This is a genomic window from Microbacterium sorbitolivorans, assembly GCF_003327285.1.
GTDB lineage: Bacteria > Actinomycetota > Actinomycetes > Actinomycetales > Microbacteriaceae > Microbacterium > Microbacterium sorbitolivorans.
Genome location: NZ_KZ848474.1, coordinates 1 through 230686, shown reverse-complemented (window position 1 = coordinate 230686; position 230686 = coordinate 1). Strand labels below are relative to the sequence as shown.

At 68.2% G+C, this 230686-nt stretch carries 191 protein-coding genes and 1 pseudogene (1 of these 192 cut by a window edge); 113 read left to right on the top strand and 79 right to left on the bottom strand.

The window, feature by feature from the left end:
• The 4 genes from DTO57_RS06765 to DTO57_RS14360 form a co-directional block, all read left to right on the top strand.
• On the top strand, positions 1-128 hold the final stretch of the coding sequence (locus DTO57_RS06765) for a carbohydrate ABC transporter permease (RefSeq protein ID WP_114117470.1). It extends 748 nt beyond the left edge of the window; only the last 128 of its 876 coding nucleotides appear in the window; its start codon lies beyond the left edge, outside the window; it ends in the stop codon at positions 126-128.
• Between the two features lie 40 nt (positions 129-168).
• A complete protein-coding gene (locus DTO57_RS06760) occupies positions 169-2277 on the top strand; it encodes a beta-galactosidase (RefSeq protein ID WP_114117469.1) in 2109 nt (702 codons plus the stop codon).
• A 15-nt stretch (positions 2278-2292) separates the two neighbouring features.
• Positions 2293-2994: a gluconokinase gene (locus DTO57_RS06755; protein WP_114117468.1), complete on the top strand. Its 702-nt coding sequence runs from the start codon at positions 2293-2295 to the stop codon at positions 2992-2994.
• 177 nt (positions 2995-3171) lie between these two features.
• Complete coding sequence (locus DTO57_RS14360; RefSeq protein WP_162785691.1) at positions 3172-3321, top strand: hypothetical protein; 150 nt, start codon at positions 3172-3174, stop codon at positions 3319-3321.
• A gap of 119 nt (positions 3322-3440) precedes the next feature.
• Here the strand turns inward: DTO57_RS14360 and pnuC are convergent, their stop codons facing one another.
• Positions 3441-4148, bottom strand: a complete 708-nt coding sequence (pnuC, locus tag DTO57_RS06750) for a nicotinamide riboside transporter PnuC (protein ID WP_114117467.1) — start codon at positions 4146-4148, stop codon at positions 3441-3443.
• 303 nt (positions 4149-4451) lie between these two features.
• On the opposite strand from pnuC, the gene DTO57_RS06745 reads away from it, so the two are divergent.
• From DTO57_RS06745 to DTO57_RS06725, 5 genes are read left to right on the top strand one after another with little or no spacing between them, the layout of a single operon-like run.
• The gene (locus DTO57_RS06745) at positions 4452-4661 is read left to right on the top strand and encodes a heavy-metal-associated domain-containing protein (RefSeq protein ID WP_114117466.1); all 210 of its coding nucleotides are present in this window, start codon (positions 4452-4454) and stop codon (positions 4659-4661) included.
• Positions 4661-5161 carry a hypothetical protein gene (locus tag DTO57_RS06740; protein ID WP_114117465.1) on the top strand — a complete coding sequence of 167 codons (501 nt, stop codon included), beginning with the start codon at positions 4661-4663 and terminating at the stop codon, positions 5159-5161. Before DTO57_RS06745 ends, DTO57_RS06740 begins: the two co-directional genes overlap by 1 nt.
• Before the next feature lie 31 nt (positions 5162-5192).
• Positions 5193-7454 carry a heavy metal translocating P-type ATPase gene (locus DTO57_RS06735; RefSeq protein WP_114117464.1) on the top strand — a complete coding sequence of 754 codons (2262 nt, stop codon included), beginning with the start codon at positions 5193-5195 and terminating at the stop codon, positions 7452-7454.
• A 33-nt stretch (positions 7455-7487) separates the two neighbouring features.
• Positions 7488-9632: a heavy metal translocating P-type ATPase gene (locus tag DTO57_RS06730; protein ID WP_114117463.1), complete on the top strand. Its 2145-nt coding sequence runs from the start codon at positions 7488-7490 to the stop codon at positions 9630-9632.
• A 15-nt stretch (positions 9633-9647) separates the two neighbouring features.
• The gene (locus tag DTO57_RS06725) at positions 9648-9950 is read left to right on the top strand and encodes a metal-sensitive transcriptional regulator (RefSeq protein WP_114117462.1); all 303 of its coding nucleotides are present in this window, start codon (positions 9648-9650) and stop codon (positions 9948-9950) included.
• A gap of 32 nt (positions 9951-9982) precedes the next feature.
• On the opposite strand, the gene DTO57_RS06720 is transcribed toward DTO57_RS06725, so the two are convergent.
• The 3 genes from DTO57_RS06720 to DTO57_RS06710 all read right to left on the bottom strand — a co-directional run bounded on the left by DTO57_RS06720 (position 9983) and on the right by DTO57_RS06710 (position 12064).
• Complete coding sequence (locus DTO57_RS06720; protein WP_114117461.1) at positions 9983-10573, bottom strand: DUF305 domain-containing protein; 591 nt, start codon at positions 10571-10573, stop codon at positions 9983-9985.
• An 82-nt stretch (positions 10574-10655) separates the two neighbouring features.
• Positions 10656-11075, bottom strand: coding sequence for a DUF6153 family protein (locus DTO57_RS06715; RefSeq protein WP_162785690.1), 420 nt, complete (start codon positions 11073-11075; stop codon positions 10656-10658).
• Positions 11076-11122: 47 nt separating this feature from the next.
• Complete coding sequence (locus DTO57_RS06710; RefSeq protein WP_114117459.1) at positions 11123-12064, bottom strand: cation diffusion facilitator family transporter; 942 nt, start codon at positions 12062-12064, stop codon at positions 11123-11125.
• A 72-nt stretch (positions 12065-12136) separates the two neighbouring features.
• Here DTO57_RS06710 and DTO57_RS06705 point away from each other — a divergent pair, with 72 nt between their 5' ends.
• On the top strand, positions 12137-12745 hold the full coding sequence (locus tag DTO57_RS06705; RefSeq protein WP_162785689.1) for a TetR/AcrR family transcriptional regulator C-terminal domain-containing protein: 609 nt from the start codon (positions 12137-12139) through the stop codon (positions 12743-12745).
• A 61-nt stretch (positions 12746-12806) separates the two neighbouring features.
• Here the strand turns inward: DTO57_RS06705 and DTO57_RS06700 are convergent.
• Positions 12807-12950: pseudogene (locus DTO57_RS06700) on the bottom strand (Fe-Mn family superoxide dismutase); the annotation flags it as partial.
• Here DTO57_RS06700 and soxR point away from each other — a divergent pair.
• Positions 12949-13365 (top strand): redox-sensitive transcriptional activator SoxR, encoded by a 417-nt coding sequence (gene soxR / locus DTO57_RS06695; RefSeq protein ID WP_114117851.1) that lies wholly within the window; start codon positions 12949-12951, stop codon positions 13363-13365. The pseudogene DTO57_RS06700 and the gene soxR overlap by 2 nt on opposite strands.
• Before the next feature lie 5 nt (positions 13366-13370).
• Here the strand turns inward: soxR and DTO57_RS06690 are convergent, their stop codons facing one another.
• A complete protein-coding gene (locus DTO57_RS06690; RefSeq protein WP_114117457.1) occupies positions 13371-14135 on the bottom strand; it encodes a GntR family transcriptional regulator in 765 nt (254 codons plus the stop codon).
• A 96-nt stretch (positions 14136-14231) separates the two neighbouring features.
• Here DTO57_RS06690 and iolC point away from each other — a divergent pair, with 96 nt between their 5' ends.
• From iolC to iolG, 7 genes are read left to right on the top strand one after another with little or no spacing between them, the layout of a single operon-like run.
• Positions 14232-15185, top strand: a complete 954-nt coding sequence (iolC, locus tag DTO57_RS06685; protein ID WP_114117456.1) for a 5-dehydro-2-deoxygluconokinase — start codon at positions 14232-14234, stop codon at positions 15183-15185.
• Position 15186: 1 nt separating this feature from the next.
• Entirely contained in the window at positions 15187-16104 is a 918-nt protein-coding gene (locus DTO57_RS06680) for a Cgl0159 family (beta/alpha)8-fold protein (RefSeq protein ID WP_114117455.1), read from the top strand.
• Entirely contained in the window at positions 16091-17632 is a 1542-nt protein-coding gene (locus DTO57_RS06675; protein ID WP_114117454.1) for a CoA-acylating methylmalonate-semialdehyde dehydrogenase, read from the top strand. The genes DTO57_RS06680 and DTO57_RS06675 overlap by 14 nt, the downstream gene beginning before the upstream one ends.
• Positions 17632-18552 carry a 5-deoxy-glucuronate isomerase gene (gene iolB / locus DTO57_RS06670; RefSeq protein ID WP_114117453.1) on the top strand — a complete coding sequence of 307 codons (921 nt, stop codon included), beginning with the start codon at positions 17632-17634 and terminating at the stop codon, positions 18550-18552. The genes DTO57_RS06675 and iolB overlap by 1 nt, the downstream gene beginning before the upstream one ends.
• On the top strand, positions 18549-20477 hold the full coding sequence (iolD, locus tag DTO57_RS06665; protein ID WP_114117452.1) for a 3D-(3,5/4)-trihydroxycyclohexane-1,2-dione acylhydrolase (decyclizing): 1929 nt from the start codon (positions 18549-18551) through the stop codon (positions 20475-20477). The genes iolB and iolD overlap by 4 nt, the downstream gene beginning before the upstream one ends.
• A complete protein-coding gene (locus tag DTO57_RS06660; protein WP_114117451.1) occupies positions 20474-21391 on the top strand; it encodes a sugar phosphate isomerase/epimerase family protein in 918 nt (305 codons plus the stop codon). Before iolD ends, DTO57_RS06660 begins: the two co-directional genes overlap by 4 nt.
• Before the next feature lie 20 nt (positions 21392-21411).
• Positions 21412-22422 carry an inositol 2-dehydrogenase gene (iolG, locus tag DTO57_RS06655; RefSeq protein WP_114117450.1) on the top strand — a complete coding sequence of 337 codons (1011 nt, stop codon included), beginning with the start codon at positions 21412-21414 and terminating at the stop codon, positions 22420-22422.
• A 263-nt stretch (positions 22423-22685) separates the two neighbouring features.
• On the opposite strand, the gene DTO57_RS06650 is transcribed toward iolG, so the two are convergent.
• Genes DTO57_RS06650 through DTO57_RS06630 form a run of 5 tightly spaced genes read right to left on the bottom strand, consistent with a single transcriptional unit; the run spans position 22686 to position 27747 of the window.
• Complete coding sequence (locus tag DTO57_RS06650; protein ID WP_114117449.1) at positions 22686-23681, bottom strand: LacI family DNA-binding transcriptional regulator; 996 nt, start codon at positions 23679-23681, stop codon at positions 22686-22688.
• A gap of 27 nt (positions 23682-23708) precedes the next feature.
• Positions 23709-24458: a triose-phosphate isomerase family protein gene (locus DTO57_RS06645; protein ID WP_114117448.1), complete on the bottom strand. Its 750-nt coding sequence runs from the start codon at positions 24456-24458 to the stop codon at positions 23709-23711.
• Positions 24458-24928, bottom strand: coding sequence for a ribose-5-phosphate isomerase (locus tag DTO57_RS06640; RefSeq protein ID WP_114117447.1), 471 nt, complete (start codon positions 24926-24928; stop codon positions 24458-24460). Before DTO57_RS06640 ends, DTO57_RS06645 begins: the two co-directional genes overlap by 1 nt.
• 11 nt (positions 24929-24939) lie before the next feature.
• The gene (locus DTO57_RS06635; RefSeq protein ID WP_114117446.1) at positions 24940-26655 is read right to left on the bottom strand and encodes a dihydroxyacetone kinase family protein; all 1716 of its coding nucleotides are present in this window, start codon (positions 26653-26655) and stop codon (positions 24940-24942) included.
• Between the two features lie 27 nt (positions 26656-26682).
• Positions 26683-27747: an NAD(P)-dependent alcohol dehydrogenase gene (locus DTO57_RS06630; protein ID WP_114117445.1), complete on the bottom strand. Its 1065-nt coding sequence runs from the start codon at positions 27745-27747 to the stop codon at positions 26683-26685.
• A gap of 177 nt (positions 27748-27924) precedes the next feature.
• Here DTO57_RS06630 and DTO57_RS06625 point away from each other — a divergent pair, with 177 nt between their 5' ends.
• The 12 genes from DTO57_RS06625 (at position 27925) to DTO57_RS06570 (ending at position 42007) form a co-directional block, all read left to right on the top strand.
• Positions 27925-28959, top strand: a complete 1035-nt coding sequence (locus DTO57_RS06625) for a zinc-dependent alcohol dehydrogenase family protein (RefSeq protein ID WP_229730454.1) — start codon at positions 27925-27927, stop codon at positions 28957-28959.
• Entirely contained in the window at positions 28956-29612 is a 657-nt protein-coding gene (locus DTO57_RS06620) for a DUF2291 family protein (RefSeq protein WP_187346605.1), read from the top strand. Before DTO57_RS06625 ends, DTO57_RS06620 begins: the two co-directional genes overlap by 4 nt.
• Before the next feature lie 5 nt (positions 29613-29617).
• Complete coding sequence (locus tag DTO57_RS06615; RefSeq protein WP_114117444.1) at positions 29618-31132, top strand: sugar ABC transporter ATP-binding protein; 1515 nt, start codon at positions 29618-29620, stop codon at positions 31130-31132.
• Between the two features lie 20 nt (positions 31133-31152).
• Positions 31153-32301 (top strand): ABC transporter permease, encoded by a 1149-nt coding sequence (locus DTO57_RS06610; RefSeq protein WP_114117443.1) that lies wholly within the window; start codon positions 31153-31155, stop codon positions 32299-32301.
• Between the two features lie 54 nt (positions 32302-32355).
• Complete coding sequence (locus DTO57_RS06605; RefSeq protein ID WP_114117442.1) at positions 32356-33357, top strand: D-ribose ABC transporter substrate-binding protein; 1002 nt, start codon at positions 32356-32358, stop codon at positions 33355-33357.
• Between the two features lie 90 nt (positions 33358-33447).
• Positions 33448-34281 carry a DeoR/GlpR family DNA-binding transcription regulator gene (locus DTO57_RS06600; protein ID WP_114117441.1) on the top strand — a complete coding sequence of 278 codons (834 nt, stop codon included), beginning with the start codon at positions 33448-33450 and terminating at the stop codon, positions 34279-34281.
• 91 nt (positions 34282-34372) lie between these two features.
• The gene (locus tag DTO57_RS06595; protein ID WP_114117848.1) at positions 34373-34717 is read left to right on the top strand and encodes an L-rhamnose mutarotase; all 345 of its coding nucleotides are present in this window, start codon (positions 34373-34375) and stop codon (positions 34715-34717) included.
• 50 nt (positions 34718-34767) lie between these two features.
• On the top strand, positions 34768-35931 hold the full coding sequence (gene rhaI / locus DTO57_RS06590; RefSeq protein ID WP_114117440.1) for an L-rhamnose isomerase: 1164 nt from the start codon (positions 34768-34770) through the stop codon (positions 35929-35931).
• A gap of 159 nt (positions 35932-36090) precedes the next feature.
• Positions 36091-36852, top strand: coding sequence for a DeoR/GlpR family DNA-binding transcription regulator (locus DTO57_RS06585; RefSeq protein WP_114117439.1), 762 nt, complete (start codon positions 36091-36093; stop codon positions 36850-36852).
• A gap of 103 nt (positions 36853-36955) precedes the next feature.
• Positions 36956-38992 carry a bifunctional aldolase/short-chain dehydrogenase gene (locus DTO57_RS06580; RefSeq protein ID WP_114117438.1) on the top strand — a complete coding sequence of 679 codons (2037 nt, stop codon included), beginning with the start codon at positions 36956-36958 and terminating at the stop codon, positions 38990-38992.
• Between the two features lie 74 nt (positions 38993-39066).
• Entirely contained in the window at positions 39067-40482 is a 1416-nt protein-coding gene (locus DTO57_RS06575; protein ID WP_114117437.1) for a rhamnulokinase, read from the top strand.
• Positions 40483-40642: 160 nt separating this feature from the next.
• Positions 40643-42007, top strand: a complete 1365-nt coding sequence (locus DTO57_RS06570) for a multidrug effflux MFS transporter (protein WP_114117436.1) — start codon at positions 40643-40645, stop codon at positions 42005-42007.
• A gap of 98 nt (positions 42008-42105) precedes the next feature.
• Here the strand turns inward: DTO57_RS06570 and DTO57_RS06565 are convergent, their stop codons facing one another.
• Both DTO57_RS06565 and DTO57_RS06560 read right to left on the bottom strand, forming a co-directional pair.
• Positions 42106-43467, bottom strand: coding sequence for an MFS transporter (locus DTO57_RS06565; protein WP_425325784.1), 1362 nt, complete (start codon positions 43465-43467; stop codon positions 42106-42108).
• The gene (locus tag DTO57_RS06560; RefSeq protein ID WP_114117435.1) at positions 43467-43895 is read right to left on the bottom strand and encodes a MarR family winged helix-turn-helix transcriptional regulator; all 429 of its coding nucleotides are present in this window, start codon (positions 43893-43895) and stop codon (positions 43467-43469) included. The genes DTO57_RS06565 and DTO57_RS06560 overlap by 1 nt, the downstream gene beginning before the upstream one ends.
• 69 nt (positions 43896-43964) lie before the next feature.
• On the opposite strand from DTO57_RS06560, the gene DTO57_RS06555 reads away from it, so the two are divergent.
• The 3 genes from DTO57_RS06555 to DTO57_RS06545 all read left to right on the top strand — a co-directional run bounded on the left by DTO57_RS06555 (position 43965) and on the right by DTO57_RS06545 (position 46830).
• Positions 43965-44804, top strand: a complete 840-nt coding sequence (locus tag DTO57_RS06555; RefSeq protein ID WP_114117434.1) for an alpha/beta fold hydrolase — start codon at positions 43965-43967, stop codon at positions 44802-44804.
• A gap of 44 nt (positions 44805-44848) precedes the next feature.
• A complete protein-coding gene (lplAB, locus tag DTO57_RS06550; RefSeq protein ID WP_114117433.1) occupies positions 44849-45898 on the top strand; it encodes a lipoate-protein ligase LplAB in 1050 nt (349 codons plus the stop codon).
• Between the two features lie 77 nt (positions 45899-45975).
• On the top strand, positions 45976-46830 hold the full coding sequence (locus DTO57_RS06545) for a DNA-methyltransferase (RefSeq protein ID WP_114117846.1): 855 nt from the start codon (positions 45976-45978) through the stop codon (positions 46828-46830).
• Positions 46831-47676: 846 nt separating this feature from the next.
• Here DTO57_RS06545 and DTO57_RS06540 read toward each other — a convergent pair.
• Positions 47677-49173 (bottom strand): carboxylesterase/lipase family protein, encoded by a 1497-nt coding sequence (locus DTO57_RS06540; protein WP_114117432.1) that lies wholly within the window; start codon positions 49171-49173, stop codon positions 47677-47679.
• Positions 49174-49252: 79 nt separating this feature from the next.
• Here DTO57_RS06540 and DTO57_RS06535 point away from each other — a divergent pair, with 79 nt between their 5' ends.
• The 6 genes from DTO57_RS06535 to DTO57_RS06510 all read left to right on the top strand — a co-directional run bounded on the left by DTO57_RS06535 (position 49253) and on the right by DTO57_RS06510 (position 54246).
• A complete protein-coding gene (locus tag DTO57_RS06535; RefSeq protein ID WP_114117431.1) occupies positions 49253-50566 on the top strand; it encodes an MFS transporter in 1314 nt (437 codons plus the stop codon).
• Between the two features lie 45 nt (positions 50567-50611).
• On the top strand, positions 50612-51316 hold the full coding sequence (locus DTO57_RS06530) for a GTP pyrophosphokinase (RefSeq protein WP_114117430.1): 705 nt from the start codon (positions 50612-50614) through the stop codon (positions 51314-51316).
• Between the two features lie 132 nt (positions 51317-51448).
• Entirely contained in the window at positions 51449-52543 is a 1095-nt protein-coding gene (locus DTO57_RS06525) for an intradiol ring-cleavage dioxygenase (RefSeq protein ID WP_114117429.1), read from the top strand.
• Between the two features lie 18 nt (positions 52544-52561).
• Positions 52562-52756: a twin-arginine translocase TatA/TatE family subunit gene (gene tatA, locus DTO57_RS06520; RefSeq protein ID WP_114117428.1), complete on the top strand. Its 195-nt coding sequence runs from the start codon at positions 52562-52564 to the stop codon at positions 52754-52756.
• Positions 52757-52806: 50 nt separating this feature from the next.
• The gene (tatC, locus tag DTO57_RS06515) at positions 52807-53586 is read left to right on the top strand and encodes a twin-arginine translocase subunit TatC (RefSeq protein WP_229730453.1); all 780 of its coding nucleotides are present in this window, start codon (positions 52807-52809) and stop codon (positions 53584-53586) included.
• 9 nt (positions 53587-53595) lie between these two features.
• Positions 53596-54246, top strand: coding sequence for a twin-arginine translocase TatA/TatE family subunit (locus tag DTO57_RS06510; protein WP_114117426.1), 651 nt, complete (start codon positions 53596-53598; stop codon positions 54244-54246).
• A gap of 5 nt (positions 54247-54251) precedes the next feature.
• Here DTO57_RS06510 and DTO57_RS14355 read toward each other — a convergent pair whose 3' ends face one another.
• Positions 54252-54401, bottom strand: coding sequence for a hypothetical protein (locus DTO57_RS14355; RefSeq protein ID WP_162785688.1), 150 nt, complete (start codon positions 54399-54401; stop codon positions 54252-54254).
• 413 nt (positions 54402-54814) lie between these two features.
• Here DTO57_RS14355 and DTO57_RS06505 point away from each other — a divergent pair, with 413 nt between their 5' ends.
• The 6 genes from DTO57_RS06505 to DTO57_RS06480 all read left to right on the top strand — a co-directional run bounded on the left by DTO57_RS06505 (position 54815) and on the right by DTO57_RS06480 (position 65028).
• Entirely contained in the window at positions 54815-57049 is a 2235-nt protein-coding gene (locus tag DTO57_RS06505; protein ID WP_162785687.1) for a phosphatase PAP2 family protein, read from the top strand.
• Positions 57050-57297: 248 nt separating this feature from the next.
• On the top strand, positions 57298-58521 hold the full coding sequence (locus DTO57_RS06500) for an extracellular solute-binding protein (RefSeq protein WP_229730452.1): 1224 nt from the start codon (positions 57298-57300) through the stop codon (positions 58519-58521).
• A 15-nt stretch (positions 58522-58536) separates the two neighbouring features.
• Positions 58537-59481, top strand: a complete 945-nt coding sequence (locus DTO57_RS06495) for a carbohydrate ABC transporter permease (protein ID WP_229730450.1) — start codon at positions 58537-58539, stop codon at positions 59479-59481.
• Positions 59475-60371 carry a carbohydrate ABC transporter permease gene (locus tag DTO57_RS06490; RefSeq protein ID WP_114117422.1) on the top strand — a complete coding sequence of 299 codons (897 nt, stop codon included), beginning with the start codon at positions 59475-59477 and terminating at the stop codon, positions 60369-60371. Before DTO57_RS06495 ends, DTO57_RS06490 begins: the two co-directional genes overlap by 7 nt.
• Positions 60372-60373: 2 nt before the next feature.
• Entirely contained in the window at positions 60374-63379 is a 3006-nt protein-coding gene (locus tag DTO57_RS06485) for an alpha-mannosidase (protein ID WP_114117421.1), read from the top strand.
• Positions 63379-65028: a hypothetical protein gene (locus DTO57_RS06480; protein ID WP_114117420.1), complete on the top strand. Its 1650-nt coding sequence runs from the start codon at positions 63379-63381 to the stop codon at positions 65026-65028. The genes DTO57_RS06485 and DTO57_RS06480 overlap by 1 nt, the downstream gene beginning before the upstream one ends.
• Before the next feature lie 228 nt (positions 65029-65256).
• Here the strand turns inward: DTO57_RS06480 and DTO57_RS06475 are convergent, their stop codons facing one another.
• The 14 genes from DTO57_RS06475 to DTO57_RS14345 form a co-directional block, all read right to left on the bottom strand.
• A complete protein-coding gene (locus tag DTO57_RS06475; RefSeq protein WP_162785686.1) occupies positions 65257-66258 on the bottom strand; it encodes a DNA glycosylase AlkZ-like family protein in 1002 nt (333 codons plus the stop codon).
• Complete coding sequence (locus tag DTO57_RS06470; RefSeq protein ID WP_114117418.1) at positions 66255-66533, bottom strand: hypothetical protein; 279 nt, start codon at positions 66531-66533, stop codon at positions 66255-66257. Before DTO57_RS06470 ends, DTO57_RS06475 begins: the two co-directional genes overlap by 4 nt.
• Positions 66534-66707: 174 nt before the next feature.
• A complete protein-coding gene (locus DTO57_RS06465) occupies positions 66708-68600 on the bottom strand; it encodes a YhgE/Pip domain-containing protein (RefSeq protein WP_114117417.1) in 1893 nt (630 codons plus the stop codon).
• Positions 68601-68711: 111 nt separating this feature from the next.
• Positions 68712-69314, bottom strand: coding sequence for a hypothetical protein (locus DTO57_RS06460; protein ID WP_162785685.1), 603 nt, complete (start codon positions 69312-69314; stop codon positions 68712-68714).
• Entirely contained in the window at positions 69311-69952 is a 642-nt protein-coding gene (locus DTO57_RS06455) for a TetR/AcrR family transcriptional regulator (RefSeq protein ID WP_162785684.1), read from the bottom strand. The genes DTO57_RS06460 and DTO57_RS06455 overlap by 4 nt, the downstream gene beginning before the upstream one ends.
• Positions 69953-70163: 211 nt before the next feature.
• The gene (locus DTO57_RS14490) at positions 70164-71081 is read right to left on the bottom strand and encodes a hypothetical protein (protein ID WP_187346604.1); all 918 of its coding nucleotides are present in this window, start codon (positions 71079-71081) and stop codon (positions 70164-70166) included.
• A 5-nt stretch (positions 71082-71086) separates the two neighbouring features.
• Positions 71087-71779, bottom strand: coding sequence for a SipW-dependent-type signal peptide-containing protein (locus tag DTO57_RS06445; RefSeq protein WP_114117414.1), 693 nt, complete (start codon positions 71777-71779; stop codon positions 71087-71089).
• Positions 71776-72348, bottom strand: coding sequence for a hypothetical protein (locus tag DTO57_RS06440; RefSeq protein ID WP_114117413.1), 573 nt, complete (start codon positions 72346-72348; stop codon positions 71776-71778). The genes DTO57_RS06445 and DTO57_RS06440 overlap by 4 nt, the downstream gene beginning before the upstream one ends.
• A gap of 9 nt (positions 72349-72357) precedes the next feature.
• Complete coding sequence (locus tag DTO57_RS06435; protein WP_114117412.1) at positions 72358-72918, bottom strand: signal peptidase I; 561 nt, start codon at positions 72916-72918, stop codon at positions 72358-72360.
• A gap of 64 nt (positions 72919-72982) precedes the next feature.
• Complete coding sequence (locus tag DTO57_RS06430) at positions 72983-73612, bottom strand: alternate-type signal peptide domain-containing protein (protein ID WP_114117411.1); 630 nt, start codon at positions 73610-73612, stop codon at positions 72983-72985.
• A 43-nt stretch (positions 73613-73655) separates the two neighbouring features.
• Positions 73656-75758 (bottom strand): vWA domain-containing protein, encoded by a 2103-nt coding sequence (locus DTO57_RS06425; RefSeq protein ID WP_162785683.1) that lies wholly within the window; start codon positions 75756-75758, stop codon positions 73656-73658.
• A 260-nt stretch (positions 75759-76018) separates the two neighbouring features.
• Complete coding sequence (locus DTO57_RS14350; RefSeq protein ID WP_162785682.1) at positions 76019-78397, bottom strand: helix-turn-helix transcriptional regulator; 2379 nt, start codon at positions 78395-78397, stop codon at positions 76019-76021.
• Positions 78398-78490: 93 nt separating this feature from the next.
• Positions 78491-79069, bottom strand: coding sequence for a hypothetical protein (locus DTO57_RS06410; protein WP_114117407.1), 579 nt, complete (start codon positions 79067-79069; stop codon positions 78491-78493).
• On the bottom strand, positions 79066-79221 hold the full coding sequence (locus DTO57_RS14345; RefSeq protein ID WP_162785681.1) for a hypothetical protein: 156 nt from the start codon (positions 79219-79221) through the stop codon (positions 79066-79068). Before DTO57_RS14345 ends, DTO57_RS06410 begins: the two co-directional genes overlap by 4 nt.
• Before the next feature lie 55 nt (positions 79222-79276).
• Here DTO57_RS14345 and DTO57_RS06405 point away from each other — a divergent pair, with 55 nt between their 5' ends.
• Positions 79277-79795 carry an adenine phosphoribosyltransferase gene (locus tag DTO57_RS06405; RefSeq protein WP_114117406.1) on the top strand — a complete coding sequence of 173 codons (519 nt, stop codon included), beginning with the start codon at positions 79277-79279 and terminating at the stop codon, positions 79793-79795.
• 206 nt (positions 79796-80001) lie between these two features.
• Here DTO57_RS06405 and DTO57_RS06400 read toward each other — a convergent pair whose 3' ends face one another.
• Both DTO57_RS06400 and DTO57_RS06395 read right to left on the bottom strand, forming a co-directional pair.
• On the bottom strand, positions 80002-81219 hold the full coding sequence (locus tag DTO57_RS06400) for an ROK family protein (RefSeq protein WP_114117405.1): 1218 nt from the start codon (positions 81217-81219) through the stop codon (positions 80002-80004).
• 19 nt (positions 81220-81238) lie between these two features.
• Entirely contained in the window at positions 81239-82765 is a 1527-nt protein-coding gene (locus DTO57_RS06395) for a sugar ABC transporter ATP-binding protein (RefSeq protein ID WP_114117404.1), read from the bottom strand.
• A 167-nt stretch (positions 82766-82932) separates the two neighbouring features.
• Between DTO57_RS06395 and chvE the strand changes: the two genes are divergently transcribed.
• The 5 genes from chvE to DTO57_RS06370 all read left to right on the top strand — a co-directional run bounded on the left by chvE (position 82933) and on the right by DTO57_RS06370 (position 89196).
• Positions 82933-84087, top strand: a complete 1155-nt coding sequence (gene chvE, locus DTO57_RS06390; RefSeq protein WP_222843247.1) for a multiple monosaccharide ABC transporter substrate-binding protein — start codon at positions 82933-82935, stop codon at positions 84085-84087.
• A gap of 93 nt (positions 84088-84180) precedes the next feature.
• The gene (gene mmsA / locus DTO57_RS06385) at positions 84181-85734 is read left to right on the top strand and encodes a multiple monosaccharide ABC transporter ATP-binding protein (protein WP_114117402.1); all 1554 of its coding nucleotides are present in this window, start codon (positions 84181-84183) and stop codon (positions 85732-85734) included.
• Positions 85731-86957, top strand: coding sequence for a multiple monosaccharide ABC transporter permease (mmsB, locus tag DTO57_RS06380; RefSeq protein ID WP_114117401.1), 1227 nt, complete (start codon positions 85731-85733; stop codon positions 86955-86957). Before mmsA ends, mmsB begins: the two co-directional genes overlap by 4 nt.
• 59 nt (positions 86958-87016) lie before the next feature.
• Positions 87017-87469, top strand: a complete 453-nt coding sequence (locus DTO57_RS06375; RefSeq protein WP_222843235.1) for a YbhB/YbcL family Raf kinase inhibitor-like protein — start codon at positions 87017-87019, stop codon at positions 87467-87469.
• A gap of 272 nt (positions 87470-87741) precedes the next feature.
• Positions 87742-89196: an NCS2 family permease gene (locus tag DTO57_RS06370; protein ID WP_114117399.1), complete on the top strand. Its 1455-nt coding sequence runs from the start codon at positions 87742-87744 to the stop codon at positions 89194-89196.
• A gap of 283 nt (positions 89197-89479) precedes the next feature.
• Here the strand turns inward: DTO57_RS06370 and DTO57_RS06365 are convergent, their stop codons facing one another.
• Entirely contained in the window at positions 89480-90616 is a 1137-nt protein-coding gene (locus DTO57_RS06365; RefSeq protein ID WP_114117398.1) for an ROK family transcriptional regulator, read from the bottom strand.
• Between the two features lie 183 nt (positions 90617-90799).
• Between DTO57_RS06365 and DTO57_RS06360 the strand changes: the two genes are divergently transcribed.
• From DTO57_RS06360 to DTO57_RS06330, 7 genes are read left to right on the top strand one after another with little or no spacing between them, the layout of a single operon-like run.
• Positions 90800-92608 (top strand): peptide ABC transporter substrate-binding protein, encoded by a 1809-nt coding sequence (locus DTO57_RS06360; RefSeq protein ID WP_114117397.1) that lies wholly within the window; start codon positions 90800-90802, stop codon positions 92606-92608.
• A 9-nt stretch (positions 92609-92617) separates the two neighbouring features.
• The gene (locus DTO57_RS06355) at positions 92618-93652 is read left to right on the top strand and encodes an ABC transporter permease (RefSeq protein ID WP_229730444.1); all 1035 of its coding nucleotides are present in this window, start codon (positions 92618-92620) and stop codon (positions 93650-93652) included.
• Positions 93649-94485, top strand: a complete 837-nt coding sequence (locus DTO57_RS06350) for an ABC transporter permease (RefSeq protein WP_114117396.1) — start codon at positions 93649-93651, stop codon at positions 94483-94485. The genes DTO57_RS06355 and DTO57_RS06350 overlap by 4 nt, the downstream gene beginning before the upstream one ends.
• Positions 94482-96155, top strand: coding sequence for a dipeptide ABC transporter ATP-binding protein (locus DTO57_RS06345; protein ID WP_114117395.1), 1674 nt, complete (start codon positions 94482-94484; stop codon positions 96153-96155). Before DTO57_RS06350 ends, DTO57_RS06345 begins: the two co-directional genes overlap by 4 nt.
• 2 nt (positions 96156-96157) lie before the next feature.
• Positions 96158-97678, top strand: a complete 1521-nt coding sequence (locus DTO57_RS06340) for a M81 family metallopeptidase (RefSeq protein ID WP_114117844.1) — start codon at positions 96158-96160, stop codon at positions 97676-97678.
• Positions 97675-98397, top strand: coding sequence for a copper homeostasis protein CutC (locus DTO57_RS06335; protein ID WP_114117394.1), 723 nt, complete (start codon positions 97675-97677; stop codon positions 98395-98397). The genes DTO57_RS06340 and DTO57_RS06335 overlap by 4 nt, the downstream gene beginning before the upstream one ends.
• The gene (locus DTO57_RS06330) at positions 98394-99269 is read left to right on the top strand and encodes an ROK family protein (RefSeq protein ID WP_114117393.1); all 876 of its coding nucleotides are present in this window, start codon (positions 98394-98396) and stop codon (positions 99267-99269) included. Before DTO57_RS06335 ends, DTO57_RS06330 begins: the two co-directional genes overlap by 4 nt.
• 157 nt (positions 99270-99426) lie before the next feature.
• On the opposite strand, the gene DTO57_RS06325 is transcribed toward DTO57_RS06330, so the two are convergent.
• The 3 genes from DTO57_RS06325 to purS form a co-directional block, all read right to left on the bottom strand.
• Positions 99427-100347 (bottom strand): 2-hydroxyacid dehydrogenase, encoded by a 921-nt coding sequence (locus DTO57_RS06325; RefSeq protein ID WP_114117392.1) that lies wholly within the window; start codon positions 100345-100347, stop codon positions 99427-99429.
• Positions 100348-100646: 299 nt separating this feature from the next.
• Positions 100647-101348, bottom strand: a complete 702-nt coding sequence (gene purQ, locus DTO57_RS06320; protein ID WP_114117391.1) for a phosphoribosylformylglycinamidine synthase subunit PurQ — start codon at positions 101346-101348, stop codon at positions 100647-100649.
• Positions 101348-101593, bottom strand: a complete 246-nt coding sequence (purS, locus tag DTO57_RS06315) for a phosphoribosylformylglycinamidine synthase subunit PurS (protein ID WP_114117390.1) — start codon at positions 101591-101593, stop codon at positions 101348-101350. The genes purQ and purS overlap by 1 nt, the downstream gene beginning before the upstream one ends.
• A 79-nt stretch (positions 101594-101672) precedes the next feature.
• Here purS and DTO57_RS06310 point away from each other — a divergent pair, with 79 nt between their 5' ends.
• Positions 101673-102044 carry a PLD nuclease N-terminal domain-containing protein gene (locus DTO57_RS06310; protein ID WP_114117389.1) on the top strand — a complete coding sequence of 124 codons (372 nt, stop codon included), beginning with the start codon at positions 101673-101675 and terminating at the stop codon, positions 102042-102044.
• On the opposite strand, the gene zapE is transcribed toward DTO57_RS06310, so the two are convergent.
• The 3 genes from zapE to DTO57_RS06295 all read right to left on the bottom strand — a co-directional run bounded on the left by zapE (position 102041) and on the right by DTO57_RS06295 (position 105287).
• The gene (zapE, locus tag DTO57_RS06305) at positions 102041-103141 is read right to left on the bottom strand and encodes an AFG1/ZapE family ATPase (protein ID WP_114117388.1); all 1101 of its coding nucleotides are present in this window, start codon (positions 103139-103141) and stop codon (positions 102041-102043) included. The genes DTO57_RS06310 and zapE overlap by 4 nt on opposite strands.
• Before the next feature lie 57 nt (positions 103142-103198).
• A complete protein-coding gene (locus DTO57_RS06300) occupies positions 103199-104554 on the bottom strand; it encodes a uracil-xanthine permease family protein (protein WP_114117387.1) in 1356 nt (451 codons plus the stop codon).
• 133 nt (positions 104555-104687) lie between these two features.
• Positions 104688-105287, bottom strand: coding sequence for a TetR/AcrR family transcriptional regulator (locus DTO57_RS06295; protein WP_114117386.1), 600 nt, complete (start codon positions 105285-105287; stop codon positions 104688-104690).
• 113 nt (positions 105288-105400) lie between these two features.
• Here DTO57_RS06295 and DTO57_RS06290 point away from each other — a divergent pair, with 113 nt between their 5' ends.
• From DTO57_RS06290 to DTO57_RS06275, 4 genes are all read left to right on the top strand, one after another.
• Complete coding sequence (locus DTO57_RS06290; RefSeq protein WP_114117385.1) at positions 105401-106222, top strand: sugar phosphate isomerase/epimerase family protein; 822 nt, start codon at positions 105401-105403, stop codon at positions 106220-106222.
• Positions 106219-107352, top strand: a complete 1134-nt coding sequence (locus DTO57_RS06285; protein ID WP_114117384.1) for a Gfo/Idh/MocA family protein — start codon at positions 106219-106221, stop codon at positions 107350-107352. Before DTO57_RS06290 ends, DTO57_RS06285 begins: the two co-directional genes overlap by 4 nt.
• Positions 107353-107494: 142 nt before the next feature.
• Positions 107495-109504 (top strand): BCCT family transporter, encoded by a 2010-nt coding sequence (locus tag DTO57_RS06280; RefSeq protein WP_114117383.1) that lies wholly within the window; start codon positions 107495-107497, stop codon positions 109502-109504.
• Between the two features lie 180 nt (positions 109505-109684).
• Positions 109685-113746, top strand: coding sequence for a bifunctional nitrate reductase/sulfite reductase flavoprotein subunit alpha (locus DTO57_RS06275; RefSeq protein WP_114117382.1), 4062 nt, complete (start codon positions 109685-109687; stop codon positions 113744-113746).
• 118 nt (positions 113747-113864) lie between these two features.
• Here the strand turns inward: DTO57_RS06275 and DTO57_RS06270 are convergent, their stop codons facing one another.
• On the bottom strand, positions 113865-115259 hold the full coding sequence (locus DTO57_RS06270) for an MFS transporter (RefSeq protein ID WP_114117381.1): 1395 nt from the start codon (positions 115257-115259) through the stop codon (positions 113865-113867).
• 169 nt (positions 115260-115428) lie between these two features.
• On the opposite strand from DTO57_RS06270, the gene DTO57_RS06265 reads away from it, so the two are divergent.
• Both DTO57_RS06265 and DTO57_RS06260 read left to right on the top strand, forming a co-directional pair.
• Positions 115429-115917: a MogA/MoaB family molybdenum cofactor biosynthesis protein gene (locus DTO57_RS06265; RefSeq protein ID WP_114117380.1), complete on the top strand. Its 489-nt coding sequence runs from the start codon at positions 115429-115431 to the stop codon at positions 115915-115917.
• The gene (locus tag DTO57_RS06260) at positions 115910-116338 is read left to right on the top strand and encodes a molybdenum cofactor biosynthesis protein MoaE (protein WP_114117379.1); all 429 of its coding nucleotides are present in this window, start codon (positions 115910-115912) and stop codon (positions 116336-116338) included. The genes DTO57_RS06265 and DTO57_RS06260 overlap by 8 nt, the downstream gene beginning before the upstream one ends.
• A gap of 3 nt (positions 116339-116341) precedes the next feature.
• Here DTO57_RS06260 and DTO57_RS06255 read toward each other — a convergent pair whose 3' ends face one another.
• Genes DTO57_RS06255 through DTO57_RS14675 form a run of 5 tightly spaced genes read right to left on the bottom strand, consistent with a single transcriptional unit; the run spans position 116342 to position 120180 of the window.
• The gene (locus tag DTO57_RS06255; protein WP_114117378.1) at positions 116342-116575 is read right to left on the bottom strand and encodes a MoaD/ThiS family protein; all 234 of its coding nucleotides are present in this window, start codon (positions 116573-116575) and stop codon (positions 116342-116344) included.
• Complete coding sequence (locus DTO57_RS06250) at positions 116572-117390, bottom strand: NTP transferase domain-containing protein (RefSeq protein WP_114117377.1); 819 nt, start codon at positions 117388-117390, stop codon at positions 116572-116574. The genes DTO57_RS06255 and DTO57_RS06250 overlap by 4 nt, the downstream gene beginning before the upstream one ends.
• Complete coding sequence (gene moaC / locus DTO57_RS06245; protein WP_114117376.1) at positions 117387-117869, bottom strand: cyclic pyranopterin monophosphate synthase MoaC; 483 nt, start codon at positions 117867-117869, stop codon at positions 117387-117389. Before moaC ends, DTO57_RS06250 begins: the two co-directional genes overlap by 4 nt.
• Complete coding sequence (locus DTO57_RS14680; protein ID WP_268235365.1) at positions 117866-119086, bottom strand: molybdopterin molybdotransferase MoeA; 1221 nt, start codon at positions 119084-119086, stop codon at positions 117866-117868. The genes moaC and DTO57_RS14680 overlap by 4 nt, the downstream gene beginning before the upstream one ends.
• Positions 119083-120180 (bottom strand): ThiF family adenylyltransferase, encoded by a 1098-nt coding sequence (locus tag DTO57_RS14675; RefSeq protein ID WP_229730438.1) that lies wholly within the window; start codon positions 120178-120180, stop codon positions 119083-119085. The genes DTO57_RS14680 and DTO57_RS14675 overlap by 4 nt, the downstream gene beginning before the upstream one ends.
• 90 nt (positions 120181-120270) lie before the next feature.
• On the opposite strand from DTO57_RS14675, the gene modA reads away from it, so the two are divergent.
• Genes modA through moaA form a run of 4 tightly spaced genes read left to right on the top strand, consistent with a single transcriptional unit; the run spans position 120271 to position 124059 of the window.
• Complete coding sequence (modA, locus tag DTO57_RS06235; RefSeq protein WP_114117375.1) at positions 120271-121032, top strand: molybdate ABC transporter substrate-binding protein; 762 nt, start codon at positions 120271-120273, stop codon at positions 121030-121032.
• Complete coding sequence (locus DTO57_RS06230; protein ID WP_114117374.1) at positions 121011-121835, top strand: ABC transporter permease; 825 nt, start codon at positions 121011-121013, stop codon at positions 121833-121835. Before modA ends, DTO57_RS06230 begins: the two co-directional genes overlap by 22 nt.
• Positions 121836-121858: 23 nt before the next feature.
• Complete coding sequence (locus DTO57_RS06225) at positions 121859-123010, top strand: ABC transporter ATP-binding protein (protein WP_229730433.1); 1152 nt, start codon at positions 121859-121861, stop codon at positions 123008-123010.
• Positions 123007-124059, top strand: coding sequence for a GTP 3',8-cyclase MoaA (moaA, locus tag DTO57_RS06220; RefSeq protein WP_229730431.1), 1053 nt, complete (start codon positions 123007-123009; stop codon positions 124057-124059). The genes DTO57_RS06225 and moaA overlap by 4 nt, the downstream gene beginning before the upstream one ends.
• Before the next feature lie 69 nt (positions 124060-124128).
• Here the strand turns inward: moaA and DTO57_RS06215 are convergent, their stop codons facing one another.
• Both DTO57_RS06215 and DTO57_RS06210 read right to left on the bottom strand, forming a co-directional pair.
• Positions 124129-124989, bottom strand: a complete 861-nt coding sequence (locus DTO57_RS06215) for a phosphoribosylaminoimidazolesuccinocarboxamide synthase (RefSeq protein WP_114117372.1) — start codon at positions 124987-124989, stop codon at positions 124129-124131.
• 61 nt (positions 124990-125050) lie between these two features.
• Entirely contained in the window at positions 125051-125860 is an 810-nt protein-coding gene (locus DTO57_RS06210; RefSeq protein WP_114117371.1) for a DUF4352 domain-containing protein, read from the bottom strand.
• A gap of 158 nt (positions 125861-126018) precedes the next feature.
• Here DTO57_RS06210 and DTO57_RS06205 point away from each other — a divergent pair, with 158 nt between their 5' ends.
• Together DTO57_RS06205 and DTO57_RS06200 are read left to right on the top strand one after the other, a co-directional pair.
• A complete protein-coding gene (locus DTO57_RS06205) occupies positions 126019-127236 on the top strand; it encodes a sensor histidine kinase (RefSeq protein ID WP_162785680.1) in 1218 nt (405 codons plus the stop codon).
• A 34-nt stretch (positions 127237-127270) separates the two neighbouring features.
• Positions 127271-127948: a response regulator transcription factor gene (locus tag DTO57_RS06200; RefSeq protein WP_114117369.1), complete on the top strand. Its 678-nt coding sequence runs from the start codon at positions 127271-127273 to the stop codon at positions 127946-127948.
• A 47-nt stretch (positions 127949-127995) separates the two neighbouring features.
• Here DTO57_RS06200 and DTO57_RS06195 read toward each other — a convergent pair whose 3' ends face one another.
• Positions 127996-129150, bottom strand: a complete 1155-nt coding sequence (locus DTO57_RS06195; RefSeq protein ID WP_114117368.1) for an Ltp family lipoprotein — start codon at positions 129148-129150, stop codon at positions 127996-127998.
• A gap of 142 nt (positions 129151-129292) precedes the next feature.
• Positions 129293-131536 (bottom strand): catalase/peroxidase HPI, encoded by a 2244-nt coding sequence (gene katG / locus DTO57_RS06190; RefSeq protein ID WP_114117367.1) that lies wholly within the window; start codon positions 131534-131536, stop codon positions 129293-129295.
• Positions 131537-131618: 82 nt separating this feature from the next.
• Here katG and DTO57_RS06185 point away from each other — a divergent pair, with 82 nt between their 5' ends.
• Complete coding sequence (locus DTO57_RS06185; RefSeq protein ID WP_114117366.1) at positions 131619-132077, top strand: glutaminase; 459 nt, start codon at positions 131619-131621, stop codon at positions 132075-132077.
• Positions 132078-132085: 8 nt separating this feature from the next.
• Here the strand turns inward: DTO57_RS06185 and DTO57_RS06180 are convergent, their stop codons facing one another.
• The gene (locus tag DTO57_RS06180; RefSeq protein ID WP_114117365.1) at positions 132086-132784 is read right to left on the bottom strand and encodes a LysR family substrate-binding domain-containing protein; all 699 of its coding nucleotides are present in this window, start codon (positions 132782-132784) and stop codon (positions 132086-132088) included.
• Between the two features lie 61 nt (positions 132785-132845).
• Between DTO57_RS06180 and DTO57_RS06175 the strand changes: the two genes are divergently transcribed.
• Complete coding sequence (locus DTO57_RS06175; RefSeq protein WP_114117364.1) at positions 132846-133808, top strand: acetylxylan esterase; 963 nt, start codon at positions 132846-132848, stop codon at positions 133806-133808.
• A 289-nt stretch (positions 133809-134097) separates the two neighbouring features.
• Here DTO57_RS06175 and DTO57_RS06170 read toward each other — a convergent pair whose 3' ends face one another.
• Positions 134098-134505: a transferase gene (locus DTO57_RS06170; RefSeq protein ID WP_114117363.1), complete on the bottom strand. Its 408-nt coding sequence runs from the start codon at positions 134503-134505 to the stop codon at positions 134098-134100.
• Positions 134506-134669: 164 nt separating this feature from the next.
• Between DTO57_RS06170 and DTO57_RS06165 the strand changes: the two genes are divergently transcribed.
• From DTO57_RS06165 to DTO57_RS06155, 3 genes are all read left to right on the top strand, one after another.
• On the top strand, positions 134670-135887 hold the full coding sequence (locus DTO57_RS06165) for a winged helix-turn-helix domain-containing protein (RefSeq protein ID WP_114117362.1): 1218 nt from the start codon (positions 134670-134672) through the stop codon (positions 135885-135887).
• A 244-nt stretch (positions 135888-136131) separates the two neighbouring features.
• Positions 136132-136671, top strand: a complete 540-nt coding sequence (locus DTO57_RS06160; protein WP_162785679.1) for a GNAT family N-acetyltransferase — start codon at positions 136132-136134, stop codon at positions 136669-136671.
• Positions 136672-136844: 173 nt separating this feature from the next.
• Positions 136845-137582, top strand: a complete 738-nt coding sequence (locus DTO57_RS06155) for a phosphotransferase (protein ID WP_114117360.1) — start codon at positions 136845-136847, stop codon at positions 137580-137582.
• On the opposite strand, the gene DTO57_RS06150 is transcribed toward DTO57_RS06155, so the two are convergent.
• The 4 genes from DTO57_RS06150 to DTO57_RS06135 all read right to left on the bottom strand — a co-directional run bounded on the left by DTO57_RS06150 (position 137555) and on the right by DTO57_RS06135 (position 145800).
• Positions 137555-138340 carry a DNA-formamidopyrimidine glycosylase family protein gene (locus DTO57_RS06150; protein WP_114117841.1) on the bottom strand — a complete coding sequence of 262 codons (786 nt, stop codon included), beginning with the start codon at positions 138338-138340 and terminating at the stop codon, positions 137555-137557. The two genes, DTO57_RS06155 and DTO57_RS06150, sit on opposite strands and share 28 nt — an antisense overlap.
• Positions 138341-138364: 24 nt before the next feature.
• Positions 138365-143086, bottom strand: coding sequence for an ATP-dependent helicase (locus tag DTO57_RS06145; RefSeq protein ID WP_114117359.1), 4722 nt, complete (start codon positions 143084-143086; stop codon positions 138365-138367).
• Positions 143087-143188: 102 nt separating this feature from the next.
• Positions 143189-144817 (bottom strand): bifunctional 3'-5' exonuclease/DNA polymerase, encoded by a 1629-nt coding sequence (locus DTO57_RS06140; RefSeq protein WP_114117358.1) that lies wholly within the window; start codon positions 144815-144817, stop codon positions 143189-143191.
• Between the two features lie 119 nt (positions 144818-144936).
• On the bottom strand, positions 144937-145800 hold the full coding sequence (locus DTO57_RS06135) for a helix-turn-helix transcriptional regulator (RefSeq protein WP_114117357.1): 864 nt from the start codon (positions 145798-145800) through the stop codon (positions 144937-144939).
• A 100-nt stretch (positions 145801-145900) separates the two neighbouring features.
• On the opposite strand from DTO57_RS06135, the gene DTO57_RS06130 reads away from it, so the two are divergent.
• Positions 145901-147277 carry an MFS transporter gene (locus tag DTO57_RS06130; protein ID WP_114117356.1) on the top strand — a complete coding sequence of 459 codons (1377 nt, stop codon included), beginning with the start codon at positions 145901-145903 and terminating at the stop codon, positions 147275-147277.
• An 86-nt stretch (positions 147278-147363) separates the two neighbouring features.
• Here the strand turns inward: DTO57_RS06130 and DTO57_RS06125 are convergent, their stop codons facing one another.
• Positions 147364-148353, bottom strand: coding sequence for an LLM class F420-dependent oxidoreductase (locus DTO57_RS06125; protein WP_114117355.1), 990 nt, complete (start codon positions 148351-148353; stop codon positions 147364-147366).
• A 113-nt stretch (positions 148354-148466) separates the two neighbouring features.
• A complete protein-coding gene (locus DTO57_RS06120) occupies positions 148467-150260 on the bottom strand; it encodes an ATP-binding cassette domain-containing protein (protein WP_114117354.1) in 1794 nt (597 codons plus the stop codon).
• Positions 150261-150567: 307 nt separating this feature from the next.
• Here DTO57_RS06120 and DTO57_RS14760 point away from each other — a divergent pair, with 307 nt between their 5' ends.
• Together DTO57_RS14760 and DTO57_RS14485 are read left to right on the top strand one after the other, a co-directional pair.
• Positions 150568-150702, top strand: coding sequence for a hypothetical protein (locus tag DTO57_RS14760; RefSeq protein ID WP_268235364.1), 135 nt, complete (start codon positions 150568-150570; stop codon positions 150700-150702).
• A 2-nt stretch (positions 150703-150704) separates the two neighbouring features.
• Positions 150705-150872 carry a hypothetical protein gene (locus tag DTO57_RS14485; protein ID WP_187346602.1) on the top strand — a complete coding sequence of 56 codons (168 nt, stop codon included), beginning with the start codon at positions 150705-150707 and terminating at the stop codon, positions 150870-150872.
• Here the strand turns inward: DTO57_RS14485 and DTO57_RS14845 are convergent.
• The 3 genes from DTO57_RS14845 to DTO57_RS06110 are packed head-to-tail and all read right to left on the bottom strand — an operon-like array spanning position 150839 to position 151962.
• Positions 150839-151081 (bottom strand): GNAT family N-acetyltransferase, encoded by a 243-nt coding sequence (locus DTO57_RS14845; protein WP_373285646.1) that lies wholly within the window; start codon positions 151079-151081, stop codon positions 150839-150841. The two genes, DTO57_RS14485 and DTO57_RS14845, sit on opposite strands and share 34 nt — an antisense overlap.
• On the bottom strand, positions 150969-151340 hold the full coding sequence (locus DTO57_RS06115) for a GNAT family N-acetyltransferase (protein WP_222843253.1): 372 nt from the start codon (positions 151338-151340) through the stop codon (positions 150969-150971). Before DTO57_RS06115 ends, DTO57_RS14845 begins: the two co-directional genes overlap by 113 nt.
• 1 nt (position 151341) lies before the next feature.
• On the bottom strand, positions 151342-151962 hold the full coding sequence (locus tag DTO57_RS06110) for an alpha/beta hydrolase (protein ID WP_114117353.1): 621 nt from the start codon (positions 151960-151962) through the stop codon (positions 151342-151344).
• 83 nt (positions 151963-152045) lie between these two features.
• Between DTO57_RS06110 and DTO57_RS06105 the strand changes: the two genes are divergently transcribed.
• The 7 genes from DTO57_RS06105 to DTO57_RS14670 all read left to right on the top strand — a co-directional run bounded on the left by DTO57_RS06105 (position 152046) and on the right by DTO57_RS14670 (position 161783).
• Positions 152046-152279, top strand: a complete 234-nt coding sequence (locus DTO57_RS06105; protein ID WP_114117352.1) for a heavy-metal-associated domain-containing protein — start codon at positions 152046-152048, stop codon at positions 152277-152279.
• Positions 152280-152556: 277 nt separating this feature from the next.
• Complete coding sequence (locus DTO57_RS06100; RefSeq protein ID WP_114117351.1) at positions 152557-153168, top strand: DUF4916 domain-containing protein; 612 nt, start codon at positions 152557-152559, stop codon at positions 153166-153168.
• A 180-nt stretch (positions 153169-153348) separates the two neighbouring features.
• A complete protein-coding gene (locus tag DTO57_RS06095) occupies positions 153349-154476 on the top strand; it encodes a sensor histidine kinase (RefSeq protein ID WP_114117350.1) in 1128 nt (375 codons plus the stop codon).
• Positions 154473-155108: a response regulator gene (locus DTO57_RS06090; RefSeq protein WP_114117349.1), complete on the top strand. Its 636-nt coding sequence runs from the start codon at positions 154473-154475 to the stop codon at positions 155106-155108. The genes DTO57_RS06095 and DTO57_RS06090 overlap by 4 nt, the downstream gene beginning before the upstream one ends.
• 151 nt (positions 155109-155259) lie before the next feature.
• Positions 155260-156009: an ABC transporter ATP-binding protein gene (locus tag DTO57_RS06085; protein WP_114117348.1), complete on the top strand. Its 750-nt coding sequence runs from the start codon at positions 155260-155262 to the stop codon at positions 156007-156009.
• Entirely contained in the window at positions 156006-157400 is a 1395-nt protein-coding gene (locus DTO57_RS06080; RefSeq protein WP_229730429.1) for an ABC transporter permease, read from the top strand. The genes DTO57_RS06085 and DTO57_RS06080 overlap by 4 nt, the downstream gene beginning before the upstream one ends.
• 387 nt (positions 157401-157787) lie before the next feature.
• Positions 157788-161783, top strand: a complete 3996-nt coding sequence (locus tag DTO57_RS14670; RefSeq protein WP_425325783.1) for a proline dehydrogenase family protein — start codon at positions 157788-157790, stop codon at positions 161781-161783.
• A gap of 215 nt (positions 161784-161998) precedes the next feature.
• Here the strand turns inward: DTO57_RS14670 and DTO57_RS06065 are convergent, their stop codons facing one another.
• Positions 161999-163042, bottom strand: a complete 1044-nt coding sequence (locus tag DTO57_RS06065; RefSeq protein WP_114117347.1) for a threonine aldolase family protein — start codon at positions 163040-163042, stop codon at positions 161999-162001.
• A 598-nt stretch (positions 163043-163640) separates the two neighbouring features.
• Between DTO57_RS06065 and DTO57_RS06060 the strand changes: the two genes are divergently transcribed.
• Positions 163641-164177 (top strand): 2-phosphosulfolactate phosphatase, encoded by a 537-nt coding sequence (locus DTO57_RS06060; RefSeq protein ID WP_114117346.1) that lies wholly within the window; start codon positions 163641-163643, stop codon positions 164175-164177.
• A 585-nt stretch (positions 164178-164762) separates the two neighbouring features.
• On the opposite strand, the gene DTO57_RS06055 is transcribed toward DTO57_RS06060, so the two are convergent.
• The 4 genes from DTO57_RS06055 to DTO57_RS06040 all read right to left on the bottom strand — a co-directional run bounded on the left by DTO57_RS06055 (position 164763) and on the right by DTO57_RS06040 (position 167656).
• Positions 164763-165251 carry a SprT-like domain-containing protein gene (locus DTO57_RS06055; protein WP_114117345.1) on the bottom strand — a complete coding sequence of 163 codons (489 nt, stop codon included), beginning with the start codon at positions 165249-165251 and terminating at the stop codon, positions 164763-164765.
• A 34-nt stretch (positions 165252-165285) separates the two neighbouring features.
• The gene (locus tag DTO57_RS06050) at positions 165286-165819 is read right to left on the bottom strand and encodes a hypothetical protein (protein WP_114117344.1); all 534 of its coding nucleotides are present in this window, start codon (positions 165817-165819) and stop codon (positions 165286-165288) included.
• A gap of 74 nt (positions 165820-165893) precedes the next feature.
• The gene (locus DTO57_RS06045) at positions 165894-166754 is read right to left on the bottom strand and encodes a spermidine synthase (RefSeq protein ID WP_114117343.1); all 861 of its coding nucleotides are present in this window, start codon (positions 166752-166754) and stop codon (positions 165894-165896) included.
• The gene (locus DTO57_RS06040; RefSeq protein WP_114117342.1) at positions 166754-167656 is read right to left on the bottom strand and encodes a hypothetical protein; all 903 of its coding nucleotides are present in this window, start codon (positions 167654-167656) and stop codon (positions 166754-166756) included. Before DTO57_RS06040 ends, DTO57_RS06045 begins: the two co-directional genes overlap by 1 nt.
• A 240-nt stretch (positions 167657-167896) precedes the next feature.
• Here DTO57_RS06040 and rpoB point away from each other — a divergent pair, with 240 nt between their 5' ends.
• The 6 genes from rpoB to DTO57_RS06010 all read left to right on the top strand — a co-directional run bounded on the left by rpoB (position 167897) and on the right by DTO57_RS06010 (position 182426).
• The gene (rpoB, locus tag DTO57_RS06035) at positions 167897-171391 is read left to right on the top strand and encodes a DNA-directed RNA polymerase subunit beta (RefSeq protein ID WP_114117341.1); all 3495 of its coding nucleotides are present in this window, start codon (positions 167897-167899) and stop codon (positions 171389-171391) included.
• 42 nt (positions 171392-171433) lie between these two features.
• Positions 171434-175309, top strand: a complete 3876-nt coding sequence (gene rpoC / locus DTO57_RS06030; protein WP_114117340.1) for a DNA-directed RNA polymerase subunit beta' — start codon at positions 171434-171436, stop codon at positions 175307-175309.
• A 104-nt stretch (positions 175310-175413) separates the two neighbouring features.
• Positions 175414-177126 (top strand): hypothetical protein, encoded by a 1713-nt coding sequence (locus DTO57_RS14480; protein ID WP_187346601.1) that lies wholly within the window; start codon positions 175414-175416, stop codon positions 177124-177126.
• 96 nt (positions 177127-177222) lie between these two features.
• The gene (locus DTO57_RS06020) at positions 177223-178290 is read left to right on the top strand and encodes a hypothetical protein (protein WP_114117339.1); all 1068 of its coding nucleotides are present in this window, start codon (positions 177223-177225) and stop codon (positions 178288-178290) included.
• A gap of 130 nt (positions 178291-178420) precedes the next feature.
• Positions 178421-178888, top strand: coding sequence for a hypothetical protein (locus DTO57_RS06015; protein ID WP_114117338.1), 468 nt, complete (start codon positions 178421-178423; stop codon positions 178886-178888).
• 40 nt (positions 178889-178928) lie between these two features.
• Entirely contained in the window at positions 178929-182426 is a 3498-nt protein-coding gene (locus DTO57_RS06010) for an ATP-binding cassette domain-containing protein (protein WP_222843233.1), read from the top strand.
• Between the two features lie 6 nt (positions 182427-182432).
• On the opposite strand, the gene DTO57_RS06005 is transcribed toward DTO57_RS06010, so the two are convergent.
• A complete protein-coding gene (locus DTO57_RS06005; RefSeq protein WP_114117336.1) occupies positions 182433-183068 on the bottom strand; it encodes a spermidine/putrescine ABC transporter substrate-binding protein in 636 nt (211 codons plus the stop codon).
• A gap of 231 nt (positions 183069-183299) precedes the next feature.
• Between DTO57_RS06005 and rpsL the strand changes: the two genes are divergently transcribed.
• The 5 genes from rpsL (at position 183300) to DTO57_RS05980 (ending at position 188642) form a co-directional block, all read left to right on the top strand.
• Positions 183300-183668 carry a 30S ribosomal protein S12 gene (gene rpsL, locus DTO57_RS06000; RefSeq protein WP_114117335.1) on the top strand — a complete coding sequence of 123 codons (369 nt, stop codon included), beginning with the start codon at positions 183300-183302 and terminating at the stop codon, positions 183666-183668.
• Between the two features lie 5 nt (positions 183669-183673).
• A complete protein-coding gene (gene rpsG, locus DTO57_RS05995; protein ID WP_114117334.1) occupies positions 183674-184144 on the top strand; it encodes a 30S ribosomal protein S7 in 471 nt (156 codons plus the stop codon).
• Positions 184145-184240: 96 nt separating this feature from the next.
• A complete protein-coding gene (gene fusA, locus DTO57_RS05990; RefSeq protein WP_114117333.1) occupies positions 184241-186355 on the top strand; it encodes an elongation factor G in 2115 nt (704 codons plus the stop codon).
• A gap of 170 nt (positions 186356-186525) precedes the next feature.
• Positions 186526-187719 carry an elongation factor Tu gene (gene tuf / locus DTO57_RS05985; RefSeq protein WP_114117332.1) on the top strand — a complete coding sequence of 398 codons (1194 nt, stop codon included), beginning with the start codon at positions 186526-186528 and terminating at the stop codon, positions 187717-187719.
• 143 nt (positions 187720-187862) lie between these two features.
• A complete protein-coding gene (locus DTO57_RS05980) occupies positions 187863-188642 on the top strand; it encodes a VanZ family protein (RefSeq protein WP_114117331.1) in 780 nt (259 codons plus the stop codon).
• 228 nt (positions 188643-188870) lie between these two features.
• Here the strand turns inward: DTO57_RS05980 and DTO57_RS05975 are convergent, their stop codons facing one another.
• On the bottom strand, positions 188871-191318 hold the full coding sequence (locus tag DTO57_RS05975) for a DUF4012 domain-containing protein (protein WP_162785678.1): 2448 nt from the start codon (positions 191316-191318) through the stop codon (positions 188871-188873).
• A complete protein-coding gene (locus DTO57_RS05970) occupies positions 191318-193522 on the bottom strand; it encodes a carbohydrate binding domain-containing protein (protein WP_162785677.1) in 2205 nt (734 codons plus the stop codon). Before DTO57_RS05970 ends, DTO57_RS05975 begins: the two co-directional genes overlap by 1 nt.
• A 70-nt stretch (positions 193523-193592) precedes the next feature.
• Here DTO57_RS05970 and DTO57_RS05965 point away from each other — a divergent pair, with 70 nt between their 5' ends.
• From DTO57_RS05965 to DTO57_RS05955, 3 genes are all read left to right on the top strand, one after another.
• Positions 193593-194549: a glycosyltransferase family 2 protein gene (locus DTO57_RS05965; protein WP_114117328.1), complete on the top strand. Its 957-nt coding sequence runs from the start codon at positions 193593-193595 to the stop codon at positions 194547-194549.
• A 280-nt stretch (positions 194550-194829) separates the two neighbouring features.
• Positions 194830-196041 carry a lipopolysaccharide biosynthesis protein gene (locus tag DTO57_RS05960; RefSeq protein ID WP_114117327.1) on the top strand — a complete coding sequence of 404 codons (1212 nt, stop codon included), beginning with the start codon at positions 194830-194832 and terminating at the stop codon, positions 196039-196041.
• A gap of 328 nt (positions 196042-196369) precedes the next feature.
• Positions 196370-197440 carry a glycosyltransferase family 2 protein gene (locus DTO57_RS05955; protein ID WP_114117326.1) on the top strand — a complete coding sequence of 357 codons (1071 nt, stop codon included), beginning with the start codon at positions 196370-196372 and terminating at the stop codon, positions 197438-197440.
• A 679-nt stretch (positions 197441-198119) separates the two neighbouring features.
• On the opposite strand, the gene DTO57_RS05950 is transcribed toward DTO57_RS05955, so the two are convergent.
• Genes DTO57_RS05950 through DTO57_RS05920 form a run of 7 tightly spaced genes read right to left on the bottom strand, consistent with a single transcriptional unit; the run spans position 198120 to position 209797 of the window.
• A complete protein-coding gene (locus DTO57_RS05950) occupies positions 198120-199151 on the bottom strand; it encodes a hypothetical protein (RefSeq protein ID WP_114117325.1) in 1032 nt (343 codons plus the stop codon).
• Entirely contained in the window at positions 199148-200923 is a 1776-nt protein-coding gene (locus DTO57_RS05945) for an O-antigen ligase family protein (RefSeq protein ID WP_114117324.1), read from the bottom strand. Before DTO57_RS05945 ends, DTO57_RS05950 begins: the two co-directional genes overlap by 4 nt.
• A gap of 27 nt (positions 200924-200950) precedes the next feature.
• Positions 200951-202867 (bottom strand): glycogen debranching protein GlgX, encoded by a 1917-nt coding sequence (gene glgX / locus DTO57_RS05940; RefSeq protein WP_114117323.1) that lies wholly within the window; start codon positions 202865-202867, stop codon positions 200951-200953.
• The gene (glgA, locus tag DTO57_RS05935) at positions 202864-204255 is read right to left on the bottom strand and encodes a glycogen synthase GlgA (RefSeq protein WP_114117322.1); all 1392 of its coding nucleotides are present in this window, start codon (positions 204253-204255) and stop codon (positions 202864-202866) included. The genes glgX and glgA overlap by 4 nt, the downstream gene beginning before the upstream one ends.
• A complete protein-coding gene (gene glgC, locus DTO57_RS05930) occupies positions 204255-205538 on the bottom strand; it encodes a glucose-1-phosphate adenylyltransferase (protein ID WP_114117321.1) in 1284 nt (427 codons plus the stop codon). Before glgC ends, glgA begins: the two co-directional genes overlap by 1 nt.
• Complete coding sequence (gene glgB, locus DTO57_RS05925) at positions 205535-207421, bottom strand: 1,4-alpha-glucan branching protein GlgB (protein WP_114117320.1); 1887 nt, start codon at positions 207419-207421, stop codon at positions 205535-205537. The genes glgC and glgB overlap by 4 nt, the downstream gene beginning before the upstream one ends.
• Positions 207422-207430: 9 nt before the next feature.
• Positions 207431-209797 (bottom strand): glycogen/starch/alpha-glucan phosphorylase, encoded by a 2367-nt coding sequence (locus DTO57_RS05920; protein ID WP_114117319.1) that lies wholly within the window; start codon positions 209795-209797, stop codon positions 207431-207433.
• 354 nt (positions 209798-210151) lie between these two features.
• On the opposite strand from DTO57_RS05920, the gene DTO57_RS05915 reads away from it, so the two are divergent.
• Positions 210152-210577, top strand: a complete 426-nt coding sequence (locus DTO57_RS05915; RefSeq protein WP_373285662.1) for a Dps family protein — start codon at positions 210152-210154, stop codon at positions 210575-210577.
• Positions 210578-210584: 7 nt separating this feature from the next.
• Here the strand turns inward: DTO57_RS05915 and DTO57_RS05910 are convergent, their stop codons facing one another.
• The 5 genes from DTO57_RS05910 to DTO57_RS05895 form a co-directional block, all read right to left on the bottom strand.
• The gene (locus DTO57_RS05910; RefSeq protein WP_229730427.1) at positions 210585-212057 is read right to left on the bottom strand and encodes a glycosyltransferase family 2 protein; all 1473 of its coding nucleotides are present in this window, start codon (positions 212055-212057) and stop codon (positions 210585-210587) included.
• Positions 212054-213199 carry a hypothetical protein gene (locus DTO57_RS14665; protein ID WP_229730425.1) on the bottom strand — a complete coding sequence of 382 codons (1146 nt, stop codon included), beginning with the start codon at positions 213197-213199 and terminating at the stop codon, positions 212054-212056. Before DTO57_RS14665 ends, DTO57_RS05910 begins: the two co-directional genes overlap by 4 nt.
• A gap of 147 nt (positions 213200-213346) precedes the next feature.
• A complete protein-coding gene (locus DTO57_RS05905; protein ID WP_114117316.1) occupies positions 213347-215431 on the bottom strand; it encodes an acyltransferase family protein in 2085 nt (694 codons plus the stop codon).
• Positions 215432-215509: 78 nt separating this feature from the next.
• The gene (locus tag DTO57_RS05900) at positions 215510-215764 is read right to left on the bottom strand and encodes a hypothetical protein (protein ID WP_162785676.1); all 255 of its coding nucleotides are present in this window, start codon (positions 215762-215764) and stop codon (positions 215510-215512) included.
• 9 nt (positions 215765-215773) lie between these two features.
• Positions 215774-216724, bottom strand: a complete 951-nt coding sequence (locus DTO57_RS05895; RefSeq protein WP_114117314.1) for a glycosyltransferase — start codon at positions 216722-216724, stop codon at positions 215774-215776.
• A gap of 106 nt (positions 216725-216830) precedes the next feature.
• On the opposite strand from DTO57_RS05895, the gene DTO57_RS05890 reads away from it, so the two are divergent.
• The 11 genes from DTO57_RS05890 to DTO57_RS05840 all read left to right on the top strand — a co-directional run bounded on the left by DTO57_RS05890 (position 216831) and on the right by DTO57_RS05840 (position 230558).
• On the top strand, positions 216831-218915 hold the full coding sequence (locus tag DTO57_RS05890; protein WP_162785675.1) for an acyltransferase family protein: 2085 nt from the start codon (positions 216831-216833) through the stop codon (positions 218913-218915).
• Between the two features lie 147 nt (positions 218916-219062).
• Positions 219063-220112 carry a glycosyltransferase gene (locus DTO57_RS05885; RefSeq protein WP_114117312.1) on the top strand — a complete coding sequence of 350 codons (1050 nt, stop codon included), beginning with the start codon at positions 219063-219065 and terminating at the stop codon, positions 220110-220112.
• A 13-nt stretch (positions 220113-220125) separates the two neighbouring features.
• Positions 220126-221154, top strand: coding sequence for a glycosyltransferase family 4 protein (locus tag DTO57_RS05880; protein WP_114117311.1), 1029 nt, complete (start codon positions 220126-220128; stop codon positions 221152-221154).
• Positions 221151-222203, top strand: coding sequence for a polysaccharide pyruvyl transferase family protein (locus tag DTO57_RS05875; RefSeq protein WP_114117310.1), 1053 nt, complete (start codon positions 221151-221153; stop codon positions 222201-222203). The genes DTO57_RS05880 and DTO57_RS05875 overlap by 4 nt, the downstream gene beginning before the upstream one ends.
• A gap of 2 nt (positions 222204-222205) precedes the next feature.
• A complete protein-coding gene (locus tag DTO57_RS05870; protein WP_114117309.1) occupies positions 222206-223066 on the top strand; it encodes a glycosyltransferase family 2 protein in 861 nt (286 codons plus the stop codon).
• A gap of 110 nt (positions 223067-223176) precedes the next feature.
• On the top strand, positions 223177-224241 hold the full coding sequence (locus DTO57_RS05865; protein ID WP_162785674.1) for a glycosyltransferase family 4 protein: 1065 nt from the start codon (positions 223177-223179) through the stop codon (positions 224239-224241).
• Between the two features lie 74 nt (positions 224242-224315).
• Positions 224316-225572, top strand: a complete 1257-nt coding sequence (locus DTO57_RS05860) for a polysaccharide pyruvyl transferase family protein (RefSeq protein WP_114117307.1) — start codon at positions 224316-224318, stop codon at positions 225570-225572.
• Positions 225573-225696: 124 nt separating this feature from the next.
• Positions 225697-227142: a lipopolysaccharide biosynthesis protein gene (locus DTO57_RS05855; protein WP_114117306.1), complete on the top strand. Its 1446-nt coding sequence runs from the start codon at positions 225697-225699 to the stop codon at positions 227140-227142.
• Between the two features lie 530 nt (positions 227143-227672).
• Positions 227673-229055, top strand: a complete 1383-nt coding sequence (locus tag DTO57_RS05850) for an O-antigen ligase family protein (protein ID WP_162785673.1) — start codon at positions 227673-227675, stop codon at positions 229053-229055.
• A gap of 251 nt (positions 229056-229306) precedes the next feature.
• Complete coding sequence (locus tag DTO57_RS05845) at positions 229307-229798, top strand: VOC family protein (RefSeq protein WP_114117838.1); 492 nt, start codon at positions 229307-229309, stop codon at positions 229796-229798.
• Between the two features lie 10 nt (positions 229799-229808).
• Positions 229809-230558, top strand: coding sequence for a MerR family transcriptional regulator (locus DTO57_RS05840; protein WP_114117304.1), 750 nt, complete (start codon positions 229809-229811; stop codon positions 230556-230558).
• The last annotated feature ends 128 nt before the right edge of the window (positions 230559-230686 follow it).

The following is a 230686-nucleotide window of genomic DNA, read 5'->3' as shown; positions in this document are numbered from 1 at the left end:
CAGGGGAATCGTTGTTCTCGATCGTCATCACCGGTTCGATGCTGTCGGTCATGCCCCTCATCGCCATCTTCCTGTACCTCCAGCGCTTCTGGCAGTCAGGGCTGGGGGTGGGCGGTGTGAAGGGATGATCCCGACCTGCTCTCCGTCCTCGCTGAATGAAAGAAGTGTATGAACTCGTTCGTAAATCGTCAACAGACCGTTCATTTCGGGGCAGCTTACTACCCCGAATATCATCGGACGGATCGCCTCGACACCGACCTCGATCTGATGGTGGAGGCAGGATTCACGGTGATCCGTGTCGGAGAATCGGTCTGGTCGACCTGGGAGCCCGAGGAGGGCGTGTTCAACTTGGACTGGCTACGACCGGTTCTTGACGGTGCGCACGCGCGCGGAATCTCCGTCGTCGTTGGAACGCCGACCTACGCTGTGCCTATGTGGCTCGCACGCCGGTACCCGGAGATCGCGGGCGAGCGCCGTGACGGGCAGACCATCCCGTGGGGTGCTCGGCAGGAGGCCGATTACAGCCACGCGGCGTACCGCTTCTATGCGGACCGGATCGTGCAGAAAGTGGTGGCTGCCTACCGCGACCATCCTGCCGTGATTGGCTTCCAGCTTGATAACGAGCCGGGGCTGGAGTTCTTCCACGGGCACGCCGTGTTCGAATCGTTCAAAGACTGGCTAAGGCGCAAGTACGGCACCGTCGATCGCATCAACGACGAGTGGGGCCTCACCTACTGGTCGCACCGGCTTGCGACCTGGGACGACCTGTGGCATCCCCGAGGCAACGCCCAACCTCAGTACGCCCTCGACTGGCGCCGTTTTCAAGCCGAGATCGTCGACGACTTCATTCGCTCTCAGGTGGCCATAGCGCACCGCCTGAAGCGGGACGACCAGTTCGCCATGACCTGCGTGGCATTGGACAGGCCGGTATCCAATGAACGCAGTCTCGCCAGCGAGCTCGAGGTGATGACGGTCAACATCTACTACACGATGCAAGCCGGACTCGCCGTTCCACGCCTCGTCGGCGATGCCCCTGCCAGTTGGATCACCAACGGGGCCGGCGACCTCATCTTCACCGCCGACCGTGCATTCGCGGCCCGCGAAGAGCCGTTCTACATCACCGAGACGAATGCAGGAGCAGCCGGAAGATCCGCAATGAACTATCCGGCATTCGACGGGCAATGGCGTCAAGCAGCATGGGCGCTCATCGGACGCGGCGCGTCCATGATCGAATACTGGCACTGGCACTCCACCCAAGACGGAACCGAAACCTTCTGGCTGGGCGTTCTCCCACACGATCTCACCCCGGGTCGCGCCTACACCGAGATCGCGCAGATCGGCGCAGAGCTACGGCGTGCCGGCGACCGGGTCGTAGGCCTCGAACCCCTCTCCGACGTCGACTTCCTTTACTCGGTCCCCTCAAAATGGGGTATGGCCTCGGCCCCCCCTCACCTCGACAAGCCGGTGCTCGGAGAACTCCAACACGACGAGCACGCCTACCACCGCTTCTTCACCCCCTTCTACATTGGCGCCTTCCAGGCTGGCCTGCAGCCGCGCATTGTGCACGACACTGCGCTCGTTGGCTCGGACGGTTCATGGTTGAGGGAGCCCGCCGAGGAAGCCAAGAAGCGGCCCATCCTGGTCGTCCCAGCGCTCTACATCGCTGACGACAGCATGTTGGATTGGCTCGCCGCCTATGTCGAGGCTGGAGGCCACCTCGTGCTGGGGCCGAGAACTGGGTACGCAGACGCCACAGCTCGTGCCCGAACCGAGGTCAAGCCTGCACGCCTGGCGAAGGTCGCCGGCGTTTCATACCAAGAGTTCTCGAACCTGCCAACGGCCATGACGGTCATGGAGGATGGCAATGCCGTCGGTGCAGCGACGACCTGGACTGACCTTGTTGTGGCGAACGAGGCCCGCACAGTCCTTCGCTACAGCGACCCGATGTGGGCGCGGTGGAGTGTGCTCACCGAAGCCGACCACGGCAAGGGAAAAGTAACCGTGATGGCTGCGCTCCCTGACGACGAGTTGGCAAGAGCCCTATTCTCGCGGTTTACGAGAAGCGCCTGGGGAAATGCCGAGAGCGTCACGGCTACACGCGCGCTCAACCGCCACCAAGAAGAGATCGTCATCCTCCACAACTGGTCATCCAGCGTAGTTCGCACAACAGTTCCCGTTGACGTGGAAGACGTCCTTACCGGCGACACGCTCGCGGCAGGAGTGAGCCTAGAGATGACTGCCTGGGATGTTCGCGTGTTCGCAGTAGTTTCGCCCTAACGCGGTGCTACGACGATGAGGCTGCCAGAAGGAGACAAGCTGCGTGCTGATGTCCCATCAGCACGCAGCTCAATTCTGGTTGTGGTGATGGGGGTGTCTGCGGCAGGCAAGTCCAGTGTGGCGGCTGCGCTAGCTAAGATGCTCGCGATTCCGTGGGTTGACGCGGACGATCTCCATCCGATGGAGAACACAGCGAAAATGGCTGCCGGCCACCCCCTCACCGACGAAGACCGCGGGCCCTGGCTCGTGACGGTCGGAACCCGGCTTGCCGCCTCTCACGACGTCGGCGGTGTGGTTGTCGCATGCTCTGCCCTTCGTCGCGCCTACCGCGACTTGATCCGCGCACGTGCGCCGGAGACAGTTTTCATTCATCTCACAGGACCGCATCAGCTTCTCGCTGAACGCGCGCAGCGTCGCACGGGGCATTTCATGCCGCCAGCGCTACTGGAATCACAACTCGCGGCACTCGAGCCGCTCGACAGCGATGAAACGGGAACGGCCCGTGCAAGTGGAGGCTTCTGTGCCTCAACTTGCACGGGCCGCAGAAAGATGGGTCTCGGGGCAAATGACCGGGTTCTAGGATGTGAGAGATGCATCGTGGCCCCGCATGGCCCGCTGATGACGTCACATCGACGCCGCGCCGGCGGCAGCCACACGAGCGATCAGGAAAGTGTCACGGCAAGGGAGCGGTGGAGCGCGACGCACGGTCTCAATTGAGTGACATTCGATGTCATCTCGGCCCGTTTCCGACAGTGGTGCTACTGAGCAACAGCGACGGCATGTGGTCGCCGCCAGCCGGGAGGCCAAGGCCCTCGGCAAGCCCTGGTTCGAGCTGCGGCCGCACACCGCACGGCTCGGGCTGACGTCGCTATGCTCCAACTACGAGTTGTACGGATGAGCCAGCGCGCCATGGGCGTGCTGGCTCGAGATGGGCCTGCCGTCTGCGTCGGTGTCGCAGAAACCCGAGTGCTGGCCAAGCTCGCGAACAAGAGTGCCAAGCAGATCGACGCTTTCGGCTGCGTGCGAGGCGCGGACAAGCCATGAGTCTCATGAAGGAATCCGCCATTTCTCGTGGAACCCTGAAGCTGAAACCGCTGCCAACTACCGTAAACTCCCGGGACTCTTCGCCATCTCGAGCGGGAACCTACAGAGGAGTAGGGCGCTCAGCGCTCCGGCGGGTGCAGGGTCGGATCCGGCAGTGTCGTGTCCACGCGCGGTTTCGCGTGCGACTGGGCGCGGCACCAGACGACGAATCCGATCGCCGTGAACGCCCCGTAGAAGACGTACATCAGGCCCGTCGCGTAGTAGCCCGAGCTGAAGAGCAGGGGCACGCCGACGACGTCGACGGCGATCCAGATGAGCCAGAACTCCGTCCAGCCCTTCGCCATCCCGTAGGTGGCGAGCATGGATCCGACGAACGTCCACGCGTCCGCCCAGACCGGCTCCCAGGATCCGAGGGCCCGGAACGCCGGCGTGAGCGCGATCGTGCCGACGATGAGCACGGCGACGAGACCGATCCGGGTCGGGTTGGATGCCCAGCGCGGCGTTACCTGCCCTCCGGAGTCGGACGCGCGGCGCCAGCGCATCCAGCCGTACACGGCGACAGTGATGAACATGACCTGGCGCCCGGCCTGGCCGAGCAGCGCGGGGAGCGAGTGCGTCGGATCCAGGATCGACGCCAAGAACACCGTTAGCAGCAGGACGTTGCCGATGATGCCGACGGGCCACGCCCAGATGCGGCGGCGCATGCCGCCCAGCGCGCTCGCGAGACCGAAGGCGTTGCCGACGACCTCGCGCACGAGCAGCGTCTGCCCGGCGGGTAGCACCCAGTGCGCGTTGAAGGCTTCGGCGAGCCAGTTCAGAGCGTCCATTGGATCCAGTTTCGCAGTCGCGCGCCCGCCCGCGGAATTCGATGACGGATCCTTACCGCGGGGCGGCTTGCGCCGCCCGGCGCCCGCGAGATCTCACTCTTTTCGCGAGATCTCACTGAATTCGATGCGATCTCGCGAAAAGAGTGAGATCTCGTAGTGGTGGGCTCACCAAAGGGTGCGATCTCGCGGGGTGGAGTGGCCCCGCGAGATTAATGTCATCAGCTTGGAATACCCTAGGGGGGTAGGGGCGTTATCGTGAGTGATGTCCCGATCGGGAGCGTCACGAAGACGGAAGGAACCATCATGGCCACCAGCGAATACCAGGTCACCGGCATGACGTGCGGACACTGTGAGATGTCCATCCGTGAAGAGGTCTCCCAGATCCCCGGTGTCGACGAGATTCAGGTGAGCGCCCAGACCGGCAAGCTCGTCGTGTCGTCGGCGAACCCCCTCGATGACGCCGCCGTTCTGGCCGCAGTCGACGAGGCAGGCTACTCGGCGGTGCGGGCCTGATGAACGCCGCAGGACGACTCGGCCTCTATGGTGTCGGGGTCGTCGTCGCATTCGGCGCGGCCTTCGGCATCGGCGCGGCCGTCGTGCCCGAGAGCGCCGTCGCCGACTGGACCGAAGCGGCGGCCTCCGGCCACGAAGACATGGACATGGCTCCGGAGCTCGAGCTGGATCCGACGAGCACGAGCGAAGTCGACGGCTTCACAGTCGCCCTCGACGGCGAGCTGATCGCGGGGGAGAGCAGCGAGTTCGCCGCCTCCTTCGCCCGCGGCGGGGATCCGGTGACGGATCTTGAGTCGAACCTCGGCACCGCCGGACGGCTGGTTGCGCTGCGCGACGGCAACGTCGTCGACGTGCGCGCTGAAGGCGACACCGCCGGTCCCGACATCACGTTCGCGGCCGAGGCCCCCACGGCCGGCCGCTACCTGCTCTACCTCGACTTCCAGGTCGACGGGCAGGTTCACACCGCTTCGTTTGTCGTCGATGCCGGGTATGGTCACTGACCACCCATCGATCTGAGAGAAGAAGGAACACATGAGCACCACAGCTTCCGCGGATTCCGCGGTCGAGCTCGAGATCGGTGGCATGACCTGCGCGTCCTGCGCGATGCGCATCGAGAAGAAGCTCAACAAGCTTGACGGCGTCGAGGCCTCGGTCAACTACGCCACCGAAAAGGCGAAGGTCACCGTGCCTGCCGGCTATGATCCGGCGATGCTGATCGCGGAGGTCGAGAAGACCGGTTACACGGCCGCGCTCCCCGCCCCGAAGAAGACCGAAACCGGATCCGCTGAAGAAAGCGACGCGGATCCGGAACTCACCAGCCTGCGCAACCGCCTGATCGTCTCGATCGTGCTGAGCGTGCCGGTCATCGCCCTCGCGATGATCCCGGCGCTGCAGTTCACGTACTGGCAGTGGGCGTCGCTTGCGCTCGCCGCGCCCGTGATCGTGTGGGCGGCGTGGCCCTTCCACAAGGCCGCGTGGACGAACCTCAAGCACGGCGCGGCCACGATGGACACACTCATCTCGATGGGCACCACGGCCGCGTTCCTCTGGTCGCTGTACGCGCTGTTCTTTGGAACCGCGGGCACGCCGGGCATGACGCACGCGTTCGAGCTGACGCTCGCGCCGTCCGACGGCGCCGCGAACATCTACCTCGAGGTCGCGGCGGGCGTGACCATGTTCATCCTCGCCGGCCGCTACTTCGAGAAGCGATCCAAGCGCCAGGCGGGAGCGGCGCTGCGCGCGCTGCTCGAGCTCGGTGCGAAGGAGGTTGCGGTTCTGCGGAACGGCGTCGAGACCAAGATCTCGATTGACGAGCTGCAGGTCGGCGATGAGTTCGTCGTCCGCCCCGGCGAGAAGATCGCGACCGACGGCGTCGTGGTGTCGGGCACCTCCGCGGTCGACGCCTCGATGCTGACGGGCGAATCGGTGCCGGTCGAGGTGGCAGAGGGCGACGCCGTCACGGGCGCGACGGTCAACGCGGGCGGGCGACTCGTCGTCCGCGCAACCCGCGTCGGATCCGACACGCAACTCGCGCAGATGGCGAAGCTCGTCGAGGACGCCCAGACGGGCAAGGCCGAGGTTCAGCGCCTCGCCGACAAGATCTCCGGCGTCTTCGTGCCGATCGCGATCCTCATCGCCGTCATCGCGCTCGGCGCGTGGTGGGGCGCGGGCTTCCCGATCTCGGCCGCCTTCACGGCCGCCGTCGCGGTGCTCGTGATCGCCTGCCCCTGCGCCCTGGGTCTTGCGACCCCGACCGCGCTGCTGGTCGGCACGGGTCGCGGTGCCCAGATGGGCATCCTCATCAAGGGGCCCGAGGTGCTCGAGTCGACCCGCAAGGTCGACACCGTCGTGCTCGACAAGACCGGCACCGTCACGAGCGGCAAGATGGCGCTCGTCGACGTCGTGACCGAGCCCGGCGTCGACCGCGCCGAGCTGCTGCGCCTCGCGGGTGCGCTGGAGGACGCCTCCGAGCACCCCATCGCCCAGGCGATCGCCAAGGGCGCGACGCAGGAGGCCGGCGCGCTGCCGGCCGTCGAGGGCTTCACGAACCTCGAGGGTAAGGGCGTGCAGGGCGTCGTCGATGGGCGCGCGCTCATCGTCGGCCGCGAGTCGCTCCTCGCCGAGTGGTCGCAGCAGCTGAGCCCCGAGGTCGTGGCCGCGAAGGCGAAGGCCGAGGGCGAGGGTAAGACGGTCGTCGCGGTCGGCTGGGACGGATCCGCGCGCGGCATCCTCGTCGTCGCCGACACCGTGAAGCCGACGAGCAGGGAGGCCATCTCCCAGCTCAAGGCCCTCGGCCTGACGCCCGTGCTCCTCACGGGCGACAATGAGGCGGTCGCCCGCCAGATTGCCGCCGAGGTCGGCATCGATCAGGTGATCGCCGAGGTCATGCCGAAGGACAAGGTCGAGGTCGTCACCCGCCTCCAGAGCGAGGGCAAGGTCGTCGCGATGGTCGGCGACGGCGTCAACGACGCCCCCGCGCTCGCGCAGGCCGACCTGGGCCTCGCGATGGGCACCGGAACCGACGTCGCGATCGAGGCATCCGACATCACGCTGGTGCGCGGCGACCTCCGCAGCGCGGCCGACGCGATCCGGCTCTCGCGCAAGACCCTGGGCACGATCAAGACCAACCTGTTCTGGGCCTTCGCCTACAACACGGCCGCTATCCCGATCGCGGCCCTCGGCCTCCTTAACCCGATGCTCGCGGGCGCCGCCATGGCGTTCTCCAGCGTGTTCGTCGTGGGCAACAGCCTGCGCCTGCGCGGATTCAAGAGCATCGCGCGCACCACTCGCTAGTACGAACCGCACGATGTAGAGGGAAGTGAACCGATGTCCGACCCGCACGCAGGTCACGCATCGCACGATGCTCACGCCGGCCATGACATGCACGCAGGCCACGAGGGCCACGAGATGCACATGGCCCACGATGCGCACGACGCGCACGACATGCATTCCGGGCATGACATGCATGCGGGCCACGGTGGGCATGCCGGTCACGGCGATCACGTCGGCCAGTTCCGTCGCCTGTTCTGGATCAACCTGATCATTGCCCTGCCCGTCGTGGCGTTCTCGCCGATGTTCGCGATGATCCTTGGCTACGAGGTCCCGGGCTGGGGCACGTGGATCGCGGCGGCCCTCGGAACGGTCATGTACGTCTGGGGCGGGTGGCCATTCCTGACCGGGGCGGTCAGCGAGCTCCGCACCCGCAAGCCCGGCATGATGTTGCTCATCGGCCTCGCAATCACGGTGGCGTTCTTCGCCTCGTGGGGTGCGACGGTCGGTCTCTTGAGCCACGAGCTCGAGTTCTGGTGGGAGCTCGCGCTACTGATCGTGATCATGCTGCTCGGCCACTGGGTCGAGATGCGTTCGCTCGCGCAGACGAGTTCGGCGCTCGATACCCTCGCAGCGCTCCTGCCCGATGAGGCAGAGCGAGTCGACGGCGGCCAGATCGTCAAGGTCTCGCTCGCCGAGCTGCGGGTCGGCGACGTCGTCGTGGTTCGCCCCGGAGGAAGGGTTCCCGCCGACGGCCGGATCATCGATGGCACCGCAAACATGGACGAGTCGATGGTCACGGGCGAATCCCGCACCGTGGAGCGCGGGATCGACGACCACGTCACCGCCGGAACCGTCGCCACAGACTCGGGCCTGCGCGTCGAGGTTACCGCGACGGGCGACGAGACCACCCTCGCGGGGATCCAGCGGCTCGTCACCGAGGCGCAGAATTCGTCGTCGCGCGCGCAGCGGATCGCCGACCGTGCGGCAGCCCTCCTCTTCTGGTTCGCGATCGTCGCGGCCGCCATCACGGCGGTTGTCTGGACGATTGTGGGCAGCCCCGACGACGCCGTCATCCGCACGATCACGGTGTTTGTCATCGCCTGCCCCCATGCCCTCGGCCTGGCGATTCCGCTCGTCGTGTCGATCGCGACCGAGCGCGCGGCCCGCGGCGGCGTGCTCGTGAAGGATCGCCTCGCGCTCGAGAGCATGCGCACCGTCGACACCGTGCTGTTCGACAAGACCGGAACCCTCACGAAGGGCGAGCCCACCGTGACCTCGGTCGAGCCGGTCGGCGCCCTGGATGCGGACACCGTGCTCGCGCTCGCGGCGGCGGCCGAGGCCGACAGCGAGCACCCGCTCGCCAAGGCCATCGTGCGCGCCGCGCAGGATAAGGGGCTCTCGCTCCCGCGGGCCACCGGATTCACCTCGTCGCCCGCCGTGGGCGTGACCGGGACGGTCGACGGCGCGGAGATCCGCGTCGGTGGGCCCCGCCTGCTCGAGGAGGTCGGTGCCCGCGAGGTCGATCACGCCGACGCGTGGCGCGCCGAGGGAGCGATCATCCTCCACGTCGTGAAGGATGGCGCCGTTATCGGTGGCCTGAAGCTCGCCGACGAGGTCCGCCCCGAGTCGCGCGAGGCCATCGAGGCGCTCCACCGGCTCGGCGTGCAGGTGGTCATGATCACGGGTGACGCCGAGGCCGTCGCGCAGTCGGTCGGCGCCGAGCTGGGCGTCGACCGTATTTACGCCCAGGTTCGGCCGGAAGACAAGTCGAGCAAGGTCGCGGAGCTCCAGAAGGAGGGCCGCAAGGTGGCGATGGTCGGCGACGGCGTGAACGATGCGCCCGCGCTGGCGCAGGCCGACGTGGGCATCGCGATCGGCGCCGGAACCGACGTCGCGATCGCCTCCGCGGGCGTGATCCTGGCGAGCTCGGATCCGCGATCCGTGCTGTCGGTGATCCAGCTCTCACGAGCTGCTTACCGGAAGATGAAGCAGAATCTGTGGTGGGCCGCGGGATACAACCTGATCTCCGTGCCGCTCGCCGCCGGCGTGCTGGCGCCGATCGGCTTCGTCCTCCCCATGTCTGTCGGCGCGATCCTCATGTCGCTCTCGACCGTCGTGGTTGCCCTCAACGCGCAGCTGCTGCGCCGCATCGACCTCACGCCAGAAGCAAGCACCCGCGCTGCTCTGCAACAACGCTGAATAAAGGAACCGGACATGACTGACGCGACGCATGCCCACCATGGCTACATCACCGATAAAGACAAATACCTCAACCGCCTCAAGCGCATCGAGGGGCAGGCCCGTGGCATCTCGAAGATGGTCGACGACGAGAAGTACTGCATCGACATCCTCACCCAGATCAGCGCCCTGACGAGCGCGCTGCAGGCGGTCGCGCTCGGTCTGCTCGACGACCACCTCAAGCACTGCGTTCTCGACGCGGCGCGCATGGGCGGCGACGAGGCCGAGGTGAAGATTAAGGAAGCCAGCGACGCGATCGCCCGCCTCGTTCGTTCCTGACGAGGAGCGGGCGGGCGATCCGCCGCGGGCGGTTACAGCTGGCCCAGCAGGTCTTCCATGACGGTGATCTCCGCTGACTGCGTGTCGACGACCGCCTGAGCGAGCTCCTTCGCCTCGGCGTTCTGGCCGTCGGCCAGCTCGGTCTCGGCCATGTCGATCGCCCCGGTGTGGTGCTCGATCATCTGCGTGAGGAACATTCGGGAGGCCTCGGCCGCCGACGCATCCTCCAGCGCCGACATGTCGTCGTCCGACATCATGCCGCTGCCGTGATCCATGCCGGCCATTCCCGAGTCGTCGGAGGCGACGCCCCAGTCGTCGAGCCAGCCCTGCATCATGTCGATCTCCGGCTGCTGGGCATCCTTGATCTGCTGCGCGAGATCGAGCACGCGCTGGTCGACGCCCTCCTTCGTGATGACCATGTCGCTCATCTCGACGGCCTGGGCGTGGTGCGGGATCATCATCGTCGCGAACATCGAGTCGGCGGCGTTGAAGTCGGCCGCCGGCGCGCTGATGTTCTGGCTCGACTCAGGCGTCGATCCTTCGGCGTCGCTGCAGCCAGCGAGGAGCAGTGTGGCGGCCAGCGGGATCGCGACGAGCGCGGTTGCGCGGAACGAGTTCTTCATTGTGCATCAGTCTTTCTAGTGGTGTGAGTAGACGCCCCGTAGGGCATTGCCAATACCCCCGCGAGGAGCGGGGTCGGTGAGCTCACGTTCGACTGATGGAGAGTTCCTCGAGCGATGGGGGCCTGCGGGGCGCGGTGCGCACGGCGAACGGGGCGAGAAGCCACGCGCCGACGGTTGCTCGCGGCACCCGATAGGCGAAGCCCGGCGCCAAGAAGACGAGCGCGGTGAGGAGGAGTGCCAGCGCACACATCGTCATGATCGTGTGATGGTCGGCGCCCGGAGTACACGACGTGCACGAGTCGTCCGTCGCTTGCGCCGCCGGTGCCTGCTCACTGTGATGCCCCGCGATGGTGGCCGATGCCGCGGACTCGGGATGAACTGGAGGCGAAGCCAGCGTGTGCATTCCCATGAGGCCGACGATGAGTGCGGCGGCGAAAAACACCGCGAGCGGCCACCGCGCCATGCGCGGAAGCCGCTCTCGCAGTGTTGGTAGGCCCATCATCGTCCCCAGCCTACCCGCAAATACCTTACCCCTGCAGGGTATGCACGTTATTCGTGGCGCACGGCCGCGGGCTCATCCTCGGTGAGATGGGCCGTCTCGACCTGGAAGGTCGAGTGGTGGATTGACACGGGGAAGTGCTCGGCGACACACTCGCGCACCTCGTGTAGGACGTCGGCGGCGTGGCCATCGGTGAAGCACTCGTCCTTGACGACGATGTGCGCGGTAAGGGTGGGGAGCCCCGTCGCCACTGTTGACGCGTGCAGGTCGTGTACGTCGGTCACATGCTCGAGGTCGAGGATGTGCTGGCGCACGTCGTCGAGGTCGAGCCCCGCCGGGGTGAACTCCATGAGCACGCGCGTGGTGTCGCGCAGCAGGATGAACGCGCGCGGCACGATGAGGGCGGCGATGAGCAGGCCCGCGATGGCGTCGGCCTGCTGGAAGCCTGTCGTCGAGATGACGATCGCCGCCGCGATGACGCCGAGCGAACCGAGCGCGTCGTTGATGACCTCGAGGAAGGCGGCGCGCATATTGAAGTTCGCGCCGCGGCTCGACGAGAGGATGGCGATCGCGACGACGTTCGCGGCGAGGCCGATGATGCCGAAGACGAGCAACTCGCTCGCCGCGACCTCCGGCGGAGCGAAGAGGCGGCGCACGGCCTCGACCGCGGCGTAGGTTCCCACGCCCAGTAGGAGCGTCGCCTGGCCGAGCGCGGCGATGACCTCGATGCGGCGGAAGCCCCACGTGCGCTTCGGGTTCGCGGGCCGGAGCATGAGCGTCGCCGCGATGAGGGCGACGAGCAGCCCTGACGCGTCGGCAATCGCGTGGGCGGTGTCGGTCAGCAGCGCGAGGCTGCCCGTGATGACGGAGCCGATCGCCTGCGCCACGACGATCGTCGCGGTGAGGCCGAACGTGATCCACAGCCGCGCCCGGTGATCGCCGGGTGCCCCGGCCGCGGCCGCCGACGGCCCGTGGTTGTGTCCCACTCCCATGGATCCTCCTTGGTCAGTGACCAACCGTACTACACTCTTGGTCAGTGACCAATAGCGCGAGAGAAGAAGCCCGTGGCTGACAGAATTTCCCGCCGAGACGTCGTCCGCGAGGCGATGACGTTGCTCGATGGTGACGGTGTCGACGCTGTCACCCTGCGCGGCGTCGCGCGTCGCCTCGGCGTGCACCTCAATTCGGTGTCGCTGCAGGTGGGCAGCAAGGCTCGGCTGCTCGATCTGATGGCCGACGCGATCCTCGGCGAGCTCTCCTTCGACGACCTGCCGGCGGATCCGATCGAGCGGATCAAGGCGATCTTTCGCCGCTACCGCCGCGTGCTCCTCGACCACCGCGACGGTGCGCACCTCGTCTCGGGCACGCGGGTTTCCGAGACGAATACGCTGAGGCTCGGAAATGCGGTCATCGCGGCGCTCCTCGATGCAGGCGTCGACGCCGAGCTCGCGGTCACGACGTTCTGGGGCCTGAATTACTTCGTCGTGGGGCTCGTGCACGAAGAGCAGACGCTCCCCGATGACGGCGCCCAGCGCTTCGAGCAGGAGCTCGAGGCGCACTCGTTCCCCGCGCTGGAGACCGTGCGAGACCTCTTCCTCGGCGACGACGCCGAGGCCCGGCTCGAGTTTGGAATGGATGCGCTCCTCCACAGGGCGCGTCACCAGGGCGACTAGGCGGGCGCCGACGTCGTGGCGCCCGCCTAGTCGAGTCGCGGAGCTTACGGCTTAATCAGCCCCAGGCGAGCACGGCCCAGCCGGATCCCTGCACGCCGAGCGCCGTTGCGGTGAAGTGCGCCTTGAGCTTGTCGAACGAGCCGAACGCGTCATCGAGGGCCGCGGCCAGCTCGCCCTCGGGGGCGCCGCCGCCGGTCGGCGAGATGAGCCGCCGCACCGGCGTCGCGGCATCCGCCCTGCGGTTCTACGAGGAGATGGGGCTCATCGCCTCGGTGCGCACGAGCGGCAATCAGCGGCGCTATCCGCGCCACATGTTGCGCCGCGTCTCGCTCGTGATCGTCGCGAAGCGCGTGGGGATCCCGCTCGCCGACGTGCAGGAGGCGTTCGCGTCGGTGCCGCTCGACACGACGCCGACGCACGAGGATTGGCAGCGTGCGTCGCGGCAGTGGAAGAAAGAGCTCGAGGCGCGCCGTCAGGCGATCGAGCGGCTCGAGCACGAGCTCGTCGGCTGCATCGGGTGCGGCTGCCTGTCGATGAAGGCCTGCCGGCTGTTGAACCCCGACGACGCGCTCGGGCAGGAGGGCGCGGGGCCGCGCAGGCTCGGGCCGCTGGCCGACTGAGCGCCCTACTTCGCGACGAGCGTCGTCTCGAAGCTGTACATGTCGGGACGGTAGCAGTGCACGCCGAACTCGAACGCGCGGCCCGAGTCGTCGAACGCGGTGCGCTCGACCGTAAGCACGGGGCCGCCCTCGTCGATCTCGAGCAGGGTGCTCTCGTCGTTCTCGGCGCTGCGCGCGCCGATCTTCTGCTTGGCGACGCGGATCGTCACGCCTCGCGTGCGGAGCACCTGGTAGAGGCCCTGGGTCTCGAGCTGCTCGACGGTGATGTCGGCGAACTCGCCGGGGAGGAAGTTTTCGAGCACCGCCACGGGGGTGCCGTCGGTCGAGCGCTGGCGGCGCAGGTAGACGACGTCGGATCCGGCCGCGACGCCAAGGTGCGCGGCGACCTCGTCGCTCGCCGGCACGATCTCGTGGGTGAGCACGCGGGTGCTCGGCGTGTGGTGGGTGTTCGCGAGGTCGTCGTAGAGGCTCGTGAGCTCGACCTGGCGGGTCACGACCTGGCCCTGCACCACCTGGGTGCCGATGCCGCGGCGCCGCACAAGCAGGCCCTTGTCGACGAGCTCCTGGATCGCGCGCCGGATCGTCGGGCGCGAGAGGCCGAGCTTCTGGGCGATCGCGATCTCGTTCTCGAGGCGCGCACCGGCGGGGATCGTCCCGGCCTTGATCGCGCGCTCGAGCCTGGTCGATACCTGGTAGTACAGCGGGACGGGTCCGGTGCGCTCGAGGTCGGCGAAGAGCTCCGCCGGCCAGTAGGTCTCGTCTCCGGCCATGATCCCCCGATTCTTATACACAGTCTGTGTGGCGCCAATGTTACAGAGCCTTCTTGAAAACCAGAGCAAAACATCCGTATGTGTTATTGTTAGGACATGATGAAGAGCTCGACTCCTGAGGTGCTCGCCCTAGGTCGACTGGGCGTTGACCTCTATCCGCTCCAAGACGGTGTTGGGCTCGAAGACGTCTCGACGTTCGGCAAATACCTCGGCGGCAGCGCCGCCAACGTGACGGTCGCTGCGGCACGGCACGGTCACAGCGCGGGCCTCGTCTCGCGCGTAGGTAACGACCCGTTCGGCCGCTACCTGCTGCGCGAGCTCGAGCGCCTCGGCGTCTCGACCGGGGGAGTGGCGACCGACCCGACGCTCAAGACGCCCATCACGTTCTGCGAGATCTTCCCGCCCGACGACTTCCCGCTCTACTTCTACCGCGAGCCCAAGGCCCCCGACATGAACATCGATGCGGCGCAGCTCGACCTCGACGCGGTGCGCGGGGCCGACCTGCTCTGGCTCACCGTCACGGGCCTCAGCCAGGATCCGAGCCGCTCGGCGCACCACGTGGCCCTCGAGGCCCGCGCCCGCCGCGCGCACACGGTGCTCGACCTCGACTACCGCCCCATGTTCTGGGAGTCGGCGGAGGCCGCCTCTGCCCAGGTCGCGCCGATCCTCGAGCAGGTCACGGTCGTGGTCGGTAACCGCGAGGAGTGCGAGGTCGCGGTCGGCGAGACCGACCCGCACCGTGCCGCCGACGCCCTGCTCGAGCGCGGCGTCGAGCTCGCGATCGTGAAGCAGGGCCCGAAGGGCGTGCTCGCAAAGACCCGCGACGAGGAGATTGAGGTCGCGCCCATTGAAGTCGACGTCGTCAACGGCCTCGGCGCTGGCGACGCCTTTGGCGGCGCGCTGTGCCATGGGATCCTGTCGGGCTGGGGCATCGAACGCACCATCTCGTTCGCGAACGCCGCCGGCGCGATCGTCGCGTCGCGCCGCGAGTGCTCGACCGCGATGCCGACGAGCGTCGAGGTCGACCGAGCCCTCGGATTGGACGTGTGAGATGACGACGCTCGACTTCGACGAGCTTCGCCGGCTGCGCGCGGAGCGGCCGGAGGCCGTCCGCGAGGCGTACGAGAACCGGATCCGCCGGCCGCTCGTGCGCGACGACGGTCGCCTCTTCATCGTGGCCGCGGATCACCCCGCGCGCGGCGCCCTGGGCGTCGGCGACGAGGGTGACGCGATGGCCGACCGCTACCGCCTCCTCGAGCGCCTCGCGATCGCGCTCGAGAACCCCGGCGTCGACGGCGTTCTCGGAACGCCCGACATCCTCGACGACCTCGCCCTGCTGGGGCTACTCGACGACAAGGTGCTCGTCGGATCCATGAACCGCGGCGGCCTGCGCGGATCCACGTTCGAGATGGACGACCGCTTCACGGGCTTCGACGTGCCCGCGATGGCGGCGGCGGGCCTCGACTTCGCGAAGGTGCTGATCCGCCTCGACCTCGACGACCCGGCGACGGTTCGGACGATGGCCGAGGTCGCCCGCGCGGTCTCGGAGGCCGCGGCCGCCGAGCTGCCGATCATGCTCGAGCCCTTCATGAGTAGCCGCGTGAACGGCCGCGTCGTCAACGACCTCTCGACCGAGGCCGTCGTCACGTCCGTCGCGATCGCCTCGGGCCTCGGCGACAACAGCGCCTACTCGTGGATGAAGCTGCCCGTCGTGCCCGACATGGAGCGCGTGATGGCGGCGACCACGATGCCGACCCTGCTGCTGGGCGGCGACAATGGCGAAGACCAGGATGTGACGTTCGCGTCGTGGGAGGCCGCCCTCGCGCTGCCCGGCGTGCGCGGCCTCACGGTCGGCCGCACCCTGCTTTACCCCCGCGACGGCGACGTCGCATCGGCCGTCGACACGGCGGCCCGCCTCGTTCACACAGATATCCGCAACGAAGAGGGAGACCCCCATGAGCGCAGCTGATCAGACCACGCAGCCGGTGATCCCGCACTGGATCGACGGCGCCGAGCACGCGTCGACGAGCGGCCGCACGTCGCCCGTTTTCAACCCCGCGACCGGCGAGGTCACGGCCCAGGTCGCTCTCGCAGACGAGAACGAGATCGCCCTCGCGATCGCCTCGGCCGAGCGCGGCTTCCAGGTCTGGTCCGGCTACTCGGCCGCGAAGCGCCAGACGGTACTCTTCGCCTTCCGCGAGCTGCTGAACTCGCGCAAGCACGAGCTCGCCGAGATCATCACGGCCGAGCACGGCAAGGTCGTCTCCGACGCCCTCGGCGAGATCCTCCGCGGCCAGGAGGTCGTCGAGCTCGCGTGCGGCTTCCCGAGCCTCATCAAGGGCGCCTACTCCGAGTCGGTCTCGACGGGCGTCGACGTCTACTCGCTCAAGCAGCCCCTCGGCGTCGTGGGCATCATCAGCCCCTTCAACTTCCCGGCGATGGTGCCGATGTGGTTCTTCCCGATCGCGATCGCGGCCGGCAACGCCGTCGTGCTGAAGCCGAGCGAGAAGGATCCGTCGGCGGCCCTCTGGCTCGCCGCGCTCTGGAAGGAAGCCGGCCTGCCGGACGGCGCCTTCACGGTGTTGCAGGGCGACAAGGCCGCGGTCGACGGTCTGCTCGAGTCGCCCGTCGTCGAGTCGATCAGCTTCGTCGGATCGACGCCGATCGCCCAGTACATCTACGAGTCAGCCTCGCGCCACGGCAAGCGCGTTCAGGCGCTCGGCGGCGCGAAGAACCACATGCTCGTGCTTCCCGACGCCGACCTCGACGGCGTCGCCGACGCCGCCATCAACGCGGGCTTCGGCGCCGCGGGCGAGCGCTGCATGGCCGTCTCAGTCCTGCTCGCGGTCGAGCCCGTGGCCGACGAACTCATTGAGAAGATCCGCGAGCGCATCGGCCGTCTGCACGTCGGTAACGGCGCGGGCGTCGATGGCGTCGAGCCCGACATGGGCCCGCTGATCTCGGCGGCGCACCGCGACAAGGTGTCGCAGTACGTCGACATCGCCGAGGCCGACGGCGCCAACGTCGTCGTCGACGGCCGCGGCTTCTGCGTCGAGGGATCCGAGGACGGCTTCTTCTTCGGACCGACGCTGCTCGACCGCATCCCCACCGACAGCCGCGCCTACACCGAGGAGATCTTCGGCCCCGTGCTGTCGATCGTGCGCGTCGCGAGCTACGACGAGGGCCTGGCCCTCATCAACTCGGGCCAGTTCGGCAACGGCACCGCCATCTTCACGAACGACGGCGGAGCGGCCCGCCGCTTCCAGCACGAGGTGCAGGTCGGCATGGTCGGCATCAACGTGCCGATCCCCGTGCCCGTCGCCTACCACTCGTTCGGCGGCTGGAAGAAGTCGCTCTTCGGCGACGCCAAGGCCTACGGCGTGCACGGCTTCGACTTCTTCACCCGCGAGAAGGCGATCACGGCGCGCTGGCTCGACCCCGCGGCCCGCGGATCCGAGCAGGGCGGCATCAACCTCGGCTTCCCCCGGAACAACTAATGTCGGTCGGCGCGGATTCCACCTGGTTCCACCGTCGCGGCGCGCTCGCCGCGGACGGCTGGCAGAGCGTCGTCGACGACCGGACGCCGGGGTGGGAACACACCGGAATCCGCGTCGCCGAGATCGCGGACGGCGAGTCGCTCGAGCTGCCTGAGGGCGACGTCGAGCAGCTCATCGTCCCGCTCGCCGGATCCTTCACCGTCGCGCACGGCACGGTCGAGCAAGGCACAGGCGAGACCGCCCTCGCCGGGCGCGCCTCGGTCTTCTCCGGCCCGACCGACGTGCTGTACCTGCCGCCGCGCACCCGCGCGCGGATCCGGGGTGCGGGGCGCTTCGCGGTCGCGACGTCGCCGTCGACGGCCGACAAGCCCGTGCAGCACATCCCCGCATCGGCCGCGCCCGTCGAGCTGCGCGGCGGCGGTGCCTCGAGCCGCGAGGTGCACAACTTCGGCACCCCGGGAACGCTCGACGCCGACCGGCTGATCGTCTGCGAGGTCATCACACCCTCGTCGAACTGGTCGTCGTACCCGCCGCACAAGCACGACGAGCACGTGCCCGGATCCGAGACCCGGCTCGAAGAGATCTACTACTTCGAGTCGGCCCCGACCGCCGGTGCGGCGGCGGGGGAGGGCGCGAGCCCGTTCGGGCTCTTCAGCGCCTACTCCTCGCCCGCCGGCGAGATCGAGATCGACGCGATGGTGCGCACGGGCGACATCGCGCTGATCCCCTACGGTTATCACGGGCCCGCCGTCGCGGCGCCCGGATACGACCTCTACTACCTCAACGTGATGGCGGGTCCGGATCCGGAACGCGCCTGGCTGATCAGTGACGACCCCGCCCACGCGTGGGCGCGCGAATCGTGGCCGCGCGAGGGCATCGACCCGCGGCTGCCCCTGAACGACGAAGGACACAATCGATGACGATGACCAAGCGGATGACGGTGAGCCAGGCGCTCGTCGAATTCCTCGCCCGCCAGTGGACAGTCGACGGCGACGTGCGCGAGCGCACCATCCCCGGCGTGTTCGGCATCTTCGGCCACGGCAATGTCGCCGGCATCGGCCAGGCGCTGCGCCAGCTGAACGTGCACGAACCCGACCTCATGCCGTACCACCAGGCCCGCAACGAGCAGGCGATGGTACACCAGTCGGTCGGCTTCGCCCGGATCCACCGCCGCCGCGCGACCTTCGCATCGGCCGCGTCGGTCGGCCCCGGCGCGACCAACATGCTCACGGGCGCCGCGCTCGCGACGACCAACCGCCTGCCCGCCCTGCTCCTGCCGAGCGACACCTTCGCGACGCGGGTCGCGGATCCGGTGCTGCAGCAGCTCGAGCAGCCGTGGGACACGGGGCTGACGGTCAACGACGCGTTCCGCCCCGTCTCGCGGTTCTTCGACCGCGTGCAGCGGCCCGAGCAGCTGTTCTCGACGGCGCTCGCGGCGATGCGGGTGCTGACGGATCCGGTGGAGACCGGCGCCGTCACGATCGCCCTGCCGGAGGATGTGCAGGCCGAGACGCTCGACGTGCCGCTGTCGTTCCTTCAGGAGCGTGAGTGGCACGTGCGCCGCCCTGTTCCGGAGCGCCAGGCGCTCGAGCGCGCCCTCGCGGCGATCCGCTCGGCCGAGCGCCCCTTCATCGTCGCGGGCGGCGGCGTCATCTACTCCGGCGCGGAGGACGCGCTGCACGCGCTCGTCGAGGCCACCGGCATCCCGGTCGGCACGACGCAGGCCGGCGGCGGATCCCTGCCCTGGGACCACCCGCAGTACCTCGGCGCCGTCGGCGCGACCGGCACCGCGGCGGCGAACCGCCTGGCCTCCGAGGCCGACCTCGTCATCGGCATCGGCACCCGATACAGCGACTTCACGACCGCGTCGCGCACGGCATTCCAGAACCCCGGCGTGCGCTTCGTCAACATCAACGTCGCCTCGTTCGACGCCTACAAGCACGGCACGCAGGTGCCCGTCATCGCGGACGCGCGCGAGGCGATCGACGCGCTGATTGATGGGCTCTCGGGCGTGACCGTGCGTCCCGAGCTCGCCGAGCGCATCGCCCGCGAGAAGGCCGAGTGGGACGCGACGGTCGACGCCGCGTTCGCGCCCTCGGGCCTCGCCCGCCCGGGGCAGTCCGAGATCATCGGGGCCGTGCAGTCGGCGACGGATCCGAAGGACGTCATCGTGCAGGCCGCCGGATCCCTGCCGGGCGACCTCCACAAGCTGTGGCGCGTGCGGGATCCGCTGGGTTACCACGTCGAGTACGCGTTCTCGTGCATGGGCTACGAGATCGCGGGAGGCCTGGGCGTCAAGCGCGGCCTCGAGGCGCTGGGCGACGACCGCGACGTCGTCGTCATGGTGGGCGACGGCTCGTACCTGATGCTGAACTCGGAGCTGGTGACGGCGGTGGCCGAGGGGATTAAGATCATCGTGATCCTCATCCAGAACCACGGCTACGCCTCGATCGGGCACCTCTCCGAGACGGTCGGATCCGAGCGCTTCGGCACCGCATACCGCACGTACGACGCCGAGGCCCGCAACTTCCAGGGCGGCGACGTGCTGCCGATCGACCTCGCGATGAACGCGCGCAGCTACGGGCTCGACGTCATCGAGGTCGCCCCCGGATCCGACGCGATCGACCGCCTGAAGGAGGCCGTCGCGCAGGCGAAGGCGTCGGACAAGGCGACGTTCATCCACGTCGAGAGCGATCCGCTGCTGTACGCGCCCGACGGCGAGGGCTGGTGGGACGTTCCCGTGCCGGCGACGTCGACGCTCGAGTCGACGCAGCGCGCACGCGAGGCATACGAGCAGGAGCGCGCGGCGCAGCGGCCGCTCCTGGGTGATGAGGAGACCCGATGAAGGCAACCGTCGCGGGCGCGCCCGTGAGCTACGGCGTGTTCGAGATGACCCCGGAGGGCGCGACGACCGTCTCGGCCGACGACATGCTCGGATCCCTCGCCGACGCCGGCTACGGCGGCGTCGACCTCGGCCCCGTCGGCTTCCTCGGCCGCGGGCGCGAGCTGCGCGACCGCCTCGCCCACTTCGATCTCGAGCTCGCTGGCGGCTGGGTGCAGCTGCCGCTGTCGGAGGACGAGGCGTTCGAGGCGTCGCTGCCGTCGCTGTATGACGCGCTCCGCGTCTTCGCCGACGCGGCAGAGGCGGGCCCCGGCCGCCTGCCGCTCCCGACGCTCGCCGACGACGGATCCCTCGCTCGCCGCGCGAACCCCGGCCGCGGATCCGAGGTCGACTCCCTCGAACAGGGGGCGTGGGACCGGCTGATCGCCAACACCGAGCGGGCCGCCGAGATCGTGCGTTCCGCCGGATTTGAGCCGACGTTCCACCACCACGCCGGCACCTTCGTCGAGTCGCCCGACGAGATCGACCGCTTCCTCGCGGATGTCGGCGTCGACCTGACGCTCGACACGGGCCACCTGCTGATCGCGGGTGGGGATCCGGTCGACGCCGTTTCGCGCTGGGGGTCGCGGATCAATCACCTGCACCTCAAGGACGTCGACCGTGCCGAGCTCGCCCGCGTGCTCGCGACCGGCGGCGGCATGGCGGAGGTGTGGATGTCGGGCGCCTTCGTCGCGTTCGGCCAGGGCGACCTCGATCTCGAGAGCGTGATGACGACCGTGGAGGCGAACGGATTCGACGGCTGGGTCGTCGTCGAGCAGGACGTTCTGAACGCCCCCGACGTCGCGATCGACGCCTTCCGTGCGTCCCGCGGATCCGACCAGCAGACCAACCGCGCGGCGCTTCGCCGCTGGGCGTAACACTCAAGAAAAGGACAACTGTGACCTCGAACCCGCTGCGTATCGGCCTCATCGGAACCGGCCGAATCGGCCAGGTGCACGCCGCGAACATCGCCGCGAGCCCCGACGCCGAGCTCTCCTGGGTCGCCGACCCCTTCATCGACGGTGCCACTGGTGTCGCCGCGCGCTTCGGCGGGCGGGCGACGGCCGACGCCGAGGAGCTGTTCGCGGCGGACGACGTCGACGCCGTGCTCATCGCCTCCCCGACGCCCACGCACGTCGATCTCATCGAGAAGGCCATCGACCGCGGCCTGCCCGTGCTGTGCGAGAAGCCGATCGACCTCGACATCGCGCGCGTCGACGCGCTGCGGCCGAAGGTGGCGTCGCTCGGTGTTCCGGTCGCGCTCGGCTTCAACCGCCGCTTCGACCCCGCGTTCGCAGAGGTGCGCGCCCGCGTCGCCGCCGGCGAGATCGGCTCGCTCGAGCAGCTGACGATCATCAGTCGGGATCCGGCCGCGCCGCCCGCGGACTACGTCGCCGTGTCGGGAGGAATCTTCCGCGACATGACGATCCACGACTTCGACATGGCGCGGTTCTTCCTGCCCGACATCGTCTCGGTCTCGGCCACGGGCACCAACACCTTCGACCCCGGTGCGCGCGAGCACGGCGACTTCGACACCGCCGTCGTGACGCTGACGGCGTCGACCGGCGCGGTCGTGACGATCATCAACTCGCGCCACAGCGCCGTCGGCTACGACCAGCGGCTCGAGGCCTTCGGATCCGAGGGCAGCCTGCAGGTCGCCAACCGCTCGACGAGCCTCGTCAGCCACTCGTCGGCCGTGAGCGTGGAGTCGCGCGCGCCCTACGAGAACTTCTTCCTGCAGCGCTACGCCGAGGCATACGCCGATGAGCTGGCCAGCTTCATCGCGCTCGCCCGCGGCGGCGCCTCGGCGAGCTCGACGTTCGAAGACGGCCGCGCGGCCCTGATCCTCGCCGACGCCGCCCAGCGCTCGGCCACGGAGCGGGTGGCGGTCGAGGTCCCGCTCGGCTGACGGGGCCATGCCCGGGTGGCCCCGCCTCCGGGGTGATCCCACATCCCGCGAGGTCGCACTCTTTTCGTGAGGTCTCACTCTTTTCGTGAGGTCTCACTCTTTTCGCGAGATCTCACTGAATTCAGGGCGATCTCGGCGAAAGAGTGCGATCTCGCGGGGTGGGCTCAGAAAAGAGTGCGATCTCGCGGAGGTGCGCTCAGAAAAGAGTGCGATCTCGCGGGCGTGGGGCCCACACAAGCGTGGGGCCCACCCGGGGCGTGGGCTCAGCCGGCGGTGGAGGCGCGGACCACGAGCTCCGGCTCGAACTCGATTGTCTCGGGGGCGCGGGCCGGGTCGTCGATGAGGGCCTCGAGCACCTCGAGGGCGCGGGATCCGATGAGGCGCGCGGGCTGGCGGATCGAGCTCAGCGGCACCACCGTCGACGCCGCGAACGCGATGTCGTCGTAGCCGATGAGGGCGATGTCGTCGGGGATCTTGAGGTCGGCGATCATCACGAGCGCCTGCATCACGCCGACGGCGAGCAGGTCGTTCGCGGCGAAGATCGCGTCGGGCCGCTCGGCGCGCTCGACGAGCACGGATCCGGCCTCGCGCCCCGCGATCACGGTGAGCTGGTCGGTGGCGACGCGCTCGATCGTCGCGCCCGGCACTTCCGCGACGGCGCGCTGCGCGCCCGCGAAGCGGTCTTCGACCTGGCGGAGGGACCCGCCACCCACGAACGCGATGCGGCGTCGCCCCTGCCCGAGCAGGTGGGCGGCGGCGATGTACCCGCCGCGGACGTCGTCGACGGCGACGGACGAGAAATCGGATCCGGGTGCCGTGCGGTCGACCAGGACGACCGGGGTGCCGTGGTCGCGGAGGCGCTGCGCCGTCGCGAGCGCCTCGGAGACGGGGGAGAGGAGCACCCCGCGCACGCGCTGCTCCTCGAAGAGCGACAGGTATGCGTCTTCGCGGTCGGTGCGTTCGTCGCTATTGCCGAGCAGCACGGCGACGTCGCGATCGGCGGCGGCGTCTTCGGCGCCGCGGGCCACCTCGGTGAAGAACGGGTTGCCGGCGTCGAGCACGACGAGGCCCACGGTCGAGCTGCGGCCGGCGCGGAGCTGGCGTGCGGCGTCGTTGCGCACGTATCCGAGCTCATCGATCGCCGCGCGGACGCGCTCGACCGTCGCGTCGCTGACGGCGTCGGGCCTGTTGAGCACATTCGACACGGTGCCCACAGAGACACCCGCGCGCTGCGCGACTTCGCGGATACTGACCGACACGGAACCTCCTGAACGCCTGGAGTGATCCTACTGGTACGCCAGCTCCGCGGCCTCGTCGATCACCTCGATGAGGGCGTCGGGATCGTGCGCGAATCGCCCCAGGAAGACGCCGTCGACGGCGTCGCCGAGCCGCGTCAGCAACCCGGGCTTCGCGGCGCCCCCATAAATCACGGCGGATCCGGGGCGCCCGTCGAGCGCGGACCGGAGCGCCCCCGCGACGACGCGCACGTGGTCGTCGCCCGCGGGCTCCGGTGCCCCGATCGCCCACACGGGCTCGTAGGCGACGATGACGGATCCGTCGGGCGCGCCCGCGAGGGAGGCCTCGAGTTGCTCGACGGCAACCGAGGCGGCGTCGGCCGGTGAGTGCCGAGCGGTCTCGCCGATGCAGATCAGCGGCTCGATCCCGGCCTCGAGCGACCGCGCCACCTTCCGCGCCACGTCCGCGTCGGTCTCGCCGAAGAGGCGGCGCCGCTCGGCGTGCCCGATCTCGGCGAGACCCGCGCCGACCTCGGCCAGCTCGAGCGCGGATACCTCGCCCGTGAAGGCGCCCTCGGCCTCGGCCGCGACGTCCTGCCCGCCGACCCGCACGCGGGTTCCCGCGAAGGCCGATACCGCGGCCGGCACCTGAAGGAACGTGGGGGTGACGAACACCTCGACCGCGCCGCCGGCAACAGCCGCGTGCCCCGAGACGCGCGAGGCGACCTGGCCGAACCAGTCGGTCGCCCGCGCGTGCCCGAAGTACATTTTGAGGCTGATGCCGACGATGCGCCGAGACATTAGCAGCTGCCGGTGGTCTCGTATTCGGTCAGCACGGCGACCTTGCCCGCCGACGCCGAGCTCTCATCGAAGCGGTAGGTGAGCCACTCGCGCACGAGGCGACGCGCGAGCTCGATGCCGATCACGCGCTGCCCCATGCAGAGCACCTGCGCGTTGTTCGACAAGACGGCGCGCTCGACCGAGAAGCTGTCGTGCGCGGTCGCGGCGCGGATCCCGGCCACCTTGTTCGCGGAAATCGCGACTCCGAGCCCGGTGCCGCAGAAGAGGAGGGCGCGGTCGGCCTCGCCGCGCGCGACCCGCTCGGCGGCCTCGATCGCGACGGCGGGGTAGGGGGTGTGCCCGTCGGAGCCCACTCCCACATCCACGACGCTCGCGACGCCGTCGCTCGCCTCGAGGTCCTTCTTGAGGATCTCCTTGTAGTCGAATCCGGCGTCATCCGAGCCGATGACGATGCGAAGCTGGTCGGTCATTGTCGTGCCTTTCACTGAGCGGTGGAGAGGAGCGCCTGCGCGAGCAGGGCGAGGGAGTGGGCACCCGGATCCGGGATCCCGAGGGCCTTTTCGTGGTGCGCCCGCGCGCGCCCCATCTGCGGGAGCATGTCGGACGTCGCGGCGGCCGCGGCGGTCGCCGCATCTGCGGCGGCGCGCCAAGCGTCACCAACGGATCCGCCGGAGGCAACCCGCGCCGAGAAGGTCTCGACGAGCGGGTTCAGCGAGTCGACGAGCGTCTTGTCGCCCGGCACGGCGCCGAAGGCGGCAACGCGTTCCTTCGCGGCCTCGAGCCCCTGCGCGAGCGCCGAGGCCGAGGGGACCCCGGCATCGCCGAGATGTCCCGAGACGGCGGCGAGGATCGCGCCCCAGATCGCGCCGGACGTGCCTCCGGCCTTGTCCGACCACGCGTCGGCGGCGCGGGCGAGCGTCGTCGCCGCTCCCGCGCCCCGCGAGGCCGCGTCGCGCGCCGCGGCCTGCGCCGCGTGGATCCCCCGCTGCATGCCGATGCCGTGGTCGCCGTCTCCCGCGATCGCATCGAGGCGGCCGAGCTCGTCGACGTTCTCGTCGATCGTGGTGCGCCAGACGTCGAACGCGTCGGCGATCGTCTTGGCGATGGCTCGGGAGGCGTCGTCGGCGTCGCCGATCACGTCCTCGCCCGCGACCTCGTCTGCGGAGGCGAGCACGAGCTGCGAGGCGTCGACGGATCCGCGCCGATAGGCTGGCGTGTCGACGCCCGTGTCCCAGAGGTCTTCGAGCTCGTCGTCGAGCCAGAGCAAGGTGAGCGAGGTTCCCGCCATGTCGAAGGACGTGCAGTACTCGCCGACGTGCGGGTCGACCGCGGTGATGCCTTCTTCGGAGAGTAGCTGCGCGATGCGGCGATAGACGACGAACATCTCCTCGTACTTCAGCGATCCGAGGCCGTTGAGCACGGGCACGACGCGCGCGCCCCTCGCCGAAGTAACGTCGGCGGGGAGCTCGTCGAGCAGGCGCGCGACGAGCATCTCGGCGAGGCCATCGGCGGTCGGGATCGCGGCATCGCCGAGGCCCGGCTCGCCGTGGATCCCGAGCCCGATCGCCATGTGGCCTTCCTTGACCTCGAAGAGCGGCTCATCCGCGCCAGGAAGCGAGCAGCCCGAGAAGGCGACGCCGAAGGAGCGCGTGCGGTCGTTCGCGCGGCGCGCGAGGCGGGTGACCTCGTCGAGGTTCAGGCCCCGCTCGGCGGCGGCGCCCGCGATCCGGAAGACGGTGAGGTCGCCCGCGATGCCGCGGCGCTTGTGGATCTCGTCCTTCCCGGCCGACGAGACGTCGTCGGTGACGGCGACCGTCTGGCAGGGGATCCCCGCCGCGCGCAGCTGCTCCTGTGCGGCGTCAAAGTTGAGCACATCGCCGGCGTAGTTGCCGTAGCTGAGGAAGACCCCGCCACCGTTCTCGGCCGCGCGCGCAACCGAGAGCACCTGTTGCGTCGAGGGCGAGGCAAAGAGGTTGCCCATCGCTGCACCATGCGCGAGCCCCGGGCCGACGAGGCCGCCGAAGGCGGGGTAGTGGCCGGATCCGCCGCCGGTCACGAACGCGACCTGTCCCTCCGGCGTCTGCGTCGACCGGGCGACTCCGCCCGTCACGCGGCGCACGTATCGACCGTTGGCCGCGACGAAGCCGTCGATCATCTCGTCCGCGAAATCGGCGGGGTCATTCCACAAGCGGGTCATCGTTGAGTCCGTTCTGCGTTCAATGGGTCAGCTATTGGGCGTGACGATCGACTTGATGGTCGTCGGATCCGACGTCGACTCGAGCGCGTCGACGACGCGATCGAGCCCGAAGCGGCCCGTCACCATGCGGTCGAGGTCGACGCGGCCGGCCGCCACGAGGGCGATCGCGGCGGGCCACGTGTTGGCGTAGCGGAAGACGCCGGTGATCGTCAGCTCGAGGTTCTGGATGTAGGAGATCGGCAGCGCCAGCTCGTCGATGCCCATGCCGACGAGCACGACGCGCCCGCCGGGGCGCACGGAACGGATGCCGCCGAGCACCGCGGGCGCGGCGCCCGACGCGTCGATGAACGCGTCGACGGACCGGTCGAGATCCGCGGATCCGCCGGCCGCCGGATCCACGACGCGGGTCGCGCCGAAGCTCAGCGCCGTCTCGCGGCGCGCCTCGGCGAGGTCGGAGACGATGATGTCGGTCGCGCCGAACGCGCGGGCCACCTGGGCGGTGACGATGCCGATCGGGCCGGCGCCGGCGATGAGCACGCGCGACCCCGGCTGGATCCCCGCCTTGCGGCAGGTCGCGATGGCGACCGAGAGCGGCTCCATGAGGGCCGCGGCCTCGTCGCTGACGCTGTCGGGGATCGAGAACGCGAAGTGGCTCTGGATCGTGACGTACTGCTGGAACGCGCCGTCGGTGCCCGGCACCGCGTAGAACTGCATGTCGGGGTCGAGGTTGTACTCGCCGCGCAGCGTCTCGGCCGAGGCGTGCGAGGGATGCTGGGGCTCGATCGACACGCGCTCGCCGATGCGCGCCGGGTCGACGTCGGCGCCCACGGCGACGATCACGCCGCCCGACTCGTGGCCGAGCACGAGGGGCTCGTCGACGCTCCAGTCGCCGAGGTGGCCGTCGTGGAAGAAGTGCACGTCGCTTCCGCACACGCCGACCGACGTGACGCGGACGAGAACCTCGTCGGCCGCCGGATCCGGAACCGGCCGCTCCTGGATCCGCACGTCGCGCGCGGCGTGTAACACCGCCGCGCGCTGCGTGGTCGGGAGGGCGTCGGAAGCCGGAGGGCTCGCGGGCGCGCTGTTGCTCATGGGACGATCTCCTTCGATGTCACGAACATAACGTTGAATCTAACGTAATCTGTGTTCTAATGTAGATCAAGGTAACACCACGAATGATCGTCTCAGCGAGGCGAGTGGTGAGATCGGGCGAAGATCGCCCAGAGGCGCGGGCCAAGGATGGCCCGATGTCGGATGCGAACAGGAGCAATGATGCGCGCAGTCGCTTTTCAGCAGCAAGGGGTGCTGTCACTCGAGGAACGGGAGAAGCCCCGTCCCGGCTACAAGGAGATCCTGATCGAGACGGCCGCGGTCGGAATCTGCGGCACGGACACCCACGTCTTCGACGGCGAGTTCGAGGGCACGATCTTCCCGCTCGTGCCCGGCCACGAGGCCACGGGCACGATCGTCGAGCTCGGCGAGGGCGTCAACGACGGCGTCTTCGACTTCCACGTCGGCGACAAGGTCGCCGTCAACCCGAGCACCACCTGCGGTGAGTGCGAGCAGTGCCTGAACGGGCACCAGAACCTCTGCCCGAAGTGGAACGGGCTCGGCGTCGTCGCCTCCGATGGCGCGTCGCAGCAGTTCTTCACGGCGCCCTCGACGAACGTCTACAAGCTCAGGCCCGAGACCGACATCTACGAGGCCGCGCTCATCGAGCCGCTCGCCTGCGCGATCCGCGGGTGGGATGTGCTGCCCCGCCGCATGGGCGACCACGTGCTCGTCTACGGCGCCGGAACGATGGGCCTGTTGATGGCCCAGCTCGCCCACCGCGCGGGCGCCGCGAGCGTCACGATCGTCGACCTCAACGCCGAGCGATTGAAGACCGCGGAGGAGTGCGGCATCGAGCTGCGGTACACCTCGGCCGACGACGCCGACCGCGAGAAGTGGGACGTTGTGATCGACTGCACCGGCAACATCCGGGCGATCGAAGACGCGCTGACCCGCGTGAAGCCGGCCGGTTTCTTCCAGGACTTCGGCGTCGCGCCCGCAGACCGCACCGCGCAGTTCTCGCCTTTCCGCATCTACCGCGACGAGATCTCGATCGTCGGCACGATGGCGGTGCTCAACTCGTTCGGCCGCGCGGTCGAGATGTTCGAGGCCGGCGCCATCAACGCGCGGGCGATGATCAGCCACTCGTTCACGCTCGACGACTACGAGCAGGCGCTCGAGATGTTCCGCCGGGGCGACGGTCGCAAGCTGCAGATCCGCCCCAACGACACCGAATCGCGGGTCTTGCTGTGAGCGCAGTCGCAGAGGCGCGGCCGCGCCGTGGCCTGGGCACCGGAGCCAAGCGCGGGATCCTCATCGGCGTGATCGTCGTCGTCATCGCGTTCATCGCGCTGGGGACGCGCGTCGTCCCGTACGGATCCGAGGTCGCCGGCGCCGAGCAGGCATTCGACCCCGCCGTGTACGGCCCCGAGAAGTTCCCCGAGGTGCGCGACGCGGTCGTCGAGCGCGCCGTGGAGGCCGACGTGCTCGCGGCGGCGATCGCCGACGACAAGGACGCGGCGAGCGCCGAATACGGTGTGCCCAGCTCCGGCGGCACCGTCTTCAGCGTCACGATGACGGGCACCTTCGGCGAGGGCGCGTCGAGCATCTACGCGTTCGACGTCGACGGGCTCCCCGATGGCCTCAGCATCCGCGTGCAGACCGGCCCCGCGATCAACGGCACCGAGCTGCGCGACGCGACCGGCGACATCACGTTTGGCGAGTTCACGAACCAGATCGACTACCAAAACGCCGCGGCCTCGATCAACGACGCCATGAAGGCCGAGGTCCTCGAGGGGCTCGACACGAGCGCGCTCGAGGGCACGACCGCGACGATCACCGGCGCGTTCACGCTCATCAACCCCGAGGCCTGGCTCGTGACACCCGTCTCGGTCGAGGAGGGCTGAGCGACATGACCACCACGGACAACGTCGTCCTCGAGGCTCGCGACATCGTGAAGAACTACGGTGGCACGCGCGCGCTCAAGGGCGTCAATTTCGAGATTCGTGCCGGCACCGTCACGACGCTCTTCGGCGAGAACGGCGCGGGCAAGTCGACGCTCATGAAGATCCTCTCCGGCGTCGAGCAGCCCACCTCGGGTCAGATCCTGCTGGGTGGCGAGCCCGTCGCCTTCGGCTCGACGACCGACGCCGCCGACAACGGCATCTCGATCATTCACCAGGAGCTGAGCCTCGCGCCTAACCTCACGGTGCGCGACAACATCTTCATGGGCCGCGAGATCATGGGCCGCTTCGGCGGGGTCGACTACGCGGAGGAGACCCGGCAGACGCGGGCGCTCCTGAAGGAGATGAAGCTCCCCATCGAGCCCGACACCTTCGTGTCCGACCTCCGTGTGGGCCAGCAGCAGATCATCGAGATCGCGCGCGCCCTCTCGGTCAACTCGCGGATCCTGATCATGGACGAGCCGACGTCCGCGCTCGCCGCGGCCGAGGTCGAGACCCTCTTCGGCATCGTGCGCGACCTGCTCTCGCGCGGCGTCGCGATCGTCTATATCTCGCACCACCTCGAGGAGGCGCTCGAGATCACCGACCACGCGGTCGTGCTGCGAGACGGCAACATGACGGCCCGCGCCGAACGCGCCGACATCGACCTCGCCTGGATCGTGCGCAACATGGTCGGCGAGAACTTCGACCTCGGGTCTCCTCCCGAGGGCTACGAGTTCGGCGAGCCGGTGCTGAGCGTCGACGGCCTGATGGTTCTCGACCCCGAGAACCCCGAGCGCGCCGTGGTCAACGGCGTCAACCTCGACGTGCGCGCCGGCGAGATCGTCTGTATCTACGGCCTCATGGGGGCCGGTCGCACCGAGCTGCTCGAGGCCATCGCGGGGCGCGAGCGCGTCGAGAGCGGCGAGATCCTGCTCGAGGGCGAGTCGATCCTCGGCGACTCGATCGCGACGCGCATCGAGAAGGGCGTCGGCCTCGTTCCCGAGGACCGCCAGCGCGACGGCCTCGTGCAGACCTTCTCTGTGGGGCGCAACCTCACCCTGGCAAGCCTCGAACAGAGCATGTCGGGATGGGCGATCTCGGCCAAGAAGGAGAAGCAGCGGGCGCGCGAGCTCATCACCGCCGTCACGGTGAAGACGCCGGGACCGGAGCTCAACATCGGCGGCCTCTCCGGCGGAAACCAGCAGAAGGTCGTGATCGGCAAGATCGTCGCGACGGATCCGCGGTTGATCCTGCTCGACGAGCCGAGCCGCGGAATCGACGTCGGCGCCAAGGCCGAGGTGTTCCGGCTCCTCGCCGACCGCGCGCGCACCGGCGTCGGCGTCGTGTACACCACGAGCGAGGTCGGCGAGTGCCTCAGCATCGCCCATCGCATCATCGTGATGAGCCGCGGGCAGATCTCGGCCGAGTTTGGGCCGGACGCCACCAAGGACATGATCATGGCCGCCTCGGGCGAAGCCTGACCTCTGAGATCGGATCGACAATGACGACGACAACAACTACCGCGATCATCGAGAACCGGAAGCGGTTCTCCATCGCGAAGCTGCTCCTCGAGGGTCGCGCGTTCCTCGCGCTCGTGCTGATCATCGTGGTGTTCTCCCTGCTCTCGCCGAACTACCTCACGTGGAACAACGTGCTGATCATGGCCAGCCACGTCGCGATCTACGCGCTGCTCGGCATGGGCATGCTGCTCGTGATCCTCAACGGCGGCATCGACCTCTCGGTCGGATCCACCCTCGCGTTCTCGGCGGTGATCGCCGGCTTCCTGTTGCGGGGCGTGCCGATCGATATCTTCGGCGTGACGCTCTACCCGAGCGTGCCGGTCACGGTGCTGATCTCGTGCGGCGTCGGGGCCCTGGTGGGCCTCGTCAACGGCATACTCGTGGCGAAGTTCAAGATCGCGCCGTTCGTCGCGACGCTCGGCATGCTCTACGCCGTGCGCGGCTTCGCGCTGCTCATGACGGGCGGCCTGACGATCAACAAGATGTCGGGGAGCGAGGAGCTCGGCAACACCGGCTTCGACTGGCTGGGCTTCAACCGCATCCTGGGGATCCCGGTCGGCGTGCTCGTGATGATCGCGGTGGCACTCGTGCTCGGCGCGGTTCTCGGCCGCGCGAAGTTCGGCCGCTGGCTGTACGCGGCCGGTGGCAACGAGCGCGCCGCGGAGCTGAGCGGCGTGCCCACCTCGCGCGTGAAGATCTGGGTCTACGTGATCTCGGGCCTGACGGCCGCGATCGCCGGCCTCGTGCTGGCCTCGACCCTGACGAGCGCCGACCCCAACGCGGGCAGCACCTACGAGCTCACCGCGATCGCGGCCGTCGTGATCGGCGGCGCGGCCCTCACGGGTGGCCGAGGAAACGTCCGCGGCACGCTGCTGGGCGCCTTCGTCATCGGCTTCCTCTCCGACGGCCTCGTGATCATCGGCGTCTCGGCCTACTGGCAGATGGTGTTCATGGGCGCGGTGATCGTGGTCGCCGTGATGCTCAACACGCTGCAGTACGGCCGCCGCCGGCGCCCGGCCCCCGACAAGAAGTCCGACAAGACCCCCGACAAGACCCCTGACACGACACCCGGCGAGACGAGCAACAGCGCTCAGACCGCCACGACCGGCGCGGGCTCCTCGGAAGCCTAAGCGGGTCACCCGGCACCGATGACCGTTGCCGGGCCACTGAGAAAGGACAATCACATGTTTCGGAAGAAGACTCTTGGCGCGATGATCGCGGCGGGCGCGCTCGTGATCGGTCTCGCCGGCTGCTCCTCGGACAGCACGGGTACCGACGCGACGACGCCGAGCGATGGTGGCGGCAGCGGCGAGGCCGGCGGCCTGATCACGATCATCGTCAACGACCCCGCCAACCCGTACTGGAAGACCGAGGGCGACCTCGCGCAGGCAAAGGCCGAGGAGCTGGGCTACGAGGCGACCGTCGGCGCGCACCGCGGTGACACCAACACCGAGAACACGCTCATCGACACCGCGATCGCGAACGACTCGGTCGCGATCATCCTCGACCCCGCAAACGCCGACGGATCCATCGGCGCGGTGAAGAAGGCCGACGAGGCCGGCATCCCCGTGTTCCTCGTCAACGCCGAGATCAACGAGGCGGGCCTCGCGAAGGCGCAGCTCGTGTCGAACAACGCCCAGGGCGCGGCGCTCGGCGCGCAGGAATACGTCGCCCAGATGGGCGAGGAGGGCACCTACGTCGAGCTGTTCGGTGCGCCGAGCGACAACAACGCGCAGACGCGCTCGAACGGTTTCAGCACCGTGATCTCGCAGTACCCCGACCTCGTGAAGGTCGGCGAGGAGGTCGCGAACTGGGACCGCACCGAGGGCCACGACAAGGCGCAGGCGCTGATGCAGGCCAATCCCGACATCAAGGGCGTGCTCGCCGGCAACGACGAGATGGCCCTCGGCGCGATCGCCGCGCTGAAGGAGGCCGGTAAGCTCGATGGCGTCGTCGTCGGAGGTTTCGATGGCGCGCCGGACGCCGTCGAGGCAGTGCGTAACGGCGAGATGGCCTACACCGTTCTCCAGCCCGTTGCCCAGTTCTCTGAGACGGCCGTAGAGCTTGCCGACGAGTTCATCCGCACGGGGGAGGCGCCCGAGACGGAGAAGCAGGCGATTGACTGCATCCTTATCACCGCCGACAACGTCGACAACATGGTGTCGCCCTTCGTATACGAGGAGTGACACCGGGCGGATTCATCGAGCGCAAAACAACAACGTGGTGCGGGGCGGGCGGGATACGCCCGCCCCGCACCATCGTGTAGAGAAGAGAAGATGATGGGCAAGGAAGACACGGTCGTGGGCGACGAGTCGGCGACGTCGCGCCTCACCCGGCAGAACGATCGGCGTAACGCGATCACGGAGGCCGTGATGGCGGCCGGATCCATCAGGATCGCAGATCTCGCGGAGCGGTTCGGCACCAGCACGATGACGGTGCACCGCGACCTCGACGAGCTCGAGTCGCGCGGCCTGCTGCGGAAGGATCGCGGCATCGCGACGGCCCTGTCGACCGGCCTCGTCGAGTCGAGCGACGTGTATCGCGCGAGCCGCGAGCTCTCCGAGAAGCGGGCGATCGCGCTGGCGGCCCTCGAATTCATCGAGCCGGGACAGTCGATCATGCTCGACGATTCGACCACCGTGCTCCATCTCGTGCCGCACCTGCACGAGCGGCGGCCGTTGACCGTCATCACCAACACCCTGACGGTCATGAACGAGCTGCGCTCGGTCACGGGCGTGACGCTCCTGGGCCTCGGCGGCCAGTACTACAACTGGTGCAGCGCCTATATGGGCCGCCTCACGACCGAGACGATCTCGCACCTGCGCGCCGACGTTCTCGTGATGTCGACCTCGGCGATCACCGACGGCGTCGCGTTCCACCAGACGATGGAGACCGTCGACGTGAAACGCGCGATGTTCGACGCGGCGAGCACGCGGATCCTCTTGGCGGACCACACGAAGTTCGACAAGCGGGCGCTCCACGCGATGCAGCCGCTCGCCGATTTCGACGCCGTCATCGTCGACGCGGGCACCGACAAGGCGCATATCGCGGAGATGCGCCGGCGCGGGATCAACGTCGTGATCGCGCCGCGCACGCGCGCGGCGAGCTGACGCGCGCTCGCCGCGAAAACGGATCCGGCATCCGACTTGATCTGCGCGCCCCACTGTGCGCATAATGAAACGATTCAGAAAGAGGGTGACGATGCCACAGCGCATTGCCTTCCGGCTCTACGTGAAGCCGGACATGCTCGACGAGTACATGCGCCGCCACGACCCGGTCTGGCCCGAGATGCTCGAGGAAATCGCCGCGAGCGGCCGTCGCAACTACTCGATCTTCCATGTGGGCGGCGGCGAACTCGTCGGCTTCTACGAGACCGACGATGACGCGGCGTCTCAGGCCTACCTCGCGAAGAGCGAGGTCGCAGCGAAGTGGGAGGCCGACATGGGCCGCTTCTTCGTCGCACAGGAGGGTCGGGCGGATCAGAACGCCGAGATCTTCCCCGAGGTGTTCAACCTCGAAGCGCAGCTCGCTGCCGCACGCTCCTAAACCAATTGGCACCGCGACCGACGAGGGTCGCACAACAGAAAGGCTCAACCATGGGCATCCTTTCGCAGGACATCCTCGACCAGCTCGAGAAGCAGGCCATCGAACTCCCGTCGTGGGCGTTCGGTAACTCCGGCACCCGCTTCAAGGTCTTCGGCACCCCCGGCACCCCGCGCGACCCGTTCGAGAAGATCTCGGACGCCGCCCAGGTGCACAAGTACACGGGCCTCGCCCCGACCGTCGCGCTGCACATTCCGTGGGACATGTCGAACTTCTCGGACCTGCGCAAGCACGCCGAGGACGAGGGCGTCGAGCTCGGCACGATCAACTCGAACACGTTCCAGGACGACGACTACAAGTTCGGCGCGCTGACGCACGAGGATGCGACGATCCGCAACAAGGCGATCGACCACCACCTCGCCTGCATCGACGTCATGGATGAGACCGGCTCGCGCGACCTCAAGATCTGGCTCGCCGAGGGCTCGAACTACCCGGGCCAGGCCGACATGCGCGGCCGCCAGGACCGCCTGCAGGAGTCGCTCCAGAAGATCTACGCCCGCCTGGGTGACGACCAGCGCCTCGTGCTCGAGTACAAGTTCTTCGAGCCCTCGTTCTACCACACCGACGTTCCGGACTGGGGCACCAGCTACGCCCAGGTCTCTGCCCTCGGCGACAAGGCCCTCGTCTGCCTCGACACCGGCCACCACGCGCCCGGCACGAACATCGAGTTCATCGTCATGCAGCTGCTGCGCCTCGGCAAGCTCGGCTCGTTCGACTTCAACAGCCGCTTCTACGCCGACGACGACCTCATCGTCGGTGCGGCCGACCCGTTCCAGCTGTTCCGCATCATCTTCGAGGTCGTCCGCGGTGGCGGCCTCAATAACCCCGATGTGCAGTTCATGCTCGACCAGTGCCACAACGTCGAGGACAAGATCCCCGGTCAGATGCGCTCGGTCCTGAACGTCCAGGAGATGACCGCCCGCGCGCTCCTCGTCGACACCGAGAAGCTCCGCGCCGCGCAGGTCTCCGGTGACGTGCTCGCCGCCAACCAGGTGTTCATGGACGCCTTCTACACCGACGTGCGCCCCGCGCTCGCCGAGTGGCGCGAGAGCCGCGGCCTCGCCGCCGACCCGATGGCCGCCTTCGCCGCCTCGGGTTACCTCGAGAAGATCGCCGCAGACCGCGTCGGTGGCCAGCAGGCCAGCTGGGGTGCGTAAAGCGCATGCGGTAACGCAGAAGGGCGGATCCAGTGGATCCGCCCTTTCGCGTTTCGCAACCGAAGGCGTTCCGACGCGCGGGAAAGCGACGGGCCGCTTTGCGTCCTGTCACGCACCCCGGCTCGGGGATTCCGCGCGCCGCGCGATACGGTGCAGGGTATGTCGACAACGAGTTCCGTGCACGGAGAACAGCGCAAGAAGGCGCTTGTGGAGATGCTCGAGAGCGCGGGCAGCGTGCAGCTCGCGGAGGCCGCGGCGGCCCTCGGGGTCTCCGAGATGACGATTCGTCGCGACCTCGATGGACTCGAGCAGGAGGGGCTCGCGCGCCGCGTGCGCGGCGGCGCCACCAGGGCGGTTGGACCCCGCCCGTTCGGCGAGCGCATGGCGCAGCGCCGCCAGGCGAAGGCGCGGATCGCGCAGAAAGTGCTCGACCTCGTTCCCGCCCACGGGGCGATCGCGCTCGACGCGTCGACGACCGCGGGCGTGCTCGCGGAGCAGCTCGGCCAGCACGACGACCTCGTCGTTGTGACGAACTCGTGGGAGAACTTCGGCGCGCTCCGGCGCGCGGGCGTCACGCGGGCGACGCTCACGGGCGGTCAGGCCGACGAGCTGACGGGCAGCCTCGTCGGGCCGATGGCCTGCCGCTTCGCCTCCGAGGCGCGGTACTCGATGCTGTTCGCGAGCGGCGCGGGAATCGACGTCGAGCACGGTGCGAGCGACGTGTCGCTCGAGGAGGCGCAGGTCAAGCGCGAGTTCGCCCGCGGATCCGAGCGCGTGATCATGCTGGTCGACTCGACGAAGCTCGGCCGCCCCGGAATGGCGCGCGGAATCGACTGGGGCGACGTCGAGTTGCTCGTGACTGAGCTGGATCCGACCGATCCGCTGCTGGATCCGTATCGGGGCATCGTCGAGATTCGTTAACCCGATGTTGCGCTCCGCGTTAGAAGATGTGAGAATTACAACAAGTAACATCACGGGTGACGCACTGTCGCTGTCGCCCATTTTTCGCCGCGTTAGGAATCTCATGACGAACCCCACCGTCGCAGACCTCATCACCCGGTCGAACCGCCTCGGTTCCGACCCGAAGAACACCAACTACGCCGGCGGAAACACCTCCGCCAAGGGCACCGAGATCGACCCCGTCACGGGCGAGCCGGTCGAGCTGCTCTGGGTCAAGGGATCCGGCGGAGACCTCGGCACGCTGACGGAGTCGGGCCTCGCCGCGCTGCGCCTCGACCGCATGCGCGCCCTCGTGAACGTGTACCCGGGCCTCGACCGCGAGGACGAGATGGTCGCCGCGTTCGACTACTGCCTGCACGGCAAGGGCGGCGCCGCCCCGTCGATCGACACCGCCATGCACGGCCTCGTCGACGCCGCGCACGTCGACCACCTGCACCCCGACTCGGGCATCGCCATCGCGACCGCCGCCGACGGCGAAGAGCTCACGAAGAAGATCTTCGGCGACAAGGTCGTCTGGGTTCCGTGGCGCCGCCCCGGCTTCCAGCTCGGCCTCGACATCGCCGAGATCAAGAAGGCCAACCCGCAGGCGATCGGCACGATCCTCGGCGGCCACGGCATCACCGCCTGGGGCGACACCTCGGAAGAGTCGGAGCGCAACTCGCTCTGGATCATCGAGACCGCCGAGGCCTACATCAACGACAACGGCAAAGCGAACCCCTTCGGTGGCGTCCGCGCCGGCTACGAGGCGCTGCCCGAGGCCGAGCGCCTCGCGAAGGCCGCCGCGCTCGCCGCGACCATTCGCGGCCTCGCATCGCACGACGCCCCCATGGTCGGCCACTTCACCGACGCCGCCGTCGTCACCGACTTCCTCGCCTCGGAGCGCGCCCCCGAGCTCGCCGCCCTCGGCACGAGCTGCCCGGACCACTTCCTGCGCACCAAGGTCAAGCCGATGATCCTCGACCTGCCGGCTGACGCCTCGGTCGAAGACTCGATCGCGCGCCTCAAGGAGCTGCACGAGGCCTACCGTGCCGACTACGCGGCCTACTACGACGCGTACGCGACCGATGAGAGCCCCGCGATGCGCGGCGCGGATCCGCTCATCGTCCTCGTTCCGGGCGTCGGCATGTTCAGCTATGGCAAGAACAAGCAGACCGCCCGCGTTGCCGGCGAGTTCTACATCAACGCCATCAACGTGATGCGCGGCGCCGAGTCGCTCTCGACCTACGCCCCCATCTCGGACGAAGAGAAGTTCCGCATCGAGTACTGGGCCCTCGAAGAGGCCAAGCTCCAGCGCATGCCCAAGCCGAAGACCCACCAGGGCCGCGTCGCCTTCGTGACCGGTGCCGCCTCGGGCATCGGCAAGGCCATCGCCACCCGCCTGGCCAAGGAAGGCGCATGCGTCGTCGTCGCCGACCTCGACCTCGAGAAGGCACAGGCCGCCGCTGCCGAGCTCGGTAACACCGATGTCGCGATCGGCGTCGCCGCAAACGTCGCCGACGCCGACGGTGTTCAGGCCGCGATCGACGCTACGCTCCTCGCGTTCGGCGGTATCGACCTCGTCGTGAACAACGCTGGCCTCTCGCTCTCGAAGCCCCTCCTCGAGACCACCGAGAAGGACTGGGATCTGCAGCACGACGTCATGGCGAAGGGCTCGTTCCTCGTCTCGAAGGCCGCGGCACTGCCCCTCATCCAGCAGGGCATGGGCGGCGACATCATCTACATCTCGTCGAAGAACTCGGTCTTCGCCGGCCCGAACAACATCGCGTACTCGGCCACCAAGGCCGACCAGGCCCACCAGGTGCGCCTTCTCGCGGTCGAGCTCGGCGAGCACGGCGTGCGCGTCAACGGCATCAACCCCGACGGCGTCGTCCGCGGATCCGGCATCTTCGCCGCCGGTTGGGGCGCGAACCGCGCCGCGACCTACGGCGTCAAGGAAGAGGACCTCGGTCAGTTCTACGCGAACCGCACCATCCTCAAGCGCGAGGTCGTTCCCGAGAACGTCGCCGACGCGGTCTTCGTGCTAACGGGCCCCGAGCTCAGCCGCACGACCGGTCTGCACATCCCGGTCGACTCGGGCGTCGCGCAGGCATTCGTCCGCTGATCTAACCGACGACGTGCGCGGGCGCGGATCCTCTTTCGGGATCCGCGCCCGCCGCGCCGCATCTGGAGAACACAATGACTACTGGTTCAGTTGCCGCAGTTGACCTCGGCGCGACCAGCGGCCGCGTCATCGTCGGCCGCTTCATCGACGGATCCATCGAGATGGAGACCGTCGGACGCTTCCTCAACGAGCCCATCCAGACCCCGGGCGGTCTGCAGTGGGATCTCATGGCGCTGTACCGCGGCGTGCGCGATGGCCTCCGCGAGGCCTTCCGCGTCGCCCCGGACATCGCCTCGATCGGCATCGACTCATGGGCCGTCGACTACGCGCTGCTGCGTGGCGATCGCATGCTCGGCACGCCCTTCCACTATCGCGATGAGCGCACCGCCGCCGGCGTCGAGGCCGTGCACGACGTGGCGAGCTTCGAAGAGCTCTATCGCCGCAACGGCCTGCAGTTCCTGCCGTTCAACACGCTCTACCAGCTCGCCTGCGAACAGGGCGTGACAGATGCGGCCGACGCGATGCTGCTCGTGCCCGACCTGTTCGCGTGGCTCCTCACGGGCGAGAAGGTCGCCGAGCGCACCAACGCGTCGACAACCGGCCTGCTCGACGTGACCACGAAGGAATGGGATCTCGAACTCGCCGAGAAGCTCGGTCTGCCGACCCGCATCTTCCCGAAGCTCGTCGATCCGGGCGAGGCGATCGGTGAGCTGCTTCCGTCGGTCGCGAAGGAGCTCGGCGGATCCGCGCCGGTCGTTGCCGTCGGCTCGCATGACACGGCCTCTGCCGTCGTCGCCGTGCCGATGAAGGCCGATCGCGCCGCCTACATCTCGTGCGGCACGTGGGGCCTCGTGGGCGTCGAGACGCGCGAGCCCGTGCTGACCGACGCCGCGCGCGAGCACAACTTCACGAACGAGGGCGGCGCGTTCGGCCGCACCCGCTTCTTGCACAACGTCATGGGCCTGTGGCTGCTGAGCGAGTCGATCCGCGAGTGGGAGCGCGGCTCAGACGAGAAGATCGACCTGCCGGCGCTGCTCGCCGAGGCCGCCGAGGTCACGGGCGAGATCGGCGTCTTCGACGCGAATGACCCCGTGTTCATGCCCCCGGGCGACATGCCGGGCCGGATCGCCCAGTGGCTGTCGGCCAACGGCCAGCCCGTGCCGTCGACGCGCGCCGAGTTCGCGCGCTCGATCGTCGAGAGCCTCGCCGAGGCGTTCGCGGGCGCGGTGCGCACGGCGAGCGAGCTCAGCGGGATCCCCGTCGAGACGATCCATATCGTCGGCGGCGGATCCCTCAACCAGCTGCTCTGCCAGCGCACCGCCGACCGTGCGGGCGTCGTGGTCGAGGCGGGCCCGGTCGAGGCGACCGCGATCGGCAACCTGCTCGTGCAGGGCCGCGCCGCGGGCTATGTCGAGGGCGAGCTTGACGAGATGCGCGAGGCCGTCGCCGCGGCGTTCCCGCCGAAGCGCTACGTCCCGGCGTCCCGCTAACTCCTCACTTTCGCCCCCTGCCGTCAATTCTCCGCGCGGTCATCTGTGATTCACAGATGACCGCGCGGAGAATTGACGTTTCGGCGGAGACTTGAGGAATTGTGCGCGGGCGGGGTGGCTCGGCGAGTAGCGTTTTACATCACGTTGTAAAGGAGAAGAGATGACCGAGGACAACCGCGAAGACGCTTACCCCGAGACGGGCATGATTCCCGTATCAACGGGCCTGATCGCGGTCCCCACCGGGCACATCCACGTTCCTGACAGCGTGCGCGAGGCCGGATCCGAGGTCGCCCACAAGCACCCGGGCGACAAGCTCTCGTCCGGTCGCCTGTTCGGATACGTGCTGCTTCTCGGCGCCCTGACCGCGCTCGGTCCGTTCACGGTCGACATGTACCTGCCGGCGTTCCCGCTACTGCAGGGTGAGTTTGGCGCGACCGAGGGCGCGGTGCAGTTGACGCTCACCGGCACGATGGTTGGTTTCGCGCTCGGCCAGCTGATTGTCGGCCCGCTCAGCGATGTCGTCGGGCGCCGCACGCCCCTGCTTGTCTCGACGGTGCTGCACCTCGTCGCGAGCGTCATCGCGGTCTTCGCGCCGAACCTGCTCGTCCTGGGCGGGGCCCGGATCCTCATGGGTATGGGTGCCGCGGGTGGCGCCGTCGTCGCGATGGCGATGGTGCGCGACCTCTTCGGCGGGCGCCGCCTCGTCGTGATGCTCTCGCGACTCGCGCTCGTCTCGGGGCTTGCCCCGGTGATCGCGCCGCTCGCCGGATCCGCTCTGCTGCAGGTGATCCCGTGGCGCGGCATCTTCGTCGTGCTCGCGGCCTACGCCGCGCTGATCCTTGTGTGCGCGCTTTTCGCGCTGCCGGAGACACGGCCGAAGGGCGATCGCGCGACGGCCGAGAAGGTGTCGATCCGGCACCGCTATCGCGTCGTGTTCAGCGACCGCGTCTTCGTCGGCGTGCTGCTGATCGGCGGCATGACATTCTCGGGCCTCTTCTCGTATCTGTCGGTCTCGTCGTTCCTGTTCCAGCAGGGCTACGGGCTGTCGACCCTGCAGTACGGCCTGATCTTCGCGATGAACTCCGTCGGTCTCATCATCGGCAACCAGACCGCCGCGCGCCTCGCCGCGAGGTTCGGCCCGCAGTGGGTTCTGGCGTACTCGACGGCCGCGCTGCTCCTCGCGGCGATCGCGATCCCGATCTGCGCCGAGCTGATCGAGGGGCCCTGGGGTGTCATCATCCCGCTGTTCTTCTTCATGACGTCGTGCGGATTCACGTTCCCGTGCGCCCAGGTGCTCGCGCTCGACCGTCACCCCGAGGCTGCGGGGACCGCGGCGAGCGTGCTCGGCGCCGCGAACAACGGCATCGCCGGTGTCGTCTCGCCGCTCGTCGCGGTGGTTTCGGCGTGGACGGGCGGCATCAGCCCGATGTCGATGGCCGCCATCATGATGGCCTGTTCGCTCGTCGGGATCCTGTCGCTCTGGCTCATCGTGCGCCCCCGCACGCTCGGCCAGCTCGCCGACTGACGCCTTCCCGCCGAGGGGCGCGCCCGCGGGAGTTGCGCGTGGGAGGGTCGCCAAAAAATGTCGCCCCACCGGCCGGTGGGGCGACATTTTTGGCGACCCTACTTCTTGTCGTTCGAGCGGGCCTTCAGCACCGGCTGCGCCGACGTTGCGAGTGAGACGGTGTCGTCGGTGGAGGGCACCTGGGGCATGGCCTCGGTGATGATGCTGATGGGCCGCGTCTCGTCGAGCTCGAACTTGAACCCGCCGGTGTCGGCGCGGTGCAGCCGGCCCGAGAAGACGAGCCATCCGGCGCCGATCCCGCACGCGACGATCGAGGCGACGCCGCCCGTGAAGATCGCCTGGCGCGCGCCGAAGGCGTCGGCGATCCAGCCGATGATCGGGGCGCCGATCGGGGTGGATCCCATCGTGACCGCCAGGTACAGGGCGAGAACGCGCCCGCGCAGGGCCGGATCCGTCGTCGTCTGCACGTACCCGTTTGCCGTCGTCATGAAGGTGACGGTGCAGAAGCCGACGAGGATACAGACTCCCGCGTAGGCCAGGTAAGCGGGCGTGAAGGCCGCGAGGGTCTGGAAGATTCCGAAGCCACCGATCGCCACGATCGCGACGCGCAACCGCGCTCGCGACCGGCGGGCGGCGAGCAGTGCGCCCGTCAAGGATCCGATCGCCAGGGTCGAGCTCAAGAGACCATACCCGTCGGCGTCGCGCCCGAACTCGAGCGCCATCGTCGAGGCGAAGATCGGGAAGTTCATGCCGAAGGCACCGATGAGGAAGGCCATCACGAAGGTCACGATGAGGTCGGGGCGCTTCGCGACGTAGCGGGCACCGTCGGCCATCTTGTTGGCCCCGCGCTTGGGCTTGACCCGCGGCTGCAGCTCGTTCTTCCGCATGAAGATGAGCGCGAGAAGCATCGCAGCGAAGGTGGCGGCGTTGATGATGAAGACCCATCCGCTGCCCATCGCGATGAGCAGCAGGCTACCGACGGCGGGGCCGATGAGGCGCGCCATGTTGAACGACGTCGAGTTGAGGGCGATGGCGTTCGACGCGTTGTGGCGGTTGACGATGTCGCTGACGAACGCCTGGCGCGCGGGGTTATCGATCGCGTTCGTGACGCCGATTGCGAGCGCGATCGTGAGCATCATCGGCAGCGTCAGCACGTCCAGCAGCAGGAGCACTCCGATGAGCAGTGACAGCAGCCCGAGCATCGTCTGCGTGAACAGCAGCACCTTGCGCCGATCGAACCGGTCGGCGATGGATCCGGCGACGCCCGCGAGCACGAGCGGCGGGCCGAATTGGCACGCCATCGTGAAGCCGACGGCGGTCGCGTCGTTGTTCGTCAGTTCTGTCAGGACGACCCAGTCTTGCGCGGTCGACTGCATCCAGGCGCCGATGTTCGAGATCAGCGCGCCGATGAACCATATTCGGTAGTTGAAGATTCCGAGGGACCGGAACATCGAGCTCATTACTTATGCACCTCTCGCAGGATGATCTGCGCCGCCTCGTGCAGCGTCGATCGTTCCGCCTCGGTCATGTTCTCGAGCACCTGAGAGAGCCACATGTCGCGCCGCTCGACCGTGTCGGTGACCACCTGCGATCCCGCTTCGCTGATCGCGATCTGCACCTTGCGGCGGTCGGTCGGATCCGTGACGCGCGAGACGTAGTCGTGTTCGATGAGCGCGTTAACCGTGCGGTTCATCGACGGGGCGGTCACGCCGTCGCGCTCGGCGAGGGCGGTGAGGGTGTGCGGCCCGTGCAGGTGCAGGGCGACGAGCACGGCGAATTGCCCGTCTGTCATGAGTTTTACGGATCGCTGCTGGCGGATCCGGCGGGCGAGGCGTAGCGTCGCGGCGCGCACATCGGAGACTTCAGTGCGAAACTTTTCATTAGACATATCAACTATTAGTTTAGATCATTAGTTTGGATAAAGGAATGGCTGGCGCGGATCTGCCATGATCGGCATGTGAGCACCTTCGTCGACAGCCTCGGAACGCGCATCCACTACGACCGGGTCCTCCCGGAAGGCGAGCCCCGCGGAGCGGTGCACGTGCTTCACGGCGTCGGCGAACACGCCGGCCGCTACGCCCCGCTGCTCGAGGCACTCGCCGCCGCGGGCTGGGCCGCGTACGCCGACGACCACCGCGGCCACGGCCGCACGGGCATGGAACAGCACGGATCCGTCGACCTGCTCGGAAGGCTCGGCAAGGGCGGGCATTCCGCCGCAGTCGAGTCGGCGTGGGAGATGTCGCAGCTCGCGCGCTCCGAGAATCCCGGTAAGCCGCTCATCATCCTCGGCCACTCATGGGGATCCTTCCTCACTCAGAAGCTCGTCAACGCGCACCCCGGCGCATACGACGCCGTGATCCTCATCGGCAGCTCGCTGCGGTGGCCCGGATCCCTCAACTCCGGCCCCCTCAACAAGCCCTGGGCCGGCCCGGACGTGAAGGGCAACGAGTGGATCTGCGAGGATCCCGCGGTGCAGGACGACGCCCTCGCGGATCCGCTCACGGTGCAGAAGCCGCTTGTGCAGCTCTTCGGTGTACTTGGTGCGGCGCAGCTCTTCGGCCTGCCCGCGCGGGGCCTTCCCGACACCCCGACGCTGCTGCTCGTCGGCCGCGACGACACCGTCGGCGGACCCCGCTCGGTGCACAAGCTCGCCGCCGCCTACCGCAAGCGCTCCGGATTCACCGACGTCACCACCCACGTCTACAACGGCCGCCACGAGATCCTCAACGGATTCGAGCAGGCCACCGTGCGAGCCGACATCCTGTCGTGGCTCGAGGCCCACTTCCCGCGGGAGTAAGGGATCCGGGCGGGCTCGCGGGCGCGCGCGACTACGCTGGAGCTATGCACGGTGAGTACAAGGTTCCCGGCGGCAAGCTCGTTGTCGTTGACCTCGAGGTGACCGACGGCCGCATCAGCGAGTTCGCGCTCGCGGGCGATTTCTTCCTCGAGCCCGACGAGGCGCTTCTCGACATCAACCGCGCGATCCTCGGCCTGCCCGACACGACCGACGTGCCGACGATCGCGGCCGCGATCCGCCGCAACCTGCCCCTCGGCGCCCAGCTGCTCGGCTTCACGCCCGAGGCCGTCGGCACCGCCGTGCGCCGCGCGCTCGTGACGGCGTCGACGTGGAGCGACTTCGAGTGGCAGATTGTCGACGACCCCGCGGTGTCGCCGCAGATGAACCTCGCGCTCGACGAGGTGCTCACCGAGCGCGTCGGCGCGGGCAAGCGCCAGCCGACCCTGCGCATCTGGGAGTGGGACCGCTCGGCGGTCGTCATCGGATCCTTCCAGTCGTACAAGAACGAGGTCGACCCCGAGGGCGCCGCGAAGCACGGCTTCGACGTCGTGCGCCGCATCTCGGGCGGCGGCGCCATGATGATGGGCGCCGAGCAGATCATCACCTACTCGCTCTACGTCCCCGCGTCGCTCGTCGCCGGCCTCACCTTCGCCGACTCCTACGCGTTCCTCGACGACTGGGTGCTGCAGGCGCTGCACTCGATCGGCATCGAGGCGAGCTACCAGGGGCTCAACGACATCACGAGCCCCTCCGGCAAGATCGGCGGTGCCGCCCAGAAACGCCTCGCGAACGGCGGCATCCTGCACCACGCGACACTCAGCTACGACATCGACGGCCAGATGATGACTGAGGTGCTGCGCATCGGCCGCGAGAAGCTCAGCGACAAGGGCACCACCTCGGCCGCGAAGCGCGTGGATCCGATCCGCAGCCAGACCGGTATGGAGCGCCGCGCCATCCTCGATACCTTCATGGATCAGTTCGCCGCCTTCACCGGCGCGACCCGCGGATCCATCACCCCCGACGAGTACGCCGCCGCCGAAGAGCTCGTGCGCACCAAGTTCGCCACCGACCAGTGGCTCTACCGGGTTCCGTGAGCGCGGCACAACGCGGCCTGGGCCGCGGCGCGCCTGTCGCCATCCACCACGGCGACAACCTCGAGATCATCCGCGAGATGCCGGACGGCGCCTTCACGATGATCTACCTGGATCCTCCCTTCAACACCGGCCGGAAGCGCCAGCACACGACGCAGCGCGTCACCCACGCGCCCGACGCGGTGCACGTCGACAAGGTCGCCGAGTCGACGGGCGACGCGCTCTTCGACGAGGAGTTCCTCAACGCAACCGAGAACCCGGTCTGGGCGGGTTTCCACGGCCGCAAATACGAGCGGATCCGCCAGACCCTCACCACCTTCGACGACCGGTTCGACAACTACTGGGAGTTCATGGAGCCCCGCCTCGCCGAGGCGTGGCGCCTGCTCGCCGACGACGGAACCCTCTACCTGCACCTCGACTACCGCGAGGCCCACTACGCGAAGGTCATGCTCGACGCCGTCTTCGGCCGCGACAACTTCCTCAACGAGATCATCTGGGCCTACGACTACGGAGCCAAGAGCCGGTCGCGCTGGCCCACGAAGCACGACACGATCCTCGTGTACGTGAAGAACCCGTCGCGCTACTTCTTTGACTCCGACGCCATCGACCGCGAGCCCTACATGGCGCCCGGCCTCGTCAACAGCGAGAAGGCCGCCCGCGGCAAGCTCCCCACCGACGTCTGGTGGCACACGATCGTCCCCACCAGCGGATCCGAGCGCACCGGCTACCCGACCCAGAAGCCCGAGGGCATCCTCGAGCGCATGATCAAGGCCTCCACCCGTCCGGGTGACCGCGTGCTCGACTTCTTCGCCGGATCCGGAACCACCGGCGCCGTCGCCTCGCGCCTCGGTCGCCAGGCCGTTCTCGTCGACGGGAGCCCCCGCGCCATCGAGGTCATGCAGGAGCGGATCCCGCACGCGGTTGTGATTCGGTAGGGGTCTCTTTGGGGCCGCTGCTTTTTGCGGCCGCTGTTTTGGCGGCTGCTGTTCTTTTGGCGGCCACTGCGCGGGGCCGCCTCCGCCCGGCCGCGATCCCGCGGGATCCGCGGTGCGGATCCCGCCCGCCAGCCCCGAGCCAGCGGCCGGGCGGAGGCGGCGCCGCTTCGCTCGCCTCATGACCCGGTGTGGGGCGTCGCTTGGGTTTGGGAATCTGCTCCAGTCGCTCAATCTGTCGCTCCGGCCGGCCGGGAAGCGCAGATTGCGCGACCGGAGCTGCCGCCTTCTTGCTCCGGTCGCTCAAAGTGTCGCTCCGGCGCCCCGGGAGCAGCAGTTTGCGCGACCTGAAGGGCGGCGCCGGCCGTTCCCGTTTGGGAATCTGCTGCTCGTGGGGAGTTCTCGAGCAGATTTCCAAACCTGGGCGCGGCCGTCCCGGTTCAGGTTCGGCAATCTGCTGCTTATCCGGGTGGGAAGAGCAGATATCCAAACCTGAGTCCGCTCCGGTCACTCAATCTGTCGCTCCGGCACGGCGGGAGCAGCACTTTGCGCGACCGGAAGGGGTGGGGCAGTTCCGGTCGCTCAAAGCGTCGCTTGGACACCCCGCGAGCAGCAGTTTGCGCGACCGGAAGTGCGGCGCCGGCCGTTCCCGTTTGGAAATCTGCTGCTCGTGGGGAATTTTCGAGCAGATTTCCGAACCTGAGCCTGGCAGTCCCGGTTCAAGTTCGGCAATCTGCTGCTTATCCGGGCGGGAAGAGCAGATATCCAAACCTGGGGCCGCTCCGGTCGCTCAATCTGTCGCTCCGGCACGGCGGGAGCATCACTTTGCGCGACCGGAAGGGGTGGGGCTCAGCCCAGGGGGCGCACCGGCGCGTAGCCGTCCGGGGTCGTTGACGCCGGGGTGTCGAACACCGCGGCCGCAGGCCAGCCGGGGCGAGAGAGGGCGTGGGTCGTGATGAACTCGACGGCGGATCCGTGGATCTGCGCGGCCAGCTCCCGCGGAGGGTTGGCGCCTGCGACGGCCTCGACAGCCGGGGCATCCAGCACGTCGAAGAAGAACGGCACGTCGAGGCAGTGGAAGGCCCAGCCGTTGGTCGGAGAGGGCCACGTGAAGCGGTATCCCCAGGTGTTGTCCGCGCGCCGGGCGTCGCCGACGCGGCGCACATGCCGCCGGAAGACCATGTCGGTCGTGTAGCGGCCGAGGTGGGCGACGGATCCGCTTAGCTGTGGGTTCGCCGCCCGCCACGCGCGGGCGCGCTCGCCGCGGAACCCGACGAGCGACAGCGCGATCGACGCGGGAACCCAGCGCAGGATCCGCGCGTACGGATCCAGAACCATCGTGAACTCGTCGTCGGTGGATCCGATGACGAGGGGGATCTCGGATCCGATTCCCGCCCGGATCGCCGAGATCGTCGGCCGGTCGATGAGGTCGCCGTCGACCGTCGGCCCCATGCGCAGGCCGCCGGTTATCGATTCGCGGATCCCCGCGAGGCCCGGCGTCCGCGCGACGAGCGGCTTCTGAGCGCGGCCGAGCTGTTTCGGGGTCACGGATCCGAGACCCTCGGCCGTGTTTTGCACGCCGAGTTCCGCCGCGAGCGCGGACGAGAGCGCGAGCGCGGATCCGCGGTCGACGAGCGACAGTGTCGGCGACGTCGACCACACGGCGTGGAAGAGCGAGTGCGCGGAGGGGATCCCGAGGAGCGTGAGGACCGCGCCGCCGCCGGCCGATTGGCCCGCGAGGGTGACGCGATCCGGATCCCCGCCGAAGGCCGCGACGTTGTCGCGGACCCACTCGAGGGCGGCGATCCAGTCGCGGACGCCGCGGTTCTGTTCGGATCCGGGAACCCACCCGAACCCCGGGAACGCGATCCGGTACGACAGGGTGACGGTGACGATGCCGTCGCGCGCGAAGGCGGCGCCGTCGTACCAGGGGCTGGCGATGGATCCGGACGCGTACCCGCCGCCGTGAATGTAGACGACCACGGGGAGCTTCTCATCTGCGCCGGGCGACGGCGTGAAAACGTTGACGTTGAGGGTCGAGTCGCCGGGCACGCTCGGCTCGGGGATCAGGGTGATGCCCGTCTTGCCGCGCTGCGGCGTCGCGCCCTGGTGCACCGCGTCGCGCACGCCGTCCCACGGCTCGTGCGGCTGCGGTGCGCGGAACGCGAGGGGGCCGACGGGCGGGGCGGCGTAGGGGATCCCGACGAAGGTCGCGCACTCTCCGCGCCAGAAGCCGCGCACGGATCCGCCGGTCGTGCGGACGATCGGATCCGCGCGGTCCGAGGGAGGCGAGTTCCGCACATCGATGAGTGGGATGCCCTGTACTTCGCGCGGCGTCGTCGTCATGGCCCCATGCTAGGGCCACGTGGGAACCGCCGACACCTGAGGGCTGTCGGTAGGGGGCCGCCGTGGTTACGCTCTTTTCATGCGCACTTTCGCCGCGCTTCTCGTCAACACGGCTGTTGCGAACATCTCGACGATGTTCATGTGGTTCGGGCTCACGTTCTGGATCTATCTCGAGACCCACAACGTGCTCTCCACCGCGCTCATCGGGGCCGCGCTGATGATCTTCGTCGCGCTGTCGAGCATGTTCTTTGGCACGCTCGTCGACAGGTTCCGGAAGAAGCCCGTGATGGCGTGGGGTACGGGTATCGCGCTCGCGGTGTTCGTCGCCGATGCGCTCTTTTTCTTCGCGATGGGCGCCGAGGCGATCGCCGACCTCTCGCGGCCGTGGTTCTGGATTTTCGCGATCGTGATGCTCGCCGGAGCGGTCGTCGAACAGCTGCGCGGCATCGCGATGTCGACCGCCGTGACGCTCCTCGTTCCCGAGGAGAGGCGGGCGAAGGCGAACGGCGCCGTGGGCGCCGTCGATGGGGTGTCGATGCTGGTGACGAGCGCGCTCTCGGGGCTCGCGATCGGCTATCTCGGCATGGGGTGGACTCTCGTGATCGGCGTCGCCGCCGTTGCGCTCGCATTCGCGCACCTGCTGACGCTGCCGATCGGCGAACCCGAGGTGATCGGATCCGGCGAGGCCGCCACCGGCTGGGTCGATATCCGCGGCGGGTGGCGGGCGGTTCGCGCCGCCGACGGGCTGTTGTTCCTCGTGATCTTCACGGCGCTCAACAACTTCGTGGGCGGGGTGTTCATGGCGCTCATGGATCCGTATGGCCTTGAACTCATGCCCGTCCAGCAGTGGGGATTCGCCTTTGCCTTCGCATCGACGGGGTTCATCGTGGGTGGCGTCATCGTGTCGATGATCGGTCTCGGCAAGAACCCTACGCGGACGATGCTGCTCCTTGCGGCGGTGACGGGCGCGATAGGGATGGCGTTCACGATTCGCGAGTGGGCGTGGCTGTTTGTCGTCGGCACCTGGGTCTATATGGCGCTCATCCCCGCGGTCGAGGCCGCGGAGCAGACCGTGATTCAGAAGGTCGTTCCCTACCACCAGCAGGGACGGGTTTTCGGCTTTGCCCGAACGTTCGAGGCGTCCGCGGCACCCGTGACCTCGTTCGCGATCGGTCCTGTCGCCGAGTTCATTGTCATCCCGCACCTCCGCGCACCCGAGGGAGAGGCCGAGTGGGCGTGGCTCTTGGGTACGGGTGACGTGCGCGGTATCGCCCTGATCTTCGTGTGCGCCGGTGCCGTCACCGTGATCCTGGCCCTGGGCGCTCTCACGCTGCCCCAATACCGGGCGATCTCGCGGCAGTACGCGCAGGCGACCTCCTCACGAGACGCATAGCGGGCGCATAAGAGCGGGCCCCCAATACCCCGTAAAGTCGAGGGCATGAACGAGGTTCACGTTGACGAGAGCATTCTGCGACTCGCGCGAGGGCTGCGCGACGAGATGCAGCAGTTCCTCAACGAGTACCGCTTCGGGATGCGCGAGGTCGAGACGAAGCTCGAGATCCTGCGCGACGACTTCGAGCACCAGCACTCGCACAACCCGATCGAGCACCTCTCGAGCCGGCTCAAGAGCATGGATTCGCTACTCGAAAAGATCCAGCGCCGCGGCATCGAGCCGTCGTTCGACGCGATCCGCGAGGAGATCACCGACATCGCCGGCGTGCGCGTGACGTGCAGCTTCGTGAGCGACGCCTACCGCCTCTTCGAGCTGCTCATCAGCCAGGACGACATCGGGGTCATCGCCGTCAAGGACTACATCGCGCAGCCCAAGGGCAACGGCTACAAGAGCCTGCACGCGATCATCACGGTGCCCGTCTTCCTGCCGCGCGGCAAGGTGCACGTGCCGGTCGAGGTGCAGTTCCGCACCATCGCGATGGATTTCTGGGCCAGCCTCGAGCACAAGATCTACTACAAGTACGACAAGCAGGTTCCGCAGGAGCTCCTCGATGAGCTCAGCGAGGCCGCCGTCACCGCGAGCGACCTCGACGCCCGCATGGAGCGCCTGCACCGGCAGATCCGCGGATCCGAGGCGCCCGTCGCGCCCCTGCGCGAGATCGCGCCGTCGACGGATCCGCAGGCGGTTTAACCGCCGGATCCGCGGATCCGCCGTGCCCATTTTTGGCGCATAGGAAACTCATAAACGCGTATCGCAAGCCTTTAGTGACCCCTCGACAGCATTGATCTCACCGACAGATCCGCTGCCGAAGAGGAGGACACAATGTCTCAGCGAGTTCCGGAACCCGAAGAAACCCCCGAGGGCCCCGCATACGAGGGTCGACTGCTTGCCCGCCCCGAGGATGAGGTCGTCGACCAGGGTGCAGCCTTCGATGCGTGCACCCTCGTGTCGCGCCGCGGCATCCTGAGCCTCGTCGGCCTGGGCGCCGGAGCCGTCGTGCTCGCCGCGTGCACGTCGACGTCGGGAGACTCGACCGCGACGGCAACCGCAACCGCGACGCCGACGGCGACGACGGATTCGACGGCTGACCCGACCGCGGAGGCGAGCTCCGGATCCACGACGACGGCGACCGAGACCGAGGGCGAGATCCCCGAGGAGACCAACGGCCCCTACCCGGCCGATGGCACGAACGGCGTGAACGTCCTCGAGGAGTCGGGCATCGTCCGCAGCGACGTCACCTCGAGCCTCGACAGCGACACCGTCGCCGACGGTGTTCCGCTGACGATGAACTTCAACATTCAGGACATGGCGAACGGCAACATCCCCTTCGAGGGTGCGGCGCTCTACATGTGGCAGTGTGACGCCGGCGGCCTCTACTCGATGTACTCGGAGGGCGCGGAGGACGAGACGTACCTGCGTGGCGTCCAGGTCGCCGACGCCGACGGCAACGTGACCTTCCAGACCATCGTCCCCGGCTGCTACGCCGGCCGATGGACCCACATTCACTTCGAGGTCTACCCCGACGTCGACTCGGCCATCTCGGTCGAGAACGTGATTGCCACGTCGCAGCTGGCCTTCCCTCCGGAGATGCTGGCCGACGTCTACGCCCTCGACACCTACGCGGGATCCAGCCAGAACCTCGCGGGCGTGGGAACGCAGATCAGCGACGACGGCATCTTCGGAGATGGCGACTGGTCGCTCCAGGTGCCGACGATCTCCGGTGACGTCGAGACGGGTTACATCGCCTCGCTCACCGTGGGGGTCGACACCACCACCGAGCCCTCCGCCGGCGGCGGCATGGGCAGCGGCGGACCCGGCGGCGAGGGCGGCCCCGGCGGAGACGGCGGCCCCGGTGGCGAGATGCCCCCGGGCGACGCTCCGACCGGCGACGCCCCGACAAGCGACGACCAGTCATAACACCCCAGGGAGAACAACATGCTCGCAAATCTCACCGGATGGCACGCACTCATCATCCTTGCCATCGTGCTACTCGTCTTCGGAGCCTCGAAGCTGCCCGCGCTCGCCAAGAGCGTCGGACAGTCGATGCGGATCCTGAAGGACGAGGTCAAGGACGGCGCCGAGGCACCGGCCACCCAGACGACCCCCGTCTCTGACTACCCCGTGACTTAGGTCCACGAGACGGTCGCCACGCGCGACGCACAGCAGGAGCTGAGGACGCCATGACCAGGGCCGCCGTCGCACGCGCAGGAATGCCGGTCTCCGGTCACCTCAAGGAAGCCCGTACCCGCGGCGCTCGTGCGGCGGCGGCTCTGCTTGTCGCGATCGTCATCAGCTTTCTGCTCTCGGAGTCCATCCTCGATGTGCTTCGTCAGCCGATCGAGCAGCTGGCGGAAGACCGCAACGCCAGCCTCAACTACGACAGCATCACGGGCGCCTTCGACCTGCGCCTCAAGATCGCCCTCTTCGCGGGAGTGGTGCTGTCGAGCCCGGTCTGGACCTACGAGATCTTCGCGTTTATCTCGCCGGGCCTCACCAAGCGGGAGAGGCGATTCACGTTCAGCTTCTCCCTCGCGGGGATCGTGCTGTTCCTCAGCGGATGCACTCTTGCATTCTTCTTTTTCCCCCACATAGTGGAGCTGCTGGCCGGCTTCGCCTCGTCTGAGGACAGCACGATCCTTGTCGCCGCGACCTACGTCGACTTCGTCATGAAGATCGTCGCCGCCACGGGCATCGCCTTCGTCCTCCCCGTGCTGCTCGTGCTCGCGAACTTCGTGGGCGTGCTGTCGGCGGAGGCGATCCGCAAGGGATGGCGGGTGAGCCTCATCGGCATCATCGTGTTCAGCGCCCTCGTCACGCCCTCGGCCGACGTGCTCTCGATGTTCATGATCGCCATCCCGATGGCGACCCTCTACGCCGCGGCGATGCTCATCGCGCACCTCCACGACAAGCGCCGCGACCGCAAGATCGCCCGCACCGAGTACGCCAGCTTGGCAGGATGAGGCACCGACATGTTTGGTCTGACGCTCGAGAAGCTCTTCGTCATCGGGATCCTCGCCGCCGTGATCATCGGCCCCCAGCGCCTGCCCCTCTACACGCAGAAGGCCGCGAAACTCATCGCGCAGTTCAAGGCGTTCATCAGCACGACGCGCGAGCGCGCGGAGGCCGAGATCGGCGTTCCCCTCGACCCCAAGAAGTGGGAAGAGCTCGACCTCAAGCAGTACGACCCGCGCCGCATCGTCCGCGAGGCGCTCGTGGCGCCGGCGGTGCCGGTGCCGGCTGCGGGGTCGGGGTCGGCCTCGGACTCGGGTGGTGACTCGGGTGCGGATCCGGTCTCGGTCGCGGATCCTGCGGGTGCGGATCCGGTGACTGTCGCGGATCCGGGCCCCGTGGACCCGGCCGCTGCCGGGGAGCCGGCGGTTGCGGACCCGGCGGCTGCCGCGGATCCGAACCCGGCCGCTGCCGCGGAGCCCGTTGCGGATCCGGCCGTCATCGCGCCGGAGCCGCGGCGCGCGAACCCGAGCTCGACGGGGCGCGGCAAGCGCTACGCGGTGTCGGGATCGTCGGCGCACCCGTGGCGCGTGCGACTGCCGGAACCGGCCGAAGGGCCCTCCGACGACGCCGCGAGCGACGAGTTCGTCGAAGAGCCCTCCGTGCGATGATGCGGCTATTCCTCGCTTCCGCTGGCGCCGAGCAGCTCGCGCACGCGCGACGACACCCGGTGGAACTCGGGGAGTTCGAGGGTGTCCGCGTAGTTGCGGCGCTTCGGCAGGTCGACCGTGTGCTCCTCCACGATCCGGCCGGGGCGCGGGGACATGACTCCCTCACCTGTCACGCGGCGGGAGCCCTCGCCTTCGCCTGAGTCCACCCCCCCCCGCGAGGTCGCACTCATTTCGCGAGGTCTCACTCATTTCACCCCGATCCCACGAAAAGAGTGAGATCTCGCGGAAGAGGTTCCCTCCTCGGCATGGCCTCCACCCGCGAGGTCGCACCCTTTTCGCGAGGTCTCACTGAATTCGATGCGATCTCGCGAAAAGGATGTGATCTCGCGAAAAGAGTGAGATCTCGCGAAAAGGGTGCGATCTCGCGGGGAAGAGGGCGGAGCCCCGTTTGCCGGGAGGTTGCGTGGCGTTTACCTGGGTGTAGGAAAACGGTTGCCGTGTGTCACCGACCTGCCCTATGTTGAGCACGTTAGGACGTAATTACATGACGGCACAACGGAGCCCATTAATGAAGAAAACTGGAATGGTCGCTGTCGCGGGCATCGTGCTGTGCGGCATCGGCGCCGCGCAGCCAGGCATCGCCGCGACCGACACCGAGAACGAGGCTGGACACGGGGATCCGGCGGCGCTGACCGACGCGTCGGCGATCGCCCCACATGAGGCGGCATACGGCACCTTCGCCGAGGTGTACCGCCAGAACACGAGCGACTTCATGACGCCCGACACCAACCCGGCGATCGGCGTTCTCGACGAGATGCTCGACTACTTCACGCCCGGCGAGACCTGGAACGACGGCACCGTCCTCAACCAGGAGCTGCACGAGCAGAACATCGCCACGATCGAGGCCCTCACGCAGAACCGCACCGAGGCCGAGTCTGACCAGGCGTACATCTACGACCGCCGCAACCAGAACTACTCGATGTCGGAGGGCCTGGTCGAGGACACCGACGCGTTCCGTGAGCTCTCGAACTCGGCGACGACGATCCCGGACGAGGTTCCGGACGAGGCCCTCACGCAGGCTTTCGACGACGAGGGTAACGAGAACGGATCCTGGGCCGACGAAGACTCGCAGCTCGGCAGCGTCGTGCAGCTCGTCAACACGGTGCGCGGCGAGTGGGCCACGTCGAACCGCGCCAAGGAGTTCTACCAGTACATGCGTCCGTTCCGCTGGAGCGACGACGTCGTGCTCGTGCCCGAGCTCGAGGCGGTGAAGAAGCCCGAGGAGAAGGCCGAGTCCGACGGCGGCTTCCCGAGCGGTCACACCAACGCCGCGTTCCTCGCGGGCTACGCGCTCTCGAACGCGATCCCCGAGCACAGCGACGACCTCATGCTGCAGGCCGCCAAGGTCGGCCACAGCCGCGCCGTCGCCGGCATGCACTCGGCCCTCGACGTCATCGGCGGTCGGATCCTCGCCACCGCGATCGCGGGCGCGACCCTCTCCGACGCCGAGAACGCCGACCTGATCGCGAGCGCGGCGGCCCAGGCCGACCAGCTCGACGCGACCGTCGACCTCTCGGCCGACCGCGATGAGTACCAGGCACGCCTGGCGCAGTACCTCGCCGACACCACCTTCGACCTGGATCCGGTGGGCGAGGCGGGCGAGCCCGCTCGCGTCCCCGCGGAGGCAGAGTCGCTCATCGAGAGCCGCTACCCGTACCTCGACGAGGATCAGCTGCGCTGGGTTCTCTACTCGACCGCCCTCGACTCGGGCCTCCCGCTCGTCGACGACGCCGAGGGTTGGGGCCGCCTCAACCTGTTCGCCGCCGCGAACGGTTACGGATCCTTCGACCGCGACGTCAGCGTCAGCCTCGACGCGAACGCAGAGGGCTACGCCGCGGCCGACGTCTGGCGCAACGACATCGACGGCGCGGGCGGGCTCACGCTCGGCGGCACCGGCTCGCTCATCCTCGCGGGCGACAACTCGTTCGCCGGCGGCGTGCGCGTCGATGGCGGATCCCTGGAGGCTGCAACCGGATCCGCGCTCGGCGCGGGCGACGTGCTGATCGCGGGCGGATCCGTCGTCGACGCATCCACGGACGTCGTCGCCGTCGGTGGTGACCTCGAGCAGGAGCTCGGTTCCTCGCTCGAGCTCACGCCCGACGCCGCCGGTCAGCCGGCGCTCTCGGTCGCCGGCGCGGCAACGCTCTCGGGCGAGCTCGTGGTCGACCTCACGGCGCTCGACGAGGTTCCCTCGTCGCTGCCCCTCGTGACGGCCGACAGCATCACCAACGATGTCGCATCACTCGTCATCGAGGGCCTCCCCGACGGGTTCGAGCCGAAGCTTGTCGTCGAGGACGGCGTGCTGCTCCTCGTCGACGCGGCCACCGAGGTGACGCCGGAACCGACGGTCGAGCCGACCACGGAGCCGACCGCCGAGCCCACGGCGGAGCCCACGGTTGAGCCGACGACTGAGCCCACGGTCGAGCCGACCGCAGAGCCGACTGCCGAGCCGACGGTTGAGCCGACGACTGAGCCCACGGTCGAGCCGACCGCCGAGCCCACGGCAGAGCCGACCGCAGAGCCCACTGCAGAGCCGACCGCTGAGCCCACGGCCGAGCCGACCACCGAGCCCACCGCCGCCCCCACGGCGGATCCGTCCACGGCCCCCACGGTCGCCCCGACCGACCCCGACGAGCTCTCCCCGACGGGCGGGAGCGTCGCGGCGCCGCTGGCCCTCGGGGCCTTCGCGACGCTGATGCTTGGTGCCGCCGCGCTCGTGGTGGCGAGGCGCAAGCGGGCGTAACGCTCGATAGCTAGCGCGGGGCGCGATGTACGGGAAACCGGCGCCGCGCCCCGCGTTTTTGCGTCTCCGGGAAGCGCTTGCCGTTCGGCGGCGGGTACCTTAAGCTGGGCAGATCATCCGGATGATGTAATGTCATGACATTAAGTGTCACCAGCAGCACCTGCACCCTCACATCAGCTGCCCTCACCGGAGAGGGCCAAAAACGGGAGACAACAATGAAGCGGTCACACACCCTGAGGATCATGGCCATGGCGGGCGTCGCCATCACCGGCCTGGGTCTTGCCTCATGCTCGAGCGGCGACGACAAGGTCACGCTCGAGTTCATTCAGTCGGGCGACCAGAACCAGGGCGGCGGATACGCGGCCATGGCCGAGAAGTACGAGGAAGAGACCGGCGTTCACGTCGAGGTCGTCGAGGTCCCGAACGACGACCTCCGCACGCGTCTGCGCACCGCAGCCCAGGCCAACGACGTGCCCGCGCTCGCCGCGTCGCCGTCGACCGACCCGGCGTGGACGGATCGCCTGCTCGACCTGTCCGAGATCTTCAACAAGACCGGCATCATCGACACGCTGAGCGTTGCCGACCCGACCGACGACAAGGTCAAGGCGTTGCCGACGACCCTCACGTCGGTGGGCATGTTCCTCAACAAGACACTCTGGGACGAGGCGGGCGTCGAGTTCCCGACCAGCCTCGACGAGGAGTGGACCTGGGACGAGTTCGTCGAGAAGGCCACGCAGGTCGTCGATGGCACCGACGCCGAGTACGGCGCGGTCATGGACAGCTCGGCCCACCGCCTCCGCGCCTTCCTCTACGAGTTCGGCAGCGACGGAGTCACCGAGCAGGCCGACGGCTCGTGGGCCCTCGACGAGGCTGGCGCCGACGCGCTCGAGTACTTCAAGGGCATGCACGACTCGGGCTTCATGCCGGCATCGGTGTGGGGCGCGGGCGACGACCCGAGCGCGACCTTCAAGAGCGGCCGCGTCGCCGCCTACATGTCGGGTGTCTGGCAGATCGCCGACTTCCAGAACACGATCGCCGACTTCGAGTGGGTCTCGGTTCCCCTCCCGCAGGAGCCCGTCCGCGCGACCAACTACGGCGCCGCGTCGTGGATCGTCGCGTTCGACGGCAGCGGTGTCGAGGAGGAGACGCAGGCCTTCATCGAGTGGCTCTACGAGGAAGACAACTACCGCGAGTACTGCGAGATCTCGGGCTGCCTCCCCGTCATCGACGGCATGGAGATCACCTACCCCGAAGACCAGTACGCGTTCGACCTCTACAACGCCGAGATCGCGGCCTCGCCCGCCATCTCGGCCGTGCAGACGACCGACGGCCTGCGCTTCGGCTACGAGGGTCGCTCGATCGACTCCGAGCCGCTGAAGGACGAGACGGTGCGCTACCTCAACGGCGAGATCTCGCTCGACGAGGCCGTGACCGCCATCGATGAAACGTCAACCGCCCAGATGGGCGACTGACCTACAGGGTAAACAATGTCGAATTCGCACACACTGGATGCCCCCGCCCCCGCGGGGGCATCCCGCCCCTCCCGTAAGAAGCGCCCGTTCGGCCGCTACCGCATGGCGCCGTTCCTGTTCACGATCGGCACCGCCGTGCTGTTCGGGCTGTTCTTCCTCTGGCCCGGCGTGCTCGGGTTGTCGTACTCGCTCACGGACTTCCGTGGCTGGGGTGACCTGAACTTCATCGGATTCGACAACTACGCGCGCCTCCTGCAGGATCCGAGTTTCTACGGATCCCTGCTGCGCACCCTGCTCTACGCGGCGGTGTCGGTGCCGGTCGGTTACGCCCTCTCGCTCGCCATGGCCGTCGCCCTGACGGCCGTCGGCTCGAAGGGCAAGACCGGCGCCCGCATCATCTTCTTCCTGCCGTGGCTCGTCTCGCCCATCGTGGCGGGTGTCATCTGGCGGTGGCTGTTCGGCGAGAGCTTCGGCTTCGTCAACTACCTCATCGAGATCCTCGGCGGCGAGGGCCTCAACTGGTCGAGCAACGCCGACCTCTCGCTGCTCGTCGTCATCCTCGCCTCGGCGTGGGGCGGCGCGGCGTTCAACATGCTGCTCTTCATCGCGGCGCTCAACAACGTGCCGCAGTCGTACTACGAGGCGGCCGCGCTCGACGGCGCGAACGCTTGGCAGCGCTTCCGCAGCATCACGCTGCCGTCGATCGCCCCGACCTCGGTCCTCGTGATCCTGCTCCTGACCCTCGGTCAGATGAAGGAGTTCGCGATGATCCAGGCCCTCAACGGCGGTGGCCCCGGAACGAAGAACCGGCTCATCGTGCAGTACATCTACGAGACCGGCTTCAAGTCGTCCGAGATCGGATACGCGAGCGCGGCGTCGATGGTGCTGCTCGTCGTGCTCATGATCATTGCCCTGATTCAGCTCGCGATTAGCCGGAAGGCGAGTGACAACGCATGGTAACGCTCAAGACCAACACGTACTCGGTCGTCGTTCCCGGCGGCGAGAAGAAGCGGCCCCGCCGCCGAGCGAGCGGCAAGTTCGCTCGCTCGGTGATCCCGACGACCCTGCTCTGGGTTCTCGCGGCGCTCATGGCGTTCCCGCTGCTGTGGTTCCTTCTGTCGTCGTTCAAGCCGGGCAGCGAACTGTTCAGCTACCCGCTGTCGTTCTTCCCCCGCAACTGGACGATCGACGGATACACCGAGGCGCTCGACCGCTTCGACTTCTTCCGCTACCTCTTCAACAGCTTCGCGGTCGCGTCGATCTCGACGATCCTCACGGTGTTCCTGTGTGCGACCACGGGCTACGCGCTCGCGAAGTACCGTAACCCCTGGCTGAGCGTCCTCGGCCTCTGCATCCTGTCGATGACGATGCTCCCCGGCGAGGTCATCCTCAACCCGCTGTTCATCGTGATCCGCGATCTGGGGCTGTACAACTCGCTCCTCGGTGTCATCATCCCGACCGTCATCACGCCCACGGGCGTGCTGATGTTCCGCCAGTACTACGTCTCGGTTCCTGACGAGCTGCTCGACGCGGCCCGCATCGACGGCGCGAGCGAGTACGGCATCTTCTTCCGCATCATGCTGCCCCTCGGCCGCCCGATCATGCTGACGCTCGGCATCATCTCGTTCCAGTGGCGCTGGAACGACTACATCCTGCCGCTCATCGTGCTGGGTGACCCGAACACCTACACGCTGCAGATCGCCCTGCGCTCGCTCGTGGGCGCGGAGAACATCCAGTGGAGCGTCCTGCTCTCGGCGTCGGTACTGTCGATGATTCCGCTCGTGGTGCTGTACTTGGTGTTCCAGAAGTACATCACCTCCGCGAACATCAACACGGGCCTGAAGGACTAAGAGTGCACGTCGAACCGGAACTGATTTTCGAGCGCGTCGACCGCTTCATCGGGGAGTTCTTGCCGCGCGGGGTCGTCCTCGCGCGGCAGGACCTCGCCGTCGAGGGGTGGACGGTGCCGGGCACCGGGGGCGAGGTCGGCGAGCCGATCCCGTTCGCCCGGATGCTCGACGAGGCGAACTTCAGCCCGGTTCGCACGGGCGAGAGCTGGGGCGCGCCGTGGGCGACGACCTGGCTGCGCGTGCGGGGCGTCGTGCCCGAGGCGTGGCGCGGCCGCGGCCGCATCGAGCTCTCGATCGACCTCGGCTTCTCGGAGGCCAAGCCCGGCTTCCAGTGCGAGGGTCTCGTGCGGCTGCCCGATGGCACCGCCGTCAAGGGCCTCGAGCCCCGCAACCACCACGTGCCCCTCAAGGCGGCGCCGGGGGAGGCCTTCGAGTACCTCGTCGAGGCGGCCTCGAACCCCGACCTCACGCGCGGCGACGATTTCCGCTCGCCGCTCGCGTACTCCGCGACGCCGCTCGGCGATCGCGCGACCGCCGGCACGGATCCGCTCTACCGCTTCGGCCGCATGGAGGTGCGCCTCGTCGACGAGCAGGTCGAGGGCCTGCTCCGCGAGGTGCGGATCCTGTCCGGGCTCGCGCGCGAGCTCGCGTCGACGGATCCGCGCCGCGCGGCGATCCTCCGCGGGCTCTCCGAGGCCCTCCACGCGATCGATCCGGACCGGATCGACGCGGCCCCCGCGCGCGAGCGCCTCGCGCCGCTGCTCGCCTCGCCCGCCGCGGCGACGACGCTCGCGCTGACGGCGACGGGCCACGCGCACATCGACTCGGCGTGGCTGTGGCCGACGCGCGAGACGGTGCGCAAGGTCACCCGCACCTACGCGAACGTGCTCTCGCTCATGGACGAGGACCCGGAGGTCACGTTCGTGAGCTCGTCCGCGCAACACTTCGCGTGGGTGCGCGACGCGGATCCGGAGCTGTTCGAGCGCGTCCGCGCGCGCGTCGCCGAGGGGAGATTTATCCCCGTCGGCAACATGTGGGTCGAGTCCGACGTGAACATGCCGTCGGGCGAATCGCTCTCGCGCCAGTTGCTGTACGGCACGCGGTTGTTCGAGGACGAGTTCGGATCCCGCAGCCCGGTTGGCTGGCTGCCCGACTCGTTCGGGTACCCCGGATCGCTCCCGCAGCTGCTGCAGCGCGCGGGGATCGAGTGGTTCTTCACGCAGAAGATGTGCTGGAACGACGTCAACACGATGCCGCACCACTCGTTCGTGTGGGAGGGCATCGACGGCTCGCGCCTGTTCACTCACTTCCCGCCGACGAACACGTATTCGGGCGATCTGCGCCCGACCGAGCTCGCCCGCGCGGTGCGCAACTTCGCCGATCACGGATCCGCGACCCGCGCCCTCATGCCGTTCGGCTACGGCGACGGCGGCGGCGGGCCGACCCGCGAGATGGTTGCCGACGCGCGGATCCAGTCGGACCTCGAGGGCTCGGCGCGCGTCGAGCTCGGAACGCCGGAGGCCTTCTTCCGCGCGGCGGAGGACGAGTACGCCGACGCGCCCGTGTGGTCGGGCGAGATGTATCTCGAGTTCCACCGCGGCATCTTCACGTCGCAGTCGCGCACGAAGCGCGGCAACCGCCGCAACGAGCAGCTCCTCGCCGAGGCCGAGCTCTGGAGCGCCGCCGCGACCCTCAACACGGGCGCCGAGTACCCCTACGACGAGCTCGACGCGCTGTGGCGCGAGGTGCTGCTGCTGCAGTTCCACGACATCCTGCCCGGCACCGCGATCGCCTGGGTGCACCGCGAGGCCGAGCGCTCGCACGCCGCGACGACGAAGGCGCTCGAGCGGATCATCGCGGCCGCGCTCGAGGGCGTCTCCGGCGACCTCGTCGCCAACTCGGCCCCCCTTCCGATCCGCGGGGTGCCGGCGTTCTCGATCGGATCCGCGGATCCGGCCGCCGAGGTCGCGCTCGAGGAGCGCGGTTCCGGGTTCCGCCTGACGTCCGACGCCCTCGTCGTCGACATCGCGGCCGACGGCACGATCGTGAGCCTCGTCGACCGTGCGAGCGGCCGCGACGCGCTCGCGCCCGGCCAACCCGCGAACGTGCTCCAGCTGCACGTCGACGCGCCCGCGAAGTGGGACGCGTGGGAGCTCGACCGCGACTACCGCCTGCAGACCGAGACGCTCGCCGGATCCGCCGTGCGCGACGGCGACGCCGTGCGCGTCGAGGTGCGCGCCGGCGACTCGACGATCGTGCAGCGCATCTCGCTCGACGAGACGGGCGGTGCGGTGCGGATCCGTACCCACGTCGACTGGCACGAGACGCGGCGCCTGCTGAAGCTCGCCTTCCCCGTCGACGTGCACGCGAACGATGCCGCGTACGAGACCTCTTACGGGCACGTGCGGCGGCCGCTGCACCGCAACACCTCGTGGGACGTGGCGCGCTACGAGAGCTGCGCCCACCGCTGGGTGCACGTGGGCGAGCCGGGCTTCGGCGTCGCGATCGCAAACGACGGCATGTACGGCCACGACGCCTGGCGCGACGGGCAGATCACGACGGTGCGGCAGTCGCTCCTCCGGGCGCCGACGTTCCCGGATCCGGACGCCGACCAGGGCGAGCACGACTTCGAGACGCTCATCGCGCCCGCGGCGACGACCGACGAGGCGCTCGCGTGGGGCGTGCGGCTGGGCACGCCGCTGCGCGCGGTTTCGGGATCCGCTGGTTCCGCGCCCGTGCGGCTATCGGGGGAGACCTCGGCGGTCATCTCGGCCGTGAAGCTCGCCGCCGACCGCAGCGGCGACCTCGTCGTGCGCGTCTACGAGACCCGCGGCGCGCGCACGAGCGCGACGCTCGAGTGGGATCGGGACGGGGCCGTGCGCGAGTGTGATCTCGTTGAAGCCCCGCTTGCCGAGGTTTTGTCTTCGGGCCCGCGGGCTCTCGGGCTCGAGCTGCGCCCGTTCGAGGTGCGCACCTTCCGCATCACCTTCGACGACAGGGCAGCCTGATGACCTTCCTCTCCCACGCGGCCGCGGCCGCCGACGCCGCGATCGCGGGCCTCGCCGACGCGCCCCCGCTCGACCGCGCGCCCCTCGGCCCGCACCGTGAATCGATGCGCCGGGCGAAGCTTCTCGTCGCGGCGTTCCTCGCCGACGGCGGCGCCCACCGCGGCGACCGCGGCGCGCTCGAGCGCGCGCTCGGATACGCCGATGACCTCGCCGCGATGCAGGCCCCGTCGGGGCTGTTCGCGGGAGGCGACAACCTCGAATCGCCGCCCGACACGAGCTTCACCGTCAACGACCTGTGCGACGTCATCGAGCTGACGCGGCTCGGCGACGACGAGCTGCTGTCGCGGATCCGGGATCGCCTCGTCGAGATCGCCGACCGCGTGCGCCCCGCGCTCGTCGCGGGCGGCGTGCACACGCCGAACCACCGCTGGGAGATCTGCGCCGCGCTCGCGCGACTGCACCGCCTCCGCCCGTCGGACGACGTGCTGGCGCGCATCGAGCAGTGGCTCGCCGAGGGCATCGATATCGGTCCGGGCGGGCAGTACTCCGAGCGCAGCGCCAACTACGCCGTGCACGTGTCGAACCCGGCGCTGCTCGCGATGGGCGACATCCTGGGGCGTCCCGAGCTGCACGACATCGTGGAGCGGAACCTCGCGGCGACGCTCCTGCTGATCCACCCCGACGCGAGCGTCGAGACGGTGCACTCGCGCCGGCAAGACCAGAAGGATCCGCGCTTCGCGCTCGCGCCCTACCTCGTGGCGTTCCGGCGGCTCGCGATCGAGCGCGGCCGCGCCGACTTCGCGTGGGCGGCCGAGCTTGCGGAGCAGGGCGGCATCGACGAGCCGCAGACCGTGCTCGCCGAGGCGCTGCTCGCGCCCGCGCTCGCGGATCCGCTGCCCGCGCCCGCCGCGCCCGCGCGCGACGGCCTGCGGGTCTGGGCGCGCGAGGGCCTCGCGATCGACACGACCGACGCGCGGCGGCTCGTCGTGTTCGGCGGATCCGACCACGGCGCCATGCGCCGCGTGCGCTCGGGGCTCGCGAACAACCCGACGTTCCTGCGGATGTTCGCCGGATCCACGGTGCTCGACTCCGTGCGGCTCTCGCGCGACTTCTTCGGGCTCGGTCCCTTCCGGGCCGACGCGCTCGCGGTCGAGGGCGAGCGGATCGTGCTGCGCGAGTCGCTCGAGGGCAGCTACTACCAGCCGCTACCGCCGGCGTCGCTGCGCGCCGACGCCGACTACCGCCTCGTCGACGAGGGGCGCTTCGCCGCGGCGATGGCCTTCGACGAGCGCGATGAGACGCGCGTGGGGCTCTCGACGGCGATCGCGATCGAGCCCACCGAGCGCGGCGCCGACCTCGTGATCACGCAGCGCGGCGCCGAGGTGCCGTGGGCGCTCGAGCTCGCGTTCCGGCCCGGCGGATCCTTCCGCGGCGGCGAACAGCTCGGCCCCGACACGGTGCGGCTGTGCGAGGGAACGGCGAGCTACGGCTCGCTCGCGGTGACGGTAACGGGCGGCTCCGCCGCCCCCGCGCAATACCGCCCCGGCGAGGAATACGAATTCCTCGGCGGCACCGACGCCATGATCGGCCCGCGGCTCTACATCACGGGCCGCGCCCCGGGCGAGGTCCGGGTGTCCCTCACGGCGTAACGCTTCCCTCTTTTGTGGGGGCCACATTCCCGCGAGGTCGCACTCTTTTCGCGAGATCGCACTCTTTTCGGGGTGTGGCCATGAAAAGAGTGAGATCTCGCGGGTTGGGCGGGGCTCGTGTTCCGCGAGATCGCATTGATCTCGCGAGATCTCACTCTTCTCGCGAGATCTCACTGAATTCGATGCGATCTCGCGGGGTGTGGGGTCCCGGGGTGTGGGGCGCGGACGCTAGACGTGGGGCCAGGCATCGATGACGCGGGCGATGCGCTTGGCTGTCGCGGCCGGCACCTTCTCGACCAGCTCGAATGTCGCCTCGCGCCGGGTCTTCGAGCGGTGTTGCCACGTTCCGACGGCAACGCCATCGACGAGGATCGCGGGGCGGAATACCCCGTTATTCCCCGGCACCAGCGCCTTCTGCATCGCGCTCGTCGCGGTGAATTCGCGCCGCTCGTATCCGAGGATCCACTCGTCGAACCCGGGAATGAGGGTGACCCCGGTGTCTCCCGGATCCGCGATTTCGCCCGCGATCCACGCGCGCTCGCCCTCAACGGCGACCTCGGTCAGCCCGCCGAGTGCGCGCCGCACCGCGGTCTTCGGCAACTTCAGCCACCACGCCAGGTCGTTCTCGGTGACCGGCCCGCGCGCGGTCGCGAGGCCGCGGACGATCGCGGGGAGGGGATCCGGATCCGCGGCCCGCGCGGCCGCCGGCACCAGCAGCTGCTGGTCGCCGCGGAACGCGCCCCAGTGCCAAGATCCGCCGACGGCGTGGTGAAAAATCATGTGATATCCGCGGCCACCGGCGGGATCGAGGCCGGCGGACTCCCACGCGTCGAGCACCTCGGCGCGCGTCGCGCCGCGCGGCGCAACCTCAAGCGCCCGCGCGAGCGTCGCGTCATCGAGGCCGAGCTGGGCGCGGCGGGCGATGGTCGACCGATGGATCCGTTCGGCCGTGAGCGACAGCAGGTTCGCGAGGTGCTGCGGCGTTGTCGCGAACAGGGTGCCGCGCACGGGCCAGGATCGTACGATCTCGCCGCGATCGAACGCGGCCCTCACGTCGTCGATCGTGGTGCCGGGCGTCGAGCGGATCGCGATCGCGCGCAGCACGGCGGGCAGATCCTGCCCCTGTAGCGCCACCGCGCGATCGACGACCTGCGCGGGCGTGAGGGCGGATCCGCCCAGCAGCTGGCTCGCCCAGCGCGCCCGCCGAGCCTGCACGGCCGTGAGGTTCACGCCAGCCCCGTGTTCTCGGCCCAGCGGCCGGAAGCCGCGGCCGCGGCGTCGGCGATGAGGGCGTCGATCTCGGGGCTGCGCCTGACGTTGAACGAAACGTAGGCGCCGCGGCCTCCCGCGACGGGCTTGCCGTATGCCTTCGCGGCGAGGGATCCGTCGGCGAGGAGCCGGACCGTGATCGACTGCAGCTCGAACTCTTCGCCGCGGCGCTCGTCACGCCAGCGCAGGTGATCGGGGATCGTGACGTTGAACGCCAGCGCGTTGATGTCGACCATGCTCCGAGGCTACGACGCGAACCGGTCATTCCGCGAGGTCGCACACATTTCGCGAGGCCGCACACATTTCGATGCGACCTCGCGAAAACAGTGCGACCTCGCGGGGACAAAACAGTGCGACCTCGCGAAAACAATGCGATCTCGCGGGGAGGGGCGGGCCGGAGGCCCGGCCCGTTACCCCAGGAGGGACGGGCGGATGTCGCGCATCGTGCGTGAGCGGGTCATCCGGAAGATGGTGACGAACGCGATGAGTAGCGCTCCGACGAGCCAGCACCCGAGGAAGGCGACGTCGCTCCACACGCGGTCGAGGTCGCCGCCGTACATGAGTTGCCGCAGCGCGTCGACGGTGTAGCTCATCGGCAGCGCCTCGTGGAGGGCGCGGAGCGGCGACGGCAGGGTCTGGAACGGGAACGTTCCGCCCGCCGACACGAGCTGCAGCACCATGAGGATGAGTCCGATGAACTGTCCGACGCTGCCGAGCAGCACATTGAGCGTCAGGATGATCGCGGCGAACGTCGCCGTAGTGAGCGCCATGACGCCGATCATCCCGCCGGGATGCGCCACCGTATACCCGAGCCCGAACTTGACGATCAGGTACACGGTACCCATCTGCAGCACGCCCAGCAGGGCGGGCGTCGCCCACGCGCCGAGCGTGATTGGCAGCGGCTTGCGCAGTGCCGTGACGGCGCGCTGCGAGTAGGGCTTGACGATGAGGAACAGCGCGTAGATGCCGATCCACGCCGAGAGGCTGATGAAGAACGGCGCCATTCCCGCACCGTACGACGACGCCTCCGACGTCGCGCCCGACTCGACGGTCACCGGATCCGACATCATCTTCGCGGCCGTCTTTCGCTCGTCCTCGGACTGGTCCGGGATCTGCGTGACCGCGTCGGCGAGCGAGCTCGCGAGCGTCGCGGATCCGTCCTTCAAGTCCCCGAGACCGTCGGCGAGCGAGGCGGCGCCGTCGGAGATCTGCTGGACGCCGTCGTTGAGGGTCGACGCGCCCGTCGCGGCCGACGAGACGCCGTCGGCGAGAGCGGGCATGTTGTCGGACAGCTGCTGGGCGCCGTCGGCGACCTGGCGGGATCCGTCGGCGAGCTGCGAGACCGCACTCGCCGCGGTCTGCACCTCGTCGTTGGCCTCGCGGATCTGCGTGCCGGCGGGGGAGATGAGCTGCACGATCGGCTCGATCTGGTCTTCGGGGATCCCGAGGGCGGTGAGCTCGTCGCGCACGTCCTGATCCGTCGGCAGCTGCGCGACGGCGTCGGCGATGCGCTGCGCCGCCGGCGCGACCTGGTCGTTGAGCTGCGCGTTGCCGTCGGCGACCTGCTGGGCGCCGCTCGCGAGCTCGCTCACCTTGCTCGGTAGCTGCGAGACCGACGAGTTGAGGGTGTCGAGGCCGCTCGACAGCTGCTGGGATCCGCTGGCCGCGTCCTTCGCGCCCGACGCGAGGGTATCGGATCCGTCCTTCGCGGTCGCCGCTCCGTCGGCGAGCTGCTTCGCGCCATCGGCGGCGTCGACGAGGCCGGATCGGATGGTCGCGATCGAGTCGAGCAGCGTCAGCGCGGCGGTCTGGCCGACCTCCTGCGTGAGCGAGTTACGCACCGTCGCGGTGACGGTGTCGGCGATCGTGCCCGCGAGGTAGCTGTTGGCGTCGTTCGTGGTCAGCTCGACGATCGCCTTCGTCGGGTCGTCGTCGGCGATCGAGGTCAGCGACGTCGAGAAGTCGGGCCCGAAGCGCACGATGAAGTCGTACTCGCCCGACGCGAGGCCCGACTGGGCCTCCTTGAGGGTTGTCTCGTGCCAGTCGAGGGTGCCGTCGTCGATGAGGTTGTCGCGCACCTGCTCGCCGTAGTTGACGTTCTCGCCGTCTTGCGTGGCGCCGGTGTCGTCGACGACGAGCGCGGCGGGCACGCTGTCGAGGTTGCCGTACGGGTCGTTGTTGCCCCAGAGGTACAGGCCCGCGTAGAGCAGGGGAACGAGCATGAGCGCCACGAGGGCGAGGATCTGCATCGGCGACCCGGTGAGGCGCTTGAGCTCGGTGCGGACGAGGGTGAGGAACTTCATGTGAGTGCTTCCCGGTGTGGCTGCGTCACGAATATCGGAGAAATCACGAGACTCGGATCCATTCGCGGAACCCTTCCGAGTTCCGTGATTTTTCCGAGTTTCGTGCGGGGGTCATCTGCGCGCGGCGTCGATGGCGGCGGCCGAGGCGAGCACGATCACCGTGTAGCCGCGGGCGGCCCAGGCGTGCGCCGTATCGGACCAGGCGGCGATATCGCCGCCGTGGCGATCGGGGATGGCGATGATGAGGATGTCGACGTCCTTGCGGGCCGCCGCCGTGCGGGTGAGCACACGGGTCCGCACCTCGGCGGGAAGGTGCCCCATCGTCGTCGACGCGAGGTCTGACAGTCCCTCGTCGGCGAGCAGCTTGCGCATCGCGCGGCGCGGCGCTCGGAGCCCCGCGAAGACGAGCTCCTCCATGACCACCTCAGCGAGCGGCAGCTCGTCGGCCGGGGCGCTCGTGTCGGGGGCGTCGACGATGGCGACGCGGTTTCGCAACCCCTTCGGATCCTCGCGGCCGTCGAGCTCGACGACGCCCGCCTTCGGGGCCATGCGCCCCGAGAGCATGAGTGAGAGGAAGTCGGCGCGCTGCCCGCCCTCGACCGCGACGAGGGTCACCTGGCCGGCGTAGGCCTCGACGTCGATCGCCGCGATGGGGCCGACGGTGATGCCTCGCGCCGCGAGGGTGGGCACAGCGGTCAGTTCCTTCGTTGTCACGAGGCTTCTCCGTTCACTGGGTTCTGAGGCGAGTATGTCTCGAGAGCCGCGACCGTGTCACGCGCGGCGCGCCAATCGAGGCCGGCGGTTCCGAGGGCGGTGGCGGCGAGGATCCGCTGCGCCTCGACGTCGTCGAGCTCGCGGGCGACGACGACGTCGAGCATTCCGAGCAGCGTGCGCTCGATGAGGAGCGCCGTGAGCTCCGGATCCTGGTCGCGCCGGAGGGATCCGCTCGCGTGCCCGCGCTCGACGGCGTCGAGCAGCACGCGCCGCACGGGCTCGATCGTCTCGCTGACGGTGCTATCGAGCGGGCCGCGCACGACCATCTGCACGACGAGCTTGACGTCGGTCACGGCGCGCCAGACGCCCGACATGAGCAGCGCGATCTGGACGGCGGGGTCGTCGTGGCGGATCCCCTCGACCGACGACGCGATCTTCGCCGCCCCACGCTCGAGCAGCTCGGAGATGAGCGCCTCGCGCGACGGGAAGTGGCCGTAGACGGCGCGGCGGGTGAGGCCGGCGGCGGTGGCGATGGCGTCGATCGACGCCTGCGGATCCTGCCGGAGGAGCTCGGCGGCCGAGGCGAGCAGGGCTTGACGGTTGGCGACCGCATCGCGTCGCCGCGACGATGTGGTCATCATCACAGTGTAAATAGTTTGCACACCTGCGTGCAAAGTGTTACCTGGGAAAAATGAAGGCGGGCGTCCCGGGGCCATCCGGTACGCCCGCCTTCACGGGTCTATTCAGTTATGCGGAGGTGAGAGAACGAGGTTGGGGGAGGTGCCTCGTCATCTCACCGCCGGGTTTGGTGGTCCGAGCGCGCTCGACACGGCGACCGCGGGACTCGGATCAGACCCTGTCGGTTCCTCGTGTGCGGCGCTGCTTCAAGAGGAGCAGACCCGCGGCGCCGGCGGCAGCGCCGAGCACGGCAAGGCCGGCGACGGATCCGCCAGTCGGCGACAGGTCGCCCGCCTCCGGCGGTGCGGGAGGATCGACCGGGGGAACCTGAGGCTCCTCCGACTCGCTCGGGGTTGGGACGACATCCGGTGTTGGGGTCACATCTGGTGTCGGGGTCACGTCGGGTGTCGGCGTCACGTCGGGTGTCGAGGTCACGTTGGGTGTCGGCGTCGCATCCGGTGTTGGCGTCACGTCGGGTGTCGAGGTCACGTTGGGTGTCGGCGTCGCATCCGGTGTTGGGGTCACGTCGGGTGTCGGCGTCGCAGCCGGCGTCGGCGTCACCGGAGGGGTGGGCTCCACGACCTCTCCGCCGAGCGTGAGGACGACATCGAACGATGCCTCGTGGGCGCCGACGTTGGACTTGTTGCCGGAGGTCGCCTCGACGGGGAAGTCGTAGCCGATCGTGACGTCGGTCATCTCGCCCATCGCCAGGGGCATGCTCATGACGGCCGTGTCTCCGGCGTCGTCGATCTCCGAAAGCGAACCAGACCCGGTGCCCCAGTCGACGATGACATCGTCGTAGAACGAGTCGTCGAGGCCCTTGTCGGGGGTGCGCAGCTCCACGTGGGTGATCGTGACCGTGAGCACGCCGTCCGAGGGGCCATCGTTGCGCACGTACAACGTGCGCTCTGCGCTGTCACCGGGCACCGCGACGGGCGTCCCGACGAAGCTTTCGACGACGGTATCGGCGAATGCCGAGCCGTCCCACGAGAGCTGGATCGGATCCGGCTCGGCCGCGTTCGCGGGGGCGACGGCGCCGAGTGCGAGAGCGAGCGACGCCGCGGCGCAGGGCAGAAGGTATTTCCTCATGGCGGTCACTCTCCGGGCCGGAAGGTCTCGTATGTGAATGAGATCGTGTGGTTTGTCTCGGCGGCGGGGTCGAGGGCGCTCGTGACGACGGCATTCCAGTCGTCGGTCGCGGTCACGTCGCGCTGCGACGGATCCTTCGCGGTCGCCGTCGCCGTGTTCTTATACGCGCCCTCATCGGGAAGCCCATCGAGCGTCGCGATGAGGCACCAGTACTCGGTGGCCGGCGTCGTCGAGGTCGAGTAGTCGGCCGTGACAGGCGTGTTGGTGAGGGACGGCGATGCGGGGACGGCCGCGTCGACGGTGCAGTCTGCCGCCGCATTCACGGGGAAGACCGAGACGTCCGCGGCACCGAAGATTCCGGTCCCCCAGCTCGACGGCGGGGTCACGGTGTAGCGCAACCCCTTGTTGCCCTGGCTGAGCGAGTCGGTCTGCATCGGGATCGCGATGCGGCTGTCCTCGACGAGCGCGGCGGCCTCGGCCGCCCCGATCGTGACGGTTGCGGTGTGTGCGCTGTCGGCGGGGGCCGTTGCATCGACGCGACCGGCGGCAAAATACTCGTAGCCGGAAGAGATTTCTCCCGCGAAGCTCACCTCATCGTTCCAATAGGCTGCGGTGACGCCGCCGACGCCGAGCGCGAGCCCGATCGTTGCCGCAAGGCCGATCACTGCCGTGTCGCGGACGACATGAGTGCGGTTCATTCGAATCCCTCCCCGGAACGAATCTGTGTCAGAGTGATGTCGAACTCGCCAAGGTCGGCGGTCTGAACGGCGCTGTCCGTCCCGAACCGGTCGCTCAGGTCGGCGAAATCTAGCGTGACCCGCAGGACGTAGTCTCCGCCGGTGGTCACGCGTGCGAGCGAGGGGGTGCCCGCGCCGAGAGTCCCGGAGGCGAGCTCGTTCTCGTCGGAATCGAAAACGGAGTAGTCGCCCGTTACCCCGGCGGGGAGCGACGGTGCGACGCGCCAGTCGACGCCGATGTTCCCGGCGAGGTTATCGCCGTCGAGCACGGCCTCGAAGGGGAACGTCGCGGTGGCGGAGTCGCCCTGGCGAACCAGGAACATGCCCGCCTGAGGGGAGGTCACGTCTGCCGAGGTCTCGGCCCATACGACGTCGGCAGACGAGATGTCGAGGTTTCCGGCGACGACCGTCGCGGCGGATCCGCTGGCCGTGCCGTTCCAGAGAGCGAGCGTGCCGCCGCCGAGGGTGGCGCCGGCGGCGAGAGCCGCGGTGGCGAATAGTGGCAGACGCCACTTCGAAGGTGTGCGCACGTCTTTCTCCTAGTGTGTGCGGGCGGGGACGCGCCCGCGCGAGCTGTCTGACCGCTTCGCGAGAGCGGCGGATCCGAATGCATAGATGCCGTATCCGACGAGGCCCGCGCCGGCGATGACGAGGAGCATCTCGCGATGGCTTCCGAGCGCCTGGGCGGCCAGCCCGACGTACGGCACGCTGTAGATGACCTTGCCCATCACCTGCGCGGCGACGATGGGCTGATCGTCGGCGCCGTTGGCGTCGCCTCGGGTGATGTAGCCGGTACCCTCGGGGCCGTTTTGCACGGCGACGATGCGGTGGGTGATGAGCGTCGGGTCGCCGGAGACGGGCTGGAAGGTGATGGCGTCGCCGATGGCGTACGAATCCTGGGGAACCGACACCACCATGTCGCCGGGCGAATACGTCGGCTCCATGGAACCGGTAAGAACGGTGAGGGCGGCCCCGTGCATCACCCGCGGTACCAGTGTGAGCGACAGCGCGACGCCCAATACCGCGAGCAGGAGCACGGTCACGAAGGCGGAGCCCGCGCTGCGCCAGAACAGCGGCTTGCGTCGGCGTGTGGCGGTCACGGGGTTCTCCTAACGTGGTGGGGCCTGCGGGGGAGCCGGTGGGCGCCCCCGCACGATCGAGGGTTTAGTTGTAGCCGGGGCCGTCGGCGCGGACCTGCGTGAGGGTCGCCGATGCGGAGGTGAGCGCCGCGGTCGTCTGAACGAGGTCGCGTTCGTCGGTGTTTTCGTCGAACGTGATGGCAACCTCGAGCGTGACGTCGGCTGCGCCGTCGACGGCAGCCGGAACAACGATCGCGCCGGTCGTGTCACCCGTGTTGTCGGACGACGTCAGCTGCACGTCGATGCCGCTTCCGAGGGATCCGGTGGCCGTGCCGATCACCGTCGCGCCCTGCTTGAGGGTGTAGGTCGCGGTGAGGCCCTCGGCGAGGTCGCCGCTCAGTGCATCGCCCGTAAGGGCAAGCTCGGCGACGATGTTGTCGCCCTGCAGGCCGAGGTCGAAGCCATAGGCACCCGTGATCGTGTCGCCGGGGACAATCTTGAACGTCGACAGGTCGATGACGTGCGGGGAGTCGGTGCGGTCGCCCGAGACGTCGTTCCACGTAGGCGTGCCGACGGCTTCGACGTCGAGGTTGCCGGCGGTAATCGTGCCGCCATCCGTCGTCGCGCTGTCGTTCCACAGGGCGTAGGTGCCGCCGCTGATGAGCAGCGCGGCGCCCGCGGCGCCCGCGACGATTCCGGTGAGCTTCTTGTTCATGGGGTTCTCCTTGAGGGTGCGCTCTGTAGCGCGGTGGGGGGGGTTATTCCTGGGCGGTGACGGAGCCCGTGGCCGAGCACGTCATGCTCTCGCCCACGGCCAGCTCGGTCTTGGGGCACGTCGCGTTGCCGACCTGGTCGTCGGCCACGGCGATGTCGGTCAAAGCGGTCTGACCGGTGTTTGTCACGAGGTATTTCCAGGTCACGCTTGTTCCGGAGGCGACCTCATCGCCATCGTCGATCTCGACATCGCCGAGCCACGCAGTTTTGACGACGTCGATATCCGGCACGAGGGTCTGCACGTTGTTGAACGTGCACTTCAGGGCATCGCCGCTCGTGACGTTTACTGTCGCCGTCGGTTTCAATACGGAGACGGCCTTGCCGTTGAGGGTGCAGGCGATGCTGTCGAGCGACCAGCCGCTATTCGCGTGGTCTCCCAGGATCTCGCTGAGGGAGACGGCGGCTGGAGTCTGGGGGTGGGGGGTGCCGAACTTCACGGTCCAGCTCGCCGATCCCTCGGAGCCCGTGGTCTGTTCTGCCGGCGTCGACAGCGTGCCCTGCGTCGAAGACGCGGAGAACGTCCAACCGGACCCGCCGTTCGCGTATTCGTTCGTCCCGTACGCCTTCGTCTGCTTTTCGATGTCGATGGTCGCCTGGCAGGTGGCGCCCTTGGCGATGCTGCTCAGGACGGTCGTGAGCTCGCTCCACGGCGTCTGGAAGTAGTCGGACGCGACACCCGACTGTCCCGTGACGTGACCGACGGTGCCGGAAACGGCTCGCAGGTTGGCGGGGTCGCCCGAGAGGCCGTCGCCGACGCCGACCGCGAGCACGCGCGTGCCCTCTGCCTTGAGCGCGTTCGCCGAGAAGATCGCCTGCTCGACCTGTGCGAACTGCGTGGAGTCGCCGGGGCCGCTAGCGGGAGAGCCCGAGTAGGTCGGCATGCCGTCGGTGACCATGATCGCGAGGTCGAAGTCGGTGCTCGAGGCTGCGACCTGCCAGATGCCGCGATCCCAGTTGGTGGCGCCACCCGTTGCATAGGCGTCGATGCGGTTCTTGATCGTATCCAGATTGTTGCCCTGATCGATGGCTAACGAACCCCAGTTGCGCCCGTCGCCGTTAGAGTTGCGGGGAGCCGAGGCAGCGAAGGTGAAGAGTGCAACGGAGGATCCCGATCCTGCGAGCGAATCGACCATGCCCTTCGCGGCGTCCTTCAGGGTGCCGACGTAGTTGTCGACGGACCCCGAGAGGTCGAGGATGAGTGCGACGCTCAGCCCAGCCTCGCATCGAAGCGGAAGCGTCGGGTTGACGCGCGACGCCTGCCAGAGGCCCGTCGACGTCCTGCTGTCGTTGTTGGCCATGAAGGCGCTGCCGGACGTGTACGTGTTGCCCGCGCGCAGGTTCTCGCCCGTGCGGAAGGCATAGGTCGACGTCGACCCGGTGCCGACAACGAGCGGCGAGTTCAGGTACCAGTCGGCGGGCGCGGAGGTTGCCATGACCCAGAAACGTCGGTCGCGGTTCGCCGCGGCATCCCAGCAGAGGCCGCCGAAACTCGATCTGCATTGAGTGTTCGGAACGGTAAACGAGCAGTCACCCTGAGCATCGGAAACACACGTGGCCCAAGCCTCAGATCGTGCGGTTGTTGGCGCGCTCGTACCGTTGTAGAGCTGCAGTTCTACGCCGGCAAGTGCTGCCGGTCCACCCGCCGTGCGGTCGCCGCGCACCTTGACATTGATGACAGCGGTCGTTGAGCTCGGCGCGGGGACCGAGAGCGGGGCGACGACACCCGGTTCGTCCTGCGGCGCCTGCTCGCTCGCCTGCGCGTCGTCGGCGGCTTCCTCCGGCGCCTCACTCGGCTCTGCCGAGGGCGTCGGTTGCAGATCCTCCGGGACAGCCGGGATCGTTGAGAACTCCTGCAGTGGGCTGGTGGAAGCCTCGGGCATCGGATCCGCGCTCTCTGCCGCGACGGGAGGATCCTCGGGCGCTGGAGACGGCGTGGACGTCTCGACGACGGTCCACGATTCGCTCTCCTCGCTCGCGGCTGCCGCTTGGGGTACGACGGCGGTGACCAGCACAATGGCGAGGAGCGCCGAGGCTCCCATCTTCCAGTTGCGAGTGATTCGCCGTGCCGAGCGAGGCAATTGCGCCATGCTCCGACCCCTTTCTCCTGCCGTGCGAAGGCACGATCCTGTCGGTTCGTCACCGCACCTGCACGGCAACACAACCCGACGCTAGGGGGCGGGGCACGCGAGAAACTTCCCCGGAGGGCTTCGTTGCGAAGTCGACACCACGTTCATGATTGACGGGCAAACGTACAGGCTCGGCGACCTGGAACGGCGCAAATGAGACAGCGTCCGGAAAAGAGCGGGTGGGGGCGGGAACCGAGGGGGTGAAACCGGGGTGAAACCGATTAGGTGAGGAGCCCGGCAGCACGTGCCGTCAAGAGGGCGTCATCGCGGGATGCGGCGCCGAGCTTGCGATAGAGGCCACGCAGCTGCGACTTGATCGTGTTTTGCGTGACTCCGAGGGCCTCGGCGACCTGCCCGATCGTTCCAGGTCCCGCGAGCAGCGCGAGCACATCCTGCTCACGGGGCGTGAGCGCAATGGCATCCGGCGCGCCGCCGAGATCGCGCAGAGTCTCGTGCATGGATCGCACGAGCCTTCCGACGGCGGGATCGCGGGTGAAGGGAACCGCGGCGTCAAGGAGCTGTGCGACCCAGGCTCGGCCGTGACGGAAAAACGGCAGGAGAAGACCGGTCTGGGCCGCCTTATGGAGGGCATCGACGAGGGCCGCGTTCGCTCCCTCGACGTCGCCGAGACCGAGCAGGGCGCGATGAAGTGTTGCCTGCGCACGGATCGCATGCCGCACCGATTTCCCTCGGATCTGAGGGACCAAGTCGTGCATGAGCGTCGTTGCCATGTCGCCCTGGCCGAGCAGGACGAGGGCGTGCGCTCGGTGCAGCGTGGCATGAGGAGTCTCTGGACCGGACGGTGTTGCGTCGTCGAGTATCTCCAGCACCTCGTCGGCGCGTCCCAAAACGAGCAGCGCCTCGACCCGAGAGAGGAGGAGCCAGCGACGTAGCGCAGGCGTCGGAAGGCCCGGGGGAAGCTTCGCGGCCAGGATGTCGAGCTCGCCGAGCGCTGAATGGCCAAGCCCCAAGACCGAGTAGGCCCGGGCGCGAAGCGTCGCTTCGAGGGAACTGAGCGCCGTCATGCCGGGCGCGGAGTAGTCGGCTGGCGCCTCCAACAGGTGGCGCAGTTCGCGCACGTCGACCGTATCCAGAGCAGCCCCGAGCGGGAGAGACGAGCCCGTAAGAGGCGATCGGCGCGCGCCGGTCCAGGCCGGCGACTGGCTTGTCAACTGCACATATGACGCGATGAGCGAGAGCTCTTCGGCGAGAGCGACGAGATTGTCATCGCCCGACGCATACGCTTCGCTTCGAGCGGCGTCGAAACTCTCGAGCGCCATCGTCGCCTTGCCGAGCTCAAGATGCATCAGGCCGACATGAAAATGCACTGGTGCGCGATCGGCCGGTGACGGGCGCACCGACTCGAGCGCGCCGAGGCGCGCGAGGCCCACCTCAGGGCGTCCGGCGATGCGATCAGTCGTGGCAAGCATCGTGACGACGATCGCCGCGTCTTCCGGCTCGAGACCCGTCGCGTGTTCCATTCGGGTGAGGAGGCTCTGCGCCTCCTGTAGATGCGACGACGAGATTCGATGATCAAATTCCCGTTGCAGGGGATCGATGAGTGCACGAACGAGGGCGAGCATGAGGCGTGGATCTGATACCTCACGCAACGCCTCGCGCAGCGCCGCGCGAGCACTCGACGCAGGCAGGGCGATGACATCCCGCCAATGGCGGGCGAGCAAACGCGCGCGGATTGTCGGGGAAAGGGAACCGACGCGCACGGCGTCGTCGAACCTGCCCTGCGAAACGAGCCGCGCAACGGCGCCAGAAACGATCGCGCGATTCTCGACGTCATCGATCACGTTGGTCAGCGACGACATCGCCTTCTGAATGCCGGGGACGTAGCTATGCACCCCGGGGGAGGTTTCGATGAGCGCACCGGCATCGGCGAGGGTGTAACGGTAGGAGACGGCGTAGTCGCCGCGATCCCACACTGCATCCAGCGCCGCTGTCGATAGTTCGCCCAGGTGGGCCATCGCGACCCCCGCCTCCCACGCGGGACGGCGATAGGGGAAGTCGACGCGGGCCGAAAGTAGCGGCCCGAACATCGCGTTACACCCAGCCTGTACTTCGGCCGCGCCCAGCGTGCCCGAGCGTTGCGCGGCCTCCAGCGCGCCGAGGACCATCCCGGCGACGCCCGCGCTCTCGCCGAGGAGGTGTGAGCGCTGCGACGCGGTCGTGCTGACCCCTAACCGTTCGCTGAGGGTAATGACCTCGCTGTCCGTGAACGCAAATTCACGGGGCGAGACGCGCACATCCGGTTGGAGCCCGGTGTCGCTCGCGTGTCGTGGCCAGGCATGTGTTGACAGCACGATCAGAATCGCCTGAGGGTAGACGTTCCGCGCCGAAACAACGGCGTCTCCCTCGTCTGGCACTCCGCCAATGAGGTTGAGGACGACGACGTCGGGCGAACCTGTGGCGTGCCGTGGCGCACGCGCGAGCCATTCTGCCGTGTGCTCTCTCTCTGCGACCCACAGTGCGCTCTGCGCATGCGCGTCGGATCCGTCTGTGACGCGACAAAAAACTGTGTCGCCGGCGCGCGCCTCGTCGAAGTACGACAAAATGCGCGTTCGCGTATACAGGCGCGACTGAGTGTCCATGGATTCCCAATCCTCCGTGAGGCCGAACTCTCCCCCGAAAGTGGGCGCTCACTTTTTAGACATTATCCTGCATGCACACGCGCCGGGCGTGTCTTAGGCCTTGGGCAGGCGAAGAATGTTGTTTTCGTCGATTTGCAGGTCTTCCACCCAGCGCACCGTGCGCGCGAGCTGGTCCAGCGGATCCAGGAACAGCAGGAACCGTTCGCGGTCGGGCGACACCGCGTGAAGCGTGATGAGGTGCGTTCCCGTATCCCACGTGTACGACACGAAATTGGTGGGCGTGCGCTCGGACGCCTCCATCACGAGCTTCTCGCCCACACCCAGGTGCGGGTTCGCGAAGTTCTCGGTGTCGTCGTACTCGATCGGCATCGAGGCGCGTGCCGCGCGCACCTGCGGCGTCATCTCCTGCACCTGCGCGAGGGCCGCGAGTGCCGACGGATCTTCCTTCCACGACCAGGCGAGGAATCGCCCGTTCGAGTGGCGCAACCCCGCCTTGATGGCGCGGGTTGCGATGAAGCTGAGCAGGCCGGACCCGGGTTGCCCCTGCGTGATGCCGATCGTCGACATCAGCATGTTGATCGCGGCCCTGCGGTGCCGGGATCCGGAGAACCCGCGGCCGCGGATCGCGACCCAGCGCGCCGGATCCGCGTCTGCCTGGAGGTGTGAGGTCATTCGGCGCTGTTCTTGTTACGGGCGCGGATCGCGAAGAAGATTCCGCCGCCGGCGATGACGAGCACGGCGGCGGCGATCGCAATCATGCCGCCCATCTGCCCACCGGCCTCGATAAGACCTGCATTCTCTGCAACGAAGCTGAGCGTGTTCATGCTTACATCCTCGCCTATCCGGCGGCGTTTCAGGTCGAATCGGTACGCTCTTCCGGTGACGCACAAGGATCTCGCTTACGCAGAATCGCTCATCGCCGAAACCCCCGACTACCCGGAGCCCGGCGTGCTGTTCCGCGACATTTCTCCGATGCTGGCGGATCCTGCCGCGCTGCGCGAGGTGTGCGCCGCGATCGTCGAGCCCTTCAAGGGCCAGTTCGACATCGTCGGTGGCATCGAGGCCCGCGGATTCCTTCTCGCCGGCTACATCGCCGCGACCGAGGGTGTCGGCATGCTGCCGATCCGCAAGGCGGGCAAGTTGCCGACTCCGGCGGCGGCCGTCACCTACAACCTCGAATACGGATCCGCGACCATCGAGGCCCCCGGCGTTCTGAAGCCGGGCGAGCGCGTGCTGCTCGTTGACGACGTGCTCGCTACCGGCGGCACCATCGCTGCCGCGCGCGAGATCGTGTCGCAGCTCGGCGCGGTGACGATCGGATCCGCCGTCATCCTCGAGCTCCTCGGCCTCGGCGGCCGCGAGCACGTCGGCGACATCCACACGGTGTTCACGGCGTAACCCCCCCCCGGGGGCGTGTCCCACTTAGTGCGGGTATGACGCTGCTATTCCCGCACAAAGTGGGACACGCGACCTACGTCCGCGTCTCGCGGTGGAGCAGCGGGCCGGCCAGGAATCCGGCGAGCAGCGCGCCCACGATCGGGAACACGATGAAGACCCAGATCTGGCTCCAGGCGTCGGCGCCGCGGCACTCCCGCGCGCTACGGCTATGAGGAAAATCGCGCGTTCGTGACCGGATCCTCGAGCAGCGGCGCGAAGGCGAGCTCGGCGGGCGCGATCTGCATGAGGTGCGAGCGCATGCGGGCGCGCTCGAGCCGCACGGAGCGGCCCTCCGCGCCGACAGGATCCACCCGGACGGCGGTCGATAGCCGCTCGCGGCTGGTGGCGAGGAGCACGCCGAGATACCCGGAGAGCACGACGACCTCGGGCGCGAACGCGTTGACGAAGTTGGTGAGCGCGGTCGAGAGGATGTCGACCTGGCGCTCGACCTCGGCCATGACCTTCGGATTGCGGGCGATGCTGAGCTCGATGTCGAGCTCGTCCTCGTCGAGATTGCGACGTTTCAGCAGGTTCAGCACGCGATCGGGGCTGAGCTCGACCTCGAGGCAGCCGCGGCGCCCGCACGAGCAGCGCGCGCCGCGGGTGTCAATGACGGTGTGGCCGAGCTCTCCGGCAAAGCCCGAGGTGCCGCGCAGGAGGGTTCCGTCGAAGACGATTCCGCCGCCGATGCCGTTAGTGGATCCGTTCATGTAGAGCATGTTTGTGACGCCGCGCCCGACGCCGAACCGCGACTCGGCCATGGCGCCGACGCTCGCGTCGTTGCCGGCGACGACGGGCATGCCGAGGGCGTCGGCGAGGCGCGAGGCGATGTGTTCGCGCCGCCACCCGAGGGTGGGCGCGAGCATCACGGTGCCGGTCTCGTCGACGAGCCCCGGCACGGCGATCCCGGCGCCGACGAGCCGGTAGTGGCGGTCGATGTCGGCGCGCATGCCGTCGACGAGCGACGCCGTGATCTGCGCGAAACGGCGCGGGCTGGGCGCGCTCGCGAGGTCGTGCCGCACGCGGGAATGCACCGCTCCTCCGAGCCCCACGAGCGACACGGTCACGGCGTCGGGTTCGGCGCGGATGCTGAGCGCGACGACGGTGTCGTCGGCCGCGACGCCGAGCGAGGGGCGGCCGACGCGGCCCGTGGGCGCGGTGGTCTGTTCGACGACGACGCCGAGATCCATGAGCTCGGTCACGAGCCCCGTCACGGTCGACCGGTTGAGGCCCGTGGCGGTGCCGATGTGCGACCTCGAGAGGGCCCCGTCGGTGTGGACGAGCTGCAGAACGGTGGCCAGGTTTTGCGCGCGCACCTCTTCGTTCGTGGTGCGGCCGGCACTCGCACGCGCGGGTGGAACGGTCACGTCTTGCTGGTTCTGCATTGTCCTGCCACGCTACCCGTCACAGCCCGGCCGTCATGAATCGCATGAGCCGCTCCTGCGTGGCGTCCTCGCGGGCGACCTCCCCCGTGAGCCGGCCCTCCGCGAGCGTGTAGATCCGGTCCGACAGCCCGATGACCTCGGGCAGCTCCGACGAGATCACGATGATGGCCTTGCCCTGGGCCGCGAGCTCGTTGATGAAGCCGTAAATCTCGTACTTCGCGCCGACGTCGATGCCGCGGGTCGGCTCGTCGAGGATCAGCACGTCGGGGTTCGCGAACATCCACTTCGCGAGCACGACCTTCTGCTGGTTTCCGCCGGAGAGGTACCCGACGGGCACCGTCACATCGGGCGCCTTGACGTTCATCTTGTACCGATACGCGTCGGCGATCTTGCGCTCGCGGATCAGGTCGAGTAGCCCCCTGCGCGAGAGCCGCTCGAGCCCGACGGAGGAGGTGTTCGTCTGGATATCTCCGATGAGGTTCAGACCCAGCGCCTTGCGGTCCTCGGTCGCATACGCGATGCCGTGAGAGATCGCCTCCTCGACGCTGCGCGCCTCGATCGGCTTGCCCTTTTTGAAGAGGGATCCGCGGATCCCGGATCCGTAGGAGCGGCCGAAGACGCTCATCGCGAGCTCGGTTCGGCCGGCCCCCATGAGGCCCGCGAAGCCGACGATTTCCCCGGCCCGCACGGAAAACGAGACGTCGTCGACGATGACGCGCGACGGATCCGAGGGGTGATGGACGGTCCAGTTTTCCACGCGCAACAGCTCGTCGCCGATGAGCGGTTCGCGCGGCGGGAAGAGGCTGTCGAGATCGCGCCCGACCATCGCGCGGATGATCCGCCCCTCGTCGGTCGCGGGGTCGCCGCGCTCCATCGTTTCGATGACGGATCCGTCGCGGATGACGGTGATCCGGTCGGAGATTCGCAGCACCTCGCGGAGCTTGTGCGAGATGACGATGCACGTGATGCCCTGGCCGCGCAGCTGCTCGATAAGGTCGAGCAGCCGGTCGGAGTCGGACTGCCCGAGCGCGGCGGTCGGCTCGTCGAGGATCAGCACGCGCACGCGCTTCGAGAGCGCCTTCGCGATCTCGACGAGCTGCTGCTTGCCGATGCCGAGCTCGCGCACGGGCGTGGTGGGGTTCTCGTCGAGCCCGACGCGCGCCATCAGCTCGGCCGCGCGGTCGTTCGTCGCCCGCCAATCGATGAGCCCGCGCCGTGTGATTTCGCCGCCGAGGAAGATGTTTTCGGCGACGGAGAGGTGCGGGATGAGGGCGAGTTCCTGGTGGATGATCACGACCCCGGCGTCCTCGCTCTCGCTGAGCGAGCGGAAGCGAACCTCTTCGCCGTCGAGCTCGATGGATCCGTCGTAGGAGCCCGCCGGGTACACCCCCGAGAGCACCTTCATGAGGGTAGATTTTCCGGCGCCGTTCTCGCCGCAGAGAGCGTGAACCTCGCCCTCGACGACGTCGATCGAGACGTCGGAGAGGGCCGTCACGGCGCCGAATCGCTTGGAAACGCGCGTCATGCGGAGGAGGGGGTCGGTCATGGGGATCGCCTGTGATCGGGAAATTTCGTCAGCCAATGTTATGCGAAAGTAATTTGTACGCAGGCCCGTCAATATGTATTGTTCATCAGGCAGACGGTGCCAAGCCGTTCTGATCACCGCGACCCCATGGTGGGGGAGCACCTTTCGATGAAGAGAGAACAGCAATGATGCGAAATGGTATGCGGGCGATTGCGCTCACGGGTGCACTGGCTCTGGGCATCGGCCTCGCCGGCTGCTCGAGCAGCTCCGACAACACCGCGTCGAACGGCGACGGTGGCACCACGGCCGAGGACATCACGGTCGGCGTGGCAATGCCCACCGAGACCTCGGAGCGCTGGATCGCCGACGGTGACGCCGTCAAGTCGCAGCTCGAAGAGGCCGGCTACGACGTCGACCTGCAGTACGCGAACGACGACATCCCGCGTCAGCAGCAGCAGCTCGACCAGATGATCACCAACGGCGCCGACATCCTCATCGTCGCCTCGATCGATGGCACGGCGCTCGCGACGCAGCTCGAGAACGCCGCCGACAAGGGCATCCCGGTCATCGCCTACGACCGCCTCATCAACGGCACCGAGGCAGTCGACTTCTACGTCACCTTCGACAACTACCAGGTCGGCGTGCAGCAGGCACAGACCCTCCTCCAGGGCCTCGGGTACCTCGACGGCGACAACGCCGACACCGGCCTGACCGACAAGAAGATCATCGAGGTGTTCGCCGGTTCGCCCGACGACAACAACGCCCCGTTCTTCTTCAACGGCGCCATGGACACCCTGAAGCCCTACCTCGACGACGGTCGCCTGACCATCGGCTCGGGCCAGGACGACTTCGACACCGTGTCGACGTTGCGTTGGGACCAGGCCACGGCGCAGAAGCGCATGGAAGACCTCATCACCAGCACCTACAGCGGTGGCTCGAAGCCGCTCGATGGCGTGCTCTCGCCCTACGACGGCATCTCGCGCGGCATCATCACGGCGCTCGACAACGCGGGCTACGGCTCGACGATCGAAGAGGGCCTGCCGATCGTCTCCGGTCAGGACGCCGAGATCGCCTCGGTCAAGATGATCGCGGATGGCGTGCAGTACGGCACCATCTTCAAGGACACGCGCAAGCTCGCCACGCAGGCCGTCGACGCCGCCTCGGCCTATGCCGAGGGCAACGAGCCCGAGGCCAACGACACCGAGACCTACGACAACGGCGTGAAGGTCGTGCCGTCGTTCCTTCTCGAGTCGGACATCGTGACGTCCGACAAGATCCAGTCGCTCCTCGTCGACTCGGGCTACTGGACCGAGGACGAGATCTCTAAGGGTGTCGCTGAGTAAGACCCCCTGATCGCTCCACCCTCGCCGGGGTCGCCTGACGGCCCCGGCGAGAGGCGAGCGTTCCCGAACAGCGACCAAACGACAGGAGCAGCGATGAGCGACGCGATCCTCGAGATGCGCAACATCATCAAGAACTTCCCCGGCGTCAAGGTGCTCAAGGACGTCACCTTGAGCGTCGAGCGCGGCGAGATCCACGCGATCTGCGGCGAGAACGGTGCCGGAAAATCCACCCTCATGAAGGTGCTGTCGGGTGTGTACCCGCACGGATCCTTCGACGGCGAGATCATCTTCGACGGCGAGCCGCAGCGCTTCGCCGCGATCAAGGATTCCGAGCGCGCCGGCATCGTCATCATCCACCAGGAACTCGCGCTGGTGCCGTACCTCTCGATCGCCGAGAACATCTTCCTCGGCAACGAGACCACCAAGCGTGGCCTCATCGACTGGAACGAGGCGAACTCGCGCGCCATGGAGCTGCTCCGTCGCGTCGGTCTCAACGAGAACCCCACGACCCCCGTCGGCCAGCTGGGCGTCGGCAAGCAGCAGCTCGTCGAGATCGCCAAGGCGCTGACGAAGGACGTGAAGCTTCTCATCCTCGACGAGCCGACCGCGGCGCTCAACGACACCGATTCCGAGCACCTGCTCGGCCTGCTGCGCGACCTGCGCGAGCAGGGCATCACCTGCATCATCATCAGCCACAAGCTGGGCGAGATCGTCGACATCGCCGACTCGACGACGATCATCCGCGACGGCGAGACGATCGAGACGATCGACATGCACGGCCCCGATGCGACGCAGAGCCGCATCATCCGCGGCATGGTCGGCCGCTCGCTCGACAACCGCTTCCCGGATCGCACCCCCAACATCGGCGAAGAGATCTTCCGCATCGACAACTGGTCGGTCTCGCACCCGACGCAGGCGGGCCGCAAGGTCGTCAACAACGCCACCATCTCGGTGCGCGCAGGCGAGATCGTCGGCATCGCGGGCCTCATGGGCGCCGGTCGCACCGAGTTCATGATGAGCGTCTTCGGCCGCAGCTACGGCCGCGACGCCTCGGGCCGCGTGACGCTGCACGGCAAGGAGATCTCGACCCGCACCGTCAAGGACGCGATCAAGAACAAGATCGCGTACGTGTCGGAGGACCGCAAGCAGTACGGCCTGAACCTCATCTCCGACATCAAGACGAACGTCTCGTCGTCGGCGCTCGGCAAGATCGCGACCGCGTCGATCTTCGTCAACAGCAACGAAGAGATCAAGATCGCCGAGCAGTTCCGCAAGGATCTGAACATTAAGTCGCCGACGGTCGCGCAGGTCGTCGGTAACCTCTCCGGCGGTAACCAGCAGAAGGTCGTGCTGTCGAAGTGGCTGTACACGGATCCCGAGGTGCTGATCCTCGACGAGCCGACCCGCGGCATCGACGTCGGCGCGAAGTACGAGATCTACGAGATCATCAACGCCCTCGCCGCGGCGGGCAAGGCCGTCATCGTGGTCTCGAGCGAGCTCCCCGAACTGCTCGGCCTCTCCGACCGCGTCTACTCGCTGGCCTACGGCCACATCACCGGTGAGCTCCCAATCGCTGAGGCGACGCAGGAGAAGCTCATGGAACTTATGACAATCGAACCGATTTCCTCGAAGGAGGCCGCGGCATGAAGAACAACGTCTTCGTCGAGGTCAAGGATCTGCTGACGCAGAACCTCCGCACGTCCGGCATTTACATCGCGTTCGTCGCGATCATCCTGATCTTCACGCTCGCGACGCGCGGCACGCTTCTCAGCCCCGAGAACGTGACGAACATCCTGCTGCAGAACGCGCACATCCTCATCATGGCGCTCGGCATGATCCTCGTGATCGTGGGTGGGCACATCGACCTGTCGGTCGGATCCGTGCTCGCGTTCGCATCGGCCGTCTCGGCCGTTCTCGTGATCCGCATGGACATGCCGTGGTGGATCGGTGTCATCGCCGCCATCGTCGTCGGTATCGTCGTCGGAGCCTGGCAGGGCTTCTGGGTTGCCTTCGTCGGCATTCCCGCCTTCATCGTGACGCTCGCGGGCATGCTCCTCTTCCGCGGCCTCACCTACCTCGTGCTCGACAACGTCTCGCTGTCGCCGTTCCCGACCGACTACCGCAACGTCGCGAGTGGCTTCCTCGACGGGCTCTTCGGCTCGATCGTGGTGAGCGAGGGTCAGGGCCTGAAGGGTGTCGCCCAGACGGTCGACATCTTCACGCTCGTGATCGGCATCATCGCCGTGGTCGGCCTCGTCGTCAGCTCGCTGCGCAACCGCCGCACCCGCCAGAGCTACGGCCAGGCCGTCGAGTCGATGTTCCTCTTCGTGCTGAAGATCGCCGCGGTCTCGATCGTGCTGCTCGCCTTCGCATGGGCCCTCGCATACAACCGCGGTTTCCCGTGGGTGCTCATCATCGTCGCGATCTTGATCCTCGCGTACAACGTCGTCACGAACCGCACGGTGTTCGGTCGCCACGTGTACTCGGTGGGTGGCAACCTCGCCGCGGCGCGTCTCTCGGGCGTCAACGTCAAGAGCGTGAACTTCTGGATCTTCGTCAACATGGGCTTCCTCACCGGTATCGCCGCGGCGGTCTTCTCGGCCCGCTCGAACGGCGCCCAGCCCGGCATGGGAAACATGTTCGAGCTCGACGTCATCGCGGCCTGCTTCATCGGTGGCGCCTCGACGATGGGTGGCGTCGGCCGCGTCGGCGGCGCGCTCGTCGGTGGTCTCGTCATGGCCGTCATCACCAACGGCATGCAGCTGCTCGGTGTTCCGCAGTCGTGGCAGCTCATCATCAAGGGCCTCGTGCTGCTGCTCGCCGTCGCGTTCGACGTATACAACAAGCGTCGCGCCGGCACCACGCGCTGACCCACACATATATATAGACGCCGCCCCCGTGCACGCCGTGCGCGGGGGCGGTATCGTGCGTGTCATGGCCTTCCCCCGGAACGATCTCCGTCACCTCGCCCGACCTCGATGACCGCACTCGCATGGCCGATCGCCTCACGGCCGACCACGAGAACGAAGCCCCGCGGATCCACGTGACCGGCGTCCCCGCGGAGGCCGTCGAACTCGCGCTCGTCTGCCACGACCCCGACGCCCCGATCCCGTTCGGCTTCACGCACTGGACCATCGTCGGCGTCCCCGCCGACGCCGAGTCGATCGCGGCCAATTCGGGCCGCGAGGGCCCGAATAGCACCGGCGGATCCGCGTACTACGGCCCGCAGCCGCCCCACGGCCACGGCGACCACAGCTACTACTTCTGGGTCTACGCCCTCTCGCGCCCCGTCGACGGCGAGCCGACCCGCGAGGAGTTCCTGCGCGACTACGCCGACGCGATCCTCGAACAGAATCGGCTTATCGGGTACTACTCGCGCTAGGGATGCGTTGGCGTCGTTCTGGGCGCGCACGACGACATCCCTAAAGGTGACGCGCATTTGTCGTGGTGCTTGAGGGATGCGTTGGCGTCGTTCTGAACGTTGAGAACGACACGACGCCATCCCTAAAGCGGCGTCGCGCCCTTGAGGGATGCGTTCGTGTCGCTCTGAACGCTGAGAACGACACGACGGCATCCCCGTGCGCGGCGTCGCGCCGACGTGTGTGCGCGATTGCCCCTGCCGAGATCCCAGGTGCTTGTGGAAACATCGTTCTTATGAATTCGGTGAACGCCCCGACTGCGCCCTCTGGGGCCATCGACCGCTTCTTCAAGATCAGCCAGCGCGGATCCACCGTCGCACGCGAAATCCGCGGCGGCCTCGTGACCTTCCTCGCGATGAGTTACATCCTCGTGCTGAACCCGCTGATCCTCGGTACGACGCTCGACGGCACGGGCCACCTGCTCGGCGGTGGCACGAACCCCGACGAGCCGAACCTCGCGATGATCGCCTCGGCGACCGCACTCATCGCGGGCATCCTGTCGATCCTCATGGGCGTGCTCGCGAACTTCCCGCTCGCGCTCGCGGCGGGCCTCGGCCTCAACGCCGTCGTCGCTTTCACGATCGCGGGCACCCCGAACGTGACGTGGGCCGACGCGATGGGCCTCGTCGTGATCGAGGGCATCATCATCACGATCCTCGTGCTCACCGGATTCCGCGAGGCCGTATTCAAGGCCGTTCCGTCCGAGCTAAAGACCGCGATCGGCGTTGGCATCGGCCTCTTCATCACCCTGATCGGCCTGAGTAACGCGGGCATCGTGACCGCCGGATCCGGAACGATCGTCGGCATGGGTAACCTCGGCACCTTCCCGGTGCTGGTGTTCGTGATCGGCCTCGTGCTCACGATCGTGCTGCACGTGCGCAAGGTGCCCGGCGCCCTGCTCATCTCGATCCTCGTCGCGACGGTTATCGCCGTGATCCTCGAGAACACCCTGCACCTCGGCGTGCGCGGCGACGACAACCCCGGCGGATTCAAGAGCGCGCCCACCTTCAGCGGCGTCGTCGACCTGCCGGACTTCTCGCTGATCGGACAGTTCTCGCTCCTCGGATCCTTCCAGAACATCGGCATCATCACGATCGTCCTCATCGTGTTCTCGCTGATGCTCGCCGACTTCTTCGACACCATGGGCACGATGGTCGCCATCGGCGGCGAGGCGAAGCTGCTCGACTCCGAGGGCAACCCGCCGCGCTCCAAGTGGATCCTGCTCGTCGACTCCTTCGGTGCGATCGCCGGCGGCATGGGATCCACGTCGTCGAACACGGCGTTCGTCGAGTCGAGCGCCGGCGTCGGCGAGGGCGCACGCACGGGTCTCGCCTCGGTCGTCACCGGTATCGCGTTCCTGCTCTCGACCTTCCTCGCGCCGCTCGTCGCGCTCGTGCCTTACGAGGCTGCGGCCCCCGCGCTCGTGCTTGTCGGATTCCTGATGATGACGCAGATCGCCGGCGTCGACTGGAAGAACCCCGACATCGGCATCCCCGCCTTCCTCACGATCGCACTCATGCCGTTCACCTACTCGATCTCCGACGGCATCGGCGCGGGCTTCATCTCGTTCGTCATCGTGAAGCTCGCGCGCGGCAAGGCCCGCGAGATCCACTGGCTGATGTGGCTCGTCTCGATCCTCTTCGTCGTGTACTTCCTCGTCGATCCCATCCAGACCTGGATCGGCGCCTAACGCCACGGCCCGCCCCTCAGGGCGGGCCGTTTCGCGTTCGGGGATGGGGTTGTGCGCGCCCAAAGTAACGCGAACGCGTCCCTGAAGGAGAAGCGACGTGTTCAGGGATGCCGTCGTGTCGTTCTGAGCGCTGAGAACGACGTGAACGCATCCTTGAACGACGCGACCGCCCGTGGCATCGCGCCTAGAGATGCCGTTGTGTCGTTTTGAGGGCTCAGAACGACGTGAGCGCATCCCCGAACGGCTACGGTCAGCGGCATCAGCCGCTACAACAGCGAGTGGCCTAGCCTCGCGTGAGTTGTGCGAGGTGCTCGTTGATTTGGCGAGAGACGCCGACGAGGCTCGCATCTGCCCCGAGCGCCGCAGGGGCGATCGTGAGGTCGCGCGTCATCAGCGGGTGCGAACCCTCATAGATCTCGCTACGTAGCGCTGAGACGAATGGCTCGAGCGATGACAGCGATCCGCCGAGGTAGATCGCGCTGGGATTGAAGAAGTTGACGACAGCGCAGAGCACCTCTCCGAGGTGGTGGCCCGCCGAACGCGCGAGCGCCGTGGCACGGGGATGGCCGTCGCGCACGAGCGTCAGCACCTCCTGCGTCGTCGTGACCTCGACGCCCTCGTTCTGAAGAAGGCGCACGAGCGCGGCGCCGGACGCGACGGTCTCGAGGCAGCCGAAGTTGCCACACGAGCACGGGTATTGGTGTGCCGCGGCGACGCGTGTATGGGTGATGTCGCCCGCAACGCCGCCTGCGCCGCGATAGACGGATCCGTCGATCACGATCCCGGATCCGACGGCCGTTCCGGCCTTGACGGTCACCGACGCATTCGCGTGCGGCGTGCGCGCGAAGTGCTCGCCGAGCGCCATCGCGTTGGCATCGTTCTCGACGACCGCCGGGACTCCCGTGAGACTTTCGATCAGGGCCGCGATGTCGCGGCCAGCCCAGCCCGGCATGCGGGAGGGGCTGACGACGCCATGCGTCGTGGGATCTACGGGGCCGGGTAGCGCGACGCCGATTCCTGCGAGTGTCTGACCGCTCGCGAGCGACCGAATTTCAGCGATGCAGCGCTCGAGCACGGCTTCGGCCCCGTCGCGCAGATCGACGGAGATTTCCGATGAATCGCCGAGCTCGCCGCCTCGGGGAAGCACGGCGAGGCGCGCGTGGCCACCACCGAGGTCGATGACGCCGAGCTGATCGGTCTCGCCCGCGAGTTGCAGTTCGCGGGCCCGCCGGCCGCCTGTGGATCCGCGGACCTCGCCCTCGGAGATCAGGCCCTGCGCAAGGAGAGACTGCACGTGCTGCGAGACGGTCGACGCCGAGAGATTGAGGATGGCGGAGATCTCGCGCCGGGAGCGCGCGCGACCGGATCCGATGACCGCGAGGACCTGATTCTCGGCGGCGCTGCTGCTGGTGCGTGACATGGATTTCCTTGGTCTGCGCGGGTTTCTTGCCTAATCGTACGAGAGCCGGAACTTTTTACGATCGAGGATTAACTTATTCGTGACAGTTCATACCGTTTACGGATGAACTTTGTTCGGTTACCGTATTCATTGTTCCATCCACCACGCATCTAGCGCGCCGTTGCGCTCACACTAGGAGGACCCATGCGATCGACATTCGCATCCCGAGGGCGCAGCATCGCCCTCTCCGTCGTCGGGCTTGCCGCCACCGCGGGCCTGCTCGCCGGCTGCTCGTCGGACGGCGGTTCCAGCACTGGCGGCGGCTCGAGCGATGAGGTCAGCTACGCGCTTCCCGCCAACGCGACTCCCAACTGGCTCGTGCCGCTCGCGACCGCCGGCAAGATGACGACACACAATTCGTCGCTGATCCACGCCCTCTACGAGCCGCTCGTCGCCTATGACGGATCGACCGGAACGGTCGACCGCGTCGCGACGGCGGACATCGCGAAAGACATCACCTTCGCCGACGACGACACGAGCGTCACAATCACCCTGGACGACCGCACCTGGTCGGATGGCGAACCGATTACTTCGGCTGACGTCGCCTTCTGGTTCGACCTCGTCAAGGCGAACAAGGACGTGTGGGGAAGCTACCGTGCCGGCTCCATGCCCGACCTCGTCTCGAGCGTCGAGACGCCCGACGATAAGACCGTCGTGCTGACCTTCGACGGAGCGTACAACGAGGAGTGGTTGCTCGCCTCGCAGCTGACCCTTATCACGCCGCTGCCCGTTCACGCGTGGAGCATCACGGAGGACGGCGGCACGCCGGACCCCGAGCTCGCAAAGACGCCCGAGGGGGCGCAGGCCATTTGGGAGTACCTCATCAGCGAGGGTGAGGACCTGTCGGGTTACGCCGGCAACCCGCTCTTTGACACCCTGAGCGGCCCCTACGGGCTCGAGTCGTTCAGCGACTCCGGCCGCATGACGCTCCAGAAGAACGAAGACTACGACGGCGAGGACGCCGCTCACATCTCGACGGTCAACTTCCTGCCGTTCACCTCGAACGACGCTGAGGTTGCGGCCGTGCGTTCGGGCGACGTCGACTACGGGTACGTGCCGACGAGCGAGCTCGACAACTCGGCGCAGTACGAAGACCTCGGTTTCGACGTCGTGAACTGGGACGGCTGGGCCATCACCTACCTGCCCTACAACTTCAACAACCCCACCATGGGGCCCGTCTACTCGCAGCTGTACGTGCGTCAGGCGCTGCAACAGCTGATCGACCAGGACACGATCTCCGACGTGATCTGGCACGGCGCGGCGAACCCCGTCTACGGTCCGGTCCCGCAGGATCCTGACAACAAGTTCCTCTCGGACGAACAGCGCGAGAACCCGTATCCGTTCGACCCGGACGCGGCCAAGGCTCTCCTCGAGGAGAACGGCTGGACTCTCGGAGCAGACGGAGTTTACGTGTGCGAGACCGGCGCCGATTGTGGCGACGGCATTGCCGACGGCCAGAAGCTCGCGATCACGATCCTGTCGCAGAGTGGATCGACCGAGACCGACAACATGTTCGCCGAGATGAAGTCGACCTTCGAGGAGGCCGGCGTCGGCGTCACGATCGAATCGGCACCGCTGAACACGGTGCTCGGCTCGATCCCCTCCTGCGAGTCGGACTCGCCGGAGTGCACGTGGGAGCTGCCCTACTTCGGCACCGCGGGATCGTGGTACTTCCCCGCCTACCCGACGGGCGAACAGCTCTTCTCGACAGGTGGCGGCTCGAACTTCGGCTCGTACAGCGATGATGAGATGGACGAGCTGATCGCCGGAACCCTCGCCGCGGGCGACGAGACGGCGATGCAGGAGTACTCGTCGTATGGCGCCCTGAACCTTCCCGTCATGTGGGTTCCGAACCCCGTCTACCAGGTCTCGGTCATCGACAGCGGCCTGACGGGCGTGGAGCAGGACTCCATGGGTAACTTCCACCCCCAGCGCTGGGCGTGGGGAGAGTAAGAATCCCTCGTGAGTCAGACGCCTGATCAGCTCCCCGCGACCGTCGCCGCACAGGCGGCGGTCGCGGGGGCGCGCCCCCGCCGCAATCCGTTCCTTTTCTTCCTGCTGCGACGCATCCTCCAGGCGATCGTCGTGATCTTCGTCGTCACGGTCGTCGTGTTCACGCTGCTGCAGATGCTCCCCGGAGGCCCCGCCCGCGGCGTTCTCGGCGTTCAGGCAACGGCAGAACAGATCGCTCAGTTCAACCACGACCAGGGCTACGACCGCCCGGTGTGGGAGCAATACTTCCTCTTCCTCGGCCGCCTGCTCACGGGTGACCTCGGCCAGTCGTTCCTGCTGAATATGTCGGTGACCGACGCCATCATGCAGCGACTGCCGAAGACGCTCGTTCTGACGGGCCTCTCGCTCGTGGTCGCCCTGATCATCGCGATTCCGGTCGGCATTTTCCAGGCGGTTCGCCGCAATCGCGGCGCCGACTACACGCTGTCGACCCTCGCGATCATCGCCTACTCCACGCCGAGCTTCTTCCTCGGCATGATCCTCATCATGGTCTTCAGCCAGGGCCTCGGCATCCTGCCCGCGGGCGCCCCGCAGGGCGAGACCGTCGGCGACGTGCTGCTCGAACCGCAGCGCATGATCCTCCCCGTGCTCACGGGCGCGATCCCGCTCGTGGCGAACTTCAGCCGCTACATGCGTTCATCGGCGCTCGACAGCCTCAGCGAGGACTACATCCGCACCGCTCGATCGAAGGGCACGCCCTTCCGGCGCGTGCTCTCGCGACACCTCCTGCGGAACTCGCTGACGCCCGTCATCGCGATGCTCGGCTACCAGCTGCCCGTCATGTTCGGTGGCGCGCTCGTGATCGAGCAGCTGTTCAACTATCCCGGAATGGGCCTGCTGTTCTGGAGCGCGGCTCAGTCGAGCGACTTCCCCGTGCTGCTCGGCTGCGTGCTCGTCATCTCGGTCGCGACCGTCGTCGGCTCGCTGCTGGCCGACATCATCCAGGCCGTTCTCGACCCGCGTACGCGAGGAGGTCTCGCATGAGCGCCCTCAAGCGATTCGCCGCCAACCGGCTCGCCCTCATCGGCCTCGTGGTGCTGATGATCGCCATCTTGTTTGTGACGATCGGCCCGCTGATCCACCCCACCGAGCAGGTGCGCACGGCCCTCGAGTCCGCCAACCTCAAGCCCGGCGTCGACGGCCACCCGCTCGGCACCGACGCCCTCGGGTACGACGTGCTCGGCCGGCTGATGATCGGCGGACGCACCTCGCTGCTCGTCGGCATCTTCGCGGGCATCCTTGCGACCGTGATCGGCACCCTGTGGGGCGCCATCGCCGGTTATGTGGGCGGAATCGTCGACGCGATCATGATGCGCATCGTCGACGCGGGCATTGCGATCCCCGCGATCTTCCTCCTGCTGGTGCTCTCGAGCATCGTGCAGCCGAGCCCCCTCGTGATGATCCTCGTCATCGGCTTCGTCTCATGGCTCGTCCCGGCCCGCCTCGTGCGGGCGGAGTCGCTGTCCGTGAAGACGCGCGACTACGTCGTCGCCGCGCGCGCGATGGGCGGATCCCACTCCCGCATCGTGCTGCGGCACATCGTCCCGAACACGATCGGCACCGTCGTCGTCAACGCCACCTTCCAGGTGGCCGACGCGATCCTGCTCGTCGCGTACGTCAGCTTCCTCGGCATGGGCCTGCAGCCGCCCGCGACCGACTGGGGAGCGATGCTGTCGAGCGGGCTCTCGCTCATCTATCAGAACGCCTGGTGGCTGATCCTGCCTCCGGGAATCGCGATCGTGCTCGTGGTCTGCGCGCTGAACTTCGTCGGCGACGGACTGCGTGACGTGTTCGATGTGAAGGGACGTTCCTCATGACGACGCAGACGGTGCTGCGCATCGAAGACCTGCACGTGCGCTTCGCCGGGCGGGAGGAGGAAGCCGTCCGCGGCGTCACCCTCGATGTCTCGGCGGGCGAGGTGGTCGCGCTCGTGGGCGAGTCCGGATCCGGCAAGAGCGTGACCTCGTTCTCGGCCATGGGCCTGCTACCGGGCACCGCGACGGCATCGGGATCCATCCGCGTCGCCGACCGCGACGGGGAGCGCGAGATCATCGGCGCCACGACCGCCGAGCTCGACGACATCCGGGGCCGCGTCGTCTCGATGGTGTTCCAGGAGCCGATGACGGCGCTGAACCCCACCATGACGCTGGGCGCCCAGATCGCGGAGGCCGTGCGCAATCACACCTCGGCGACGAAGGCCGAGGCCGCAGAGCGCGCCGTCGAGCTGATGCGCCAGGTGGGGATCCCGGATCCCGAGCGTCGCGCGAACCAGTTCCCGCACGAGTTCTCGGGCGGTCAGCGCCAGCGCGTGGTGATCGCGATCGCGCTCGCGTGCGAGCCGCGCGTCATCATCGCCGACGAGCCGACGACAGCGCTCGACGTGACGGTGCAGGCCGAGATCCTCGACCTGCTTCGCGCTCTCGTGCGCGATCGTGGCGTCGGCGTCATGATGATCACGCACAATATGGGCGTGGTCGCCGACCTCGCCGATCGAGTGTTTGTCATGCGGCAGGGCTGTGTCGTCGAGTCCGGCGCGGCCGCAGCCGTGCTCACGGATCCGACACACGAGTACACGCGCACGCTGCTGGCCGCGATTCCGGAGCTTCCGCCCGCGGCATTCGGCGGGGCAGAGGTCGCGGGCGAGAGCCACGCGTTCGCGGAGCCCGAGAAGCCGGTCATCTCGATGAAGGGCGTCACCGCGGGCTACCGTGTCGGAGGCCGGTTCGTCCCCGCGATCCACGACATCAACCTGGCGGTCGGCGAGGGCGAGTTCGTGGGACTGGTTGGCGAATCCGGATCCGGAAAGTCGACGGTCAGCCGTCTCGCGCTCGGGCTTCTGCCAGCGAGTACCGGCGAGATTGACCTGCTGGGCGAACCGCTTGGTTCGCTGCGTGGTCGTGCCGCGCGCCGCCTGCTGCGCGACGTCGGCGTCGTTTTTCAGGATCCGGGCGGCTCGCTTGATCCCCGCATGACGGTGGGGGAGTCGATCGCCGAACCGCTCTCGATTCATGCGCGAGGGCTGTCGCGTGCCGAGAAGCGGGCGCGCGTCGCCGAGCTGCTCGATGCCGTACGGCTGCCGAAGGATGCAGCCAGCCGCTATCCGCACGAGTTCTCGGGCGGCCAGCGCCAGCGTGTGGGCCTCGCCCGCGCCCTCGTCTTGAAGCCCCGGTTGTTGGTTGCCGACGAACCGACGAGTGCCCTCGACGTGTCGGTGCAGGCGGAGGTGCTCGATGTGCTGCGGACGCTACATGCGGAGCTTGGCTTCGGATGCCTCTTCGTCAGCCACGACCTGGGTGTCGTGAACCAGCTCACGCAGCGCGTCGTCGTGATGCGTCGCGGCCGCATCGTCGAACAGGGCCTCACTTCCGACGTGCTGCGCGCCCCGCGTGAGCTCTACACCCAAGAACTCCTGGCCTCCGTACCGTCCCCCGACCCCGTGGCGCAGCGTGAACGTCGAGCTGCGCGAGCCGTCCTTCAGGAGAAGTGATCATGACCAAGCCCCGTATCGCAATTGTCGGCATGGCGATCGAGTCGAGCGCATACGCCGCGCACCGCGCCGGGTATCGCGACTTTCCGGTCCTCACCGGAGACGCACTCATCGAGCGCTACGCATTCCTCGCCCCCGGTGAGCCGCTCGCGGAGGCCGCGGAATGGATCCCCGTCTTCATGGCGCGCGCCATCCCCGGCGGCGCGGTTCTGCGCGAGGTATACGACGACTTCAAGAACCGCATCGTCGAGGGCCTGCGGGCAGCCGGTGACATCGATGGCGTGTACTTCGACATCCACGGCGCCATGAGCGTTGTCGGGCTCGAGGACGCTGAGGGTGATCTCGTCACCGCGGTGCGAGAGGTTGTGGGCCCGAACGCCCTCATCACGGCGCCGATGGATCTGCATGGCAACATGTCCGAGACGCTCGCTCTCGCGCTCGATCTGCCCACCTGCTACCGGCTTGCCCCGCACGAGGACGCCTGGGCGACGAAAGAACGCGCCGCGCATCGGCTCGTGGAGTGGCTCGGCAAAGACGAGAAGCCGCTCACAGCGTGGGTCCGCGTTCCGATCCTGCTTCCGGGTGAGAAGACGTCGACGCGCGTTGAGCCCGCGAGGACGCTCTACGCCCAGCTCGACGAGGTTGAGAAGAAGGCGGGCATCAGCGACCTCGGTCTCTGGATCGGGTACGCCTGGGCCGACGAGCCTCGATGCCACGCGACCGTCATGGTCACCGGAGACGACGCAGCGGTGATCTCGGCCGAGGCCGAGCGCATCGCGGGCGAGCTGTGGGATGCCAGGGACGAGTTCGCCTTCGTGGGCCCTCCCGGAACTCTCGACGAGGCGGTCGAGGCTGGCCTCGCCCACCGTGCGTCGGGAGCGGAGAAGCCCTACCTCATCAGCGACTCGGGTGATAACCCGGGCGCAGGTGGATCCGGCGATGTCACCTGGACGCTCACGCGGCTCTTGGCCGATGAACGACTGACCGGCGAAGACGCGCCGATCACGTATGTGGCGTCGATCTTCGACCACGGAGCGATCGAGCAGATCTTCGCGCACGCGGTCGGCGATCGCATCGACGTGACCGCCGGCGCGCGCGTCGACCATAGAGTCGCTGAGCCCGTGCGGATCCGTGGCGAGCTCCTCTCTCTCCACGAAGGCGACCCCGCCGCGGGGCGCATCGCGGTGATCGGAGTGGGAGGCATCCGCGCGATCGTGACCGAGTTCCGCAAGGCCTATCACGACGTCGCCGACTTCCACGCGATCGGGCTCGATCCCGAAGCGGCCGACATCGTCGTGACGAAGATCGGCTACCTCGAGCCGACCCTGTACGACATCGCCAAGGGGTGGACCCTCGCGCTCACGCCGGGACCCGTCGACCAGGACCTCGAGCGCCTGGGCCACTCGCGCATCGTGCGACCCATGTTCCCCTACGATGCGTTCGATGAGCGCCCCGACCTCTCGGCGGCCCTCATCCGCGGCCGCCGCTACGTGCGCGGCTTCGCGGGAACGGCGAGCGCATGACCGCCTTCGAGATGGCGATCCAGGATCCGCAAGGTCTCGCGGTGGCCGCGCGGGTGCGCCCCGCGCGGATGGAGCTGTGCGCGGCGCTGTCGACCGGGGGCGTCACGCCGTCGGCGGGCTTCATCGAGTCCGCCGTCGAGACGGGCGTTCCGGTGCACGTGCTCATCCGCCCGCGCGAGGGCGGGTTTACGCACAGCGCGGACGAGACCGCGCTGATCCTCTCCGACGTGCGGTACGCGATCCGCGCGGGCGCCGCGGGCGTCGTGATCGGCGGGCTCGTCGGCGGATCCGTCGACACCGAACTCGTCCGCCGCGCGCGCGAGGTTGCGGGCGACGCGGAGGTCACCTTCCACCGGGCGTTCGATCAGACAGCCGACCTTGACGCTGCGCTTGCCGCGCTTATCGACGCAGGCGCTGACCGAGTGCTTACATCCGGAGGACGGCCCACCGCGGCAGAGGCACTCGACGTGTATCCCCGCCTCATCGCGCTCGCCGCGGGGCGGATCCAAGTGATGGCGGGTGCGGGGGTGACCTCGGCCAACGCTTCAGCGATCGCGGCGACAGGCGTCGACGCCGTGCACGCCTCGGCGAAGCGGACCGTTGTGGAGACGCTCGCGGTGTCGCTCGGTGCCGCCGCCGCAGCGGGCGAGGCGAGCTACACCACGGCCGATGAGGCCGAGGCGGCCGCGATCCGCGACCTCCTGGGGCACGCACTGTGAGCTCGCTCGGCATCGACTACGGAGGCACGGACACCAAACTCGTCCTCGTGTCGACTGACGGCGAGATGATCGACCAGACGGTTGTGCCGTCAGGCCCACTCGATGAGCTCGCTGATTCTGTCCGTGGGTTCGTCGCCACAGCCCGTGACGCGCCCACCGGCTTCGCCGTGACCATCGCGGGCACGCTCGACCCCGCGACCGGTGTCGTCGGACGCGCCGCCAACATGAGCTGGCTTGACGGCACCCGGCCCGCCGAAACGCTCGCGAGCGCACTCGGGATTCCGGGCCGCGCCGTGCAAGACGGCGAGGCGGCGGCGCTCGCGGAGGCGCGCCTCGGGGCGGGTCGCGGCAGCGACGACGTCTTCGTGATCGCCCTGGGAACGGGGATCGCGGGCGCCCACGTCGTGGACGGTGCCGTTCGAAAGGGCGCACACGGTGCGGCGGGCGAGATCGGACATCTCGCCGTTGCCGGCAACGGCGTGCGGTGTTCGTGCGGTCAGACTGGCTGCCTCGAGACGGCCATCGGCGGGACGAAGATTGCCGATCGGTGGCGAGACCGCGGCGGATCCGTGCCGCAGGGCGCGACGGCGCTCGACGTCGTGCGCGCGGCGGAGGCTGGTGACGGGCCGGCCCGTGCTGCCTTCGACGCGGCCGCGCATGCGCTGGGCCGCGGGATCCTCGAGCTCAGCGCCCTTCTGGATCCGGCCCTCATTGTCGTCGGCGGCGGTCTCTCTCGCTCTGCTCGATGGACCGTGGAACCGGCCGTAGACGTGGCGCGTGCAGACGCGACGTTCCATACCATTCCCGAGGTGCGCCTCGCGACACTCGGGGTATGGGCAGGGGCGCGCGGCGCGGCATTGCTCGCTCCCTAGACACGGGGCATCGTGCAGGGATGCCGTCGTGTCGTTCTGAGCGCTGAGAACGACGTGAACGCATCCCTAAGCGACGCGACCGCCCGGGCCGTCGCGCCCAGGGATGCCGTCGTGTCGTTCTCAGCGCCGAGAGTGACACGAACGCATCCCCGAAGCGTCAGCCGATGACGACGTTGATCGGATCCTCGCCCCGCGCGAGGCGGCGGGCCTGGTCAGCGACGAGGCGGGCGATGCGCGGGGCCATCGCGTTCGTCAGGCCGCCGACGTGGGGCGTGAGGAACACGTTCGGCAGCGTCCACAGCGGGTGATCGGCGGGCAGGGGCTCCGGATCGAAGACGTCGCTCGCGACGCGGATCCGCCCACGGCGCACGTGATCCACGAGCGCTTCCGTGTCGACGGTCGGGCCGCGGCCGACGTTCACGACGAGCGCGCCATCCGGCAGCGCGGAGAGCGCGGCATCGTCGATGAGGTGCCGGGTCTCGGATCCGCCCGGCAGGACGTTGATCAGGATGTCGGCAGTCGGCAGCAGGTCGCGGTACTCGTCGATGCCGTGCACGTGGCGCCCGTCCTCCTCGCGAGCGCGCGATGCGAGGACGGTGAGGTCGACCTCGAACGGATCCAGCCGCGCGGCGATCGCCTTCGCGACCCCGCCGTAGCCCAGCATCAGCACCCGCGAATCGGCGAGGCCGGGGGTCTTCTCGTAGAACCAGTCGGACTGATCCTGGTGCCGAACGAAGTCGGCGAACCCGCGCTGGGCCGCGATGAGCAGGCCCACCGTGAGCTCGGCCGTCGCCGTCTCGTGCACGCTCGACGCGTTCGCGTAGACGAAGCCCTCGGGCAGCACGTCGGCGACGCCGTCGTATCCGATCGCCTGTCCCTGGATCAGCCGCGGCTTGATCTCCTGCACCGCGCGCAGCATCTTGCCCTGCTTCATATACGGCGGCACCACGATGTCGATGTCGTCGCGCGGGGCATCGCCCTCGGCCCAGAGAACGACCTCGATGTCGTCGGTGGAGGTGAGGAGCGCGCGGATGTCCGACGCGAGCTGGTCGGTGGGAACAGAAACGATGAGGGTCACGGATCCAATGTAGCGGCCCGTTCTTCGCGCCGCGCGCGTTCCGGATCCGGATCCGCGCCCGTTGCGCGGCCGCCCGCCTGGATCCGTGCGCGTTGCGCGGCCGCCTGCCTAGGTCCGTGGGCCGCTGCGCGACCGCCCGCCCGGCCCCGCGTCCCGCGGATCCGCGGGGCGGATCCGCCCGCCAGGCCCGAGCCAGCGGGGCCGGGCGGGCGGTCGCTTCGCTCCGCATAGGAGGGGAGCGTGCGGGAAAAACACAAATGGCCCGCCCCATCGGGGCGGGCCATCGTGCGCGTAACTGCTTACGCCAGCTGCAGGGCGCGGAGGGCGCTCTCGAAGAAGCGGAGGCCGTCGACGCCCGAGCGCATCGCGTCGGTCGTGTTGGGTCCGAAGCCCGCCTCGACGGCGTGCTCGGGGTGCGGCATCAGGCCGACGACGTTGCCCGCCTCGTTGGTGAGGCCGGCGATGTCGTCGAGCGAGCCGTTGGGGTTGACGCCCGCGTAGCGGAACGCGACCTGGCCCTCGCCGTTGATGCGCTTGAGGGTCTCGGCGTCTGCCGTGTAGCCGCCGTCGGCGTTCTTCAGCGGGATGACGATCTCGTCGCCCTTGCGGAACGCGTTCGTCCAGGCGGTGTCGGCGTTCTCGACCACGAGCTTCTGGTCGCGGCGGATGAACTGCTGGTGCGCGTTGCGGATCAGGCCGCCGGGCAGCAGGTGCGCCTCGACGAGCATCTGGAATCCGTTGCAGATACCGAGGACGGGCATGCCCTTGGCCGCGGCGTCCTTGACCTCGGTCATGATCGGCGCGAGCGCCGCAATCGCACCGGCGCGCAGGTAGTCGCCGTACGAGAAACCTCCCGGCAGGATGACCGCGTCGACGCCCTCGAGGTCGTGCGAACCGTGCCACAGTGCGACGGGCTCGGCGCCCGCCACGCGGATCGCGCGCTGCGCGTCACGGTCGTCGAGCGAACCCGGGAACGTGACGACACCGATGCGGGCAGCCATTAGACGACCTCGATGCTAATGACGTCTTCGATGACCTGGTTCGAGAGGATCTCCTCGGCGACCTTCTTGGCCTCGGCGAGCACCTCGTCGGTCACCTCGCCCTCAACGGTCATCTCGACGCGCTTGCCAATGCGCACGTTCTGGAACTGGCCGTGACCAAGGCGAGCAAGGGAGCCGGTGACTGCCTTGCCCTGCGGGTCCAGCAGCTCGGCCTTGGGCATAACGTCGACGACGATGGTGGGCATTATTGAGCTCCGTGAATCGCGGGCGGGAAGGATACGTCGATTCTATCCTGACCCGGCCGGGGCTAAATAGGATGCTGGTATGCCCTTCCTTATCGGCGCCCTGAACCTCGCCCTCTTCATCGCATCGCTCGTCGACATCATCCGCATCCCGGAGGATCGCGTGCGCTACCTGCCGAAGATGGTGTGGATCATCGTCGTGTTCCTCCTGCCCTTCATCGGCAGCGTTCTCTGGTGGGTCATCGGGCGCGAATACGTGCAGGGCGTGGCCCCGTCGATCCGCTTCCCGCAGAACCCGCAGCAGACCGCGCCCCAGTCGCAGCGCCCCGCGCCCTCGACCTTCCGCACGACCGAGCAGCAGCTCGCCGACCTCGAACGGGAAGAGTATGAGGAGAAGCTCCGCGAGGAGCTTGCCCGCCGCCGCAAGGAGCGCGGCCTCGACGACGAGCGCTAGGAGAGCAGCGCGAGCCTGCTGAGGAGGCGCTCCGCGTCGCGGGTTCCCGCGGCCGATTCCGCGAACTCCTCGCGGGTGAGGGGCGAGACGAACACCGCCTCGACGTCGCGGTCGACGAGCACGTCGATCGCCGTGACGAAGCGCTGGCGAGGGGCCTCGACGAGCCCGTCGAAGCCCGGAACATCGAGCACGATCCACCGGCCGAAACGCTCGGCCCAGTCGAGGTATTCGATCGCGCTCGTCGCGGCCGAGCAGAGCTGGTCGAAGGTGATCCAGAGCTCGCCTTGCGCCGATACGACCTCGAAGTCGCGGTCGCGCACCCGCACGGTTTCGGATCCATCAGGCACCCCCGCGGGCGGATCCGCCACCCACGCGCCGGCGGCGAAGCCGCGGCCGGCGAGCGGGTCGCCCGCGGATCCGGCGCCGCCCGGCAAAGAGGAAACCCGCCGGTAGTCGGTCGCGCCGTCGAGCCGCACGTGGCGCATCGTCTCGGCGATGAGCCGGATCGCGGGCTCGGCCATGTCGTGGAAGACCGGATCCGGGAGGAGCTCGTCGGGGGAGTAATTCGAGGTCGCGACGACGCGGGTGCCGCGCGCCGCGGCGTGCTGGAGCAGTTTCGTGAGCAGCAGGGCGTCGGCGGGATCGTGCAGGTGGAACTCGTCGAACACGAGCAGCGCGGCGTCGCCCACGACGTCGGCGATCGCGTCGCCGACCGGATCCACGGGCGCGGCCGCGAGCACGTCGCGCGTCGAATCGGGCCCGCTCGTGATGACCACGCGGTGGGTAGCCAAAAAATGTCGCTCGTCGCTCCGCGACGCGACATTTTTTGGCGACCCACCTGAGCGGAGGGCCGTTTGGCGCGCGAAGACGGCGCGGTGCAGCTCGTCGAGGAACGCGTGGAAGTGCACGCGGCGCTTGTTCGGGGAGGGCGCGTGGCGGAACCACGCGTCGGCGAGCCAGGACTTCCCGCGCCCGGCGGGGCCGGACAGATACACCCCGACCGACGGATCCGCGAGCGCGTCGAGCGCGCGCAGCTGCGCGGCGTCGAGGGCGAACCCGCCCGCCGCGGCGTCGTCGTGGATCCGCTGAATGTCCATCCCGTTCCTTCTTCGCGCGCTCGCGCCGCGGCCCGCACCGAGCCGCGACGCGAAGCGTCAGTCCTGCGGGTCGCCGCCCAGCTGACCGACCGCGGGGATCGGGCCGCCGTCGTCGGCGCCGGTCTTGCGGGCGCGGGCGATCGCGTTGCCGGCGTGGTAGATCACGAGGGCCGCGACGGTTCCGAGAACGATGCCGCCGAGCTCGAAGCCGTCGTTCTTGATCTGGAAGCCCGCGATACCGATCACGAGCGAGACGGCCGCGGTGTACTGGTTCACGGGGCGCGAGAAGTCGACGCGATTATCGACCCAGATCTTGATGCCGATGATGCCGATCAGGCCGTAGAGCGCGGTTGTGACGCCGCCGAGCACTCCCGGGGGAATCGAGTTGAACACGGCGCCCACCTTGGGCGAGAACGCGAGCAGGATCGCGGCGAAGCCGGCGACCCAGTACACGGCCGTCGAGTAGACGCGCGTCGCCGCCATCACGCCGATGTTCTCGCCGTAGGTGGTGGTTCCGGATCCGCCGCCGAGGCCCGCGAACGTCGTCGCGATACCGTCGGCGAGCAACGCGCGGCCGGTCTCCTTGTTGAGGCTCTCGTCGCCCGTCATCGTCGCGACGCCGCGCACGTGGCCCACGTTTTCGGCGACCAGCACCAGCACGACCGGCAGGAACATCGCGAGGGTCGACCAGGTGCTCGCCGAGGCGAAATCGGGGATGTGGAACGTCGGCGCCCCGATCCAGGCGGCCTGGTCGATCGTCTCGGCGGGCGTGAGGCCGGTGTCGGGGTTGACCTGGCCGAACCAGCCCGTCGCGATCGCATAGAGGAAGCCAACGAGCACGCCAAGGAAGATCGAGATGCGGCCGAGGAAGCCGCGGAACAGCACCGAGAAGAGGATCGTCGCGACGAGCGTGATCGTCGCGGCCGTCGCGTCGGCCTGGAAGTTGTTCCACGCCGTCGGCGCGAGGTTGAAGCCGATGAGGGCGACGATCGCACCCGCGACGACGGGCGGCATGAGCGCATCGACCCACTTCACACCCGCGACGTTCACGACGACGCCGATGATCGCGAGCAGCACGCCAACAGCGACGACGCCCGCGAGGGCGGATCCGATCGCGCCCTGCGCGGTCGCGGCGGTTATCGGGGCGATAAACGCGAACGAGGATCCGAGATAGCTCGGCATGCGGTTGCGCGTCACGAGCAGGAACAGGATCGTGCCGACGCCCGAGAACAGCAGCGTGGTCGGGACCGGGAAGCCCGTGAGCGTCGGGACGAGGAAGGTGGCGCCGAACATCGCGACGACGTGCTGCACTCCCATCGCCATGGTGGCGGGCCAGTTCAGGCGCTCGTGCGGCGTGACGACGGCGCCCGGGGTGATGTCTCGGCCGTTTCCGTGCAGCTTCCAGACGGGCATGCGGATCCTCTCGTGTTGCGGACCGCACGCGCGGTCTCGTCAACGTTACGCCGTCGAGCCCCCTCGCCGCTGGCAGATTGTCGCGAGCGCGTCGGCCGGATCAGCTCGGCCGCGTGAGCCGGATCCGCTCGGATCAGCGCGCCGCGATCAGCGCGGTCGCGCGGCTGAGCGTGTCGCGCAGGTCGATCGACGGGTCGAGCAGCCACTGCGTCTGCACGCCGTCGGAGAGGGCGATCAGCATCGTCGCGAGCGTCTCGGCGTCGATGTCGTCGCGCACGGTTCCGGCGGCCTGCTCGTCGCGTAGGCGCTGCGCCATGTCGGTGCGCACGCGCTCGAATCGGCGGGTGAAGAACTCCTTGCTCTCGCCTGCCGGTTCCTCGATCGCGGTCGCGACGAGGGTCGAGTACAGCTGCACCATGCCGGGCACGCCGACGTTCTCAGTTGCCGCGGCGACCATGACGTCGACGGAGGATTGCTCGAGGTCTTCGGGCGCCTGGCGCAGGCTCTCGGCGTGCTCATACACCGCGACGAGCAGCTGCTCCCGCGAGTCGAAGTAGTGCAGCAATGTCGCGTGCGAGACGCCGATCGCCTCGGCGATGCGGCGCAGCGAGGTGCCGTCGGCGCCGCGCTCCGCAAACACCTCGATGGCCCGGTCGAGGATCTCCTGCCGGCGGGCGACGCCCTTCGCGTAGGAGCCCCGACGGCCGATGACAGATTTCGGCTCGTTCTCCATGCGACCAATCTACCGGCGATAAAACCTACCAGTGTTCGTTTTTGTGTTACTGTCGCACAGACGGCATCGGGGCCGTGACTTTCCCGAACGACGACGTACGAAAGAAGGATCCAGTGGCAACTCCCACCGCTTCCGTCCAGCTCTACACGCTGGCGAAGGAATTCACCGCCGACATGGGCGGCTCGCTCGACAAGCTTGCCGCGATCGGCCTCACGCGCGTCGAGGCGTTCGACTTCGTCGGCCGCGCGCCGGCGCTGCGCCAGGCGCTCGACGCCAGCGGCCTCTCGGCCCCCACGGGCCACGCGCCCCTCCTGTCCGACACCCTCTGGACGCCGGACGGCGAGATCCCGACCCCCGCGCCCGAAGTCGTCTTCGAGGCAGCCGCGACGGCGGGGATCCACACGGTTATCGATCCGTTCGTGCCCGCCGAGCGCTGGGCGACCCGCGAGGGCGTCGACGACATCGCCGCGCGCCTCAACGCCGCGAGCGAGGTCGCGAAGACCTTCGGCCTCGAGGTCGGTTATCACAACCACGCGCAGGAATTCGTGGCGACGATCGACGGCCGCACGGCCTACGAGTACGCGATCTCGCAGCTCGACGCATCGGTGAAGCTCGAGCTCGACCTGTTCTGGGCCCTCGTCGGCGACCAGGACGTCGTCGAGCTGACCCGCGGCCTGGGCGACCGCCTGCTCGCGGTGCACGTCAAGGACGGCATCAAGCTGCCGAACCCCTGGGCCCCGGGCGGCGGAGACTTTGCCTCGACCGCGCTCGACCAGCGCCACGCGGGCACGGCCGAGGTGCCGCTCGCGGACGCCCTCCGCGCGAACGACGCGATCGAGCTGGCCGTCATCGAGTACGACAATGCCCCGGGCGACGTCTTCGCCGACATCGCGGCGAGCTACTCGTTCCTCATCGAGCAGGGGCTCGCACGATGACCGCGCCCGTGGGCGTCGGTTTCATCGGCGCGGGAATGATCAGCGACACCTACCTTGAGAACCTCTCGTCCTTCCCCGACGTGAAGGTCATCATCGTGGGCGACATCAACGTCGAGCGCGCGAAGTCGCAGGCCGACAAGTACGGCGTGCCCGAGCACGGCACGGGCGACGACGTTCTCGCCCACCCCGACGTGCAGGTCATCGTGAACCTCACGCTGCCCGCGACGCACGCCGAGATCTCGTCGCAGGCGATCGCGGCCGGCAAGCACGTGTGGAGCGAGAAGCCGATCGGCCTCGACCGCGTCGGCACCCAGGCCCTCCTCGAGCAGGCAGACGCCGCGGGCCTGCGCGTCGGCATCGCGCCCGACACCGTGCTCGGCCCGGGCGTCCAGACGGCCAAGCGCGCGATCGACCGCGGCATCATCGGCACGCCGCTGTTCGCCTCGACGCAGATGCAGTACCAGGGGCCGGACCTGTTCCACCCGAACCCGTCGTTCCTCTTCGCGAAGGGCGCGGGCCCGCTGCTCGACATGGGGCCGTACTACATCACGGCCCTCGTGAACCTCTTCGGCCCCGTCGCGAAGGTCGGCGCGCTCGGCCTGCGCGGCCTCGAGGAGCGCACCGTCAAGGTCGGCCCCGACGCCGGATCCGTGTTCCCGGTCGAGGTGCCCTCGACGATCCAGATGCTCACGGCGTTCGAGTCGGGTCAGCAGGCGCAGAGCCTCTTCAGCAACGACTCGCCGCTGTTCCGTCAGGGCGTCTTCGAGGTGCACGGCACCGAGGGCACGCTCGTGATCCCCGACCCCAACATGTTCGAGGGTCGCGTCGCGTACGTGAAGCCCATCGCGGCGATGAACGGCGACTCGAACTCGATGGAGCAGGAGTGGATCGACGTGCCGCAGGAGGGCATCGTCACGGGCCGCGGCCTGGGCCTGCTCGACATGGTGCGGGCGATCGCGGAGGGCCGCGAGCACCGCGCGAACGGCCGCCTCGGCTACCACGTGCTCGACGTCATGCTGTCGGCCGAGGAGTCGGCGGCCGCGGGCGGCGAGTTCGTCTCGGTCGAGAGCACCGTCGGCGCCATCCCCACGATGCCTGACGACTTCGACCCGCTGGCGAGCACGCTCTGACGTGCGCACCCACGGGGCGGATAAACATCCGTCCCGCGGGTGACGCGTTCTGTTACGCCGTCGCGGCATGGATCTCTTCGGTCGTGTGCTTGGTATTTGGGCTCTCGTGCGCAAGAGTGAGAGCAACGAGAAATGGGAGACCATGAGCGACGACGACCAGAAGAAAGACAAGAAGAAGCCGGTGGCGAACCTCATACACGAGGTCTCGCACCCGGCGCTCATCCCCGGTATCGGTGTCGAAGACACCCCACGCGAATTTCCGACGAACAAGCTCGTGCTCGCCGTTGCCGCGATCGTCACGATCGGCATCGTCGTCTGGGGAATCGCGGCACCCGATAACCTCCTGGGGGTTGGATCCTCGGCCCTCGGCTGGGTGATGACGAATTTCGGGTGGCTGTTCTCGGCACTCGCGATTGTGACCCTCGTGTTCATGCTCATCATGGGGTACGGACGCACGGGTGGCGTGCGCCTCGGCGCCGATGACGAAGAGCCGGAGTTCTCTACCGGCGCGTGGATCGCCATGCTGTTCTCGGCGGGCATGGGCATCGGCCTGCTGTTCTGGGGGCCCGCCGAGCCGCTCGACTTCTTCCAGAACGTGCCCCCGGGCGTTGACGCGGAGCCCGGATCCCGCGACGCGATGATGGCTTCGCTCGCTCAGGCGACCCTGCACTGGGGGCCCATGGCGTGGGCACTGTACGCGCTGGTCGGCGGCGCGATCGCCTACTCGGCGTATCGCCGCGGACGTGCACCCCTCATCTCGGCGATCCTCACGCCGATCTTCAAAGAGAAGACCGAGGGCTGGATCGGGTCGGTCATCGACATCTTCGCGATCCTGGTCACCCTCTTCGGCACCGCCGTCACGCTCGGCCTCGGCGCACTACAGGTCGCCGAGGGCGTCGAGGTCGTCGCCGGTGTCGGGCACCTGGGCAACGCCGGCCTCATTATCATCGTGACAATTCTGACGGTCGGCTTCGTGCTCTCGGCGGTTTCCGGCCTGAAGAAGGGCATCCGCCTGCTCTCCAACTTCAACATGATCCTCGCCGGGGTGCTCGCGCTCATCGTCTTTATCGGCGGGCCGACGCTGTTCCTGTTGAACATCATTCCCTCGAGCATCCCGCACTTCTTCGGCGAGCTGTGGACGATGCTCTCGCGCAACGCCGCCCAGGGCGAGGAATCGGCCGCTTTCGTATCGTCGTGGACGAACTACTACTGGGCCTGGTGGACCTCCTGGACCCCGTTCGTCGGCATGTTCATCGCGAAGATCTCCCGCGGCCGCACGCTGCGCGAGTTCGTCACGGTCGTCATCGTCGTTCCGGCCGCCGTCTGCGTGACGTGGTTCGGCATCATGGGCGGTGCGTCGATGTTCTTCGACGAGCAATCGGGCGGCGAGCTGACGGTCGCCTACGGCGAGGGCGGCGGTCAGGCCGTGCTCTACGCCCTCTTCGACGCGCTGCAGTCGCATCTGACCATCGGCGGAGTCGAGTTGCCGATCGCGGTCGTCCTGAACGTCGCGGCGATGATCTCGATCGTCCTGTTCTTCGTGACGAGCGCCGACTCCGCGTCGATCGTCATGGGATCCATCGCGCAGCGCGGCCGCCCCGAACCCGCCACCTGGATCACGATCATGTGGGGCGTGCTGCTCGCCGCCACGGCCCTCGTGCTGCTGATCGCCGGCGGCACGAACGCCCTGTCCGGGCTGCAATCGATCATGGTAGTCACGGCACTGCCGTTCGCGATCATCATGATCGGCGTGATCATCTCGTGGGCGAGCGAGCTGAAGAACGATCCGTACATCCTGCGCCGAAAGTTCGCCCGGGCCGCCATCGCCCAGGGCGTGCGCCGCGGCATCGAGGAGCACGGCGACGACTTTGTGTTCGATGCGACGCACGTGCCTGCCGAGGAGGGAGCCGGCGCCGGTATCGATACCGAGGATCCGGAGCTCACCGAATGGTGGGACACGGCCACCGCGCAGATGCCGGTGATCGATGCCGAGACCGGCCGCGTTGTCACGGCCACCGATGTCGCCCGCACGCTCGAGCCGGGTCGGATCCAGCCCCGCGGCGAGCCGAACCCGAAGCACACCGCGTCGGGCGAGGCCTCGACGACGGTGGGCGAGACTCGGCGCCAGCGCCGCGGCGAAGACACCCCCTAACTCTGCAATTCTCCGCGAGGTCGTATCCGTTTCGCATACGACCTCGCGGAGAATTGACGACTTGCGGTGGGGGCGGGGCGGGGCGGCCTCACGTCGCCGCGGCGCGTCGGTGCGGTGGATGTGACGCCTCCGAAACAGGGAGGGGCGGGATCCGCAACATGAGTGGCCCATTATCGGAGAATGAGCCCCGCACACACGCCTCTGCGCACCGTGTGTTCGTACTGCGGAGTCGGGTGCGGCATCACCGTGACCTCCGAAACGAGCGCGTCGGGCCTCGCCGTGGTGACTCGGGTCGCCGGCGACAAGGCACATCCCACCAATCACGGCCGGTTGTGCACCAAGGGCGCGAGCCACGCCGAGATGATGACGGCGCCCGGCCGCATGACCGAGGCGCTCGTGCGCCCCACCCGCGACGCGGAGCGCGAGCCCGCGCCGCGCGCCGAGGCAACGAAAGAGGCCGGCGAGCGGTTGCGCGCCATCGTCGACGAGCACGGCCCCGACTCGGTCGCGCTCTACGTCTCCGGCCAGATGTCGATGGAGGCGCAGTACCTCTCGAACAAGCTCGTCAAGGGCTACATCGGCGGCATCAACATCGAGTCGAACTCGCGCCTGTGCATGGCGTCGGCCGGTACGGGATACAAGCAGTCGCTCGGATCCGACGGCCCTCCCGGCTCATACGAGGACTTCGACGCCGCCGACCTCTTCTTCGTCATCGGATCGAACATGGCCGACTGCCATCCGATCCTGTTCCTGCGCATGGCCGATCGGCGCAAGCAGGGCGCGAAACTCATCGTCGTGGATCCGCGCCGCACCGCCAGCGCCGACGCCGCCGACCTCTTCCTGCAAATCACGCCGGGCACCGACCTCGCCCTCCTGAACGGCCTGCTGCACCTGCTCGTCGCCGAAGGCGCGATCGATCGCAACTTCATCGACTCCCACACGGAGGGGTGGGAGGCGATGGAGCCCCTGCTCGCCGACTACCCGCCGGCGGCGGTGGCCGCCATCACGGGGATCCCCGAGGCCGACATTCGCACGGCGGCGCGGTGGATCGGTGAGGCCGGCGAGTGGATGACGCTCTGGACGATGGGCCTCAACCAGTCGACCCACGGCACCTGGAATACCAACGCGATCTGCAACCTGCACCTCGCCACCGGCGCGATCTGCCGGCCCGGCAGCGGCCCCTTCTCGCTGACGGGTCAGCCCAACGCGATGGGCGGCCGCGAGATGGGCTACATGGGCCCGGGCCTGCCGGGGCAGCGCGCCGTTTTCAACCCCGCCGACCGCGCCTTCACGGAGGAGGTCTGGGGCCTGGATCCCGGGACGATCCGCGGGGAGAGCGGCACGGGCACGATCGACATGTACCGATCGATGGCCGCGGGCGACATCAAGGCTGCTTGGGTCATCTGCACGAACCCCGTCGCGACGGTCGCGAACCGCGCCACCGTGATCGAGGCGCTCGAGCGGGCCGAGCTCGTGATCGTGCAGGACATCTACGCGACGACCGCGACGGCGGCGTACGCTGACATCCTGCTGCCGGCCGCGCTCTGGGTCGAGGCGGAGGGGGTGACGGTCAACTCCGATCGCACACTCACGCTCGTGGGGCACGCGGCCGACGCCCCGGGCGACGCCGCCCCCGATTGGCAGATCATCTGCGAGGTCGCCCGCGCGATGGGATACGCGGGCTTCGACTTCGCGTCGGCGGAGGAGGTCTTCGACGAGATTCGCCGGTTCTGGAACCCGCAGACCGGCTGGGACGTGCGCGGCGTCGACTACGACCGCCTCCGGCAGGGGCCCGTGCAGTGGCCCGCGCCGCCGGAGAACGACGACGACCGGCACCCCATCCGCTACCTCAACGATGGCGTCAGCCAGCGGCTACACACCGAGCCCGACGGATCCGTTCCTCGGCTCGCGTTCGCGACGCCGTCGCGGCGCGCGCAGTTCCTGCCCCGCCCGCACATGGATCCGGCTGAGATGCCGGACGACGACTTCCCCTTCGTGCTGAACACTGGCCGCCTGCAGCACCAGTGGCACACCATGACGAAGACGGGCAAGGTCGCGAAGCTCAATAAGCTCACCCCGGATCCGTTCGTCGAGATCCACCCGGACGACGCCGAGCGGCTCGGCATCGCCGACACCGATCGCGTCGAGCTCGTCTCGCGGCGCGGGCGCGCGGTGCTCGCGGCGGTCGTGACCGACCGCGTGCGCCCCGGCGGGCTCTTCGCGCCGTTCCACTGGAACGATGAGCACGGCGAGGACGTCACGATCAACGCCCTGACGAGCGACGCGATCGACGAGTTCTCGCAGCAGCCCGAGTTCAAGATCGCGGCGGTATCGCTCACGCGCATCGGCCCCGCGCCCGCGCCCGAGGCGCAGGAAGCCACGGGCCTCGCGGCGTTCACCGTCGCGGCCCCGACCCCCTCGCTTCCCGAGCAGATGTACCTCTCGGCCTTCCTCTCCGCGCTCGCCGCGTCACCGCCGGATCAGGGCTCGGTGCCGGTGCTACCGCCGACGGCGCCGGTGGGCGACGACGTGCGCCTCTGGTTCGACGGCATGCTCGCCGGCACCTATTCGCGGGTAGACCTCGCGGGCGGATCCGCCGCCCCGGCGGCGCAGGAGGTCACGATCCTCTGGGCATCGCAGACGGGCAACGCGGAGGAATTCGCGGGCTCGCTCTCGGGCGCCGCGGCCGGCCGAGGGCTGCGCGCGAGGCTCGTCGACATGGAGTCGTTCCGGGTCGCCGATCTCGCGGCGATCGAGCGCCTGCTCGTCGTCTCGTCGACCTTCGGGGCGGGCGGGCCGCCCGACAACGGATCCGCGTTCTGGGACGACCTCAGCGCCGACGACGCACCGCGCCTCGACGGCGTGCGCTTCTCGGTGCTCGCGATGGGCGACTCGAACTACGACGACTTCTGCGGGCACGGGCGTCGCCTCGACGAGCGCCTGCGCGCCCTCGGCGCGACGGCCTTCCTCGACAGGGTCGACTGCGAGCCCGACGACGACAGCGCCGCCCAGGCGTGGCTCGCCTCGGCACTCGACCTGATCGACGGCGACGGATCCGCAGACGCCGCGCCCGCGGATCCGCGCGGCACGACCGAGCCGCGCATCGAACCCCCGGCAACACAGGCGCTCCCGTTCACCCGCAAGAACCCGCTCCTCGCGCCGCTCGCCCTCAACGAGGTGCTGAGCGCGCCCGGTGCGGCGAAGGAGGTGCGCCGCTTCGGTTTCGATGTGTCGGGCCTCGACGCCGAGTACACGGCCGGCGACGCCCTGGGCGTCGTGTGCGACAACGACCCCGCCATCGTTGCCGAGTGGCTCGCGGCCGCGCGGCTCGAGCCCGCCGAGGTCGTGCGAGTCGACGGCGAGGATCAGCTGCTCGAGCACGTGCTGCGCACGCGCCTCGACATCACCCGCGCGACCCCCGCGCTGCTCGATTTCGTCGCCGAGCGCAGCGGATCCGCGGAGCTCGCGGCCCTGCGCCGGCACGACGCGTCGCAAGACCTCGACCGGTACCTGTGGGGAAAACAGGCGGTCGACGTGCTGCGAGATCACCCCGTCACGGCGACGCCCGACGAGTGGCTCGACGTGCTTGGCCGGCTTCAGCCGCGGCAGTACTCGATCTCGTCGAGCCCCAAGGAAGAGCACGGGCGGATCGAGCTGACGGTGTCGGTCGTGCGATTCCGCACCGAGGACGACCGCGCGCGCGGCGGCGTCTGCTCGACGTTCCTCGCCGACCGCGCGACCGAGGTTCCGATCTACCTGCAGCGCTCGCCGCACTTCGCGCCGCCCGCCGACAAGACCGCCGACATGATCATGATCGGCCCCGGCACGGGCGTCGCCCCCTTCCGCGGCTTCCTGCACGACCGCCGCGCCGCCGGCCACACCGGCCGCAACTGGCTGTTCTTCGGCGAGCAGCACGTCGAGACCGACTACTACTATCGCGACGAGCTCAGCTCGCTGCACGAGGACGGCTTCCTCACGAGGCTCGACACCGCGTTCTCGCGCGATCAGCGCCAGAAGATCTACGTGCAGGACCGCATGCGCGAGCACGGCGCCGAGCTCTGGCGGTGGTTGCAGGACGGCGCGAGCCTGTTCGTCTGCGGCGACGCGCAGCGCATGGCGAAGGACGTCGACGCGACGATCCGCCAGATCGCGCAGACGCACGGGCGGCTGAACGAGGACGACGCGACGATGTTCGTCCGCCAGCTCTCGGCCGACAAGCGCTACGTCCGCGACATTTACTAGTCTTAACGGCGGTCGGTGTCTGGCGTCCATAGGACGCCAGACACCGACCGCCGTCAGCGGGCGTCCGACGGACGCCCGAAACCGCCGTCAGCCAAAAGACGTAGCGGCCCCGGCAAACTTAGACGATCCGCCGATCGAGCGAGTCGCGGGGGATCAGGTAGACGACGCCGGTGACGACCGCCATGACCGCGTACATCGCGACGAAGCCCCAGAACGCGGCGTCGTAGGCGCCGGTCGAGGCCTGCGAGGCGTTGAGCACCTGCGGGATGAGGAATCCGCCGTAGCCGCCGACGGCGGAGATGATGCCGACGGCCGCGGCGCTCTGGCGCTGCGCGGAGACGGCGTGCTCGGCGCCCGCGAGAGCGGCCCCGCGCGCGGCGAAGATCGACGGGATCATGCGGTAGGCGGATCCGTTGCCGATGCCGGAGGCGAGGAAGAGCACGAGGAACAGGCCGAGGAACAGCCAGAAGTTTCCGAGCGGCAGGGTGAGGATGACCGCGATCGTCGCCGCGATCATGACGGCGAAGGCCACGATCGTCATGCGCGCGCCGCCGATGCGGTCGGCGAGCCGGCCGCCGTACGGACGGGCGAGGGATCCGGTGAGGGCGCCCAGGAAGGCGAGCGAGAGGCTCGCCCCGGCGACCGTGAACGTCGAGAACTCGGGGAACTGATCCGCGATGAGCTTGGGGAAGACGCCAGCGAAGCCGATGAAGGATCCGAAGGTGCCGATATAGATGAACGACATGATCCAGAGGTGCTTCTCGCGGAGCGCCGCCGCGACGCCGGCGAAGTCGGTCTTCGCGGCCGAGAGGTTGTCCATCCACTTCGCCGCGCCGAACATGGCGAGGAGGATGAACGGCACCCACATCCAGCCAGCGAGGCCGAGGCCGAGACCGGCGGCGGCGCCGAGGGTGACGACGATCGGCACCGTGAACTGCGCCACGGCCGCGCCGAGGTTGCCGCCGGCGGCGTTGAGGCCGAGCGCCCAGCCCTTCTCCTTCTGCGGGAAGAAGTAGGTGATGTTCGCCATCGAGCTCGCGAAGTTACCGCCGCCGACGCCGCCGAGCGCGGCGACGAGCAGGAGGATCGCGAACGGGGTCTCGGGGTGCTGCACGACGATGCCGAGCAGGATCGCGGGGATGAGGAGGAGGCCGGCCGAGACGATCGTCCAGTTGCGGCCACCGAACTTCGCCACGACGAAGGTGTAGGGGATGCGCAGGGTCGCGCCGACGAGCGTCGGCACCGAGATCAGCCAGAACTGCTGGCCGCTCGTGAGGTCGAAGCCGGCGCCCGGCAGCATCACGACGACGACGCTCCAGAGCTGCCAGATGACGAAGCCGAGGAACTCGGCGAAGATCGACCAGCCGAGGTTGCGGCGCGCGATCGCGCGCCCCTGGGTCTCCCACTGCACGCTGTCTTCCGCGTTCCACCCGTCGAGCCAGCGGCCGCTTCGTGCCGTGAGCGGGGCGGGAGCGGCGGGCGTTTTCGTGATGGCGTTCGCCGGTGTTGCCATGGGGGCCTCCAATGGGGGTCGGGTCGCGTACCGGTCACGCTATGGGCCGGGCGTTCCGGTCGTGAGGCGCCGGTTTTACGGCCGGATCACATCTCGATCACCGGGCGCCTGAGCAAGGATGAGGCGGGCGAAACACCTGCGAAACACGGTGCCGACCTAAACTCGCATCATGCGAGCCGCCGTCATCACCGTGAGCGATCGCTCGGCCGCGGGCACCCGCGACGACCTCGCCGGGCCCGTCGCCGTCGAGGCCCTCCGGGCGGCCGGATTCGACTGCGATGCGCCGACGATCATCCCCGACGGCGCCGAGCCGGTGCGCAACGAGCTCGTCCGCGCGCTCGCCGCGGGGGCGCGGCTCGTCGTGACGAGCGGCGGCACCGGCATCGCCCCACGCGATCGCACCCCGGAGGGGACCGCCGAGGTGCTCGAGCGCGAGATCCCCGGGATCCCGGAGGAGCTGCGCCGCGTCGGCGCGGCCGTTGCGCCCGGCGGCCTGCTCTCGCGAGGCCTCGCGGGAATCGCCGGCCGCGCGCTCGTCGTCAACCTGCCCGGCTCGCCCGCCGCCGTCCGCGACGGCATCGCCGTGGTGCTGTCGGTCGCGGGCCACGTGCTCGAGCAGCTCGACGGTGCCGACCACCCGGGCACCGACCATGCCTGACGTGCGCATCGCCCGCATCAGCGCGGATCCGCTTTCGCTCGACGCGCACCTCGGCGCCGTCGACGACCCGCGGATGGGCGCCGAGACGAGCTTCGTCGGCCGGGTGCGCGATCACGATCCCGACGCCGAGACCGCCGTCGTCGCGCTGGAGTACAGCGCGCACCCCGACGCCGAGCGGATCCTCGCCGAGGTCGCCGCGCGGGTCTCGGGGCGCACGGGCACGATCATCGCGGTGAGTCACCGCATCGGCCGCCTCGCGGTCGGCGACGTCGCCGTCGTGATCGCCGTCGCGTCGGCGCACCGAGCCGAGGCTTTCGACGCGTGCCGGGCGATGATCGAGGAGATCAAGCGCGATCTGCCGGTCTGGAAGCGGCAGGTCACGGCCGACGGGTCCGCGCAGTGGAAGGGGATGGGCGGCTAACGCTCACCCGCCCGCGAACGGCGGCAGCACGTCGACCGTCGAGCCCGCCGCGAGCGCCGTGTTGCCATCGTGGCGGCGGCCGTCGACCAGCACGGCGCAGAGGGGGAGGACCCCGCCGAGCGCCGGGTGGTCGGCGACGAGCCCCGCGCGCAGCGCGTCGAGCGTCGCCTCCGAGCGCTCCTCGCTCGCGGATCCGGCCGCCTCCTCCGCCGCGGCGAAGAATCGCACGGTCGTCATGCGCGGCTCGCGAGCGCGCTCAGCCTCGCGAGGATCTCGGCGGCGTCGTCGGCGTCGCCGGACCTACCGGCGGCGAGCCCCGCGATGTAGGCCGTCACGGGAGCCGCGGGCCGCGCGACGCCGTGCGCGACGTCGCGCGCGAGGTCGAGGATCTGCGCGATGTCGACGTCGGCGGGGTCGGGCCCGACCTCGGCGCACGCGGCCGCTACCCAATCGTCGAGCGCCTCCGGGGGAAGCGGGGCGTGTTCGCTCATGGTGTTCCTTGTCTCCCGAGCCAGGTCGCCCCAGGTGTCAATGTCGCGGGTCGCGCTCGCGGGGGCCTCGACCATCCGCACGCGCAGCCGCGACACGACGGCGCGGACGGAGGCCGACGCCTCGAGCGCGTCGATCGCGGCGGCGAGCGCGGGCACGCGGTAGCGGGCGGTGAGCCACTGCGGGTAGCCGCCCGGATCCGTGAGCACGACGCCGTCGTCGTCGCCGAGCCCGGCGGCGAGCAGCAGCCCGACCGCCTCGGCCGCGCCCGGCAGGTCGGCGGGCAGCACGATTACCTCGGACGCGCCTTCGACCGCCGCGACCGCGCGGGCGATCCCGGCGACGGGGCCCGCGAACGGCGGATCCTCGCGCACCCAGCGCGCCCCGTCGAAGGCCGGTCGGTCGGCTTCCGGCCCGACGATGATGATCTCGTCGCAGGAGCGGAGCGCCGCGACGGCCCGCGCCAGCAGCGTGGATCCGCCGACCTCGAAGAGGGCCTTGTCGGCGCCGCCGACCCGGCTGGCGCGGCCGCCGGCCAGGATCACGCCGGCGCGCGTGGTCATTCGCCGGGCCTCGTCCAGGATCCGCTGCGCCCGCCGGTCTTCGAGACGATGCGGGCGTTTTCGATGAGGGCCGAGCGGTCGATGCCCTTGACCATGTCGAGGATCGCGAGGGCGGCGATCGTCACGGCGGTGACGGCCTCCATCTCGACGCCGGTGCGGTCGGCGGTGCGCACGGTCGCCTCGATCTCGACGCCGGCGTCGACGATGTCGAGGTCGACGGTGGCGCCGTGCACGCCGATGATGTGGGCGAGGGGCAGGAGCTGCGCGGTCTGTTTCGCGCCCTGGATCCCGGCGATGCGGGCGACGGCGAGCACGTCGCCCTTGGGCACGGCGCCGTCACGCAGCAGCGCGACGGTCTCGGGCGCGCACCGCACGAAGCCGCGCGCCGTCGCGGCCCGCACGGTCGGCTGCTTCTCGGTGACGTCGACCATGCGGGCGTGGCCGGCGGCGTCGAGGTGGGTGAAGGGCGATTCGCTCATGGGATCAGTATCACTTCGATGGGGTCGCCGGCCTCTACGGCGGCGACGTCGGCGGGGACGATGGCGTAGCCCTCGGCGCGGCCGAGCCCGCCCGCGAGGTGCGAACCGGATCCGCCGGCGGTCGCGGGGCGCACCGCCCAGCGCGCGGGGTCGTCGCGGTCGACCGCGATGGGCAGGTACTGGCTGCGGCCGTCGGGCGTGCGCCACCCGCACGCCGCGGGGAGGCGCAGCGTCGGGCGGTGGACCTCCCCGCGGCCCTGGAGCGCGAGGAGCGCGGGGCGCACGATGACCTCGAACGACACCGCGACGCTCACGGGGTTGCCCGGCAGCCCGAAGAAGAGGGCTCCGGAGGGGAGGCGCCCGAACGCCTGGGGCTTGCCGGGCTGCATGGCGACCTTCTCGAACGACACGGTTCCCTCGAGCGCCTGCCGCACCGGCTCGAAGGCGCCGGCGCTCACGCCTCCCGAGGTGATGACGACGTCGGCGTCGGTGGCGGCGAGGAGGCGCGTCAGCGTGACCGGGTCGTCGTCGACGCGGGCGCACCCGACGACCTCGGCGCCCGCGTCGGCCACGAGCAGGGCGAGCAGGGTCGAGTTCGAGTCGGGGATCTGCCCGGGGCCGGGCGCCTCGCCGGGGGCGACGAGCTCGGATCCCGTCGACGCGACGAGCACCCGCGGGCGCCGCGCGACGCGCACCTCGGCGATGCCGGCGGCGACGAGCGCCGCGACCTGCAGGGGGCCGAGCGGCGTGCCGGCCGGGAGCACCTCGTCGCCGACCTTGAGATCCTCGCCGCGCCGGCGCACGTGGGCGCCGACGGCTCGGGGCTCCTGCCACACGAGGGCCGTGCCGAGCGAGTCGGCGAGGCCCCCGACGGTTCCCTCGAACGGCGAGACGGTGTCGGCGCCCGCGGGAACCGGGGCGCCCGTCATGATGCGCGCCGCCGTCCCGGGCGCGATCGCGGGGTCGAGGGTGCTGCCGGCGGGAACGTCGGCGGTGACCCGCAGGGCAACCGGATCCGCCTCGGTGGCGCCCGCGACGTCGGCGAAGCGCACGGCGAAGCCGTCCATCGCCGAGTTGTCGAATCGGGGGATCTCGAGCCGCGCGATCGCGGGCTCCGCGAGCGTGCGCCCACGGGCGTCCGAGACCGGCACGGCCTCGGCGGGGAGCGGCTGGGCATCGGCCATCACGCGCCCCGTGTACTCCTCGACGGCGATCACGCGGGCACCTCCACGCGGCCAGTCCAGGCCGCCATTCCCCCTGGCATCGAGGTCGCGCCCGTACCGCGGGCGGCGAGGATCTCGGCCGCGCGCCGCGAGCGCACCCCGCTCGCGCAGACGGTCACGACGGGGGCGTCGAAGCGGATCCGCTCGTCGGCGGCGAGCTCGGCGAGCGGGATCAGGACCGCGCCGGGGATGACGCCGCCCGCCCGCTCCGACGGCTCGCGCACGTCGACGACGACGGCACCGGCGGGGAGGTCCGCCGCGGCCGGTGCCGGATCCGCGCGGCCCGCACCCGGATCCGCGGCACCGGCCGCCGGATCCCCATCGCCCGCGGCCGCGAGCAGCGGCACCTCCCTGGCCGTCGAGCGCAGGGCGTCGACGAGCGCGATCCGGCCGAGGAGCGGGTCGCCGATACCGGCGATCAGGAGGATCGCCTGCGTCGCCATGAGCGAGCCGACCTGCAGCACGACGGAACCGAGCACGCCCACCTCCGCGCACGTCGGCAGCTCGCCGGCGCCGGGGTGGAGGTCGGCGAGCACCACGCGGGGCGCCCCGGCGGGCGGCCGCGACCAGAACACCGTGACCTGGGCCGTGAACTCCTGCACGGCGCCCCAGACGAGGGGAACCCCGAGATTTTCGCACGCGGCCGCGACGGCCAGGCGCGACGCGAAGGTGTCGGTGCCGTCGAGCACGACGTCGGCGCCCGCCAGCAGCCGCTCGGCGTTGTCGGGGGTGAGGCGCTCGCGCACCGCTTCGACGACGCACTCGGGCGCGAGGTCGGCCGCCGCGCGCACGGCGCTGTCGACCTTCGCGCGGCCCTCGTCGCGCATGCGGTGCAGGATCTGGCGCTGCAGGTTCGACGCGTCGACGACGTCGTCGTCGATCACGGTGAGGCGCCCGACGCCGGCCGCCGCGAGCGCGAGGACCGCGGGGGATCCGAGCCCGCCCGCGCCGACGATCGCGACCCGGGCGGCCGCCAGGCGGCGCTGGCCGAGCTCGCCGAGCGGGTACAGCGCGGCGTGCCGGGCGGTGCGCGCGGCCTCGGCCGGAGACAGCGAGGCCGCGGGTGCAACCAGCGGGGGAAGGGCCATGCCGACACGCTAAATTCCCCGCAATTCCGGCAGATTTCCGCCTTGTTTCCGGTGCAGGCATCCCGCGAAGGCTGTGGTACCAATGTCGCCATGACCCACTTCCTCCCCCGCGCCGCGGCCTCGGCCGCGCTCCTCGGCGCGCTCGTCCTGTCCGGCTGCGCGGCGGAGGAAACGGCACCCGCCGCGGGCTCCGAGGCCACCCCCGTGCGCATCGCCGCGGCGGCATCGCTCAACGGCGTCTTCGAACAGCTCATCGCCGAGTTCGGCGAGGAGAACCCCGACATCGAGGTCGCCCCTGTCGTCTACGACGGATCCAGCACCCTCGCGACCCAGATCGAGGAGGGCGCCGACTTCGACGTCGCCGCCTTTGCCGACGAGGCGACGATGGAGCGGATCGCCGACTCGGTGCCCGAACCCGAAATCTTCGCGACGAACTCGCTCGTCATCGCCGTGCCGTCCGGCACGACGTGCATCTTGTCGCTCGCCGACCTCGCGGATCCGGCCCTCACGGTCGTGCTCTGCGCGGCCGAGGTGCCGTGCGGCGCGGCATCGGAGCAGGCGCTCGCCGCGGCCGGCGTCGACGTCGAACCCGCGAGCCTCGAACAAAACGTCACCGCCGTGCTCACCAAGGTGCAGGCGGGCGACGCCGACGCGGGGCTCGTCTACCGCACCGACGCGAAGGGAGCCGAGGGTGTCGAGGCGATCGACGATGCCGACCTCGACGCCGTGGTGAACCGCTACCCGATCGGCACGCTCGCATCGGCGGGCGACGACGCGAAGGCGTTCGTCGACTTCGTGCTCTCGGACGAGGGGCAGGGCACGCTCGCGGAATGGGGCTTTGGAGCCCCGTGATCCCCACCGCATCCCCGGCGGCGCCGCCGCGATCGCTGGTCATCCCGACCGCGATCGCGCTGGCCTTCCTCGTCCTGCCCCTCGTCGCCCTCGTGGCGAGGGTCGACTGGGCGACGCTACCCGCCGACATCACGTCGACGGCCGCCCTGGATGCCCTGGGCCTCTCGCTCCTCACCGCCACCGCCGCGACGATCTGCTGCATCGTGTTCGGGATCCCGCTCGCGCTCGCGATGGCGAGGGCCCAGCCGCGCACGGCGACGATCGCGCGCGTGCTCGTGACGATCCCGCTCGTGCTCCCGCCGATGGTCGGTGGCGTCGCCCTGCTGTTCCTGCTCGGGCGCAGCAGCCCTCTCGGGGCGTGGCTCGATTCCCTCGGGCTCGGCCTGCCGTTCACGACCCCCGCGGTCGTCATCGCGCAGGTGTTCGTGGCGATGCCGTTCCTCGTCATCTCGGTCGAGGGCGCCGTGCGCGCGGCCGGCACCGACTACGAGCGCGCGGCGGTGTCGCTCGGCGCGGGGCGGTGGCGGGTGCTCTTCCGCGTCACGCTGCCGCTCGTCGCCGACGGAATCGTCGCGGGCGTGGTGCTCAGCTTCGCCCGCGCGATCGGCGAGTTCGGCGCGACGGCGCTCTTCGCGGGCAACGCGCCGGGCGTCACGCAGACGATGCCGCTCGCGATCTACACGGCCTTCAACGGATCCGGCGTCGCGCGCGGCCCCGCCGTCGCGCTCTCGCTGATGCTGCTCGCGACGGTGCTCGTCGTGCTGCTTCTCGTGCGCGCCTGGCGACCCGAGAGGGCGCGCTGATGGTCGGGGTGGCGGGGCAAATCGTGGTGCGGCGCTCGGCCGAGTTCACCCTCGACGCCGAGATCGCCGTAGAGCCGGGCGGGGTCGCCGCGATCATGGGGCCGAGCGGCGCGGGCAAGTCGACGCTGCTCGCGGCCCTCGACGGATCCGCCGCCCTCACCGGCGGCAGCCTCGCGATCGGCGAGCAGCACATCTCCGCGAACGGGCGCCTCGACCGCCGCACGGCCGGCGTCGTGCTGCTCGACCAGCGCCCCCTGCTCTTCCCGCACCTGAGCGTGCGCGAGAACGTGGCCTTCGGGCTGCGCGCGGCCGGGGCGTCGCGGCGGGACGCGCGGGGCCGCGCCGACGAGTGGCTCGCCCGTGTCGGGCTGCCGGGGCGCGGATCCGATCGCCCGCAGAATCTCTCCGGCGGGCAGCAACAGCGAGTGGCGCTCGCGCGGGCCCTGGCGACCGAGCCGCGCCTGCTGCTGCTCGACGAGCCGCTCACCTCTCTGGATCCCGTCACCGCGTCGGACATCCGCACCATGATGCGCGAGCAGCTGGCCGACACGGCGACCACCACGATCCTCGTGACCCACGACGCGTTCGACGCCGCCTCGCTCGCCTCGCGGCTTTTCGTGCTCGAGGCCGGCAGCATCGTGCAGCACGGCCCCGTGCGCGAGGTGCTCGAGAACCCCGCGACGCGCTTCGTTGCCGCGACCGCCGGGCTGAACCGGCTCGTGGGTGTCGCCGCGGGCGGCGCCTGGGTTACGGGCGCGGCCGGCTCGCCCGTGCGGCTGCGCGCGGCGGATCCGGCTCCCGTCCCCGACGGATCCGCTCTCGTCGCCCTCTTCCGCCCCTCCGAGGTCGCGCTGTGCGCCGGCGAGCCGCCCGAGGGCGGCTGGCCGACGCGCGTCGACCGGCTCGAACCCTCGCCCGGCGGGGCGCGGGTGTGGGTGCGGGATCCGGGCCTCGTTGTCGAGATCACCTCCGCCGAGCTCGCGCGGCTCGACCTCGCGCCCGGCGATATCGTCGGGGTCGCGGTGCCGCCGGAGCACGTGCGGTTGCTGGCGGATCCGGTGCCGGGCGCGGCCCGTTCGGCGCGCGGTTTCGCGGATCCCGCGCCCGCGGATCCGGCGCCCGCGGATCCGGCGCCGGGCGCCGCGCCCGCTGTAGCGCGGAGGGCGGCCGCGTGACCGCGCTGCCCGTGATCCGCACGCGCCCGCGGGGCGCGCCGAGCGCCGCGCCGGAGATGCCGGTGGCGGGCCCGCTCGTCGACCGCTTCGGCCGCGTGCACCGCGACCTGCGGATCTCGCTCACCGACCGCTGCTCGCTGCGCTGCACCTACTGCATGCCCGAGCAGGGCAACGAGTGGCTGGCGCGGCAGAGCATCCTGACGGCCGACGAGATCGAGCGCGTCGCGCGCGTCGCCGCGGGGCTCGGGATCACGACGTTCCGGCTGACGGGCGGCGAGCCGCTGCTGCGCCGCGACCTCGTCGACGTGGTGGGGCGACTGAGCCGCATCGGCGGGGTCGAGGTCGCGATGACGACCAACGCGATCGGGCTCGAGCGGATGCTGCCCGCGCTGCGGGGCGCGGGGCTGTCACGCCTCAACATCTCGCTCGACACGCTCCGCGCCGACCGCTTCCGCGAGCTCACGAGGCGCGACCGGCTGGGCGACGTGATCCGGGGGATCCGCGCGGCCGCCGAGTCGGGGATGCCGGGGCTCAAGCTCAACGCGGTCGCGATGCGCGGGGTCAACGACGACGAGCTCGTCGATCTCGTAGAGTTCGCGATCTCGGTGGGCGCGCAGATGCGGTTCATCGAGCAGATGCCGCTCGACGCGGGCCACACCTGGTCGCGGGAGAACATGGTCACGCGCGAGGAGATCCTGGAGGCGCTCTCGGCCCGCTGGGCGCTCGCACCCATCCCGGGGCGCGGCGGCGCGCCGGCCGAGACCTGGCGGATCGACGGGGGAGAGCACCGCGTCGGCGTCATCGCCTCGGTCACCGCGCCGTTCTGCGGGGCGTGCGACCGGATGCGCCTGACCGCCGACGGTCAGCTGCGCAACTGCCTCTTCTCGGAGGTGGAGAACGACCTCGTGCCGGCGCTGCGCGGATCCGCCCCCGACGCCGAGATCGCCATGCGCCTGCGGGCGAGCGTCTGGGGCAAACTCCCGGGCCACGCGATCAACGACCCGAGCTTCCTGCAGCCCACCCGCGGCATGAACGCCATCGGCGGGTAGCCCAACTCTGCAATTCTCCGCGCGGTCATCTGCAATTCGCAGATGACCGCGCGGAGAATTGATGATTTGTTAGGCTCCGAGGCGCGTCAGCAGTTCCTCGTAGCGGGCGACGGTGCGGTCGATGATGTCCTGCGGCAGCTCGGGCGGGGTGCCCTGCTTGTCCCAATTCGCCGCCAGCCAGTCGCGCACGATCTGCTTGTCGAAGCTCGCCATGCGCTCGGCGGGGGTAGATCCGTTCTGCCAGGACGCGAGATCCCAGTAGCGCGACGAGTCGCTCGTGAGCACCTCGTCGGCGAGGCGCAGCACGCCGTCTTCATCGGTGCCGAACTCGAACTTCGTGTCGGCGAGGATCAGACCCTTCGCCTCGGCGAGCTCGGCCGCGCGGCGGTAGATCGCGAGCGACGCGTCGCGCAGCTCGGCGGCGCGCGCCTCGCCCACGAGTTCGACGCTCTTCTCGTACGAGATGTTCTCGTCGTGCTCGCCGAGCGGGGCCTTGTAAGCGGGCGTGTAGATCGGCTCGGGCAGCTTGTCGCCGTTCTGCAGGCCCTCGGGAAGTGCGATGCCGCAGACGGTTCCCGACTCCTGGTATTCGAGCCAGCCGGATCCGGTGATGTAGCCGCGCACGACGCACTCGATCGGCAGCATGTCGAGCGAGCGGACGAGCATGGCGCGCTCGGCGACCTCGACGGGCGGCTCGCCCGCGAGGTGGTTGGGCACGTCGGCGAGCTGCGAGAACCACCAATTGCTGAGGCGCGTGAGCAGCGCGCCCTTGCCGGGGATCCCCGGCTCGAGCACATGATCGAACGCGCTCACGCGGTCGCTCGCGACGACGAGCATGCGGTCGTCGTCGCCGGAGGCGGGCGCGTAGAGGTCGCGCACCTTCCCGGAGTATGTGTGGTTCCAGCCGGCAATCTCGGGTGCGGTGCTCATGGATCCATTATTGCCGACGCGAACGGCCGCCCCGGAGGGCGGCCGGCGGCGGAGAGCGCGCCTACTTCGCGGCGAAGAACACGTCGTCGCCGAACATGCCGATGCGCACCGTGACGGTGCCGTCGGCCGCGGTCGCGCTCGGCACCGCGTAGACGAGGTTGCCGGTGATGCTGGCGCCGTTGTAGAGCTCGGCCATGCGGTCGAGCGAGTCGGGCGCGACCGCGAAGGTGCTGAGCCCGTCGACCGTGACGCCGTCGACCGTGACGTAGCCGAAGCCGAGGTCGATCGCGGCGATGCCGGTGTCGGCGCCGATGTAGGTCGCGGTCACGTTCACGAGGATGTACTCGTCGCCCTCGTCGGGCGAGGGGTTGACCATGTTTTCGGCGAGCACGGCGTCGGTCGCGCCGAGCTGCACGCCGTTGATCGTGACCTCCCACTCGTCGTCCGAGACCGTGGTGCCGATCGCGTAGGGGTTCTCGCGGGATCCCTCGACCGGGCCGGCCGTCTCCTCCTCGACTTCCTCCGCGACGTCCTCCTCGGTTACCGGCGCCGGCTCGACCGCCGCGACATCGGATCCGCCGAAGGCCTCGTCGACCGCGCCCGCGACGACGGTGAAGAACACGATGAAACCGACGATCGTGCCGACGACCGAGAGGGCGATCGCGAGGACGCCGAAGAGCTTCTTGCCCTTCATGCACAGCGCGACGATCGACAGCACAAAGGCGAGCGGCAGCAGGATCCAGCCGAGAATGAGGGCACCCGGGATGCAGGCGAAGACGAAGCCCAGGGCGGCGGTGATGAGGGCGACGAGGCCGAGCGGGTGGTTCTTCTGGGCCGGGGCGGGAGGGGCCGCGGGGTACGGAGCGGACATGCTGTGACCTTTCGGAGTCGGATGGGATATCTCGATACTCCGATGGGGCACAGGCGGGGCGTATGGGCCGGTCGGCCCGGATCCGCCCGGCCGATCGGCCACCGTTCGCGGCCGGTCGGCCGACGCGAATGTCAGCGCTGGCCTCTATCGTCAGACATATGAGCGATACCCGTGTGCCGGTGGTCGGCCGAATGACGCGTCGTGGCTGGAGCACCACGCTCTTCGTTGTGGGCGCCGCGTTCGAGACGGTCGGCATGGGCAACATCCCCGGCATGATCACCGACTGGGACTCCGTGGCGACCGACCAATCGACGTTCTACTGGGCGATCGCGCTCGGCCTGTGGGTCACGGTGTACTTCCGCCGCGAGTACCCGCTGATGCCGATCGTCGCGGGCGGGCTGCTCGCCCTCGCAGGCTCGAGCTACAGCCTGCTGCTCATCGGCCTGCACCACCAGGTGCAGCGCTCGTCGCCGAAGCGCGCCCGCCTGATGATCGGGGTGGCGATAGTGGCCGTCACGGCGTCGATGCTGCGCGACATCTTCACCCCGTGGGGCGATCAGGTGGCGGAATTCTTCGCCGACGATCGGGCGTCGCTCGCGCCGACCCTGGTGCTCGGCATCGGCTCGATCGCGACCTTCCTGCTCATCACCCTGCTCGCGCGCAGCCGACGCGAGAGCGCCGTGCTGCGCGACCGCGTCGACCACGAACAGGGGCGGGCGTCCGAGCTGAGCGACGAGGTCGCGCGGCAGGGCGAGCGTGAGCGCATCGCGCGCGAGATGCACGACACCCTCGCAAGCCGCCTGGCGGCGGTTGCGCTGCAGGGCGACGAGCTGGCGCTCGCCGTGTCGCAGGGCGACCCCGACGTCGACTCGATCGCGCGCTCGCTGCGCCACGACGCGCGCCAATCGCTCGACGACCTGCGGGGCCTGCTCGGCGAGCTGAGGGAGGGGCCCGCGGCCGACTACGACCCCTCGCGCCACTCGATGCGGCGCATCGGCGAGCTCGTCCGCAGCGCGCGGGCAGCCGGCACGCAGGTCGACGCGATGATCCTCGTCGACGGTGTCGAGCGGGCCGCCGCGGTGCTCGATCACACGGTCTTCCGCGTCGTGCAAGAGTCGCTGACGAACGCGATGAAGCACGCCGCGCACGCGCCCGTGTCGATCTCGGTCGAGGCGACCCCCGCCACGGGCGTGCACGTGCGCGTCGCGAACCCCGTAGGGCGGCCGAGCGCAGTCGCGGCGCACGGGTCCGGCAGGGGGATCCTCGGAATCCGCGAGCGGGTCGCGCGACTCGGCGGCACCTGCGAGATCGGCGAGCGCGGCGGCGAGTTCGTCGTGCAGGTCAACCTGCCGTGGGTCGAGGTGGCGCCGGCGTAATTCGACTGTCGGGGCAGACCGATACTGTCGAGGGGTGACGAGTTCCGATATCCCCGTGCGCGTGGTCATCGTCGACGACGACCCCTTTGTGCGGCGCAGCCTCACCCGACTGCTCGGCAGCTTCGGGGCCGCGGTCGTCGGCGACGCCGCCGACGGATCCCTCGCGATCGAGGCCGTGCGGGCGCACCATCCGGACGTCGTGCTCATGGACGTGAGCATGCCGGTCCTCGGCGGGCCCGAGGCGACGGTCGAGATCCTGCGGCTCGCGCCGTCGAGCCGCGTCATCGCGATGACGAGCCTCGGCACCGAGCGGGCGCTCACGAGCATGATCGCGGCTGGCGCGCGGGGCTTCCTGCATAAAGAGCGTCTCTTCGACGAGCTCGAGCAGGCGATCGAGGTGGTCATGGCGGGCGACGGCTTCGCCTCGCCGCGCGCGACGGCGCAGCTCATGCGGCGCGCCGCCGACGACTCTACCGATTCCGATCGGCAGCGGGCGCGCGAGCGCTTCGCGACGCTCACCGAGCGCGAGCGCGAGGTCGCGGTGCTCGTCGCGCAGGGCGCCTCGAACCCCGCCATCGCCGAACGGCTCTACATCGGCGTCACGACGGTGAAGAACCACCTCGCGCAGATCCACGCGAAGTTCGGCGTCGCGCAGCGCTCGCACGTGACCGTCATCGTCGACCGCGCGGGCCACGGGCCAGACCTCGGCTAAACGCAAACGGCCGCCCCGAGGGGCGGCCGTTCGTGACGCGGGCGTCGTTACTTGTCGAGGTTGTCGATCGCGTACTGCGCCTGCTCCTCGGTGAACTGGCCGCCGTCGTCGCTCGACAGCATCTCGAAGATTTCGTCTTCCGACATTGAGAGCTCGTCGTAGTAGAGCTGGGCCGAGTGCAGCGCATTCTCGTTCCAATCGACCTCGCCGAGGTTCTCCATTGCGTAGGCGACCTCGTCTGCCGTGAAGCCGGCGCCATACTCCCCGCCCAGGGCCTCGGGCAGCGCCGCCTCGCTCAGGTAGCTGTACTCGGCGTAGAACTCGGCCGTCGCGAGGGCGTTCGCGTTCCAGTCGACGTCGTCGAGGTTGTCGATCGCATACTGGGCGGCCTCGTCGGTGTAGTGGTCGCCGAGTAGCTCGCTCGTCAGGGCGGTGTAGATGCCCTGCTTGCTCATCTGGCTGTACGTGGCGTAGTCCTTGGCCTCCTGGAGGGCGGCCTCCTGGTCGTCCGACACCTCGCCGGAGCCGTCGGCACCCGGGAGCGACGGCGCCTCGACGCCCTCGGCCGGCTCCTCATCGACGGGCTCTTCGTCGACGGGCTCCTCCGCGGGCTGCTCGGTCTCGGTAACGACCGACCCGGTCTGGTTCTCGATCTCCTCCGAGAGCGTCGCGACCGTCGCGAGGCTCGAGAAGACCAGCGAGCCGAAGATCATCGAGCTCACGATCGAGCTGATGATACCGAGCACCCAGACACCGGCCGTGACGAGCCAGGCCACGAGGCGGTAGCGCATGTAGCCGCGCAGGCGCAGGCCGTTGATGTCGCGCGCGCCGCCGCACAGCACGATGATCAGGTCGACGAGCGTCCAGATACCGAAGCCACCGAGCGTGATCAGCTTCACGATCGCGGTGCCGATCTTGCCCAGGTAGAAGCGGTCGGCACCGAACGTGCCGAGCAACATCGCGAGGAGCCAGGTGGTGACGAACGACTTCTGTCCCACGTCGGGGCCCTCGTCGGACGTGCCCTGCGGCGTGTAGGCCGGCGGGGCGGGGTAGCCGGGGGCGGCGTAGCCCGGGTAGCTACCCGGCGCGCCGTTCACCGGCTGCGTCGGATAGGGCGGCTGTGCCGGGTAACCGGGCGCCGGCGGCTGCGGCTGCGTGGGCTGGCCGGATCCGGCCGGCGGGAACTGATTCGGGTCGCTCATGAGTCTCTTTCGTGCGTTCCGGGTGCTGAAAGAAGCATAAGCGTTGACCGTGAGCGGCGTGAAGGCGAAAGCCCTGCGACCCGCTCGGGGGAGCGGATCGCAGGGCTTTCTCGGTGCCTATCTAGGCCCGGAGGGGTGTTGCTTAGACCAGGTCGAAGCGGTCGTTGTTCATGACCGTGACCCACGCGCTCACGAAGTCGCGCACGAACTTTTCGCCGGCGTCGGCCGAGGCGTAGACCTCGGCGAGGGCGCGCAGCTCGCTGTTCGAGCCGAAGACGAGGTCGACGCGGCTACCGCGCTGACCCGTCGACGACGTGAAGGTCTGCTCGTCGACGTCGGGCGTCCAGGCCGTGCCGTTGACGAGGAGGTTCACGAAGAAGTCGTTCGTGAGAACGCCCTCGCGGTCGGTGAAGACGCCGAGCTTCGAGCCGTCCCAGTTGTTGCCGAGCACGCGCAGGCCACCGACGAGGGCGGTCATCTGCGGTGCCGAGACACCGAGGTGGTTCGCGCGGTCGATCAGCAGGTGCTCGCTCGGCAGGTCGAACGAGCGGCTGTCGTAGTTGCGGAAGCCGTCGGCGATGGGCTCAAGCCACTTGAACTGCTCGACGTCGGTCTGCTCCTGCGTCGCGTCGACGCGGCCCGGCGTGAAGGGAACCTCGATGGGAGTGCCCGCGGCCGCAGCCGCCTGCTCGATACCGACACCACCGGCGAGCACGACGACGTCGGCGAACGACAGGCCCGACTCCACGGCGACCTTCTCGAGCTCGGCGATGACCGGCTTCAGCTGCTCGGGCTGGTTCACCTTCCAGCTGACCTGCGGCTCGAGGCGGATGCGGCCACCGTTCGCGCCGCCGCGCTTATCCGACGAGCGGAACGTCGCCGCAGCCTTCCACGCCGTCGACACGAGCTGCGAGACCGTGAGGTCCGACTCTGCGATGAGCTTCTTCGCGGCGAGGATCGAGGCCTCGTCGGTCGCGGCGGTCTGGGCCGGCAGTGGATCCTGCCAGATGAGGTCCTCGGCGGGGACCTCGGGGCCGAGGTAGCGCGACTTCGGGCCCATGTCGCGGTGCGTCAGCTTGAACCATGCCCGCGCGAAGGCCTCAGCGAACGCCGCCTGGTCGAGGCGGAAGCGGTTCGAGATCTCGCCGTAGATCGGGTCGACGCGAAGCGCGATGTCGGTCGTGAGCATGCGGGGCTCGCGGCGGCCGTCGCCCTGTGCCATCGGCACCATGTCGGCGCCGCCGTTGTCCTTCGGGCGCCACTGCTTCGCGCCGGCGGCCGACTCGAACAGCTCCCACTCGTAGGCGTAGAGGATGTGGAAGAACTCGTTGTCCCAGCGCGCCGGGTGGTAGGTCCACGTGACCTCGAGGCCCGAGCCGACGGTGTCGTTTCCGCCGGTGCCGTCGCCGTAGCCCTGCTTCCAGCCGAGGCCCTGCTGCTCGAGGGGTGCGGCCTCGGGATCCGGGCCCTGCTTGTCGTCGGCGTGCGCGCCGTGCGTCTTACCGAAGGTGTGGCCACCGGCGATGAGTGCGACGGTTTCCTCGTCGTTCATGCCCATACGCGCGAAGGTCTCGCGGATGTCCTGTGCCGCAGCCAGCGGATCCGGGTTGCCACCCGGGCCCTCGGGATTGACGTAGATGAGACCCATCTGGGTCGCCGCGAAGGGCGCGTCAAGAACGCGATCGCCCTGGTAGCGGTCGGCGTCGAGCCAGGCCTTCTCAGGGCCCCAGTACACGTCGTCGTCGGCCTCCCACACGTCTTCGCGACCGCCGCCGAACCCAAAGGTCTCAAAGCCCATGTCTTCCATCGCGACATTGCCGGCGAGGATCATCAGGTCGGCCCACGAGATCGACTGGCCGTGCTTCTGCTTGACGGGCCACAGCAGGCGGCGTGCGCGGTCGAGCAGCACGTTGTCGGGCCACGAGTTCAGGGGAGCGAAGCGCTGCATGCCGCGACCGCCGCCACCGCGACCGTCGTGCGAGCGGTAGGTGCCGGCCGAGTGCCAGGCCATGCGCACCATGAGCGGGCCGTAGTGGCCGAAGTCGGCGGGCCACCACTCCTGCGAGTCGACGAAGGCGGCGCGGAGGTCGGCCTTCACAGCGTCGAGGTCGAGGGCCTCGAACGCCTCGCGGTAATTGAAGTCTTCGTCGAGCGGGTTGATGACGCTCGTGTTCTTCGCGAGGATCTTGAGGTTCAGCTGGTTCGGCCACCACTCGCGGTTGGCGCTGCCCTGAGTGGGGTGCGCGCGGTGTCCGTCACGGGCGTTGTCGCTCGTGTGGTCACCCGCGACGGTGGGGCTCTCGTGCGGCGTGACGTCGCTCGATGCGGGGCCGCTCGCGTCGCTCGACCCGTGGCCGAACGGGCAGGTTCCGGTGCTCTCGGTCATGATCGCCTCTCCTGTATGGGGCAGGTTCTAGATTTGAATGACTCAAATCTAGCATGTTCTGCGTCTTCGTAGAGTAGACCTCGTGAGTGAACTCCAGGAGCTGCTGTCGACCGCGCGCGAAAGGCTCGCCGGTATCCCGCGAGAGCGGCTCGGATCCGTGCGAGAGCCGGGCCGGATCCGCCGCGCGATCGGCGGCCGCGCGGTCATCGCGCCGGTCGCCGACGCCTGGCACGTCGGCGTGTTGCTGATCGGCGACGACGCGCTCTGGCGCACCGGATCCGTCCTTCGGGCGTCCGAGGAGGTGCGCCGCGGGTATGCGGCCGAGTCGCAGCGCGAGCGCGCGGCGATCCGCGGCATGGCGTTCCGCGGCGGGTTCGCGGAGGGCGAGACATTCCACTACGACTGGGCGCCGGTCGAGGGCCCCGACGACGCGCCGCTCACGCGCGACGGCGAGCGCATCATGATCCGCTGGTCGCCCGCCGGGTTCCTCATGCCGCTCGGCGATTATCTCGACGAGCAGGTGGGGTTGTTAGCGGGCTGACCTCGCTCTTAGCGGGATGACCGCGCCGTGCGGCCTCGGGTGATGCCGACGAAGGTTTGCACGTCTTCCGCGTCGCGATCGCGCAGCCACGCCAGCACGACGGGCGAGTCGGGCACGCCCGTGATGGGGCGGTACTCGACGTCCTTGCGGCGGTGCAGGCGCGCGAGCGACATCGGAATCACGGCGACGCCGATGCCCGTCGCGACCGTCGCGATCGTGTCCTCCGTCGACATTGCGGGGAACTTCGGCGCCTCGGTCGGCAGGCCGAGCGGCCCGTAGACGTCATCGGAGGGCGTCATCAGCACCTCGCCGACCAGGTCTTCAGGCGCGAGCTCCTCCGCGACGGTCAGGTCAGACTCGGCGCTCATTACGACGACGGGAACCTCGTCGTAGAGCGAGATCACGTGCAGGTCGTCGCCCTCGATCGGGCGCCGGCAGATCGCGACGTCGACGAGCCCGTCGCGCACCGCGGCGGCCTGATCCGCGAACGCGATCTCGACCAGCTCGATCGGCTGGTGCGGGCGCTGCAAACGCCACTGGCGGATCCACTTGCCCGGGGTCGCCCCCGGGACCGCACCCAGCCGGAACGGCGGAAGCGGATCCGGTTTCGGCGCCTGCTTTACGGATCGCTTCGTGGGGGACTTCGCGGATCCCTTCGTGGGGGCCTTCCGCACTCGCCCGCCGCGCGGGGCTTTGTTTTGCGCCATGTCTTAAGGTTACGGGCGCGTCACACGGCCCCGGTATGCTCACACCGACGAAGGGAATTCAATGCCGCATTTCGATCTGCCGCTTGAGAAGCTGCGCGACCGACGCTCCGATGTCGTCGCGCCCGACGATTTTGACGAGTTCTGGTCGAGCACGCTCGAGGGAAGCCGCGCGGCGCGCGGCGAGACCTACGCGCCCGAGGTCGACAACGGCCTCTCGATCGTGACGACGCACGACGTGACCTTCTCGGGCTTCGCGGGGGATCCGGTGAGCGCCTGGTACCACCGCCCCACCCACGTCGAGCCGACTGCCGTCGTCGTCGAATTCCTCGGCTACTCGGGCGGTCGCGGCCTATCGCACCAGGTCTCGGAGTGGGTCGCCGCCGGCTACGCGCACCTCCGCGTCGACACGCGCGGCCAGGGCTCGAACCTCGGCATGCAGGGCGCGACGACCGACCCGCACGGATCCGGACCCTCGACCCCGGGCAGCATGACGCGCGGCATCACGTCGCCGGAAGACTACTTCTACCGCCGCGTCTTCACCGACGCCGCCCGCGCCGTCGACGTGGCCCACGAGCTCGCGCCCGAGCTGCCCGTCTTCGTCACCGGCATCAGCCAGGGCGGCGGCATCGCGATCGCGGCCGCGGCCCTCGGAAACGACGTCGAGGGCGCGATGATCGACGTGCCGTTCCTGTGCGACTTCCCGCGCGCGACGAGCATCACCGACCGCGACCCCTACGCCGAACTCGTGCGCTACCTCGCGGCGTACCGCGAGCAGATCGACGAGACCTTCCGCACGCTCAGCTACTTCGACGGCGTGAACCTCGCGACGCGCGCCACCGTGCCCGCGCTGTTCTCGGTGGCGCTGATGGACGCGATCTGTCCGCCCTCCACCGTCTTCGGCGCCTTCAACGCCTGGGCCCACGACGACAAGCACATCGAGCACTACGCCTACAGCGGCCACGAGGGCGGCGGCCCCGTGCAGCGACGCAAGCAGCTCGACTGGCTGGCCGACCGGCTGGGTTGAGGCCGGTTCCGCTGCTGCCCGGGCCACCCCGTACACAACGACGCTAATTTTTGCCCTCGGGGCCCGATAAGTGCCAGTTTTAGGGCTTTGAGGCGAAAATTTGCGTCGTTGTGTACGCAGGCCCGGGGCCACTCCGGTTGCGCCGCTTCCGCGCCGCCCCGTACATAACGACGGAGATTTTTGGCCTTGAGGCCCGAAAAGGCCATTTTTGGGCCTTTGAGGTAAAAATTCGCGTCGTTATGTACACGAAGGCCGCCCCATGGGGCGGCCTTCTGACGTCTTGGCGTACTTATGCGGCGAGGTTGAAGCCTCGTCGGTCGGTGGCGATGCGCACGCCATCGAGAATCTTCTCGTCGTCGCCGATCAGCGACCCGCCCGCGATTTGGGCGCCGCGGCCGATGAAGCTGCGCACTCCGATTTTGGCCTTCGCGCCGACGGCGGCCTCGGGGCCGATGTGCGCGTTCGCGTCAATGAAAGCGCCTGCGCCGATGACGGCGCCCGGTTCGATCCAGGCCCCAGCCGAGATGGTCGCACCGTCGAGAACGCGCGCGTGCGGTTCGACATACGCCCCCGCCTCAATGCGAGCTGAGGCCGCGACCTTCGCTCCGTGCGCGACGAGCCCTCGGCCGTTCGCGTGCTTGCGGTATCGCAGCACCTCGCCGTTGTCATCTTCGATGTCTACGTAGTTCTTACCCACGGTGTCCCTCCAATTCTTGAGGCGGACAATCGGGACAACGCGTCCTGTGGGAGCGTTATTCCCGGGCGTTATGAGGTCATCCTCACTTATCTGTCGTCGTACCCACTATGACCCCCCTATGCGTTCGCTGTGAGAATATTGCCACCGCTGGTATCGTCGCCCCCATGGCCAGGATGACGCTGTCGGCGGGGGAGGCGCGGCGCGTTGCGCTCGCGGCGCAGGGGCTCGGCGGATCCAGGGAAGGCACGGTGAGTGCGCGCTCGATTCACGCCGCGATCGCCCGCATGGGCGTGCTGCAGATCGACTCGGTGAACGTCTTCGCGCGCTCGCACTACATGCCGCTGTTCTCGCGGCTCGGATCCTACGATCCCGCCGCCCTCGAGCGCGTCGTCTTCCGGCGGCGGAAGCCGACCCACGTCGAGTACATGGCGCACGAGGCCGCGTTCATGCCCGTGGTCGACTGGCCCCTGTGGGGCTTCCGGCGCGCCGCCGTGCGTGCGCGGTCAGGGCGCTGGGGTGGATGGGCGGCGGACAACGCCGGCGTCATCGACACCGTGAAAGCCGAACTCGCCGAGCGCGGCCCGCTCAAGCCGAGCGAAATCATTTCGGTCGAACGACAAGCGCGCGGCGGGCCGTGGTGGGACTGGGATCACGTCAAGCGCTCGCTTGAGTATCTCTGGGGCATCGGCGAGGTCGCGATCGCCGGGCGCGACGGGTTCGAGCGCGTCTACGGTCTCGCCGAACAGGTGCTCCCCGCCGATGTCTTGTTCGATGTCCCTCAGGACGATGCGATCCGCGAGCTCGTGCGTCGCGCGTCCCGCGCGCACGGCGTCGCGACGGTCGCCGACCTCGATGATTACTATCGGATCCGCGATCAGAAGGCCGTCCGAGCGGCCGTCGATTCGCTGGTCGACTCCGGTGATCTCTCGCCCGTCGCCGTCGAGGGATGGAACCGCCCCGCGTGGATCCACCGCGAGGCCCGCGTGCCGCGCGCGATCTCGCAGACGGCGCTGCTGACGCCGTTCGATCCCGTCGTATGGTTCCGCGACCGCGCCGAGCGAGTGTTCGATTTCAGCTATCGGATCGAGATATACGTCCCGGGCCCGAAACGCCAATACGGCTACTACTCGCTGCCGCTCGTGGTCGACGACCGCATCGCCGGACGCCTCGACCTGAAAGCCGACCGCGCCTCGGGAACGCTTCGGGTGCAGTCGGCGTGGTGGGAACACGGCGGCGCCGACCCCGCGCGCGTTGCCGCCGAGCTGCGCCGAGCCACCGCGTGGCAGGGCCTGGGCGACATCACGGTGTCGCGGTGGGGCAACGCGAGCGACGACCTCGCCGCCGCCCTCGGCGCGCAGCGCCACGACCACCCGAACGCGTAGGGGCCATTCCGGCATCAACTGGGACACGCTTCGGGGCGTGTCCCAGTTGTGGTGGGAATGCGGGGGTTATTCCCGCACGAAGTGGGACATGGGTTGGGGCGTGTCCCAGTTGTGGTGGGAATGCGGGGGTTATTCCCGCACGAAGTGGGACATGGGCTGGGGCGTGTCCCAGTTGTGGTGGGAATGCGGGGGTTATTCCGGCACGAAGTGGGACATGCCCCGGTAGCGTGAGGAGATGAACGGCGTGGAGTTCAGGTATCTGACCGACGGCGAGGTGCGGCAGCGCGCGCCCGAGATCTGGCAGGTCTACGACGCCATCTTTGGCGATCAGTCGTCGTACGACGACTGGCTCGACGGCATGCTTTTGCGCCACGCCGCCCGTGATCACTTCCGGTTCTCAGCCGCGCTTGACGGCGACGCGATCGTCGGAATCTCGTGGGGCTACCTGGGCGCTCCGGGGCAGTATTACACCGAGAGCGTGCGCGCCGCGATCGGCGACGCGGCCGCCGATCTCTGGCAGCCCGCCTTCGAGATCGTCGAGCTCGGGCTCCTGCCCGCATACCGCGGATCCGGGAACGGCCGCACCCTGCTTCGTCACCTCCTCGATGGAATCGACGAGCGCGTGATGCTGAGCACCTGGGACGACGACACTGACCCCGCAGTTCGGCTCTATCTCAGCGAGGGCTGGCATCGCATCGGCACCCATCCGAAGGCCGACGGATCCCGGCCGATGCAAATCATGGGCCGCCCGCGCGGAGGTGGCCCGCAACTGCGGAAGGACTAGGTGGGGTGATCCGCAGTTTGGGGTCACCGCTCGTGGGGCTCTGGGCTGCGCGCGACACGCAACGTGAGCCGTACCTTCGGAGATGGTCCGCAAGTGCGGAGGGAAAGGGCGGCTGGATCCGCAGTTTGGGGTCATCTCCGCACTTCGGGGCCGCGCGCCGATAGCGTGGCGGGATGGATCCCGACCACGTACCCAGCGACCTCGCCGGCGTGCCCGAGCACGCCGAGGTGCCCGCGATCGTCACCGCGCTCGACGGCGGGGAGCACGCCGAGGCGGTGTGGCTCAATGGGCTCGGCGGGCTCACGTTTCGGATCCCGGGCCGGCACGCGAAGTGGCAACCCGGATCCGCCGTCGACCTCGCCGACGAGGCCGCGCGCCTCGAGTGGGCGGCGGAGTTCGTCGCGGTTCCGAGCGTCGTCTCGTTCATCCGCGAGGGCGACGAACAGCTGCTCGTGACCGAGACCGTGCCGGGAATCTCGGCGGTGCTCGAACCCTGGCTGAGCCGGCCTCGCGAAACCGCCAGGGCCCTCGGCGCGGGGCTGCGCGCGTTCCACGACGCGCTTCCGGTCGAGGAATGCCCGTGGACGTGGTCGGTCGCCGACCGGCTTGCCCGCGTGGCGGATCCGTCGGCGCGCGAGCGGCTCGTGGATCCGGGGGTCTCGAAACTCGTCGTCTGTCACGGCGACGCGTGCGCGCCGAACACGCTGCTCGGATCCGACGGCCGCGCGACCGCGCACGTCGACCTCGGCGCGCTCGGGGTCGCCGACCTGTGGGCCGACCTCGCGGTGCTCGCGATGAGCGTCACCTGGAACTTCGGCGCGGGCCTCGAGAACGAGGTGTATGCCGGATACGGCATAGACCCGGATCCGGTGCGGATCGCCTTCTACCGCGAGCTCTGGAACGCTGAGTAGGGCGCGGGCGGCTGGCACGTCGGGCACCAGAACACGCGGCGCTGCCGGGTGGGATCCGGGCCGAGCGACGTCTCGCGGATGACCGTGCCGCACCGCCGACACGGCAGCCCCGCGCGTCCGTAGACCCACGTGTCCTGCCCGCGCACCCCCGTGAACGTGCGCACGGGGCGCCCGACGTTGCTGCGCAGGGCACGGGCGCCGAGATCGACGATCTCGCGGATCCCCCGCAGCGGATCCCGCGGATCCATGCCCCGCAGGAACAGCAGCTCGTTGCCGTAGATGTTGCCGAATCCGGCGACGTTCGTCTGGTCGAGGAGCGCGACATGCGCGGGCCGCGGATCGCGCTCGAGGCGCCGGACGGCCTCGTCGGCATCCCAGGCGCCCAGCGGATCCGGACCCAGGTGCGTGATCGCGTCGCGCTCGTCGCGGAGGAGTTCGACGATGCCGAGGTCGAATCCGACGGTCTGGTGCTCGGCGGTCGACACGATCGCGCGGGCCTGGAACGCGGGGCGCCGCCACCGCCCACCGGGCGCATAGACGTGCCACTCGCCCTCCATCTTGAGGTGCGTGTGGAGCGTGAAATTGCCGATGCGGTGCAGGATGTGCTTGCCGACCGCGCGCACGTCTCGCACGGTCTCGCCCGCCAGATCGGACGTCGCGGCGCGCGGAACTCGCAGCTCGAAACGCGTGAGAACGCGGCCCGCGAGCACCTCGTTGAGGCGCCGCGCGGTGCGGTGCGCGGTGTCACCCTCGGGCATCGGCGGCACCCCCGACGACACGCATCACCGGTGCATCTCCTTCCGCAGCGTCAGCCCCTTCGTCGCCTCGACGAACCCGGCCGCCCGCAGGTGGCGGGCGAGAGGGGAAGAGTAGGTGCCGGATCCGTTGACCTTCTCGACCGTGAGCGTCTCGAGCCGGCGGGCGCGGGCCGTCTCGGCGAGCCCGCGGGTGGCGGAGGCGAGCAGCGCGTCGTCGTCGGCGAAGGCGAGCACGGTGCGTCCGCCGCGTTCGAGATAGAGCACGAGCTCGCCGTCGACGAGCACGACGAGCGCGCCGGCCTTGCGTCCCGGCCGGTGCGTGACATCGTCGAGCGCCGGCCACGCGAGCGCGGCGCCGTACGGGTTCGCCGGATCCGTCGCCGCGAGAACGCGCGCCTTCAGCGGCGCCGGATCCGGGACCGCCGCGAACGTGCGCAGCCGGTCGATCGTCGACGACGCCGCGAATTGCGCCGCGCCGAGCTTTTCGATCAGGTAACCGCGGCGGCAGTGGCCGGCCTCCTCGAAGGTCGCGAGCGTGCGGTAGACCTGCGCGAAGCCGCCGGGGGCGCCCTCGTTCTGCACGGATCCGCGGGTGACGACGCCGTATCGGTCGAGCAGGACCGATGCGTGCGCGGCGGCGCGCGCCGTCGGATCCTCCTCCGGGGCGGGCAGGAGCGACCAGCGCCCGCCCGCGGTCGGATTGCGCACGGGTGTGGGGCGCGACATGCTCATGCCTCGGAACGTGCGGGTGCGCGGGGCGCGGCGGGTGGTCTTGTGGCTCTGGGATCCGCCCGAGAGCAGTTGACGCACGGGCGCGAAGGTGTCGTTCGTCGCGCGCCCGGCCCAGACGAGCCGCCACAGCGCCTCGGTCACGGCGGTCTCGGAGACCTCGGCCGCCTCGTCGGCGGTCAGCCGCGAGCGCACCATGTCGGCGATCTGCGAGGCGAAGAACGCGCCGCCCGGTTCGAGCGCGTCGCGCACGCGGGCGTCGAGCGGATCCGTGACGTCGTCGCCCTCGTCGAGCGTCAGCGGCACGGCGTCGCCGGGGTGCAGCGCGATCCAGCCGTCGCGGCCGGCGATTTGGCCGTGGCCCGACCAGACGACCTCGCCCGCGGCGGTGAGCTCGTCGAGCATCGCGGGGGTGTAGTCGGCGACGCGGCTCGGCAGGATCAGCGACTCCCACGCGCTCGCCGGGATCGGCACCCCCGCCAGTTCCTCGACAACCTGCAGCACGCCGTCGATGCCCTCGAGCGGGCGGTCCATGTGGTGCCACGACGGGAGGAAGCGAGCGAAGGCCGCGGGCGGGACGGGCTCGATGGATCCGCGGAGCGCCGCGAGCGAGCGCATGCGGATCCGCCGCAGGCCCTCGGCGTCGCACCACTCGGGCTCGTCGGTGCCTTCGGGCAGGAAGAACCCGCTGACGACGCGGCCGACCGATTCGAGGCGCGTGAGTGCATGGCGTGCGACGGCGGTGCCGATGCCGAGTCGGGCCGCGAGACCGGCGAGGGGGAATGGGCCGTGCGTGCGGGCGAAGCGGCTGACGAGGTCGGCCAGAGGATCGGCGACGGGCTCGGTGAACGCCACCGGAACGCCGACCGGGAGCGCCACGCCGAGCGCGTCGCGGAGGCGTCCGGCGTCTTCGATCGCGGCGTAGCGCTCGGTACCCGCGATGCTGACGCGGATCGCGCGCTTCGCGCGCACGAGCGCCTCGAGGTGCGCCTCTGCACGTGGGTCGCCAGCAATTGTCGCCTCGGGGTCGTTCGAGGCGACGTTTTGTGGCGACCCATCCGCGGGGGCGAGGCGCTCCGCGACCTCGCCGACCGACAGCGGCCCGAGCAGGCGCAGCAGGTCGGCCACTCCCTCGAGGCCGTGCACGCGGCGGTCGGCCGCGAGGCGCTGCACCTCGAGCACGTACCGCGCGACGACGTCCGGATCCAGCAGCTCGCGCATCTCGACGCGGCCCAGCAGCTCGCCGAGCAACGCCGGATCGACGCTGAGGGCCGCGGCCTTGCGCTCGCCGAGCGGCGAATCGCCCTCGTACATGAACGCGCCGACGTACCCGAACAGCAGGTCACGCGCGAACGGTGAGGGCTGCGCGGGCTCCGACTCGACGAGGCGGATCCGCCGCTCGCCGATCCCACGCGCGAGCCGCACAAGCGCGGGCAGGTCGTATACGTCTTGTAGCACCTCGCGCAGGGTCTCGAGGATCACGGGGAACGTCGGGTGGTTTCGAGCCACCTCGAGCAACGCCGCCGACCGCTGGCGCTGCTGCCACAGCGGCATGCGCTTGCCGGGCCGCAACCGCGGCATGAGCAGCGACCGCGCCGCGCACTCGCGGAACCGCGAGGCGAACAGCGCGGATCCACCGACCTCCTCGGTCACGATCTGCTCGAGCTCGTCGGGATCGAAGACGAACAGCTCCGCGCCCGGCGGCTCGCTATCGGCGTCGGGGATCCGCGCGACGATGCCGTCGTCGCTCGCAACCGCGGATCCGTCGACGCCGAGCCGCTCGCGGATCCGCGCGCCCACAGCCAGCGCCCACGGCGCGTGCACGTGCATGCCGTATGGGGAATGAAGAATGATGCGCCAGTCGCCGACCTCGTCGCGGCCGCGCTCGACCGTGAGGGTGACGTCGGTCGGCAGCGCCCCGGTGGCCTCGCGCTGATCGTCGAGGTGCGCGAGCAGGTTAATGCGGGCGTTGTCGTCGAGCCCGGCCTCGCGCAGGCGATGGTGGGCCGTCTCGGGGGCGGCCGCCGCGATCTCGCGCGTGAACTTGCCGAGGGCCTCGCCGAGCTCTGCGGGGCGGCCGAGGCCGTCGCCCGTCCAGAACGGCACGCGCCCCGGCTGGCCGAACGCGGGCACGACGTTGACGCGATCGTGGGTGATCTCGACGATGCGCCAGCTCGTCGTGCCGAGGGTGAAGACGTCGTTGACGCGCGACTCGTAGACCATCTCCTCGTCGAGCTCGCCGACGCGCGCGTTCTGCGTTTCGCCCGCGATGAAAACGCCGAAGAGACCCCGGTCGGGGATCGTGCCGCCGCTCGTCACCGCGAGCCGCTGCGCCCCCGGGCGGCCCTCGAAGACGCCGCGATCGCGATCCCAGACGATGCGCGGGCGCAGCTCGGCGAACTCGTCGGAGGGGTATCGGCCGGCGAGCAGATCCATCGTCGCCTCGAACGCGCTGCGCGGCAGGGTGCGGAAGGGAGCGCTGCGCCGCACGGTCTCGAACCACCCCTCGACCTCGAGCGAGTCGAGCGCCGACGCTGCGACGGTCTGCTGCGCGAGGATGTCGAGCGGGTTCTGCGGCACCGCGATCGCCTCGATGGATCCAGTGAGCATGCGCTCGGTGACCACCGCCGTGTGGAGGAGATCGCCGCGGTGCTTGGGGAAGAGGTCGGCACGGCTGACCTCGCCGACCTGGTGGCCCGCGCGGCCGATGCGCTGCAGCCCGCTCGCGGCGCTCGGCGGCGACTCGACCTGAATGACAAGATCGACGGCGCCCATGTCGATGCCGAGCTCGAGGCTGCTCGTCGCGACGACGCACTTCAGCAGGCCCGACTTCAGCTCCTCCTCGACGACGGCGCGCTGCTCTTTCGACACGGATCCGTGGTGCGCCTTCGCGAGCACCGGCGCGACCCCGGCGGTCTGGCCGGATTGCGCGATCATCTGCGCCGGCATGGCCTGATCGGGCACGTCGAGCCCCAGCCTCTCGGCATAGATCTCGTTCAGCCGGCCCGTGAGTCGTTCGGCGAGGCGCCGCGAGTTCGCGAACACGATCGTCGACGCGTTCTCGAGCACGCGATCGACGATCGCCTCCTCGACGTGCGGCCAGATGGATCCGGTGACCTCGACGTTTTCCGGCATCTCGTCGCCGCCGGCGGGCGTCCCCTCCCAGAACCGATCCTCGGCGGGCGATACCGGATCCCCACCCGCGAGATCCGCGCGGTGCGACGGCTCGCGCGCGCCCGCGGGAGGCGGGTTGGTCATGTCGTCGATCGGCACGCGCACCGCGAGCTCGAACGTCTTCGAGGCGCGCGGGGCGACGATATCGACGGGCGCGGATCCGCCGAGAAAGCGGGCGACCTCGTCGATCGGGCGGACCGTCGCCGACAGCCCGATGCGCTGGGCGGGCTCGTCGAGCAAGTCGTCGAGCCGCTCGAGCGAGACCGCGAGGTGCGCCCCGCGCTTCGACGACGCGACCGCGTGCACCTCGTCGACGATGACGGTGTGCACCTCTTTCAGGGTGTCGCGCGCGTTCGACGTGAGCATGAGGAAGAGCGACTCGGGCGTCGTGATGAGGATGTCGGGCGGGTTGCGCAGCATGCGCTGGCGGTCGCGCGGGGGAGTGTCGCCCGAGCGCACGCCGACCGAGACCTCCGGCGGATCGACCCCGAGCCGCTTCGCCGCCTGCGTGATGCCGACGAGGGGCGATTGCAGGTTGCGCTCGACGTCGACGCCGAGGGCCTTCAGTGGCGAAATGTAGAGGATTTTCGTGCGGCGTTTGGTCTTCGCGACCCGCCCCTCGAAGCCCGGGAGCGCGTCGTTCGACGAGCCTTCGCGGAACACGCGGTCGAGCGCCCAGAGGAAGGCGGAGAGGGTCTTACCGGATCCGGTCGGCGCCACCACGAGAGCGTGCCGCCCCGCCGCGATCGCCTGCCATGCGCCCGCCTGGGCGTCGGTCGGCGCGGCGAACGCGCCGCGGAACCATGCCGCGGTCGGTGCGCTGAAGCTCTCGAGAATGTCCACGGATCCATCCTCCCGCGAACCTCCGACAAACGAAGCTCCCCGCCAAAGGGTCGCCACAAAACGCCGCCCGGGCACCGCCCGAGGCGACGTTTTGTGGCGACCCTACTTCGCGGCGCTCTCGCCGATTCGCAGGTCGAGGGGGAAGTCGAGGGGGAAGGATCCGAAGAGGAGCCGTCCCGCGGTCGCCGCGGATTCGCTCATCGCCTCTGCCGCGGCTTCGGCCTGGTCTGCCGGCGCGTGCACGATGAGCTCGTCGTGCAGGAAGAACGCGATGTGCGCGCGGCGCGCGAACGCCGGTCCCGACGCGGGCGCCACCGCGGCAGACGCCGGCAGGCGCGCGAGCCGCAGCCGCAGGTCGGCCATCCACGCGAGCGCCCACTCGGCGGCGGTGCCCTGCACGATGAAGTTGCGCGTGAAGCGGCCGTAATCACGGGCGGCCCGCGGGTCCTCCTGATATGCCCGCTTGGCCTCGTACGTCAGGGCGGGCGAGGTTCGCCCGAGCCACGTGCGCACGGATCCGCCCTCCTCGCCGGTCTTCGCCGCCGCGTCGACCATGCCCATCGCGAGCGGATACGCCCGGCGCAATCGCGGCACGAGCCGCCCCGATTCGCCCGTCGTCGCGCCGTACATCGCGCCCAGCAGCGCCACCTTCGCCTCGGCGCGCGTCGCGACGGCGCCGCCCGCGACGATTCCCTCATACAGATCGCGCACCCGCGCCGCGTCGGCCATGCGCGTATCGCGCGCCATCGCCGCGAGAACGCGCGGCTCGAGCTGGGCGACATCGGCATCAACGATGACCCATCCCGGATCCGCTCGGAGCGCCCCGCGCAGCTGGCGCGGGATCTGCAGGGCGCCGCCGCCGTCGGCTCCCCAGCGTCCCGTGACGACGGCGCCGGGCATATACACCGGACGGAATCTATTGCCGCGCACCCACGTGTCGAGCCACGCCCATCCATTGGCCGCGAGCAGCCTCGACAGGCGCTTATATTCCAGTAGCGGCATGATCGCCGGATGGTCGATTTCGCGCAGCACCCACTTGCTCGTCGAGTCGACGAGGATCCCCGCCCGCCGTAGCGACTTCAGCAGCTGCGGGGGTGAATCGAGCGAGACCAGCGGATCCTCGAGCGCGGCGCGCACCTCGCCCGCGAGGCGCGCCATGTGCGCGGGCACCCCGCCGGGCCCGCGGGCCCCGAGAACCTCGTCGAGGATCCGCTTGTGGTGATCTTCGTCCCACGGGACGCCGGCCGAGCGGGCCTCGGCGGCGACGAGGGCACCTGCCGATTCTGCGGCGAGGAGGAGCTTCATGCGGCCCCGATCGGGCAGGGCATCGAGGGCGCGGTCCTGCCGATCGAGCTCGGCGAGCACCTCGTCGAGCGCATCACGGCGCGGCCGATCGATCTCGAAGAGCGTCTCGCCGTGCGCCTGATCCGGAGCGGTCCAGTCGACGTCGCTCGTCACATCGGCGCCCGCGTTCGCGAGGATCGCGTGGCTCAGCCGTAGGTCGAGGCACCGGTCAACGCGCACGCCCGCCGCAAGAATCTGCGGGTACCACTCGGCCGTCGACGCCCACACCCACCGCACGGCGCGCTCGGCCTCGCGCGCGGCGACCCACGCGGGCAGCTCGGCGCGGGACACGACCCGGCGCACGCCGCCCGGGACGGCGGCAACGACGGATCCATCGGCCGCCCGCCCCAGGGCGATCCTCGCCGCGTCGCCCCACGGATCCGTCACGGATCCAATCTACGCCGCGCCGCTGGGCGCGCTTCCGGTCGCTCAATCTGTTGTTCGTACACCCCCGGAAGAGCAGATTGCGCGACCGGAACGGCAGGGCCCCGGCCAACTCCGCACCCTTACGCCGCCAGCACATCCTCCCGGGCCGTCCACGAGGGTGCCGACGCCGTGAGCGCGGCGAGGCGCTCGAGGCGCTCGCGCGTGCGGGCGTCGGCGGGGCTCATGACGATGACGCGCGTGCCGCGCGCCGGATCCAGCCAGAGGCTCTGAAAATGAACCGTCAGATCACCAGCTGCGGGGGAGCGGTAGCGGCGGATCGACGGCCGGTCGTCGGCGACCTCGTACCGTTCCCACAGCTCGCGAAAGTGGGGCGACGCGTCGTGGAGGCGGGCGATGAGCAGGTCCCAGCGCGGATCCCCCGGGTGCTCGACGCGGCGCGCCCGCAGCCGCGCGGCGATCTCGGGCAACACGACATCCCGGTCGACGATCGCGGCGTTCCACACCGGATCCGTGAACATTAGCCACGCGCAATTGCGGTCCTCCGGCGCATAGTCGTCGAGGTCGTGGAACAGGAAGCGATAGGTCCGATTCGCGGCGACGATCTCGTACCCGTCGGCCTGGATCGCGGCGGGGAACGGCAGCAGGCTCTCGAGGAGCTCGGCCTGTTCGGGGCGGATCACCATGGGCGGGGCCGCCGCGACCGGCGCGCGCCCTGCGAGCACGAGCGCGTGATGCCGCTCGGCATCGGTCATCCGCAACACCCGCGCGACGGCCTCGATCACCTGGTCCGAGACGCCGGGCGCGCGTCCCTGTTCGAGCCACGTGTACCAGGTCACGCCAACGCCCGCGAGGGCGGCGACCTCCTCGCGGCGCAGCCCCGGCGTGCGGCGCCGGCCGCCGGGCGGGAGTCCCACCTCGGCAGGCGAGGTCTTCTCGCGGTGCGCGCGGAGGAAGGCGCCGAGCTCGCGCATCCGTTCGTCCATACCTCTACTCTCTCGCGCCCGGTGAGCGCGCGCCAGGTGGCGTCAGTAATAGGATCACCACGCTCTGGGTAACAGGATCTATCGCCCGCAGGGTGAATTCATGACCACTACGTTCCCCCGCACCCTCACGGCGCGCGGCCTCGCGATCCTCCTCGTCGCGTACATCCCGGTGAACTACGCCTTCGGATCCATCAACGTGATCGCGATCGACATCGGCCGCGACCTCAACGCGGGGTCCGCCGGACAGCAGCTCGTCCTCTCCGCCTATACGGCGACCTTCGCGGCGGCGCTCGTGATCGCCGGGCGTCTCGGCGACCGCTTCGGGCGACGCCGCATGATCGCCATCGGATCCGGCGCGACCGCGCTGCTCAGCCTCGCCTCGGCATTTTCGCCGAATCTCGCGGTGCTCGTCGCGCTCCGGATCCTGCTCGGCATCGCGGCGGGCATCCTCACGCCCCAGATCCTCGCGACGATCCACGCGACCGCAGAGGACGCGCGCCGCACGACCGGTGTCATGCTGTTCGCGGCGATGAGCGGCGGATCCACGGTCGTCGGCCAGCTGTTCGCGGGCGGGATCGCGCTCGTCGCGCCGGAACACATCGCCTGGCGCCTCGTGCAGGTCGTGGGAGGTCTCATCGCGATCGCCGGACTTCTCGGGATCCGCGCCGTGCCCGAATCGCGCGCCGCGGAGCGGCCGTCGATGGATCCGGTCGGCGCCGCGACGCTGGCAGCCGCGCTGCTCGCGATCGTCGTCTCGCTCACGCTCGAACCCGGATCCGGCTGGCCAGCATGGTCGATCGTCGCGCTCGCCGGCGGAATCATCGCGCTCGCCGCGTTCTGGCGGCTCCAGCTGCGACTCGAGCGCCGCGGCCTGATGCCGATCGTGCCGCCGGCAGTGTTGCGGATCCCCGTCGTGCGGCGCGGCATGATCGCGGCGCTGCTGTTCTTCATGACCTACGGCGCGATGCTCTACGAGCTGTCGGCGCTCGCGCGGGCGCGTTTTGGGATGGGATCCGCCGGCGCATCGCTCTTGGTGCTCGGCTTCGGCGTGGTGTTTATCGCGGCGTCGGTGATGCTGCCGCGGATCCTGCCGAAGGCTGGGCCCGGCACGATGTCGATCGCTGCTTTGGCACAGGCCGTGACCCTCGCGGCCGTCGCCGTGCTCGCCCTGACGGGGCACGACGGATTCTGGGCCCTGCAATCCGCGCTTCTCCCGATGGGCGTGGCGCAGGCAATGATGTTCGGCCCGCTGATCGGCGCTGTTCTCGGGCGCACGCCGCGCTGGGCCGCGGGATCCGCAAGTGGGCTCATCACGACGATGCAACAGGTGGGGCTGAGCCTCGGCGTCGCCGTGCTCGGCGGCCTGTTCCACGCGGCAGAGGGCGGCGCGGGGCTCGACATGGCGCTCGTCGTCGTGTTCGGGATCCACGCCGCCTGCGGGATCCTGTTCGCGCTCCTCGCGCGCCGGCTGCGGTGAGGATCCGGCGCCGCCCCCTCGGTTCCGGCCGCTCAAACTGTCGTTCCCACCCAGGAAGAAGAGCAGATTGAGCGACCGGAGCAGCCTCACACCAGCGCCGGGATGACCTTCTGCTCGAACAGCTCCACGCCCGAGGTGTCGTAGGCGAGCTCGGGGAAGTAGCTGATCGTGTACGCCGCGCCGGCCTTCTCGAGCGCCGCGAGGTGCTCGGTGACCTTCTCGACGGTGCCGACGGTGGGGTTGTCGAGCGTAAAGTTCGCCATCAGCTTGTCGTGGGCCTCGGGCGCGAAGCGCTGGATCCGGTCGCTCACAGCCGCGATGCGGTCCTTCACCTCGGCCTCGGTCTCGCCGATGATGACGTTGTTGTTCGTGGTGCGCACGATCGAGGCGAAGTCGCGGCCGACGGCGTCGCAGTGGCCGCGCAGCACGTCGCTCTTGTGCTCGAACTCGGCGACGTTTCCGCCGGCGAAGTTCGTGTACTGGGCGTAGCGCGCCGCGATGCGCAGCGTGACCTTCTCGCCGCCGCCGGAGATCCAGAACGGGATCCCGTTTTCCTGCACCGGCAGCGGACGCACGATCGCGCCGTCGACCTGGAAATAGCGGCCGTCGAGGGTCGCGGATCCGGTCTCCCACGCCTGCTTCATGATCTCGACGCCCTCGCGGAGCGCGCGGAGGCGGTCGCCGATCTCGGGGAAACCGTATCCGTAGGCGCGCCACTCGTGCTCGTACCAGCCGCCGCCGATGCCCATCTCGACGCGGCCAGCCGACACGTGATCGACCGTCGCGGCGACCTTCGCGAGGTAGGCGGGGTTGCGGTAGCCGAGGCACGTGCACATCTGCCCGAGTCGCACCCGCGAGGTCGACGCCGCGAACGCCGACATGAGGGTCCACGCCTCGTGCGTCGCCTCCTCGCTCGGCACCGGCGTCGTGTGGAAGTGGTCGTAGACCCACACCGACTCCCATGGGCCGTCGTCGGCGCGCTGCGCGAGCCGTTTCATCGTGTTCCACTGTTCTTCGGGCGCGATGCCGACCAGGTCGAAGCGCCAGCCCTGCGGGAGGAAGGTTCCGAATCTCATGCGGACAGGCTAGCGGGGGTGAATCATCCATTTCACCCCTTCTCATCAACTCTCCGACAAATCTGCCATTGCCGTGGGAAGAGTCGTCGGAGAGTTGATGAGTTGTGGGGGCCTTACCCCTCCCGCAGCCCCTCGCCCGACAGCCCGAGCGTCAGGTCGAGCCCCAGCTCGTCGAGGAACGCCTGGTCGTGGCTCACCACCAGCACCGCCCCGCGATACGCCGCGAGCGCCTCGCGCAGATGGCGCGCCGTGTCGATGTCGAGGTTGTTGGTCGGCTCGTCGAGCACCAGCAGCTGCGGCGGCGGATCCGCGAGAAGCAGCCGCGCGATCGCGACCCGGAACCGCTCGCCTCCCGACAGGGATCCGATGGGCCGGTTCGCGGCTTCGCCGCGGATGAGGAAGCGCGCGAGCCGGTTGCGCAGCTCGGCGTCGGGCACGTGCGGCGCCGCGGCGCGCACGGCCTCGAACGCCGAGGCCGACTCGTCGAGCCCGTCGAGGCGCTGCGCGAGGTAGCCGACGCGGTCGGTGTGCAGCTCGGAGGCGCGGGCGATGTCATCCACGGTCGGGGCCGGGCGCGGATCCGGTTCGTCGGCGGAAGAGTCCGGGGCGGGGTCGGACGAATCCGGCTCGTGTCCCGGCGCCTCGGTCGTGGCTCCGAAGGGCTCGCGCCCCGGTGCGTCGGCCGGATCCGCGGCGGGCGCGGGCTCCGGAGCGCGCGCGGTCTCGCCCAAATCGATACCCAGGATCCGCCGCAGCAGCGTCGTCTTCCCCGCACCATTCGCGCCGACGAGCGCGACGCGTTCCGGGCCCTGCACGATCCACTGCCGCTCGCCGTCGCCGATCGTGAGGATCCGCCGGCCGGCCGCGACCCCCGGATCCGGCAGGTCGAACACGACCGACGCGTCGTCGCGCACGAGGCGGTCGGCGGCGTCGAGCGCGGCGCGCGCGGATCCTTCCTTCTCGCGCGCCTCGACGCGCAGGCGCCCGGCGGTTTCCTCCGCGCGCCGCGCGCTGGCGTGCGCGAGGATGGGCGGCAGGCTCTCGGCCTTCTTCTTGCCGGCGCGGTTACGGCGCGCGATCTTCGTCTCGAGCTCGATGCGCTGGCGCTTCTCCTTCGCGACCTCCTTCTTCGCGTCCGCGACGGTCTGGGCCGCCGCGGCCTGGGCGGCCTCGAGCGACTCGCGCCACGCCGAGTACGGTCCTCCGAACGTCGTGAACGTGTGTTCATGAAGCTCGGCGGTCTCGTCCATCAGCTCGAGAAGCGCGAGATCGTGCGAGACGACGACGAGCGCGCCGCGCCACGCGCGCACCATCTCGTAGACGCGCTCACGCGCCGCGCGGTCGAGGTTATTGGTGGGCTCGTCGAGCAGCGTGATGGCGGATCCGGCGAGCCGCACGCCCGTGAGCGCGACGAGCATCGCCTCGCCACCCGAGAGCTCGCCGACGCTGCGGTCGAGCATCTCGGGGGAGAGGCCCGCCTCGGCGAGCGCCGCGTGCGCGCGGGCCTCGATGTCCCAATCGTCGCCGACCTCGTCGAAGCGTTCGGGTGAGACGTCGCCCGCCTCGATCGCCCGCACAGCGTCGAGGGCGCGGTCGACGCCGAGTAGCTCCGCGACGCGCGCCGACGTCTCGAGCGTAAGCATCTGCGGCAGGTACGCGAGCCGGTCGTCGGCGATGATCGGTGACCCGCCGGATCCGCGGATCCCGACCGGTTCGCCGTCGGCGAGGATTCGCCCGCTCGCGGGCCGGAGCACGCCGGCGGCGAGCTTCAGCAGGGTCGATTTTCCGGATCCGTTACGGCCGACGAGGCCCGTTCGGCGCTCGCCGAACGCGGCGGTCACGTCGTCGAGGGCGATGGATCCGTCGGGCCAGGTGAAGGTGACGTGGTCAAAAATCAATGCAGGCATGGGCGCCTCCCAGGGGTGGGCCCGCGCCGAGGATCGCCCGCGCAGGCCAAAAGAAGATGGCGCGCTGAACGGCGAAAAGCGATCGGGTACGACGGATCAGCGCGAGTGCGCTGAGCAGAGAGGCATCAGCGCGTGATTACGCGAGGATCCACACCGATTCGTTCCGATCGTCGGGAGCAAGGACTCGATGACATTATGTTATCCGGGCGTGTTGCGTCAAGCCGGCCCGCCTCCCCCGTGAAGGGGAGACGCGATCTCATCCGCAAGGCGGATGTGCGGCGAATTGGGGCTCCGTAGCTTAGGAGACATGAACATTCTCCTGATTCTCCTCATGACCTCCGGCCCCCTCCTCACCGCCATCATCACCGCCCCTCTCGCCAAGAAGACCAACGAGCGCTACCGCGAGCGCCGTGCCGCGAAGCTCGCCGAAGCCCAGGCCTGATCGTGAGCGGGCGGAAGCGCCGCCCGAACTGGGGCCTCGGCCTCGGAGTCGGTTTCGCTATCGGCATATCGATCGCCGTCAGCCTGAGTAACTTCGCATACATGCCCCTCGGGGTCGCCGTCGGAATCTCGCTGGCCTACGCGTTCGGGAAGCCCGAATCTGACGACTGACCTAACACGTAGCAGCGCACCACCACGCCGCTATGATCCTCTTTCCGTTCTAATACCGCACCGACCTTCTCGAGCGTCGCGATCGACGCAGCATTGTCATCGAGACACACGGCGCGGATCGGACGCGCCGCACGGCTCACCACCTCGCGAAGGGCCCACGTGGCCACGCCCCGCCCGCGGGCCGAGGGGGCGGATGCCGTACCCGACATGGCCGTGGCGTTCAGCCCGCGGATCCTCCGCCGCGCGGAGCGCGATCCCGCCCAAGACCTCACCGTCCTCGACGATCCACCACAGCTCGCCGGATCCGCCGCGAAGCGACGCGACCCAGGCGCTGAACCCCGGATCCGTATCGACATCGTCGTCCGCGCCGATGCCGAACCCATCCTCGTGGAGCCCCGGGCCCCACTCCGCGTGTGCGGCGCGCCACGCATCGCGTAGCGACTCGGTCGGCGTGACGAGCTCAAGCACGCTACAGCTGCTTCTCGAGGAACCGCGCCAGGTCGCTAATCTCCTGCTCTGAGACCGCGTGCGCGAGGCCGGGATAGACGCGGCCGACGAGATCACTGTGGTCGGGCAGCCACGCGGTCGTGTGCTCGACAGCCTCGACCGGAATAACCGGATCCGCGGATCCGCGACCCCAAAACACCGGCACCTTCGCGGACTTCAGCGCCTCGTCGCCCGGCGCGGATCCGCCGGCCGCATAACCGGAGAGGTTCACGACGAAGTCGAACCGCCCCGGATCCAGCCGCATCGCCTGGAGTGACACGGCACCGCCCTGCGAGAATCCGACGAGCCCGACGCGGCGCTCGCCGAGGGGTGCGAGCCACTCGAGCAGCGCCTGCGCGCCCGCGGTGACGCCCGCGGGATCCCTCGATTCGAGCCCCTCGATTGAATACCAGCTGTATCCGCTCATCGGAAAGGGCGGGTCGAGGGGTGCGCGGACGGATGCGTAGGTGAAGGCGGTGGGGAGCTTCGTGCGCAGCGAGAAGAGGTCGCGCTCGTCGGAGCCGTACCCGTGCAGCAACACGATGAGCGGCTTGTCGCCGGGCGGCTCGGACCAGAGGACGGCGGTGTCGTCAAGTGAAGGCATGTGTCTATCTTCTCGCGAACCTCCGACAAACGAACGACATACCCTCGAGGGGTATGCTTTTCGAGTTACGGAAGGAGCCCACAATGGCTACGAAGAACTACACCGTCAAGGGCATGACCTGCCAGCACTGCGTGATGAGCGTCACCGAGGAGGTCTCGGAGGTCGCCGGCGTGTCCGCCGTCGACGTCGACCTCGCGAGCGGCCGGCTCAGCGTCACCGCTTCCTCCGCCATCGACGATCAGGCCATCGCCGCCGCCGTCGAAGAGGCCGGCTACGCCCTCGCCGCGCCGGGCGACCTGGGGCTGCGCTCGGCGTAGGCGGGGTTGCCGCCAAAAGTGGGACATGCTTCGGGGCGTGTCCCACTTTGTGCGGGAATGACGCTGCTATTCCCGCCTCAACTGGGACATGCTTCGGGGCGTGTCCCACTTTGTGCGGGAATGACGCGGCTATTCCCGCCTCACCTGGGACATGCTTCGGGGCGTGTCCCACTTTGTGCGGGAATGCGCCCGTCATTCCCGCCAAAACTGGGACATGCCCCAAAGCGTGTCCCACTTCGTGCGGGAATGCGCCCGCGAACCGCGGTACCGTGATGCCATGACGGTGCGCACCCCGGATCCCGACCCTCAGGACCAGCCCGACGACTACTCCAGCGACAGGAGTGGGGTCGGCAGCGTGCCCGGCGGATCCACCAACCCCGCCTGGCTCAGCGACGTCGAGCTCGCCGAGGCGCGCCGCCGCCTGCCGATGCTCTACGTGGAGGCGGTCCCGGTGCGCACCGACGGATCCGGACAGGTCACCGAGGTTGGGATCCTGCTCCGATCGACGAGCGTCGGCGAGCTCACCCGCACCGTCGTGTCGGGCCGCGTGCGCTTCGGCGAGACGGTGCGCGATGCGCTCTACCGTCACCTCGAGAACGACCTCGGGCCGATGGCGTTCCCGCAGGTTCCGCCGCAGCCGGTGCCCTTCACGGTCGCCGAATACTTCCCGCTTCCCGGGATCACGCCGTATCACGACGACCGCCAGCACGCCGTGTCGCTCGCCTTCGTCGTGCCCGTCACGGGTACGTGCGAGCCGCGCCAGGACGCCCTCGAGGTGACGTGGCTCACGCCCGAGCAGGCGGCGTCCGACGCGCTCGCCGCCGAGATGGAGGGCGGCCGCGCCACCCTCATCCGCACCGCCCTCGCCAGCCTCGGCGCCCTGCGGTAAGCAAGCCCTGCGCTAAGCAACCCCTGCGCCACCACCCCGAGGGTCGCCACAAAACGTCGCCTCACCCCCCGCGGAGGCGACGTTTTGTGGCGACCCAACCGCTGGTAGTTACCTCTAAAGCGCGGTAGCTACCTCTAAAGGATGACGCGCCCCACCCCGCAGCCGCATACGCTGAGGAGAATGTTCCGTTCCATCGGGTGGATCCGGATCGTCGTCGACAGCGCGATCGCGGTCGTGTTCTTCTACGTCACGGCGTTCACGTCGTCGTACGAGCCGTTCATGAACCCCGAGTTCGCGCCGCTGATCGCGGCCATCATGTCGCTCGCGCTGGCGATCCGCCGCCTGACGCCCGCACTATCGCTCGCGGTCGCCTGGATCGGCGCGATCGTGCAGATGCTCCTCCTGCTCTCTCCGCTGCCGACGAACATCGCGATTTTCGGCGTGCTGTACGTGACGGCCGCATACGGATCCCGCCTCGTCATGTGGCTCGGGGCGATCTCCTCCGCTCTCGGGGCCATCGCCATCGGCGCCTATATGTTCATCGTCGCGGGCGTCCCCGATGGCGTTCTGAGCATGTCGCTCGTGGCGTTCTTCGGCTTCGCGCTCTCGTGGACGGGCGGCGCGCTCGTCCGCGCCCTCCGCCGTGCGCGCGAGAACCGGGCGGCGCAGGAGGCGGCCGAGGCCGTCGCGCAGGCCGAGCACGAGCGCGGTCGCATCGCCCGCGACATGCACGACGTCGTTGCCCACTCGCTCGCCGTCGTCGTCGCGCAGGCGAACGGCGCGCGATACGCCGCGAAGGCGGATCCGCAAATCGCGCTCGACACCCTCGCGACGATCTCGCAGACGGCCGGATCCGCGCTCGCCGACGTCCGCATGCTGCTCGCGCAGCTGCGGCACCGCGAGGCGGAGGGGCCGCAGCCCACGATCGCTGATCTCGAGCCGCTGTTCGCGCAGATCCGGGCGGCGGGGGTGCCGCTGAAGGTCGATATCGACCCGGCGCCGCGCGGCGATGTGCCGGCGTCGGTGCAGCTGGCGGTGTACCGCATTCTGCAGGAGGCCCTGACGAACGCGCTCCGGCACCGCAGCGGCGGATCCGTCGACGTCACGATGTCCTGGTATCCCGGATCCGTCAGCGTCGAGATCGTCAACGCCGCCGCCACGGAGCGCAATTCCGCGCGCGACGGCCTCGGGCATGGCATCATCGGCATGCGCGAGCGCGCGGCGCTCGTCGGCGGATCCCTCGATATTGACCCGGCCGACGGACGGTTCCGGGTGCGCGCACGGATCCCGTGGGAAGGTACCGAATGATCTCCGTCGCCCTCGTCGACGACCAGGCGCTGTTCCGCGCCGGCATCCGCATGCTCGTCGATTCGCAGCCCGATCTGCGCATCGTCGGCGAGGCGGGGGATGGGCACGAGGCGATCGCGCTCGTCGCCCGCGAGCGGCCCGACATCGTGCTCATGGACATCCGCATGCCGGTCATGGACGGGCTCGAGGCGACGGCCGAGATCCTGAAGTCGGCGGATCCGCCCAAGATCGTCATGCTCACGACCTTCGATCTCGACGAGGCGGCCGCGCGCGCGATTCGCCAGGGGGCGAGCGGCTTCCTGCTGAAGGACGCGGATCCGGAGTTTCTGCTCGCGGCGATCCGCGGCGTGTATGCGGGGTCGAGCGTGATCGCGGCGAGCCAGACGCGAGAGCTCTTCGCCCAGCACGCCGAGCGCAAGCGCGTTCCGGCGCAATATGAGCAGCTCACCGAGCGCGAGCGGGAGATCTTCGCGCTCGCGGCGCGGGGGCTGAGCAACGGCGAGATCGCGGGGGCGGAGTTCCTGAGCGAGGCGACGGTGAAGACACACATCAGCCGGATCCTCGCGAAGCTGCAGCTCCGCGACCGCGTGCAGCTCGTCGTCTTCGCATACGACCACGGCCTCGCCGGCTAACCCACAAATGGGTCGCCACAAATCGTCGCCTCGCGCCCCGCTGAGGCGACGATTTGTGGCGACCCAAAACCCGAGCGTCATCCCCGGGATGTATGCGGTTCAGCCCCGGGCCCGATGACGCGGGGTGGTGCCGAAAAATAGCGTCGAGGGTATGGACAACACTCTCGCGGCGAGCGTCGCGCACCTCACCAAGACCTACGGCACGGGCGACGGCACCGTGACGGCGCTGAACGACGTCAGCGTCGGCATCCGCCGCGGCGAATTCACCGCGATCATGGGCCCGTCCGGATCCGGCAAGTCGACCCTCATGCACATCATGGCCGGCCTCGACGCACCGACGAGCGGGCAGGCCTGGATCGGCGACACCGAAATCACCGGCCTGAATGACAAGGAACTCACTCTCCTGCGCCGCCGCAAGGCGGGCTTCATCTTCCAGTCGTTCAACCTCGTCCCGACCCTCGACGTCAAGGCCAACATCCTGCTGCCCTTCGACCTCGATAACCGCGCGCCCGACGACCAACAGACGCGGCGGATCCGCGATCTCGTTGAGCAGCTCGGCCTCGGTCGCCGGCTCGGTCACCGCCCGCACGAGCTGTCGGGCGGCCAGCAGCAGCGCGTCGCGATCGCCCGCGCGCTCGCCGCGGGCCCCGAGCTGATCTTCGCCGACGAGCCGACCGGAAACCTCGACTCGCGTACGGGCCGCGAGGTGCTCCGGATCCTGCGGGAGGCGAGCGCAGCCGGGCAGTCGATTGCGATGGTGACGCACGACCCGATCGCCGCGAGCTACGCCGACCGCGTGCTCTTCCTCGGCGACGGACGCATCGTCGCCGACAAGCCGCGCCAGAGTGCCGAGCAGATCTCGGCGCACATGCTCCGCACCGAGCAGGAGGCGTCGGCATGACGTTCCTCCGCGAGCGCGGCATGGGCGCGAGCATCCTCGTCGCGGCGCTGTCGTCGGCGTTCGGCATCACGCTCCTCGCCGTCACCGCCTACATCGGATTCCTCTCGACATCCGCCTTCGGCGATAGCGGCGACATGAGCATCATTCTCCTCGTCGTCAGCACCGTTTTCATCGGCATCGCGCTCTACGTCGGCGCGATCGTCACATCGAACACCTTCGCGACGATCGTCGCCGGCCGCACCCGCCAGATCGCGCTCATGCGGCTCATCGGATCCACCGCCTCCGCGGAGCGCCGCCGCGTCGCGACGCAGGGCCTCGTCGTCGGGGCGATCGGATCCGCCGCGGGCGCGATCCTCGCGACCGCGATCGCGTTCGGCGGATCCGCGGTTGCGGGCCGGCTGCTCGGCGCGCCCCCGTACGAGGATCCGGTCGCGGCGTGGATGTTCGTGCCCGTGATCGTCGTCATCCTGACGACGTGGCTGGCGGCGTGGACCGGATCCCGCCGCGTGCTCACGGTCACCCCGAGCGAGGCGCTGGGTGGATCCGTCGCCCGCAGCCGCGAGGAGCTCGCGCGCGGGCGCGGCAAGTTCGCGGCGGCGATCATCATGGGGCTTCTCGGGATCCTGCTGCTGATCGGCGGCGTCGTCATCGGGCTCGTCTCGCCGCTGGGGCTGCTCGTCGCGTTCCCGGGTGGGCTCTTGTCGTTCACCGCGATCGTCATGGCGGCGCCGCTCATCATGCCGCCGGTGCTGCGGCTCGTCGGCCGAATGTTCGGCGGATCCACGACCGCCCGCATGGCCGCCACCAACGCCCTGCGCTACCCCGAGCGGTCGAGCCGCATGGCGATCGGCGTCGTCGTCGGCGTGACGCTCGTCGTGATGTTCGGCGTCGCGTCGCAGACCTTCGTGAACGTGACCCTCACGGGAACGGGGGAGGACGCGGCCGCCGCGACCGGGATCCAGGAACTGCTCGACATCCTGTCGCGCATCATGATGGCGCTCGTCGGATTCTCGGCCGTCATCGCCGGCGTCGGCCTCGTCAACCTGCTCACGATCGGCGTCGTGCAGCGGCGCACCGAGCTGGGGCTGCTGCGGGCGCTGGGGCTGACAACGGGGCAGATCCGCCGCATGGTCATGCTCGAGGCGCTGCACATCACGCTCGCATCGACCCTGCTGGGGCTCGTGCTCGGCGTCGCCTACGGGTGGGCGGGCGCGCAGTCGCTCGGCGGATCCGGGTACGGGTATCGCGGGCTGATCGTCGCCCCGGCCGTCCCGTGGGAGCCGGTCGTCGTCATCGTCGGGGCCATGGCGCTGCTGACCCTCATCGCCTCGGTCGCCCCGACCCGCCTTGCCACCCGCATCTCGCCTGTCGAGGCGCTGGCGGCGGAGTAACCCCGGGGCGTGTCCCGTGTTGTGGGGCTATTCCCGCCTCAACTGGGACACGCCTCGGGGCATGTCCCACTTTGTGCGGGAATGCGGGTGCTATTCCCACCTCAAGTGGGACACGCCTCATCCCGTGTCCCACTTTGTGCGGGAATAGCCCTGCCTTTCCGGCCAAAAGTGGGACACGCCTCGGGGCATGTCCCACTTTGTGCGGTAATGCGGGTGCTATTCCCACCTCAAGTGGGACACGCCTCATCCCGTGTCCCACTTTGTGCGGGAATAGCCCTGCCTTTCCGGCCAAAAGTGGGACACGCCTCATCCCGTGTCCCACTTTGTGCGGGAATAGCCCGGCCTTTCCCGCCTCAACTGGGACATGCCCCGACCCGTGTCCCACTTATGGCCGGAACCCCACCACAACTCAGCCCCGCCCCCTTCCCCCGCACCGCCCCGACACGGCACGATGGACGCGTGAACAACACGCAGGGTATTGACCTGCCGCTCGCTCACGAGGCGATCGCGCAGGTACAGAAATGGTTGGATCAGGCCCGCTACGAGCCCGTCGATAAGGCGGCGCGCGACCTCGCGGGGCTGCTGCAGGATCCGCGGGGCCTCGATTTCGCCACTGGATTCGTGGATCAGGTGGTGCGGCCCGAGGATCCGCGGGTCGCGGCGCGCGCGTTCCGCGAGCTGTCGCGGCGCCCGCCGGCATTCCTCTCGCCGCAGCTGCGCGGGCTGGTGCGGCTCGGCGGATCCGTCGCCCCGGCCGCGCCGGGTCTCGTCGTCCCCGTCGCGCGGCGCGTGCTGCGCGAGATGGTGCGCCATCTCGTCGTCGACGCGACCGACGCGCGGCTCGGTCCGGCGCTGGCGCGGATCCGCGAAGGGGGTGCGCGGCTCAACGTCAACCTGCTGGGCGAGGCGGTTCTCGGATCCGCGGAGGCGGAGCGCCGGGTCGCCGGCACCCTGCGGCTCATCGAGCGCGACGACGTCGATTACGTGTCGATCAAGGTGTCGTCGACCGTCGCCCCGCACAGCCCGTGGGCGCACGATCGGGCGGTCGCCGACGCGGTCGAGGCGCTGACTCCGGTGTATCGCGCAGCCCGCGATCACGACACGTTCGTGAACCTCGACATGGAGGAATACCGCGACCTCGACCTCACCCTCGACGTCTTTCAGACGCTGCTCGATCTGCCGGAATTCGCGGGAGTTCGCGCCGGAATCGTCCTGCAGGCGTACCTGCCCGACAGCCTCGCCGCGATGATGCGGATCCAGGATTGGGCCGCCTCCCGCGCCGGAACCCCCGTGAAGGTGCGGGTCGTGAAGGGCGCTAACCTGCCGATGGAGCGCGTCGACGCCGAGATCCACGGATGGCCCCTCGCCACCTGGCACGACAAGGCCCACACCGACGCGAATTACAAGAAAATCCTCGATTACGCCCTCACCCCGGAACGCACCCGCTGCGTGCACGTCGGTGTCGCCGGGCACAACCTCTTCGACGTCGCCCTCGCGAAGCTCCTCTGCGAGAGGCGCGGCGTCGACGACGGAGTCGAGTTCGAGATGCTGCTCGGCATGGCGGCGCAGCAGGCGGCGGTCGTCGCCCGTGACGTCGGAGGCCTCCGCCTCTACACCCCCGTCGTGCACCCCGACGAGTTCGACGTCGCGATCGCCTACCTCGTGCGCCGGCTCGAGGAGGGCGCCAGCGCCGAAAACTTCATGTCGGCCGCCTTCGACCTCGACGACGCGCGCCTCTTCGACCGTGAGCGCGACCGCTTCCTCGCGTCGATCGCGCTCATCCCGAGCGACGTCCCGACCCCGACCCGCACGATGAACCGCGCCGCGGATCCGGTGGGTGCGGGGTCCGCGGATCCGGGACCCGCGGCGGACGACCGGCCGCGCGCGGACGCGGGCACGGAACCGGCGACGACGCTGGCGGATCCGGTGCGCGCAGCGGTCGCGGATTTGGCGACGGCGCCGGCCGACCGGCCGCGTGCGGACGCGGGCACGGATCCGGGATCTGCGTCGGGCGCCGATCCTGCGGGCGATGTGGATCCGGCGATTGCGGAGGCGGGTGCGGACGCGGCGGATCCGGTGCGCGCAGCGGTCGCGGACCCGGTGACGGCGCCGGCCGACCGGCCGCGTCCGGTCGCGGATCCGGGACCCGCGCCCTTCCGCAACGCGCCCGATACGGATCCGTCGCTCGCGGCGAACCGGGAATGGGCGGCGGGGATCCGGGCCCGGATGCGGAACTCGACCGCCGGATCCGCGACGACGGAGGCCGCCGCGATCCGCACCGAGGACGAGCTTGACGCGGCGATCGCGGAGGCGGCGGCGTCGGATTGGGGAACCCGTCCCGCGGCGGAGCGTGCGCGGATCCTGCGCGCCGCCGGCGACGAGCTCGAGCGGCGCCGCGCGGAGCTGATCGAGGTCATGGGATCGGAGTGCGGGAAGGTCGTCGAGCAGTCGGATCCGGAGGTCAGCGAGGCCGTCGACTTCGCCCGCTTCTACGCGGACGGGGCCGAGAAGCTCGAGGCGATCGACGGCGCGCGGTTCGGGCCGGTGGGCGTGACGGCGGTCATCCCGCCGTGGAACTTCCCGGCCGCGATTCCGGCGGGAGGGGTGCTCGCGGCGCTGGCCGCGGGATCCGCCGTCGTGTTCAAGCCGGCGCGCCAGGCCGCGCGCACGGGAGCCGTCATCGCCGAGGCGCTGTGGGCGGCGGGCGTCCCGCGCGACGCGCTGCGCCTGGTGAGCCTGGCGGCCACTTCGGGTGGCGACGAGGGGGCTATTCCGGCACAAACTGGGACACGCTCTGGGGCATGTCCCAGTTTCGGCGGGGATGAGGGGGCTATTCCGGCACAAACTGGGACACGCCCCGAGGCATGTCCCACTTCTGGCGGGAATGACGACGCTATTCCGGCCGAAACTGGGACACGCTCTGAGGCATGTCCCACTTCTGGCGGGAATGACGAGGCTATTCCCGCACAAACTGGGACACGCCCCCGCGACCTCGGCTCGCGCCTCATCGCAGATCCGCGCATCGAGCGCGTCATCCTCACCGGAGCGTACGAGACCGCCGAGCGCTTCCGCCGGATCCGCCCCGACCTCCCCCTGCTCGCCGAAACGAGCGGCAAAAACGCGATCATCGTGACCCCGAGCGCCGACCTCGACCTCGCCGCGCACGACGTCGCGTACTCCGCGTTCGGTCACGCCGGGCAGAAGTGCTCGGCGGCATCGCTCGTGGTGCTCGTCGGATCCGTCGCCGACAGCGAGCGCTTCCGCCGCCAGCTGCTCGACGCGGTCGGGGCGTATCGGGTGGCGGATCCGTGGGACGAGTCCGCGCGGATCGGCCCGCTCATCGCGCCCGCGGAGGGCAAGCTGCTCCGCGCGCTGACGACGCTCGAACCGGGCCAGAGCTGGATCCTCGAGCCCCGCCAGATCGGCGACGCGACCTGGACGCCGGGCATCCGCGAGGGCGTCCTCCCCGGATCCGAGTTCCACACCACCGAGTATTTCGGCCCGGTTCTCGGCATCATGACGGCGCCGACGCTCGACGCCGCGATCGACATCGTGAACGCCGTCGACTACGGGCTTACGAGCGGTTTGCACTCCCTCGACGAGCGCGAAATCGACCGCTGGCTCGCCCGCATCGAGGCCGGAAACGCCTACGTCAACCGCGGAATCACCGGCGCAATCGTCGCCCGCCAACCCTTCGGCGGCTGGAAGAAATCGTCCGTCGGCCCAGGCACGAAGGCCGGCGGCCCGAGCTACCTATTCGCTCTGGGATCGTGGCACGACGCGGATCCGGCTGGCGCGGATCCGGTGCCCGCGTCTAACTTCGCCGCGACGGCCCGCCGGATCCTCCGCATCGCGGATCCCGCCGACCGCGACTGGATCGCGCAGGCGCTCGCGAGCGACGAGGCGGCGTACACCGGCGAGTTCGGCCGGGCGCGCGACGTGCAGGGGATGAGCGTCGAACAGAACGCGCTGCGCTACGTCCCGACGCCCGCGATCGTGCGCTTCGAGGGCGGCCGCGAGGCGGAACTCCTGCGAGTCGTGGCGGCGGCGATCCGCGTGGGCGCGCCGATCGAGGTGTCGGCGGTCGCGCTGCCGAGCGCGCCGCTGCGGGAGCTCCTCATCGACTCCGGCATCACGCTCCGCATCGAGGACGCCGCCCGCTGGAGCACGCGCGTCGCGGGGCTCGCGGAGGCGCGGATCCGCGTGATTGGCGGATCCGCGGATCCGATCGCGCGCGCGAGCAACGGATCCCCGCGGATCGCGGTGTGGGCGGGCGAGGTGACGCGCGCGGGCCGGATCGAGGCGCTGCCGTTCCTGCGCGAACAGGCCGTGTCGATCACCGCCCACCGCTTCGGAACCCCGCGCCGCTACGACATCCCGTAGCGGGTTTGGGTCGCCACAAAACGCCGCCTCCGGGCGACAGTATGTGGCGCCCCACTACGCGTGGCGCCCCACTACGCGTGGCGCCCCACTACGCGTGGCGACCCAACGACGCACTGCGACCCACGGCGCGGCAGCGCATCGCCGGCGCGGATCCGCTGACGTGAGGGTCGCCACAAAACGCCGCCCCGAGCGACAAAATGTGGCGACCCAACCCCCTACGCCGTTCGCGCGTATCGCGATACGAGTCCAACGAAGCGGTCGACGTCGGCAGTCGTCGTGTCCCACGACGTGAGCCAGCGCACCTCGCCGGTCGCGGAGTTCCAGTCGTAGAACATGACGTGCTCGCGAACCTTGTCGGCGACGCCGTTGGGCAGGATCGCGAACACGCCGTTCGCCTCGGTCGCCTGCGTGAAGCTCACTCCGGGAACCTCCGCGACGCCCTTCCGCAGCCGCGCGGCCATGGCGTTTGCCTGCGCGGCGGCGCGGATCCACAGCTCGTCCTCGAGCAGCGCCAGCAGCTGCGCCGACACGAACCGCATCTTGCTCGCGAGCTGCATCGTGTTCTTCTGCAGAAACTCGATGCCGGTGACCCGCGACGGATCCAGCACCACCACCGCCTCGGCCCCCATCGCGCCGATCTTCGTGCCGCCAAAACTCAGCACGTCGACGCCGGGCAGGGCATCTTTCAATGGGATCCGGAGTGCCGCAATCGCGTTCGCGATGCGCGCGCCGTCGACGTGAACCGCGAGCCCCAGCTCGTGCGCGGTGTCGGTGATCGCGCGGATTTCATCGGGGGAGTAGACGGTCCCGAGCTCGGTCGACTGCGTGATCGACACCACCTGCGGCACGATCGTGTGCACGCCGCGGGATACCGCGTGCGCACGGATCAGCTCCGGCGTCAGCTTCGCATCGGGCGTCGCGACCGGGATGATCTTGAACCCGCCGACCTTCTCCGGAGCCCCGCCCTCGTCGGTATTCACGTGCGCGATCGCGGGAGCGATGACGCCGCCCCAGCGCGTCAGCAGGCTCTGGATCCCCACCACATTCGCTCCGGTCCCGTTGAAAACCGGGAAAACCAGGGTCTCGGATCCGAGCATCCCGCGGAATTTCTCGCGCAGCGCGGCGGTATACGGATCCTCGCCGTACGCCGGCGCGTGCCCGCCGTTCGCGACCGCGAGCGCGGCGAGCACCTCGGGGTGAGTTCCGGCATAGTTGTCCGACGCGAATCCGCGCCATTCGGTGTCATGCAGCTGGTCCACTCGACCAGGCTAAGCCCGCCCCGCCCCGGATGCCGGAGTTGTCATGATTCTCGTAAGTTCCGGCGCCGGGGCGCCGCGGATCTCGGAGAAATCACGGTTCTCGGCCTCTCTGGCGGGTTCCTTCCGACTCTCGTGATTCCTCCGAGTTTGGTGGCTGCCGGATCCGGCGCCGCGCGCCACGAACCTCGGGGAAATCACGGTTCTCGGACTCTCTGCCTCAATTCCTCCGATTCTCGTGATTCTTCCGACTCTGGTGCCGTGCCTCGGCCGCGCTGCCGGGTAGGTCTCGGATCCGTGCCCTCCTTCGGCGCCGGCCGAGCCGCTCCCGGACCCGGCGCCGCGCGCACGAGTCTCGGGGAAATCACGAGGATCGGAGCCTTCCGCGGGATTCGTCCGATTTTCGTGACTCTTCCGACTCCCGTGCTCCCGGATCCGGCGCCGCGCGCACGAGCCTCGGAGAAATCACGAGGATCGGAGCCTTCCGCGGGATGTCCCCGATTCTCGTGATTCTTCCGACATTCGTGGCGCCCCGCGCGCCACCAAGACGCCGTATGACGGGAGATGTGCACGGGGGAGACGTGAGTCGTAGCCTGGATCCATGACCGATTCTCGCTCGCAGTCCACGTATCAGGTCCGCCTCGGATGGGGTGAGAAGGCGCTCACGCAGCTCGCGTCGTCGGGCATCGTGGTCGTTATTGACGTGCTCGGATCCCCGGAGAAGCTCGCTGCCAGCGCCGCAGCACTCCCGAAGAAGCCGACGGTCTTCATCGGCAATCTGCGTAACGCGTCGGCGACGGCGCAGGCGGTATACGACGAGCAGATTGCCCGCGGCGGACGCACCGCGATCAACCTCGTGCTCGCGGGCGATGACGGATACTTCGCCGTCGAGGATTACCTTGCCGCCGGCGCCATCGCCGACGGTATCTCGGCCCGCGGCCTCGACCACTCCGCCCCCGACGTGGCCGTCGCGACCGAGGGATTCCGCCCGCTCAAGCGCGCGCTCAAGCACCTGATCTCCGCGAGCGCCTCCGGCCTCGCGCTCGCCGCGGACGGCCGCCGCGACGAGATCAAGGAAGCTGCGGCGCTCGACGCGGATCCGGATCCGATTCGCGTTGTCATCGCCGACGAGGACTGATCTTGGCTTGGTAGACGGCGGTTCCCTCCTCGGGAACCGCCGTTTCTCGTTCTCACGGCCATTCAGGTTTGGGAATCTGCTGCTCAAGGCCGGAGAGGAGCACCCCCGCGGTTCCGGTCGCGCAATCTGTTGCTCAGGTGCTCGGGGAAGGGCCGATTGAGCGACTGGAACGGGCGGCGGCATCGCTCAGGTTTGGGAATCTGCTGTTCCCAGGCCTTCGAAGAGCAAATTTCCGAACGCCAGGGGCGCCGCGCGCGTTCCCGTTTGGAAAACTGCTACTCACCGCCCCGGCGGAGCACCGCAGCAGGCTCCGGTCGCGCAATCTGCTGCTCCGGGATCCGGCAAGAACCGTTTGAGCGACCGAAATGAGGGCCGTGGTGTTCAGGTCGCGCAATCTGTCGCTCACTGGCCACGGGAGCAGCGGTTTGAGCGACCGGAACCCGTGCCGCGATGTTCCAGTCGCGCAATCGGTCCCTCACCCACCCCGAAACCAGCGGTTTGAGCGACCGGAACAAACACCGCGATGCTCGCGCAATCACCCCGTCTCAGCCACCGCGAAGCGCAGCTTGAGCGACCGGAACACCCCTACCGAGGCGTAGCCGCCGCGCGGCGCGCGGCCGGCGTGATCTCGCGACGGCTCCAGCGGATCATGAGCGCGGGGTTGAAGGTGCGCGAGCACTTCGCGCACGATGAGGGCCGCGACGGGCGGCGGTGTCGGTAGGCGATGTGTCCGTTGGGGCAGATGCCGACCCAGGGCGCGAGCTCGGTCGCGGTCTCGAGGGCGTGGGTGGTGCCGCCGACGTAGCCGAGGTCGCGGGCGATCGACTTCCAGGCGGGGCCGTGGCCCGCGGTGGGGCCGGCGATGGCGTGGGCGACCTCGTGCAGCAGGGTCTGGTGGATGTCGTCATCCGCGAAGCGCGCGGCGAGGTAGCGCGACACCGTGATGCGGCGCGCGGTGAAGTGGCACGCCCCGGCGCGCTTCTTGGCGTTGTCGAACGCGAAGGTCCACGACGGATCGAGGTGCATGCGGATGAGGGCGTTCGCCCACACCGTTACCTTCTGAAGATCAGCCATGTCGACAGCGTAGAAAGAACCACCGACAAACGAATTACGCGAAGAGCCCCGTGGTGGTCGCGCCGCGCTTCGACTCGGCGGCCTCGATGAAGGTCAGGGTCTGCTCGAGCGTCTCGTCGTCGGCGCCCATTTCCTGGCGCAGGAAGAGCTCGCGCTTGAAGTCGCTGCGGGCGCCCTCGTAGTCGCCGGCGTCGTAGCGAACCTTGCCGCGGTGCGAGTAGGCGAGGGCACCGATGCGGCCCCACTTCTGCCCCTCGGCCTCCTCGATGCAGGTCGTCAGCTCGGCCTCGGCGCGCGAGTACGCGCCGCGCAGGTGGTTGACGGAGGCGTGCATGACGCGGGCGTGTAGCAGGTCCTTGCGGGTGCCCGACATGCGCGCGAGGCGCACGGCGTGTGCGGCGATCTGCAGTGCGTCGTCGAGCTCGCCGAGCACCTTGTACAGCCACACCTGCTCGAGCTGCGACGGGAAGCTGCGCTGACCGGTGATCTCGACAAGCCGGTCATAGACGGCCGAGCGGTCGACGATCTCCTGCAGGGTCTCCTTGTCGTATCCCTGGATGAAGCCCACGCCGAACCCCTTTCGTCATCGTGCAGACATCTATCCTGCCTGCTCCCACCTAGCCGGTGCCTGAGGCACGCGGATCAGCGTTCGAAAAGAGACAACGAGGGCTTCGGCGAGGCGGTCGAATCGGCGTCGTACGAGGGCAGCGCGCCCCCGATGAACTGATCCACCTCGCGCCCCTCGGCGACCTTCGCGGGATGGGGCCCCGCGGCCATGAGCCGCGGCAGCCACTCGGTCGGCAGGGGAGTGGTGGAGGCCGCGAACACGAGGTTGCCGAAGCGCCGCCCCTTGAGCACCTGCACCTCGGCGAGGATCGCGAGGTGCGGCAGCACGTGCTTCACGGTCGCCGCCTGCCGGCGTGCGAACTGCAACCCGGATCCGTCGGCGACGTTCACGAGCAGGATGCCCGTCGGCGACAGCATCGCGGCCGCCTCGCGGTAGTACTCGACGCTCGTGAGGTGCGCGGGCGTCTGCGCGCCCGAGTAGACGTCGCTGACGAGCAGGTCGGCGGATCCGCGCAGCGCCGGCGGCATGCGCGTGAGGCCCTCGCGCGCGTCGCCGATGCGGATCCGGATCTGCGCGTCGCGCGGGAGCGGCAGGTTTTCGCGGACGAGCTCGACGAGCGGCTGCTCGAGCTCGACGACCTGCTGGCGGGAGCCGGGGCGCGTGTGCGCGATGTAGCGCGGGATCGTGAGCCCGCCGGCGCCGAGGTGCACGGCCGAGATCGGCCCGTCGGGCAACTGGTCGATGACGGCGCCCATGCGGGCGACGTATTCGAAGGCGAGGTGGGTCGGATCCGCGGTGTCGACGTGCGATTGCGGGGTTCCGTCGACGATCACCTCGTATCCGGATCCGAACTCGGCCGGTCGGATTTCGGCGATGGATCCGCCGCCGAGCCGGGCGGTTGGAAAGTCGGCGTCCTTCTGGCGCTGGCGTCCCATCAGCGGCCCGTGAGGGATCCGGTGACGGTCAGGCGGCCGTCGCTCGCGTCGACCGTGAAGCCGGTCACGCCGAGGGCGTCGCCCTCGATGCGGTGCGTCTGGCCGGCGAGCTGGCGAAGCTGCGCGCGCAGCGGCAGCAGGATCAGCTTCGACAGCATGCTGCGGCTCGCGGCGGTCGCGCGGTGGATCGTGACGACGCCGTCGGACGAGACCGACGCGTCGATGCCGAGGCGGCCCGAGAGCGGCACGAAGAAAATCTTGCCCTTCACGCCGAGGGTCGCGACGACGCGGCCGTCGCCGTTCGGGGTGACGCGGATCTTGAGGTCCTTGAGCGACGCGGTCCAACGGGATCCGCTCTTGAGCGCCGCGCGCACGGAGTCGGCTGCGATCGCGGCGAGGTCGTCCTGCGCGATCGAGAGGCGGAAGTTTCCGGCGGCGCGGCTCGCGGCGTCGCGGCGGGCGCGCACGGTGCCGTAGAGCTCGCCCTCGTGGCGCACGACGATCCAGTCGACGGGCAGGCTGAGGGCGGTCAGCTCGGCGCGCACCTCGGCGCCGTTGACGGTCAGCGGATCCGCGCGCAGCCGGATCTCGTCGATCAGGCCGTTCGTGTGGGCGACGATCTCGTCGTCATCGGGGCTCGGGAACGGGCCCTCGTCGTTCCGGGCCGCGACGAAGGCGTCGAAAGCGATCTCGGATCCGGTGAAATCGGCGCGCACCGATTCGACGTGCGCGCGGCCCGTGAACGCCGACGAGCTCACGCGGATCCCGGGGGCGCCGTTCTGGCGGACGGTCACGCCGCGCGCCGCGGCGGCGTCGATCAGCTGGGTGAGTCCGCTCTTCAGCGTGGTGCCGGATGCGGGCCACGATTTCGTGCTCGACAGGTGCCAGGGCCAGAGGTTCATGTCTCCAGCGTATGGGATGCGCGTTTATACCCGAGAAGAATATGTGAGTCAACTACGAGGGTAGACATCGCGTGTCTGGTCGGGTACTGTCAATAGACGCGCTCAGTGTGTCTTCTATGCCTTCATATGGTGGTCGGCAGAAGATTTTGATCCCCGCAAATAGCGGCGCGGATCGGGCGCTACAACCCTGTCGGCAAGGAATCTACACGATCCCACCTGGGATCCCGGAGGTCAATTCCCTTGGCTGCTTCGCGCAACGCATCCACTCCCACCACCAAGAACGGACGTGACGCCCAGCGTCTGTCGTTCGCCAAAGTCCACGACGCGCTGACGGTCCCCGACCTTCTCGCACTGCAGAAGGACTCCTTCGACTGGCTCGTCGGCAACGACGACTGGAAGGCTCAGGTCGCTGAGCTGAAGGCTTCCGGACGCAACGACGTCTCCGAGCGCAGCGGTCTGGAGGAGATCTTCGAGGAGATCTCGCCGATCACCGACCTCGCCGAGACGATGCAGCTGTCGTTCGCGAACCCGTACCTCGAGCCCGAGAAGTACACGATCGCCGACTGCAAGGACCGCGGTAAGACCTACGCGGCTCCGCTGTACGTCGAGGCCGAGTTCATGAACCACCAGACCGGTGAGATCAAGACTCAGACGGTCTTCATGGGCGACTTCCCCCTGCAGACCCGCGAGGGAACCTTCATCATCAACGGCACCGAGCGTGTCGTCGTCTCGCAGCTCGTGCGCTCGCCGGGTGTCTACTTCGACAAGACGCCCGACAAGACCAGTGACAAGGACGTCGTCTCGGCGCGCGTCATCCCGTCGCGCGGTGCCTGGCTCGAGTTCGAGATCGACAAGCGCGACCAGGTCGGCGTGCGCATCGACCGCAAGCGCAAGCAGTCGGTGACCGTCTTCCTCAAGGCGCTCGGCCTCTCGAGCGAGCAGATCCTCGAGGAGTTCGCGGGCATCGCGTCGATCGAGGAGACCCTCGCGAAGGACACCGTCCTGACGCAGGAAGACGCTCTTCGCGACATCTACCGCAAGATCCGTCCGGGCGAGCAGGTTGCGGCCGAGGCCGCGCGCTCGCTGCTCGACAACTTCTACTTCAACGCCAAGCGCTACGACCTCGCGAAGGTCGGCCGCTTCAAGCTGAACCAGAAGCTCGGCCTTGACCGCCCGCTCACCGACTCGGTGCTCACGGTCGAAGACATCGTCGAGACGATCAAGTACATGGTGCGCCTGCACCGTGGCGACACCGAGTTCGAGGGCGTCACCAAGGGTGGCGAGGTCGTCACCAAGCGCATCGACGTCGACGACATCGACAACTTCGGTAACCGCCGCATCCGTGCCGTGGGTGAGCTCATCCAGAACCAGGTCCGCACGGGCCTGAGCCGCATGGAGCGCGTCGTGCGCGAGCGCATGACCACGCAGGACATCGAAGCGATCACGCCGCAGACCCTGATCAACGTGCGCCCCGTCGTGGCCGCGATCAAGGAGTTCTTCGGTACCTCGCAGCTCTCGCAGTTCATGGACCAGAACAACCCGCTCGCGGGCATCACCCACAAGCGCACGCTGTCGGCGCTCGGCCCGGGTGGTCTGTCGCGTGAGCGCGCGGGTGTTGAGGTTCGTGACGTTCACCCGTCGCACTACGGCCGCATGTGCCCCATCGAGACCCCTGAAGGCCCGAACATCGGTCTGATCGGTCGTCTCGCAACCTACGGTCGCATCAACGCGTTCGGCTTCATCGAGACGCCGTACCGCCGCGTCATCGACGGCAAGGTCAGCGACCAGATCGACTACCTGTCGGCCGCCGAAGAGCAGGCCTTCAACGTCGCCCCGGCGACCACGAAGCTCAACGCTGACGGATCCTTCGCGGAGGAGCGCGTGCTCGCTCGCGAGCACGGTGACGACGTCGACCTTCTGCCGTCGGAAGACGTGCACTACATGGACGTCTCGCCGCGCCAGATGGTGTCGGTCGGTACGGCCCTGATCCCGTTCCTCGAGCACGACGACGCGAACCGCGCCCTCATGGGTGCAAACATGCAGCGTCAGGCTGTTCCGCTTCTCGAGTCCGAGGCACCGATCGTCGGTACCGGCATGGAGAAGTTCGCCGCCATCGACTCGGGCGACTCGATCATCGCCGACAAGGCCGGTGTCGTCATCGACGTCACCGCGACCTACGTCACGCTGCAGCTCGACGAGGGTGGCACGCAGAACTTCTTCCTGCGTAAGTTCGACCGCTCGAACCAGGGCAACACGTACAACCAGAAGGTTGCCGTGCGCATGGGTGACCGCGTCGAGGTCGGCGAGGTCATCGCCGATGGTCCCTCGACCGACAACGGCGAGCTCGCCCTCGGAAAGAACCTGCTCATCGGCTTCATGTCGTGGGAGGGTTACAACTTCGAGGACGCGATCATCCTGAACCAGCGCCTGGTGAAGGAAGACACCCTGACCTCGATCCACATCGAGGAATACGAGATCGACGCCCGCGACACCAAGCTGGGTAAGGAAGAGATCACCCGTGATCTTCCGAACGTCAGCCCCGAGCTCCTGAAGGACCTCGACGAGCGCGGCATCATCCGTATCGGTGCAGAGGTTCGCCCCGGCGACATCCTCGTCGGTAAGGTCACCCCGAAGGGCGAGACCGAGCTCTCGGCCGAGGAGCGCCTGCTCCGCGCGATCTTCAACGAGAAGAGCCGCGAGGTTCGCGACACGTCGCTGAAGGTGCCCCACGGTGAGCAGGGAACCGTCATCGCGGTCAAGGAGTTCGACGCAGAAGAGGGCGACGACGAGCTCGGCTCGGGCGTCAACCGCCGTGTCGTGGTCTACATCGCCCAGAAGCGCAAGATCACCGAGGGTGACAAGCTCGCCGGCCGCCACGGCAACAAGGGTGTCATCGCGCGTATCCTCCCCGAGGAGGACATGCCCTTCCTCGAGGACGGCACGCCGCTCGACGTGCTCCTCAACCCGATGGGTATCCCGGGCCGCATGAACTTCGGTCAGGTTCTCGAGGTTCACCTCGGCTGGATCGCCCAGCAGGGTTGGAAGATCGAGGGCACCCCCGAGTGGGCCGTCAACATCCCGGAGGAGTACCGCGACATCGCCGCCGGCACCCCCGTCGCGACCCCCGTCTTCGACGGTGCGGAAGAGGACGAGGTCCGCGGTCTTCTCGGTGCGACGCTGCCCCGCCCGACGGGCGAGACGGTCGTGAACGCCGACGGTAAGGCCAACCTGATCGATGGCCGCACCGGTGAGCCGTACCCGTACCCGATCTCGGTCGGCTACATGTACATCCTGAAGCTGCACCACCTTGTCGACGACAAGATCCACGCGCGTTCGACGGGTCCCTACTCGATGATCACGCAGCAGCCCCTCGGCGGTAAGGCGCAGTTCGGTGGACAGCGCTTCGGTGAGATGGAGGTGTGGGCCCTCGAGGCCTACGGCGCCGCTTACGCCCTGCAGGAGCTCCTCACGGTGAAGTCCGACGACATCCTCGGCCGCGTCAAGGTGTACGAGTCGATCGTCAAGGGCGAGAACATCCCCGAGCCCGGCATTCCCGAGTCCTTCAAGGTGCTCATGAAGGAAATGCAGTCGCTCTGCCTGAACGTCGAGGTGCTGGGTGCTGACGGTGAAGTCGTCAGCCTCCGCGACACCGACGACGAGGCCTTCCGCGCCGCGGAGGAGCTGGGCATCAACATCTCGAGCCGATTCGAGTCCGCCTCGATCGACGAGATTTGATCCGCCTGACCGATACACAGATTTCCCACACAGGAGAGTCAATTGCTCGACGCAACTACTTTCGATGAGCTTCGCATCGGTCTGGCCACCGCCGACGACATCCGTCGTTGGTCGTATGGTGAGGTCAAGAAGCCCGAGACCATCAACTACCGCACGCTCAAGCCCGAGAAGGACGGCCTCTTCGGCGAGCAGATCTTCGGCCCCAGCCGCGACTGGGAGTGCGCCTGCGGTAAGTACAAGCGTGTCCGCTTCAAGGGCATCATCTGCGAGCGCTGCGGTGTCGAGGTCACCAAGAGCTCGGTCCGTCGCGAGCGCATGGGTCACCTCGAGCTCGCCGCGCCCGTCACGCACATCTGGTACTTCAAGGGTGTTCCCTCGCGCCTCGGCTACCTGCTCGACATGGCGCCGAAGGACCTCGAGAAGGTCATCTACTTCGCTGCCTACATGGTGATCTCGGTTGACGCCGACGCGCGTCACCGCGACATGCCGACGCACGAGAACAACCTGCGCCTCGAGATCAAGGCGGTCGCCGACCGTCGTGACGCTCGCGTTGCTGCCCGCCTCCAGAAGCTGGAGGAGGAGCTCGCGGCTCTCGAGGCCGAGGGCGCCAAGGCCGACCAGAAGAAGAAGGTCAAGGACGCCGCCGAGAAGGAGATGGCACTCATCCGCAAGCGCGCGGACGAGCAGGTGGGCAAGCTCGAGCGCATGTGGGAGGAATTCCGCACGCTCGAGGTCGGTCAGCTGAAGCCGGAAGACGACGTCTTCCAGGAGCTCCAGGACCGCTTCGGCCAGTACTTCGACGCCCGCATGGGCGCCGAGGCGCTGCAGGTTCGCCTTGCCGAGTTCGACCTTGCCGCAGAGGCTGAGGCGCTTCGCCTGCAGATCTCCGAGGGCAAGGGCCAGCGCAAGATCCGCGCGATCAAGCGCCTGAAGGTCGTCAGCTCCTTCCTCGGCACGGGCATGAGCCCCGCCGCGATGGTGCTCGACGTCGTTCCGGTGATCCCGCCGGAGCTTCGCCCGATGGTTCAGCTCGACGGTGGCCGCTTCGCGACTTCCGACCTCAACGACCTGTACCGCCGCGTCATCAACCGAAACAACCGCCTGCGTCGCCTGCTCGACCTCGGTGCTCCCGAGATCATCGTGAACAACGAGAAGCGCATGCTGCAGGAGGCCGTCGACGCCCTGTTCGACAACGGCCGCCGCGGTCGCCCCGTCACGGGTACCGGCAACCGCGCCCTCAAGTCCCTCAGCGACATGCTGAAGGGTAAGCAGGGTCGCTTCCGCCAGAACCTGCTCGGTAAGCGCGTCGACTACTCGGGCCGTTCGGTCATCGTCGTCGGCCCGCAGCTGAAGCTGCACCAGTGTGGTCTGCCCAAGCAGATGGCCCTGGAGCTCTTCAAGCCGTTCGTCATCAAGCGCCTGATCGACCTCGGTCACTCGCAGAACATCAAGGCCGCGAAGCGCGCCGTTGAGCGTACGCGCCCCGAGGTTTGGGACGTGCTCGACGAGGTCATTCGCGAGCGCCCCGTGCTGCTCAACCGTGCACCTACGCTGCACCGCCTGGGTATCCAGGCCTTCGAGCCGCAGCTCGTTGAGGGTAAGGCCATCCAGCTGCACCCGCTCGTTTGCACCGCGTTCAACGCCGACTTCGACGGCGACCAGATGGCCGTGCACCTTCCCCTTTCGGTGGAGGCACAGGCCGAGGCTCGCACGCTCATGCTCGCGTCGAACAACATCCTGAAGCCGTCGGATGGCCGTCCGGTGACCCTGCCCTCGCAGGACATGATCATCGGTCTGCACCACATCACGACGGTGAAGGCTGGCGAGACCGGCGAGGGCCGCGTGTTCGGTTCGGTCGAGGAAGCCCAGATGGCGTTCGAGGAGGGCACGCTTCACCTGCAGGCGAAGGCGCGCATCTTCCAGCCGGGCCTCACGTTCCTTGAGGGCGAAGCCCCCGAGGGCTACGAGACCCACGGCCTCGTCGACGCCTCGCTCGGTCAGATGATCTTCAACGGTCAGCTGCCGAAGGGCTACCCGTTCGTTCGCGAGCAGGCAGACAAGGGCAAGCTGTCGCAGATCGTCAACAAGCTGGCCGAGGAGTACCCCAAGGTCATCACGGCTGAGACGCTCGACAACATCAAGGACGCCGGTTACTACTGGGCCACGCGCTCGGGTGTCACCGTGTCGATGACCGACATCGTCTCGCCGCCCCGCAAGGCCGAGATCATCGCGGAGTACGAGAAGAAGGCCGCGAAGATCACCGCCCAGTACGAGAAGGGCCTCACGACCGCGGCCGAGCGTCGTCAGGAGCTGACGACCCTCTGGACCGAGGCGACCGACGTCCTCCAGCAGGAGATGAAGGACGCCTTCCCGGCCGACAACACCATCTTCCGCATGGTGTCGTCAGGTGCCCGTGGTAACTGGCTGCAGATCCGTAACATCGCGGCGATCCGTGGTCTGGTGAACAACACCAAGGGTGAGATCATCCCTCGCCCGATCATCTCGTCGTTCCGCGACGGCCTCACCAGCGCCGAGTACTTCATCGCGACGCACGGTGCCCGTAAGGGTCTGGCTGACACGGCTCTGCGTACCGCCGACTCGGGTTACCTCACGCGTCGTCTGGTCGACGTCTCGCAGGATGTCATCATCCGCGAGGAAGACTGTGGCACGAACAAGGGCCTCGAGTACCCGATTGCGGCTCCCGACGCGAACGGTGTTCTCGTCAAGGACGCCAACGTCGAGAACTCGGTGTTCGCTCGTACCCTCGCGACCTCGGTCGTGGCGGAGGACGGCACCGTTCTCGCCGAGGCCGGCCAGGACATCGGCGACCCGCTGATCGACAAGCTCGTCGCGGCTGGCGTCACCTCGATCAAGGTGCGCTCGGTCATGACGTGTGACTCGGCCGTGGGTGTGTGTGCCCACTGCTACGGTCGCTCGCTTGCCACGGGTCAGCTCGTCGACATCGGTGAGGCCGTCGGTATCATCGCGGCCCAGTCGATCGGTGAGCCCGGTACCCAGCTGACGATGCGTACCTTCCACACCGGTGGATCCGCTTCGGCAGACGACATCACGCAGGGTCTTCCCCGCGTGCAGGAGCTCTTCGAGGCGCGTACCCCCAAGGGTGCGTCGCCGATCTCGGAGGCGACTGGTCGTGTGACGATCGAGGAGTCCGAGAAGGGCAAGAAGGTCATCGTTACGCCCGACAACGGCGACGAGCAGGTTGTCTACCCGGTGCTGAAGCGCGCGACGCTTCTCGTCGAGGACGGCCAGCACATCGAGGTCGGTCAGCCCCTCCAGGTCGGCACGCTCGACCCGAAGGAGATCATGCGCGTGCAGGGCGCCCGCGAGGTGCAGAAGTACCTCGTGGACGGCGTGCAGGGCGTGTACCGCTCGCAGGGTGTGCCGATCCACGACAAGCACATCGAGGTCATCGTGCGCCAGATGCTGCGCAAGGTCACGGTTGTTGACCACGGTGAGACCGACCTGCTGCCGGGTGAGATGACCGATGCCCGCAACTACCGCGACGTCAACCGCGCCGCTGTTGCTGAGGGCAAGCGTCCCGCGTCGGCCCGTCCGGAGCTCATGGGTATCACGAAGGCGTCGCTCGCGACCGAGTCGTGGCTCTCGGCGGCTTCGTTCCAGGAGACCACCCGCGTCCTCACCGAGGCGGCCCTCCAGGGCAAGCGCGACCCGCTGATCGGTCTCAAGGAGAACGTCATCATCGGTAAGCTCATCCCCGCCGGTACCGGCCTCGCGAAGTACCGCGACGTCGAGGTGGAGGCCACGGAAGAGGCGAAGAGCGAGCGGTACCCCAACCGCATCTTCGCGTCGGACGGCGCCTTCGCCGAGGGCGAGTACAGCTACGTCGACTTCGACGCGTTCACCACGGACGACTTCACCCCGGGTACTTATAACTGACCTGAAGTGAACTAAGACGGCCCCGAGGATCTCCGGATCCCCGGGGCCGTTTTCGTGTCTGACCTCGGTGGTATTCTCGTCGCAACAGCCGACATGGAGAGAGCATGAGCGACTCACAGCGCCCCGAAGATTCCGACTCGCACGGCGCGGCGTCCGTCCCGCCGCCGCCCGTCCCGCCGGCACCTCCGGTGCCTCCCGCGCCGCCCATTCCGCCGGCCCCGGCAGCGCCGACCGAGGTGATGCCGGCGTTCGCACCCGTGCAGCAACCCGTGCAGCAACCGGCCCCGCAGGCGGCACCCCCGCAGCCGGCTCCGCAGCCCGCCCGCGACAAGAAGACCACGCACGCGGATCCGAAACCGGCCGGCGCGCGCCGGCGCCGCGGGCGCGGGTGGCTGATCGGCGGCGGCGTCACGGTCGTGGCGCTCGCGGTTCTCGGCGTGGGCGGTTGGTTCGCCTATAACTGGCTACTCGACACCCGGTTCTCGCCCGCGACGGCGGCTGAGGCGTACTACGACAAGATCACGAGCGGCGACGTCGACGGCGCGCTCGCGCAGTGGGATCCGTCGGAGGCCGACGAGCCGGCCATCGCCGCGACGGGCGGCGCGTTCGAGCTCGCCCGCGCGGGCGGCGCCGAGATCGAGATGGACGCCCCCGACACCTACGGCCACCGTTCGAGCATCGAGGGCACGCTCACGGTCGACGGGCTCGAGTATCGCCAGAACATCTCGATGAGGTACTCCGAGCACGAGTGGCTGATCTTCCCGAAGTGGCAGGTCGACGAGATCGAGAGCTCGTACACGGCCGACGCGATCGCGACCGAGTACCTGCAGCACCTCGTCGACGGCGAGGCGACGGCGGCGCTCGCGATGCTGTCGAGCGAGCCCGAGGGATCCCTCGTGCTCATCAACGACGACGTCTACCAGGCCGCCGAGGCGCGGCCCGAGAGCTTCGAGATCACCGACTCCGACACCGAGGGCGACGCCGGCCGCGTGTGGACGAGCTACACGATGGGCGGCAAGCAGTACGAGGCCGACTTCGCCTTCACCTCCGAGGTCGAGGTCGAAGACGGCTACGGCGTGTGGGTGCTCGACAGCGCCCCGATCGAGCGCGTCGTGCTGTGGAACGTCGCGAACGTGGCGACCGTCAACGGCGTCGACGTCGACCTGTCGTCGGCGTCGTGCGAGTCGTGCGACGCGCGCTCGCTGATCGACGCCGCGACGACGTACGCGTCGGGCGCCCTCGCACTCCCGGGCACCTACGCCTTTGCGGCGCCCGAGTCGACGGGAGCCATCACCTATGGCGACGACCAGGTGCTCACGGTGGCGCCGGGCGAGACGAAGGCCGAGCCCTCGCGCTACGACGCCGATTGGGTGACCGAGTGGTACGGCTACGGCGACGACGCCACGGTGGCGGCGCTGCAGGGCGTCGTCTCGTTCGACGCGCGCCTGGGCGACGAGGCGCGGCAGCAGGCGGTCGACGCAGTGTGGAAGCAGATCGATCTCTGCATGGAGAGCGACCAGTTCGAGCCCGCGAACTGCCCCAACACGCTCGAGTACCGCGACCCCGGCTACTACGCGGTCAGCGACATCGTGCGGTCGTGGAGCGAGAAGCCCGACGTGCACTACGACGAGGCCTCGGGCAGCGTCGTCGTCTCGGGCGGCGTCATGAAGGTCGACTACACGTGGCGCTTCTACGAGGAAGACGATTGGGAGCCCGACTCCGACTCGGTGTACGCGCCGTTCGGATACAGCGACATCTACCTGAACGTGACGGCCGACGACGACGGCAAGGTTTCGGTCGATCTTGGCCAGCTGTAACCCGATTATCCGCGCGCGTGGCGCACGGATCCTCCCACGTACGACGGGTATTCTTCCGCACAGGGAGATCCCCGCGATCGTTGAGGAGTGTCTGCGATGAGTGACACACAGGGTTCAAGCAATAACGGCGAACGAGACGCCGAAGAGCTGAACAGTGCCCCCGATGCGGGCGCATCCAGCGTCGAGAACGAGGCCCCGCAGGCAGACGTCCCGCCGGCCCCGTCCGAGGAGGTTCCCGCGGAACCCGTGATCGACGAGGGCGCGCCGCTCGATAACGCGCCGTCGGCGTTCCTTTCCGACGACCCCGCCAACGAGAACGAGGTCGACTACGAGGCGCTGGCCGCCGAGCTCGACCGCCTCGAGGCCGAGACCGCCGCCGCGGCGCCCGTGTCGCCGGCGCAGCCCGAGCCCGAGCCGGCCCCGGCGGAGGAGCCGGCCGCGAAGCCGGATCCGTGGTTCGAGCCCGCGAAGACCGAGGTCTTCGCGGCGTCGGCCGCCGCGGCCGCGCCGATCGCGGAGGCGGCCCCGGCGCCCGCGCCCGCTCCCGTGCCGCCGACTGCCGTCGAGGAGACGGTGGCACCGGCCCCGATCTTCGTGCAGGCGCCCGAGCTTCCCCGCAAGCGCGGCAACCGCGGCGCGACGGGCCTCATCGGCCTCGTGGCGGCGCTCGTCTTCGCCGCGCTCTACGGCGCCGCGCTGTACGGCTGGCAGGTCTTCGTGAGCCTCGTGCCCGCGATGAACATCGCGCCCGCGCTCGACCCGATGGACTTCGTCAACGACGTGTTGCTGAGCGGCCCCTACTGGGTCACCGTCGTCGCGTTCTGGCTGGCGTTCTGGCTGCTCGGCGTGTTCGTGAACCGCGCGCGCTGGTGGTCGTGGGTCGTGCTCGGCCTCTTCGTCGCGCTGCTGACGTACGCGGGCTTCCTGGGCGGCGTGCTCTTCGAGGCGCCCTTCTGGCAGATCACGGGCTCGCAGGCCGTCGAGGTGCTGCGCGGCACCGCCTTCGCCGCGCCGGGCCTCATCGCCTTCATCCTCGCCCGCGAGGTCACCATCTGGTTCGGCGGCTGGGCCTCGCGCCGCGGCGCGAAGATCACGCTGCAGAACAAGGAGGCGCGCGACGAGTACGAGCGCGTCATGGCCGAGGGCCCCGCGGCCTCCGCATAAACCATCCCGCGCAGAAAGCCGCCCGTCCTTCCGACGGGCGGCTTTCTGCGCGGTTGAAACAGCACGAGAGCACGCCGTCCCGTCCCTCCGACGGGACGGCGTGCTCGCGGGCTCACGGCACAATGGAACCGTGACCGCGCCCGAGAAACTTCCGACGCCGATGCTCGTCAGCTTCGCGAGCATCGGGTACCTGGCGCTGTTGGTGGCGGTGCTCGGCATCGCGAGCGCGATCGTCGACGACGACATCATCTCGACGCCTGGGGTGAGCCTCATCGCGGCTTACGCGGCGGCGGGCGTCGCGATCGCAGCCTTCGCGCTGTTGCTCGCGGGCCCCGTCTCGCGGGCGAAGCCCGGCTACTGGTCGGCGGTGTCGACGGCGATCGGATCCGCGGGGGTCTACGTGATCGCGCTCGCGATCGCGGTGTTCGTGTCGAGCGCCGATCTGTCGCTCGTCGGATCCGTGCTGCGCGAGGTGCTCGTCGGCTGGGTCGTTCCGGTGGTTCTCGGATCCGCGTTCGTCGCCGCGTGGGCGGGGATCGCCCTGCGCCGCACGAACGCGAGCCAGCCGCGCTGGCCGTGGGAGGACGAGGACGAGTAACGGCATTCGTTTGTCGGGGGTCGCCACTATTGTGGAGTCAGTGACATTGCAGACACAGACGGCGCAGGCGCGCAGCATCTCCTGGCGGCGAATCTCGGGGCCAATCAGCGTGCTCGCGATCGTGGCCCTCGCGGTGGCGACGACCGGCCAGGCCGTCGCGACGATCGTCTCGGGGCGTCTCGCCGAGCGCCCGACGTGGGGCGGCGTGGTGCTGCTCGGCGCCCTGATCGTGGGCGCGGCGCTGATCCAGGTGCTCGCGCAGGTCGGGTGGGCGCAGGTCATCGACCGCGCCGCGGGGAAGCTCCGCCGCGACCTCCTGGCCGCCGCCTTCGGGCAGCCGCTCAGCGTGCTGGGCGAGCAGGCGGTCGGCGAGATCCTCGACCGCATCGACGACGACACGAACGCGATCAGCAACCTCATGCGCCAGCAGTGGTGGGGCGTCATGGCGACGCTGCTCGGCGCCGTGCCGCTGTGGATCGTCGCGGGCGCGATGTGGTGGCCGGCGTGGATCGCGATGCCGCTGCTCGTCGCCGTTAACCTACTCTTCGTGCGGCCGCTCTTCGCGGTGATCGCGGCGCGCAAGGTCGTCAACGAGCAGACGTGGACGGATCACGCGGCCGCGTTCGAGGAGGTCGTCGCCGCCCGCGACGACCTGCGCACGAGCGGTGGCCAGGCCTTCGCGCTGCGCCGCATCGCCGACCGCGCGAGCGCGATCAACCGCACCTTCCGCCACATGGCCTCGAAGGAGGCCGAGCTGATCTTCCGCTCGCAGGGCGTGCTGCAGGCGCTCTTCGCGGGCCTGCTCGTCGCGGGCGTCGCGATGGTGACCTCGGGCGGGCTCGCGCTGCCGCAGCTCATCACGCTCGTGCTCGCGACGACGATGCTGATTGGCCGCGTCGGCGAGCTCGTCAACCAGCTGCCCCAGGTGCAGGAGGGGCTCGGCGCGATTACCCGCGTGAAGCAGATGATGGCCGTGGAACCTGAGCCCGACGGCGGGGCAGACCTCCCGGACGGCGCGGGCCTCGAGATCCGCGACCTCTCGTTCGGGTACGGCGAGGGATCCTTCGCGCTGCGCGACATCTCGATCGTCGTCCCCGACGGCGAGACGCTCGCGCTCGTCGGCCGCACCGGATCCGGCAAGTCGACGCTCGCGTCGCTCATCCCGCGCGCGGTCGAGCCGCATCCCGGCACGGTGCTGCTCGGCGGCGAGTGCGTGACGACGCTCGACCTGCAGAAGCTGCGCGGCGCGATCGGCGTCGTCACGCAGCGCACCGAGCTGCTCGCGGGCACGCTCGCCGAGAACATCGCGCTGTTCGCGCCCATCCCGCGCGCCGACATCGAGGCAGCGATCGACGAGCTCGGCCTCGCCGACTGGGTCTCGCGCCTGCCCGACGGCCTCGACACGCGCCTCGGACCCGGTGGCGCCGTGCTCTCGGCGGGCGAGGAGCAGCTCGTCGCGTTCTGCCGCCTGCTCGTCCGAGACGTCTCGGTCGTCGTTCTCGACGAGGCGACCGCGCGCATGGATCCGCTCACCGAGCGCCGCGTCGTGCGCGCCTCGGAGCGCCTGCTCGCGGGCCGCACGGGCGTCCTGATTGCGCACCGCCTCACGACCATCGAGCGCGCCGACCGCGTCGTCGTGCTCGACCACGGCCGCGTGATTCAGCAGGGCCGCTACGAGGATCTCGCGGGCGAGCCCGGCCCGTTCCAGAGCCTGCTCGCCGCCTCGAGGGAGCACCACGGCATCGTCGACGGCGACGAGGATCCGCCCGCGGGGCCCGTCACCGACGCGACCGGCCCGATCGCGATCGGCGGCGCGCGCCGGAAGACGGCGAAGCCCGAGGTGTTCGAACCGGGCGACGGTCCCGGCCTCGCCCGCTCGGTGCTGAGCGCGTTCGCGCACCGCCCCGGCTGGGGCCTGCTCGGCGTCGGCATGTTCCTCGTCATGTCGGCGCTGTCGCCGCAGGGCATCGTCACGAGCTGGCTCTGGGGCCGCACGGTCGACGGCCTCGCCGTCGGCGCGGGCGTCTGGGGCCTCGTGGCCGTCACCGCGGCGATCGCGGTTCTCGTCATGCCCGCCGTGTTCGGCTACGCCGTCAATATCTACCCGCGCTGGTGGGTCTCGTGCCTCACCCGGCATCGCACGCGCGTGCTCGCGGGGCAGCTCGGTGAGCCGCGCCTGCAGGCGACCCCGCCGGGCGAGGTCGTCGCGCGCGCGATGGACGGCGACCGGATCCAGGACTACGCCGACCGCTGGGGCGACCTCGTCTCGGCGACGATCGTCGTGATCCTCTCGGTGCTGCTCTCGGGCGAGTGGCTCGTCGGCGTGCTGCTTGCGAGCGTGCTCGTGCTGTCGGCCGCGGCCAGCTGGGCGGGTCGCCCCGCCGCCGGCCGTTCGGCCAAGCGCGCCGCCGACGCCCGCGTCGAGTTCGGCCGCACCCTCGTGTCGGCGCTCGATGCCGCCCGCACCGTCAAGCTCGCGGCGCGCGTGGATCCGGTGCGCCAGCACCTCAACGACGTCGACGTGCGCCGCGTCGAGGCGCAGATCCGCGAGCACCGCGTGCAGGCCGTGCTCGACGGCGTGCCCGGCATCGTGATCGCCTGCGGCGTGACCTTCTCGTGGGCGATGCACTTCCTCGGCGTGTGGGATCTCGCGACGACGATCCTCGCCTCGGGCAGCATCCTCGGCTTCACCTGGTACGGCCTCTGTGCCGCCGCCGTCGTCACGAAGGCGCCGGGCGTGCGCGCGTGGCAGGTCGCGACGCAGCACCTCGCGGGCGGATCCGGCATCTTCGCGGCCGTCCCCGGCGTCGACGAGGTCTCGGGAACGGCGCCCGCACCGCTGCCCGAGCCCCATGATCCCCTCGTCGCCCTCGAGCTGCGCGGCCTCACCGCCGTGCACGCCGACGGCACGATCGGCGTCGAGGGCGTCGACCTTGCCGTCGAGAAGGGCGAGCTCGTGCTGCTCACCGGCGGCATCGGATCCGGAAAATCGAGCCTGCTCGCGAGCCTCGCCGGCCTCGTCCCGCACACGGGCGAGCTACGCTGGAACGGCGCGCCCGTCGCGGAGGGCACCTTCCTGCGCCCCCGCCAGGTCGCCTACGTTGCCCAGGTGCCGCGCGTGCTGTCGGGAACCTTCGACGAGAACATCCGCCTCGACCGCGATCGCCAGATCGACGACGCGATTCGCATCGCCCGCATGGAGGACGACATCGAGGGCGCCGGCGGCGTCCACGCGGCCGTCGGCCACCGCGGCGTTCGGCTCTCGGGCGGCCAGGTGCAGCGGCTCGCGACGGCGAGGGCGCTCGCGACCGACTCGGAGATTCTGCTCGCCGACGACGTCTCGAGCGCGCTCGACGCCGCGACCGAGATTGAGCTGTGGCAGGCGCTGCGCGACAAGGGCATGACCGTCATCGGCTCGACCTCGAAGCGCGCGGCCCTCGCCCGCGCCGACCGCGTCGTGGTGCTGGAGGGCGGCCGCGTCGCCGCGAGCGGCCCGTGGCGCGAGCTCGCGGGCGCGTGGTCGCACCTGGCGGGGTGAGGTTTTCTAGGCGAAAGGGTCGTCCAGCGAGCGCGAGAGCTCGCTGAGCAGCTGGTCGATCTGCGGATCCACGAACTCGCGCACCGCCGCCTGCACGCGCAGGCGGTGCCCGTGCAGTAGAACGCAGATCTCCTGGCCGATCTCGTTCGCGTAGTCGTCGGAGAGGGCGATCTCGCGCCGCAGGGCGTTCTTCTCCGCCTCCGTCAGGGGCGGCGGCGGGGGAGTGGCGCGCTCGGCCTCCTCCGCGAGCCCCGCGATCGTAAACAGGAAGGGCGCGCCGGGTTCCGGATCCGGATCGAGCGGCAGCCCCTCGAACTCCGGATCCAGCCCCTCGGCCGGCCGGTATCCGCGGCCGCGATTGCGGGCCGCCTGCATGTCGAGCTCGGACTGCAGGAGCGGGAGGTTATCGGCCGTGTACTGCGCGACGCGCTGCTCGATGATCGTCATGAGGCGCACCGACAGGCCGTGCTGCACGCCGTGCGGCGCGGTATCGCCGATGCCGACCGAGGCGAGCAGGGGGGATCCGAAGCAGCGTCGGCAGGGCGAGCGGCGGCCGCGGTGGGTCGCCGGCTGCCAGCGCGGAAGCCAGGTCAGCCAGGCATCGACGGCCTGGGTGACTCGGGTATCCAGCGAGCGCTCCATGCACACAGGATAGTGACAGGCGGGCACTTTGCGGCGCGCGTGTCGCACACGTATGATTGATCAGTCTGCGTGTATTCGTTTTCGCGTGCGCGCGGACATAGGGATGGGGGCTGCCATCAGTCCCGCCCCCACGGCATATCCATCGCACTCTTTCGGGCCCGCCCGATCGGATGGATCGACGTGAAACATCACGCCTTGCTGTCACCGTGCAGCAAAAATTCAAGGAGAAACGTGCCAACTATTCAGCAGTTGGTTCGCAAGGGCCGCCAGTCGAAGAAGAAGACTTCGAACTCGCCGGCGCTGAAGGCGAACCCGCAGCAGGCAGGTGTGTGCACCCGCGTGTACACCACCACCCCCAAGAAGCCGAACTCGGCGATGCGTAAGGTCGCTCGTGTGAAGCTCCGCAACGGTACCGAGGTCACGGCCTACATCCCCGGTGAGGGCCACAACCTCCAGGAGCACTCGCTTGTGCTCGTCCGCGGCGGTCGCGTGAAGGACCTCCCTGGTGTGCGTTACCGCATCGTTCGCGGTGCCCTCGACACCCAGGCCGTCAAGAACCGTAAGCAGGCGCGTAGCCTCTACGGCGCGAAGAAGGGTTGAGTTAGATGCCTCGTAAGGGTCCCGCACCTAAGCGTCCCGTCGTCAACGACCCGGTCTACGGCGCTCCCATCGTGACGCAGCTCGTCAACAAGATCCTTGTTGACGGCAAGAAGTCGCTCGCCGAGAACATCGTGTACGGCGCCCTCGCTGGCGTTGACGCGAAGGCCGAGGCCGACGCCGTTACCACCCTCAAGAAGGCGCTCGACAACGTGCGCCCCACGCTTGAGGTCCGCAGCCGCCGTGTTGGTGGATCGACGTACCAGGTTCCGGTCGAGGTCAAGCCTCACCGTGCCAACACGCTCGCTCTCCGCTGGCTCGTGAGCTACGCCAAGGGTCGTCGTGAGAAGACGATGACCGAGCGTCTGATGAACGAGATCCTCGACGCTTCGAACGGCCTTGGTGCCGCGGTGAAGCGCCGTGAGGACACTCACAAGATGGCCGAGTCGAACCGGGCATTCGCGCACTACCGCTGGTAAGCAACAGCGCCATAACGTCGGCCCCGGAACGCTCTCCGGGGCGTTTCGGGGCCGACGTTCCTGTTTCATCCCTTTTCTTACGTAAGGAACCTTGAAGTGGCACAAGAAGTGCTCACCGACCTCACGAAGGTCCGCAACATCGGCATCATGGCGCACATTGACGCCGGTAAGACCACGACGACCGAGCGCATCCTGTTCTACACGGGCGTCAACCACAAGATCGGCGAAACGCACGATGGTGGCGCGACGACCGACTGGATGGAGCAGGAGCAGGAACGTGGCATCACGATCACGTCCGCCGCTGTGACCAGCTTCTGGAACGGCACCCAGATCAACATCATCGACACCCCCGGCCACGTCGACTTCACGGTCGAGGTCGAGCGCTCGCTTCGCGTGCTCGATGGCGCCGTTGCCGTCTTCGACGGCAAGGAGGGTGTTGAGCCCCAGTCCGAGACCGTGTGGCGTCAGGCTGACAAGTACAACGTCCCCCGCATCTGCTTCGTCAACAAGATGGACAAGCTGGGCGCTGACTTCTACTACACGATCGATACGATCGTGAACCGCCTCAAGGCGAAGCCCATCGTCATGCAGCTCCCCATCGGCTCGGAGAACGACTTCGTTGGTGTCGTCGACCTCCTCACCATGAAGGCCTTCGTGTGGCCGGGTGACGCCAAGGGTGACGTGACCATGGGTGCCTCGTACGAGACCCAGGAGATCCCCGCCGACCTCCAGGCCAAGGCCGAGGAGTACCGCGAGAAGCTTGTCGAGACCGCCGCTGAGGCCGACGACGAGCTCCTCGAGAAGTTCTTCGGTGGCGAAGAGCTCTCGATCGACGAGATCAAGTCGGGTATCCGTAAGCTCACCGTCAACGGTGACGCCTTCCCGGTGTTCTGTGGCTCGGCCTTCAAGAACCGCGGCGTGCAGCCCATGCTCGACGCCGTCGTTGACTTCCTCCCCGCCCCCACGGACGTGCCCGCCATCGAGGCGCACGACCCCAAGGACGAGACGAAGATCATCGAGCGTCACGCAACCGCCGACGAGCCCTTCACGGCTCTCGCGTTCAAGGTTGTCACGCACCCCTTCTTCGGTCGTCTGACCTACATCCGCGTCTACTCGGGTCACCTCGACTCGGGTGCGGCCATCGTCAACTCGACGAAGGGCAAGAAGGAGCGCATCGGAAAGATCTTCCAGATGCACGCCAACAAGGAGCAGCCGGTTGACTCGGTCACCGCTGGTCACATCTACGCCGTTATCGGCCTCAAGGACACCACCACCGGTGACACGCTCTGCGACTCGGCCAACCAGGTTGTCCTCGAGTCGATGACGTTCCCGGAGCCCGTCATCGAGGTCGCGATCGAGCCGAAGACGAAGGCCGACCAGGAGAAGCTGGGTCTCGCGATCCAGAAGCTCGCTGAAGAGGACCCGACCTTCCGCGTCGAGAACAACCCCGAGACCGGTCAGACGACCATCAAGGGCATGGGTGAGCTCCACCTCGACATCCTTGTCGACCGCATGAAGCGCGAGTTCAAGGTTGAGGCGAACATCGGTAAGCCCCAGGTGGCCTACCGCGAGACCATCCGCCGTGCCGTTGAGCGTCACGACTACACCCACAAGAAGCAGACGGGTGGATCGGGTCAGTTCGCGAAGATCCAGTTCGCGATCGAGCCGCTTGAGGTCGAGGGCGACAAGGTCTACGAGTTCGAGAACGCCGTCACCGGTGGTCGCGTTCCGCGCGAGTACATCCCGTCGGTTGACGCTGGTTTCCAGGACGCGATGAACGTCGGTATCCTCGCCGGTTACCCGATGGTCGGTGTCAAGGCGACCCTGACCGATGGTGCGGCGCACGACGTCGACTCGTCGGAAATGGCGTTCAAGATCGCCGGTTCGATGGGCTTCAAGGAGGCCATCCAGAAGGCTGGCCCCGTGCTGCTCGAGCCGATGATGAGCGTCGAGGTTCGTACGCCCGAGGAGTACATGGGCGACGTTATCGGCGACCTGAACTCGCGTCGTGGCCAGGTTCAGTCGATGGAAGACGCCCAGGGTGTCAAGGTCGTCCGTGCCCTCGTTCCGCTGTCGAGCATGTTCGGTTACATTGGTGACCTGCGCTCGAAGACCTCGGGCCGTGCCGTCTTCTCGATGGAGTTCAACAGCTACGCTGAGGTTCCCAAGGCTGTCGCTGACGAGATCATCCAGAAGGGCAAGGGCGAGTAATAGCTCCCCAGCCCTGATGGCTCTCGGATGGGGCCGGGCACCGTTCCGGCCCCATCCACCACGCACAACTTCACACAGATTTGTCTCCAGTAGACTGAAACAAACCCCGGAGAGAACCGGACGCAATCCAGCGCCCCGTTTCGCTCCAAGACTGTCCTGAGGAGGACCAAGTGGCTAAGGCCAAGTTCGACCGCACCAAGCCGCACGTCAACATCGGCACCATCGGTCACGTTGACCACGGTAAGACGACCCTCACCGCTGCCATCTCGAAGGTGCTTGCTGACAAGTACCCCTCGGATGTCAACGTCGTCCGTGACTTCAACACGATTGACTCGGCTCCCGAGGAGCGCGACCGCGGTATCACGATCAACGTTTCGCACGTTGAGTACGAGACCCCCGCGCGTCACTACGCTCACGTTGACGCCCCGGGTCACGCCGACTACGTCAAGAACATGATCACCGGTGCTGCCCAGATGGACGGCGCGATCCTCGTGGTCGCCGCGACCGACGGTCCCATGGCTCAGACCCGCGAGCACGTCCTGCTCGCCAAGCAGGTCGGCGTTCCCTACCTGCTCGTTGCGCTCAACAAGTGCGACATGGTTGACGACGAGGAAATCCTTGAGCTCGTTGAGCTCGAGGTGCGCGAGCTCCTCTCGTCGCAGGGCTTCGACGGCGACAACGCTCCCGTCGTCCAGGTCTCGGGTTACCAGGCGCTCCAGGGCGACGAGAAGTGGACCCAGCGCATCGTCGACCTCATGGAGGCCGTCGACAACTCGATCCCGACCCCCGAGCGTGACCGCGACAAGCCGTTCCTCATGCCCATTGAGGACGTCTTCACGATCACCGGTCGTGGCACCGTCGTGACGGGCCGCGCCGAGCGCGGTACCCTCGCGATCAACTCCGAGGTCGAGATCGTCGGCATCCGCGACACCCAGAAGACCACGGTCACGGGTATCGAGATGTTCCACAAGCAGCTCGACGAGGCGTGGGCCGGCGAGAACTGTGGTCTGCTCCTCCGCGGTCTCAAGCGCGAAGACGTTGAGCGCGGCCAGGTTGTCGTGAAGCCCGGTTCGGTTACGCCGCACACCAACTTCACCGGCACCGCCTACATCCTCTCGAAGGACGAGGGTGGCCGCCACAACCCGTTCTACACGAACTACCGCCCGCAGTTCTACTTCCGTACCACGGACGTGACCGGCGTCATCTCGCTGCCCGAGGGCACCGAGATGGTTATGCCCGGTGACACCACGGACATGACGGTGGAGCTCATCCAGCCCATCGCTATGGAAGAGGGCCTCGGCTTCGCTATCCGTGAGGGTGGCCGCACGGTCGGCGCCGGCACGGTGACGGGCATCATCAAGTAAGACCTTCGGTCTCGCTGACTAAGCGGGGTGGATCCTTCGGGATCCGCCCCGCTTTTTCGTTCTTGCTGGAAACGGCTGGCGGATCCCCTCCGGATCCGCCGGTGGTCTCGCGCGCTCACAACTTCCGCGTTTACGCTCGGACTATGACGTATGTCGATGACCGCAAGCCCGCCCGCAGCCGCCTCCGGGTCGGCATCGCGACCGTGCTGTTCGTGATCTACCTGGCGTTCGTGATGTGGGTGACGATGTCGCCCTCACTCGACGGAATCGGCGTCGACTCGGTCGCCGACCGCGTGCTGACGGTGCTGCACCGCATCGGCGTGCCCGACGCCTTCGGATACATGCAGCTCGAGTTCACGGCCAACATCGGCATGTTCATCCCGCTCGGATTCCTGCTGGGCCTCGCGCTGCCAGGCTGGGGCTGGTGGCTTGCGCTGCTGATCCTGCCCGCATACTCGTACGGCATCGAGTGGTTCCAGGGCGAGTTCCTCGGCGACCGCGTGAGCGACATGCGCGACATCATCTCGAACTCGATCGGCGCGTGGATCGGAACCCTCGCCGCGGCGTTCCTCCGCGCCCTCGTGCACTCGCGCGACGAGAAGGTCATCGCCCGGGCGATCTGGGACGACCACCGCGAGGTGCGCGTCGCCCGCCCGCCCCAGGCCCCGTCGGCGCCGGTGCCGTCGCGGTACATCCCGGGTGCGCCTGCGGCATCCTACTCGGCCGCTTCTAACCCGGCCGCGGCGCCTGCTCCGGCCGCCGCCGCGCCCACGACCCGGGTGCCGACCTACCCGGCGGATCCGCCGACGATGGTCCAGCCGACCCGCCCCTACGACCCGAACGCGACGGAAATCCTGGACAACCTCGGCTGGGGCGGCAACGACACGAGCCCCACGGCCCCGACCCAGATCATCCCGAGGTAACTCCTCACTTTCCCCCTAACCCTGCAATTCTCCGCGGGGTCATCTGCGATTCGCAGATGACCCCGCGGAGAATTGCAGTCTGGGCGGGAAAGTGAGGAAAAGCGGGCGTCGCGCCGCCGATCGCGGGGCGCAATTCCTCACTTTCCCCACCCGGAGCGTGGCGCCCACCCTCCTCCAACGCACGCAAAAGCGGGGCGGATCCTCGATCCGCCCCGCTTTCTTGCGCGCCTACTCCGTCGCGCCGCAGGGGGTGACGGTGCCCGTGCTGGCGTTGACCATCGGGGTCGACCAGACGGCGGCGGGGCCGAAGTCACCCTTGCCCGAGAAGGTCGTGTGGATGGTGGCCATCTCGGTCGGGCCGAGGTAGGCCCAGACGAAGGCGACGGGGCGTCCGAGGTCGTCGATGTCCTGGTTCTTGATCTCGACCTCGCGGCCCTCGATCTCGACGCTGTCGAGGGTCGTGCCGGGAGGGCCGTAGACGTAGACGGCCGTGCGCGTGAGGCCCCAGAACGCGTCGTTCTGCGGGCGCACGTAGTCGGGCAGCCCGTCGAAGCTGTCGATGTCCATGTGCAGGGTGGTGTCGACCGCGAAGGTCGAGGATCCGTCGGTGCACGTCTGCGTGACGTCGATGTTCGACTTCATGTAGTACGAGATCTTCGACGTCGACTCGTCGCGGAAGTACACGCCGACGACGCTCTCTTCCTCGTTCGACGTGGGCAGGATGCCCGAGACGCGCTCATGTTCGATGTACGACTGGGTGTCGTCGTCGAAGCTGTGGAACAGGAGCGAGCCCTGGTCGATGCCGCGGCCGAGCGACGAAACCATCGTGAGCATGTCGAAGTCGCCCGTGGCGATCTTGTCGAACACCTTGGTCGCGACGCCCGCGAAGAACGCGTCGGCCATCTCCTGCGACTCGTAGTCGCCCCACCGCGAGTACACGTCGCTCAGCAGCAGCTGCACGGCGTTGGCGCTCGTGAGGGTGTCGCCCGTCTCCTCGATCGTGATCGGGCCGGTCGCGTCGAGGATGTAGCTGAGCGCGATCGGGTCGATGCCCACGACTCCGTCGATCTGCTGGTCGCCGATGTCGCGGTTCCAGAACGCGCGGTCGAGGGCCGCCATCGTCGGGAAGTCGGGGCGGCTCGGCGTCGTGTTGACGTGGTCGACGAGGTAGTTCGTGTACAGGTCGAGAGCGCTTTGCGGCACGTCGACGTCGACGGCTCCGCCGTCTTCCTTGAAGTCACCGGATCCGGCCTGCGCCGCGATGCTGATCGCGCCCTCGTTGACGTTGAGCAGCGTCTGCGACGCCGCGGATCCGGCCAGGCCCACCGACTCGGCGTTGTTCATGAAGACGAGCAGGTAATTCTTCTCGCCGTCGGCGCCCAGAAGCCCGGGCGCGACACCGATGGCGGGGCCCGCCTGTTGCATGACCTTGTCGACCATGTCGACGCCGGATCGCACCGGACCGATCAGCGACGACGAGTCGGCCACGGCGTGAATCTTGTCGGCCAGCGACGTGATGCGCGGCTGCACCTCGTCGAGGATCGGCAGGATGCGCTGCAGGATCGGCGTCTCGCTCTCCTCGCGCATCGCCTCGAGCGCGGGCACGGCGAGGTCGTTCGCCGCGACGTCGAGCGACTCGGCGGCCAGGCGCACGCCCTTGAGGTTCGCGCCCGCCCAGGGCACGAACTCCGCGACGCGCCAGATCGGATCCCACCGTACGCTCGCGGCGGATCCGGCGTAATCGCCCAGCACCGGCAGGGCCGCGTCGAGGCTGTCGGGCTCCTGCTGCACGTGCGCGACGACGCGCTGCGCCGCCTGCAGGTCGTTCTTCACCATGAGCGCGCGCACCCCGAGCCACGCCACGCACGCGATGAGCACGAGCAGCACGATGATGATGATGTTGCGCGTGCGGCGCTTCTTGCGCGGCTTTTCGGCCATGTCGTCGCCTCCCGGCGGGTTTCCGGATCCGTCACCCGCGCCGCCGGCGCCGGCAGCCGGATTCGCGGCGGGCGCGGCCACAGCAGGCGCGGCCGTTCCGTAGGCGGGGGTCGCGGCGGTCGCGAACGGATCCTTCGGCGCGGCCGCCGGGGCCGCCTGCGCGGCCGGCATGTCGACGAACGGCATCGCCTCCGTGCGCGTGTGGTCGGGCGAGGCGACGGGCATCGCGACGGTCGCGGCGTCGCCGACCGTCGGCATGACGGCGGTCGCGTCGGACGCGGATCCGCCGTGCTGGATCGTCAGCGCCTCGGTCGGCAGATCCCACGAGTTCACGGGACGCGTGCCCGGCGCGGGCTGCGCCGCGGGCGGACGCGAGACGGGAGGACGCGAAACCGGCGGCTGCGCGGATCCGGCGGCGGATCCCGCGGCGCCAGCAGACCCGGCGCCCGCGCCGTAACCCGCGCCAGCGGATCCCGACCCGGCGCCCGCGCCGTAACCCGCGCCAGCGGATCCCGACCCGGCGCCCGCGCCGGCAGACCCGGCCCCGGCGGCACCCGCCGCGCCCGCGCCGTACCCCGGATCCTCGGATCCCGGCTCGATCGGCGCGCCGCTGTCCGCGCCGCCCGGGGCCGCGGCCTCCGCCGCGTCGGCGGCGGACTCGGCCTGGTCGAGTCGGGCGCGCAGTTCGCGCAGCTCGCGGCGCGACAGCCCCGCGAGTGGGTCGTGCTCGTTTGTCACTAGTCGTCCTCGGGCTTGGTCGATGCGGTCGCGGCAGGCGTGGGCGTGCCGGACTCGGAGGGCGAGGGCGACGGCGTGGGCTCGTCGGAGTCGGCGGTCGCCTGCTCGATCAGGAGCGGGGAGCTGCCGACGGTGACCTTCACGGATCCGTCGGTCGGCTCGAGCGTCGAAACCTCACCTGTCAGAGAGGTTACCGTGACGGGGCCGGAGGCCTCGATCGTGGCCTCGCGGTCGCCGTCGAACGACCAGACGGCGGTGACGGTGCTGTCGTCGGATCCGAACACGGCCGTGCGCACGCCGTCGCCCGCATCCGTGCGGCCTGCGGCCTCGCGACCGTCGAGTGTGTTGATCAGCAGCGCCTGAGCGAACGCGGCGGGCTTCGGCGGCTGGGCGGCGACGCCGTCGCGCTTGCGCTCGTACATGCCGAAGTTGCCCTCGTGGTTGTTGCCGTCGGTGCTGTCGTCGATGAGGTCGTACCAGAAGTACTTCTCGGCGCCGTAGCCGAAGGCGGTGAGCTCGGCGCGCCACAGGCGTTCGGCCTGCACGTCGCGCGAGACCTGCTGGCCGAGCTCGGCGCCGGTGGTCCATCCGAACTCGGTGATCCAGATCGGAAGCACCTTGCCGGCGAGGGTCTCCATGTCGCCGTCGGCCTCAGTCATGACGTTGCTGAGGCTCTCGGGGGTGTCGTAGATCCACTTGTTGTACGGGTGGAAGCTCATCGCGTCGGCCGAGTCGGCAGCGCCCGTCGGCCACAGGCCGCGGAACCAGTCGCCGTCGTAGTTCGCCGTGGATCCGGCGACGATTGGAAGGTCCGGGTCGACCGCGGCGACGTGGTCGGCCGTTGACTTCACGAGCGGCTGGTAGCACGCGGGGGCCGAGCCGCAGGATCCGGTCTGGAAGCGGTCGTGGTTGAACTCGTTGAAGACCTCGAGGCCCGCGACGTCGAAGTTCTGCGCGATCGCGGCGGCGTAGGCGCCGAACGCCTCGACGGCCGCGGGCGACGCCGGGGTGTTGCCGCCGTCGTAGAGCGGGTTGCCGTAATTGACGATGCCGAGCAGCTGCACGCCGTGCGAGCTGAACTTGCCGAACTCGTCGGTGTAGTGCGACGAGAACGAATACTGGCCCGGCGTCGTCTCATTCTGATCCCACAGCACGTCGTTGCGGGCGAGGCCGAAGCCTGTCGCCGAGACGGCGTCTGCGGCGTCGACGTACCAGTCCTGGTCGACGTGGGTGGCGACGCCGAAGCGGTCGTCGGTCGCGATCGTCGCGCCCGCGTAGTCGATGACGCCGAAGGGCGTCGAGACCGAGCGGCCCGCCGAGTCGGTCACGCTAAAGGTGTAGTAGCCCTGCGTGACGTCGTCGAGCGCGATGCGGGCGAAGCCGTCTTCGACCTTCTCGGTTCCCGAGGCGACCTCGGATCCGTCACGCGCCGACACCGACCAGCTTGCGTCGCCGTCGGGGAGGGAAACGCCCATCGCGGCGCCGGTCTCGCGCAGCAGAAGCGTGTTGTTACGGACGCCCCAGTCGCTCGAAACCTGCTCAAAGGATCCGTTGGGGACCACGTTTTCGCCGCCGGACGCGGCGAGCGAGATGTCGTCGATGCCGAGGGCGTCGACGGGCCCGGTGACCCGGATCGCGAGCGTCGCCGTGTCGGAGTCTGCCCTGAAGGATCCCTCGATCTCGGACCAGTCGCCGTTGATCTCGCCGAACGGGACGGTCTCGTCGCCGATCACGAGCTCAGCGTTCGCCTCGGCGAGATCGATCGTGCCCTGGCGCACCTGCGCCGTGAGGGTGTATTCGGTGCCGGCCTCGACGGGCACCTCGACCGTGAGGGCGTTGGTAGCCTCTGAGACCTTCGGGGCGTTGATGAACGCCGACATGCGGCCGTCTGCCGCCTCGCCGATCTGCGGCATGATGTCTGCGACCGCGCGGGAATCTGCGCCCTGCCAGCCGTCGAGCATCGCCTTCACGGGCGTCGAGGTCGGGACCTCGGCGGGCTCCGGCGTGGGCGTCGGAGTCGGCGTCGGAGTAGGTGTGGGGGTCAGTGTCGGGGTGGGCGTCGGTGTCGGTGTCTGAGACGACGCGATGGGTTCCGGATCGCCGTTCGAGAGCGCGGCGTATGTGATGCCGCCTCCGACGAGCACGAGAGCTGCCGCGCAGGATCCTGCGATGATCGCGGTGCGACCACGTTTCGTAGGTGCCAAGGTCGTGATTCCCCTCCGATGGTGAACAGGTCTCATCATCACACGGAGCACTGACAACTAGACTGAGGCCATGCCTGCGACCGCCACGATTGACGCCATTGTTCCGGTCTACGGCGGGTGGGAGCACGTCGAACCGTGCATCCGCGCGCTGCTCGAGCAGACGCTTCCGGTCAACATCATCGTCGTCGACGATTGCGGGCCCGACGACACCGCCGACCGCGTCGCCGACGCGTTTCCGGCGGTGACGCTGATCCGCAACTCCTCTAATAAGGGCTTCGCCGCGACGTGCAACCGGGGCATCGCCTCCGGATCCGCCGACGTCGTCGTGCTCGTCAACAGCGACGTCATCGCCGAGCCCGACCTCATGGCCTCGATCGCGGACGCGCTTGACGAGGCAGGCCCCGCCGTCGCGAGCGTGTGCCCGCTGCTGATGGGCACCGACGGATCCATCGACTCGCAGGGCATCACCGCCGACGCCACCTGCGCCGGCTTCGTGCGCTACCACGGTGCGCCGCTCGCGCGGCAGAACCCCGCGGATCCGCCCGTGCTCGGCCCGTACGGCGCCGTCGCCGCGTACCGCCGCAGCGCGCTCGACGAGGTCGGCGTGCTCGACGAGGGCATCTTCATGTATGGCGAGGAGCTCGACCTCGCGCTGCGGCTGCGCGCCGGGGGATACGGCACCGTCACGCTCGACCGTCCCGGCGGCGTGCACATCGGCGGGGCGTCGGCCGGCGAGGGAACGCCGCGGCAGATCCGCCTCGCGGGCTTCGGCCGCGGCTACCTGCTGCGCGCGTGGGGCGTGCTGCGCACCCGCCGCGCCATCCCGGCCCTCGCGATCGAGGCGCTCGTGTGCGTGCGGCGGCTGGTGCTGCAGAGGGATCCGTCGGCGCTCGTCGGGCGGATCCAGGGCTGGAAGGCCGCCGCGGGGGTGGAACGGCCCCAGATCCCGGTCCAGGGGATTGACCGCTCGATCGGTTTCCGCCAGGCCATCCGCATGCGCGGCGCCGACTACTGGCGCGCCCGATGAGCGTGAGATGCGGCGTTGCGGCCGCCCGTCTCCTCCCCGCCGCGCTGCGCGCCGATGGCGCCCGCGCCCGTGAGATCTCCTCTTTTTCGCGGGGTCGTATCGAGGCGGGTGCGCTCTCGCGAAGCGGCGGATCTTCCGGCTCGTTCCGCGCCCGTGAGATCTCACCCTTTTCGCGAGGTCGTATCGAGCTGGGCGCGCTCTCGCGAAGTGGATGCGATCTCGCGGATCCGGGCACGCGCCGCGCAGCGCGCGACGGTCGCGCGGCGGGGGGAGCACTCTGATGCCCCTCGCCCGTCGCCTGCTGAGCTTCTCGACGATCCCGGCGATCAGCGCGCTCATCCCGTTCCTGGTGCTGCCGATCCTGCCGCGCGCGGCGGGTAACGAGGCGTGGGTCGCGATCGCGGTCGGCCAGTCGGTCGGGGGATTCCTCGCCCTCGTCGTCGCTCTCGGGCTGAACGTGCAGGGTCCGACCCTCGTCGCGCTCGCTCCCGCGGAGGCACGCGCGGATCTCTTCGCGCGGGGAACCCGGGCGCGGATCCTGGTGCTCTTTCCCGCGCTCGTCATCGGCGCGGTCGCGTCGTGGGTGCTGGCACCCGCCGGATCCGGACTCGATGCCGCCCTCATGGCCGTTGCGATCACGCTCGGCGGCCTCACCTCGAGCTGGTATCTCATCGGGCTGGGCACCCCGCTGCCCCTCATCGGCTTCGAGCTGCTGCCCCGCGCGATCGCGACGGGGCTCGGCGGCGTGGCGATCATGATCGGTGGATCCGGGCTCGTGTGGACCTATCCGACCCTGCTCATCGTCGCGATCGTGGGCGGCGTGCTCGGCTACGCCCGCCGCGTGGTTCCGCTGCGCGAACTGATGACGGGGTGGCGATCCGCGATCCGCTTCGCACGCACACAGCTTTCCGCAGCCGGGACCGAGGCCGTCAGCGGGGCCTACACCGCGCTCGCCGTATCGATCGTGACGCTCGGAGCCTCGACCGCGCAGGCAGGGCTGTACGTCAACGGCGACAAGCTCTGGCGCATGGGGCAGACCGTCATCGGAGCACAGGGCAACGCGCTGCAGGGCTGGGTCGTCGAGAACGATCGCGCGCACTTCGGCGATCGCGCGCGCCGGGCGCTGCTGCTGCACGCAATCCTCGGAATCACCGGCCTCTGCGCCTTCGCCGGCCTCGGACCGTGGCTCACGTCATTCCTGTTCGTGAACGGGATCGATCGCCTCACCGCGCTCTGCTTCGGCATCGCCACGTTCTGCCTGTCGATGTCTACCGCCACCGGACGCCACGTGCTGATCGCATGGGGCAAGCCCAGGCTCGTCTTCGCGAGCGTCGTGGTCGGGGCGCTCGTGGGGGTCCCGACGTCGCTCGGGCTCGCGTCGGCGCTGGGCGCGGTCGGCGGATCCATCGGACTCGCCGCCGCTGAGGCGAGCGTGCTCTTGGCGCAGATCGTCATGATCCTGATGTCGCGCCGGGCCGCGCGCACAGCATAGGGCTCCGCGAGATCTCACCCTTTTCGTGAGATCGTGCCGAACTCGATGCGATCTCGCGAAATGAGTGCGATCTCACGGGAAGAGGGACGCCGAGATGCCATTGAGAGGGACGCCGAGACGCCGCTGACCGGGGCACCGGATCCGCCGTCGGCGGCCCGCGAGGTCTCACCTTTTCCGTGAGTGAGTATCCAACTTGGTGCGACCTCGCGAAAACGGTGCGACCTCGCGGGGCGCGGCCCCTGGGCCGCAGCGCAGCCCGGACGCGCCGAGGGATTGGATCGCGCACTCTCACCCGCATAGTGTCGTCAGAGACGGAAGGATCCCGCACATGATGCGTACGCTCGTCGTCGTTCTGAACTGGAATGGCCTCGCCGACACCCTCGAATGCCTCGACGCGCTCGCGAGCCAGACCCACGACCACTTCGACGTGCTCGTGATCGACAACGGATCCGTCGGCGACGACGTCGCTCGCCTCCGCGAACGGCTCGAGATTCTGAACATCGCGCGAGATTCTGACGATTCTGCGGAAAAGGGCGGATCCTCGAGCGATCGTCAGAATCCCACGACCTTCGTGCTTCACCTCGAGCCCGAGAACCTGGGGTTCGCGGGCGGGGTGAACGTGGGGATCCGCTGGGCCTTCGCGGGCGACTACGAGGCCGTCGCGCTGCTGAACAACGACGCGGTGCCCGACGCCGGCTGGCTCGCGAACCTCGATTCCGCGCTCACCCGCACCGGGGCCTCGATCGCGGCGAGCCTCATGCTGCAGGAGGGCGAGGTCGTCGACACCGCCGGCGACGGAATGTCGACGTGGGGCATGCCGTTCCCGCGCCACCGGGGGATCCCCGCGCACGATGCCCCCGGATCCGAGCCCGTGTTCTCCGCCTCCGGGGGCGCCTCGCTGTTCCGCACGCAGCTGTTCCGCGACATCGGGATGTTCGACGAGACCTTCTTCGCCTACTTCGAAGACATCGACATCGGGTTCCGCGCGCGCCTGCGCAGCCACGCCATCGTCTACGAACCGTCGGCGATCGTGCACCACAAGATCGGTGCGACGAGCGGCAAGATCCCCGGATTCACCGTGCGGCAGACCTTCCAGAACCTGCCCGTGCTGCTCACGAAGAACGTGCCGAAGGGGCTGCGCCACATCATCGTGCCGCGATTCGTCGTGCTGTTCGCGATGATGCTCGCGAAGGCGACGGTCACCGGATCCGCGAAGCCCGCCTGGAGCGGCCTCGCGCGCGGGATCCGCACCGCGCTCACGCACGGGCGCCGCGAGCGGCGGCGGATCCAGGGATCCCGCACCGCGGCCGTCGGCGATATCGACGCGATGCTCACCCACGACCTCCCGCCGGGCCAGGCGGGCATGCGCCGCCTCCGCAAACTCATCCGCCGCCACTAGCGCCCCACCCCCGCGAGATCGCACTCTTTTCGCGAGGTCTCACTCTTCTTGTCGAAGCCGCATGGATCTCGGAGAAATCACGAGTCTCGGATCCCCGGGGCGCACTCTTCCGATTCTCGTGATTCCTCCGACTTTGGTGCGCCATCGGATCCCGGATCCGGCTCGTGGCGCGAGGGGATCGTCTCCGTGCCGCGCACGAACGTCGGAGAAATCACGAGTCTCGGATCCTTGGGGCAAATCTCTCCGATTGTCGTGATTCTTCCGAGCCTCGTGCAGCGCAGATCCGGGACCCGCGCTGTTGATCCCGGATCAATACCGCGCAGCTCCCGGCGCCTCCAGGCCGGCTCGCGCCGCGCACGGACCTCGGAGAAATCACAAGTCTCGGCCCCCTGGGGCGAATCCCTCCGATTCTCGTGATGTCTCCGACTTTGGTGCGGACTCGGCCGCGGTCTCGCCACCTGATCCCGCGAGGTCTCACTCTTCTTCCGAGATCGCCCTGATTTCAGTGAGATCTCGCGAGAACAGTGCGATCTCGCGGAACCTGGCCAAACCCAACCCCGCGAGATCACACTCTTTTCCCGAGAGAACACGAAAAAGAGTGAGACCTCGCGAAAAGAGTGCGATCTCGCGGAGATGAGGGGCCCACCGAAGCGGGAACCGTGACCCGGGGGCGTAGCCCCTAGGCCGAAGGCGCAGCGCCGTCGGAGCCGTGGGAGGCCTCGATGAACACCGACCGCACCTCGGCGTCGAAGGTGTCGCGCTCGCGGGGGATCCGCGCCCGGTAGTCGGCCTGGGCCGCGTGGGCCGCGGCCGGATCCGCCAGCACCGCGTCGTAGGCACGCTTCGCGTTCGCGACGATGTCCGGCAGCACGTCGATCTTGTGCGCCTGCGGCAGCGGCACGTCCACCCCGTTCGCGGCCGCGCCGCGGTTGGCGACCAGCACGATGGATCCGGCCAGCGCCGCCTCTCGCGGCATCCGGTCCTTGCCCGGGTGGGCGCCCAGGTCGAGGTACACCAGCGACGATTCCAGAGCCTCCGCGACCTCCGCGCCCGTCATGTTCTGCAGCGGCAGCAGCTCGATCCCCGGCCACCGCCGCGCAAACTCCGCCATGATCGGCCGCGACTTCGCCGGGTTGTAGGCAATCCGCGCGACGCGGCCCGACAGAGAGTCAGAAGTAACCCCCGCCGGCGTATAGTCACTCACCACCGACCCCACGCGCCCCAGGTGCGCGAACACGTGACTCCACGCGTAGTGCGACTGCGCCAGGTGCCCGACGCGCTGCAGCAGGGCGTCCTCTCCAGAGATCGCACCCCGGAAATACCGCTTCACCCGCCGCACCTGGAGCAGCGGGAACCGCGTGTTGCGCGTGCGCTCGATCGGCAGCAGCGAGGTGGTGTCGCGCTCTATCACGAAGCGGGGCGCGTAGTCGATCGAGAGCCACCAGACGTATCCCTGGGCCCGCCGCAGCGGCTTCAGCAGCATCGCCTGCGTCTCGGGCACGACCACGATGTTGCCGGCGGCGTCGTCGACGGCCCCGGCCTCGGGGGCGTCGTAGTGCGAGTATCGAGCAGCGCGGTCAGCAGTAGCCGTGCCCGGAATCGGCACCAAGTACGCGTCCTGCCCCTGCCGCCGCAGCGAGTCAACGAGCTGATGCAACGCCTCGGGCCCGCCGGTGGCGAGCCCGCGCGGGTAGTACACGTACGTCGTCATGCGAGGCCTTTCGAAGCGGAGCGACGGGTGCGCGTCAGCGCCAGCGCCGTCAGGAGCGCCGCGAACGGCAGCGTGTGGTTATCGCCCGCGTAGTTGGTGGTGTCGGCCATGCCGTGCAGCAGGATCCACGCCAGCGCGACGAAGATCGCGGCGCGCGCGATGGCCTCGGATCCGAACAGCGGCGACCATTTCGGTGCGGACGAGTGGTTGGCGGATCCGCGGCGCGCGGGCACCGATTCGGGCCCGCGTCGCGCCTCGCCGATGCGGCGGATGGCCGCGCCGAGTGGCATCAGCATGACGGCGACGACGAGCACGAGCGACATGATGCCGGCGTCGGTCCACGCCTGCAGGAAGATGTTGTGCGGCGGCCACACCTGCGTGGCGACGCCGGGGAAGTAGAACGGCCATTCCTCGACGATGTGGAATCGCCAATTGCCGAAGCCGAAGCCCGTGAACCACCGCTCCGGGAAGGACGCGGCGACCATCCGCCACAGCCCGACGCGGTCGTTGAGGGTGCTCGACTCGAGCAGGTCGGGCCGCTTGATCAGCACGGCGGTGACGCCCGCGGCCGCGACGAGCACCGCGACGACGCCGACGATCGCGCCCGCGAGCGGCCGCCGCGCGGTCCACCCGATGTACAGCGCGACGATCGGCAGGCCGACAAGCAGCACGAGCGCGGTCTTGGATCCGGTCGCCACCAGCGCCGCGACCGACACGATCGCCATCGCGCCGTGCGCCGCGAGCAACAGGTGCCGCGCGCGCGGCGAGAAGGCGCCCGCGCGGGCGATAGCGGATCCGCGCACCGCGGAAACCCGCACCGGATCGGTATCGACGCGGCCGGATCCGGTATCGCGGACGCGCTCCGCGCCCGCCAAAGAACCAGAGCCAGACACAGTAACCGAAGCCCGAAGCTCCCCCCGCCCAAACCCGGTCTGCGCGGGCAACGCAACACGCAAAGAAGCCACCACGGCCCACACCGCCACACAGCTAGCCACCCCAAAGAACAGCGACGCGGTGTTGCCGTTGAGGAACACGCCGCCCGCCTTCGACGGGTCGAGCACATTCTGGAAGTTCGTGAGGTCGTCGGTGATGAAGAGGCCCTGCAGGTATCCGGTGGATCCGGAGGGGCTCGCGACCGAGGCGAAGATGCCGAGCGACCGGATGGGGTCGAGGGCGATGTCGATCTCGCTCTGCGAGACGAGGATGACGTCGGGCTCTGAGAAGAGGTGTGCGACGGGGGAGAGCAGGTAGCTGCCCTCGAGGCGCGGGAAGAGGCGGAACAGCACGACGAGCAGGCCCGACACGATGACGGCGGGCGACCCGACCGCGACGGCGACGGGTGCCCCGGCGGGGTCGTGCCGTACGACGTCGAGCGCGAGCAGGAACACGGTCAGCAGGGCGAGCGAGAAGATCACGGCGTATCCGGCCGAGCCGAGCTTCTCCGACCACAGCACGGCGACGGCCTGCCAGATCGCGAGCGCGCCGAGCAGGATGCCCCAGACAAACGCCGCCCCGCGGATCGCCCGCGTGCGCCAGAACGCCACGGGCAGCAGCGTGCAGGTCAGCAGTAGCGCGCCCGAGGTGAAGCCGAAGGGCCCGAAGAGCTGCACGACGCCGGCAACGAGGGTCGCGGCAAGAAGCCACCGCGTGCGCACCTTAAATGCGAGCGTGGCGATCACGATCGCTCCGATCGCGACGGCGCCCAGAATCAGAACGATCTGGACGGTCGAGTGCGAATCAAGAAACGACGGATCCGTCTGTTGCCTCAGCACGAGCCTCCCCTTTTTGCCGTCTTCGGCCTATCTATAGTACGCAGAGGCCACAAATCCCCCGGAGAGCACGACGAGTGTCTCTTCGGGCACCACGATCGTTCGGGCCGTGAGGGCGGCGGATCCGGACGAGTCGAGCTCGACCGCCCAGCGTCCCGCGGGCAGGTCGACGGTGGTCGCGCACCCGAGGTTCACGACGATCGCGACGGATCCGTCAATCGCCTCGCCGTCCGGGTCGCCTGCGGCGCCGCGGAGGACCGCGACGATCGTGCGGAAATCGGGATCCTGCCAGTCCTCGTCCTCGACGAGGTTGCCGTCGGCGCGCAGCCACGTGACGTCGCGACCGAAGGTGGCGCGCTCGCCGCCGTGCAGGAACGCGCGCTGGCGCAGGATCGGCAGGCGGGCGCGGGTCGCGAGCGCATCCCGCACAAAATCAGCGAGGGAAACACCAGACCACGACACCCACCCCACCTCGTTGTCCTGCGCGTACGCGTTGTTATTGCCGCCCTGCGAGTTGCCGGCCTCGTCGCCCGCGAGCAGCATTGGCACGCCCTGCGACACGGCGAGGGTCGCGATCATGCCGCGCATGCGCCGCTCGCGCCGCGCCAGGACGTCGGGGTCCGACGACAAACCCTCCGCGCCCCCGTTCGACGAGAAGTTCTCGGAGTGCCCGTCGTTGCCGTCTTCGCGGTTGTCGAGGTTGTGTTTCTGTTCGTACGAGACGAGGTCGGCGAGGGTGAACCCGTCGTGCGCCGTGATGAAGTTGACCGACGTGTGGGCGGTGCGGCCCGAGTGGTCGAACTCGGCGGCGGATCCGAGAAGCCGCGCCGAGAGCGCGGACAGCATGAGCGGATCCCCGCGCCAGGCGCGGCGCACGTCGTCGCGGAAGCGGTCGTTCCACTCGCGCCACGGGTGCGGGAACGCGCCGAGCTGATACCCGCCGGGCCCGATGTCCCACGGCTCGGCGATAAGGATGAGGTTTGAGAGCACCGGATCCTGCCCGACCGCCTGGAAGAAGGCGGCGCGCGAATCGAAGCCGCCGGCGGAGCGCCCGAGCGTCGCCGCGAGGTCGAAGCGGAACCCGTCGATGCCGTAGCGCGTGGCCCAGTGCCGCAGGCTGTCGAGGATGAGGCGCAGCACGAGGGGCTCCTCGGCCGCGACGGTGTTGCCGGTGCCGGCGTCGTTGACGTATTCCCCGTCGTGCATACGGTACGCCTGCGGTGCGAGGCCCTTGAGCGAGAGGACGGGCCCGCCGTGCCCGCCCTCGCCCGTGTGGTTGTAGACGACATCGACGATCACGGCGATGCCCTCGGCGTGCATCGCGTTCACGAGCGCCAAGACCTCGGCCTCGGCGTCCTCGTGCGCGTAGCGGGGCTCGGGCGCGTGCCACGCGATGGGCTGGTAGCCCCAGTAGTTCGTGAGGCCGTTCGCGACGACGTGGTCATCGTCGATGAAGGCCTGGATCGGCAGCAGCTCGAGCGCCGTGACGCCGAGTGACGCCAGGTACGGCGCCATGAGCGCGGCCCCGGCATACGTGCCCCGAAGCTCAGAAGGGATGTCGGAGCGTAGCGCCGTCAGCCCCTTCACGTGTGCCTCGTAGATCACGAGATCGCCTGAGAAAGACCAAGAAGGCGTGGAAGAAGGAGTCCGCACGATTCCGTACGGCACCGGCTCCCCGGCGACGAGCCGCCCGTCGATCGCGACGGCGTACGGATCCACGAGGAGCGTGTGCGGGTCGAGCCCCGGCCCCGCGGCGCGGATCCCGTAGCGGGTGCCGTCGACGACGTCGGCGACGGATCCGTGCCATATGCCGCCCTCGACATATGGCAGTCGGGTGCGGTCTTCGCGTCCGTCGTCGGTGACGCGGCAGAACCACACTCGGTCGGCCGCCGGCGCCCACACGGCGACGTCGGCACCGGTGTCGGTGAGGGTAACGCCTAGCTTCATAGGAGCGAGGAGAAGAGCTCGGCGTAGGCGGCGGCCGACGATCCCCAGTCGAGGCGCCGGGCCATCGCGGCCTGGCGCATCTCGTCGAACGCCGGCGTTCCATAAGAAGAGAGCGCCCGCGAGAGCGCATCGGCGAGGCCTGCAGAAGAGATGTCGTCGAACACGAAGCCCGTTACGCCATCGTCGACCGAGTCGCGCAGGCCGCCGGTCGAGGCGACGACCGGCAGTGCGCCGTAGCGCAGCCCGTACATTTGCGTGAGCCCGCACGGCTCGAAGCGCGAGGGCACGAGCACGAGGTCGCCGCCGGCGTAGAGGCGGTGGCTGAGGGCCTCGTCGTATCCGATCTTGACCCCGACCGACGACGAGCGCATGTTGAGCAGCGCCTCCTCGTAGCCCGGCTCGCCGGATCCGAGGATGGCGACGGCGCCGCCGGCGTCGAGGAACGACGGCAGTGCCTCGAGCAGCATGTCGATGCCCTTCTGGTGCGTGAGGCGCGTGACGACGACCGCGAGGGGGCCCGAGTGTGGGGCGAGCCCGAACTCCTCCAGCAGCTCGGCGCGCGCGAGCGCCTTGCCCTCGAGCGAGGCAGACGAGAACGGCACCGTGAACGGGTCGTGTGCGGGATCCCAGACGCCCGTATCGATACCATTCAGGATGCCGTGCATCTCGCCGCGCTCGGCGCGCATGGTGACGACGCCCTCGAGCCCGAAGCCGAACTCGGGGGTCTGGAGCTCTGCCGCATAGGTCGGGCTCACGGTCGTGACGCGGCTGGCATGCATCATGCCGGCCTTCAGCGCGCTGACGTTGCCGTAGTACTCCAGCGCTTCGGGGTGGAAGTCCCACGCCGGCAGCAGCAGCCGGCCCAACTGATCCGGGCCGAAGATGCCCTGGAAGGCGATGTTGTGGATCGTCATGACCGACGGCACGGTGGATTCGGCGTACTTCAGGTAGGAGGGCGTGAGCCCCGCCTGCCAGTCGTGCGCGTGCACGACGTCGGGGCGCCAGCGATCCGACAGCCCCTCGATCGCGATGCGCGAGGCCACCCAGCTGAGCGCGGCGAAGCGCACATGCTCGTCGCCGTGCGACTCGTACGGCCCGCCCGGCCGGTCGAACAGGTGCGGGGCGTCGAGCAGAAGAACCGGGAAGTCGTCGATCGTCGTCGCCCGCACCGACGCCGGACCGCCGAACAAGTCATCGGTGCGCCAGAGCCTGCGCGAGCGCGGCATCCGCCCGATGACCGACGGGTAGGCGGGCAGCAACACCCGCGAGTGCCAGCCGAGCGGCGCGAGCGCCGCCGGCAGCGCGCCCACGACGTCGGCGAGGCCGCCCGTCTTGATGAGCGGCGCGCACTCGGAGGCGACCGAGAGGACGCGCCGCTTGCGCGCCATCACAGCCCGAGTGTGGCGGCCCGGCGGTCGAGCATCGCCTGCGTGATGAGGGTGACGCCGCCCGCCGTGCGGCGGAACCAGCGCGAATCCTCTTCCGGATCCTCGCCGACGATGAGCCGTTCGGGGATCTGCACGCGCGAGTCGATGACGGCACGGCTGAGGCGCGCCCCGCGGCCCACGTCGACGTAGGGAAGCGACACGACCTCGTTCAGTTCGGAGAACGAGTGCACGCGGTTGCCCGTGAAGAGCAGCGAGTTGTGCACATCGGATCCGGAGATGATGCAGTTGCCCGAGATGAGCGACTGGATCGCCTGGCCGCGGCGGCCCACGTCGTCGTGGATGAACTTGGCGGGCGGGCTCTGCTCCGAGTACGTCCAGATCGCCCACTCGTTGTCGTAGACGTCGAGCGCCGGCACGAATTCGGTGAGGTCGACGTTGGCGCGCCAGAAGGCGTCGATCGTGCCCACGTCGCGCCAGTAGGGGCGGGTCTCGAGGCCCGTCATGACGCACGAGTCGCTGAAGCGGTGCGCGTAGGCGCCGCCCGCGCTGACGATTTGCGGGATGATGTCATGCCCGAAGTCGTGGCCCGAGGTATCGTCTTCGGCGTCTGCCAGCAGCAGCGAGCGCAAGAGCGACCACTTGAAGACGTAGATGCCCATCGACGCGAGAGCCTGGCTCGGGTCGCCAGGGATGCTCGGCGGATCCTTCGGCTTCTCGAGGAAGTCGGTGATCTTGCCGGAGGCGTCGGTCGCCATGACGCCGAACGCGCTGGCCTCGTGGCGGGGCACCTCGATGCACCCGATCGTCACGTCGGCGCCCGTCTCGGCGTGCTGGCGCAGCATGATCTCGTAGTCCATCTTGTAGACGTGGTCGCCCGCGAGGATGATCACGTACTCGACGTCGTAGTCGTCGACGATGTCGATGTTCTGCGTGACGGCGTCGGCGGTGCCGAGGTACCACTTGTTCTCGGCGACGCGCTGGCTGGCGGGCAGGATGTCGAGGTACTCGCCGCGCTCGGCGCGGAAGAAGCTCCAGCCGCGCTGCATGTGGCGAATGAGCGAGTGCGCCTTGTACTGCGTCGCGATCGCCATCTTGCGGATGCCCGAGTTGTAGGCGTTCGAGAGCGGGAAGTCGATGATGCGGCTGTTGCCGCCGAAATGCACGGCCGGTTTCGCTCGTCGATCGGTGAGCTCTTCCAGGCGGGATCCGCGCCCGCCCGCGAGCACGAAGGCCATCGCCTGATCGGCGAGCCGGGTGGGCTTGCGCGGCTTCGAGTCAGTCATGATCGTTCCTCCACAAAATAGATGGCCGAGAGGGGCGGGAGAGTGAGCAGTGCCGATTGGGCCTCGTTACCGGTCGGCACCGGCTCGGTTTCGATCGCGCCGCCGTGGCCGCGATCGCCGCCGCCATAGGCCGCGGAGTCGGTGTTGAGCGCCTCGGTCCAGCGGCCCGCGATGGGGAAGCCGACGCGGTAACCGGTGCGCTCGACGGGGGTGAGGTTGAGCACGACGACGACGTGCGGGTCGCCGGGCTCGCCGCGGCGCAGCCAGGCGTAGACCTGGTCGTCGACGGCGTCGACGAGCAGCCACTGAAAACCGGATCCGTCGGTGTCGCGCACATGCAGCGCGGGCTGGGCGCGGTACAGGCGGTTGAGGTCGCGCACGACCGCCTGCACGCCTGCGTGGCCGGGGTCGTGCAGCACGCCCCAGTCGAGCTCCGCGTCGTGGTTCCACTCGGCGGGCTGCCCGAACTCCTGCCCCATGAACAGCAGTTTCTTGCCCGGCATGCCCCACATGTAGGCGTAAAAGGCCTTCAGGTTGCCGAGCTTGTCGGCGTGCGAGCCGGGCATGCGGCCGTACATCGAGCCCTTGCCGTGCACGACCTCGTCGTGGCTGATGGGCAGCAGGAACTTCTCGCTGAACGCGTACGTCAGGCCGAAGGTCAACAGGTCTGAGTGGTACGAGCGGTAGATCGGATCCTTGCCGAAGTAGGTGAGCGAGTCGTTCATCCACCCGAGGTTCCACTTGTAGTCGAACCCGAGCCCGCCGTCGTGCACCTCGGTCGTGACGCCGGGGAAAGCGGTCGATTCCTCGGCGATCATGACGCCCGAGGATCCGACGGCGAAGTTCGTCTGGCGCAGGAAGCTCATCGCCTCGTAGTTTTCGCGCCCGCCGTCGCGGTTCGGGATCCACTCGCCCTCGTTCCGCGAGTAGTCGCGGTAGAGCATGCTCGCCACGGCGTCGACGCGCAGGCCGTCGAGGTGGTATTCCTCGAGCCAGTACAGCGCGTTCGCGACGAGGTAGCCCGAGACCTCGCGGCGGCCGTAGTTGTAGAGGAAGGTGTTCCAATCGGGGTGGAAGCCCTGGCGCGGGTCGAGGTGCTCGTAGAGCGCCGTGCCGTCGAAGCGGCCGAGCCCGTGCTCGTCGGTGGGGAAGTGGCCGGGCACCCAGTCGGCGATCACGCCGAGGCCGGCGCCGTGGGCGGCGTCGACGAACGCCGCGAACTCGGCCGGCGTGCCGTAGCGGATCGTCGGCGCGTAGAGCCCGACGGGCTGGTAGCCCCAGGATCCGTCGAAGGGATGTTCCGAGATCGGCATGACCTCGATGTGGGTGAAGCCCATGTCGGCGGCGTAGTCGACGAGCGCGGTCGCGTGCTCGAGGTACGAGAGCGGGCGGCCGCCCTCCGCGCGCCGCCAGGATCCGAGGTGCACCTCGTACACCGACACCGGCTGGTCGGCCGCGGCCGCCCGCCGCGCGTCCCACGACTGGTGCTGCCACGCGTACGTGCCGAGCCGGCGCACGATCGAGGCGGTCGCGGGCGGGTGCTCGGATCCGAAGCCGACGGGGTCGGCCTTTTGCGGCAGCTTCACGCCGTCGCGGTCGCGGAGCTCGTACTTGTACGCCGCGCCCTCGCCGATGCCCGGAACGAACGCCTGCCACACGCCGGTGGATCCGTGCGGGGTCATCGGGTAGGCGTCGGCCGCCCACAGCGAGAAGTCACCGACGACCGAGACGGCCGAGGCGTTTGGCGCCCAGACGGCGAACTTCACCCCGTCCACGCCGTTGACCGTCGAGGGGTGCGCGCCCAAGACCTGCCAGAGTCGGCGGTGGGTTCCCTCCGCCAGGAGATACTCGTCGAGTTCGCCGAGTTCGATGTCATCGCCCATGGGTGTTCCTTAGAATGTGGGGCCGACGTTCCAGATCTCGCTCATGTACTCGCGGATCGCGCGGTCTGAGCTAAAGAATCCCATTCGTGCGATGTTCAGCACTGCCTTGCGCTGCCACTCTTGCGGCTCGCGATACGTCTGGTCTACCACCTGCTGGGCCGAATCGTAAGCGTCGAAATCGCTCGCGACGAGGAACCAGTCGCTGTTCCAGACCAGGTCGAGAATGCCGGCGTACCGGCCGGGCTCGTCGGGGCTGAAGGCGCCGGCCGCGATGGCGTCGAGCACCTCGCGCAGCACGCAGCTGGCCTCGATGGCGGCGCGGGCGTGGCCCTCCTGTTCGCGGCGCTCGGCGACCTCTTCGGTCGTCAGGCCAAATAAGAAGAAGTTGTCGGGGCCGACCTCGTCGCGGATCTCGACGTTGGCGCCGTCGAGCGTGCCGATCGTGAGGGCGCCGTTGAGGGCGAACTTCATGTTGCCCGTGCCCGAGGCCTCCATTCCGGCGGTCGAGATCTGCTCGGACAGGTCGGCGGCGGGGATGAGCTTCTCGGCTGCCGTGACGTTGTAGTTCGGCACGAAGACGATGCGCAGCAGATCCTTCGTCTCGGGGTCGTTGTTGACGACCTCGGCGACGTCGTTGACGAGGCGGATGATGTCTTTCGCCACGGCGTAGCTCGGCGCGGCCTTACCGCCGAAGATCTTGACGCGCGGCACCCAGGCGCCTTGCGGATCCTTCTTGATCTGCTGGTAGCGCGAGATCGTCCACAGGATGTTCAGCAGCTGGCGCTTGTACTCGTGGATGCGCTTGATCTGCGCGTCGTAGAGCGCGTCGTGGGGCATGTCGATGCCGTGGGTCTCGCGGGCCCAGTCGAGGAAGACCTGCTTGGCGGCGTGCTTGGCGCGGCCGAAGGCGTCGAGGAACGCTGGGTCGTCGGCGTGGGCTTCGAGGGCGCGCAGGCGATCGAGGTCGGTCTCCCACCCGGATCCGATGGTCTCGGTGATGAGGTTCGCGAGAGCCGGGTTCGCGAGCTTCAGCCAGCGACGCGGGGTGATGCCGTTCGTGACGTTGACGATGCGGCCGGGCTCGAGCTCGTCGAGGGCCTCGAACAGGTCGGTCTTGACGAGCTCGGAGTGCAGGGCCGAGACGCCGTTGACGCGGTGGCTCGTCCACGCGGCGAGGTCGCCCATGCGCACCTGGCCGTGGTCGATGAGGTGCACGTTGTCGGCGGCGGGGCCGTAGGTCGTGTGGATCCGCGCGTCGAGCTTCTCGATGATCTGCAGGTGGCGGGGCAGCAGCGAGCCCATGAGGTCGACCGACCAGTGCTCGAGGGCCTCGGGCAGCAGGGTGTGGTTGGTGTAGCCGAGCACGTCGACGGCGACGTCGGCCGCGCGGTCGAAGCTGAAGCCGTGCTCGTCGATCAGCAGGCGGATGAGCTCGGGGCCCGCGATGGCGGGGTGGGTGTCGTTCATCTGGATGGCGACGAACTCGGGCAGGCGCTCGAGGTCGGTGTGGCTGCTCGTGAATCGCTCCAGAAGGTCCTGCACCGAGGCGGAGGTCAGGAAGTATTCCTGCGAGAGGCGCAGGCGCTTGCCGAGGTCGGTCTCGTCGGCGGGGTAGAGCACGCGGCTCAGGGTCTTCGCCCACGTCTCGGCGTCGGCGGCGCCGAAGAAGTCGCCCGAGTTGAAGCGGCCGAGATCCAGCAGGTTGGCGTCTGCGGTGGCGGCCCAGAGGCGCAGGGTATTGACCCAGCGTCCGCCGTATCCGGCGACGGGGGTGTCGAAGGCGCCCGCGACGATCGACGATTCGGGGTTCCAGGTTTCGCCGTCGAGGGATCCGCCGAACGAGACCCGGTGGGTCGTCTCGGGCTTGCCGAGGCTCCAGGGCGAGCCGTCGCCGAGCCACTCGTCGGGGTGCTCGACCTGGCGGCCCTCGTCGAACGACTGGCGGAAGAGGCCGCGCTCGTAGCGCAGGCCGTAGCCGTAGGCCGGCAGGCCGAGGGTCGACATCGATTCGAGATAGCAGGCGGCGAGGCGGCCGAGGCCGCCGTTGCCGAGCGCCGGATCCGGTTCGCCGGCGACGAGATCGGCGAAGCTGACGCCGAGGCTGTCGAGGGCGACGACCGCCTCGGTGCGCACGCCGAGGTTGATGGCGGCGTCTTCGATGAGGCGGCCCGTGAGGAACTCCATCGACAGGTAGTAGACACGCTTGCGGTCTTCGTCGGTGGCGCGTTTTTCGGCCTCGAGCCACGGATCCATGGCGAGATCGCGCAGCGCGAGCGAGAGCGCGGTGCGCCAGTCTGCCAGCGCGGCCTGACTCTCGCTAATACCGAGCGAGTAGCGCAGGTGGCGCAGAATCGATGAGCGGATCTGGTCGGACATGGGCGCTCCCCGAGGTCACATGATGGGCGAGCAACACGCCCGCTTGCGGCACATCATAGACATGGCCGGGGACGCCGATGTTAACCCTCGGTTTCGGTGTCGCGGAAGCCGTAGGCCATACTTCGCCGCCATTAACAGCGCTCTGCGCTCTGTGCAAGGGGCCTGGGATGCATTGCCGCTTCTCGATAATCTGCGTGTGACCCCTTTTCACGCTCGACGTCGAAGGAGAAGCCCATGGCATCGAACAACACCGCAACGACGAAGAACAAGCGCCGCCCCTCGAAGGGCGCGGGGCTCACGAAGGAACAGAACGCAGAGCATGGTTTCACCGCGTCGAAGACGCTGAGCGAAAACATGCAGAAGGTTCTGGTTGACCTGATCGAGCTCGCGTCGCAGGGAAAGCAGGCGCACTGGAACGTCGTCGGCACGAACTTCCGCGACACGCACCGTCAGCTCGACGAGATCATCGACGCGGCGCGCGGGTTCAGCGATTCGATCGCCGAGCGAATGCGCGCGCTCCATGCCCTGCCGGATGGACGAAGCGACACGGTCGCAGAGACGACGACGCTTCCAGAGCTCCCGCACGGTGAGCTCTTCACGACCGACGTGATCGATCTCGTGACGGAGCGACTCGAAGCCGTGACGTCGACGTGCCGTGAGGTGCACGACGCCGTCGACGAGGAAGACCCGACCACCGCCGACATGCTGCACGAGATCCTCGAAGTTCTCGAACAGTTCGCGTGGATGGTCAGCGCGGAGAACCGCAAGCCCGCCGCATAGGAAGGGGCTATCCGGCCTGGCCGTCTGCGTCGTCGACGTGGGCGGTCAGGCCGTGTTCGGTCTTCTCCCAATAGTGGGGCTTCACGATGAGCTGCCACAGCGCCTTGTATGAGGCAATCGAGTGAAGCACCCAGTAGACGGGGTTAACCAAGGCCCACGGAACGAGGTGGAAGCTGCCACGCTTGTACGGGCCCATCATGGTGACGTACACCATGAGCGCCGAGCCGACAACGAAGTTGAGCAGCGCCAGCCACAGCACGGGCACCGGCAGGAGGCCGGAGAGCACCTCCGGTGGGAGGAAGAGCGAGACGGCCGTGAGCGCGTAGAACGGCAACACCGCGAGGAACGTGATGGGCGTTCCTGCGATCAGCAACGCGAAGGCGGAGAATTTCACGACGCCGACCTCGCGGATCAGCTGCACAGGGCGCCGTGCGTGGACGAGCGACGTCTGCAAGTAGCCCTTGATCCAGCGCGAGCGCTGTCGGATGAAGTTCGGAATTGAGGTATTGGCCTCTTCCATCGTCGTCGAGTCGATCACCCCGACGCGATATCCGAGCGCACTCGCGCGGATCCCAAGGTCGGCGTCTTCGGTGACGTTGTAGGGATCCCAACCGCCGAGCTCGCGCAGCGCGTCGACGCGGAAATGGTTGGACGTGCCGCCGAGCGGGATGGGCAGGCGATCGTGCTCGAGGCCGGGGAGCATGTAATCGAACCAGTACGAGTACTCGAGCGTAAACATCCGCGTGAGCGGGTTCTCGCGGTCGTTAAAGTAGTTCAGCGCTGCCTGCACGACGGCGACCTCTTCACCGTTCTGCTCGAACGCGATGAGCGCCTTCTTTAGCTGGTCCGGGTCGGGGCGATCTTCCGCGTCGTAGATCACAAGGTAGTCACCGTGTGCGAGCGCCAGGCCCACGTTGCACGCACGCGGTTTGGTCTGGGGGTGCCCCTTGGGTACGCGGACGACGCGGAAGTGCGCGGGCGGATTCGATGCGGCGATCGCGTCGCGCGTCTCCTGATCCTCTTCCTCCGTGAGGATCATCACCTCCAACTTGTCGGTGGGGTAGTCGAGCGCACCCAAATTGCGCACGAGCTGGCCCACGATGTTGGCCTCGCGGAACACGGGGACGAGCACGGTGTAGACCGGCAGATCTTCATCGCGAAGTTCGGCGATCTGCGCCGATGAAATTCGCTCGATCACGTCGTAGCGGGCACCGCGCACCGAGACGATGAACTTGAAGGCGGTGGCGGCGAGGAACGCGAGGCTGAAGAGGATGAGGAACGCCTGCAGTAGTTTGCTCGGCCAGAAAATACCCACCAGAACGATGATGACGATCGCGATCGCGCCGCCGATCTTCTGCGCGGTGGAGAGGACATACTTGCCCGATCGCAGCCGATCGTGTTCGTACAGCCGCTCGGCTGCGTCGTGGGCAATCTGATCCGAGGGGACAATCGGCGTCGAGGGGGAAACCTGCCCGGTCATGCGATGCCTCCGGTAAATGAAACGAACCACTCGACAATTGGTGCGCGCACGAGACCCGTGACCCAGCCGAGCACGATGAAGGCACACAGCACGATGCTTACACCGGTGCGCCGAAGTCGCCCGCTTAGGCTGGGGAGTAGCGTGACGATAATCATCGTCGTGGTCAGCAGAACGTAGCCCACGCCCTGCAACGGAACGAGCCCGAGCACGCGCCCGAGCAGAATTGCGACGAGCACGAGGGGCGCAATGAACGCGAGGACGTATCTGCGGCCCAGGGCCGCGACGGCGGCGCCGAAGAGCGCGGCGAGAAGAGTCGTCCATCCGCCCGGTGTCGTGAAGAGCGTCGCGAAGACCGACCAGTTTTCGGGGGAGTAGATGATGGCTCGCGAGTAGAGCGCGAACGGATCGTTCAGGTAGATCGCCTGCATCAACATGATGGTGACCGCGGCCGCGATCGTGGGGTAGAAGATTACCGCGATGTTCGCCAGGCGCGCGCCTCGTTCGTTGGCCCGCGCGACGGTCAGCGCCGGTGCCGTCAACATCGCGACCACGATGAGGAGGAGACCCGACGGATCCACGAGCGAGCAGATTAAGAACCAGACGCCCGCGCGGAAGCCGGCATCGGTGTTCCTGCGCATGATGAATCGGTACATCTCGATGGTGCCGTAGCTGAACGCGGCGAGGCCGAGAAAGCCGAGGAGGTCGCCGACAACGAGGTAGGCGAAGACCGGGTTGCCGCCAACAGCGAGCACTGTCAGCACGATGTTCCGACGCTGCCAGTGGCGCTCGCGCAGCGTCTGGATCAGGTACTGCAGGAACCAACCTGCGGCGAGCGCGCCGACGATGCTGAGGCCGGCGGCCCCGCCAGGAATCAGCTTCACGAGCAGGGTTCCGAATGGCGGATAGAGGTCTGCGACCCAGTTGAGGTCGGCGCGGCCCCAGTCGATCGTGTCGACGCGCGCCTCGACGGTTCCGTTGACGCTGCGAGAGAGGAGACCGGAATCCTGAATCAGCAAAACGGCGATGACGACGAAGGGCGCCGCGAGCCCCGCGCGTAACAGCCAGCGGCTCCAGGGCTTCGCCGGGAACGGTTCGTTGACACGTCGTCTCGTCGCTGTCGGCATCGGGGCTCGGAAGGTCATGGAATCAAGTTCTTCTGCGCGGGACGTACGCTCAAGTCAAGCCACCCGGCGGGGCATAACATGACGATGTAGGGCACACTTCGAGCTTAGGCCAGCCGTTTCAGTTTGGTGGTTGCGCTCGCTGATGAGGGGGCGGCTGTATGTTCCTCACTCGCCCAGCACGCCTGCTTCCTCGAGGCGGTCGCGCAGGAGCGGGGCCAGGAGCGCCGAGTACTGGCGGGTCATGTGGATGTCGTCGCGCATCGTGGGTGTCGATCCCACGAAGGCCGGGCAGCTACCGTCGACGCAGAACCACTCCTCGGTCGTGAGGTAGGTGGCGCCCGCGTCGGCGACGGCGGCCGCCGCGCCCTCGGTCACCTCGCGGTACAGGTCGTCGACGGTGTGCACGCAGTCGGCCGGCACGCTTCCGGCGACCGAACAGCCGATCTGCTCTTCTCGGCGCGGGGGAGAGACGATGAAGACCACGTCGTCCGTCACCTGCTTCAGCTTGCTGGCGAGCTTCTCGGTCTCGAACGCCCAGCGGTATGAGCCGCCACCGTCGAGCGCATCGGCGGGCGGATCCAGGTGGTAGACGCCCGTGTAGAGGTTGCTGACGATGATGAGATCCGGGTCGAGCGCGCGGGCCTCGTCGAGCGCGGCCGGTTTGTGGGCCTCGCACGCTTCCTTCGCCTCGTCGCTGTCGTACCAGCGGGTGATGTCGACCTGGTAGCAGCCGGCCATCATGAGCCCCTTGACGTTCCAGTCGTCGCCGAGCGCCTTGCGGATCATCGGGAGCAGCACAATCGAGGTCGAGTCGCCCATCACGACGGCGGTGTGCGTCGCGCCCTCGTGCGTAAAGTTGCACGCCGACGGATCCGCGAGGTCTACCTTGCTGCAACCCTCCTGATCTTCCTCGGGCAGGCCGAGGGTGGCGACATCGGCCATCGTCGGTGTGAGCTGCGGCCACTCGGTGTCGTGCAGGGCCTCGCGCAGTTCGGTCTCGACCTGCTCTTGGGTGGTGAGGGGCATGGCCAGGCCGATGGACGTCGTGCCAATGGCGGCCAGGGGCGCGGGGGCGAGCGCGGTCGCCGCGACTCCCGCGGCCACCGCCACCGCGGTGACGCCCGTCGCGGCCCACGAGAGGCGGCCGCTGTCACTCGTGAGCCAGCGCGCTCGCCGCAGCGGGTTCTCGATCAGGTAGTACGTGGCGATCGCGAGCACGAAGGTTATGGCGAGCACCGCGACGAGAAACTTGCGCTGGTGCACCGTGACGATCGTGCCGAGGAAGACGATGACAGGCAGGTGCCAGAGGTAGAGCGAGAACGACCAGTCGCCGATCGCGACCGACGCCTTGTTCGTCAGCGGCCACAGCTCGGGCTGGCGTCCTCCCGTGCCGGCGATGATGATCGCGGCCGTCGCGAGGGTCGCGGGCAGCGCGCCCGGCACGGGCATCCCGCCCTCGTCGAGCAGGAGGAACGATGCGCATAGCGCGAGGATGCCGAACCACGCGAGCGGAGCGCGCCACTCGTCGCGCATGCGCTCGAACACGGGCCCGGCGACGGCGACGAGCGCGCCGAGCGCCAGCTCCCACGCGCGGGTGAGCGACGAGAAGTAGGCGACCGTCGGCTGCGCGCCGGTCTGCCAGAACCCCCAGGCGAGGGATCCGGCAACCACAATCGCGAGAACCGCGCCGATAACAACGCGCACGCGGGCACCGCGGCGGATCGCGATGAAAGCCGCGAGGGCGAGGATCGCGGGCCAGATCAGATAGAACTGCTCCTCGACGCCGAGCGACCAGTAGTGCTGGAGGGGCGACGTCTCGCCGGTGTCTGCCCAGTAGTCGACGCCCTCGGCGGCGAAGCGCCAATTGCCGACGAAGAAGAACGAGGCGACCGCATCGAAGCCGATCTGGCGGGCGCGCTCGCCGCCGAAGACGAGCCAGCTCGCCACGACGGTCACCGCAAGGACGAGCGTCGCCGCAGGGAAGATGCGCTTGACGCGGCGGCGGTAGAAGTCGGCGAACGAGATGCGGTCCGTGCGTTCGTGCTCGCGCAGGAGAAGCGCGGTGATGATGAAGCCGGACACGACGAAGAAGACGTCGACGCCGAGGAAGCCACCGCGGGGCCATCCCATCGCGTGGTTGGCGATGACCGCGAGAACGGCAACGGCCCGCAGGCCCTGCACATCGAGCCGACGGTGGTGTTGAGCTACTGGCGCCGCCTCGACGCGGGCGCTCGTCGTCGACGCGAGCATGATGAATATTCTACGAGGCCCCGGAACCGTTTCTGAAAGCGGGTCGGGAGCCCATGCTCAGGTGCAAAGGCGCGGCCGTTACGCCGGTCGCACGCTCAGCGCCTGCCAGCCCTCGGGTGCGCAGGTGTAGGCGTCTTCGATGCGCTCGACGGTCACGGCCTTGGTCTCGGTCGAGCGAGCGATCGCCACGAAACGCTTGCGGTCGGTGTCAACCAGCTCGTAGCCCTCGGGCAGCAGACGCGCGGCATCCTCGAGGAAGTAGTCGAGGCCATCGCGGTCGGGAACGTCGAACTCGATCGTTGCCGTGGAGCGGATCATGACGGTATAGGGCACGGTTCGAGCCTATGCCAGCCGCTTCAACACATCATCAACGGTGCGGGCCGTGACGTCCCAGTCGTATCGCCCCACGGGGGCGTCGACGCGGGTGGGGGAGGAGAGCGCCTCGGCGAATGCCGAACCCCACTCCTCGACATCGTGGGATCCGTTGACAGCCCAGCCGCGCCCCTCGGCGGTCTCCGCGACGGCGGAACAGCCCGACCAGTAGATGACCGGCGTGCCGGTCATGATGCTCTCGAGCGGAGGCAGGCCGAAGCCTTCGAGCGTCGACGGCATGACCGTCGCCGCGGCACCGCGGTACTGGATCGCGAGGGCGTCGTCGTCGAGCGAATCGAGGAACGTCAGCTGCGACGCGACGCCGTGCGCGTCGGCGACGCTCCGCGCCTCGGCGTGCTCGCCGGCCGGGATCAGCAGGCGCATCTCGGCGTCGGGCACGTGCTGCAGGGCTTCGATCGCGGTGCGGAGGTTCTTGTGCTCGCGCATGTTGCCGACGTAGAGCAGATAGGGCTTGTCGGGCGAGACGAGCTCGACGCCGGGATGGAACGCGGCAGATGCGCCGAGGCCGGCGTTGACGACCTCGACCTTTGGATCCCGGATCCAGTTTTCGATCTCACGCTTCGACGTCTCGGAGACGGTGATGACGGCACCGGTGCGGCGGATCACGGGCTTCGCGACGAGGTTGTAGAACGCGAGGTACTTCGCCCGCCCGGGCCACGCGGTCTTCAGATGGATGCGATCGTGCACGGTGATGAGCTCACGCTCGGCGCGGGCGAGGGCGTTGTACCCGGGGGAGTAGATGAGCCCCTTGGGCACGGATGCGAAGGTCCCGGGCCCGGGAAAGGTCGACCCCGTCAGGGGTAGGTCTTCGGCCTCAACGGTGAGCCGAGAGGTCACCTCGGTCGCGTAGCGCCCAATGCCATGCTGCCCCGCCCACCGGCGATCGATCCAGGTTGTCACGTAGGTCAGTTTAGGTGGGTGGCGACCCCATCAGATGCGGAGCTCATCTTCGATGAGCGTTAGCAGATGAATTGCGGAGTGCACCGCGTCGGATATGATCGCTCGCGTGGCATCAGTACAGTCAAAGGGTCTGAGAACAGATATCCAAGCGTTGCGAGCGTTCGCCGTCCTTGTAGTTCTTCTCAATCATTTATGGCCCAACCACCTAAGCGGTGGATTCATTGGTGTTGATGTCTTCTTCGTAATCTCTGGGTACCTGATTACTGCGCACCTCTTCAGAGAACATGACCGATCGGGTAAGATCGCACTCGGATCGTTTTGGGCTCGGCGAGCAAAAAGGCTTTTGCCAGCCGCGCTGCTCGTTCTTGTCGTTTCGGCGATTCTTGCATTCATATTTATACCGGCGCCTCGGCACCAAAACGATTTCATTCAGATCGGCTGGGCGGCGATGTACGTCCTCAACTGGGCGCTCTCGTCGCAGTCCCTCGACTACTTTGCCCAGGAAGACGGGCAGACGCTCGTCGTTCATTACTGGTCGCTATCGGTTGAAGAGCAGTTCTATATTTTCTGGCCGATCCTTTTGACTGTGGTCTTTTTCCTGGTGAGGTCGAGTTCGAAGAAGAAGCGTGCTGGCGTGGTTGCTAGTACGATTTTGATCGTAATCGGTTCATCCTTTGCCTATGCCGTTTGGGGAGTGGCCACTCGCCCAGAGGCTGTCTACTTTGAGACGACCGCCCGGGCGTGGGAGTTCGCTGTCGGTGCACTGCTTGCGCTTTTGCCGACGGTATCGCTCATCTGGAAACGTCGCTTGATTCCTCTGGTTTGGGTTGCCTGGCTTGGTTTGGGGGTGAGTTCGCTCGTCCTGGATGGGGAGTCTGGCGTGCCTGGCTTCGTAGCACTTCTTCCAGTCTTTTCGGCGGCACTCATTATCCTGGTTGGCGAAGGGGAAGGTGCGCTTTCTCCGGCTAGGGTTACGTCGTTGAAGCCAATTCAATGGCTCGGAGACGTAAGTTATTCTGCTTACCTCTGGCACTTTCCGTTAATCGTTGTAGCTCCATTTGTTCTTGGAAGATGGGTCACTGCGACTGAGAAGCTCGTGATCCTGGCTTTGGCGTTGATTCTGGCTGATCTCACGAAGCGGTTCATCGAGGATCCGATGAGGTTCGTAGCGTTGGCGCGGGTATCGCCGAGGGCAGTGCTGAGCGGCGCCCTGGCTTCCATGATCGTGATCGGTGGTGGGCTCACGGGTGGGACCACCTTCTATCGAGCGCAAGCCGAGGCGGCTGCCACGCAGCTTCTTGCGGAGGCCCAGGAGGCTGGTGCGGAGTGCTTTGGCGCACAGGCGGTCTTGAGTGGCGAAGAATGTCCGGCTTCGCACGTATTGGCAGATCCCGCATATCTGAATGCATCGCCGGAGGAAACCCTTAGCGAAGATGATGCCGAACTGGGCGGGCTGTCATGCGTTAACGAAGAACATGGGGACGGCGTCGTACGAGTGTGCGTCGAAGATTATCTACCTACGGACTCGGCTGGCGAAATTGCTCTCATCGGCGATTCGCATCTAATGGTTTGGCGCGACGCGATTCGCGCGACTGCCCAGGACCTGGACATGCATGTGCGAACCTATTTCAAGCCTGGTTGCCCGCCTTCTCTCAACCTAGAACTTCAGACGAAGGGTGGCGCTGATCCTGTTGAGTGCACAGCTTGGAAGACGCCTGCGATTGAGGAAATCGCGAATGATCCTGACATCGACGTAGTGGTTACGTCGGCATGGTCCGATTCTTATCGGACCCCCGACGGGACGGACGATGACGGATCGGGTTATGTAGAGGCCTGGCAGATGTGGCTCGATGCAGGCAAGCAGGTAATTGTGCTGAACGATACCCCTAGGCTTCGCAGCACGATTGCGGACTGTATTTTGGAGGACGGTGTAGATTCCATCGACCCTTGCTCGAGACCTCGTGATGAGGCCGTGAGTGAGACTGTGCTTCAGCGTGCCGCACAGGAGATCGTCAGTGACAATTTTGTGATCGTGGACTACACGGACGTGCTCTGTGACGAACAGCGCTGTCATTCGGTCGTGGGTGGGATTCCTGCGTATCGGGACTCGCACCACCTCTCAATCCCACTTACGCGCTCCTTCGGTACACAGGCGTTGCGCACCGAGTTGGAATCCGCGACCACGGACTAGGGGCTGGTTGACGGCGGGACGGGCCGTCCGTTGACGTCCGGAATTTACGGCGCTGGCCAGGCTCCAGTCGCCCCCAGCCCCACTTGTTACACTCAGGTCACGATTGGGCATGTCAGGCCCGGGGAGAACTGATTGGGCCAAACGAGCATGCAGACACGCATCCTTCATGTCACGCAGGTGTACGCGGGAGGCATCAGCCGCGCGATCACGTCGCTGATCGAGCTGTCGCCCGAAGCTGAACACCACCTTCTCTGGGCCGGCAACGAGGAGCCTGCGGCGGATGTGCCATACGCGAGCGTCCACACGATGCCGCAATCGCCGAAGCAGATGATGACGGCGATCAAGCGCGTTCGCGAGGTTGTGCAGGAAGTCAAGCCCGATGTCGTGCACGCGCACTCGAGCTTTGGGGGTGTCTACGCCCGCCTCGCCAACCTTGACGTGCCGGTCTATTACGAGCCGCACTGCTACAAGTTCGACGACATGCAGCAGTCTTCTGCCAAGCGCGCCGTGTTCCGCCTCGCAGAGAAGGTGCTCGCGAAGCGTTCGGCAGCGACGGTCGTCCTGTCGCCTCACGAGGAAGCGCTCGCCAAGGCGCTCGACTCCAAGGCGGTGACGCACTTCCTGCCCAACGTGGCAACGATCCAGCCGTCTGATCGGTTCCCCGCTGTTGGCTGGGCCACTGAGCGAAACGTCTTCATGATCGGCAGGCTCACGGGCCAGAAAGACCCGGGCTACTTTGCACAGGTCGCGGAAGAGACCTTGAAGCTCGACCCGACGGTCACCTTCCGCTGGCTCGGTGACGTCGACGGTGAAGATGATGGCTCGGGCGAGGCCGCCCGCCAGCGCCTCACCACCGCGGGCGTCGACGTACTTGGCTGGCTGAACGGTGACGCACTCGCAGAAGAGCTTTCGCGTCCCGCGCTCTACTTCCACTCAGCTCACTACGAGGGCTTCCCGCTCAGCGTGCTCGACGCGGCGGCATTCGAGCACCCTCTCGCAGTGCGGTCGATCCCGACGTTCAACGGCATGCAGATCCCAGAGGCGCATTCGCCGCAGGAATCCGCCCGCCTCATCCTCGACATCCTCAACGACGGATCCGCGCGTGCGCGTGCCGTCGACGCAGCCAGCCACCTGAACAACACGATGAACCGCGAAGCCCAGCGCGCTGCATTGCAGGCGCTCTACGCGGCCGTCTGAGAAAGCCTGACATATGCGCATCCTGATGCCCAGCCGCATCCTTGACCGCCACACGGGCGGTAACACAACGTACGCACGACAGATTGCCGCCGGACTTACCTCCCGCGGAATCGACGTTGCCAAGATGCCGGCGCGGAGCCACCCGGTGCTCACGATGCTCCAGGAGACGGTGACAGGCCTCCAGCGCGGTCAGGCTGGTGATGTCCTTCACTATGTTGCAGACACCGGCCCCCTGATTAAGGTTCGCCGTCCGTCGGTCGTCACCGTTCATGGTGTGGCGAGCCGTTGGATTGATGTTGCTCGCAATGCTCGGCAGGAGAAGGTCTGGCGTACGCGCGTTCAGCGTGCGATTGATTCGACCGATCACGTGATCACGGTCTCGAACTCGAGTGCCGATGATGTTCATGAAATCTTCGGTGTCGACCGCGATCGGCTCACCACGATCGAGCACGGTATCGACATCGCGACGTTCGCGACGCCGACCGAGCTCTCGCCCGAGACCAGGGCGCTGATCCCCGAGAAGTTTGTCTTGTACCTCGGCAACATCGAGCCCCGCAAGAATCTGCCGTCGCTCGTCAAAGCATTCGCAACGCCCGAGGTGCGAGCGCTGGGCCTCAAGCTCGTCGTGGCAGGTAAGCCGGCGTGGAATGCCGATGAGATCGTGAAGGTGCTCGACGCTTCCCCCGACGTGATTCGCCTTGGGTTTGTGTCCGACGAAGACCGCCGCGCGCTGATGCAGGCTTGCACCGTGTTCGCATTCCCGAGCCTTTACGAAGGCTTTGGGTTCCCTGTCCTCGAGGCGATGGCTGCGGGCACAGTGGTGGTCACGTCTGACCGCGGATCCCTCGCGGAAGTAGCCGGCCCGGCGATCCGTTTCGAGTCGCTCGAGATCGACGCGATCGCGCAGGGTATCGTCACTGCCGTGGCAGATGAGTCGGCGCGTAAGAAGGCGCTCGCAGAAGGCGGTGACTGGGTCTCGAAGTTCACCTGGGATGCCAGCGTCGAAAAGCACATTGAGGTCTATAAGAAGGTGCTCGGATGAGCGCGCGCGTCTTGATCCTGCATGGCTACTCGGCGGAGAACGCCGGCGACGGCCTGCTTGTACGCGAGACTCTCGAGCTCGTCCGCGAGGCACTGGGGGACGACGCGGAGATCACACTCCTCGCGTCGCGTCCTGAGACGTTCAACGATCTCGGAGTCTCGGCGCTACCGACCGTGCCGACAAAGCGCGGCTGGGATCCTCGGACGAAGGACGTTTTGAAGCGCATCGATGAGTACGACATCGCGGTCGCCGTGGGCGGCGGTTATCTTCGCGCTGGAACGCTGGTCGAGACGCTTAAGACCGCTCTCGTGCACGCGCCGCAGCTGAAGGCAGCGGCGCGTACGTCGACCCCCACGATTTACCTGCCGCAAAGCATCGGGCCCGCCCGTTTCGGCACTCGCGGATGGGTGCAGCGAAAGCTGGCAAAGATCGACACCGTCATGGTTCGCGACGACCGCACAGTTGCTGAGGTCGGTGGCCCCACGACGCAGCGTCGTCCGGATCTGGCCACTGCCGCAGTGGTGAATGGACGCCAGCCGGGTGCTGACGTTGACCCCACTCCTGTGCTCTCGATCCGCGCCGTGCACGGCAAGATTAACCCTGACATTTACCGTCTCGCGGAGCAGATCGCTCCGTACGACGGGTACATCCAGAGCACAGTCGGCGGCAACGACGACCGCCCCGCATCGGCGACGCTGTCGCCGCGCGGGGTCGTCGAACGTTCCACGCTTATGACGCCGGGTGGCACCCCGCGCGTAGTCGTAGCGGTCAGGCTCCACGCGGCGCTGATGGCTCTGGCTGCAGGACACTATGTTGTGCACCTCGCGTACGAACGTAAGGGGTTTGGTGCCTTTGGCGATCTTGGGATCAGTCCGTGGGTTCACACTGTGAACTCGTTTAACGTCGAGACAGTTGTACGACAAGTAAAGGACCTGCTGAATGACCCGGCCGTGCGTGCAGACTACGATGCGAGAATCGGGCGTGCTACGCAAGACATCTCCAAGTCACGCGCACAGATCGTTGAAGAGATCCGTGAGGTGATCAGCTAAACATGGCAACGTCCACAAATGACGAGCTGAGCGTCGTCATCCCCGCCTACAACGCCGCGAAAACAATTGCAGCGGCTATCGTGTCTGCTCGCACGGCTGGTGCTTCTCACGTGATCGTCGTCGATGACGGTTCTTCCGACGACACTGCAACTCTCGCCGCGGATGCGGGAGCGGAAGTCATGGTGCAAGAAAACGCCGGCGCATCCGCAGCACGAAGTCGGGGCGCGAAGAAAGTGGCGACGAAATACGTCACGTTTCTCGATGCCGACGACGAGCTGCTACGCGACGGAGTCCAGCGATCGATTGAGCTACTCGAAGCTGACGAAACGCTCGCGGTAGCTGCTGGACGCGTAATGGGATTTGTGGGCGGAGGTGAGGCAACGCTGCTTCCGCAAACGTTTACGGAAGTCAATACGAAGACTCTTTTGGTCACGGGATATGGTCCTTGGCCCCCGGGGGCCGCCGTGCAACGAGCAGCACTTATGCGGCGAGCAGAAGAAATCGAGCCTCCGGCGTTGCGTCCGCGATTTGCCGAAGACTACGAGCTACTCATAAGAATGAGCCTCGTTGGAGGTATCGTGCGACACGACATCCCGTCGATGCGATACGAAATGGCTGGCGGTAAATCTGCGAAGTCCGCTGGATCAGCGCTGGCATGCAAAGAAGCAATTCGTGAACACTATGCGGTGCCGCTCGGAATCGGTATTCAACTAATGTCGCGAATGAGAATGCGTGCGGCCGCGAACAAGCGAGTGGCCCGAGGCCACAAAATTGCTGGACGCCGAGCCAAGGCTGCGATCTACATGGCGACTGCCTATGCTCAGGGTGTGGTCTCGTTGTTTGAACGAGGTCGATCCGTATGAAAATGATTACGTTGCCTATGTGTAATTTAACTCTAGAATTGAATCCCGTTGAGTAATGTGGATGAGGTAGTTCCCTTTGCTCGGGGACGCATGAACAAGGATAAGTGCCAGTGAAACTTCTCATTATTACGAAAGACTTCCCTGATAATTCAACGGGGCGAACTTACGTGTTGTGGGCGCTCGCACGGTTTCTTGGGTGGGAAGCAAAGGTCGTCTCTACACGTGACGGTGAGGTATGGGGACCTGTCGCGACGCCAGAGTTCGTAGGCGCCTGCGAGAGCATTCCCGAGGGAGATTCAAGGTGGAATTCCTACGCTGCCGAAGCGGACCTCACGATTGCGGCGAAGCCGCTTCCAGGCACGCTTGGGTTTGCGCACGAGCTCGTAGGTAAGGTCGGTCGACCGTTGCTCGTGGATATTGATGATCCAGATATTGAGGCAGTGCTCTCGCAAGGCAAGCCTCTGCGGGCCCTCGTGAAGATGGTTCGCGGTGGAAGCTACTGGCCGACCCGTCGGCTGGTGCCACTAGTCAAGAAATACCCTGTGATGGTGTCGAACCCTGCGCTTCAGAAACGATACGGAGGCGTGTTAGTCCCTCACGCACGTGTCGACTCAGGTGCTGGATCACCGCATACAACAGGGGAGCCGACGATCGCGTTCGTGGGCACGAACCGACCACACAAGGGAGTTGAGGTTCTTCGCGAATCGGCTCGAACCGCAGGCCCCACTCCGATGTCCTTGACCATCACTGACATCGCCCCTGAGGACGCCACGCCGAACGAGAATTGGGTTGGGCAAACTTCCCTTTCGCGCGGCGTCGACATCGTCAAGCAATCAGATATTGTCGTTATCCCGAGCGTCCGTACGAGCGCGTATTCGGCGGCTCAGCTGCCAGTCAAAATTATCGATGCAATGCTCGCAGGGAGAGCGATCGTGGTCTCTGACTTCGAACCGCTTGCGTGGGCCATCGGTGACTTCGGGATTGTTGTTCCTCCGGGGGACGTAGCGCGCCTGTCGCTAGCACTTGAGGAACTGAGAGACCCCGCACGCCGTGCCGACCTTGGGGGCCGTGCTCGTGAGCGGGCGCTCGCGACGTTCACAGTGCCATCTGTTGCGAGCCAATTTGCAGAAGCGTGCAGGGGCGCCGTCGCGGCCGATGCGGATCGTGGAGAGTGAAAGACTGTGGCAACGAAAACGCACAATGGCGGACTTCTTGACGTGAGTCGACAAGCTAGTAGTAAGGGATTTTGATGACTTCGAAGGCCACGGGTGTTTTGGTAGGCGCCTACGAGCGGGATAATTTCGGGGATATCTTGTTCCTCGAACAGACACGTCACTATCTAAGGGACGTGAAGACGATCGCAACAGCACCCGTGCCAGCGGACACAACGCCTTGGGGCGGTGACGTCGTTGACTCCTATTTGACGCACGCGAGTCGAAGCGATGTGAACTTTCTGTGGACCGTTGGCGGTGAGGTTGGCGGGACGTCGGTGGCGCAGGCTTATGAGATGGCACGTCAAGGCGATCTTCCACAGCAAGCTGCCCCTGAAGAGAACGAGCTACTTCCTGGATACGCTTCGCCGTACCTTCCCCGACCAACGCGATTTCCTGCATTTACGAGTTCGCAATCGATCATCAACTCGGTTGGCTTATCAGCTGCGAAGGGGCTAACTGGCCTTCATCGAGTTGAAACTTGGCAAGCGCTACACGAGGCAACCTTCATATCCGTGCGAGATAGCCCTTCATCTAGTTTCTTGAAAAGGCTCGGAATCGAGCACGAGGTTGCGCCGGACTTGGTTCACTCAATGCGATTGACGCATGAAGTTCGGGATGAGCTTAGGAATGTTGCTCTTGTTCAGGCAAAGGTGAAATTCATTCATGAAATCGGCATTGAAAACTTCGCTCGAGCGCTGCTCAACGCGAATTCTCTAAAGAGCTACCACATTCGATTCTTCTCCGCCGGAGAGGCCCCTGGCCACGACTCGACAGAGACTCTCGAGACACTCGCCTCCAAGGTGAATGAACTCAGCCACGGAACACGCGCAGACGTATCGACCGCTAAGACCGCGCGAGAGAAGTTTGACGAGATTTCTCGTTGCGGGCTCTGGATCGGTACGTCGCTTCACGGCTACATTATTTCCACCTCCTTTGGTGTACCACGCATCGGCCTGTTCATTGAAAAACTCAATCGATACGCATCGACATGGCAGGTGCCATACCCGACCGGCGTGAAGATTGGGGATCTTGATCGCGCGGTCGAAGGAGCTTTGGCGAGTGGTATGAACCGGGATTCGATGGTGCTCGCGGACGAACTTGCCGCTCGCGCGGACCAAAATGCACGGACGGCGGTTGAATTTGCCTTGCGTGGTGACGATCCTTCCCGCGACATTGAACTGGCGAGGCGCCGGATAGAGCGAATGACACCGACGAGAGCCTCGTTGGAACGCACCGCAAAGTCGTTGCGCGATGCCGGCGCGCGCTTTTACCACTCCGTGCGGGGCAGCTAAATGGTCATATGTGATCGTCCGAAATTAGCTCCAAGTATTGTGTGAAATTTGAGTATCGAATGACGCTGGTTGTCGATGTTCGCCTGAAAGCAAGGCACGGTTTGTTCGCTAGAAAGGTGAACTGATGTCCAGTCAAGCGCCTCGAGCGCCTCGTGGTGCACGTATCCTCATGCTGGCCCAAGTCGCAAAGGCTGGCACGCTGTTTCTGGGCGTTATCTTTCTGTCACGCTTACTCTCGCCGACAGAATTCGGTCTAGTCGCTGTTCCTATATCATTGGTCGGTATCGGTGAGATTCTGCGCGATATGGGCTTATCGACGGCTGCGACTACTCATCCGAACTTAAGTAACGCGGTGCGGGACGTACTTTTTTGGTTGAATGTTGCAATTGCTGTCGCCTTGTCTATAATTGTAATAGTCATCGCGCCGATTCTCGCGGGAATTTTTGATAACCCGGCAATTTCCGAGGTTCTTCCTTGGCTCTGCATTGTATTTTTGGCGAATGGGTTGGCGGCCCAATATCGAGCAGATCTAACTCGCAGGATGAAATTTGGCGCGATGGCGCTCGCGGATTCGGCTGGATCGCTAGGGGGCGTCTTCGCCGCGATCATTGGCGCGTATCTTGGTGCGTCTTATTGGGCTCTGATTATTCAGCAGGCAACAAATGCAGCGTTGGTTATGTTGATCCTAATTGCTGCAGGCCGTTGGATTCCAAAACTACCTACTCGAACCGGCGAAGCGCGTGGGATCCTGCGGTTCGGGATAAACGTGTCCGTATCTCAAGCACTGATCTACGCTGGTAATAACGTCGACACATTGGCGCTGGGCTACTGGTCGGGAAGTCGTCAGCTCGGTTACTACACGCGTTCATTTCAGCTGTCAGTTCAACCGTTTGTTCTGCTGAAGCAGCCGGCAAATTCGGTGGCATTGCCGTTGCTGTCAAGGCGTGCGGCGGCGGGCTCAGGGTTGCTTAGTGCGGCGCTCTTGGGTCAGAAGATCGTTGCATACACTATTGTTCCAGCCGCGCTCCTCTTGGCAGCGTGCTCTGGGCCATTGGTTGTGATTCTTCTTGGTGAGCAGTGGGTATCTGCAGTTCCGATTGTGTCGCTGCTGGCGATCGCATCGGCCATCCAACAAGTAGTTTCTGTGAGCAACTGGTTAATGCTTGCTACACACGCTGGTGCGACGTTGCGCCGCTATAGTCTAGTTTCACTTGTGATTAAGGTGATTGCGATTCTTCTGACTGCACCACACGGTCCAGTCGCAACGGCTACCGGTTATCTTGTGGCGGCTGCTGTGTCTTCTCCACTCGCGCTTTGGTGGGCGTGTAGGGCGGCACACGTCTCATTGGTAGACGTTTTCAAGTCGATGAGTCGCCCTGTGGTCGTCGGCACGCTGGCGACGATCTCGGGCCTCCTGGCGTCGGCAGCCACAATCGGATTCTCTTTGGCTGTGTGGACGACTGCGAGCTGCGTTGCATTCCTCCTGGTCTATGTTGCCGCATTGTCGATTAAACCTGTGCGGCGTGATCTTCAAGATGTCATCTCCGTATTGCTACGTCGTAGTCGGTAGGTGCTCATGAGCATCGTGAGCGGGCATAAGCTCGAACCGCACCGCTGGGCCGCCAACCGCGTTCGCCGGTCGCGGGCCGGTAGCCAGGCCAGCAGGAACAGACTCCTCGTCACGGTGAAAGATGTGCTGGCTGCGCTTGGAATCTATGGCGCGGGTCGCGCGGCATGGGAGCTCCCAGGCTCTGGCAGCAGTGACTGTGAGCCGCTAGCACCATGCCAGCGTCGACTTAACACCCGGGCGTCACACGAGATGTGTTTGTGTGGCACATTCGTTTCGCGGTGCTCTACGGAAGTACACTCCGGTGGAGGAAAGTTCACCACGTATCTATCTACCACGCTCGGATGGTCGGCCAATTATTCGAGGAATCGCTGTGGCTACAGCGATTTCCGCGTGAGAATCTACGCCGGACCGCCACGAGATCCGTTACCATAGTGGATATCTTTCTATGACGCGGACAGTCGCGTGGAATAGTCAGTTTGACTGGAACGGCTGGATGACTTGCAACATGAGTATGGGAGTTTGAGCGAACTGTGGATGTGACGTGGCGGACGAGACTGTTTGGCGACGGAATTGGTTCACGGCAGTACCGATCTCAGGCGTTGTCCATTCGAATTGCACTTCTCGGCGTGTTGTTTATCCCGTTGCAGCAAGCTTTTACGGTTAATATTGGCTCACCGGTCAAGATCTCCGAAGTGATGTTTGGAATCGCAATCCTCGTGCGCGGATACGAGTTGCTGCGGGACCGCTCGGGGCTTAAATCTCCGTGGTTACGTGGAATTGTGCCAATGGCAGTGCTGGGGGTTGTGCTTAGTCTTGCTGTTTCGACAGCGAGTGCAATCGCTACCTCGGATTTCTCGGTGGCAATACCTGGTGTGTCGCGCTCTCCGATCGTGGACATAGGAATTTATGTCGTCTACGGCTGTTTTGCGATAGTCGTTTGGTTCCTGCTCCGAGGGGTGCGGTTCAACTTACTCACTGCTGTGCTTATTCAGTCGGTTTGGGTGTGCGGTGGTGCGGTGCTATTGCAAATCGTTTCACGCTTCACGCCGGGTCTAACGGGCTTCCTATCGAACGCGGGCTTTGCGATGGACCGGTGGGGGATCGCAGTCGGTGGTGTAACTTTTTTAAGAAATGGACCCTTCCTGGAAGGCCAGCAACTCGGGTTCTATGCTGGCGGACTGATTGTCCTCTCGCTTTTTGGTCGTAAATATTTCAGTGCAGCGGTTGCGATCGCCTGTGCGCTATGCTCGATGTCGACTACCGCTTTTATAGCGGTCGCCATTGCATTGTTGGCCACCGTCATTGCGAAGCCTAGCCGAACACTGTTGATTGCGTCTGGGGTTGCTCTAATCGTGGCGACGTTAACGGTTGTGGTGGTTGCGCCTTTGCGGGACGCATTCATTTTCCAATTGTCGAAGCTTAATCTATTTGGGTTGGGTGAACCTGCGCACACGGTTTCGCTAGGCGTGCGATCCGCGAAATCCGAGATTGGCTGGCGGATGATGTGGGACAACCCTCTAGGGGTTGGCCCGGGCCGGTTCGGGCTTCGTTTCCATGAATATGTAGATGAGTACGATGTTTTTTCAGACTATATTCGCGAAGGAAAAGGGCGTGCAATTGCGGAGAACGTTTATATTCAAATGGGCGCCGAGCTGGGTGTTCTTGGGCTTCTGGCGCTGGGAGTTCTGATTGCATCACTTCTAGTTATAACCTGGCGCCGAGGGCGCGGTATTTTCTCTCTAATGGTGTTCGTTGCCGTGGGCGTCGCAACCCAATCATCCTGGACCTTCTTGCCTATTTGGGTGTTCCTTGCGACCGCCGCATCAGCTGCAGATAGTTTTGGTCGCCGCGAGCGTCCGCTGGGCGCCACCGATTCACCGCGGCGGGCATACAGGATGGGCCTCAAACCGTGAGGTGATCGACGCTCGTTATGCGATCGGCTAAGGTCACGCGCGCGGCCGTCATTGGCTCTTTGTATTGATAGGGGCGAGCATTCTTGGAGCGGACGCGTAGTTGCTTGCTATTTCGCTGGGTCTTCGTCGATGTTGGTCTAGATGTTGCTGGCCATGAGGTTGTTGACGCCCGGTCTCTCGGGGGTTTGCGTTCTTTGTGATCGTGGTGCTGGCTTGACTCTGCCGTAACGTCAACCGGCAGGGTGGTGTTTATGACAGAACACAGCGGGCCGGCGATCGACCGGTCCATCTATGTAATGCCGATGTTCATGAACGTCGTGGTTAGCGATTTCACCGCGGTCGAGGCCATCTACGCGGCTGCGGGGTTTGTGACTCTGGCCACGATCCCTGGTCCGGGCGGTGTGCCTGCGCTGGTGCATCTGCGTAGGGAAAGGAACCAGGACATCCTCATGACCCAAGGCGCAGCGGTGCGCGGGTCGGTGTCTGCATCGTTCACAGCAGGGAACGTCGATTTGGGGGAGGTCGCTGAACGGCTTCGGTCGTCGGGAGCGGAGGTTACCGGGCCGGTCGATACTCCGTGGTTCACGACCGACGTCACGTTCACGGATGGAGACGGAAACACGGTCACATTGACTGCTCCCCGCGTGGCGGATCAGACCGCAGCCCGCGACTGGGCCAGCGATCAGATCATGGGCGACTTCGAGGTACCCGAGGCCGCAACTGCGGTGGGGAACGAGCGCTGAGGAGAACGCCATGACGGAGTGGCCGATCAGAGACCTCGCCAAGGCGACCGGCCTCACCAGCCGAACGCTTCGACACTACGAGCAGATCGGCCTTCTCCGTCCATCACGGGTGGCCGCCAACGGCTACCGCTTCTACGGAGAGGCCGAGATCTCACGCCTCTATCGAATCCTGTCGTTACGCGCGCTCGAACTCCCGCTTGCCACGATCCAACTCGCGCTCGACGACCACACGACGCTCGCTGACGCCATCGAGACCCATCTCACGCTTCTAGAGGAGCGTCGTGACAGAACCAATCAGCAGATCACCGTCGTCCGGCACACGCTCGATGCGGTGAGGAATGGCCAAGAAATGCCCATTGAAGAAGTATTCGCTGGCGTCGACCAAAGCCAGTACGAGGCCGAAGTGCGCACCCGTTGGGGGGACGCAGCATGGGAACGTTCTGCGAAGCGTCGCACCGATATGACCGACGATCAGCGCGAGGAAGACGACAAGCGAAGCCTCGACGTCAACGCGGCGCTGCGGGCGGCGGCCGAAGCTGGTGAGGATCCCAGCAGCGCGCTCTTCCAAGACTTGGTCTCAGAGCACCATCGGTGGGTTACCGCTTACTGGGGTGGGAAAGCGCCTGACCGCGCCGCCTACACCGGGCTCTCCGAGTTGTATGTCACCGACGCTCGTTTCGCCGCGACCTATGGCGGAGAGGACAACGCAGCAGCGATCCGAGACGCGATGCGGATCTGGATCAGAACCAACCTCGGATAAGGGGCTCTTCGCGTTTGAGGGTGTAGCGCGAGGCTGGATGCGCGGGCGGCGTGGCGGTCGCCGCAATGAGGTCGAGGTCTTCCGAAGATGGAAGTTCCTACACTCGCCCATCCGAAAGACCTCGACGT

Excerpts from the sequence above, each read along its gene's own strand:
- mmsA (WP_114117402.1), top strand. The coding sequence starts at position 84,181 with ATGAGCGACGCGATCCTCGAGATGCGCAACATCATCAAGAACTTCCCC.
- DTO57_RS06045 (WP_114117343.1), bottom strand. The coding sequence starts at position 166,754 with ATGGGACGCCAGCGCCAGAAGGACGCCGACTTTCCAACCGCCCGGCTC.
- DTO57_RS06725 (WP_114117462.1), top strand. The coding sequence starts at position 9,648 with ATGACTGACGCGACGCATGCCCACCATGGCTACATCACCGATAAAGAC.
- DTO57_RS14480 (WP_187346601.1), top strand. The coding sequence starts at position 175,414 with ATGAGCGACTCACAGCGCCCCGAAGATTCCGACTCGCACGGCGCGGCG.
- DTO57_RS06080 (WP_229730429.1), top strand. The coding sequence starts at position 156,006 with ATGACGTTCCTCCGCGAGCGCGGCATGGGCGCGAGCATCCTCGTCGCG.
- DTO57_RS06255 (WP_114117378.1), bottom strand. The coding sequence starts at position 116,575 with ATGACGACCGTGCGATTCTTCGCCGCGGCGGAGGAGGCGGCCGGATCC.
- DTO57_RS14670 (WP_425325783.1), top strand. The coding sequence starts at position 157,788 with ATGGCCGGAACCCCACCACAACTCAGCCCCGCCCCCTTCCCCCGCACC.
- DTO57_RS06495 (WP_229730450.1), top strand. The coding sequence starts at position 58,537 with ATGTCGAATTCGCACACACTGGATGCCCCCGCCCCCGCGGGGGCATCC.
- DTO57_RS06150 (WP_114117841.1), bottom strand. The coding sequence starts at position 138,340 with ATGCCCGAGGGTGACACCGCGCACCGCACCGCGCGGCGCCTCAACGAG.
- DTO57_RS05840 (WP_114117304.1), top strand. The coding sequence starts at position 229,809 with ATGACGGAGTGGCCGATCAGAGACCTCGCCAAGGCGACCGGCCTCACC.
- DTO57_RS06280 (WP_114117383.1), top strand. The coding sequence starts at position 107,495 with ATGAGCGACGACGACCAGAAGAAAGACAAGAAGAAGCCGGTGGCGAAC.
- DTO57_RS05905 (WP_114117316.1), bottom strand. The coding sequence starts at position 215,431 with ATGCTCGCGTCGACGACGAGCGCCCGCGTCGAGGCGGCGCCAGTAGCT.
- DTO57_RS06060 (WP_114117346.1), top strand. The coding sequence starts at position 163,641 with ATGACCGATTCTCGCTCGCAGTCCACGTATCAGGTCCGCCTCGGATGG.
- DTO57_RS06470 (WP_114117418.1), bottom strand. The coding sequence starts at position 66,533 with ATGGTCGACATCAACGCGCTGGCGTTCAACGTCACGATCCCCGATCAC.
- DTO57_RS06490 (WP_114117422.1), top strand. The coding sequence starts at position 59,475 with ATGGTAACGCTCAAGACCAACACGTACTCGGTCGTCGTTCCCGGCGGC.
- DTO57_RS06595 (WP_114117848.1), top strand. The coding sequence starts at position 34,373 with ATGCCACAGCGCATTGCCTTCCGGCTCTACGTGAAGCCGGACATGCTC.
- DTO57_RS06340 (WP_114117844.1), top strand. The coding sequence starts at position 96,158 with ATGACCAAGCCCCGTATCGCAATTGTCGGCATGGCGATCGAGTCGAGC.
- DTO57_RS06740 (WP_114117465.1), top strand. The coding sequence starts at position 4,661 with ATGAACGCCGCAGGACGACTCGGCCTCTATGGTGTCGGGGTCGTCGTC.
- DTO57_RS06110 (WP_114117353.1), bottom strand. The coding sequence starts at position 151,962 with ATGCCTTCACTTGACGACACCGCCGTCCTCTGGTCCGAGCCGCCCGGC.
- DTO57_RS06465 (WP_114117417.1), bottom strand. The coding sequence starts at position 68,600 with ATGAAGTTCCTCACCCTCGTCCGCACCGAGCTCAAGCGCCTCACCGGG.
- DTO57_RS06430 (WP_114117411.1), bottom strand. The coding sequence starts at position 73,612 with ATGAACAAGAAGCTCACCGGAATCGTCGCGGGCGCCGCGGGCGCCGCG.
- DTO57_RS06135 (WP_114117357.1), bottom strand. The coding sequence starts at position 145,800 with ATGGACGAACGGATGCGCGAGCTCGGCGCCTTCCTCCGCGCGCACCGC.
- DTO57_RS06250 (WP_114117377.1), bottom strand. The coding sequence starts at position 117,390 with ATGACCACGCGCGCCGGCGTGATCCTGGCCGGCGGCCGCGCCAGCCGG.
- glgB (WP_114117320.1), bottom strand. The coding sequence starts at position 207,421 with ATGGGCGATGACATCGAACTCGGCGAACTCGACGAGTATCTCCTGGCG.
- glgX (WP_114117323.1), bottom strand. The coding sequence starts at position 202,867 with ATGAAGCTAGGCGTTACCCTCACCGACACCGGTGCCGACGTCGCCGTG.
- DTO57_RS14355 (WP_162785688.1), bottom strand. The coding sequence starts at position 54,401 with ATGTCCCCGCGCCCCGGCCGGATCGTGGAGGAGCACACGGTCGACCTG.
- DTO57_RS06040 (WP_114117342.1), bottom strand. The coding sequence starts at position 167,656 with ATGAACCTCTGGCCCTGGCACCTGTCGAGCACGAAATCGTGGCCCGCA.
- rhaI (WP_114117440.1), top strand. The coding sequence starts at position 34,768 with ATGGGCATCCTTTCGCAGGACATCCTCGACCAGCTCGAGAAGCAGGCC.
- DTO57_RS05880 (WP_114117311.1), top strand. The coding sequence starts at position 220,126 with ATGCGCATCCTGATGCCCAGCCGCATCCTTGACCGCCACACGGGCGGT.
- DTO57_RS06635 (WP_114117446.1), bottom strand. The coding sequence starts at position 26,655 with ATGACCCGCTTGTGGAATGACCCCGCCGATTTCGCGGACGAGATGATC.
- DTO57_RS06175 (WP_114117364.1), top strand. The coding sequence starts at position 132,846 with ATGCCGCATTTCGATCTGCCGCTTGAGAAGCTGCGCGACCGACGCTCC.
- DTO57_RS06370 (WP_114117399.1), top strand. The coding sequence starts at position 87,742 with ATGAATTCGGTGAACGCCCCGACTGCGCCCTCTGGGGCCATCGACCGC.
- DTO57_RS05910 (WP_229730427.1), bottom strand. The coding sequence starts at position 212,057 with ATGACCGGGCAGGTTTCCCCCTCGACGCCGATTGTCCCCTCGGATCAG.
- DTO57_RS06445 (WP_114117414.1), bottom strand. The coding sequence starts at position 71,779 with ATGAACCGCACTCATGTCGTCCGCGACACGGCAGTGATCGGCCTTGCG.
- DTO57_RS06730 (WP_114117463.1), top strand. The coding sequence starts at position 7,488 with ATGTCCGACCCGCACGCAGGTCACGCATCGCACGATGCTCACGCCGGC.
- tatA (WP_114117428.1), top strand. The coding sequence starts at position 52,562 with ATGCTCGCAAATCTCACCGGATGGCACGCACTCATCATCCTTGCCATC.
- DTO57_RS06195 (WP_114117368.1), bottom strand. The coding sequence starts at position 129,150 with ATGAGCGACCCGAATCAGTTCCCGCCGGCCGGATCCGGCCAGCCCACG.
- DTO57_RS06575 (WP_114117437.1), top strand. The coding sequence starts at position 39,067 with ATGACTACTGGTTCAGTTGCCGCAGTTGACCTCGGCGCGACCAGCGGC.
- DTO57_RS06500 (WP_229730452.1), top strand. The coding sequence starts at position 57,298 with ATGGCGGGCGTCGCCATCACCGGCCTGGGTCTTGCCTCATGCTCGAGC.
- DTO57_RS06680 (WP_114117455.1), top strand. The coding sequence starts at position 15,187 with ATGACGACGCTCGACTTCGACGAGCTTCGCCGGCTGCGCGCGGAGCGG.
- DTO57_RS06530 (WP_114117430.1), top strand. The coding sequence starts at position 50,612 with ATGAACGAGGTTCACGTTGACGAGAGCATTCTGCGACTCGCGCGAGGG.
- DTO57_RS06275 (WP_114117382.1), top strand. The coding sequence starts at position 109,685 with ATGAGCCCCGCACACACGCCTCTGCGCACCGTGTGTTCGTACTGCGGA.
- DTO57_RS06455 (WP_162785684.1), bottom strand. The coding sequence starts at position 69,952 with ATGACCACATCGTCGCGGCGACGCGATGCGGTCGCCAACCGTCAAGCC.
- DTO57_RS06055 (WP_114117345.1), bottom strand. The coding sequence starts at position 165,251 with ATGGCTGATCTTCAGAAGGTAACGGTGTGGGCGAACGCCCTCATCCGC.
- DTO57_RS06130 (WP_114117356.1), top strand. The coding sequence starts at position 145,901 with ATGACCACTACGTTCCCCCGCACCCTCACGGCGCGCGGCCTCGCGATC.
- lplAB (WP_114117433.1), top strand. The coding sequence starts at position 44,849 with ATGCACGGTGAGTACAAGGTTCCCGGCGGCAAGCTCGTTGTCGTTGAC.
- DTO57_RS14665 (WP_229730425.1), bottom strand. The coding sequence starts at position 213,199 with ATGACCTTCCGAGCCCCGATGCCGACAGCGACGAGACGACGTGTCAAC.
- DTO57_RS05875 (WP_114117310.1), top strand. The coding sequence starts at position 221,151 with ATGAGCGCGCGCGTCTTGATCCTGCATGGCTACTCGGCGGAGAACGCC.
- chvE (WP_222843247.1), top strand. The coding sequence starts at position 82,933 with ATGCGAAATGGTATGCGGGCGATTGCGCTCACGGGTGCACTGGCTCTG.
- DTO57_RS06310 (WP_114117389.1), top strand. The coding sequence starts at position 101,673 with ATGCCCTTCCTTATCGGCGCCCTGAACCTCGCCCTCTTCATCGCATCG.
- DTO57_RS06215 (WP_114117372.1), bottom strand. The coding sequence starts at position 124,989 with ATGAGCACCGCACCCGAGATTGCCGGCTGGAACCACACATACTCCGGG.
- purS (WP_114117390.1), bottom strand. The coding sequence starts at position 101,593 with ATGCCCACCATCGTCGTCGACGTTATGCCCAAGGCCGAGCTGCTGGAC.
- DTO57_RS06410 (WP_114117407.1), bottom strand. The coding sequence starts at position 79,069 with ATGACCTCACACCTCCAGGCAGACGCGGATCCGGCGCGCTGGGTCGCG.
- DTO57_RS06400 (WP_114117405.1), bottom strand. The coding sequence starts at position 81,219 with ATGCAGAACCAGCAAGACGTGACCGTTCCACCCGCGCGTGCGAGTGCC.
- DTO57_RS06735 (WP_114117464.1), top strand. The coding sequence starts at position 5,193 with ATGAGCACCACAGCTTCCGCGGATTCCGCGGTCGAGCTCGAGATCGGT.
- DTO57_RS05915 (WP_373285662.1), top strand. The coding sequence starts at position 210,152 with ATGCAGAAGGTTCTGGTTGACCTGATCGAGCTCGCGTCGCAGGGAAAG.
- DTO57_RS06565 (WP_425325784.1), bottom strand. The coding sequence starts at position 43,467 with ATGAGCTCGATGTTCCGGTCCCTCGGAATCTTCAACTACCGAATATGG.
- DTO57_RS06265 (WP_114117380.1), top strand. The coding sequence starts at position 115,429 with ATGCGAGCCGCCGTCATCACCGTGAGCGATCGCTCGGCCGCGGGCACC.
- DTO57_RS05955 (WP_114117326.1), top strand. The coding sequence starts at position 196,370 with ATGATGCGTACGCTCGTCGTCGTTCTGAACTGGAATGGCCTCGCCGAC.
- DTO57_RS06345 (WP_114117395.1), top strand. The coding sequence starts at position 94,482 with ATGACGACGCAGACGGTGCTGCGCATCGAAGACCTGCACGTGCGCTTC.
- DTO57_RS06755 (WP_114117468.1), top strand. The coding sequence starts at position 2,293 with ATGAGGCTGCCAGAAGGAGACAAGCTGCGTGCTGATGTCCCATCAGCA.
- DTO57_RS06605 (WP_114117442.1), top strand. The coding sequence starts at position 32,356 with ATGTTTCGGAAGAAGACTCTTGGCGCGATGATCGCGGCGGGCGCGCTC.
- DTO57_RS14845 (WP_373285646.1), bottom strand. The coding sequence starts at position 151,081 with ATGTCGGGTACGGCATCCGCCCCCTCGGCCCGCGGGCGGGGCGTGGCC.
- DTO57_RS06645 (WP_114117448.1), bottom strand. The coding sequence starts at position 24,458 with ATGTCTCGGCGCATCGTCGGCATCAGCCTCAAAATGTACTTCGGGCAC.
- DTO57_RS14350 (WP_162785682.1), bottom strand. The coding sequence starts at position 78,397 with ATGGACACTCAGTCGCGCCTGTATACGCGAACGCGCATTTTGTCGTAC.
- DTO57_RS05960 (WP_114117327.1), top strand. The coding sequence starts at position 194,830 with ATGCCCCTCGCCCGTCGCCTGCTGAGCTTCTCGACGATCCCGGCGATC.
- DTO57_RS06100 (WP_114117351.1), top strand. The coding sequence starts at position 152,557 with ATGACGGTGCGCACCCCGGATCCCGACCCTCAGGACCAGCCCGACGAC.
- DTO57_RS06625 (WP_229730454.1), top strand. The coding sequence starts at position 27,925 with ATGATGCGCGCAGTCGCTTTTCAGCAGCAAGGGGTGCTGTCACTCGAG.
- DTO57_RS06285 (WP_114117384.1), top strand. The coding sequence starts at position 106,219 with ATGACCGCGCCCGTGGGCGTCGGTTTCATCGGCGCGGGAATGATCAGC.
- DTO57_RS06260 (WP_114117379.1), top strand. The coding sequence starts at position 115,910 with ATGCCTGACGTGCGCATCGCCCGCATCAGCGCGGATCCGCTTTCGCTC.
- DTO57_RS06660 (WP_114117451.1), top strand. The coding sequence starts at position 20,474 with ATGAAGGCAACCGTCGCGGGCGCGCCCGTGAGCTACGGCGTGTTCGAG.
- DTO57_RS06610 (WP_114117443.1), top strand. The coding sequence starts at position 31,153 with ATGACGACGACAACAACTACCGCGATCATCGAGAACCGGAAGCGGTTC.
- DTO57_RS14675 (WP_229730438.1), bottom strand. The coding sequence starts at position 120,180 with ATGGCCCTTCCCCCGCTGGTTGCACCCGCGGCCTCGCTGTCTCCGGCC.
- pnuC (WP_114117467.1), bottom strand. The coding sequence starts at position 4,148 with ATGGACGCTCTGAACTGGCTCGCCGAAGCCTTCAACGCGCACTGGGTG.
- DTO57_RS06395 (WP_114117404.1), bottom strand. The coding sequence starts at position 82,765 with ATGACCGACCCCCTCCTCCGCATGACGCGCGTTTCCAAGCGATTCGGC.
- purQ (WP_114117391.1), bottom strand. The coding sequence starts at position 101,348 with ATGGCTGCCCGCATCGGTGTCGTCACGTTCCCGGGTTCGCTCGACGAC.
- DTO57_RS06585 (WP_114117439.1), top strand. The coding sequence starts at position 36,091 with ATGTCGACAACGAGTTCCGTGCACGGAGAACAGCGCAAGAAGGCGCTT.
- iolC (WP_114117456.1), top strand. The coding sequence starts at position 14,232 with ATGATGAAGAGCTCGACTCCTGAGGTGCTCGCCCTAGGTCGACTGGGC.
- iolB (WP_114117453.1), top strand. The coding sequence starts at position 17,632 with ATGTCGGTCGGCGCGGATTCCACCTGGTTCCACCGTCGCGGCGCGCTC.
- DTO57_RS14345 (WP_162785681.1), bottom strand. The coding sequence starts at position 79,221 with ATGAACACGCTCAGCTTCGTTGCAGAGAATGCAGGTCTTATCGAGGCC.
- mmsB (WP_114117401.1), top strand. The coding sequence starts at position 85,731 with ATGAAGAACAACGTCTTCGTCGAGGTCAAGGATCTGCTGACGCAGAAC.
- DTO57_RS06760 (WP_114117469.1), top strand. The coding sequence starts at position 169 with ATGAACTCGTTCGTAAATCGTCAACAGACCGTTCATTTCGGGGCAGCT.
- DTO57_RS06095 (WP_114117350.1), top strand. The coding sequence starts at position 153,349 with ATGTTCCGTTCCATCGGGTGGATCCGGATCGTCGTCGACAGCGCGATC.
- DTO57_RS05860 (WP_114117307.1), top strand. The coding sequence starts at position 224,316 with ATGACTTCGAAGGCCACGGGTGTTTTGGTAGGCGCCTACGAGCGGGAT.
- DTO57_RS06350 (WP_114117396.1), top strand. The coding sequence starts at position 93,649 with ATGAGCGCCCTCAAGCGATTCGCCGCCAACCGGCTCGCCCTCATCGGC.
- glgA (WP_114117322.1), bottom strand. The coding sequence starts at position 204,255 with ATGGCGCGCAAGCGGCGCGTCCTCTCGGTCGCCTCCGAGTGCGCGCCG.
- DTO57_RS06105 (WP_114117352.1), top strand. The coding sequence starts at position 152,046 with ATGGCTACGAAGAACTACACCGTCAAGGGCATGACCTGCCAGCACTGC.
- DTO57_RS06120 (WP_114117354.1), bottom strand. The coding sequence starts at position 150,260 with ATGCCTGCATTGATTTTTGACCACGTCACCTTCACCTGGCCCGACGGA.
- DTO57_RS06630 (WP_114117445.1), bottom strand. The coding sequence starts at position 27,747 with ATGAGCAACAGCGCGCCCGCGAGCCCTCCGGCTTCCGACGCCCTCCCG.
- DTO57_RS06715 (WP_162785690.1), bottom strand. The coding sequence starts at position 11,075 with ATGATGGGCCTACCAACACTGCGAGAGCGGCTTCCGCGCATGGCGCGG.
- DTO57_RS06005 (WP_114117336.1), bottom strand. The coding sequence starts at position 183,068 with ATGGAGCGCTCGCTGGATACCCGAGTCACCCAGGCCGTCGATGCCTGG.
- glgC (WP_114117321.1), bottom strand. The coding sequence starts at position 205,538 with ATGACTGACTCGAAGCCGCGCAAGCCCACCCGGCTCGCCGATCAGGCG.
- DTO57_RS06180 (WP_114117365.1), bottom strand. The coding sequence starts at position 132,784 with ATGGCGCAAAACAAAGCCCCGCGCGGCGGGCGAGTGCGGAAGGCCCCC.
- DTO57_RS05980 (WP_114117331.1), top strand. The coding sequence starts at position 187,863 with ATGACGTATGTCGATGACCGCAAGCCCGCCCGCAGCCGCCTCCGGGTC.
- DTO57_RS06360 (WP_114117397.1), top strand. The coding sequence starts at position 90,800 with ATGCGATCGACATTCGCATCCCGAGGGCGCAGCATCGCCCTCTCCGTC.
- DTO57_RS06600 (WP_114117441.1), top strand. The coding sequence starts at position 33,448 with ATGATGGGCAAGGAAGACACGGTCGTGGGCGACGAGTCGGCGACGTCG.
- iolD (WP_114117452.1), top strand. The coding sequence starts at position 18,549 with ATGACGATGACCAAGCGGATGACGGTGAGCCAGGCGCTCGTCGAATTC.
- rpsG (WP_114117334.1), top strand. The coding sequence starts at position 183,674 with ATGCCTCGTAAGGGTCCCGCACCTAAGCGTCCCGTCGTCAACGACCCG.
- DTO57_RS05870 (WP_114117309.1), top strand. The coding sequence starts at position 222,206 with ATGGCAACGTCCACAAATGACGAGCTGAGCGTCGTCATCCCCGCCTAC.
- DTO57_RS06085 (WP_114117348.1), top strand. The coding sequence starts at position 155,260 with ATGGACAACACTCTCGCGGCGAGCGTCGCGCACCTCACCAAGACCTAC.
- DTO57_RS06710 (WP_114117459.1), bottom strand. The coding sequence starts at position 12,064 with ATGGGAGTGGGACACAACCACGGGCCGTCGGCGGCCGCGGCCGGGGCA.
- DTO57_RS06505 (WP_162785687.1), top strand. The coding sequence starts at position 54,815 with ATGAAGAAAACTGGAATGGTCGCTGTCGCGGGCATCGTGCTGTGCGGC.
- modA (WP_114117375.1), top strand. The coding sequence starts at position 120,271 with ATGACCCACTTCCTCCCCCGCGCCGCGGCCTCGGCCGCGCTCCTCGGC.
- DTO57_RS06560 (WP_114117435.1), bottom strand. The coding sequence starts at position 43,895 with ATGTCTAATGAAAAGTTTCGCACTGAAGTCTCCGATGTGCGCGCCGCG.
- tatC (WP_229730453.1), top strand. The coding sequence starts at position 52,807 with ATGACCAGGGCCGCCGTCGCACGCGCAGGAATGCCGGTCTCCGGTCAC.
- DTO57_RS06615 (WP_114117444.1), top strand. The coding sequence starts at position 29,618 with ATGACCACCACGGACAACGTCGTCCTCGAGGCTCGCGACATCGTGAAG.
- DTO57_RS06230 (WP_114117374.1), top strand. The coding sequence starts at position 121,011 with ATGGGGCTTTGGAGCCCCGTGATCCCCACCGCATCCCCGGCGGCGCCG.
- DTO57_RS06165 (WP_114117362.1), top strand. The coding sequence starts at position 134,670 with ATGGCCAGGATGACGCTGTCGGCGGGGGAGGCGCGGCGCGTTGCGCTC.
- DTO57_RS06020 (WP_114117339.1), top strand. The coding sequence starts at position 177,223 with ATGAGTGACACACAGGGTTCAAGCAATAACGGCGAACGAGACGCCGAA.
- DTO57_RS05855 (WP_114117306.1), top strand. The coding sequence starts at position 225,697 with ATGTCCAGTCAAGCGCCTCGAGCGCCTCGTGGTGCACGTATCCTCATG.
- DTO57_RS05885 (WP_114117312.1), top strand. The coding sequence starts at position 219,063 with ATGCAGACACGCATCCTTCATGTCACGCAGGTGTACGCGGGAGGCATC.
- DTO57_RS06090 (WP_114117349.1), top strand. The coding sequence starts at position 154,473 with ATGATCTCCGTCGCCCTCGTCGACGACCAGGCGCTGTTCCGCGCCGGC.
- DTO57_RS06365 (WP_114117398.1), bottom strand. The coding sequence starts at position 90,616 with ATGTCACGCACCAGCAGCAGCGCCGCCGAGAATCAGGTCCTCGCGGTC.
- DTO57_RS05845 (WP_114117838.1), top strand. The coding sequence starts at position 229,307 with ATGACAGAACACAGCGGGCCGGCGATCGACCGGTCCATCTATGTAATG.
- moaC (WP_114117376.1), bottom strand. The coding sequence starts at position 117,869 with ATGAGCGAATCGCCCTTCACCCACCTCGACGCCGCCGGCCACGCCCGC.
- DTO57_RS06335 (WP_114117394.1), top strand. The coding sequence starts at position 97,675 with ATGACCGCCTTCGAGATGGCGATCCAGGATCCGCAAGGTCTCGCGGTG.
- DTO57_RS06535 (WP_114117431.1), top strand. The coding sequence starts at position 49,253 with ATGCGCACTTTCGCCGCGCTTCTCGTCAACACGGCTGTTGCGAACATC.
- DTO57_RS06125 (WP_114117355.1), bottom strand. The coding sequence starts at position 148,353 with ATGAGATTCGGAACCTTCCTCCCGCAGGGCTGGCGCTTCGACCTGGTC.
- DTO57_RS06720 (WP_114117461.1), bottom strand. The coding sequence starts at position 10,573 with ATGAAGAACTCGTTCCGCGCAACCGCGCTCGTCGCGATCCCGCTGGCC.
- DTO57_RS06640 (WP_114117447.1), bottom strand. The coding sequence starts at position 24,928 with ATGACCGACCAGCTTCGCATCGTCATCGGCTCGGATGACGCCGGATTC.
- DTO57_RS06210 (WP_114117371.1), bottom strand. The coding sequence starts at position 125,860 with ATGTCCGCTCCGTACCCCGCGGCCCCTCCCGCCCCGGCCCAGAAGAAC.
- DTO57_RS06480 (WP_114117420.1), top strand. The coding sequence starts at position 63,379 with ATGACCTTCCTCTCCCACGCGGCCGCGGCCGCCGACGCCGCGATCGCG.
- DTO57_RS05965 (WP_114117328.1), top strand. The coding sequence starts at position 193,593 with ATGCCTGCGACCGCCACGATTGACGCCATTGTTCCGGTCTACGGCGGG.
- soxR (WP_114117851.1), top strand. The coding sequence starts at position 12,949 with ATGAGCCGCCGCACCGGCGTCGCGGCATCCGCCCTGCGGTTCTACGAG.
- DTO57_RS06580 (WP_114117438.1), top strand. The coding sequence starts at position 36,956 with ATGACGAACCCCACCGTCGCAGACCTCATCACCCGGTCGAACCGCCTC.
- DTO57_RS05920 (WP_114117319.1), bottom strand. The coding sequence starts at position 209,797 with ATGTCCGACCAGATCCGCTCATCGATTCTGCGCCACCTGCGCTACTCG.
- DTO57_RS14760 (WP_268235364.1), top strand. The coding sequence starts at position 150,568 with ATGAACATTCTCCTGATTCTCCTCATGACCTCCGGCCCCCTCCTCACC.
- DTO57_RS06425 (WP_162785683.1), bottom strand. The coding sequence starts at position 75,758 with ATGGCGCAATTGCCTCGCTCGGCACGGCGAATCACTCGCAACTGGAAG.
- DTO57_RS06295 (WP_114117386.1), bottom strand. The coding sequence starts at position 105,287 with ATGGAGAACGAGCCGAAATCTGTCATCGGCCGTCGGGGCTCCTACGCG.
- DTO57_RS06510 (WP_114117426.1), top strand. The coding sequence starts at position 53,596 with ATGTTTGGTCTGACGCTCGAGAAGCTCTTCGTCATCGGGATCCTCGCC.
- DTO57_RS06525 (WP_114117429.1), top strand. The coding sequence starts at position 51,449 with ATGTCTCAGCGAGTTCCGGAACCCGAAGAAACCCCCGAGGGCCCCGCA.
- DTO57_RS06745 (WP_114117466.1), top strand. The coding sequence starts at position 4,452 with ATGGCCACCAGCGAATACCAGGTCACCGGCATGACGTGCGGACACTGT.
- DTO57_RS06300 (WP_114117387.1), bottom strand. The coding sequence starts at position 104,554 with ATGCCCGTCTGGAAGCTGCACGGAAACGGCCGAGACATCACCCCGGGC.
- DTO57_RS06155 (WP_114117360.1), top strand. The coding sequence starts at position 136,845 with ATGGATCCCGACCACGTACCCAGCGACCTCGCCGGCGTGCCCGAGCAC.
- zapE (WP_114117388.1), bottom strand. The coding sequence starts at position 103,141 with ATGGACATTCAGCGGATCCACGACGACGCCGCGGCGGGCGGGTTCGCC.
- DTO57_RS06545 (WP_114117846.1), top strand. The coding sequence starts at position 45,976 with ATGCCGGACGGCGCCTTCACGATGATCTACCTGGATCCTCCCTTCAAC.
- DTO57_RS14360 (WP_162785691.1), top strand. The coding sequence starts at position 3,172 with ATGAGCCAGCGCGCCATGGGCGTGCTGGCTCGAGATGGGCCTGCCGTC.
- DTO57_RS06540 (WP_114117432.1), bottom strand. The coding sequence starts at position 49,173 with ATGACGACGACGCCGCGCGAAGTACAGGGCATCCCACTCATCGATGTG.
- katG (WP_114117367.1), bottom strand. The coding sequence starts at position 131,536 with ATGACCGAGAGCACCGGAACCTGCCCGTTCGGCCACGGGTCGAGCGAC.
- DTO57_RS06570 (WP_114117436.1), top strand. The coding sequence starts at position 40,643 with ATGACCGAGGACAACCGCGAAGACGCTTACCCCGAGACGGGCATGATT.
- DTO57_RS06690 (WP_114117457.1), bottom strand. The coding sequence starts at position 14,135 with ATGGCCGGAGACGAGACCTACTGGCCGGCGGAGCTCTTCGCCGACCTC.
- DTO57_RS14490 (WP_187346604.1), bottom strand. The coding sequence starts at position 71,081 with ATGAGGAAATACCTTCTGCCCTGCGCCGCGGCGTCGCTCGCTCTCGCA.
- DTO57_RS06205 (WP_162785680.1), top strand. The coding sequence starts at position 126,019 with ATGAGCGATACCCGTGTGCCGGTGGTCGGCCGAATGACGCGTCGTGGC.
- DTO57_RS05950 (WP_114117325.1), bottom strand. The coding sequence starts at position 199,151 with ATGACGACGTACGTGTACTACCCGCGCGGGCTCGCCACCGGCGGGCCC.
- DTO57_RS06270 (WP_114117381.1), bottom strand. The coding sequence starts at position 115,259 with ATGGCAACACCGGCGAACGCCATCACGAAAACGCCCGCCGCTCCCGCC.
- DTO57_RS06675 (WP_114117454.1), top strand. The coding sequence starts at position 16,091 with ATGAGCGCAGCTGATCAGACCACGCAGCCGGTGATCCCGCACTGGATC.